Annotated in this window: 207 protein-coding genes, 7 tRNA genes, 3 rRNA genes and 2 riboswitches (2 of these 219 cut by a window edge); of the genes, 85 read left to right on the forward strand and 132 right to left on the reverse strand. The window is 71.0% G+C overall.

Features of this window, described 5'->3' with window-relative positions:
* The 5 genes in view from M1D56_RS12115 to M1D56_RS12135 are tightly spaced (at most 35 nt apart) and all read right to left on the reverse strand, a layout consistent with a single transcriptional unit that may run on beyond the window.
* A protein-coding gene (locus tag M1D56_RS12115; RefSeq protein ID WP_456283699.1) for an ROK family protein crosses the window boundary here: on the reverse strand, window positions 1-51 show its start. Its footprint begins 852 nt before the window's first position; the window shows 51 of its 903 coding nt (coding positions 1-51); its start codon is at window positions 49-51; its stop codon lies beyond the left edge, outside the window.
* Window positions 48-902, reverse strand: a complete 855-nt coding sequence (locus M1D56_RS12120) for a carbohydrate ABC transporter permease (RefSeq protein ID WP_271174512.1) — start codon at window positions 900-902, stop codon at window positions 48-50. Before M1D56_RS12120 ends, M1D56_RS12115 begins: the two co-directional genes overlap by 4 nt.
* On the reverse strand, window positions 899-1,864 hold the full coding sequence (locus M1D56_RS12125; RefSeq protein ID WP_271174513.1) for a carbohydrate ABC transporter permease: 966 nt from the start codon (window positions 1,862-1,864) through the stop codon (window positions 899-901). The genes M1D56_RS12120 and M1D56_RS12125 overlap by 4 nt, the downstream gene beginning before the upstream one ends.
* A gap of 7 nt (window positions 1,865-1,871) precedes the next feature.
* On the reverse strand, window positions 1,872-3,143 hold the full coding sequence (locus M1D56_RS12130; RefSeq protein WP_456283700.1) for an extracellular solute-binding protein: 1,272 nt from the start codon (window positions 3,141-3,143) through the stop codon (window positions 1,872-1,874).
* Window positions 3,144-3,178: 35 nt separating this feature from the next.
* Window positions 3,179-4,312 (reverse strand): ROK family transcriptional regulator, encoded by a 1,134-nt coding sequence (locus M1D56_RS12135; RefSeq protein ID WP_324014174.1) that lies wholly within the window; start codon window positions 4,310-4,312, stop codon window positions 3,179-3,181.
* Window positions 4,313-4,433: 121 nt separating this feature from the next.
* Here M1D56_RS12135 and M1D56_RS12140 point away from each other — a divergent pair, with 121 nt between their 5' ends.
* From M1D56_RS12140 to M1D56_RS12150, 3 genes are all read left to right on the forward strand, one after another.
* Window positions 4,434-5,861: a family 20 glycosylhydrolase gene (locus M1D56_RS12140; protein ID WP_456283701.1), complete on the forward strand. Its 1,428-nt coding sequence runs from the start codon at window positions 4,434-4,436 to the stop codon at window positions 5,859-5,861.
* Window positions 5,862-5,949: 88 nt separating this feature from the next.
* Complete coding sequence (locus tag M1D56_RS12145) at window positions 5,950-7,428, forward strand: L,D-transpeptidase family protein (RefSeq protein WP_324014172.1); 1,479 nt, start codon at window positions 5,950-5,952, stop codon at window positions 7,426-7,428.
* Window positions 7,429-7,448: 20 nt separating this feature from the next.
* Window positions 7,449-7,901 (forward strand): GNAT family N-acetyltransferase, encoded by a 453-nt coding sequence (locus M1D56_RS12150; RefSeq protein WP_271174518.1) that lies wholly within the window; start codon window positions 7,449-7,451, stop codon window positions 7,899-7,901.
* 183 nt (window positions 7,902-8,084) lie between these two features.
* On the opposite strand, the gene M1D56_RS12155 is transcribed toward M1D56_RS12150, so the two are convergent.
* The 9 genes from M1D56_RS12155 to M1D56_RS12195 form a co-directional block, all read right to left on the reverse strand.
* The gene (locus M1D56_RS12155; protein WP_271174519.1) at window positions 8,085-9,899 is read right to left on the reverse strand and encodes an ABC transporter ATP-binding protein; all 1,815 of its coding nucleotides are present in this window, start codon (window positions 9,897-9,899) and stop codon (window positions 8,085-8,087) included.
* Window positions 9,896-11,806 carry an ABC transporter ATP-binding protein gene (locus M1D56_RS12160; RefSeq protein WP_456283702.1) on the reverse strand — a complete coding sequence of 637 codons (1,911 nt, stop codon included), beginning with the start codon at window positions 11,804-11,806 and terminating at the stop codon, window positions 9,896-9,898. The genes M1D56_RS12155 and M1D56_RS12160 overlap by 4 nt, the downstream gene beginning before the upstream one ends.
* A gap of 94 nt (window positions 11,807-11,900) precedes the next feature.
* On the reverse strand, window positions 11,901-12,770 hold the full coding sequence (locus tag M1D56_RS12165) for a sulfurtransferase (protein ID WP_456283703.1): 870 nt from the start codon (window positions 12,768-12,770) through the stop codon (window positions 11,901-11,903).
* Between the two features lie 33 nt (window positions 12,771-12,803).
* Entirely contained in the window at window positions 12,804-13,346 is a 543-nt protein-coding gene (locus tag M1D56_RS12170; protein ID WP_456283704.1) for a methylated-DNA--[protein]-cysteine S-methyltransferase, read from the reverse strand.
* A complete protein-coding gene (locus tag M1D56_RS12175; protein WP_456283705.1) occupies window positions 13,343-14,818 on the reverse strand; it encodes an AlkA N-terminal domain-containing protein in 1,476 nt (491 codons plus the stop codon). The genes M1D56_RS12170 and M1D56_RS12175 overlap by 4 nt, the downstream gene beginning before the upstream one ends.
* A gap of 130 nt (window positions 14,819-14,948) precedes the next feature.
* Window positions 14,949-16,556: a bifunctional phosphoribosylaminoimidazolecarboxamide formyltransferase/IMP cyclohydrolase gene (gene purH / locus M1D56_RS12180; protein WP_271174524.1), complete on the reverse strand. Its 1,608-nt coding sequence runs from the start codon at window positions 16,554-16,556 to the stop codon at window positions 14,949-14,951.
* A 31-nt stretch (window positions 16,557-16,587) separates the two neighbouring features.
* A complete protein-coding gene (gene purN, locus M1D56_RS12185; protein ID WP_271174525.1) occupies window positions 16,588-17,178 on the reverse strand; it encodes a phosphoribosylglycinamide formyltransferase in 591 nt (196 codons plus the stop codon).
* Between the two features lie 9 nt (window positions 17,179-17,187).
* Window positions 17,188-18,492, reverse strand: coding sequence for a cell division protein PerM (locus M1D56_RS12190; RefSeq protein ID WP_456283706.1), 1,305 nt, complete (start codon window positions 18,490-18,492; stop codon window positions 17,188-17,190).
* 58 nt (window positions 18,493-18,550) lie between these two features.
* Window positions 18,551-19,003 (reverse strand): nitroreductase family deazaflavin-dependent oxidoreductase, encoded by a 453-nt coding sequence (locus tag M1D56_RS12195; RefSeq protein WP_282980299.1) that lies wholly within the window; start codon window positions 19,001-19,003, stop codon window positions 18,551-18,553.
* Between the two features lie 170 nt (window positions 19,004-19,173).
* Here M1D56_RS12195 and dhaK point away from each other — a divergent pair, with 170 nt between their 5' ends.
* The 4 genes from dhaK to ligD are packed head-to-tail and all read left to right on the forward strand — an operon-like array spanning window position 19,174 to window position 22,558.
* Entirely contained in the window at window positions 19,174-20,160 is a 987-nt protein-coding gene (gene dhaK / locus M1D56_RS12200) for a dihydroxyacetone kinase subunit DhaK (RefSeq protein ID WP_271174528.1), read from the forward strand.
* A 4-nt stretch (window positions 20,161-20,164) separates the two neighbouring features.
* Complete coding sequence (dhaL, locus tag M1D56_RS12205) at window positions 20,165-20,797, forward strand: dihydroxyacetone kinase subunit DhaL (protein ID WP_456283707.1); 633 nt, start codon at window positions 20,165-20,167, stop codon at window positions 20,795-20,797.
* Entirely contained in the window at window positions 20,794-21,498 is a 705-nt protein-coding gene (gene dhaM, locus M1D56_RS12210) for a dihydroxyacetone kinase phosphoryl donor subunit DhaM (RefSeq protein WP_421076103.1), read from the forward strand. Before dhaL ends, dhaM begins: the two co-directional genes overlap by 4 nt.
* 7 nt (window positions 21,499-21,505) lie before the next feature.
* A complete protein-coding gene (gene ligD, locus M1D56_RS12215; protein ID WP_456283708.1) occupies window positions 21,506-22,558 on the forward strand; it encodes a non-homologous end-joining DNA ligase in 1,053 nt (350 codons plus the stop codon).
* A gap of 206 nt (window positions 22,559-22,764) precedes the next feature.
* Here ligD and sucD read toward each other — a convergent pair whose 3' ends face one another.
* From sucD to M1D56_RS12230, 3 genes are all read right to left on the reverse strand, one after another.
* Window positions 22,765-23,667, reverse strand: coding sequence for a succinate--CoA ligase subunit alpha (sucD, locus tag M1D56_RS12220; protein ID WP_271174532.1), 903 nt, complete (start codon window positions 23,665-23,667; stop codon window positions 22,765-22,767).
* 21 nt (window positions 23,668-23,688) lie between these two features.
* On the reverse strand, window positions 23,689-24,855 hold the full coding sequence (gene sucC, locus M1D56_RS12225) for an ADP-forming succinate--CoA ligase subunit beta (protein ID WP_271174533.1): 1,167 nt from the start codon (window positions 24,853-24,855) through the stop codon (window positions 23,689-23,691).
* Between the two features lie 194 nt (window positions 24,856-25,049).
* The gene (locus M1D56_RS12230) at window positions 25,050-25,202 is read right to left on the reverse strand and encodes a hypothetical protein (protein WP_271174534.1); all 153 of its coding nucleotides are present in this window, start codon (window positions 25,200-25,202) and stop codon (window positions 25,050-25,052) included.
* A 70-nt stretch (window positions 25,203-25,272) separates the two neighbouring features.
* Between M1D56_RS12230 and M1D56_RS12235 the strand changes: the two genes are divergently transcribed.
* Together M1D56_RS12235 and M1D56_RS12240 are read left to right on the forward strand one after the other, a co-directional pair.
* Entirely contained in the window at window positions 25,273-26,502 is a 1,230-nt protein-coding gene (locus M1D56_RS12235) for an acyl-CoA dehydrogenase family protein (protein WP_456283709.1), read from the forward strand.
* Window positions 26,503-26,545: 43 nt separating this feature from the next.
* Window positions 26,546-28,003 (forward strand): phytoene desaturase family protein, encoded by a 1,458-nt coding sequence (locus M1D56_RS12240; RefSeq protein WP_456283710.1) that lies wholly within the window; start codon window positions 26,546-26,548, stop codon window positions 28,001-28,003.
* A gap of 10 nt (window positions 28,004-28,013) precedes the next feature.
* Here the strand turns inward: M1D56_RS12240 and M1D56_RS12245 are convergent, their stop codons facing one another.
* From M1D56_RS12245 to M1D56_RS12260, 4 genes are read right to left on the reverse strand one after another with little or no spacing between them, the layout of a single operon-like run.
* On the reverse strand, window positions 28,014-28,571 hold the full coding sequence (locus M1D56_RS12245; protein WP_456285240.1) for a response regulator transcription factor: 558 nt from the start codon (window positions 28,569-28,571) through the stop codon (window positions 28,014-28,016).
* A gap of 56 nt (window positions 28,572-28,627) precedes the next feature.
* A complete protein-coding gene (locus M1D56_RS12250) occupies window positions 28,628-29,728 on the reverse strand; it encodes a sensor histidine kinase (protein ID WP_456283711.1) in 1,101 nt (366 codons plus the stop codon).
* Between the two features lie 9 nt (window positions 29,729-29,737).
* The gene (locus M1D56_RS12255) at window positions 29,738-30,499 is read right to left on the reverse strand and encodes an ABC transporter permease (RefSeq protein ID WP_456283712.1); all 762 of its coding nucleotides are present in this window, start codon (window positions 30,497-30,499) and stop codon (window positions 29,738-29,740) included.
* The gene (locus M1D56_RS12260; RefSeq protein WP_456283713.1) at window positions 30,496-31,425 is read right to left on the reverse strand and encodes an ABC transporter ATP-binding protein; all 930 of its coding nucleotides are present in this window, start codon (window positions 31,423-31,425) and stop codon (window positions 30,496-30,498) included. Before M1D56_RS12260 ends, M1D56_RS12255 begins: the two co-directional genes overlap by 4 nt.
* Before the next feature lie 114 nt (window positions 31,426-31,539).
* Between M1D56_RS12260 and bcp the strand changes: the two genes are divergently transcribed.
* Window positions 31,540-32,010 (forward strand): thioredoxin-dependent thiol peroxidase, encoded by a 471-nt coding sequence (bcp, locus tag M1D56_RS12265; RefSeq protein WP_282980312.1) that lies wholly within the window; start codon window positions 31,540-31,542, stop codon window positions 32,008-32,010.
* A 75-nt stretch (window positions 32,011-32,085) separates the two neighbouring features.
* On the opposite strand, the gene M1D56_RS12270 is transcribed toward bcp, so the two are convergent.
* The 3 genes from M1D56_RS12270 to M1D56_RS12280 all read right to left on the reverse strand — a co-directional run bounded on the left by M1D56_RS12270 (window position 32,086) and on the right by M1D56_RS12280 (window position 36,197).
* A complete protein-coding gene (locus M1D56_RS12270; protein ID WP_456283714.1) occupies window positions 32,086-33,768 on the reverse strand; it encodes a DUF222 domain-containing protein in 1,683 nt (560 codons plus the stop codon).
* Between the two features lie 120 nt (window positions 33,769-33,888).
* Window positions 33,889-34,533, reverse strand: coding sequence for a response regulator (locus M1D56_RS12275; RefSeq protein ID WP_282980540.1), 645 nt, complete (start codon window positions 34,531-34,533; stop codon window positions 33,889-33,891).
* On the reverse strand, window positions 34,530-36,197 hold the full coding sequence (locus M1D56_RS12280) for an ATP-binding protein (RefSeq protein WP_456283715.1): 1,668 nt from the start codon (window positions 36,195-36,197) through the stop codon (window positions 34,530-34,532). Before M1D56_RS12280 ends, M1D56_RS12275 begins: the two co-directional genes overlap by 4 nt.
* 174 nt (window positions 36,198-36,371) lie before the next feature.
* On the opposite strand from M1D56_RS12280, the gene M1D56_RS12285 reads away from it, so the two are divergent.
* On the forward strand, window positions 36,372-37,847 hold the full coding sequence (locus tag M1D56_RS12285) for a CitMHS family transporter (protein ID WP_456283716.1): 1,476 nt from the start codon (window positions 36,372-36,374) through the stop codon (window positions 37,845-37,847).
* Window positions 37,848-37,911: 64 nt separating this feature from the next.
* On the opposite strand, the gene M1D56_RS12290 is transcribed toward M1D56_RS12285, so the two are convergent.
* A complete protein-coding gene (locus M1D56_RS12290) occupies window positions 37,912-38,208 on the reverse strand; it encodes a hypothetical protein (protein WP_421078657.1) in 297 nt (98 codons plus the stop codon).
* A 45-nt stretch (window positions 38,209-38,253) separates the two neighbouring features.
* Window positions 38,254-38,859: an NUDIX hydrolase gene (locus M1D56_RS12295; protein WP_456283717.1), complete on the reverse strand. Its 606-nt coding sequence runs from the start codon at window positions 38,857-38,859 to the stop codon at window positions 38,254-38,256.
* 75 nt (window positions 38,860-38,934) lie between these two features.
* On the opposite strand from M1D56_RS12295, the gene M1D56_RS12300 reads away from it, so the two are divergent.
* A complete protein-coding gene (locus M1D56_RS12300; RefSeq protein ID WP_456283718.1) occupies window positions 38,935-39,354 on the forward strand; it encodes an N-acetyltransferase family protein in 420 nt (139 codons plus the stop codon).
* 57 nt (window positions 39,355-39,411) lie between these two features.
* On the opposite strand, the gene nrdF is transcribed toward M1D56_RS12300, so the two are convergent.
* The 4 genes from nrdF to nrdH are packed head-to-tail and all read right to left on the reverse strand — an operon-like array spanning window position 39,412 to window position 43,268.
* Entirely contained in the window at window positions 39,412-40,386 is a 975-nt protein-coding gene (gene nrdF, locus M1D56_RS12305) for a class 1b ribonucleoside-diphosphate reductase subunit beta (protein ID WP_271174759.1), read from the reverse strand.
* A gap of 25 nt (window positions 40,387-40,411) precedes the next feature.
* Complete coding sequence (gene nrdE / locus M1D56_RS12310) at window positions 40,412-42,571, reverse strand: class 1b ribonucleoside-diphosphate reductase subunit alpha (protein WP_456283719.1); 2,160 nt, start codon at window positions 42,569-42,571, stop codon at window positions 40,412-40,414.
* Window positions 42,550-43,008, reverse strand: coding sequence for a class Ib ribonucleoside-diphosphate reductase assembly flavoprotein NrdI (gene nrdI / locus M1D56_RS12315; RefSeq protein ID WP_271174757.1), 459 nt, complete (start codon window positions 43,006-43,008; stop codon window positions 42,550-42,552). Before nrdI ends, nrdE begins: the two co-directional genes overlap by 22 nt.
* Before the next feature lie 26 nt (window positions 43,009-43,034).
* Window positions 43,035-43,268 (reverse strand): glutaredoxin-like protein NrdH, encoded by a 234-nt coding sequence (nrdH, locus tag M1D56_RS12320; protein WP_271174756.1) that lies wholly within the window; start codon window positions 43,266-43,268, stop codon window positions 43,035-43,037.
* 352 nt (window positions 43,269-43,620) lie between these two features.
* On the opposite strand from nrdH, the gene M1D56_RS12325 reads away from it, so the two are divergent.
* Window positions 43,621-44,826 (forward strand): MFS transporter, encoded by a 1,206-nt coding sequence (locus M1D56_RS12325; protein WP_324014153.1) that lies wholly within the window; start codon window positions 43,621-43,623, stop codon window positions 44,824-44,826.
* A gap of 6 nt (window positions 44,827-44,832) precedes the next feature.
* On the opposite strand, the gene M1D56_RS12330 is transcribed toward M1D56_RS12325, so the two are convergent.
* Window positions 44,833-45,105: a metal-sensitive transcriptional regulator gene (locus tag M1D56_RS12330; protein WP_271174754.1), complete on the reverse strand. Its 273-nt coding sequence runs from the start codon at window positions 45,103-45,105 to the stop codon at window positions 44,833-44,835.
* Between the two features lie 76 nt (window positions 45,106-45,181).
* Between M1D56_RS12330 and M1D56_RS12335 the strand changes: the two genes are divergently transcribed.
* A complete protein-coding gene (locus M1D56_RS12335) occupies window positions 45,182-46,453 on the forward strand; it encodes a DUF445 domain-containing protein (protein ID WP_456283720.1) in 1,272 nt (423 codons plus the stop codon).
* A 57-nt stretch (window positions 46,454-46,510) separates the two neighbouring features.
* Here the strand turns inward: M1D56_RS12335 and rrf are convergent.
* The 8 genes from rrf to galU form a co-directional block, all read right to left on the reverse strand.
* Window positions 46,511-46,627 (reverse strand): 5S ribosomal RNA (gene rrf, locus M1D56_RS12340).
* Between the two features lie 102 nt (window positions 46,628-46,729).
* Window positions 46,730-49,834, reverse strand: a 23S ribosomal RNA gene (locus M1D56_RS12345).
* A gap of 358 nt (window positions 49,835-50,192) precedes the next feature.
* Window positions 50,193-51,716, reverse strand: a 16S ribosomal RNA gene (locus M1D56_RS12350).
* Together the 16S, 23S and 5S rRNA genes form the textbook arrangement of a ribosomal RNA operon.
* A 530-nt stretch (window positions 51,717-52,246) precedes the next feature.
* A tRNA-Ala gene (locus M1D56_RS12355) sits at window positions 52,247-52,319 on the reverse strand.
* Window positions 52,320-52,374: 55 nt separating this feature from the next.
* Window positions 52,375-52,977, reverse strand: a complete 603-nt coding sequence (locus M1D56_RS12360; RefSeq protein WP_456283721.1) for an SGNH/GDSL hydrolase family protein — start codon at window positions 52,975-52,977, stop codon at window positions 52,375-52,377.
* A gap of 89 nt (window positions 52,978-53,066) precedes the next feature.
* Window positions 53,067-54,071, reverse strand: a complete 1,005-nt coding sequence (locus tag M1D56_RS12365) for a large exoprotein (protein WP_456283722.1) — start codon at window positions 54,069-54,071, stop codon at window positions 53,067-53,069.
* Window positions 54,072-54,137: 66 nt separating this feature from the next.
* Entirely contained in the window at window positions 54,138-54,767 is a 630-nt protein-coding gene (locus tag M1D56_RS12370; protein ID WP_456283723.1) for a GNAT family N-acetyltransferase, read from the reverse strand.
* 34 nt (window positions 54,768-54,801) lie between these two features.
* Window positions 54,802-55,689, reverse strand: a complete 888-nt coding sequence (galU, locus tag M1D56_RS12375; RefSeq protein WP_456283724.1) for a UTP--glucose-1-phosphate uridylyltransferase GalU — start codon at window positions 55,687-55,689, stop codon at window positions 54,802-54,804.
* A gap of 77 nt (window positions 55,690-55,766) precedes the next feature.
* Here galU and M1D56_RS12380 point away from each other — a divergent pair, with 77 nt between their 5' ends.
* Genes M1D56_RS12380 through mscL form a run of 3 tightly spaced genes read left to right on the forward strand, consistent with a single transcriptional unit; the run spans window position 55,767 to window position 57,118 of the window.
* Window positions 55,767-56,354, forward strand: a complete 588-nt coding sequence (locus M1D56_RS12380; RefSeq protein ID WP_456283725.1) for a 5-formyltetrahydrofolate cyclo-ligase — start codon at window positions 55,767-55,769, stop codon at window positions 56,352-56,354.
* A 31-nt stretch (window positions 56,355-56,385) separates the two neighbouring features.
* A complete protein-coding gene (locus tag M1D56_RS12385) occupies window positions 56,386-56,658 on the forward strand; it encodes an FmdB family zinc ribbon protein (RefSeq protein ID WP_282979386.1) in 273 nt (90 codons plus the stop codon).
* Window positions 56,659-56,713: 55 nt separating this feature from the next.
* On the forward strand, window positions 56,714-57,118 hold the full coding sequence (gene mscL, locus M1D56_RS12390; RefSeq protein ID WP_324014148.1) for a large conductance mechanosensitive channel protein MscL: 405 nt from the start codon (window positions 56,714-56,716) through the stop codon (window positions 57,116-57,118).
* Window positions 57,119-57,191: 73 nt separating this feature from the next.
* Here the strand turns inward: mscL and M1D56_RS12395 are convergent, their stop codons facing one another.
* Both M1D56_RS12395 and M1D56_RS12400 read right to left on the reverse strand, forming a co-directional pair.
* Window positions 57,192-57,389, reverse strand: coding sequence for a hypothetical protein (locus tag M1D56_RS12395; RefSeq protein ID WP_324014147.1), 198 nt, complete (start codon window positions 57,387-57,389; stop codon window positions 57,192-57,194).
* Window positions 57,389-61,078, reverse strand: coding sequence for an AAA family ATPase (locus M1D56_RS12400; protein ID WP_456285241.1), 3,690 nt, complete (start codon window positions 61,076-61,078; stop codon window positions 57,389-57,391). The genes M1D56_RS12395 and M1D56_RS12400 overlap by 1 nt, the downstream gene beginning before the upstream one ends.
* 168 nt (window positions 61,079-61,246) lie before the next feature.
* Here M1D56_RS12400 and M1D56_RS12405 point away from each other — a divergent pair, with 168 nt between their 5' ends.
* The gene (locus M1D56_RS12405; protein WP_456283726.1) at window positions 61,247-61,759 is read left to right on the forward strand and encodes a methylated-DNA--[protein]-cysteine S-methyltransferase; all 513 of its coding nucleotides are present in this window, start codon (window positions 61,247-61,249) and stop codon (window positions 61,757-61,759) included.
* Window positions 61,760-61,840: 81 nt separating this feature from the next.
* Here M1D56_RS12405 and M1D56_RS12410 read toward each other — a convergent pair whose 3' ends face one another.
* Window positions 61,841-63,448: a solute symporter family protein gene (locus tag M1D56_RS12410; protein WP_271173548.1), complete on the reverse strand. Its 1,608-nt coding sequence runs from the start codon at window positions 63,446-63,448 to the stop codon at window positions 61,841-61,843.
* Complete coding sequence (locus M1D56_RS12415) at window positions 63,445-63,795, reverse strand: DUF485 domain-containing protein (protein WP_271173549.1); 351 nt, start codon at window positions 63,793-63,795, stop codon at window positions 63,445-63,447. The genes M1D56_RS12410 and M1D56_RS12415 overlap by 4 nt, the downstream gene beginning before the upstream one ends.
* Window positions 63,796-63,928: 133 nt before the next feature.
* Here M1D56_RS12415 and M1D56_RS12420 point away from each other — a divergent pair, with 133 nt between their 5' ends.
* The 4 genes from M1D56_RS12420 (at window position 63,929) to M1D56_RS12435 (ending at window position 65,772) form a co-directional block, all read left to right on the forward strand.
* Entirely contained in the window at window positions 63,929-64,795 is an 867-nt protein-coding gene (locus M1D56_RS12420; RefSeq protein ID WP_282979390.1) for a LuxR C-terminal-related transcriptional regulator, read from the forward strand.
* Window positions 64,796-64,855: 60 nt separating this feature from the next.
* Entirely contained in the window at window positions 64,856-65,209 is a 354-nt protein-coding gene (locus tag M1D56_RS12425) for a histone-like nucleoid-structuring protein Lsr2 (RefSeq protein ID WP_271173551.1), read from the forward strand.
* A gap of 132 nt (window positions 65,210-65,341) precedes the next feature.
* Entirely contained in the window at window positions 65,342-65,623 is a 282-nt protein-coding gene (locus tag M1D56_RS12430) for a Fe-S cluster assembly protein HesB (protein WP_271173552.1), read from the forward strand.
* Window positions 65,624-65,699: 76 nt separating this feature from the next.
* Window positions 65,700-65,772 (forward strand) — tRNA-Arg (locus tag M1D56_RS12435).
* Window positions 65,773-65,777: 5 nt separating this feature from the next.
* On the opposite strand, the gene M1D56_RS12440 is transcribed toward M1D56_RS12435, so the two are convergent.
* From M1D56_RS12440 to M1D56_RS12450, 3 genes are all read right to left on the reverse strand, one after another.
* Window positions 65,778-66,275, reverse strand: a complete 498-nt coding sequence (locus M1D56_RS12440) for an HNH endonuclease (RefSeq protein WP_324014145.1) — start codon at window positions 66,273-66,275, stop codon at window positions 65,778-65,780.
* A gap of 366 nt (window positions 66,276-66,641) precedes the next feature.
* Window positions 66,642-67,562, reverse strand: coding sequence for a M23 family metallopeptidase (locus M1D56_RS12445; RefSeq protein WP_271173554.1), 921 nt, complete (start codon window positions 67,560-67,562; stop codon window positions 66,642-66,644).
* Between the two features lie 198 nt (window positions 67,563-67,760).
* Window positions 67,761-68,462 (reverse strand): metal-dependent transcriptional regulator, encoded by a 702-nt coding sequence (locus M1D56_RS12450; protein ID WP_271173555.1) that lies wholly within the window; start codon window positions 68,460-68,462, stop codon window positions 67,761-67,763.
* Between the two features lie 98 nt (window positions 68,463-68,560).
* Here M1D56_RS12450 and serC point away from each other — a divergent pair, with 98 nt between their 5' ends.
* Window positions 68,561-69,670 (forward strand): phosphoserine transaminase, encoded by a 1,110-nt coding sequence (gene serC, locus M1D56_RS12455; protein WP_456283727.1) that lies wholly within the window; start codon window positions 68,561-68,563, stop codon window positions 69,668-69,670.
* 62 nt (window positions 69,671-69,732) lie between these two features.
* On the opposite strand, the gene M1D56_RS12460 is transcribed toward serC, so the two are convergent.
* Both M1D56_RS12460 and M1D56_RS12465 read right to left on the reverse strand, forming a co-directional pair.
* Window positions 69,733-70,434, reverse strand: a complete 702-nt coding sequence (locus M1D56_RS12460; RefSeq protein ID WP_456283728.1) for a DUF3027 domain-containing protein — start codon at window positions 70,432-70,434, stop codon at window positions 69,733-69,735.
* On the reverse strand, window positions 70,427-70,810 hold the full coding sequence (locus M1D56_RS12465; RefSeq protein ID WP_271173558.1) for a cold-shock protein: 384 nt from the start codon (window positions 70,808-70,810) through the stop codon (window positions 70,427-70,429). The genes M1D56_RS12460 and M1D56_RS12465 overlap by 8 nt, the downstream gene beginning before the upstream one ends.
* A gap of 96 nt (window positions 70,811-70,906) precedes the next feature.
* Here M1D56_RS12465 and M1D56_RS12470 point away from each other — a divergent pair, with 96 nt between their 5' ends.
* From M1D56_RS12470 to M1D56_RS12495, 6 genes are all read left to right on the forward strand, one after another.
* On the forward strand, window positions 70,907-71,173 hold the full coding sequence (locus M1D56_RS12470; RefSeq protein ID WP_271173559.1) for a multidrug ABC transporter ATPase: 267 nt from the start codon (window positions 70,907-70,909) through the stop codon (window positions 71,171-71,173).
* Between the two features lie 4 nt (window positions 71,174-71,177).
* Window positions 71,178-72,869, forward strand: a complete 1,692-nt coding sequence (locus M1D56_RS12475; protein WP_456283729.1) for a helicase-associated domain-containing protein — start codon at window positions 71,178-71,180, stop codon at window positions 72,867-72,869.
* A gap of 49 nt (window positions 72,870-72,918) precedes the next feature.
* Complete coding sequence (locus tag M1D56_RS12480; RefSeq protein WP_456283730.1) at window positions 72,919-74,562, forward strand: DNA repair helicase XPB; 1,644 nt, start codon at window positions 72,919-72,921, stop codon at window positions 74,560-74,562.
* An 81-nt stretch (window positions 74,563-74,643) separates the two neighbouring features.
* A complete protein-coding gene (locus tag M1D56_RS12485) occupies window positions 74,644-75,339 on the forward strand; it encodes a response regulator transcription factor (protein ID WP_271173562.1) in 696 nt (231 codons plus the stop codon).
* Window positions 75,340-75,400: 61 nt separating this feature from the next.
* A complete protein-coding gene (locus tag M1D56_RS12490) occupies window positions 75,401-77,203 on the forward strand; it encodes a sensor histidine kinase (protein ID WP_271173563.1) in 1,803 nt (600 codons plus the stop codon).
* Window positions 77,204-77,250: 47 nt separating this feature from the next.
* Complete coding sequence (locus M1D56_RS12495; protein ID WP_271173564.1) at window positions 77,251-77,538, forward strand: WXG100 family type VII secretion target; 288 nt, start codon at window positions 77,251-77,253, stop codon at window positions 77,536-77,538.
* 82 nt (window positions 77,539-77,620) lie between these two features.
* On the opposite strand, the gene groL is transcribed toward M1D56_RS12495, so the two are convergent.
* The 5 genes from groL to M1D56_RS12520 all read right to left on the reverse strand — a co-directional run bounded on the left by groL (window position 77,621) and on the right by M1D56_RS12520 (window position 81,560).
* Window positions 77,621-79,240 carry a chaperonin GroEL gene (gene groL, locus M1D56_RS12500; RefSeq protein WP_271173565.1) on the reverse strand — a complete coding sequence of 540 codons (1,620 nt, stop codon included), beginning with the start codon at window positions 79,238-79,240 and terminating at the stop codon, window positions 77,621-77,623.
* Window positions 79,241-79,419: 179 nt separating this feature from the next.
* On the reverse strand, window positions 79,420-79,623 hold the full coding sequence (locus M1D56_RS12505) for a cold-shock protein (protein ID WP_271173566.1): 204 nt from the start codon (window positions 79,621-79,623) through the stop codon (window positions 79,420-79,422).
* A 103-nt stretch (window positions 79,624-79,726) separates the two neighbouring features.
* Window positions 79,727-80,266 (reverse strand): LytR C-terminal domain-containing protein, encoded by a 540-nt coding sequence (locus M1D56_RS12510; protein WP_282979401.1) that lies wholly within the window; start codon window positions 80,264-80,266, stop codon window positions 79,727-79,729.
* A gap of 29 nt (window positions 80,267-80,295) precedes the next feature.
* Window positions 80,296-80,541: a DUF3263 domain-containing protein gene (locus tag M1D56_RS12515; protein WP_456283731.1), complete on the reverse strand. Its 246-nt coding sequence runs from the start codon at window positions 80,539-80,541 to the stop codon at window positions 80,296-80,298.
* Window positions 80,542-80,576: 35 nt separating this feature from the next.
* Window positions 80,577-81,560, reverse strand: coding sequence for a DUF2332 family protein (locus tag M1D56_RS12520; RefSeq protein ID WP_456283732.1), 984 nt, complete (start codon window positions 81,558-81,560; stop codon window positions 80,577-80,579).
* A 72-nt stretch (window positions 81,561-81,632) separates the two neighbouring features.
* Here M1D56_RS12520 and msrB point away from each other — a divergent pair, with 72 nt between their 5' ends.
* Together msrB and M1D56_RS12530 are read left to right on the forward strand one after the other, a co-directional pair.
* Complete coding sequence (gene msrB / locus M1D56_RS12525) at window positions 81,633-82,034, forward strand: peptide-methionine (R)-S-oxide reductase MsrB (protein WP_271173570.1); 402 nt, start codon at window positions 81,633-81,635, stop codon at window positions 82,032-82,034.
* An 11-nt stretch (window positions 82,035-82,045) separates the two neighbouring features.
* Window positions 82,046-82,594 (forward strand): nitroreductase family protein, encoded by a 549-nt coding sequence (locus M1D56_RS12530; protein WP_271173684.1) that lies wholly within the window; start codon window positions 82,046-82,048, stop codon window positions 82,592-82,594.
* Between the two features lies 1 nt (window position 82,595).
* On the opposite strand, the gene M1D56_RS12535 is transcribed toward M1D56_RS12530, so the two are convergent.
* Both M1D56_RS12535 and M1D56_RS12540 read right to left on the reverse strand, forming a co-directional pair.
* Window positions 82,596-82,889: a DUF4287 domain-containing protein gene (locus M1D56_RS12535; protein ID WP_456283733.1), complete on the reverse strand. Its 294-nt coding sequence runs from the start codon at window positions 82,887-82,889 to the stop codon at window positions 82,596-82,598.
* Window positions 82,889-83,221 (reverse strand): cupin domain-containing protein, encoded by a 333-nt coding sequence (locus M1D56_RS12540; protein WP_456283734.1) that lies wholly within the window; start codon window positions 83,219-83,221, stop codon window positions 82,889-82,891. The genes M1D56_RS12535 and M1D56_RS12540 overlap by 1 nt, the downstream gene beginning before the upstream one ends.
* 65 nt (window positions 83,222-83,286) lie before the next feature.
* On the opposite strand from M1D56_RS12540, the gene M1D56_RS12545 reads away from it, so the two are divergent.
* Window positions 83,287-84,267: a DUF5937 family protein gene (locus M1D56_RS12545; RefSeq protein ID WP_456283735.1), complete on the forward strand. Its 981-nt coding sequence runs from the start codon at window positions 83,287-83,289 to the stop codon at window positions 84,265-84,267.
* Window positions 84,268-84,271: 4 nt separating this feature from the next.
* Here M1D56_RS12545 and M1D56_RS12550 read toward each other — a convergent pair whose 3' ends face one another.
* Window positions 84,272-85,222: a DMT family transporter gene (locus M1D56_RS12550; protein ID WP_456283736.1), complete on the reverse strand. Its 951-nt coding sequence runs from the start codon at window positions 85,220-85,222 to the stop codon at window positions 84,272-84,274.
* Window positions 85,223-85,448: 226 nt separating this feature from the next.
* On the reverse strand, window positions 85,449-85,748 hold the full coding sequence (locus M1D56_RS12555) for a hypothetical protein (protein ID WP_271173575.1): 300 nt from the start codon (window positions 85,746-85,748) through the stop codon (window positions 85,449-85,451).
* Between the two features lie 306 nt (window positions 85,749-86,054).
* Between M1D56_RS12555 and M1D56_RS12560 the strand changes: the two genes are divergently transcribed.
* Both M1D56_RS12560 and M1D56_RS12565 read left to right on the forward strand, forming a co-directional pair.
* Window positions 86,055-86,825 carry a metal-dependent hydrolase gene (locus M1D56_RS12560; protein ID WP_456283737.1) on the forward strand — a complete coding sequence of 257 codons (771 nt, stop codon included), beginning with the start codon at window positions 86,055-86,057 and terminating at the stop codon, window positions 86,823-86,825.
* Window positions 86,826-86,902: 77 nt separating this feature from the next.
* Entirely contained in the window at window positions 86,903-89,797 is a 2,895-nt protein-coding gene (locus tag M1D56_RS12565; RefSeq protein ID WP_456283738.1) for a glycosyl hydrolase, read from the forward strand.
* 60 nt (window positions 89,798-89,857) lie between these two features.
* Here M1D56_RS12565 and M1D56_RS12570 read toward each other — a convergent pair.
* Both M1D56_RS12570 and M1D56_RS12575 read right to left on the reverse strand, forming a co-directional pair.
* A tRNA-Thr gene (locus tag M1D56_RS12570) sits at window positions 89,858-89,933 on the reverse strand.
* Between the two features lie 53 nt (window positions 89,934-89,986).
* On the reverse strand, window positions 89,987-90,976 hold the full coding sequence (locus M1D56_RS12575) for a DsbA family protein (RefSeq protein ID WP_271173578.1): 990 nt from the start codon (window positions 90,974-90,976) through the stop codon (window positions 89,987-89,989).
* 270 nt (window positions 90,977-91,246) lie between these two features.
* On the opposite strand from M1D56_RS12575, the gene M1D56_RS12580 reads away from it, so the two are divergent.
* Window positions 91,247-92,344, forward strand: coding sequence for an ABC transporter ATP-binding protein (locus M1D56_RS12580; RefSeq protein ID WP_271173579.1), 1,098 nt, complete (start codon window positions 91,247-91,249; stop codon window positions 92,342-92,344).
* A 78-nt stretch (window positions 92,345-92,422) separates the two neighbouring features.
* Window positions 92,423-93,706 carry a DUF4032 domain-containing protein gene (locus M1D56_RS12585; protein ID WP_271173580.1) on the forward strand — a complete coding sequence of 428 codons (1,284 nt, stop codon included), beginning with the start codon at window positions 92,423-92,425 and terminating at the stop codon, window positions 93,704-93,706.
* Window positions 93,707-93,770: 64 nt separating this feature from the next.
* On the opposite strand, the gene rlmB is transcribed toward M1D56_RS12585, so the two are convergent.
* Together rlmB and cysS are read right to left on the reverse strand one after the other, a co-directional pair.
* Window positions 93,771-94,745, reverse strand: coding sequence for a 23S rRNA (guanosine(2251)-2'-O)-methyltransferase RlmB (rlmB, locus tag M1D56_RS12590; protein WP_271173581.1), 975 nt, complete (start codon window positions 94,743-94,745; stop codon window positions 93,771-93,773).
* Window positions 94,738-96,129, reverse strand: coding sequence for a cysteine--tRNA ligase (gene cysS / locus M1D56_RS12595; protein WP_456283739.1), 1,392 nt, complete (start codon window positions 96,127-96,129; stop codon window positions 94,738-94,740). Before cysS ends, rlmB begins: the two co-directional genes overlap by 8 nt.
* Window positions 96,130-96,215: 86 nt before the next feature.
* On the opposite strand from cysS, the gene M1D56_RS12600 reads away from it, so the two are divergent.
* Together M1D56_RS12600 and M1D56_RS12605 are read left to right on the forward strand one after the other, a co-directional pair.
* Window positions 96,216-97,127, forward strand: coding sequence for a DMT family transporter (locus M1D56_RS12600; RefSeq protein WP_456285242.1), 912 nt, complete (start codon window positions 96,216-96,218; stop codon window positions 97,125-97,127).
* 1 nt (window position 97,128) lies between these two features.
* Complete coding sequence (locus M1D56_RS12605; protein ID WP_456283740.1) at window positions 97,129-97,590, forward strand: GNAT family N-acetyltransferase; 462 nt, start codon at window positions 97,129-97,131, stop codon at window positions 97,588-97,590.
* Between the two features lie 10 nt (window positions 97,591-97,600).
* On the opposite strand, the gene ispD is transcribed toward M1D56_RS12605, so the two are convergent.
* Together ispD and M1D56_RS12615 are read right to left on the reverse strand one after the other, a co-directional pair.
* Entirely contained in the window at window positions 97,601-98,782 is a 1,182-nt protein-coding gene (gene ispD / locus M1D56_RS12610) for a 2-C-methyl-D-erythritol 4-phosphate cytidylyltransferase (RefSeq protein ID WP_456283741.1), read from the reverse strand.
* A 76-nt stretch (window positions 98,783-98,858) separates the two neighbouring features.
* Window positions 98,859-99,344 carry a CarD family transcriptional regulator gene (locus M1D56_RS12615; protein WP_271173585.1) on the reverse strand — a complete coding sequence of 162 codons (486 nt, stop codon included), beginning with the start codon at window positions 99,342-99,344 and terminating at the stop codon, window positions 98,859-98,861.
* A gap of 174 nt (window positions 99,345-99,518) precedes the next feature.
* Between M1D56_RS12615 and M1D56_RS12620 the strand changes: the two genes are divergently transcribed.
* Window positions 99,519-100,046 carry a DNA modification methylase gene (locus M1D56_RS12620; RefSeq protein WP_324014128.1) on the forward strand — a complete coding sequence of 176 codons (528 nt, stop codon included), beginning with the start codon at window positions 99,519-99,521 and terminating at the stop codon, window positions 100,044-100,046.
* A gap of 71 nt (window positions 100,047-100,117) precedes the next feature.
* Here M1D56_RS12620 and M1D56_RS12625 read toward each other — a convergent pair whose 3' ends face one another.
* Window positions 100,118-100,801: a response regulator transcription factor gene (locus tag M1D56_RS12625; protein ID WP_271173587.1), complete on the reverse strand. Its 684-nt coding sequence runs from the start codon at window positions 100,799-100,801 to the stop codon at window positions 100,118-100,120.
* 28 nt (window positions 100,802-100,829) lie between these two features.
* Entirely contained in the window at window positions 100,830-102,020 is a 1,191-nt protein-coding gene (locus M1D56_RS12630; protein WP_324014127.1) for a sensor histidine kinase, read from the reverse strand.
* Window positions 102,021-102,210: 190 nt separating this feature from the next.
* Between M1D56_RS12630 and phoU the strand changes: the two genes are divergently transcribed.
* Window positions 102,211-102,900 (forward strand): phosphate signaling complex protein PhoU, encoded by a 690-nt coding sequence (gene phoU, locus M1D56_RS12635; RefSeq protein ID WP_271173589.1) that lies wholly within the window; start codon window positions 102,211-102,213, stop codon window positions 102,898-102,900.
* Window positions 102,901-102,954: 54 nt separating this feature from the next.
* On the opposite strand, the gene M1D56_RS12640 is transcribed toward phoU, so the two are convergent.
* Entirely contained in the window at window positions 102,955-103,698 is a 744-nt protein-coding gene (locus tag M1D56_RS12640; RefSeq protein WP_456283742.1) for a phosphoglyceromutase, read from the reverse strand.
* 71 nt (window positions 103,699-103,769) lie between these two features.
* On the opposite strand from M1D56_RS12640, the gene M1D56_RS12645 reads away from it, so the two are divergent.
* Window positions 103,770-104,588, forward strand: a complete 819-nt coding sequence (locus M1D56_RS12645; protein ID WP_282979424.1) for a methyltransferase domain-containing protein — start codon at window positions 103,770-103,772, stop codon at window positions 104,586-104,588.
* 12 nt (window positions 104,589-104,600) lie between these two features.
* On the opposite strand, the gene M1D56_RS12650 is transcribed toward M1D56_RS12645, so the two are convergent.
* The 4 genes from M1D56_RS12650 to M1D56_RS12665 form a co-directional block, all read right to left on the reverse strand.
* Complete coding sequence (locus M1D56_RS12650) at window positions 104,601-105,725, reverse strand: FUSC family protein (protein WP_456283743.1); 1,125 nt, start codon at window positions 105,723-105,725, stop codon at window positions 104,601-104,603.
* Window positions 105,726-105,742: 17 nt separating this feature from the next.
* Window positions 105,743-106,840, reverse strand: a complete 1,098-nt coding sequence (ygfZ, locus tag M1D56_RS12655) for a CAF17-like 4Fe-4S cluster assembly/insertion protein YgfZ (RefSeq protein ID WP_456283744.1) — start codon at window positions 106,838-106,840, stop codon at window positions 105,743-105,745.
* Window positions 106,841-106,981: 141 nt separating this feature from the next.
* Window positions 106,982-107,587, reverse strand: coding sequence for a nitrobindin family protein (locus M1D56_RS12660; protein WP_282979428.1), 606 nt, complete (start codon window positions 107,585-107,587; stop codon window positions 106,982-106,984).
* 176 nt (window positions 107,588-107,763) lie between these two features.
* Window positions 107,764-108,054 (reverse strand): hypothetical protein, encoded by a 291-nt coding sequence (locus M1D56_RS12665; protein ID WP_271173595.1) that lies wholly within the window; start codon window positions 108,052-108,054, stop codon window positions 107,764-107,766.
* Window positions 108,055-108,195: 141 nt separating this feature from the next.
* On the opposite strand from M1D56_RS12665, the gene M1D56_RS12670 reads away from it, so the two are divergent.
* Genes M1D56_RS12670 through M1D56_RS12690 form a run of 5 tightly spaced genes read left to right on the forward strand, consistent with a single transcriptional unit; the run spans window position 108,196 to window position 113,735 of the window.
* Window positions 108,196-108,894, forward strand: a complete 699-nt coding sequence (locus M1D56_RS12670; RefSeq protein WP_421075442.1) for a response regulator transcription factor — start codon at window positions 108,196-108,198, stop codon at window positions 108,892-108,894.
* A 49-nt stretch (window positions 108,895-108,943) separates the two neighbouring features.
* Window positions 108,944-111,127: an RNA degradosome polyphosphate kinase gene (locus tag M1D56_RS12675; protein WP_456283745.1), complete on the forward strand. Its 2,184-nt coding sequence runs from the start codon at window positions 108,944-108,946 to the stop codon at window positions 111,125-111,127.
* On the forward strand, window positions 111,124-112,068 hold the full coding sequence (locus M1D56_RS12680; RefSeq protein ID WP_324014120.1) for an NUDIX hydrolase: 945 nt from the start codon (window positions 111,124-111,126) through the stop codon (window positions 112,066-112,068). Before M1D56_RS12675 ends, M1D56_RS12680 begins: the two co-directional genes overlap by 4 nt.
* Before the next feature lie 49 nt (window positions 112,069-112,117).
* Window positions 112,118-113,095, forward strand: a complete 978-nt coding sequence (gene trpS, locus M1D56_RS12685; protein ID WP_456285243.1) for a tryptophan--tRNA ligase — start codon at window positions 112,118-112,120, stop codon at window positions 113,093-113,095.
* A 7-nt stretch (window positions 113,096-113,102) separates the two neighbouring features.
* Window positions 113,103-113,735: a GNAT family N-acetyltransferase gene (locus M1D56_RS12690; RefSeq protein ID WP_421075441.1), complete on the forward strand. Its 633-nt coding sequence runs from the start codon at window positions 113,103-113,105 to the stop codon at window positions 113,733-113,735.
* A gap of 182 nt (window positions 113,736-113,917) precedes the next feature.
* Here the strand turns inward: M1D56_RS12690 and M1D56_RS12695 are convergent, their stop codons facing one another.
* Both M1D56_RS12695 and M1D56_RS12700 read right to left on the reverse strand, forming a co-directional pair.
* Entirely contained in the window at window positions 113,918-114,724 is an 807-nt protein-coding gene (locus M1D56_RS12695) for a type IV toxin-antitoxin system AbiEi family antitoxin domain-containing protein (RefSeq protein ID WP_456283746.1), read from the reverse strand.
* 264 nt (window positions 114,725-114,988) lie between these two features.
* A complete protein-coding gene (locus tag M1D56_RS12700) occupies window positions 114,989-115,504 on the reverse strand; it encodes an N-acetyltransferase family protein (protein WP_456283747.1) in 516 nt (171 codons plus the stop codon).
* Between the two features lie 73 nt (window positions 115,505-115,577).
* Between M1D56_RS12700 and M1D56_RS12705 the strand changes: the two genes are divergently transcribed.
* The 9 genes from M1D56_RS12705 (at window position 115,578) to M1D56_RS12745 (ending at window position 125,542) form a co-directional block, all read left to right on the forward strand.
* Entirely contained in the window at window positions 115,578-116,441 is an 864-nt protein-coding gene (locus tag M1D56_RS12705; RefSeq protein ID WP_456283748.1) for an Fpg/Nei family DNA glycosylase, read from the forward strand.
* A 62-nt stretch (window positions 116,442-116,503) separates the two neighbouring features.
* A riboswitch (FMN riboswitch) is annotated at window positions 116,504-116,650 on the forward strand.
* 55 nt (window positions 116,651-116,705) lie between these two features.
* Window positions 116,706-117,740 carry a bifunctional diaminohydroxyphosphoribosylaminopyrimidine deaminase/5-amino-6-(5-phosphoribosylamino)uracil reductase RibD gene (ribD, locus tag M1D56_RS12710; RefSeq protein ID WP_456283749.1) on the forward strand — a complete coding sequence of 345 codons (1,035 nt, stop codon included), beginning with the start codon at window positions 116,706-116,708 and terminating at the stop codon, window positions 117,738-117,740.
* 1 nt (window position 117,741) lies between these two features.
* On the forward strand, window positions 117,742-118,497 hold the full coding sequence (locus M1D56_RS12715) for a riboflavin synthase (protein WP_271173604.1): 756 nt from the start codon (window positions 117,742-117,744) through the stop codon (window positions 118,495-118,497).
* Window positions 118,494-119,780 carry a GTP cyclohydrolase II gene (gene ribA, locus M1D56_RS12720; protein ID WP_271173605.1) on the forward strand — a complete coding sequence of 429 codons (1,287 nt, stop codon included), beginning with the start codon at window positions 118,494-118,496 and terminating at the stop codon, window positions 119,778-119,780. Before M1D56_RS12715 ends, ribA begins: the two co-directional genes overlap by 4 nt.
* On the forward strand, window positions 119,777-120,250 hold the full coding sequence (gene ribH / locus M1D56_RS12725) for a 6,7-dimethyl-8-ribityllumazine synthase (RefSeq protein ID WP_456283750.1): 474 nt from the start codon (window positions 119,777-119,779) through the stop codon (window positions 120,248-120,250). The genes ribA and ribH overlap by 4 nt, the downstream gene beginning before the upstream one ends.
* A 47-nt stretch (window positions 120,251-120,297) precedes the next feature.
* Window positions 120,298-120,648 (forward strand): Fe-S protein, encoded by a 351-nt coding sequence (locus tag M1D56_RS12730; RefSeq protein WP_271173607.1) that lies wholly within the window; start codon window positions 120,298-120,300, stop codon window positions 120,646-120,648.
* Between the two features lie 236 nt (window positions 120,649-120,884).
* On the forward strand, window positions 120,885-122,315 hold the full coding sequence (locus M1D56_RS12735; protein WP_421075437.1) for an MFS transporter: 1,431 nt from the start codon (window positions 120,885-120,887) through the stop codon (window positions 122,313-122,315).
* Between the two features lie 76 nt (window positions 122,316-122,391).
* Window positions 122,392-124,425 carry an ABC transporter ATP-binding protein gene (locus M1D56_RS12740; RefSeq protein ID WP_456283751.1) on the forward strand — a complete coding sequence of 678 codons (2,034 nt, stop codon included), beginning with the start codon at window positions 122,392-122,394 and terminating at the stop codon, window positions 124,423-124,425.
* Between the two features lie 43 nt (window positions 124,426-124,468).
* Window positions 124,469-125,542: a winged helix DNA-binding domain-containing protein gene (locus tag M1D56_RS12745; protein WP_456283752.1), complete on the forward strand. Its 1,074-nt coding sequence runs from the start codon at window positions 124,469-124,471 to the stop codon at window positions 125,540-125,542.
* Window positions 125,543-125,647: 105 nt separating this feature from the next.
* Here M1D56_RS12745 and M1D56_RS12750 read toward each other — a convergent pair whose 3' ends face one another.
* A complete protein-coding gene (locus tag M1D56_RS12750; RefSeq protein WP_456283753.1) occupies window positions 125,648-127,504 on the reverse strand; it encodes a phosphoenolpyruvate carboxykinase (GTP) in 1,857 nt (618 codons plus the stop codon).
* A 121-nt stretch (window positions 127,505-127,625) separates the two neighbouring features.
* Between M1D56_RS12750 and M1D56_RS12755 the strand changes: the two genes are divergently transcribed.
* The 3 genes from M1D56_RS12755 (at window position 127,626) to M1D56_RS12765 (ending at window position 129,931) form a co-directional block, all read left to right on the forward strand.
* Window positions 127,626-129,074 (forward strand): helix-turn-helix domain-containing protein, encoded by a 1,449-nt coding sequence (locus M1D56_RS12755; RefSeq protein ID WP_416383290.1) that lies wholly within the window; start codon window positions 127,626-127,628, stop codon window positions 129,072-129,074.
* Window positions 129,075-129,278: 204 nt separating this feature from the next.
* Window positions 129,279-129,458: a hypothetical protein gene (locus M1D56_RS12760; protein WP_282979442.1), complete on the forward strand. Its 180-nt coding sequence runs from the start codon at window positions 129,279-129,281 to the stop codon at window positions 129,456-129,458.
* A 32-nt stretch (window positions 129,459-129,490) separates the two neighbouring features.
* Window positions 129,491-129,931 (forward strand): hypothetical protein, encoded by a 441-nt coding sequence (locus M1D56_RS12765; RefSeq protein WP_282979444.1) that lies wholly within the window; start codon window positions 129,491-129,493, stop codon window positions 129,929-129,931.
* Window positions 129,932-129,934: 3 nt separating this feature from the next.
* On the opposite strand, the gene M1D56_RS12770 is transcribed toward M1D56_RS12765, so the two are convergent.
* The 3 genes from M1D56_RS12770 to glyA all read right to left on the reverse strand — a co-directional run bounded on the left by M1D56_RS12770 (window position 129,935) and on the right by glyA (window position 133,950).
* Window positions 129,935-131,515, reverse strand: coding sequence for an AMP-binding protein (locus M1D56_RS12770; protein WP_456283754.1), 1,581 nt, complete (start codon window positions 131,513-131,515; stop codon window positions 129,935-129,937).
* A gap of 134 nt (window positions 131,516-131,649) precedes the next feature.
* Complete coding sequence (locus M1D56_RS12775) at window positions 131,650-132,531, reverse strand: bifunctional methylenetetrahydrofolate dehydrogenase/methenyltetrahydrofolate cyclohydrolase (RefSeq protein WP_456283755.1); 882 nt, start codon at window positions 132,529-132,531, stop codon at window positions 131,650-131,652.
* 120 nt (window positions 132,532-132,651) lie between these two features.
* Window positions 132,652-133,950, reverse strand: coding sequence for a serine hydroxymethyltransferase (gene glyA, locus M1D56_RS12780; protein WP_456283756.1), 1,299 nt, complete (start codon window positions 133,948-133,950; stop codon window positions 132,652-132,654).
* Between the two features lie 34 nt (window positions 133,951-133,984).
* A riboswitch (ZMP/ZTP riboswitch) is annotated at window positions 133,985-134,068 on the reverse strand.
* Between the two features lie 57 nt (window positions 134,069-134,125).
* Between glyA and M1D56_RS12785 the strand changes: the two genes are divergently transcribed.
* From M1D56_RS12785 to M1D56_RS12800, 4 genes are all read left to right on the forward strand, one after another.
* Window positions 134,126-135,292, forward strand: a complete 1,167-nt coding sequence (locus M1D56_RS12785) for an N-acetylglucosamine-6-phosphate deacetylase (protein ID WP_271173618.1) — start codon at window positions 134,126-134,128, stop codon at window positions 135,290-135,292.
* Window positions 135,293-135,656: 364 nt separating this feature from the next.
* Entirely contained in the window at window positions 135,657-138,818 is a 3,162-nt protein-coding gene (locus tag M1D56_RS12790; protein WP_456283757.1) for a sigma-70 family RNA polymerase sigma factor, read from the forward strand.
* A gap of 19 nt (window positions 138,819-138,837) precedes the next feature.
* Complete coding sequence (locus tag M1D56_RS12795) at window positions 138,838-139,659, forward strand: alpha/beta fold hydrolase (protein ID WP_456283758.1); 822 nt, start codon at window positions 138,838-138,840, stop codon at window positions 139,657-139,659.
* A 9-nt stretch (window positions 139,660-139,668) separates the two neighbouring features.
* On the forward strand, window positions 139,669-140,652 hold the full coding sequence (locus M1D56_RS12800) for a malate dehydrogenase (protein WP_324014101.1): 984 nt from the start codon (window positions 139,669-139,671) through the stop codon (window positions 140,650-140,652).
* Window positions 140,653-140,706: 54 nt separating this feature from the next.
* Here the strand turns inward: M1D56_RS12800 and M1D56_RS12805 are convergent, their stop codons facing one another.
* The 3 genes from M1D56_RS12805 to M1D56_RS12815 form a co-directional block, all read right to left on the reverse strand.
* The gene (locus tag M1D56_RS12805; protein ID WP_456283759.1) at window positions 140,707-142,644 is read right to left on the reverse strand and encodes a helicase HerA-like domain-containing protein; all 1,938 of its coding nucleotides are present in this window, start codon (window positions 142,642-142,644) and stop codon (window positions 140,707-140,709) included.
* Window positions 142,645-142,781: 137 nt separating this feature from the next.
* Entirely contained in the window at window positions 142,782-143,438 is a 657-nt protein-coding gene (locus M1D56_RS12810) for a phosphatase PAP2 family protein (RefSeq protein ID WP_271173624.1), read from the reverse strand.
* Window positions 143,439-143,484: 46 nt separating this feature from the next.
* On the reverse strand, window positions 143,485-144,720 hold the full coding sequence (locus M1D56_RS12815) for a multidrug effflux MFS transporter (RefSeq protein WP_324014836.1): 1,236 nt from the start codon (window positions 144,718-144,720) through the stop codon (window positions 143,485-143,487).
* Window positions 144,721-145,053: 333 nt separating this feature from the next.
* Between M1D56_RS12815 and M1D56_RS12820 the strand changes: the two genes are divergently transcribed.
* A complete protein-coding gene (locus M1D56_RS12820) occupies window positions 145,054-145,767 on the forward strand; it encodes a DUF3105 domain-containing protein (protein WP_282979456.1) in 714 nt (237 codons plus the stop codon).
* A 2-nt stretch (window positions 145,768-145,769) separates the two neighbouring features.
* A complete protein-coding gene (locus M1D56_RS12825) occupies window positions 145,770-146,444 on the forward strand; it encodes a DUF305 domain-containing protein (protein ID WP_456283760.1) in 675 nt (224 codons plus the stop codon).
* A gap of 55 nt (window positions 146,445-146,499) precedes the next feature.
* On the opposite strand, the gene M1D56_RS12830 is transcribed toward M1D56_RS12825, so the two are convergent.
* The 5 genes from M1D56_RS12830 to rplJ form a co-directional block, all read right to left on the reverse strand.
* The gene (locus M1D56_RS12830; RefSeq protein ID WP_456283761.1) at window positions 146,500-147,435 is read right to left on the reverse strand and encodes a carbohydrate ABC transporter permease; all 936 of its coding nucleotides are present in this window, start codon (window positions 147,433-147,435) and stop codon (window positions 146,500-146,502) included.
* Window positions 147,435-148,568 (reverse strand): carbohydrate ABC transporter permease, encoded by a 1,134-nt coding sequence (locus tag M1D56_RS12835; protein ID WP_456283762.1) that lies wholly within the window; start codon window positions 148,566-148,568, stop codon window positions 147,435-147,437. The genes M1D56_RS12830 and M1D56_RS12835 overlap by 1 nt, the downstream gene beginning before the upstream one ends.
* A gap of 9 nt (window positions 148,569-148,577) precedes the next feature.
* Window positions 148,578-149,912, reverse strand: coding sequence for an ABC transporter substrate-binding protein (locus M1D56_RS12840; RefSeq protein WP_456283763.1), 1,335 nt, complete (start codon window positions 149,910-149,912; stop codon window positions 148,578-148,580).
* A gap of 172 nt (window positions 149,913-150,084) precedes the next feature.
* Window positions 150,085-150,474 (reverse strand): 50S ribosomal protein L7/L12, encoded by a 390-nt coding sequence (gene rplL / locus M1D56_RS12845; RefSeq protein ID WP_271173630.1) that lies wholly within the window; start codon window positions 150,472-150,474, stop codon window positions 150,085-150,087.
* 51 nt (window positions 150,475-150,525) lie between these two features.
* Window positions 150,526-151,041 (reverse strand): 50S ribosomal protein L10, encoded by a 516-nt coding sequence (gene rplJ, locus M1D56_RS12850; RefSeq protein ID WP_271173631.1) that lies wholly within the window; start codon window positions 151,039-151,041, stop codon window positions 150,526-150,528.
* Between the two features lie 334 nt (window positions 151,042-151,375).
* On the opposite strand from rplJ, the gene M1D56_RS12855 reads away from it, so the two are divergent.
* From M1D56_RS12855 to M1D56_RS12865, 3 genes are all read left to right on the forward strand, one after another.
* Window positions 151,376-152,062 (forward strand): YqaJ viral recombinase family protein, encoded by a 687-nt coding sequence (locus M1D56_RS12855; protein ID WP_456283764.1) that lies wholly within the window; start codon window positions 151,376-151,378, stop codon window positions 152,060-152,062.
* Between the two features lie 440 nt (window positions 152,063-152,502).
* Window positions 152,503-154,137, forward strand: coding sequence for a DHA2 family efflux MFS transporter permease subunit (locus M1D56_RS12860; RefSeq protein ID WP_456283765.1), 1,635 nt, complete (start codon window positions 152,503-152,505; stop codon window positions 154,135-154,137).
* 22 nt (window positions 154,138-154,159) lie between these two features.
* A complete protein-coding gene (locus M1D56_RS12865; protein ID WP_271173634.1) occupies window positions 154,160-154,693 on the forward strand; it encodes a MarR family winged helix-turn-helix transcriptional regulator in 534 nt (177 codons plus the stop codon).
* Between the two features lie 11 nt (window positions 154,694-154,704).
* On the opposite strand, the gene M1D56_RS12870 is transcribed toward M1D56_RS12865, so the two are convergent.
* The 11 genes from M1D56_RS12870 to M1D56_RS12920 form a co-directional block, all read right to left on the reverse strand.
* On the reverse strand, window positions 154,705-155,262 hold the full coding sequence (locus M1D56_RS12870) for a hypothetical protein (RefSeq protein ID WP_324014095.1): 558 nt from the start codon (window positions 155,260-155,262) through the stop codon (window positions 154,705-154,707).
* The gene (locus M1D56_RS12875; RefSeq protein ID WP_456283766.1) at window positions 155,259-155,888 is read right to left on the reverse strand and encodes a hypothetical protein; all 630 of its coding nucleotides are present in this window, start codon (window positions 155,886-155,888) and stop codon (window positions 155,259-155,261) included. The genes M1D56_RS12870 and M1D56_RS12875 overlap by 4 nt, the downstream gene beginning before the upstream one ends.
* Entirely contained in the window at window positions 155,885-156,487 is a 603-nt protein-coding gene (locus M1D56_RS12880) for a signal peptidase I (protein WP_456283767.1), read from the reverse strand. The genes M1D56_RS12875 and M1D56_RS12880 overlap by 4 nt, the downstream gene beginning before the upstream one ends.
* Window positions 156,488-156,497: 10 nt before the next feature.
* Window positions 156,498-157,124: a SipW-dependent-type signal peptide-containing protein gene (locus M1D56_RS12885; protein ID WP_271173638.1), complete on the reverse strand. Its 627-nt coding sequence runs from the start codon at window positions 157,122-157,124 to the stop codon at window positions 156,498-156,500.
* A 4-nt stretch (window positions 157,125-157,128) separates the two neighbouring features.
* A complete protein-coding gene (locus M1D56_RS12890; RefSeq protein ID WP_456283768.1) occupies window positions 157,129-157,731 on the reverse strand; it encodes a SipW-dependent-type signal peptide-containing protein in 603 nt (200 codons plus the stop codon).
* 174 nt (window positions 157,732-157,905) lie between these two features.
* A complete protein-coding gene (gene rplA / locus M1D56_RS12895) occupies window positions 157,906-158,598 on the reverse strand; it encodes a 50S ribosomal protein L1 (protein WP_271173640.1) in 693 nt (230 codons plus the stop codon).
* A gap of 14 nt (window positions 158,599-158,612) precedes the next feature.
* Complete coding sequence (gene rplK / locus M1D56_RS12900; RefSeq protein WP_271173641.1) at window positions 158,613-159,044, reverse strand: 50S ribosomal protein L11; 432 nt, start codon at window positions 159,042-159,044, stop codon at window positions 158,613-158,615.
* Between the two features lie 204 nt (window positions 159,045-159,248).
* Window positions 159,249-160,259: a transcription termination/antitermination protein NusG gene (gene nusG, locus M1D56_RS12905; protein ID WP_271173642.1), complete on the reverse strand. Its 1,011-nt coding sequence runs from the start codon at window positions 160,257-160,259 to the stop codon at window positions 159,249-159,251.
* Window positions 160,260-160,357: 98 nt separating this feature from the next.
* Complete coding sequence (gene secE, locus M1D56_RS12910) at window positions 160,358-160,621, reverse strand: preprotein translocase subunit SecE (RefSeq protein ID WP_271173643.1); 264 nt, start codon at window positions 160,619-160,621, stop codon at window positions 160,358-160,360.
* 35 nt (window positions 160,622-160,656) lie between these two features.
* Window positions 160,657-160,729 (reverse strand) — tRNA-Trp (locus M1D56_RS12915).
* Between the two features lie 137 nt (window positions 160,730-160,866).
* Complete coding sequence (locus M1D56_RS12920; RefSeq protein ID WP_456283769.1) at window positions 160,867-162,336, reverse strand: helix-turn-helix domain-containing protein; 1,470 nt, start codon at window positions 162,334-162,336, stop codon at window positions 160,867-160,869.
* Window positions 162,337-162,481: 145 nt separating this feature from the next.
* On the opposite strand from M1D56_RS12920, the gene aceA reads away from it, so the two are divergent.
* The 3 genes from aceA to M1D56_RS12935 all read left to right on the forward strand — a co-directional run bounded on the left by aceA (window position 162,482) and on the right by M1D56_RS12935 (window position 166,836).
* Window positions 162,482-163,798, forward strand: a complete 1,317-nt coding sequence (gene aceA, locus M1D56_RS12925; protein WP_456283770.1) for an isocitrate lyase — start codon at window positions 162,482-162,484, stop codon at window positions 163,796-163,798.
* Between the two features lie 49 nt (window positions 163,799-163,847).
* The gene (aceB, locus tag M1D56_RS12930) at window positions 163,848-165,506 is read left to right on the forward strand and encodes a malate synthase A (RefSeq protein ID WP_456283771.1); all 1,659 of its coding nucleotides are present in this window, start codon (window positions 163,848-163,850) and stop codon (window positions 165,504-165,506) included.
* A gap of 130 nt (window positions 165,507-165,636) precedes the next feature.
* Window positions 165,637-166,836 carry a pyridoxal phosphate-dependent aminotransferase gene (locus M1D56_RS12935; RefSeq protein ID WP_456283772.1) on the forward strand — a complete coding sequence of 400 codons (1,200 nt, stop codon included), beginning with the start codon at window positions 165,637-165,639 and terminating at the stop codon, window positions 166,834-166,836.
* A gap of 118 nt (window positions 166,837-166,954) precedes the next feature.
* Here M1D56_RS12935 and M1D56_RS12940 read toward each other — a convergent pair whose 3' ends face one another.
* The 3 genes from M1D56_RS12940 to M1D56_RS12950 are packed head-to-tail and all read right to left on the reverse strand — an operon-like array spanning window position 166,955 to window position 168,943.
* On the reverse strand, window positions 166,955-168,091 hold the full coding sequence (locus M1D56_RS12940) for a UDP-N-acetylmuramate dehydrogenase (RefSeq protein ID WP_271173648.1): 1,137 nt from the start codon (window positions 168,089-168,091) through the stop codon (window positions 166,955-166,957).
* Complete coding sequence (locus M1D56_RS12945) at window positions 168,088-168,492, reverse strand: MaoC/PaaZ C-terminal domain-containing protein (protein WP_271173649.1); 405 nt, start codon at window positions 168,490-168,492, stop codon at window positions 168,088-168,090. Before M1D56_RS12945 ends, M1D56_RS12940 begins: the two co-directional genes overlap by 4 nt.
* Window positions 168,485-168,943 (reverse strand): FAS1-like dehydratase domain-containing protein, encoded by a 459-nt coding sequence (locus M1D56_RS12950; RefSeq protein WP_271173650.1) that lies wholly within the window; start codon window positions 168,941-168,943, stop codon window positions 168,485-168,487. The genes M1D56_RS12945 and M1D56_RS12950 overlap by 8 nt, the downstream gene beginning before the upstream one ends.
* A gap of 334 nt (window positions 168,944-169,277) precedes the next feature.
* Here M1D56_RS12950 and M1D56_RS12955 point away from each other — a divergent pair, with 334 nt between their 5' ends.
* On the forward strand, window positions 169,278-169,769 hold the full coding sequence (locus M1D56_RS12955; protein WP_456283773.1) for an FBP domain-containing protein: 492 nt from the start codon (window positions 169,278-169,280) through the stop codon (window positions 169,767-169,769).
* 11 nt (window positions 169,770-169,780) lie between these two features.
* Here M1D56_RS12955 and M1D56_RS12960 read toward each other — a convergent pair whose 3' ends face one another.
* Together M1D56_RS12960 and M1D56_RS12965 are read right to left on the reverse strand one after the other, a co-directional pair.
* Window positions 169,781-170,575 carry a sulfite exporter TauE/SafE family protein gene (locus M1D56_RS12960; protein ID WP_456283774.1) on the reverse strand — a complete coding sequence of 265 codons (795 nt, stop codon included), beginning with the start codon at window positions 170,573-170,575 and terminating at the stop codon, window positions 169,781-169,783.
* Window positions 170,576-170,687: 112 nt separating this feature from the next.
* Window positions 170,688-171,296 (reverse strand): GNAT family N-acetyltransferase, encoded by a 609-nt coding sequence (locus M1D56_RS12965; protein WP_456283775.1) that lies wholly within the window; start codon window positions 171,294-171,296, stop codon window positions 170,688-170,690.
* A 35-nt stretch (window positions 171,297-171,331) separates the two neighbouring features.
* Between M1D56_RS12965 and M1D56_RS12970 the strand changes: the two genes are divergently transcribed.
* Entirely contained in the window at window positions 171,332-171,907 is a 576-nt protein-coding gene (locus M1D56_RS12970) for a 4'-phosphopantetheinyl transferase family protein (protein WP_456283776.1), read from the forward strand.
* On the opposite strand, the gene M1D56_RS12975 is transcribed toward M1D56_RS12970, so the two are convergent.
* From M1D56_RS12975 to M1D56_RS12985, 3 genes are all read right to left on the reverse strand, one after another.
* Complete coding sequence (locus M1D56_RS12975) at window positions 171,895-173,226, reverse strand: M1 family metallopeptidase (RefSeq protein WP_456283777.1); 1,332 nt, start codon at window positions 173,224-173,226, stop codon at window positions 171,895-171,897. The genes M1D56_RS12970 and M1D56_RS12975 overlap by 13 nt on opposite strands.
* Complete coding sequence (locus tag M1D56_RS12980) at window positions 173,223-177,125, reverse strand: Pls/PosA family non-ribosomal peptide synthetase (RefSeq protein ID WP_456283778.1); 3,903 nt, start codon at window positions 177,123-177,125, stop codon at window positions 173,223-173,225. The genes M1D56_RS12975 and M1D56_RS12980 overlap by 4 nt, the downstream gene beginning before the upstream one ends.
* A 142-nt stretch (window positions 177,126-177,267) precedes the next feature.
* Window positions 177,268-177,870 (reverse strand): TetR/AcrR family transcriptional regulator C-terminal domain-containing protein, encoded by a 603-nt coding sequence (locus M1D56_RS12985; RefSeq protein WP_324014080.1) that lies wholly within the window; start codon window positions 177,868-177,870, stop codon window positions 177,268-177,270.
* Window positions 177,871-178,056: 186 nt separating this feature from the next.
* Here M1D56_RS12985 and M1D56_RS12990 point away from each other — a divergent pair, with 186 nt between their 5' ends.
* Both M1D56_RS12990 and M1D56_RS12995 read left to right on the forward strand, forming a co-directional pair.
* Entirely contained in the window at window positions 178,057-179,298 is a 1,242-nt protein-coding gene (locus M1D56_RS12990; RefSeq protein WP_456283779.1) for an MFS transporter, read from the forward strand.
* Window positions 179,298-180,896 (forward strand): amidohydrolase, encoded by a 1,599-nt coding sequence (locus M1D56_RS12995; RefSeq protein ID WP_456283780.1) that lies wholly within the window; start codon window positions 179,298-179,300, stop codon window positions 180,894-180,896. The genes M1D56_RS12990 and M1D56_RS12995 overlap by 1 nt, the downstream gene beginning before the upstream one ends.
* Before the next feature lie 143 nt (window positions 180,897-181,039).
* Here the strand turns inward: M1D56_RS12995 and M1D56_RS13000 are convergent, their stop codons facing one another.
* On the reverse strand, window positions 181,040-181,651 hold the full coding sequence (locus M1D56_RS13000) for a TetR/AcrR family transcriptional regulator (RefSeq protein WP_456283781.1): 612 nt from the start codon (window positions 181,649-181,651) through the stop codon (window positions 181,040-181,042).
* A gap of 64 nt (window positions 181,652-181,715) precedes the next feature.
* Here M1D56_RS13000 and M1D56_RS13005 point away from each other — a divergent pair, with 64 nt between their 5' ends.
* Window positions 181,716-182,753 carry an agmatine deiminase family protein gene (locus M1D56_RS13005; RefSeq protein WP_271173660.1) on the forward strand — a complete coding sequence of 346 codons (1,038 nt, stop codon included), beginning with the start codon at window positions 181,716-181,718 and terminating at the stop codon, window positions 182,751-182,753.
* Window positions 182,753-184,453, forward strand: coding sequence for an amidase (locus M1D56_RS13010; protein ID WP_456283782.1), 1,701 nt, complete (start codon window positions 182,753-182,755; stop codon window positions 184,451-184,453). Before M1D56_RS13005 ends, M1D56_RS13010 begins: the two co-directional genes overlap by 1 nt.
* A gap of 119 nt (window positions 184,454-184,572) precedes the next feature.
* Here the strand turns inward: M1D56_RS13010 and M1D56_RS13015 are convergent, their stop codons facing one another.
* The 6 genes from M1D56_RS13015 to gabT are packed head-to-tail and all read right to left on the reverse strand — an operon-like array spanning window position 184,573 to window position 192,619.
* Window positions 184,573-185,934 carry an NAD-dependent succinate-semialdehyde dehydrogenase gene (locus tag M1D56_RS13015; protein ID WP_456283783.1) on the reverse strand — a complete coding sequence of 454 codons (1,362 nt, stop codon included), beginning with the start codon at window positions 185,932-185,934 and terminating at the stop codon, window positions 184,573-184,575.
* A gap of 19 nt (window positions 185,935-185,953) precedes the next feature.
* Entirely contained in the window at window positions 185,954-187,420 is a 1,467-nt protein-coding gene (locus tag M1D56_RS13020) for an NAD-dependent succinate-semialdehyde dehydrogenase (protein WP_271173663.1), read from the reverse strand.
* Window positions 187,421-187,457: 37 nt separating this feature from the next.
* Window positions 187,458-189,005: an APC family permease gene (locus M1D56_RS13025; RefSeq protein WP_421075400.1), complete on the reverse strand. Its 1,548-nt coding sequence runs from the start codon at window positions 189,003-189,005 to the stop codon at window positions 187,458-187,460.
* Between the two features lie 4 nt (window positions 189,006-189,009).
* Entirely contained in the window at window positions 189,010-189,885 is an 876-nt protein-coding gene (locus M1D56_RS13030) for a universal stress protein (protein WP_271173665.1), read from the reverse strand.
* Window positions 189,882-191,240, reverse strand: a complete 1,359-nt coding sequence (locus M1D56_RS13035) for a flavin monoamine oxidase family protein (protein ID WP_456283784.1) — start codon at window positions 191,238-191,240, stop codon at window positions 189,882-189,884. Before M1D56_RS13035 ends, M1D56_RS13030 begins: the two co-directional genes overlap by 4 nt.
* Window positions 191,241-191,266: 26 nt before the next feature.
* Complete coding sequence (gene gabT / locus M1D56_RS13040) at window positions 191,267-192,619, reverse strand: 4-aminobutyrate--2-oxoglutarate transaminase (RefSeq protein WP_456283785.1); 1,353 nt, start codon at window positions 192,617-192,619, stop codon at window positions 191,267-191,269.
* An 84-nt stretch (window positions 192,620-192,703) separates the two neighbouring features.
* Here gabT and M1D56_RS13045 point away from each other — a divergent pair, with 84 nt between their 5' ends.
* The 3 genes from M1D56_RS13045 (at window position 192,704) to M1D56_RS13055 (ending at window position 196,206) form a co-directional block, all read left to right on the forward strand.
* Complete coding sequence (locus M1D56_RS13045; RefSeq protein WP_456283786.1) at window positions 192,704-194,206, forward strand: PucR family transcriptional regulator; 1,503 nt, start codon at window positions 192,704-192,706, stop codon at window positions 194,204-194,206.
* Window positions 194,207-194,233: 27 nt separating this feature from the next.
* Entirely contained in the window at window positions 194,234-194,413 is a 180-nt protein-coding gene (locus M1D56_RS13050) for a hypothetical protein (RefSeq protein WP_456283787.1), read from the forward strand.
* Between the two features lie 386 nt (window positions 194,414-194,799).
* Window positions 194,800-196,206: a ricin-type beta-trefoil lectin domain protein gene (locus M1D56_RS13055; protein WP_456283788.1), complete on the forward strand. Its 1,407-nt coding sequence runs from the start codon at window positions 194,800-194,802 to the stop codon at window positions 196,204-196,206.
* 303 nt (window positions 196,207-196,509) lie between these two features.
* On the opposite strand, the gene M1D56_RS13060 is transcribed toward M1D56_RS13055, so the two are convergent.
* From M1D56_RS13060 to M1D56_RS13125, 14 genes are all read right to left on the reverse strand, one after another.
* Window positions 196,510-197,646, reverse strand: coding sequence for a hypothetical protein (locus M1D56_RS13060; RefSeq protein ID WP_456283789.1), 1,137 nt, complete (start codon window positions 197,644-197,646; stop codon window positions 196,510-196,512).
* A gap of 62 nt (window positions 197,647-197,708) precedes the next feature.
* Window positions 197,709-198,776, reverse strand: a complete 1,068-nt coding sequence (locus M1D56_RS13065) for a hypothetical protein (RefSeq protein WP_456283790.1) — start codon at window positions 198,774-198,776, stop codon at window positions 197,709-197,711.
* 99 nt (window positions 198,777-198,875) lie between these two features.
* Complete coding sequence (locus M1D56_RS13070; protein ID WP_456283791.1) at window positions 198,876-199,898, reverse strand: nucleoside hydrolase; 1,023 nt, start codon at window positions 199,896-199,898, stop codon at window positions 198,876-198,878.
* 115 nt (window positions 199,899-200,013) lie between these two features.
* A complete protein-coding gene (locus M1D56_RS13075) occupies window positions 200,014-200,907 on the reverse strand; it encodes a ribokinase (RefSeq protein ID WP_456283792.1) in 894 nt (297 codons plus the stop codon).
* Complete coding sequence (locus M1D56_RS13080; protein WP_456283793.1) at window positions 200,904-201,740, reverse strand: carbohydrate ABC transporter permease; 837 nt, start codon at window positions 201,738-201,740, stop codon at window positions 200,904-200,906. The genes M1D56_RS13075 and M1D56_RS13080 overlap by 4 nt, the downstream gene beginning before the upstream one ends.
* Entirely contained in the window at window positions 201,737-202,690 is a 954-nt protein-coding gene (locus tag M1D56_RS13085) for a carbohydrate ABC transporter permease (protein WP_456283794.1), read from the reverse strand. Before M1D56_RS13085 ends, M1D56_RS13080 begins: the two co-directional genes overlap by 4 nt.
* A 1-nt stretch (window position 202,691) precedes the next feature.
* A complete protein-coding gene (locus M1D56_RS13090) occupies window positions 202,692-203,996 on the reverse strand; it encodes an ABC transporter substrate-binding protein (protein ID WP_456283795.1) in 1,305 nt (434 codons plus the stop codon).
* Between the two features lie 49 nt (window positions 203,997-204,045).
* Window positions 204,046-204,912: a nucleoside hydrolase gene (locus tag M1D56_RS13095; RefSeq protein ID WP_456283796.1), complete on the reverse strand. Its 867-nt coding sequence runs from the start codon at window positions 204,910-204,912 to the stop codon at window positions 204,046-204,048.
* A 114-nt stretch (window positions 204,913-205,026) separates the two neighbouring features.
* Window positions 205,027-206,049, reverse strand: coding sequence for a LacI family DNA-binding transcriptional regulator (locus M1D56_RS13100; protein WP_456283797.1), 1,023 nt, complete (start codon window positions 206,047-206,049; stop codon window positions 205,027-205,029).
* A gap of 151 nt (window positions 206,050-206,200) precedes the next feature.
* A tRNA-Met gene (locus tag M1D56_RS13105) sits at window positions 206,201-206,274 on the reverse strand.
* 23 nt (window positions 206,275-206,297) lie between these two features.
* Window positions 206,298-206,369, reverse strand: a tRNA-Thr gene (locus M1D56_RS13110).
* A gap of 80 nt (window positions 206,370-206,449) precedes the next feature.
* Window positions 206,450-207,523 carry a M23 family metallopeptidase gene (locus M1D56_RS13115; protein ID WP_456283798.1) on the reverse strand — a complete coding sequence of 358 codons (1,074 nt, stop codon included), beginning with the start codon at window positions 207,521-207,523 and terminating at the stop codon, window positions 206,450-206,452.
* A gap of 365 nt (window positions 207,524-207,888) precedes the next feature.
* Entirely contained in the window at window positions 207,889-208,680 is a 792-nt protein-coding gene (locus M1D56_RS13120) for an inositol monophosphatase family protein (protein ID WP_456283799.1), read from the reverse strand.
* A gap of 78 nt (window positions 208,681-208,758) precedes the next feature.
* Entirely contained in the window at window positions 208,759-209,724 is a 966-nt protein-coding gene (locus M1D56_RS13125; protein ID WP_282979501.1) for a hypothetical protein, read from the reverse strand.
* Between the two features lie 201 nt (window positions 209,725-209,925).
* Between M1D56_RS13125 and M1D56_RS13130 the strand changes: the two genes are divergently transcribed.
* Window positions 209,926-210,007, forward strand: a tRNA-Tyr gene (locus tag M1D56_RS13130).
* A gap of 50 nt (window positions 210,008-210,057) precedes the next feature.
* Here the strand turns inward: M1D56_RS13130 and M1D56_RS13135 are convergent.
* Complete coding sequence (locus M1D56_RS13135) at window positions 210,058-211,236, reverse strand: MarP family serine protease (RefSeq protein ID WP_456283800.1); 1,179 nt, start codon at window positions 211,234-211,236, stop codon at window positions 210,058-210,060.
* A 215-nt stretch (window positions 211,237-211,451) separates the two neighbouring features.
* Here M1D56_RS13135 and M1D56_RS13140 point away from each other — a divergent pair, with 215 nt between their 5' ends.
* Window positions 211,452-212,492 (forward strand): NAD(P)-dependent alcohol dehydrogenase, encoded by a 1,041-nt coding sequence (locus M1D56_RS13140; RefSeq protein ID WP_456283801.1) that lies wholly within the window; start codon window positions 211,452-211,454, stop codon window positions 212,490-212,492.
* A gap of 79 nt (window positions 212,493-212,571) precedes the next feature.
* Here the strand turns inward: M1D56_RS13140 and M1D56_RS13145 are convergent, their stop codons facing one another.
* Complete coding sequence (locus tag M1D56_RS13145; protein WP_456283802.1) at window positions 212,572-213,348, reverse strand: alpha/beta fold hydrolase; 777 nt, start codon at window positions 213,346-213,348, stop codon at window positions 212,572-212,574.
* Between M1D56_RS13145 and M1D56_RS13150 the strand changes: the two genes are divergently transcribed.
* Entirely contained in the window at window positions 213,328-213,765 is a 438-nt protein-coding gene (locus M1D56_RS13150; protein ID WP_456283803.1) for a TetR family transcriptional regulator C-terminal domain-containing protein, read from the forward strand. The genes M1D56_RS13145 and M1D56_RS13150 overlap by 21 nt on opposite strands.
* A gap of 1 nt (window position 213,766) precedes the next feature.
* Here M1D56_RS13150 and M1D56_RS13155 read toward each other — a convergent pair whose 3' ends face one another.
* From M1D56_RS13155 to M1D56_RS13165, 3 genes are read right to left on the reverse strand one after another with little or no spacing between them, the layout of a single operon-like run.
* Window positions 213,767-214,957 carry a PQQ-dependent sugar dehydrogenase gene (locus M1D56_RS13155; protein WP_456283804.1) on the reverse strand — a complete coding sequence of 397 codons (1,191 nt, stop codon included), beginning with the start codon at window positions 214,955-214,957 and terminating at the stop codon, window positions 213,767-213,769.
* Between the two features lie 39 nt (window positions 214,958-214,996).
* A complete protein-coding gene (locus M1D56_RS13160; RefSeq protein WP_456283805.1) occupies window positions 214,997-215,389 on the reverse strand; it encodes a DoxX family protein in 393 nt (130 codons plus the stop codon).
* Window positions 215,390-215,417: 28 nt separating this feature from the next.
* Window positions 215,418-215,909, reverse strand: coding sequence for an FBP domain-containing protein (locus M1D56_RS13165; RefSeq protein ID WP_271173680.1), 492 nt, complete (start codon window positions 215,907-215,909; stop codon window positions 215,418-215,420).
* Window positions 215,910-216,658: 749 nt separating this feature from the next.
* Between M1D56_RS13165 and M1D56_RS13170 the strand changes: the two genes are divergently transcribed.
* Both M1D56_RS13170 and M1D56_RS13175 read left to right on the forward strand, forming a co-directional pair.
* Complete coding sequence (locus M1D56_RS13170) at window positions 216,659-218,824, forward strand: hypothetical protein (protein ID WP_456283806.1); 2,166 nt, start codon at window positions 216,659-216,661, stop codon at window positions 218,822-218,824.
* 24 nt (window positions 218,825-218,848) lie between these two features.
* Window positions 218,849-219,337, forward strand: a complete 489-nt coding sequence (locus tag M1D56_RS13175) for a YajQ family cyclic di-GMP-binding protein (protein ID WP_271173681.1) — start codon at window positions 218,849-218,851, stop codon at window positions 219,335-219,337.
* A gap of 183 nt (window positions 219,338-219,520) precedes the next feature.
* Here M1D56_RS13175 and M1D56_RS13180 read toward each other — a convergent pair whose 3' ends face one another.
* A complete protein-coding gene (locus tag M1D56_RS13180) occupies window positions 219,521-219,844 on the reverse strand; it encodes a hypothetical protein (RefSeq protein ID WP_271173682.1) in 324 nt (107 codons plus the stop codon).
* Window positions 219,845-220,128: 284 nt separating this feature from the next.
* Here M1D56_RS13180 and M1D56_RS13185 point away from each other — a divergent pair, with 284 nt between their 5' ends.
* Window positions 220,129-221,694 carry a DEAD/DEAH box helicase gene (locus tag M1D56_RS13185; RefSeq protein WP_456283807.1) on the forward strand — a complete coding sequence of 522 codons (1,566 nt, stop codon included), beginning with the start codon at window positions 220,129-220,131 and terminating at the stop codon, window positions 221,692-221,694.
* Window positions 221,695-222,095: 401 nt separating this feature from the next.
* Here the strand turns inward: M1D56_RS13185 and M1D56_RS13190 are convergent, their stop codons facing one another.
* Both M1D56_RS13190 and M1D56_RS13195 read right to left on the reverse strand, forming a co-directional pair.
* The gene (locus M1D56_RS13190) at window positions 222,096-223,016 is read right to left on the reverse strand and encodes a sugar ABC transporter permease (RefSeq protein ID WP_156243004.1); all 921 of its coding nucleotides are present in this window, start codon (window positions 223,014-223,016) and stop codon (window positions 222,096-222,098) included.
* Window positions 223,013-224,322 carry the 3' portion of an ABC transporter permease subunit gene (locus tag M1D56_RS13195; RefSeq protein WP_456283808.1) on the reverse strand. The gene runs 313 nt beyond the window's last position, so only the last 1,310 of its 1,623 coding nucleotides appear in the window; its start codon lies beyond the right edge, outside the window; its stop codon occupies window positions 223,013-223,015. The genes M1D56_RS13190 and M1D56_RS13195 overlap by 4 nt, the downstream gene beginning before the upstream one ends.

The raw sequence follows: 224,322 nt of genomic DNA on the forward strand, positions 1-224,322 counted from the left end.
GGCGTCGGTCTTCGACCCTCCCACGTCGAGACCGATCCGCACCCCGGTCATCCCTTGACCGCCCCCGCGACCATGCCCTGGGCCATCCGCCCCTGCACGATGAGGAAGAAGACGACCACGGGGATCGCGCACAGGGTCGAGCCCGCCATGATGGCGGCCCAGTCAGTCTCCTTGGTGGCCTGCACGAAGGCGCGCAGCCAGACGGGCAGCGTGCGCGCCTCGGGGCGCGTCATGATGACGAGGGCGTAGACGAACTCGTTCCATGCCTGGATGAAGGCGAACACACCCGTCGCGGCGAGGCCGGGGCCGAGCAGCGGGAAGGTCACCCGCCAGAAGGCGCCCATCCGCGTGCAGCCGTCGACGCGCGCGGCCTCCTCGAGCTCGATCGGCACGCCGTTCACGAACCCGCGGAGGGTCCAGATCGTGAACGGCAGCACCATCGCGATGTAGACGAGCGCGAGCCCCACGGCCGAGTTGAGCAGCTGCCATCCGTCGAGCACGCGGTAGGTCGAGATGATGAGCGCCTCTGCGGGGATCATCTGGATCGCGAGCACCGCGACGATGAGGGCGCGTCGGCTGCGGAAGCGGAAGCGGCTGAGCGCGAGGGCCGCGAGGAACGCGAACAGGAGCGCGAAGACGACGGCCGCGAGCGTCACGCCGACGCTCATCGCGAGCGCGGGGAGGAAGGCGATGCTGCCGCTGGGCTCCGTGACGACCTCGACGAAGTTCGCGAGCGTGAACCGGTCGGGCCACCAGTGCGGCTCGGACGAGGTCACGACGGCGTTCGGCAGCAGCGCCGAGTTCACCATCCAGTACACGGGGAACGCGCTCGCGAGGAACACGACGACCGCGAGGGCGTTCAGGCCCGCGCGGGCGACGCGCGAGCGGGGACGACTGCTCATGCTCTCGACTCCTCCTCGCGCAGGGTCGCGACGACGTAGTACCCCGCGACCGCCATCATGAAGACGACGAGGATGACCGAGATCGCCCCGGCCGCGCCCTGATCGCCTCCGGCCGTCGCGGTCGCGTAGATGTAGACGCCGATCGTGTCGGTCTCCGCGCGGAGGCCGCCGATCGTCTGCAGCGCGTAGATCTGGGTGAACACGCGCATGTCCCAGATCACCTGCAGGATGAGCAGCACGACGAGGACGCTGCGGATGTACGGGACCGTGACGAGGCGGAACCGCTGCGCGCCCGTGGCCCCGTCGAGGCTCGCGGCCTCGAGCACCTCGCCCGGCACCTGGGTGAGCGCGGCGAATGTCGTGAACGCGACGAAGGGCACGGCCATCCACGTCACGATGACGGTCGCGACGAAGAAGAACCCGATCGGCTCGATGAGCCACGAGTGCCCTCGCATGTCGAGCGGCGTGAGCGCCGTGAGGACGTGGTTCACGAGGCCCGCGCGGGTATCGAAGATCCATCCCCACACCGTCGTCGCCGAGATCGGCGGCATCGCCCAGGCGAGGAGCAGGCCGATCGAGACGAGCCCCTTCAGGAAGCGGCCGAGGCGCGTCATGAGCAGGGCGACGCCGACCCCGAGCACCATCGTGAGGACGACGTTCACCGCGCAGAAGGCGACGCTCCGGGCGAGGACGGCCCAGAATCCGGGGTCGGAGAGCACGCGGACGTAGTTGTCCAGCCCCACGAACTCGGGCGGCGCGCCGAAGATCTGCGCGCGCCCGAACTCCTGGAACGACATGACGATGAGCTGGACGAGCGGCCAGGCCGTGAGCGCCGCGATGACGGCGCCGGCGGGCACGAGCAGCAGGGCGGGTCCGCGCAGGAACGTCTCGCGGCGCCGCCGTCGCGGGGGCGACGGCGGCGGCGCGAGGTCGTGCGCGCGCGGCGCGGTGAGGGTGGCCATGTGCGGGTCAGCCGTTGAGGATGGCCTCGATGTCGGCGTCGAGCTCCTCCGCGAGCGACGGGATGTCGCCGCCGCTCGCGATCTGGACGAAGAAGTCCTGCAGCAGCTGCGCGGCCTCGACATCGGCCCACTTGGGCGAGGCCGGGGTGAGCTTCGCGTTCGCCGCGGCCTCCGCGATCACGGCGGCGAGCTCAGGCGTCGCGGCCGCGACATCGCCCCCGAGGGACTGCAGAGCCGGCACGAGGCCCGCCTCCGCGAGGATCGACTGGTACTCCTCGCTGAGCATGATCCGCAGCGCGCTCTTCGCGAGCTCCTGGTTGTCGGAGGCCGCGGGGATCGCGATGTTCGACCCGCCCGCGAAGACCTGGGCCGCTCCGCCGTCCTTGCCGGGCAGCGCGAACGAGCCGAGGGAGTCCGCGAGCGCCGTCTCCGCCTGATCCTCGTCGGCCACGATCGACCAGTAGGCCCAGCTCGGCGCCGACAGCATGGCGGCCTGCTCCTCGCGGAACGGCACCCAGGCGTCGGTCTCGTCGCCGTCCTTCGGCGCCTGCGACGTCGCCATGAGCGCCTGCACCTGCTCGAGGCCCGCGATGGACTCGGGGCTCGAGAGCTGCGCGTCCCACTGCTCCCCCTCGAGCACGGCGATCTCGCCGCCGTTCTCCCAGATGAACGGGAGCGCGTTGTACCAGTCCTTTCCGGGGTACCAGACGCCCGAGACGCCCGTCGTCTCGGCGAGCCGCTCAGCCGCCGCGACGTACTCGTCGAGCGTGGTCGGCACCTCGATGCCCGCCTCCTCGAACATGGACGTGTTGTAGAAGACGACGCGCGAGCCCGAGTAGTACGGCGCCGCGTAGAACGCGCCGTCGAACGAGCCGGCCTCGACGAAGCCGGGCAGCAGGTCGTCGCCGCCGAGCTCCTCGTACATATCGGTGAGATCGGCGAACGCGCCGGCCGACGTGAACGCCGCGGCCTGCGTGTTGCCCATCTCGACGATGTCGGGGCTGTCGGAGCCCGACATCGCGGTGGTCAGCAGGTCGACGATGCCGGTCCACTGCTGCTCCTCGATGACGAGGGTCGCGCCCTCGTTCTCGGCCTCGAACGTCTCGACGAGGTAGTCGCGCGCCTCCTGGGGCGTGTCCTCGCCGACGAGCCAGACGCGCAGCTCCGCGCCGTCGGCTGCGCCGCCGCCGGCCGCGTCGCCGCCGGCGGCATTGCCGGAGCAGCCCGCGAGGGCGAGAGCGCCGAGGACGGCGCTCGCGCCGATGAGCTTCCTGTTCATGGGGGTTTCCTTCACTCGGATGGGTGGGGTGGGGGTCAGCGGATGCCGAGTCGGGCATCCAGGACCATGGCGAAGGCGCCGCGCAGCACGACGTCGTCGCCCTGGGCGGACAGGCGCACGCGCGCGTGCGTCGTGAAGGGCTCGAGCGTGCGCGCGCGCAGGGTCTCGACCGCCGCGTCGCGCAGCGGGCCGTCGAGGAGGTCGGCCGGCCCGGACAGGACGATGTCGTCGATGTCGAGGGTGCCGACGACGGGCGCGAGCGCGATGCCGAGCCGCTCCCCCGCGTCCCGGAGCACGCTGTCGCGGTCGCCCTCGGCGATGCGGGCCTGCAGCGCCGGCACGGCGAGCCACGCCTCGAGGCAGCCGTCGCGTCCGCATGCGCAGCGCGGGCCGCCGTCGGTGCCCACCGTGACGTGCCCGATCTCGCCGGCGGCGTCCCGGCTCCCGCGCGTCAGCTCGCCGCGCACGAGCAGCCCCGAGCCGACACCGCGGCCGATCCGCACGAGCATGAGGTCGTCGCTCGCGCCGCCGAGGGTGTACTCGGCGAGCGCGGCGGCGTTCGCGTCGTTCGCGACGACGACGGGGATGCCGAGCTCCTCGGCGAGCAGCGCCCGCAGGGGCATGCCCGCCCAGCCGACGTTCGGCGCCGTCAGCACGACGCCGTCCGACGTGATGACGCCCGGGGCGCCCACGCCGACGCCGAGAAGGCGGGAGGTCGCCTCGCGCGCCACCGCCGACGCGAGCTCGAGCACGGCCGCGCGCGCGGCGTCGGCCTCGCCGTCGGCCGGTCGCGGCACGGCGGCGCGCGCGACGACGGCGCCCGTGAGGTCGAGGAGGGCCCCGCGGTACTCGTCCGCGGCGGAGAGGTCGATCGCGACGATCTGCAGGCCCTCGCGGTCGATGTCGACGAGCGTGGCCGGCTTGCCGGGGCCCGTCCGCGTCTGCACGCCCTGCTCGACGACGACGCCCTCGCCGATGAGCTCACCCGCGAGGTCGGACGTCGTGACGCGCGTGAGGCCCGTGGCGCGCGCGAGATCCGCGCGGCTCATCGCCCCCTCGTGGAAGAGCGCCTGCAGGACGAGCGCGCGGTTGTGCGCCCGCGCGTGCTCGGGCAGCACCTTCGCGCGGACGGCGCGGCGCGGTGCGGGGACGGTCTGCGGCTCGCTCATATTTGTAAGTTGTATTTACGAATACGACGCGGCGCAAGCCCTGCGATCGATTTACGCAGGGAAGTTTACATATTCGTTACGCCACCCACACGGGAGCGCGGCTCCCTGCTACCGTCCCCTCATGCCGCTCCCGCTCATCCCCTGGCCGCGACGTGTGACGCCGGGCCCCGGGTCTGCCCTGCAGCTCGCGGCTCGGACGCGGGACGAGGCGATCGACCGCGCGCGCTCCGCCATCCGGCACGCCGACGATCCGACCATCCCGCGGGAGGGCTACGCGCTCCGCGTCGACGCGGACGGCATCGCCGTGCGCTCGAGCGACGAGGCGGGCGCCGCCTACGCCGCGGCCACGCTCGCCCAGCTCGTCGAGTGCGACGACACGGGGAGCTGGGTCATCCGCGCCGTCGAGATCGAGGATTCCCCGCGCTTCCCCTACCGCGGGGCCATGCTCGATGTCGCGCGGCACTTCCACCCCGTGCCGACCGTCGCCTGGTTCATCGACCGGCTCGCCGACCTGAAGCTCAACCACCTCCACCTCCACCTGACCGACGATCAGGGATGGCGGATCGCCCTGCGGTCACGGCCCGACCTCGTCGCACGCGGCTCCGCGACCGCGACAGGAGGCGACGCGGGCGGGTTCTACACGCAGGACGACTGGCAGGCGATCCTCGCCCACGCCGCGGCACGCCACGTGACGGTCGTGCCCGAGATCGACCTCCCCGGACACACCCACGCGGTCGGGCTCGCGCATCCCGAGCTCATGGCGCAGCCCGTCGTGAGCGACGAGGTCCGGGAGACCACGCGTCGGCTCGGCGGCGCGCTCCCCGAGCCGGGCGTCCCGTACACGGGCCTCGCGGTCGGGTTCTCCTCCCTGCGGCCGCTCGACGCCGAGGTCGACGCGTTCCTCGTCGACGTGCTCGGCGAGCTCTGCGCGATCACGCCGGGCCCGTTCGTCCACATCGGCGGAGACGAGGCCCTCGGGACGGCGCCAGAGGACTACGCGGCGCTCACCGCGCGCGCGGCGCGCATCGTCGCCGACGCCGGCAAGACGCCTATCGCGTGGCACGAGGCGGCGAGCGCTCCGCTTCCGGACGACGCGATCGGGCAGTACTGGGGCTTCCTCGTGCCGACGGACGGGCACGACGCGAAGGCGCGCGCCTTCGCCGCCCGCGGCGGCCTCATCCTCTCGCCCGCCGACGCGGTCTATCTCGACATGAAGTACGACGAGCGCACCCCGATCGGGCTCACGTGGGCCAACGGCCCCACGAGCATCGAGCGCTCGTACCGCTGGGAGCCCGACGACGTCGTGCCCGGTCTGCCCGCGCGCGCCATCCGCGGCGTGGAGGCGCCCCTGTGGACGGAGACCGTGCGCGACCGGCAGGACATCGAGCGGCTGGTCTTCCCCCGCATCGCGTCGGCCGCCGAGATCGCGTGGTCGACGGCCCGTGATCCCGAGCGGACCTGGCCGGCGTACCGCGCACGCCTCGCGGAGCTGGTGAGTCGCTGGGAGGATGACGGCATCCGGGTCGGCGCGATCGTGCCCACATCGTGATTCCGATGTGCCCTGAGGTAGGGTTCTCGCCCTTACGATGAAGATTCGGACCACGCCGTGCACATCGGCGCGCATCTGGGGGTAGAAGATGACCGATCTCGCGACCAAGCCCGCACCGGGGGCAGACGACGCCGGCGACGCCGCCGCGGCCGCTGCCGCACCCGTCGAGTGGGCGCCCGCGGAGCCCGAGCCGCGCAAGCGCCGCCTCGGCCTCTGGATCGGCATCCCCGCCGCCCTGCTGCTCGCGGGCGCGGGGGCGTGCTCGGCCATCCTCATCGCCCCCGGGGTCGAGGCCGCCGGCGCCGACATCGGCTGGCAGACCCCTGGCGCGGCCGGCGAGGCGATCGCCGCGGGCATCGCCGACACCGAGGTCACGATCACGACCGCGGCGGGCGAGGCGACCTTCACGGGCGCGGAGCTCGGCGCCTCCGTCGACGCGCAGGCGGTCGCAGAGAAGGCGTTCGGCGACCATCCGCTCTGGAACGTGGGCGCCTGGAACCCGGGCGCCGTCCCGGTCGACGTGGCGGTCGACGTCGACACCGCGCTCGCGGCCGTCGAGGCCGAGATCCCCGGCATCTTCACGGCGCCCGTCAACGCCGAGGTCACGTACGACGAGGGCGCCGGCACCTACTCCGTCGTGGACGCGAAGGCGGGCTCCGGGATCGACGTGGACGCGCTCGCGGCCGACATCTCGCGCGCGCTCAGCGCGGGCGGCGACGTCTCGGTCGAAGCGCAGGCCAGCGAGGTCGAGGCCGACATCACGACCGCCGAGGCGCAGGCCCAGGCCGAGGCCCTGAACGGGCTCATCCACGATGCGGGCTTCTACGTCGAGGACGAGAAGGTCGTCGGCATCGACCCCGCGCAGGCGGCCTCGTGGGTGCAGGTGAGCAGCGAGGGCGAGGAGATCGCCCTCTCCGTGGACCAGCAGGCGGTCGCGGCCGCCGTCGCAGACACGGTCGCCTCTCTGCCCGAGAAGGTGAACCGCGAGGTCGTGAACGAGGAGATCGTCACGAACTCCGCGGGAGACCACCTCCGCACGATCCAGGAGGGCCAGAACGGCTGGGGCCTCGAGTCGACCGACGGCATCGCGGAGAAGTTCGCCGAGCAGCTCGCCGCCGGCAACGGCGTGTACCAGCTGCCGGTCAAGGAGATCCCCTTCGAGACGACGCTCCTCCACCGCTGGATCGAGGTCGACAAGAGCGCAGGGACGACCATCCTCTACGAGAACGACAAGGTCGTCGACACCTACGCGATCGCGCTGGGCAAGCCCGGGCACGATACCCAGGAGGGCCGGTTCACGGTCTACGGGCAGCTCACCATCCAGGACATGGGCTCGTGCGACGCCGAGGGCAACTACGTGCCCGGCGGGAGCTTCGACTACTGCACGGCCGACGTCCCCTGGGTCACCTACTTCAACGGCGATCAGGGCTTCCACGGCACCTACTGGCACAGCAACTTCGGGTCGGGCGCGTACATGAGCCACGGCTGCGTGAACATGACGATCGCCGCCGCCGAGCGCGTGTACTACTTCGCGCAGACGGGCACCGAGGTGTGGGTGCACGCCTGATTGCGCGCTAGCCTGTCGATATGACCGAACTGCGCCTCGTCGAGCTCTCGGCCGACACCATCGTCCAGGTGAACAACCTGTCGCTCAAGCCGGGACAGGAGCAGTTCCTCGCGCCCGTCTCGTACGGCATCGCCGCCTCCGTCCTCAACCCGAAGACGACCTGGCAGCGCGTGGTGCTCGACGACTCCGACGTGGTCGGCTTCGTCAGCGCCAACTTCGACCGCGACGCCAAGCCCGAGTACTTCCAGTCGGTGCTGTGGCGCATCAACGTCGACGCCGACGACCAGGGCCGCGGCGTGGGGCGGTTCGCGGTCGAGGGTCTCCTCGACGAGGCCCGCAAGCGCGAGTTCGACCGCCTCAACGTGATCTACGAGGCGGGCGAAGGCGGCCCCGAGGCGTTCTTCCACCGTGTCGGCTTCACGCCCGTGGGCGAGACCGAGTACGGTGAAGTGATCGCAGAGATCCGCCTCTAGGCGCCCCGCGGCCCTGCCGCGGACGAACCCGAGAACCTCAGCACCGCGTCACCCGCCGCGGTGCCGACACCTGGCCGGCGGCGGGGCCTCGAATACCCCTCCCCCATCGAGACCCCGTCGCCCTCCTCATGAGAATCGCCCCGGACATCCGTCCGGGGCGATTCCCTTTCGCGCAGACCCGCGTCAGACGAGCGAGCCCTTCCACGCGGCATGGAGCTGCGCGAAGCGGCCCGTGCCGGCGATGAGCGCGTCGGGAGTGTCGTCCTCGACGATGCGGCCCTGCTCCATGACGAGCACGCGATCGGCGATCGCGACCGTCGACAGCCGGTGCGCGATGATGATCGCCGTCCGGTCGGCGAGCAGCGTCTGCAGCGCGTCCTGGATCATCCGCTCCGACGGGATGTCGAGAGACGCCGTCGCCTCGTCGAGGATGAGCACGGCCGGGTCGGCGAGGAAGGCGCGCGCGAACGAGATGAGCTGGCGCTGCCCGGCCGACACGCGCCCGCCGCGCTTGTTGACGTCGGTGTCGTAGCCGTCGGGGAGCGTCTCGATGAACGCGTCGGCGCCCACGGCCCGCGCCGCCTCCTTGATCTCGTCGAGCGTCGCGTCGGGCCGCCCGAGCGCGATGTTGTCGGCGACCGTGCCGCTGAAGAGGTACGCCTCCTGCGTCACCATGACGATCGCGCGGCGCAGGTCGCGCCCGTCGAGCTCGCGCAGGTCGATCCCGTCGAGCGTCACGCTGCCCGCGGTCGGGTCGTAGAAGCGCGACAGCAGCTTCGCGAGGGTCGACTTGCCGGCGCCGGTCGTCCCGACGAGGGCGACGGTCTGGCCGGCGGGGATGTCGAGGTCGAACGAGGGCAGGATGGTCCGCCCGCTCGCGTAGCCGAACGTCACGCGGTCGAAGCGGAGGTGTCCCCGCGCCTCCTCGAGTCGGACCGGACGCACCGGGTCGGGCACCGTCAGCTCCTCCTCCAGCACGCCCGATACCTTCTCAAGCGCCGCGGATGCCGCCTGGAACGAGTTCAGGAACATCGCGACCTCCTGCAGCGGGCTGAAGAAGTTGCGCACGTAGAGCACCGCGCTCAGCAGCAGGCCCGCCGTGAACTCGCCGGTCGTCACGCGCACTCCGCCCCACAGGACGACCGCGCCGATGGCGCACGCCGAGATCGCCATGAGCCCGGGCTCGAACGTGCCGAACAGGCGGATCGAGCGCATGTTGACCTCGCGGTACTCCTTCGCGAGGCCGCCGAACTCCACCTCGTTGCGCGGCTCGGTGCGGAAGGCCTTGCCGGCCCGGATGCCGGTCATCGTCTCGACGAACTTGACGATGAGCTTCGCGCTGACGACCCGCGAGACGCGGTACGCGCGCTGGGAGTTCACGTAGAACCAGCGCATGAGCAGCGCGAGCGGGACGAATGCCGCGACGAGCACGAGCGACGATCGCCAGTCGACGAGCGCGAGGGCGATGAAGGTGAACGCTCCGTAGAGGACGCCGTGCACGAGCTGGTTGAGCCCGCCGTTCAGCAGCTCGCGGATCGTGTCGAGATCGCTCGTCTGCCGGGAGATGATGCGGCCCGACGTGTAGGTCTCGTGGAACTCGAGGCTCAGGCGCTGGGTGTGCCGGAAGACGCGCGTGCGCAGGTCGAGCAGCACGTTCTGCGTCACCCGGGCGGCGAGCATGTCGTACCAGGCGAGCAGCGCCGCCCCGCCGAGCGCCGTGACGATGTAGGCCGTGCCGACGAACCACGCCGGGCCCCAGTCGGCGCGGTCCAGCACGGCGGGCAGCGCGCTGTCGATGCCGAGGCCGATGAGCGCGGGCCCGAGCACGCGCACACCGGTCTGCGCGACGACGACCGACGCGACGAGCACGACCTGCCACTTCAGCGGCGCGAGCAGCGACAGGAGGAGCCGCCACGAGCGCCGACGGATCGCGCGGTTCTCCTCGCGCGTGAACTCGGAGCGGTCCTCTCCCGCTGTGCCGTGGACCGTGCTGCTCATCGGAGCGCCCCCTCGTCGTTCTGGTCGTGCTCGCCCGCGGCGCCCCCGACGATCGGGATGGCGCCGGTGACGACGTCGAATCCGTGCTCGGGATCCATGCGCCGCGCGCTGTCCTCCGAGTCCTCCTTCTCGAAGCTCGAGATGACGCTGCGGTAGTGCGCGGACGTCGCCATGAGCTCGGTGTGGGCGCCGACCGCGGTGATGCGCCCGCCCTCGAGCAGGGCGACGCGGTCGGCGAGCGCGACCGTCGACGGACGGTGCGCGACGATGAGCGCCGTCGTGCCCTGGAGCACACGGCGCAGGCCCACCTGCACGCGCTCCTCCGTGTCGACGTCGAGCGCCGACAGCGGGTCGTCCATGACGATGACGGTCGGGCGCGCGGCGACGGCGCGCGCGAGCGCGAGGCGCTGCCGCTGGCCGCCCGACAGGCTCATGCCCTCCTCGCCGATCATCGTCTCGGCCCCCTCTGGCAGGTGCGCCACGAACTCCGCCTGCGCGACGTCGAGCGCCTCCTGGAGAACGCGGTCGGCCTCGGGCGAGTGGATGTCGAGGTCGTCGCGCCCGAGGAGGACGTTCTCGCGCACCGATGCCGAGAAGAGCGTCGCGTCTTCGAACGCGGTCGCGATGTGCGTGCGCAGCTCGACGAGCGAGAGGTCGCGCACATCGACGCCGTCGAGCGTGACCCGGCCGCCGGTGACGTCGTAGAGCCGCGTCGGCAGCGTCGTGAGCGTCGTCTTCCCCGAGCCGGTGAGCCCGACGAGCGCCATGGTCTCCCCCGGCCGCAGCGCGAGGTCGATGCCGTTCAGCAGGTCGGGCTCGTCGGCCCCCGCGTCCTGGTAGCGGAAGTGCGCGTCCTCGAACACGAGGGCGCCCTGGGGGTCGGCGAGAGTCGCCGGCGCCTCGGGATCGGCGATCGTGTCGACCGCGTCGAACACCTCGAACACGCGATCCGCCGCGGTGCGCGCGTCGAGGAGGAACGAGAAGAGGAAGCCGATCGACTCGAGCGGCCAGCGCAGCACGGTCGCCATCGCGAAGTACGCGAACAGCTGCGAGACCGAGATCTGATCCGTCGAGGCCAGCCAGATGCCGAGCACGAGCGAGATCGCGAAGGCGAGCTCGGGCGCCGCGACGAGCCAGAAGTCGATGCGCGCGATCGCCCCGGCCTTGCGCATCTCGGTCTCGCGGAGGTTCTCCGCCTGGCGCGTGAAGCGGCGCAGGGCGTGCGGACCGCGGCCGAAGGCCTTGAGCACGCGGATGCCGTGCACGCTTTCCTCAACACTCGTGGCGAGGTCGCCCTGCTGGTCCTGGCTCTGCCGGCTGAGCACGCCGTAGGTCTGCTCGAACCGGAACCCCTGGTACCACACCGGCACCCCCGACGCGATGAACACGACCGCGAGCGCCCAGTGCCACTGGAACAGCAGCACGGCGCCGATGAGGATGGTGAGGACGTTCACGACGAGCATGACGAGGCCGAACGCCATCCAGCGTCGGATGAGGCCGATGTCCTGCATCATGCGGCTCAGGAGCTGGCCGCCCTGCCAGCGGTCGTGGAACTCGACGGGGAGACGCTGGAGGCGGTTGTAGAAGCGCGTGCGGATGTCGTACTCGACGCTCGTGGCCGGGCCGAGGATGAACCACCGACGCAGCCACACCATCGCGGCCTCGGCGAGGCCGAGCGCGAGCACGGCGGCGGCGCCCCAGACGATCGCGGAGACGACGCCGGAGGCGATCGGGCCGCCGACGACCCACTCGAGCACGATCGGGATGAGCAGAGCCAGCACCGCCGCGGTGAGCGCGCTGAGCCCGCCGAGCACGAGGCGCGGGAGAACCGGCTTCGCGAACGGGAGGAGACGGAGGAGGGAGCGGAGGGTCGACGGATTCTGGGGAGATGTGGTGGGGCGAGACATGATCCTCGAGGGGCCCGCGGGAGAGCGGGCCGGGAGATGGCTTTCCGACCACCCGAGCGGGGGTCAGCCTTTCAGCCTATCCACACCTCGGCCTTCAGGAAAGGGATTTCGCGCCTTCCCCGCCAAATCGATCGGAACCGATCGCGACGGGGCGCGCGGTGTTGCTCCATGCACTCCAGGACCCCGCGAAGAGGCGCGGCGCGAAGCCCGCGACCGTGAGCGCGACGAAGGCGTGCGAGGCCGTGACCCCCGAGCCGCAGTACACGCCGACGGGCTGATCAGGCCGCGCGCCGACGGCCTCGAACCGCGCGCGCAGTGCGTCGGGAGGCAGGAGACGCCCGCTCTCGTCGACCGTGTCGCCCGCGAACAGGTTCCGCGCGCCCGGCACGTGCCCCGCGCGCGGATCGATCGGCTCGACCTCGCCCCGGTAGCGCTCGGGCGCGCGCACGTCGATGAGCACGCCATCGCGCGCGAGCACGGCGGCCGCATCGATCGAGAGCTGCGGCAGCCGCCCCGCTGTGAGCGTGATCGAGCCGGGCGCGGGCACGACGTCGCCGCGCTCGAGCGCGTGACCCGACGCGACCCAGCCGCGCAGGGCGCCGTCGAGGATCCGCACGTCCTGCACGCCCGCGTCGGTCAGCAGCCACCACGCACGCGCCGCGGACAGCGACTTGAGATCGTCGTACACGACGACCGTGTCGCCGTCGTCCAGCCCCCAGCGTCGGGCGGCCCGCTCGAGTGCGGGGGTGTCGGGCAGAGGGTGGCGTCCGTCCGACGCCGCCCCGTGCCCCGACAGCTCGCTCTCGAGATCGACGTAGACCGCGCCGGGGATGTGCCCCTCGAGGTACTCGGGGCGACCGTCCGGCCGGTCGAGGCGCCAGCGCACATCGAGGATGCGGACGCGCTCGTCGCGCGCGGTCAGCTCGGCCAGCTCGTCGGGGGTGATGAGGATCTCGGAGCCCATGACCGCCACGCTACGCGGCGCCCCCGACGCCCGTCACGGCACGGGTAACGCTTCGACATCGGCTGCGGGTGCGCCCGCAGCCGCGCCCGCGCGCTCGCGCGCGAGGAGTGACCGCTTGACGTCGACGCCCCACGCGAAGCCGCCCAGGGAGCCGTCGCCGCGGAGCACCCGGTGACACGGGACGAACAGCGCGGGGGCGTTGCGCGCGCAGATCGACGCGGCGGCCCGCACGGCGCGCGGCGAGCCGAGCGCCGTGGCGAAGCCCGTGTACGTGAGCGGCTCCCCGGGCGCGATGTCGCGCAGCGCCGCCCAGCCCGCCTGCTGGAGCACGGTGCCCTGCTGCCGCACGGCCACCGCGCGGATGGCCGCGAGGTCGCTCTCGTAGTACGCGGCGACGGCGTCGCCTGCCGCGGTGGGCTCCTCGCGCAGCTCGGCGGGACGCAGGCGCGGGTGGATGCGCGCGAGCACGAGCGAGGCGTCCGGCGTCCAGCCCGAGGCGAGCACGGCGCCGTCGGCGTCGGCGATCAGGGTGAACGGGCCGTCGGGCGTCGCGACGGTCTGGAGGCGAGCGGTCATGACGGGGTCTCCTTGCGGGATCGGGCGGGCTGCGCGGCGAGGGCCGCGCGCCACAGGTGCATCGAGAGGTAGGAGCGCCAGGGCGCGACGCGCGCCGCCCACGCGACGAGCTCGCGCGGTGCGGCGGGCAGTCCCGCGGCGGCCGCACCCGCGCGGAGCGCGACGTCGCCGGGCAGGATGATGTCGGAGTCGGCGAGCACGCGCATCCGCACGTAGTCGGCCGTCCACTCCCCCACGCCCCGCAGCGCGAGGAGGCGCTCCCGCTGGGCGTGGGCGTCATCGCCCGCGCTGAGGGCGAGGCCGCCCGACGCGAGCGCGGCAGCCGCCTCGGTGATCGCGCGGATGCGGGCCGCGGGGCCGCGGAGCACGTCGGCTCCGCGCTCCGCGATCGTCGCCATCCGCGGGAAGAGACGCCGCCGCTCCCCCGCGATCTCGACGTCCTCGCCGAGCGCCTCGACGAGACGCGTGAGATGGGTGCGCGCGGCCGACACGGAGATCTGCTGGCCGACCATCGCGCGGATGAGCATCTCGTGCGGGTCGGCGGCACCCGGCAGGCGGATGCCCGGCGTCGCCGCCACGAGCCCCGCGAGCTCGGGGTGCGCACCGAGCGCCGCGTCGATCGCGAGCGGGTCCGCGTCGAGGTCGAACAGACGCCGCACGCGGGCGACGAGCGTCGCGAGGTCCGCGAGGCTCTGCAGCTGCGCGTCGAGCCGCAGGCGCCCGTCGAGGCGCAGCCGAAACCATCCGGCCCCGGCGGGCAGGCGCACGGTGCGCGCGAACGACGCCTCGTCGCCGGCCTCGACGCCGGGGAGCGCGCGCACGGACATCCACGCGAACAGCCCGGCGTGGTCGAAGGGCTCGCGGACCGGCAGGGCGAGCGAGATGCCGGCCGAGGCCGTGCGACCGCGCCGCGTCGCGCGCAGCTCGGTCGGCGTCAGCCCGAACACCTCGCGCACGGTCTCGTTGAACTGGCGCACGCTCGCGAACCCCGCGGAGAAGGCGACGTCGGCGGCCGGCAGATCGGTGCCGACGAGCAGCAGCCGCGCGGTGTGGGCGCGCTGGGCGCGTGCGAGCGCGAGCGGGCCGGCGCCCAGCTCGTCGGCGAGCAGCCGCGACAGGTGGCGCGACGAGTACCCGAGCCGCCCCGCGAGGCCCGTGACGCCCTCGCGCTCGACGACGCCGTCGGCGATGAGGCGCATGGCGCGCGCCACGACGTCGCCCCGCAGATTCCAGTCCGGCGATCCGGGCGCCGCCTCCGGGAGGCAGCGCTTGCACGCGCGGTAGCCGGCCTCGTGCGCGGCGGCGCTCGTCGCGAAGAAGGTGACGTTCGCCGGCTTCGGCGTCCGCGCGGGGCAGCTCGGCCGGCAGTAGATCCCGGTCGAGCGGACGGCGGTGACGAACTGGCCGTCGAAGCGGGTGTCGCGCGACGAGATCGCGCGGTACCGCTCGTCGAAGGTCATGCTCGTCGTCATGGCTCCAGCCTGTCACGCTCCGAGGGCGCGGGCTGGCGGTTTTCGGACACGGCGGTGGGGACGGCGAGAACGGCGCGAGCCGACCTCGGGATGGTGCCGAGGTCGGCTCGCTAGGGCCGGAAGCCGCGTGTCAGTGGAAGAAGTGACGCTCGCCGGTGAAGAACATCGTCACGCCGTTGGCGCGGGCGAGCTCGATCGTCTCGTCGTCGCGCACCGAGCCTCCGGGCTGGATGATCGCGCGCACACCCGCGTTGATGAGCACCTCGGGTCCGTCCGAGAACGGGAAGAACGCGTCCGACGCGGCGATCGATCCCGCCGCGCGCCCGCCCGCGCGCTCGACGGCGAGCTTGCACGAGTCCACCCGGTTGACCTGGCCCATGCCCACGCCGACAGTCGCGGCGTCCTTGGCGAGCACGATCGCGTTCGACTTCACGGCGCGGCACGTCTTCCACGCGAAGATGAAGTCGCTCATCTCCTCGTCGGACGGGCGCTCGCCCGACACGAGCTGCCAGCTCTGCGCGACGGACTGGATGTCGTCGGGGAACCGGTCGGAGTCCTGCAGGAGCAGGCCGCCCGAGACGAGGCGCACGTCCATCGTCTCCTGGCGCCAGTCGGCGGGCAGCTTGAGGAGGCGCAGGTTCTTCTTCGTCTTGAACACCTCGAGCGCGGCGGGCTCGAAGTCGGGGGCGACGATGACCTCCGTGAAGATGTCGCGGAGGTTCTCGGCCATCTTGAGCGTGACCGGTCGGTTCGCGGCGATGACGCCACCGAAGGCCGAGAGCGGGTCGCACTCGTGCGCGCGCAGGTGGGCGCTCGCGATCGGGTCGAGCGCGTTCGGCGCCGACAGCGCGATGCCGCACGGGTTCGCGTGCTTGATGATCGCGACCGCGGGGTTCACGTAGTCGTAGGCGGCGCGGAGGGCGGCGTCGGCGTCGACGTAGTTGTTGTACGACATCTCCTTGCCCTGGAGCTGCGTCGCCTGCGCGATCCCGTGGCCGTCCACGCGCGAGTAGATGGCGGCGCGCTGGTGGGAGTTCTCGCCGTAGCGCAGGTCGCCGAGCTTCTCGGCCTTGATCGTGAGGTGCTCCGGCAGGTCGGCGCCCTCGCCGAGCGTGCCCTCGGCGAACCACGCCGCCACAGCGGCGTCGTAGCCGGCGGTGTGCGCGAAGGCGCGCGCCGCGAGCTCCCGGCGCTGGCCGAGCGTCGTGCCGCCCGCGGCGACCGCGTCGATGATCGCCGGGTACGACTCCGGCGAGACGACGATCGCGACGTTCGCGAAGTTCTTCGCCGACGCGCGGACCATCGCGGGCCCTCCGATGTCGATCTGCTCGACGACGTCGTCGCCCGCGGCGCCCGAGCGGACGGTCTCCACGAACGGGTAGAGGTTCACCACGACGAGCTCGAACGGCGAGATGCCGAGATCGCCGAGCTGCTGCTCGTGGTGCTCGAGGCGGAGGTCGGCGAGGAGACCCGCGTGCACGCCCGGGTGCAGCGTCTTCACGCGTCCGTCGAGCGACTCGGGGAAGCCCGTCACGCTCGCGACGTCGGTCACATCGAAGCCGGCGTCGCGGATGGTCGACGCGGTCGAGCCCGTCGAGACGATCTCGACGCCCGCGGCCGCGAGCGCCTCGGCGAGCTTCAGGAGGTCGGTCTTGTCGCTGACCGACACGAGCGCGCGCCGGATCGGGACGACATCGCGGTCGCGGTAGAGCGAGTGGTCGTGGCGGGGGCCGGCCATGAGGACTCCTTGTCGGGGTTCGGGGTTCGGGTCAGCGCGAGGGGTTCTCGAGATCGATCTCGCCCGCGGCGATCCCGCGGACGACGTCGATGAGCAGGCGGCGCTCGACGGGCTTGATGCGCTCGTGCAGCGCGGCCTCGTCGTCGCCCGGGAGCACGGGCACGCGCTCCTGCGCGAGGATCGGCCCGCTGTCCACGCCGTTGTCGACGATGATGACGCTCGCCCCGGTCTCCTCGACGCCCGCGGCGAGCGCGTCGCGCACGCCGTGCGCGCCCGGGAACTCGGGGAGGAAAGCGGGGTGCGTGTTGATCATGCGCGGCGCGAACTCGTCGACGAGCGCGGAGGGCAGCAGGCGCATGAGGCCGCTCAGCACGATGAGATCCGCGCCGATGCGGCGCAGCTCCTCGGCCAGCGCGGCGCCCCAGGCCTCGCGCGACGGATGGTCGCGATACGGGACCGTGAAGGTCGGGATGCCGAACTCCTCGGCGTGGGCGAGGCCCGCCGCGTCGCGGTCGGCGCCGACGGCGACGATCCGAGCGGGGAATCCGGGTTCGCTCGCGGCTTCGAGGAGGGCGCGGAGATTCGAACCGGTGCCAGAGATGAGGACGGCGACCGAGAGCACGCGGCCAGTCTACCGGCGCGCGAGTTCGTCCCCGTCGGCGAGCACGGCCGCCCCGTCCGCCGTCCCGGCGGCATGCCCGTGCGGGCGGGGCGAGAGGAGCAGGATGGCCGCGCCGACGAGCACCTCGAGGCCCACCGCGAGGGCGACCGGACCGGGATCGGGGCCGACGGTCGCGAGCCGCCCAGGGCCGATGGATCCCGATGAGAGAGCCGCGATGCCGGCCGCCCCGGCTCCCGCGATGGCGGCGATGGCGATCGCGAGCACGACCCGAGGCGACACCGGCTCGTGCGGCGAGGGATGGTCCTCGCCCTCGGGGCGTTCGATCTCCCACTCCGCCGCGAGCGCCGAGCGCACGTGCCACCCGGCCAGCGCGCCCGCCGCGACGGGCAGGAGCGCGACGAGCAGCAGCCATCCCGAGCCCTGCTCCGGGAGGAGGCCGAGCATCGGGATGCCGGGCACGACGCCGAGCTGCGTGCCGGCCGGGGAGACCGTGGTCGCCGCGCCGACCGCGAAGCCGGGCCCCGCGATCCACGACACCGCCCAGCCGATGAGCGTCGGCAGGTACGCGACCTGCGCGAGCGCGAGGGCGGTCGCGCCGAGCGCATCGACCTGCGCCTGCTCGAAGAGGGCGACGACGGCGTCCGCGCGGACGAGCACGGCCACGACGACCGCGAGCGCGGCGGCGCCGACGACGGCAGCGAGGGCGACGGCGCCGCCGCGCACCCCGAGCGTGGGGACCTCGCGCCACTTCGACGACCATCCGTCGACCCGCTCGTGCACGAGGTCCGCGAGGCCGCCGTCACCCTCGCTCCAGCCCTCGGCCCACGCGCCGGCGGCCGCCCCGACCGCGTAGACGGCGGTCGGCAGGAGCACAGCCTGCCAGGCCTCGACGCGGGCGAGCTCGCTCCCCGAGGTCGCGAGGACGACCGCCGCGATGATCGCGGTCATCGCGATGCCCGCGAGGACGCCCACCGCTCCGGCGCCCGAGCGGACGGCGCGACGGCCGGATCGGGCCGCGAAGAACGCCGCGAAGACCGCGAACGCGAGCGGAGCGAGGGTCAGCGTGAAGGAGGACGCCTCGTCGGGCAGGCCGAGCGCGACGACGGCGTCCTCGTCGAATCCGAGCGACAGCGGGACGAGGTTGCCGAGCTGCCAGATCCGCGCCGTCGTCGGCCACAGGCCGGCCCAGTCGGCCGTCAAGCCGAACGTGAACGTCCACAGGAGCGTCAGCGGCGCGAGGACGACGGCGAGGCCGACCAGCGCCGCCACGAGCGCGTCGAACGCGGCGAGCAGGGCGATGAGGATCCGATGCATGGCGTCACGACCCTACCCGCGGGCCCCGGGAGATCCCCGGACCCGCGCCGGGGCCGCCCTACGCCGCGATCGGCTCGAGGACGAAGACCGCGATCCGGCGCTCCGTGCGCTCCTGGTACTCGGCGTACGGCGGGTACGCCGCGACGGCGCGCTCCCACCACTGGGCGTACTCGTCGCTGTCGACGTCGAGCTCGCGCGCGAGGTAGTCGCGCTTCACGGCGCCGTCCTGCAGCTCGACGTGCGGGTGCGCGGCGATGTTGAAGTACCACGCGGGCGGCTTCGGCGCCCCGCCCTTCGAGGCGACGAGCGCGTAGACGCCCTCGTGCTCGACGCGCATGAGGGCCGTCTTGTGCAGCTTCCCGCTGCGGGCGCCGACGTTCGTCACGACGACGATCGGCCAGGACGTGCCCGGCAGGACGGAGGCCTCGGCGCCGTTCGACGCCTCGTAGGCCTCGGCCTGCTGACGTGCCCATTCGGATGTGCTCGGTGCGTACTCTCCCTGAAGCGGCATGCTCCGAGCCTACGATCCCGTCGGGCCATCGGCTCCGGCCATCCGCATGCACATCCGTCCCCTCCCCTTGACACCCCGCGATCGTCCTGCCGATAGTGAGGCGTACACGGCTGGCGCTGGCATCGACGCGAGGGAGCAGGGATGTCCGGATGGGCTCGGAGGAGCAGGCGATGAAGAAGCTGATCGGCGACACCGCGGCGGTCGTCACAGATGCCCTGGTCGGCATGGAGGCGGCCCTGCCGCAGCTCCGCGTGGACCACGAGAACCGCGTCGTCCTCCGCGCGACGCCCAAGGACGCCGGCAAGGTGGCGCTCGTGTCGGGCGGCGGATCGGGACATGAGCCGCTGCACGGCGGCTACGTCGGCTACGGGATGCTCGACGCGGCGTGCGCGGGCGAGGTGTTCACCTCCCCCACCCCCGACCAGGTGCTGGCGGCCACGAGCGCGGTCGATCGCGGCGCGGGCGTGCTGCACATCGTGAAGAACTACACGGGCGACGTCATGAACTTCGAGATGGCGGCCGAGCTCGCGGAGGCGGAGGTCGCGTCCGTCCTCGTGCACGACGACGTCGCGGTGGAGGACTCGCTCTACACGGCCGGGCGCCGCGGGGTGGGCCTCACGGTGCTCCTCGAGAAGATCGTGGGCGCTGCCGCCGAGGAGGGCGCGCCCCTCGACGAGGTCGTGCGGATCGCGGAGGCGGTGTCGGCGCAGGGGCGCTCGATGGGCATGGCGCTCACGAGCTGCACGGTGCCCGCGGCGGGCAAGCCCACGTTCGACCTGCCCGACGACGAGATGGAGATCGGCATCGGCATCCACGGCGAGCCCGGGCGACGCCGCGTGAAGGTCGCGCCCGCACCGGAGATCGCCGAGATGCTCGTCGACCCGATCCTCCACGACTTCGACGCGGCGGGCGGGCCGGTGATCGCGATGCTGAACGGCATGGGCGGCTCCCCGCTTCTCGAGCTCTACCTCATGTACGGCGAGGTCGCGAAGCTGCTCGAGAAGGCCGGCGTGCGCGTCGCACGCACCCTCGTGGGCGACTACATCACGTCGCTCGACATGGCGGGGTGCTCGCTCACGCTCCTGCGCGCCGACGACGAGATGCTGCGTCTGTGGGACGCGCCCGTCGAGACGCCCGGCCTGCGCTGGGGGCGGTGATCGGATGGCGTTCGACATCGCAGCGCTCGGACGCTGGGTCGCGCTCTTCCGCGATCGCGTCTCCGACGAGCAGGAGCGGCTGACGGCGCTCGACTCCGCGATCGGCGACGCCGACCACGGTGCGAACATGGCGCGCGGCACCGCGGCGGCCGTCGCGAAGCTCGAGTCGGCGACGCCCACGACCGTCGGCGAGTTCGGGAAGGCGGTGGGGATGGCGCTCGTCTCGACCGTGGGCGGTGCGAGCGGCCCGCTGTACGGCACGTTCTTCCTGCGCTTCGGCGCGAGCGGCGGCGACGGCGCCGAGCTGGATGGCCCCGCGCTCGCCGCCGCGCTGCGCGCGGGCCTCGAGGGCGTCGTGTCGCGGGGCAAGGCGGAGCCGGGCGACAAGACGATGATCGACGCGATGACCCCGGCGGTCGACGCGTTCGAGGCGGGCGCGTCCGACCTCGTCTCCGCCGCGCGCTCGGCCGCGCAAGCCGCGCGGGCGGGAAGCGACGCGACCGAGCCGCTCGTCGCGCGCAAGGGGCGCGCGAGCTATCTCGGCGAACGCAGCGCGGGGCACCTCGACCCCGGTTCGGTCTCGACCGCGCTCCTGTTCGAGGCGCTCGCCGCGGCGGCCGAGGAGGTCACGGCATGATCGGCTTCGTCGTGGTCTCGCACAGCGTCGCCCTCGCGGAGGCGGCTGTCGCGCTCGCGAGCGAGATGGCCGGCCCCGTGGCGCCCCGGATCGCCGTCGCGGCCGGAACGGCGGAGGGCGGGATGGGCACGGATGCCGCGCTCATCGCGCGGGCGATCGAGTCGGTCGCCTCGCCCGACGGCACTCTCGTCTTCACGGACCTCGGATCGGCCATCCTCAGCGCCGAGCTCGCCTTCGATCTCGCGGGCGCCGCCGAGGGGCCGGTGCGCCTCGCTGCGGCTCCGCTCGTGGAGGGCCTCGTCGCCGCGGTGGCGCGAGCCGGCGCGGGCGGCGACCTCGTCGAGGTCGAGCGCGAGGCGCGCCGCGCCCTCGACGCCAAGCTGCGGCACCTCGGCGTGGAGGGCGAGTCCGTCCCCGCTGAGGAGAAGCCCACGGGGCGCTCGGAGTCGTTCCTGCTGACGAACGAGATCGGGCTCCATGCGCGGCCGGCGGCCGCACTCGCGGGCGCCCTGCGCGGGCTCGACGCGGTCGTCCGGATCGGCACCGCCACGAAGCCCGCCGTCGACGGGCGCAGCCTCGTCGGACTCATGGCGCTCGGCGCCCGCAAGGGCGACACGATCGACGTGACCGCCGACGGGCCCGACGCGGAGCGCGCGATCTCGGCCATCCGCGACCTCGTCGCGTCGGGCTTCGGCGAGTAGGCGCGCCGTGGCCTCCGAGCGCGTCACCCTCACGATCCCCGGACCGGATGGCGACCGCGAGGTGAGCCTGTCGAGCCCAGGACGCGTCGTGTGGCCAGAGGCCGGGGTGACCAAGCGCGACCTCGCGGAGTACCTCATCGCGGTGTCGGGCCCGTTCCTCGCGCACAGCGGCCATCGGCCGGTGTCGCTCGAGCGCTTCCCCGGGTCCGTCGACGGCGAGAGCTTCTTCTCGAAGAACCCGCCCAAGGGCGCACCCGCCTACGTCGAGTCGGTACCCGTGACGTACAACAGCGGCAGGCGCCATCCGCAGCTCGTCCTCACCGAGCCGGCGTCGGCCGTGTGGGCCGCGCAGATGAACACCGTCGTGTTCCACCCGTGGGCGTCTCTTGCAAGCGACGCCGACCATCCCGTCGAGCTGCGGATCGACCTCGACCCGCAGCCGGGCACCGACTTCGCCGACGTCGTCTTCGCGGCGCACGCGATGCGCGAGGTGCTCGACGAAGCCGGCCTCACGTCGTGGATCAAGACGAGCGGCAGCCGCGGGATCCACCTCTTCTGCCCCATCGAGCCGCGCTGGGAGTTCCTCGAGGTGCGCCACGCGGTGATCGCCGCGGGGCGCGAGCTCGAGCGGCGCCATCCGTCGCGCGTGACGATGAGCTGGTGGAAGGAGGAGCGCGGGGAGCGCGTCTTCATCGACTTCAACCAGGCCAACCGCGACCGCACGATGGCGGGCGCCTACAGCCCGCGGGCGCTCCCGCAGGCGACCGTGTCGACGCCGCTCTCCTGGGACGAGCTCGACGACGTCGATCCGCTCGCGCTCACCGTGCGCACCGTGCCCCGGCGCCTCGAGGAGGTCGGCGACCCGTGGGCCGCGTTCGGCGATGCGCCCGCCCGCATCGACACGCTCCTCGAGTGGTGGGAGCGCGACCTCGCCGACGGCCTCGGCGAGCTGCCGTTCCCGCCCGACTTCCCGAAGATGCCCGGCGAGCCGCCGCGCGTGCAGCCCTCGAAGAAGGTCGCCGAGCACTGGGACGCGCAGGGCAACCGCGTCGACGACTGAATGCAGCGAGCCGCCCCCGGGATGATCCCGGGGGCGGCTCGCTGCGTTTCGACTCGCTGCGTTTCGACTCGCGGAGACCCGTGCTGAGCGAGGGAGCGCAGCGACCGAGCCGAAGCATCGCTCAACGACCGGGGGCGGCTCGCTGCGTTTCGACTCGCTGCGCTCGCTCAACGTCCGGGCGCAGAGCGCCCGGAGCTCGCTGAGTGTTACAGGGACTCGATGATCTCGCGCATGAGGGCGGCCGTCTCGCTCGGGGTCTTCCCGACCTTGACGCCGGCGGCCTCGAGGGCCTCCTTCTTCGCCTGCGCGGTGCCGGCCGAGCCGGACACGATCGCGCCCGCGTGGCCCATCGTCTTGCCCTCGGGGGCGGTGAAGCCCGCGACGTAGCCGACGACCGGCTTCGTGACGTTCGCCTTGATGAACTCGGCCGCGCGCTCCTCGGCGTCGCCGCCGATCTCGCCGATCATGACGATCGCCTTCGTCTCGGGGTCGGCCTCGAACGCCTCGAGGGCGTCGATGTGCGTCGTGCCGATGACGGGGTCGCCGCCGATGCCGATGGCCGTCGAGAAGCCGAGGTCGCGCAGCTCGAACATCATCTGGTAGGTCAGCGTGCCCGACTTCGAGACGAGGCCGATCGGCCCCTTGCCCGTGATGTTCGCGGGCGTGATGCCGACGAGCGACTCGCCCGGCGTGATGATGCCGGGGCAGTTCGGGCCGATGATGCGGGTCTTGTTGCCCTTCTCGATCGCGTACGCCCACGCCTCCGCGGTGTCGCCGACGGGCACGCCCTCGGTGATCACGACGAGGAGGGGGATCTCGGCGTCGATGGCCTCGACCATGGCGTCCTTCGTGAACGCGGGCGGCACGAACGCGATCGACACGTCGGCGCCGGTCTTCTCGATCGCCTCGGCGACCGACCCGAAGACGGGGAGCTCGACCTCGCCCTCGCCGGGCTTCTCGTGCGTGACGGTGGTGCCTGCCTTGCGGGCGTTCACGCCGCCGACGATGTTCGTGCCGGCCTTGAGCATGAGGGCGGTGTGCTTGGTGCCCTCGCCGCCCGTGATGCCCTGGACGATGACCTTGGAGTCCTTGTTGAGGTAGATCGACATGTCTCTAGTCCCTTTCCCGGCTCAGGCGTTCGCCAGCTCGGCGGCCTTGTCGGCGCCCTCGTCCATGCCGGCCGCGAGCGTGACCAGCGGGTGGTTGGCCCCCTGCAGGATCGCGCGGCCCTCTTCGACCTGGTTGCCGTCGAGGCGCACCACGAGCGGCTTGGTGGCGTGGTCCCCGAGGATCTCGAGGGCCTTCACGATGCCCTCCGCCACGGCGACGCACGACGTGATGCCGCCGAAGACGTTGACGAAGACGCTCTTGACCTGCTCGTCGCCGAGGATGACGTCGAGGCCGTTGGCCATGACCTGCGCGTTCGCGCCGCCGCCGATGTCGAGGAAGTTGGCGGGCTTCACGCCGCCGTGCTTCTCGCCCGCGTACGCGACGACGTCGAGCGTCGACATGACGAGGCCCGCGCCGTTGCCGATGATGCCGACCTGGCCGTCGAGCTTGACGTAGTTGAGGCCGTTGGCCTTGGCCTTCGCCTCGAGCGGGTCGGCCGCTTCCTTGTCCTCGAGCTCCTCGTGCTCGGGGTGGCGCACCTCGCTCGCGTTGTCGTCGAGCGAGACCTTGCCGTCGAGGGCGACGATGTCGCCGGCGCCGGTGAGCACGAGCGGGTTCACCTCGACGAGCGTCGCACCCTCGGTCTTGTAGACCTCGTAGAGCTTGACGAACACGTCGGCGACCTTCTCGACGAGCTCCTCGTCCCAGCCGCCCGCGCGGGCGATCTCGACGGCCTTCTCCTTGTCGATGCCGCGCAGCGGGTTCACCTCGACGCGCGCGAGCGCCTCGGGCTTCTCGACGGCGAGCTGCTCGATCTCCATGCCGCCCTCGACGCTCGCGAGCGACAGGTAGGAGCGGTTGGCGCGGTCGAGGAGGACCGAGAAGTAGAACTCGCGCGCGATGTCGGCGCCCTGCGCGACCATCACGCGCTTGACGATGTGGCCCTTGATGTCGAGGCCGAGGATGGCCTTCGCGGCCTCGTATGCCTCGTCGGGGGTCTTCGCGACCTTGACGCCGCCGGCCTTCCCGCGCCCGCCGGTCTTGACCTGGGCCTTGACCACCACGACGCCGCCGATCTTCTCGGCTGCCGCCTTCACCTCCTCGGGGGTGTCCGCGACGATGCCGGCGAGCACCGGCACCTCGTACTTCTCAAAAAGGTCTCGAGCCTGGTACTCGTACAGATCCACGTTGCATTCCTTCGATGGGGCCACGGGACAAGACGCGTGGAAACGTCTCGACGTCGAGAGATCTCGACCGATGCTCAAGCCTACTACCGCGCGGTGACCGCTCCCTGCGGGCCTCCCGGTGAGCGGCGCGAGCGGGCATGAAGAAGGCGGCCCCGGATCATCCGGAGCCGCCTGCACGCGGAGGGAGGGCGGTGCTACCTCGCCTTGGTGTGCATGGGCAGGGCCATGGCGAGGCACACGAGCAGGATGCCCGCCGCGAACACCAGGGCCTGGAACGCCGGCACCATGAAGGCGACGCCGAACAGCGCCAGCCCGCCGAGGAAGAGAACCAAAGCGACGATGAACATCTCTGCTCCTTTTTGAAGACTTCCTCCAGCTTAGATGATCCCGGGCGGGGCCCCTGCCTAGCCTGTCGCCATGGCAACGGAGCTCCTCCCCGGCGAGAAAGTGTCGACGTACGACGTCGCGAAGGTTCTGGACATCGACTACTACGCGGTGTTCTCGGATGTCTCGGGCGAAGACCGCGAGGTCTGGTCCCGCGCGCGCGAGATCGGGGAGCGCCTCGCTCCCCGCATGCGCGAGGCGTGGGAGCGCGCGGAGTATCCGCTCGAGGTCCTGCCTGTGCTGGGAGCCGCCGGCCTCTACGCGGACGGCATCGATCATCCGGCCATCCCTCGCCTGTCGCCCCTGGCCGCGGGGCTGGTCAACATGGAGATGTCTCGACACGACGGCTCTCTCGGCACGATCCTCGCCGTCCAGGGCGGGCTCGCCCTCCGCACGCTCGCGCTGTTCGGCAGCGAGGCGCAGCAGGAGCGCTGGCTCGGGCCGCTGCAGACGGGCGAGGTGCTGGGCTCCTTCGCGCTGACGGAGCCCGATCACGGATCGGATTCGACGTCGCTCGAGACCGTCGCGCGTCGAGAAGGCGACGGGTGGGTGCTGCGCGGCACCAAGAAGTGGATCGGCAACGGCGCATCGGGCGGCATCACGTTCGTCTGGGCGCGCGTGGATGACGAGGGCGACCCCGACCATGGCGCCGTCCGGTGCTTCCTCGTGGAGCAGGATGCGCCGGGCTATGCGGCCGACGTCATCGCGGGCAAGGTCGCGCTGCGCGCCATCCATCAGGCGCACATCCGCCTCGACGACGTGCGGGTGCCGGCCGACGCCGTGCTCCCGGGCGCGCACTCGTTCAAGGACGCGACGACGGTGCTCTTCGCGACCCGCTCGGGGGTCGCCTGGTCGGCGCTCGGGCACGCGACGGCCTGCTTCGAGGCCGCCCTCTCGTACGCGACGCAGCGCGAGCAGTTCGGCCGCCCGCTCGCGCGTTTCCAGATGGTGCAGGAGCGCCTGACGCAGATGCTCGCCCAGCTCACGTCGATGCAGCTGTTCCTGCGCCGCCTCGCCGACCTCGAGGCGGCTGGCGGGATGCGCGCGACGCAGGCGTCGCTCGCGAAGTACCACTGCACGCGGACGGCGCGCGATGTCGCCCGGACCGCGCGCGACATGCTCGGCGGGAACGGCATCCTCCTCGAGAACGTCGTCATGCAGCATCTCGCCGACATCGAGGCGATCCACACCTACGAGGGCACCGAGAGCGTCCAGGCGCTGCTGCTGGGCCGCGACCTCACCGGGATGAGCGCGTTCGTCTGACCTCGGCGGCCCGGCCGTCGCGGGCCCCTGGCAGGATGGGCCTATGACGACTCGGCGCGCGACGGTGGTGGGCAGCGGACCGAACGGGCTCTCCGCCGCGGTGGCGCTCGCGCGGGCCGGCTTCGACGTCACCGTGATCGAGGCGCACTCCGGGATCGGCGGCGGAACCCGCACGGCCGAGCTCACGCTCCCGGGGTTCCGTCACGACGTGTGCTCTGCCGTGCATCCGGCCGCGTTCACCTCTCCCTTCTTCGACGCGTTCGGCATGCGCGAGAAGGTCGGATGGCTCGTGCCCGACGCGTCGTACGCGCATCCGCTCGACGGCGGCCGCGCCGCGATCGCCTGGCGCGACATCGCGCGAACTGCCGACGGGCTCGGGGTCGACCGCAGGGCGTGGAATGCGATGCTCCGCCCGCTCGCGCGCCACATCGACGCGGTCGCCGACGTGACCGGCAATCAGATGCTGCGGGTGCCGCGCCATCCGGTCACCTTCGTGCGCTTCGGACTCCGGGCGCTTGAGCTCGGCTCACCGCTCGGCCGGCACTCGTTCCGCAGCGAGGAGGCGCACGCGCTCCTCACGGGCGTGATCGCGCACGCGAACACCGCTCTGCCCTCGGTCGCCGCGTCGGCGGCAGGGCTGCTGCTCGCCTCGCAGGCGCATGCCGGGGGCTGGGGATTCCCCGTCGGCGGCGCCCAGGCCATCCCCGACGCCCTCGCGGAGGATCTGCGCGCGCACGGCGGCCGGATCGAGACGGGTCGACGTGTCGACGATCTGTCCGCGCTCGACTGGGGCGACCCGGCGCGCGGCGACGTCCTCGTCCTCGACACCTCGCCGCGTCTCGCGCTCACGCATCCCGACGCGCACGGCGCCTGGGCCGCGGCCATCCGCCGATTCCGGTACGGGCCGGGCGCCTCGAAGGTCGACTTCGCGCTCGACGGGCCCGTGCCGTGGGCGCACCCCGATGTGCACCTCTCCCCCACCGTGCACATCGGCGGAACCCGCGCCGAGATCGAGGCGGGCGAGAACGCCGTCGCCCGCGGGCGCGTGCCCGAGCGGCCGTTCGTGCTCGCCGCCCAGCCGTCCATCCTGGACCCCACGCGCGCTCCGAAGGGCAAGAGCGTGCTATGGACGTACATCCACGTGCCGCCGGGGTCGAGCGTCGACGCGACCGAGACGGTGACGCGGCAGATCGAGCGCTTCGCACCCGGCTTCCGCGAGCGCATCCTCGCGTCGCACGCCACCACCGCCACCGAGTTCGCCGTCTACAACCCGTCGGCCGTGGGCGGCGACTTCGCCGGCGGCGCCGTGACGTTCCGGCAGCTGATCGGCCGCCCCGTCCTCTCCACCTCGCCGTGGCGCACCCCGATGAAGGGCGTCTACCTCGCATCGGCGTCGACCCCGCCCGGCCCGGGCGTGCACGGGATGGCCGGCTGGTTCGCCGCGCGTCTCGCGATCGCCGATGCGACGGGTGAGCGCGTCGAGCTCGAGGACCTGTTCTAGGGCGGGCCGCTCAGATCCAACCCTTCTCGCGGGCGATCCGGGCCGCCTGCGCGCGGTTGGACGCGCCGGTCTTCCCGATGGCGGACGAGAGATGGTTGCGCACGGTCCCGGCGGACAGGAACACCTCCGCCGCGATCTGCGTGACCGCCCGCCCATCCGCCGACAGCCTCAGCACCTGCTGCTCGCGCTCGGTCAGGGGGTTCGCGCCCTCGGCGAGCGACGCCGCCGCAAGCTCGGGATCGACGACCCGCATGCCCGCGTGCACGCGCCGCACGGCATCCGCCAGCTGCGCGGCCGGGGCGTCCTTGACCACGAACCCGCTCGCGCCCGCCTCCAGGGCAGCGCGGAGGTAGCCGGGCCGCGCGAAGGTGGTCACGATGAGCACGCGGGTGCCGGGGCTCGATGTGCGGATCGCGCGTGTGGCGGCGATGCCGTCCACGCCCGGCATCTGGATGTCCATGAGGCAGACGTCGGGCAAGAGCCGGGAGGCCTCGGCGGCCGCGGTCGTCCCATCGCCTGCCTCTCCGGCCACGACGAGGTCGTCTTCGAGCTCGAGCAGGGCGCCCATCGCACCGCGCACGAGTGCCTGATCGTCGACCAGGAGGAGTCGGATGGGGGCAGGGCTCACCACGTCACACTCACCTTCGTGCCGCCCGCACCGCGAGGCTCCACGCTCAGGGTCGCACCGGCCGCTGTCGCGCGCTCCGCCATCCCGCGCAGCCCGTTGCCCGGCGGGCCGCTCGTTCCGCTCCCGTCGTCCTCGATCACGAGCGTGCCGGGCGCGACCTCGATGCGCGCCCGCCGGGCGCCGGCATGACGCAGGATGTTCGTGGTCGCCTCCCGCAGGATCCACGCGGCGGGCAGGGACTGCGCAGGCGAGAGGGCGTCGGCGGCTCCGACCGTCTCGACGTCGAGACCCGCGGTCTCGAGCGCCGCTCTGCTCGAGACGAGCTGGTCCGCGAAGCCGACACCCTGCAGCCCCGTGACCGTGCTGCGCACGCCGGCGATCGCCTCGGTCGCGAGCCGGACGATCGCTTCGAGCTCGGCGCGGGCACGCTCCGGATCCCGGTCGACGAGCCTGCTCGCGAGCTCGGCCTTGAGCTTCACGACCGTGAGCGAATGACCGACCAGGTCGTGCACGTCTCGCGCGACGGATGCCCGCTCCTCGGTGGTGGCCAGCTGCACCCGCAGCTCCTCCGCCGCGATCGATCGCCTGATGAGCCAGGTGTTGACGGAGTTCACGACGGCGAGCATCAGCATGATGGCGAGCAGCTGCGCGTGGCCGGACAGGCGCCCCGTGAGGAGAATCGCGCCGATGGCCAGCGCGATCGACACGGCGTTCACGGGCCAGTGCCACCATCGCCCGAGGCCGTACGACGCATAGGCCATGACGAACGGCAGGAAGCTGAGCGCCTGGGTCTCGATCGCCGGCACCGTCGCCGCCGCGCACGCGATGAGGCACCAGAAGATCACGACGATGCTCGGAGCCGGGCGGTGCCATTCGCCGCGCATGCCGCGCACGAAGCCCACGACGTAGAGCACGGCGAACCCGACCGTCGTCGCCCAGCCGAGCACGCGCCATCCGATCGGCGCGGTCGAGTTCACGAGGCTCATCACGGGATAGATGAGGAAGACCATCCACACGACGGCCATCAGCCATCCCCACCGCTCCCAGGGGCCCTGGAGTCGGCGCGGACCAGCTGCAGCGGGGGCGACGGTGCTCATCCGTCGAGCCTAGCGACGGCGTCGCGAGCGCAGGACGCCGAACCGGACGAGTGCAGCGAACACGGCAGCCCAGACCGCGACGTTCAGCAGCACAGCCCACAGTGGGTCCGAGCCGCCGGACACGAGAGTGCCGTCCGTGGCGGGCCAGCGGACGAGGGCGACGTACCCGTACATGGGCGTGAAGGTCGCGATATCGAGCATGACGCCGTCGAGCGGGACGAAGACGTTGCCGAAGAACCCGAAGAACGTGATGGAGATCGATGCGAGCGCGGCGGCGGAGTCGGAGTTGAAGGAGAGGCCGACGCCGAGCCCGAACAGGCCATAGACGAGTCCGAGCGCGAGGGTCAGCCCCGCAGCGGCGAGCCAGCGCCATCCATCCGCGGCCTCGGCGCCGGTCGCGATGCCGGCGAGGTAGACGGCCGCGACGGAGAGCGCCGCGAAGGTGACCGCGGCCGTCACCTTCGTGACGGCGTACCCCGCGGTCGTGAGTGGGGTCATCGCGAGCTGACGGCCCCATCCCTGACCGACTTCCGAGGCGGCGAGAGAGCACAGAGAGCTCATCGCGGTGGCCGTCCCGAACGCGCCCATCGACACCATGACGTAGAACGAGACGTTCGCGTTTCCGACGCTCTGCCCGCCGTACTCCATGCTCGCGCCGAAGAGGAGGTACATGGCGACGGGCATCGCGAGCGTGAATGCGAGCGTGTACGGGTTGCGCAGCTGGCGCATCGCCTCCGTGCGATAGAGCGGCGGCGAGACGAGGGCGGTCATGCGGGCTCCTCCGTGAGCGAGGTGAAGGCGGATTCGAGGGTCGGGGCGGCGATCTCGAGATCGTGCGCGCCGATCGAGAGGAGGCGTGCGGCGAGTTCGTCGGACGCGGCTGTCCGCACGGTGATCCGGCCCGCGTCGACGACGAGCTCCGCGACGCGGTCGTCTGCCTCGAGCTCGCGCACGAGTCCGCCGGCGAGCTCTGCGGACGGCGGGAGCGACGCCGAGACGGTGCGCCCGCCGAGCGATGCACGCAGACTCTCCGTCCGGGCGTCGGCGACGACCCGGCCGCGGTTCATGACGACGGTCCGTCGCGCGAACTGCTCGGCCTCTTCGAGATAGTGCGTCGCGAAGACGATCGTGCGGCCGGCGTCGGCGTCGGCGCGCATGGCCTGCCAGAAGCGTCGGCGGGCGGTGACGTCCATGCCCGCCGTGGGCTCGTCGAGGATGAGCACGTCCGGGTCGGGGAGCAGAGCGAGGGCGAACTTGACCCGCTGCTGTTCACCGCCCGAGCACTTCCCCACGCGCCGACGCCCGATGCCCACGAGGTCAGCCCGTTCGAGGACCTCGGGAACCCGTCGCTGCACGCCGTGAAGTCCTGCGACGACCGAGACGGTCTCGCGCACCGTGAGATCGGCCAGCAGTCCGCCGGTCTGCAGAACCGCGGCCAGCCGACCGGCCGCCACCGCGCGGCGCGGACCGTCCCCCAGCACGGCGACCGTGCCCGCATCGGGCTCGCTCAGCCCGAGCAGCATGTCGATGGTGGTGGTCTTCCCCGCGCCGTTCGGCCCGAGGAGCGCGACCACCTCTCCCCGCTCGACGCGGAGGTCGACCGCGTCGACCGCCCGCACACGCCGCTCCCCCGAACCGAAGTGGCGCGTGACGCCGGCGAGTCGAACCGCAGGAGGCGCAGAGGATGTCTGTGTCATGTCCCGAGCCTCGCGCGTGGGGCACGCGTCCGCAGGAGGGCGCTGTCACGTCATCGACATGACGTCTGTCACGCTCGGCGGTCGCTCGGCACCGCCGCTTAGGCTGGGAAGCCTATGACTTCGCGCCTCGAACCCGGTACCGTCGCTCCTGCCTTCACTCTGCTCGACCAGGATGAGAAGAGCGTCTCGCTCTCCGACCTCCGCGGGCGGAAGGTCGTCCTCTACTTCTACCCGGAGGCGCTCACGGTCGGATGCGCCAAGCAGGCGTGCGACTTCCGCGACAGCCTCGGCTCGCTGCAGAGCGCCGGGTACACGGTGGTCGGCGTCTCGCGCGACGAGCCCGAGAAGCTGCGCCGCTTCCGTGAGCGCGACGGCCTGACCTTCGACCTGCTGAGCGACCCCGACCACGCTGTGCACGATGCGTACGGCACGTGGGGCGAGAAGAACAGCTACGGCCGGATCATCGAGGGAGTCATCCGCTCGACGTTCGTGCTCGACGAAGAGGGCGTCATCGAGAAGGCCCTCTACAACGTCAAGGCGACCGGGCACGTCGCGCGGCTGCGCCGCGACCTCGGCATCGACTGACCCGCCTCAGCGCTCGCGCCCGCGGTCCCCGACACTCTCGTCGGCGGCCGCGGCGCTGCGCCATGCCGTCGTGGGTCAGGTGCGGATGCGGGTGAGGGTGCGGCGGATGCGGGTGCGTATGCGGGTGGCGGATCCTTGTGCGGGGCGGGGTGTGCAGTCGCGGTCGATCCAGCGTGGCGGGGCGATGTAGGGCACGCCGTGGTGCATGTGGATGGTCCAGCCGGAGGTGTCGAGGTGGTGGTGGTGCCACCAGCAGAGCAGGACGCCGTTGTCGGTTTCGGTGGGTCCGCCTTGGGCGTGGTCTTGGACGTGGTGGATCTCGCACCAGGCGGCGGGGATGGTGCAGCCGGGGATGATGCAGCCTCCGTCGCGGGCGACGATCGCTTTGCGCTGGGTGGGGGTGAAGCAGCGTTGGATGCTGCGCAGCTCGAGGATGCGCCCTTCGGGGGTGAACACGGCGCGGAGGATGTCTCCGGTGCATCCGATCCGGCGGGCCACGGTCGCTGGGACGGGCGCGTCGACCCCGTCGAGGTGCGCGATGCCGCGCCGGCCGCCGCCGGTGCCGGTGTCTGTGGTGGTGAGGTCGTCGGCGGTGATGTGGATCATGACGGTGGGGGCGGCGCCGCCGAGGGTGGGGGTCTCGGCGGCGCGTGAGGCGGCCTGGATCATCGCGAAGAACGCGTCGTGCCGCTTCTGCCCTGGCGAGCGGGTGTCCGGCATGACCGGACCGAACTCCGCGCCGATGCCGTCGCCGTCCTCGAGTCCGGGTCCGGCATCGTCCGCGGTGTTCCCTCCCGCGTCAACGTCTCCGTCCCCGCTGTCCGGCCCGCCGCCCGTGTCGCCGTCGCGGGTTTCGGTGAAGGTGACGTGGCGGGCGGGGTTGGTGTGGGCGGAGAGGAGGTTCTGCAGGAGGGCGCCGGCTTCGGGGACGAGGGTGCCGTTGACGCGGAAGGCTCCGCTGGGCAGGGGTGTGAGGGTGAGGGTGCGGTCGCGTTCGGGCCGGTCGGGGTCGGGTTCGGTGCCGTCGGCGGTGAGCACGTCGATCCACGCCTGCGCGTGCACGTTCACCACCGACAGCGGCGGGACCGGCGCGAGCTCCTCCAGCGGATCCCGCCCCGCCATCGCGTCCGCGTCGGCCGCGTCCGCGTCGCCCGCGTCCGCGTCGGCCGCGTCCGCGTCGGCAACGCCCGTGTCGGGGTCGGTGTCGGGGGTGATGGTGCCGGTGGCGAGGGCGACGAGGTGGCGTTCCATGAGCTCGACCCGGTCGGGGTGCCCGCCGCCGCGGCGGGCGGTGTCGACGGCCTTCACGATCCCCGCGGCCGCTTCCGCGCCGAGCAGTCCGGACGCGAGCCCGGCGGCCACGTGCACGCACCGGGGATCGAGGTCCTCCCCGGTCAGGGCGGTGCGGGTGCGGGTGGCCTCATCCAGCCGCACCCGCCCGCGCAGCTCCCGGTTCGACGCCCCGGTGAGCCGTTCGAGCAGCTCGAGCCCGGTGCGGCACCCGTACCGGGCCGCGAGCGGGTCGTCGTCACCGCGGCGGGAGCGGGCATCGATCTCTCCCGCGACCCGGGTGCGCAGCGCATCGAGCGTGCGCCCGAGGTGCTCGACCTCCCCCGCGAACGCGATCAGGTCCGCGTCCGTCACCCCACGCACGCCCTCGGCCAGGCCTTCCAGCCGCGTCAGCGCGTCCCGGACCGCCGCGCCCGGGAAGAGAGGTTCGAATCCTGGCTCCTTCGCCATACATTCAGCATAGAACATCGATACGACGAACGCAACACTTTTCTTCTCCTGATCGGGATGTTTCTGCGACGAGCGCTAGCACACACCACCGACATCCACCCAGCGCACGAAGCGACAGCACACCAGACGACGGAGGGCTCAGCTCACGCGATACCGGTGCTCAGGGCGTCCGGCCGATCCGTACTGCAGCGCCACCTCCACGGCGCCGCGGGCCGCGAGCTCTGCGAGATGCCGCTGCGCGGTCGCGCGCGAGACCCCCACGCGCTCGGCGAGCTCGACGCTCGAGGCCTCCCCCTCGGCGAGCGCGTCGAGGATGAGCTGCTGCGTGCCGGCGCGAGCGGGCGTTGTCGCCGCTCCCCCGTGCAGCACGGCCATCGCGCGGTCGATCGTCTCCTGCGTCGCGCTTCCGGAGGCGAGGAGGTTGCGGAACCGCGCATACCGATCGAGCCGGTCCTGCAGTGCCCGCGGATCGAAGGGCTTCACGAGGTAGTGCAGCGCACCGGAGCCGAGCGCGCGGCGGATGGTGGGCACGTCGTCGGCCGCGCTCAGCACGAAGCGATCGATGCCGGACTCCCGCCCGATCTCGATGCCATCGCCATCCGGCAGGTAGACGTCGAGGAGCAGCAGATCCGGACGGAGGTCGCGGATGGCCGTGCGCGCCGATGACGCGTCGCGCACGGGCGGGAGCGCCTCGAAGCCGGCGCGCGCCGCCACGATGTCGCGATGGATGCCGCTCACGCGGAAGTCGTCGTCGACGATGAGCACTCGGATGTCGCCGGTCACGTCGCGTCCTCCTCTGCCGTCATCCCATCCTCGCCGTCGTCGGCCGTTCGCGAACGCATGACGCCGGGCAGACGCGCCGCGAAAACAGCGCCATGCCCGACGCCGCGCGCCTCGGCCAGCCACAGCTCGCCGCCGCGCCGTCGGGTGAACCGCCGAGCGAGGGGCAGCCCGATCCCGCGGCCGTGCACGCGCGATGACACGTCGTCCTCGGCCGCCCGCGCGCGCTCGAACACGCTCTCGGGATCGTCGACGCCCGGCCCGGAGTCGACGACCGTCACCGCGAGCTCTTCCCCCGCATCGAGGAGCGATACCTCGACCCACCGGGGCTCCGCTCCGGCCGCGGCGGCTGTGACGGCGTTGTCGACGAGGTTGCCGAGCACGGCTGCGACGTCCTCGGGCTCGGCGACCGCCCCGACGAGGAAGGTGTCGGCACCGATCCGCAGCTCGACGCCCCTCTCCCCGGCTTCGACCCGCTTGGCCGCGAGGAAGGATCGCAGGAACGGATCCGCGACATCGATCCCGGCCTCCTCCGGCAGAGCGCCGCGATCCGCGAACTCGCCGAGCAGACCCTGCGCCTCGTCGATGCGCCCTGCCGCGAGCATGCCGCGAACCGCATGCACCCGGTTCGCGAACTCGTGGCGCTGCGCGCGCATGGCGTTCGTCGCGGCCCGCACGGCATCGAGGCGCTCCGCGAGCGCGACGACATCCGTCCGATCCCGCAGCACGGCGACGACGCCGAGCGAGCGCCCCTCGTGCCGGACCCGCCGCACCTCGACGTAGGCGACACGGTCGGCGAGGACGAGCTCGCCGGTCACGAAGGCCTCGCCATCGAGCGCCCGTGTGAGCGCGGCCCGCAGCCGCGGCGGCAGATCGAGCTCTTCGAGGCGGCGCCCGACCGCCTGCGCGTCCCCGACGATCTCGAGCGCGGCCTCGTTCGCCGCGCGCACGCGCCCGTCGTCCGATACCGCGAGCACCCCGTCGTGCACGCCCTCGAGGATGGCGGCGCGGCTCTGCAGCAGACCGCCGAGCTCCTCCGGCTGCACGCCGCGCGTCAGCCGCTCGAGCCGTCGGCGGATGAGGGTCGACACGAGCGCCGCGACCGCGAGGGCGACCACTGCGATCGCGACGAAGAGCGCCACGAGCAGAGGAGCATCCGCGAAGACGCGAGCGGGCGCGAAGCCGACGCTCACTTCGCCCACGATCGCCTCGCCATCCGGAGAGCGGACGGGCACCTTCGCGCGCACCGACTCGCCGAGGGTCCCGCGCTCCCAGGCCACGACCTCGTCGCCCGCGATCACCCGCGTGAAATCGGTGCTCACCCGCTCGCCGAGCAGCGTGGGGTCCGGGTGCGCGAGCCGGAGGCCGAGGTCGTTCGCGATGACGACGAAGAGCGTCTCCGTGCGCTCGACGATCTCGGCCGCATAGTCCTGCAGCGCGCCTTCGGCGAGCGCTTCGCCATCCAGCCGTTCCTGCCCCGCGTACGACGCGACGTCCGCCCGCACCTGGGGGTCGCTCGCGACCGTCCGCGCGACCGCGAGCGCCGTCGACTCCGCCTCGTCGCGCAGCTGCCCGATCCCGAGCAGCGCGAACGCCGAGACGCACACCGCGATGACGACCGCGGCGGCGATGAGCTGCATCGCGAACACCCGCGTCGTGAACCGCATAGGTCGAGTATCCTCTCCGCGTCGCGTGAGCAGAATGCGCACAACCGACTCAACGCGCAGATCCCTGCGCAATGCGCGCATCCCCTCCTGCGCCGAGCCGATTCCGTATCGTCGCCGCGTACGCTCCACCGCCGCACGCGACGACGCGCTGCGACACGACGACAAGGACGTCACATGCTCGTCATCCTCGGTTTCACCATGATCCTCGCGTTCATGGTGCTCATCATGACCAAGCGGCTCACGCCCATGGTCGCGCTCATCCTCGTGCCCACGATCTTCGGGCTCTTCGCGGGCGCGGGGCTCGGCCTCGGCGACATGGTCATCTCGGCCATCGGCGACATGGCGCCGACGGCCGCGCTGCTCATGTTCGCGATCATGTACTTCGGCATCATGATCGACGTCGGACTGTTCGATCCGCTCATCCGCTTCATCACCCGCGCGCTCGGCGACGACCCCGCCAAGGTCGTGCTCGGCACGGCGCTGCTCGCCGGCGCGGTCTCGCTCGACGGCGACGGCTCCACGACCTTCATCATCACGACGTCGGCGATGCTCCCGCTCTACCTGCGTCTCGGGATGAGCCCGGTCGTCCTCACGTGCGTCGCGGGCCTCATGAACGGCACGCTCAACATCGTGCCGTGGGGCGGTCCGACCGTGCGCGCGGCGACCGCACTCGGCCTCCAGCCGACCGACGTCTTCGTCCCGATGATCCCCTCGCTCGCCGTGGGTCTCGCCGTGGCGCTCGGCCTGTCCTGGCTGCTCGGGCTCTCGGAGCGCCGCCGCCTCGGCAAGCTCAGCCTCACCGGGCTCGACGAGGCGCAGGCGGATGGCGGCAGCACGCGAGCAGGACGTTTCGGCATGCGCGTTCCCCGGCTGCGGTCGGGGGTCGGAACGCCCGGCGCGCGTGCCGTGCTCGGCACGACGAACGTCCTCACGGTGAAGGGGTCGGGCCTCGCGGCGCCCGCCGTGATCGCCGAGGACGAGCGCGATACGGCGATGGCCGACACGATGCTCAGCCCCGATCGTCCCACCCTGCGCCCGAAGCTCATCTGGTTCAACCTCGCGCTCACGGTCGCGGTCATGGTCCTGCTCGTCATGGACGTCCTGCCCCTCGCGTTCGTCTTCATGATCGGCACGGGCATCGCGCTCATCCTGAACTTCCCGAAGCTCAAGGAGCAGAGCGCCGAGATCGTCGCGCACGCCCCCAGCATCGTGGGCGTCGTCTCGATGGTGCTCGCGGCGGGCGTGCTCGTCGGCGTGCTGGATGGCACGGGCATGGTCACGGCCATGGCCGACTGGGTCGTCGACATCGTCCCGCCCGCGCTCGGCCCGTTCTTCGCCGTGATCACGGGTCTGCTGTCGATCCCCATGACGTTCTTCATGTCGAACGACGCGTTCTACTACGGCATCCTGCCGATCCTCGCCGAGAGCGCGGCGACGTACGGCATCTCCCCCGCCGAGATGGCCCGCGCATCCGTGATCGGGCAGCCGGTCCACCTGCAGAGCCCGCTCGTGCCGGCCATCCTGCTGCTCGTGTCGCTCGCCAACGTCAACCTCGGCGATCACCACAAGAAGGTGCTGTGGCGCGCGACGGTCGTCTCGCTCGTCATGTTCGCCGTCGGCATCCTCGTCGGCTCGGTTCCGCTGGGCTGAGGCCCTCCTCGACGCGAAGGCGCCGCCCGCAGGTCTCGCGGGCGGCGCCTTCGCGCATGTGCGCTCAGAGCCGGCGCACCGACAGGAGCGACCATCCCTCGGGCACCTTCGCCTCGAGACTTGCCATGTCGTCGGCCTCGATCTCCGCGATCTCGGTGCTGCGGTACACGCCCACCGCGCTGATCCGCGTCGAGCGCTTGGCCATGGCGACCGTCGCGTCCGTGAGGACGTGCCCCGCCGGGACCTGCGCCTCGAGTGCCTCGCGGACCTCCGCCTGCGTCTCCGCCTCGGCCTCGAGCTTGCCGCTGTCGTTTCGTCTGATCACACCCACGAGCACGCCTTCCAGGGTACGAGGCGTCACCGACACCCTTCGCTGCGAAGAGCGGATGTCGTCGGGCCGCGCGCGTCACCGGGGTGCGGCTCCCGCTCGATGCGGGTCCTGCGCGGTCGCGCCGAGAGGTGGCAGAAGCCCGCTCGCGGCCGCGCAAGCGCGGGCCACGATCAGGGAGGGGTCGACGATCTCGCGGCTCGCGATCGCCGCGTCGAGCTCGCGCAGCGCCATGCGGACGAGGCGCACGTCCTCGGACGGGTCGGAAGCGTCCGCGGGTCCGACCGACGTCCAGGCGTCGCAGAAGAAGAGGTGGACGGACCACGCGGAGCGCCCGGGATTGACGGCGAACGTATGCAAGGGCTTCAGCGCACGGGGCGTGAGACCGAGCTCCTCCTCGAGCTCGCGGCGCGCGGCAGCGCTCGGCGACTCGGTCGCGGCGCCGGCGCCACCCGGAAGGTCGTAGATCCACCGGTCGAGCGGATACCGGTACTGGCGCGTGAGGATGACGTCACCGCCGTCGACGACGAGCGTCGCGACCGCGAAGGGAATGCTCTCATCGACCTCGTAGTGCGTTCGCGTTCCGTCCGGGAGAACGACGGCGTGGTCGACAAGGCGCACCCGTCCCGCGTAGACCGCGGTGCGCCCGGTCATCTCCCAGTGCGCTTCGACCTCACTCGTCATGAAGTCACCGTACGACGCGCTCCATGGGGCCGATCACCTCGGCTGTCCCCGGACGCACTCCCCTACCCTGAGAGGATGCGCTGGACCCTCCGCCCCGCCGTCGCGTCGGACGCCGCGTGGATCGCCGAACTGCGAGCCGACGTGCTCCGCGCCGACCTCGAGCGCCTCGGCCGCTACGACCCGGAGCGGGTGCGCACGCGCTTCCTCGCCGCCTTCGATCCCGCTCTCACAAAGGTGATCGTCGTCGACGGAGCCGACTCCGGAACCGTCGCGATCCGGCCATCCGCCGACGGCACGTGGATCGAGCACTTCTATCTGTCGCCGCGCCTGCAGGGGCGCGGAATCGGGACGGCGGTGCTCACGGCGGCGCTCGACGGCGCGGGGCCCTTCCGTCTCAACGTGCTGCAGGGCAGTCCCGCACGTCGGCTCTACGAGCGGATGGGATTCGCGCTCGACAGCGAGGACGAGGTCGACGTGTTCCTCGTCCGACGCTGAGACACAGACGCGAAGAGGGCGGCTCCCGAAGGAGCCGCCCTCTTGGCATGCACGGGATCAGAAGTCCCAGTCGTCGTCCTCCGTCGCGACGGCCTTGCCGATCACGTACGACGAGCCCGACCCCGAGAAGAAGTCGTGGTTCTCGTCGGCGTTCGGCGACAGGGCCGAGAGGATGGCCGGATTCACGTCGGTCACGGTCGACGGGAACATCGCCTCGTAGCCGAGGTTCATGAGCGCCTTGTTCGCGTTGTAGTGCAGGAACTTCTTGACGTCCTCCGTGAGGCCCACGGAGTCGTAGAGGTCCTGGGTGTACTGCACCTCGTTGTCGTAGAGCTCGTAGAGCAGCGAGAACGTGTAGTCCTTGATCTCGGCTTGCTTGGCCTCGTCGACCTTCTCGAGCCCCTTCTGGAACTTGTAGCCGATGTAGTAGCCGTGCACGGCCTCGTCGCGGATGATGAGGCGGATGAGGTCGGCCGTGTTGGTGAGCTTCGCGCGGCTGGACCAGTGCATCGGGAGGTAGAAGCCCGAGTAGAAGAGGAAGCTCTCGAGCAGGGTCGAGGCGACCTTGCGCTTGAGCGGCTCATCGCCCCGGTAGTACTCCATGATGATCTGAGCCTTCTTCTGGAGGTTGGGGTTCTCCACCGACCACCGGAAGGCCTCGTCGATCTCCTGCGTCGAGCACAGCGTCGAGAAGATCGACGAGTAGCTCTTCGCGTGCACCGACTCCATGAACGCGATGTTCGTGTAGACGGCCTCCTCGTGCGGCGTCACCGCGTCGGGGATGAGCGAGACGGCGCCGACCGTCGCCTGCACCGTGTCGAGCAGCGTCAGACCCGTGAACACGCGCATGGTCAGCAGCTGCTCGTGCTCGGTGAGCGTGTTCCACGACTGGATGTCGTTGGAGAGCGGCACCTTCTCCGGCAGCCAGAAGTTGCCCGTGAGGCGGTTCCACACCTCCACGTCCTTCTCGTCCTCGATGCGATTCCAGTTGATCGCCTGGACGTGGTCCAGAAGCTGCAGCTTCTCGGTCATCCTCTTCGTTCCTCTTTCTTCGCCGTCAGAGCGTGCAGCTGACGCACATGTCGAGCTCCGTGCCCTCGAGGGCCATCTGACGGAGTCGGATGTAGTAGATCGTCTTGATGCCCTTGCGCCATGCGTAGATCTGCGCCTTGTTGATGTCGCGCGTGGTCGCCGTGTCCTTGAAGAACAGCGTGAGCGACAGGCCCTGGTCGACGTGCTGCGTCGCGGCGGCGTACGTGTCGATGACCTTCTCGTAGCCGATCTCGTACGCGTCCTGGTAGTACTCCAGGTTGTCGTTCGTCATGAACGGCGCCGGGTAGTAGACGCGACCGAGCTTGCCTTCCTTGCGGATCTCGATCTTCGACGCGATCGGATGGATCGACGACGTCGAGTTGTTGATGTACGAGATCGAGCCGGTCGGCGGCACCGCCTGCAGGTTCTGGTTGTAGATGCCGTGCTTCTGGATGGACTCCTTGAGCTCGACCCAGTCCTGCTGCGTCGGGATGTGGTGGTTCGCGAAGAGCTCCTTCACCTTCTCCGTCTGCGGCACCCACTCCTGCTCGATGTACTTGTCGAAGAACTCGCCCGTGGCGTACTTCGACTCCTCGAAGCCATCGAACGCCTGGCCGCGCTCGATGGCGAGCTTGTTCGACGCCCGGAGAGCGTGGAACAGCACCGTGTAGAAGTAGATGTTCGTGAAGTCGATGCCCTCTTCCGAGCCGTAGAACACGCGCTCGCGAGCGAGGTAGCCGTGCAGGTTCATCTGCCCGAGGCCGATCGCGTGCGAGCGGTCGTTGCCGTCCTCGATCGATCGCACCGAGCGGATGTGGCTCTGGTCGCTGACCGCGGTGAGCGCGCGGATCGAGGTCTCGACCGTCTGGCCGAAGTCGGGCGAGTCCATCGCGAGCGCGATGTTGAGCGACCCGAGGTTGCAGGAGATGTCCTTGCCGATCTGGTCGTACGAGAGGTCCTCGTTGAGCGTCGTCGGCGTGTTCACCTGCAGGATCTCGCTGCAGAGGTTCGACATGTTGATCCGGCCCTTGATCGGGTTCGCCCGGTTCACCGTGTCCTCGAACATGATGTACGGGTAGCCCGACTCGAACTGGATCTCGGCGAGGGTCTGGAAGAACTTGCGCGCGTTGATCTTCGTCTTCTTGATGCGCGGGTCGTCGACCATCTCGCGGTACTTCTCGGTCACCGCGATGTCGCCGAACGGCACGCCGTAGACGCGCTCGACGTCGTATGGCGAGAACAGGTACATGTCCTCGTCGTTGCGCGCGAGCTCGAACGTGATGTCGGGCACGACGACGCCCAGCGACAGCGTCTTGATGCGGATCTTCTCGTCCGCGTTCTCGCGCTTGGTGTCGAGGAACTTCATGATGTCGGGGTGGTGAGCCGACAGGTACACCGCGCCGGCGCCCTGACGCGCGCCGAGCTGGTTCGCGTAGCTGAACGAGTCCTCGAGCAGCTTCATGACCGGGATGATGCCGCTCGACTGGTTCTCGATCTGCTTGATCGGCGCACCGGCCTCGCGGATGTTCGAGAGGAGGAGCGCGACGCCGCCGCCGCGCTTCGAGAGCTGCAGGGCCGAGTTGATGCCGCGCGCGATCGACTCCATGTTGTCCTCGATGCGCAGGAGGAAGCAGCTGACGAGCTCGCCGCGCTGCGCCTTGCCGGCGTTGAGGAACGTCGGCGTCGCAGGCTGGAAGCGACCCGAGATGATCTCGTCCACGAGCTTCCACGCGAGGTCCTGATCGCCGTCCGCGAGGGCGAGGGCGGTCATGACGACGCGGTCCTCGAAGCGCTCGAGGTAGCGCTTGCCGTCGAACGTCTTGAGCGTGTAGCTCGTGTAGTACTTGAAGGCGCCGAGGAACGTCTCGAAGCGGAACTTCTTGCCGTACGCGAAGGCGTTGAGCTTCTCGATGAACTCGAACGGGTACTTCTCGATGACCGAGCCCTCGTAGTACTCCTTCTCCACGAGGTAGTCCAGGCGCTCCTTGAGCGAGTGGAAGAACACCGTGTTCTGGTTCACGTGCTGCAGGAAGTACTCCCGCGCCGCCCGCTTGTCGGCGTCGAACTGGATCTTCCCGTCCGCGTCGTACAGGTTGAGCATGGCGTTGAGGGCGTGGTAGTCCATGCCGTCGAACTTCACGTTGTGCTTGAAGTCCGTTTCTGTCAGTGCTGTCGCTTCCACCATCGTTCCAATCCGTCGCTCACGCGATCGACGTCCTCGGGCGTGCCGAACAGTTCGAGCCGATACAAGTGCGGCACGTGGCACTTGCGGCTGATGATGTCGCCGGCGAGGCAGAACGCATCGCCGAAGTTGGTGTTGCCCGCGGCGATCACACCGCGGATGTGTCGTCTGTTCCGCTCGTCGTTGAGGAAACGGATGACCTGCTTGGGGACGGCGCCCTTCTCCTCGCCGCGTCCTTGGCCCCCGCCATAGGTGGGGGTCACGAGCACGAAGGGCTCGTCGACGAGGAGGGGCGCCTCCCACGAGTGCAGCGGGATGCGGACGGATCGGATGCCCTCCGAGTGCCGCTCGAGCTTCTCGATGAATCGCGCCGTGTTGCCCGACACGCTCGAGAAGTACACGAGCAGGGGCGCCGTCGTGGCCGAGAGCGTCGCGGTCATGGGGACATCACTCCCGCGTTCCCGGTTCAGACCAGACGGGCGGCGAGCTCGTCGATCTTGTCGGGACGGAAGCCCGACCAGTGGTCCTCGTCGGTGACGACGACCGGCGCCTGCATGTAGCCGAGGGCCTTGACCTGCTCGAGCGCGTCAGCGTCCTGCGAGAGGTCGGTGACCTGGTACTCGATGCCCTTCGCGTCGAGTGCGCGGTAGGTCGCGTTGCACTGCACGCACGAAGGCTTGGTGTAGACCGTGATCGCCATGTCTTTCCCCTCAGATCCGTGTTCGGCCGGCATACCCCTGCCGGGCTCTCAATACTACATATGGGTGCCGACGTTCGGGGGCACCACAAGGGCTAGTAGTTACATCCGTGTGATTTTCCACCGTTCACCACAGCTCCATCCACCGACGCCTCCACAGGGATACAACGCCCGAGCACCCTCGAAAATGCCCGGATCACGCGGTTCTCGCGCCTCTCGGCGGAGGTTCTCCACAGGCGCGAAGCTACGCCCGGCCACCGACATCCGACGTCCTGTGGAGAAGCTCCTTCGGCGTGTCTCGGCGTGTCGTCCGCGGCGCGCCTCGCCCCCATCCCGACGGGATAGCGTGAGAGGCGTGTCTGGCTATCGTGATCTGCTGCGCACGCCCGGCGTCGGCCGCATCATCGCGGCTCAGCTGGCCGCGCGCTTCCCGGGAGGGATGGTCGCACTCGCCGTTCTCCTCCACGTCGAGCACACCCACCACTCCTACGGCGCGGCCGGCACCGTGCTCGCCGCCGTGTCGATCGGCCAGGCCGTCGCCGGACCCGTGACGAGCCGCTGGATGGGCCGCTGGGGCATGCGGCGCGTCCTCGCCCTCACGACGCTCGTCACGTCCGCCGCCATCGCGGCGCTCGCGCTCGTCCCCGCGCCGCTGCCCGTGACCATCCTCTTCGGCCTCATCGCCGGTCTCGCATCGCCTCCCGTGCAGTCGGCTGTCCGCACCATCTACCCGAAGATGGTCAACGCGTCGCAGCTGACCGCGCTGTACTCGCTCGACGCGTCGCTGCAGGAGATCATCTGGATCGCAGGCCCCGTGCTCATCACCTTCGTGTCGACGCAGATCTCGACCGTCGTGGGCCTGGTCATGATCGTGGGCTTCACGATCGCGGGAGGCACGTGGTTCATCCTCTCCCCCGAGCTCGGACGCGTGCGCATCCCCCGCAGCCGGCGCTCGTTCGGACGCGTGCTGCGTGGGCCGACCGTCGTGCTGACCACCGTGCTCGGCTTCCTCCTCATCGGCGCGTGCGCCGCGGCGGAGGCGGGCGTCGTCGCGTCGTTCGGGGAGGGCGCGGTCGAGTCGGGCTTCATCCTCGCGGTCTTCGCCGTCGGGAGCTTCGTGGGCGGCCTGGCCTTCGGCAACCTCCCGATGTCGCCGTGGTCCATGGCCCGCCGCTACGCGATCATCGCGGTCGGCATGGGGCTCACGCTCGTCTCCCTGGACGCGTGGTGGCTGGGCGGATCGCTCGTCATCGCGGGGCTCGGCATCGCTCCCGTGCTCGCGATGTCGTTCGCCATCACCTCGGCGAGTGTGAAGTTCAGCGAGACGGCCGAGGCCTACGGATGGATTAACACCGGCCAGCTCATCGGCGCCGCGCTCGGCTCGGCGATCGCCGGCTTCATGATCGACGGCATCGGGCCGCGCGGCGCCATGATGACCGCCCTCGGCTTCATCGTGCTCGGGCTCGTCGTCGCGATCGTGTGCGTGCGCGGCTTCCCGGATCTGCGCGGCCGGGACGCGTCTCCGATCCCCGACACCGAGCCGGTCCAGACCCTCCCGTAGAGCGGGTCACTTCCCGTCGAAGTCGAAGGCGCGCAGGAGCTCGGCGACCGCCTGCTCGCGGTGGTCGCCTCCGCTCTCGAACATGTGCGTGACATGCGTGCGCAGGTGGTTCTCGAGGAGAAGCCTGTTGAGCGATTCGAGCGACCGCTGGATGGCCCGGGACTGCGTGATGATGTCCATGCAGTAGTCCTCGTCCTCGATCATGCGACCGAGACCGCGCAGCTGCCCCTCGAGGATGCGCGTGCGGTGCAGCGCACGCTTCTGGATGTCGTCGATCACCGCGCCAGCGTACCGCGCGCAGCAGGGTGCGGGCTCAGCTCGTCCGGCCTCCGGACCCGCGTGCGAGGATCGAGCCATGCCGCGCACACCGACTGAGCTGCTGTCCCCCGCTGACCGCGAGCGCCTCGCCTCGCTGCGTCGGATGAAGGCCGTCGCCCTCGGCGCTCTCCTCCTCATGGCCGCCCTCTTCGTGCTGGGCTTCGCGCTGCAGGAATCGGTCCCGGCGCTCGCCTACCTGCGCGCGGCGGCAGAGGGCGGGATGGTCGGCGCACTCGCCGACTGGTTCGCGGTGACCGCGCTGTTCCGGCGTCCGCTCGGCCTTCCCATTCCCCACACGGCGATCATCCCGTCGCGGAAGGACGAGATCGGGCGCTCGCTCGGGGAGTTCGTCGAGACGAACTTCCTCTCCTCACCCGTCGTCCGCGGCAAGCTGCAGTCGGCGCGCATCTCGGAGCGCCTCGGCGCGTGGCTCGCGCAGCCTGCGCACGCCGAGCGGGTGTCCTCCGAGGGCGCGGCGATGGCGCAGGGCGTGCTGCGGGCGCTGAGCGACGACGACGTGCAGGACCTCGTGGCGGCGCTCGCCCGTGAGCACCTCATCGAGCCGGAGTGGGGCACGCCCGCCGGCGTGTGGCTCGAGCGCATCGTGGAGACGGGAGCGCACCACGCCGCCGTGGATCTCGCGGCGGACAGCCTCTCGAGCTGGCTCGCCGACAACCGCGATGCCTTCGCGGGCCTCGTGTCGCGGCGGCTTCCGTCCTGGGTGCCCCCGCTCGCCCACCGCGTCGTCGACGGCGCGCTCTACAACGAGACCGTGGCCTTCGTCGAAGCCGTGCGAGCGGATGGCGCCCATCCCGCCAGGAAGGCGATCGACCGCTATCTCGCGCGTCTCGCCGACAGCCTGCAGCACGACGCGGAGACCCGCGCGAAGCTCGAGGGCGCGAAGGTCGCCGTGTTCGACAGCCCGCGCGTCCGAGAGCTCGCCGGAAGCGCATGGGAGACCGCGAAGAACGGCCTCATCGTCTCGCTCGGCGACGAGCGCAGCGCGCTGCGCACGCGGATGCGCGAGGCGCTCATCGAGATCGGCGGGCGCCTGGGCTCCGATCGCGCCATCCAGCGTCGCGTCGACGGATGGGTGGTGGACGCGGCGGGATTCCTCGTCGAGCGCTACCGCCACGACATCGCGTCGATCATCACCGACACGGTCGAGAAGTGGGACGCCGAGGAGACGACCGAGAAGATCGAGCTGCTCGTGGGTCGCGACCTGCAGTACATCCGCCTCAACGGAACCGTCGTGGGGGCGCTCGCGGGCCTCGTGATCTTCTCCGTGGCCCACGCGGTGTTCGGGTGATGCCCGTGTGATGCACGAAAGGCCACCCGGCGTTGGGTGGCCTTTCGTTCAGGTTAAGTCCGGCGGTGTCCTACTCTCCCACAAGGTCCCCCTTGCAGTACCATCGGCGCTGAGAGGCTTAGCTTCCGGGTTCGGAATGTGACCGGGCGTTTCCCTCTCGCTATGACCGCCGAAACATCTGGTGATGTGTTCGACATCAAGCTTTCTCTATGAAAGTTTCTGGTGCCCGTACATCGGGAACCACAAAGTGGACGCGAGCACCGCAGAAGACGGTGTGTTATCAAGTCATCGGCTTATTAGTACCAGTCAGCTGCACCCATTGCTGGGCTTCCACGTCTGGCCTATCAACCCAGTAGTCTGCTGGGAGCCTCTCCACCCGAAGGTGATGGAAGTCTCATCTTGAGGCCGGCTTCCCGCTTAGATGCTTTCAGCGGTTATCCATCCCGAACGTAGCCAACCAGCGGTGCCCTTGGCAGGACAACTGGCACACCAGAGGTTCGTCCAACCCGGTCCTCTCGTACTAGGGTCAGATCCTCTCAAACTTCCTACGCGCGCAGCGGATAGGGACCGAACTGTCTCACGACGTTCTAAACCCAGCTCGCGTACCGCTTTAATGGGCGAACAGCCCAACCCTTGGGACCTACTCCAGCCCCAGGATGCGACGAGCCGACATCGAGGTGCCAAACCATGCCGTCGATATGGACTCTTGGGCAAGATCAGCCTGTTATCCCCGAGGTACCTTTTATCCGTTGAGCGACAGCGCTTCCACAAGCCACTGCCGGATCACTAGTCCCGACTTTCGTCCCTGCTCGACCTGTCAGTCTCACAGTCAAGCTCCCTTGTGCACTTACACTCGCCACCTGATTGCCAACCAGGTTGAGGGAACCTTTGGGCGCCTCCGTTACTCTTTGGGAGGCAACCGCCCCAGTTAAACTACCCACCAGGCACTGTCCCTGAACCGGATCACGGTCCGAAGTTAGATATCCAGAGTGACCAGAGTGGTATTTCAACAACGACTCCACAATGACTGGCGTCACTGCTTCACAGTCTCCCACCTATCCTACACAAGCCACACCGAACACCAATACCAAGCTGTAGTAAAGGTCACGGGGTCTTTCCGTCCTGCTGCGCGTAACGAGCATCTTTACTCGTAATGCAATTTCGCCGAGTTCGTGGTTGAGACAGTTGGGAAGTCGTTACGCCATTCGTGCAGGTCGGAACTTACCCGACAAGGAATTTCGCTACCTTAGGATGGTTATAGTTACCACCGCCGTTTACCGGGGCTTAAATTCTCAGCTTCGCCTTGCGGCTGACCGGTCCTCTTAACCTTCCGGCACCGGGCAGGCGTCAGTCCGTATACATCGTCTTGCGACTTCGCACGGACCTGTGTTTTTAATAAACAGTCGCTACCCACTGGTCTCTGCGGCCCACACACGCTTTCGAAGCAAGTTCTAATACGCGCTGGGCCCCCCTTCTCCCGAAGTTACGGGGGCATTTTGCCGAGTTCCTTAACCACGATTATCTCGATCTCCTCGGTATTCTCTACCTGACCACCTGAGTCGGTTTGGGGTACGGGCGGCTAGAACCTCGCGTCGATGCTTTTCTCGGCAGCATAGGATCACCCACTTTTCATCCCCATCACATCTCAGCCACATGAGCCACGGATTTGCCTATGGCTCGGCCTACATGCTTGGACCAGGACAACCATCGCCTGGCTTGGGCTACCTTCCTGCGTCACACCTGTTAATACGCTAACCGCACCAGCATGGGGTCGCGCGCTCCACCAGACGGTGCCACCCGAAGGCGGCGATGTCTGGCTTTGGGCGCTTAGCACCACTGGATTGATTGGGGCGGTTCTTCGCCGGTACGGGAATATCAACCCGTTGTCCATCGACTACGCCTGTCGGCCTCGCCTTAGGTCCCGACTTACCCAGGGAAGATTAGCTTGACCCTGGAACCCTTGGTCTTCCGGAGGACGTGTTTCTCACACGTCTTTCGCTACTCATGCCTGCATTCTCACTCGTGTGGCCTCCACGGCTGGATCACTCCGCCGCTTCACCGCCCACACGACGCTCTCCTACCCATCAACACGGCTGGACCACGAAGGCCTACCAAAAATGTCAATGCCACAACTTCGGTGGCGTGCTTGAGCCCCGTTACATTGTCGGCGCGGAATCACTTGACCAGTGAGCTATTACGCACTCTTTCAAGGGTGGCTGCTTCTAAGCCAACCTCCTGGTTGTCTGAGCAACTCCACATCCTTTCCCACTTAGCACGCGCTTAGGGACCTTAGATGGTGGTCTGGGTTGTTTCCCTCTCGACGATGAAGCTTATCCCCCACCGTCTCACTGCTGCGCTCTCACTTACCGGCATTCGGAGTTTGGCTGACGTCAGTAACCTTGTAGGGCCCATCGGCCATCCAGTAGCTCTACCTCCGGCAAGAAACACGCAACGCTGCACCTAAATGCATTTCGGAGAGAACCAGCTATCACGAAGTTTGATTGGCCTTTCACCCCTATCCACAGCTCATCCCCTCAGTTTTCAACCTAAGTGGGTTCGGCCCTCCACGACGTCTTACCGTCGCTTCAGCCTGGCCATGGATAGATCACTTCGCTTCGGGTCTAGGACACGCGACTAAACTCGCCCTATTCAGACTCGCTTTCGCTACGGCTGCCCCACACGGGTTAACCTCGCCACGTATCACTAACTCGCAGGCTCATTCTTCAAAAGGCACGCCGTCACCCCAACAAGGAGGCTCCGACGGTTTGTAAGCAAACGGTTTCAGGTACTATTTCACTCCCCTCCCGGGGTACTTTTCACCTTTCCCTCACGGTACTTGTCCGCTATCGGTCATCTGGGAGTATTTAGGCTTACCAGGTGGTCCTGGCAGATTCACACGGGATTTCACGGGCCCCGTGCTACTTGGGATACCACTCGCGGCAGGCAACGCATGTCGACTACGGGGCTACCACCCGCTCTGGCCGGCCATTCAAAACCGTTCGTCTATACGCACCTGTACCACCGAGACCTGCGGCAGCGGTCTCAGAATGGTCCCACAACCCCGAACGTGCAACACCTGCCGGCTATCACACACGATCCGGTTTAGCCTCATCCGCTTTCGCTCGCCACTACTCACGGAATCACTGTTGTTTTCTCTTCCTGTGGGTACTGAGATGTTTCACTTCCCCACGTTCCCTCTACCCGCCCTATATATTCAGACGGGAGTCACCAGGTCAGCACGCCGCCTGGCGGGGTTTCCCCATTCGGAAATCCTCGGATCACAGCCCGCTTATCGGCTCCCCAAGGCTTATCGCAGATTGCTACGTCCTTCTTCGGCTCCAGATGCCAAGGCATCCACCGTTTGCTCTTAAAGACTTGAAATCACATGAGCCACAGAACCCCCGAAAGGATCCTGCGTTCGCTTCTTTAAGATGCTCGCGTCCACTGTGTAGTTCTCAAAGTACGGGCGGCACCCCACCCTCCCCGACCAGACGGCCGGCTCAGACGAGGCCCACAAGGAAACAGACACCCGAAAGCGCCTGGTCCCTCAGGACCCAACAGCGTGCAGGCGCCCCGCTCACCGAACCCCCCGTTCCCACCCGACCCGAAGGCCAGACGTACTAGAAGGACTCAGCTGCGCTGACGCCTTGTCAAATGTTCCACCCATGAGCAACCCGTCGAGGACATTCGCCTCGAAACGGGCCTCTGCGAACCCCGAAGGGTTCGAGATGCTCCTTAGAAAGGAGGTGATCCAGCCGCACCTTCCGGTACGGCTACCTTGTTACGACTTAGTCCTAATTACCGATCCCACCTTCGACAGCTCCCTCCCACAAGGGGTTAGGCCACCGGCTTCAGGTGTTACCGACTTTCATGACTTGACGGGCGGTGTGTACAAGACCCGGGAACGTATTCACCGCAGCGTTGCTGATCTGCGATTACTAGCGACTCCGACTTCATGAGGTCGAGTTGCAGACCTCAATCCGAACTGGGACCGGCTTTTTGGGATTCGCTCCACCTCACGGTATTGCAGCCCTTTGTACCGGCCATTGTAGCATGCGTGAAGCCCAAGACATAAGGGGCATGATGATTTGACGTCATCCCCACCTTCCTCCGAGTTGACCCCGGCAGTATCCCATGAGTTCCCACCATAACGTGCTGGCAACATAGAACGAGGGTTGCGCTCGTTGCGGGACTTAACCCAACATCTCACGACACGAGCTGACGACAACCATGCACCACCTGTACACCGACCAAAAAGGGGCGACTGTTTCCAGACGTTTCCGGTGTATGTCAAGCCTTGGTAAGGTTCTTCGCGTTGCATCGAATTAATCCGCATGCTCCGCCGCTTGTGCGGGTCCCCGTCAATTCCTTTGAGTTTTAGCCTTGCGGCCGTACTCCCCAGGCGGGGAACTTAATGCGTTAGCTGCGTCACGGAGACCGTGGAAAGGCCCCCACAACTAGTTCCCAACGTTTACGGGGTGGACTACCAGGGTATCTAAGCCTGTTTGCTCCCCACCCTTTCGCTCCTCAGCGTCAGTAACGGCCCAGAGATCTGCCTTCGCCATCGGTGTTCCTCCTGATATCTGCGCATTCCACCGCTACACCAGGAATTCCAATCTCCCCTACCGCACTCTAGTCTGCCCGTACCCACTGCAGGCCCGAGGTTGAGCCTCGGGTTTTCACAGCAGACGCGACAAACCGCCTACGAGCTCTTTACGCCCAATAATTCCGGATAACGCTTGCGCCCTACGTATTACCGCGGCTGCTGGCACGTAGTTAGCCGGCGCTTTTTCTGCAGGTACCGTCACTTACGCTTCTTCCCTGCTAAAAGAGGTTTACAACCCGAAGGCCGTCATCCCTCACGCGGCGTTGCTGCATCAGGCTTCCGCCCATTGTGCAATATTCCCCACTGCTGCCTCCCGTAGGAGTCTGGGCCGTGTCTCAGTCCCAGTGTGGCCGGTCACCCTCTCAGGCCGGCTACCCGTCGACGCCTTGGTGAGCCACTACCTCACCAACAAGCTGATAGGCCGCGAGCCCATCCCCAACCGAAAAATCTTTCCCACCACAGACCATGCGGCCATGATGCATATCCGGTATTAGCAACCGTTTCCGGCTGTTATCCCAGAGTCAGGGGCAGGTTGCTCACGTGTTACTCACCCGTTCGCCACTAATCCACCCAGCAAGCTGGGCTTCATCGTTCGACTTGCATGTGTTAAGCACGCCGCCAGCGTTCATCCTGAGCCAGGATCAAACTCTCCGTAAAAAAACAGAAGCAGACACCCACCCGGGAAAACGGACAGGCACCTGCGAGTTCAATCATGACCAAAAAGGATGCCAAAAACTGACAACCATAAAATTTGATCCAAAGGAATTCTCAACCAGCCGAAGCTGGACGAGGAAAATTTGGCATTTGACAAGTGCACGCTGTTGAGTTCTCAAGGATCAGACGCACCCAGCCCCACGACTCCCGCCGCGGCCCTCCGGGGCAACCATCCACCCCCAGCACCAGCAAGACCACAGCCTCACCAAAACCAGGGATTGTGTTGTACGTCGCAGACCTGGGGCGGGGAACCTTCCGGCTCAACCTCACCGCTTGGCGGCGACAAGGGAATACATTACGCCGAACCCCCACCCCCAGCAAACCCACCCACCACCCGGGCGTGTCGCAACCCGGAAGCACGGCCAGCACTGCCGCGCCCCGACGACTCCTGCTCGGCGCCGACGCGCCGGACGCCGGATACGACGAAGCCCCCGTCCGATGGACGGGGGCTTGTCGACTGTCTCAACTCAGTGTGGACCCAGGGGGATTCGAACCCCCGACCTTCTCATTGCGAACGAGACGCGCTACCAACTGCGCCATGGGCCCTTGCAACCCGAGATACATTACCAGACCCCGAGCCGCTTGCCGAAACCGAGGCGCGTCAGGCGCGTCGCCAGGCGTCGAGCCATGCGTCCGCGATCCTTCGCGCGCCCTCGGCAGAGGGGTGGACGCCGTCAGGCGCGAGCGCGGCAGCACCCACGGTGCGGGCGGCCTCGGTGAGCAGACGGTGCAGCGGCACGAAGGACGCGCCGTGCTCGTCCGCGAGACGCGCGATGACCTCTCGCTTCGCCGCGAGGTCGTCGAGCCACCCCTCCTGATCGTCGCGCACGGGCAGGACGAACGGCTCCACGAGGATGAGCCGTGCGCGGCGCGCGGCGTCACTCGCGAGCAGCCGGCGCACGGTCGCCTCGAAATCCTCGGCGCTGGTGGGGTCGTCGCGATCGAAGCGCCGCCAGGTGTCGTTGACGCCGATGTAGACGGTGAGCACGTCCGGCTCGGCTGCCTCCACGTCCTCGTTCCAGCGGCGCTCGAGGTCGACGGCGCGGTCTCCCCCGACCCCGACGTTCACGACGTGCACCTCATCGCCGAGCGTCTCGGCGATGAGGTGCACGTAACCGTGTCCGAGCGAGGCGGCGTGCGAGCGATCGCGACCGGCATCGGTGATCGAGTCTCCGACGAACACGAGTCGAGCGGGGCGGGTCATCGTTCTCCTTCGAGCGGGACGGACGGGCTCCGATCCGCCGAGAGCGTCTCACGATCGGGGCGTCGCCGCACCGGATCGGACATCTGCGGTCATCCGGCCGCGCGGCGGGCGAGCAGCTCGCGCACGTGCGCCTCGATCTCGGCGTCGTCGACGAACCCCATGCGCGCATACGGCGACGCCGGCTGCTGCTGACGGGCCGCCGTGATCGGCACCGGCGCGGGAGCCTGGGCCGCGATCTGCGTGCGCAGCGCCTCCTCGCGCGCGGCCGCGCGGAGCGCCTCGTGTGCGCGCGCGCCGTCGAGCGCGAGCGCGGCACGCGAGCCGGAGACGCTCGTGAGCGGCGCCGGGAGCGAGCGCGGCGTCCAGCCGCGGTCCTCGGGGTCCATGAGCGCGGGCGCGACCCGGCGGACCGCCGGGGCCGCCTCGGCGATCGGCGCAGCCGCCGGGGCCGCCGGGCGCTTCGCGCGACGCGCGACCGCGGCCATCCGATTCAGCGTCTGCAGCGACACGAGCGTCGCGACGGCACCGCCCGCCAGCCACCACCCGGCTCCGCCCTGCGCGAGGGCCGCGACGCCGACGGCGATGGCCGCGAGGCCAGCGAGCAGGACGACGGTCGCGGCCATCCGCACGGCGCGACGGGCGCGCGCCTGGCGCGCGCGGAGCACCTCGGGAGCGCGGCGCGCGGCGTCGAGCTCCCGTCGGCGGCGCTCCGCCTCGAGCTCCAGCTCACGGCGCCGGCGTTCGCGACCGGCCGCGGCCTCGTCGCGCTCGCGCTCGAGGCGCGCCTCCACCTCCATCCGCTTGCGCTCGAGCTCGAGGCGGTCGCGCTCGGCGCGCAGCCGCTCGTCCTCGGCGCGCAGCTGGCGCACGAGCTTCTCCTGCGCGCGTGCCTCGCGCGCGCTCAGCTCGACGCGGATCTCGTCGGGCGTCTCGCTCGTCTCCGCGAGCACGCGCAGAGCCTGGTTGAGCCGGACCGCGTTGCGCTCGGCGGCGTTGTAGCGCATGCGCGCCTGCCAGGTCGGGAGGAGGTAGACGATCCAGAGCAGCACGGCGACCGCGATGATCACGCCGCCGCCCAGCATCTGCCCGCCCATGAAGACAAAGGTAGGCGACGACGGTGCGCCGCCCGCGCTCGCGCCCGCGTGTCGCGCGCGGAGCGGTCAGGAGGCGAGTGTGTCGCTCGGCGGGATGGCCGCGGCGTCGGTGGGCGCGCGACCGCTGACCCACCGGGCGAGGACGCCTTCCGGCACCTCCTCGCGGACGAGCGCGAAGGCGTAGTGGTCGCGCCAGTCGCCGTCGATGTGGATGTACCGACGGCGCAGACCCTCGTACCGGAATCCGAGCTTCTGGACCACGCGCAGGCTCGGCACGTTCTCGGGCCGGATGCAGATCTCCATGCGGTGCAGACGGAGATCGGTGAAGCAGAGGTCGGTCGCGAGCGCGACGGCCGTCGGGGTGATGCCGCGGCCCGCGAAGCGCTCGCTCACCCAGTAGCCGATCGTCGCCGACGAGAGGGAGCCGCGGGCGATCCCCCACACGTTGAGCTGACCGCAGATGACGCCCTCGTACTCCATGACGAAGGGCACGCCGACGCCGTCGCGGTACTGCTGGAGCAGGCGCCGGATGCCGGCGCGCATGTCGAAGGAGATGGCGCCGTCGGGATTCGTGGCCTCCCACGGGCGCAGCCACGATCGGTTCGCGAGCAGCTCCTGCTGGAGGGTGCGCGCGTCCCGCGGACGCACGAGTCGGATGGACACCGCGCCGTGCTCACGCCACGCCTGGGTATCCATCCGACTCCTCGGCAGATGTCTCGGGCGACCGGGCTCAGAGAGTGGTCGCGAACTCCTTGAACCAGGGTCGCAGCTCCGGGCCGAGGTCGGCGCGGTCCGCGGCGAGCTGGACGATGGCCTTGATGTAGTCGAGGCGGTCGCCCGTGTCGTAGCGGCGCCCGCGGAAGATGACGCCGTAGACCCCGGGGCCCGATTCGTCGGCCGCGACCTCCTGCAGCGCGTCGGTCAGCTGGATCTCGCCGCCCTTGCCGGGCTCCGTGCGCTCGAGCACATCGAAGATCGCGGGGGTCAGCACGTAGCGGCCGATGATCGCGAGGTTCGACGGCGCGTCCTCCTTGGCGGGCTTCTCGACGAGGCCCTTCACGCGGACGACGCCCTCGGTGTCGGTCGGCTCGACGTCGGCGCAGCCGTACATGTGGATCTGGTCGGGGTCGACCTCCATGAGGGCGATGACCTGCGCGCCGCGCTTGGCCTGCTCGTCGATCATCGTCGTGAGCAGCTCGTCGCGCTCGTCGATGAGGTCGTCGCCGAGGAGGACGGCGAACGGCGAGTCGCCCACGTGAGCCTGGGCGCGCAGCACCGCGTGGCCGAGGCCCTTGGGGTCGCCCTGGCGGACGAAGTGGATGTCGGCGAGGTCGCTGGACGCCTGGACGCGCTCGAGACGGCCGGTGTCGCCCTTCTTCTCGAGGTTGCGCTCGAGCTCGGGCACGGAGTCGAAGTGGTTCGCGAGCGCGTTCTTGTTGCGCCCGATGATCATCAGCACATCGCGGATGCCGGCGGCGACAGCCTCTTCGACGACGTACTGGATCGCCGGCTTGTCGACGACCGGCAGCATCTCCTTGGGCGTGGCCTTCGTCGCCGGAAGGAAGCGCGTGCCCAGCCCGGCGGCGGGGATGACCGCCTTGATCTTCGGTGAATCCATGCTGACAGCCTAGGCGATGCCCCGTTATCCGCCTGTGATCCCCCTGCGACACGGACCGCGTCTCCTAGGATCGGGACATGCCCGGAGAGCTCGATCAGGCCAAGCGCGCCCTGCGCGCGGAGATCCGCGAGCGCCGCCAGCTGCTCTCGCCCGCGCAGCGCGACGCGGCGGGAGAGGGCATCCACCGCGAGCTCGACGCGCTCGTCGCGCGTCTGGGCGCGCGCTCCCTGTCCTGCTATCTGTCGGGCCCGACCGAGCCGGACACGCGCCCGTTCATCCGCTCCGCCCTCGAGCGCGGCCTCCGCGTGCTGCTGCCGATCACGCGTGCGGACGGCCTCCTGGACTGGACGGCCGCGAGCGCGGACGGCGACGAGATCGAGAGCGCGTACGGCGTTCCCGAGGCCGTCGGCGAGGTGCTCGGCCCGATCGCGGTCAACGACGTCGACCTCCTCGTCGTGCCCGCGTCGGCCGTGGACGGCGAAGGGCTGCGGATGGGCTGGGGCCGGGGCTTCTACGACAAGACGCTCGGCTCGATGGCGCACAGGCCGCCCGTATACGCGGTGATCTATGATTCCGAGTTGGTCGATCGCGTTCCCCGCGATCTCCATGATCAGCCCGTCGACGGCGTCGTGACCCCGACGCGCACCGTCGCGTTCCGCGGCTGACGACTCCGCTCCATCATCCGAACGAGGACCCATGCCCACATACGCCTACGCCTGCAAGTCCTGTGGCCACCGGTTCGACGCCGTCCAGGCCTTCAGCGACCCGTCGCTCACCGAGTGCCCCGAGTGCGGGGGCGAGCTGCGCAAGCAGTACGGCTCGATCGGCGTGACGTTCAACGGCGCGGGCTTCTACCGCACGGACTCGCGGAATACTGCGTCGTCCTCCGGCGCGGGTGCTGGATCCGCGTCCTCGTCTGCGCCATCATCGGGGTCGGGAGCCTCCGCTCCCGCCGCGGCCGGCGCCTGACGCCCCGCGGTTCGACTTCTCGCCGGCGTCGTCGGCAGATGGGGGAACCACCACCATGATCCAGGGCTTCAAGGAGTTCATCTCCCGCGGCAACGTCATCGACCTCGCGGTCGCGGTCATCATCGGCGCCGCGTTCGCCGCGATCGTCACGGCCGTCGTCGACAACCTCGTCAACCCGCTCATCGGCGCCTTCGTGCCCTCGGGCGACCTCGCCAGCTGGGTCATCCCGATCCCGGGCCTCTTCGCCACGGCGAACCTCGGCATCGGCGGCATCATCTCGGCGATCATCAACTTCCTCGCGGTGGCCGCCGTCGTGTACTTCGCGCTCGTGCTGCCGATGAACAAGCTCGCCGAGCGCCGCAAGGCCAAGCTCGGCGTCACCGAGGACGTCCCCGCTCCCACGCAGGAGGAGCTCCTCGCGGAGATCCGCGACCTGCTCGCGAAGCAGACCTCCCGCTGACCCGCGCGCACATGACGAAGGGCGCCTCCCGTTCGGGAGGCGCCCTTCTCCGTCTGAGGGGCGGATGGCCGCGTCACCAGTGCGGCGGACGATCCCTCCGGAGCCGCTCGTCGTTGGCGCCCTTCTCCCCCGCAGCGGGGCGACCGCCCGCGTCCGCGTCGCGCAGGGTCGCCTCCGCATCCGCGTCGGCGAGCGTGCCCTCCACGCGCGTGAGGCGGGCTCGACGCGCGCCGGCGACGCGCTCGACCCGCTGACGAGGCTCGTCCGGCATCAGAAGGCGAGCGGCTCGGTGTCCGGGTCGACGCGCGGCGTGTCGGCGGAGACGCCCAGCACGGCCGCGATGCGCTCGGCGACCGCGGCAGGGTCGCTGTACAGGTCGAAGGCGTGCACGCGGACGTAGTGCCAGCCGAGCCGCCGCAGGGCGTGCGGGCGCAGCCGGAGCGACTCGCGCAGCGACGCGTCCTGCGATCCGGGGTCGCTCTCCACGACGACGGCCTTGCCGCTGCGCTGCGCGACGAGCGGGAGCATCCCGTGGTAGTCCACGTCGACGGCGACGCCCAGTCGGCGCAGCTCGCGCGCGAGCACGCGCGTGAGCGGATCCGCGTCGTCCTCGCGCCGCGCCTCGCGGCCCCGCCCGTCGATGCTCGCGAGGATGCCCATGAGGATGGCCGCGCCGTGCTCGAGGCGGCCGTCGTCGGCCGCGGGCCGGATCGACGACACGATCACCATCGAGCGCCGCGCGCGGGTCATGCCGACGGTCAGGAGCCTCTCGCCGTCCGGCGTGGAGAGGTCGCCGAAGTCGCTCAGCACGCGGCCGTGCTTGGTCACACCGTACCCGAGCGAGAAGATCACGCGGTCGCGGCTCTCGGCGACCGACTCCTCGAGCGTGAGCACCGTGAGCGGCTCGGTCGTGTCGCGCGCGACGAAGTCCGCGACATCCGAGCGGCCCGCGAACGCGGTCGTCACGGCGGAGCGGATGCGCTCGGCGTGCCGACGGCTCGCGGTGATCACCATGAGCGACTCGTGCGGGCGGTTCACGGCGTGCTCGACGACGAGCGTCACGACGCGCTGGACCTCGGCATCGGGGCTCTCGACGGCGCCGCTCTCCGGGTCGGGCGCGCCGTAGCCGCCCTCGACGTAGTCGACCGACAGGCTGCCGCGGCCGAGATACGACCCGGCCCACGGGAGCGACACGATCTCGCCGCCGTAGAACGCGTCGTTCACGAGCTCGGCGAGGTCCTCGCCGCCCGCCCGGTAGCTGCGGGTCAGGGTCTCGACCGGAAGCACGTCGGCGAGGCGCTCGAACGCACTGGCCTGCTCGCCGCCCGCGGGAGGGCTCTCGAGCACCGCGACGGAGAAGGGCAGGGGCCGCTGCGTCACAGGATCGCCGAAGGCGACGACCTGCCGTGCGCGGCGGATGGCCGGGGCCGCCTCCGCGAGGCCGATCGCCCCGGAGTCGGCGATGAGCACGACGTCGAAGCCCGGCGCGTCGGGGATGAGGGGCACGTCGTAGGGCGACGCGATCCAGACCGGCGCGATGACGCGCGACAGGGTCGGCGCGATCGAGGCGAGCGCCTCGGCGCTCACGTCGCCGCGCGTGAGGGAGCGCTTGAGCGCCTCCGCCTCGCCCGGCTCGTCGACGATGCCGATCTTCCACTGCGTCGCGAGCTGCCAGGCGAGCAGCGGGCCGGATGCCGCGGCGTGCGCCTCGTCGACGAGACGGAAGTCGCGCTCGAGCCGGTCGACGACCGACGTGTTGGCGCCCAGCAGCGCGCGGTCGCTCTGCAGAAGGTGCTCGAGGGCCGACTGCCACCACGCGAACTCGAGCTCCTCGCCCACGCGCTCCTCGTCGACATGGCGGACCGACAGCTCGGTCAGGAGCGGCTCGAGGCCGAGGCGCGACAGCTCGGCGCGCAGCTCGGCGCGCTCGACGATGTTGTCGAAGACGTCGGAGTCGGCGGCGAGCCCGGCGAGCGTGCGCACGAGACGCTCCACGGGCATCGATGCGAGCCGCGACCCGCGCCCGAGGGCCGCGTCGAGCTCGCTCAGCTCGGCCTCCACGCGCTGCCACTCGACCTGCACGTCGGCGAGTCCGAGCGGCAGCTCGGGGATCGTCCCGACGTCGACGAGCTGCTGCCACTGCTGACGCTGATGCTGGATCCGCGACAGCGCGGCATGCATGTCGGTCACGTGCACACCGGGGCGCAGGTACTCCTTCGAGAGGCGCTTGAGGCGCCGGCGCTGCGCGCCGGGCAGGCCCGACTCCCGTCGCGGTCCGAAGGCCTTGATCATGTCGCCGAGCGGGCGCTCGAACACCGATGGCGTGAACCGGTCGAGCGAGTCGCGGATCCCGTGCAGGAGCCGCAGGTACTCCCCCAGCTCGTCGATCGTCGTGAACGGGCGCATCCGCGTCTGCGAGATGAGCTCGTATCCGCGCTCGAGGAGGTTCGGCACGCTCGTGCGGTGCAGCTTGCCGGCCATCCGATGCGCTGCACGGGCGTCGTCGGTCGACGAGAAGGAGACGCCGTACCACGGCGAGTCGTCGGGGCCCACGCGGAACTCGCCCAGGCGCGCGGCGAGCGCCAGGGTCGATGCGGCCTTCGAGCGGTCGCCCGCGAGCTGCTCGAGGGCCCGGATGCCGAGGCGGGCGGATGTCGACGGCGGGGTCGGCAGGGCCGCGAGCCGCGTGAGGGTGCGCGTCGCCTCGAGCACCGAGATGCCGAGCCCGTCGTGCACGCGCGTGAGCGCGTGGCGGTAATCGCGCAGCACCGAGCGGAGGCGCACGAGGGCGTCGTCGATGTCGGAGACCTTGGGCTGCGTCGCCTTCTCGTTGCGGCCGATCGCGCGGATGAGGTCGCGCCGCAGGTCGGTCGGCGACACCGCGAGGGCGTCGAGCCCGATGCCCGCGAGACGATGGCGGATGCCTTCGAGGGTCGAGCGGCGCGCGCTCACGACGAGGACCCGCTTGCCGTCGCGCACGAGCGCGCCCACGGCGTTGATGATCGTCTGCGTGCCGCCCGTGCCGGGCAGGGTGTGCACCGCGAGAGACTGTCCGGCCGTGATGCGCGCCAGCACGCGCTCCTGCTCGGCATCCGCATCGAGCAGGAGCATGTCGGATGCCGGCGCGCGCTCATCGGGGTGCGGCACGGCGGGTGCCGGGCGCTGGGCGCCCAGGGCAGCGAGGTCGTCGGGATGGCCGGCGAGCGCGTTCAGGACCGGATGGTCGAGCTCGCGCATATCGCGCGCCATGACCTCGCCGACCTCCGCGAACGTCGAGACGATGAGCCGCGGCTTGACGCTGAAGGTGTCGACGTGCGCGACGAGGCCGCGCAGGCGGTCGATCACGGGCTGGGGCTTGAACACACCCTCGTCGTAGGCGAGCTCGGCGAGCGCGTCGCCGTCGATGTCGATCCCGAAGTGATCCTGCGCGATGCGGACGAGCTCGGGGTTCACGGCGAAGCGGCCGTGGAGCTTCAGCTCGAAGTCGGAGTGATGGCGGCGGATGGCGAGCGGGCGCAGGAGGACCGGCGCGACGAACTCCTCGTCGCCGACGCGCCACGTCGCGAGGCCGACCGCGAGGCGCACGGCGTCGATTCCGCGCACGGTGCGCAGCTCGAGGTTCTTCGCCGTGATCCGCTCCGCGGCCAGGCGGGCGGTGCGCAGCGCGACCTCGTCGCGGAAGAGGTTCGACAGCAGCGTCGACCGTCCCGTGATGAACTGCGGGAGGCTGCCGGGATGCGCCTTCGTGATCTCGATGCCCGACTCGGGCGCCGGCCGATAGCGCAGGAGCGGCGACCGTCCGCCGAGCGCCCCGGCGAGAGACCGCAGCTGCTCCCGTTCGGAGGACGCGACATGCGCGACCGACACGTCGGGGTCGGCCACGCGGAGGTCCGCGGGCGTCACGGGCACGAGCCTCGTGGTCTCCACGGCGTCGTCTTCAGCGGGCAGCACACCAGTCAGGGTAGGCGGACGCGCCTCAAAGTCACCCGCGTGCCGCGGAGTTTCGCCGGATTACCCGGGCGCACGCCCCCCGCGACGCCGTGTGCACAGGCCCTCTCCATCGGCGCGTCGGCTCCCGGCCGCGCCGCGCGAGCGCCGCACGGCCGTCCGCCCCTTCAGGATGGACGCATGACCTACCGGTACGCGATCCTCCCCACGCCCGCCGGCGACGCGGTCTCGGCGTTCTCCGACGAGGGCCTCGTCGCGCTGCGTCTCGCCGCCGAGCCCGAGTGGGCGCTCGAGTCCGTCTCCCGCGAGCTGCGCGGCGCCCTCCTTCCCGACGACGGCTCGGACGCCGCCGAGGAGCTCGCCGCGCAGCTCGAGGGCTACTTCGCGGGCGAGCGCCGGCGCTTCGACCTCGCGCTGGACTGGCGCCTCGCGACGGGCTTCACGCGAGAGGCCCTCGAGGCGGTGCGCGAGATCCCCTACGGCACCACGGCGAGCTACGGCGAGGTCGCCGCCATGGCGGGGCGCCCGCGCGCCGCCCGCGCGGTCGGCACGGCCTGCCGAACGACGCCCTACTCGCTGATCGTCCCGGTGCACCGGGTCATCCGCGCCGACGGGACGATCGGCGGCTACGGCGGCGACATCGAGCTGAAGCGCCACCTCATCGAGCTCGAGCAGGACGCGCTCGGCGCCTGAGCCATCCGCCCGCCGCACACGGGAGCGCCGACCCGCGAGTAGGCCGCGGGTCGGCGCTCCTTCCGCCTCAGTGCACGCCGCTCAATGCTCGACCGCCTTCTCGGCGCCGAACCCGGTGAGCGAGCGCACCTCCATCTCGGCCGCGAGACGCGGGTCCTCCGCCGAGCGCGAGGTCAGCGAGCCGATCCACCCGAGGAGGAACCCGACCGGGATCGAGACGATCCCCGGGTTGCTCAAGGGCCAGATCGCGAAGTCGGCGGCGGGGAACACGCTCGTCTCGGTGCCCGAGAACACGGGCGAGAAGATGATGAGCACCAGGGCCGTGCCGAGGCCGCCGTACATGCTCCACACCGCGCCGCGCGTCGTGAAGCCGCGCCAGAACAGCGAGTAGAGGATCGTCGGCAGGTTCGCCGACGCCGCGACCGCGAACGCGAGGGCCACGAGGAACGCCACGTTCTGCCCCTGCACGCCGATGCCGCCGACGATCGCCAGCGCGCCGATCACGAGCACCGTGATGCGGGCGACCCGCACCTCGCCGTCGCCCTCCACGCGCCCGTTCTTGATGACGTTCGCGTAGATGTCGTGGGCGAACGAGGTCGCGGCGGTGATCGTGAGGCCCGCGACGACCGCGAGGATCGTCGCGAACGCGACGGCGGAGATGAACCCCATCAGCACGGGGCCGCCAAGCGCCTGCGCGAGCAGCGGCGCGGCCGAGTTCACGCCGCCCGGCGCGGCCGCGATCGTCTCCGCGCCGACGAGCGCTCCCGCGCCGTAGCCGAGCACGAGCGTGAGCAGGTAGAACAGCCCGATGAGCCAGATCGCCCACACGACCGAGCGACGCGCCTCCTTCGCGGTCGGCACCGTGTAGAAGCGCATGAGCACGTGCGGCAGGCCGGCCGTGCCGAGCACGAGCGCCATCCCGAGCGACAGGAAGTCGAGCGGCTTCGCACCGTACTGGAGGCCGGGCGCGAGGATGGCCTCGCCTGCCGACGCGTTCGCGACCGCGGCGCCGAGGAGGCCGTTGAAGTCGAACCCGTGCTGCGCGAGCACCCAGATCGCCATCGCGATGGCGCCGCCGATGAGGAGGAAGGCCTTCACGATCTGCACCCAGGTCGTGCCCTTCATCCCGCCGATGAGCACGTAGACGACCATGAGGACGCCCACGACCGCGATGACCACCGACTGGCCGACGCGGTCGCCGACCCCGAGCAGAAGCGACACGAGGCCGCCCGCTCCCGACATCTGCGCGAGGAGGTAGAACAGGCACACCGCGAGGGTCGTGATCGCAGCGGCCATCCGCACGGGACGCTGCCGCAGGCGGAACGACAGCACGTCGGCCATCGTGAACTTGCCCGTGTTGCGCATGAGCTCGGCGACGAGGAGCAGCGCGACGAGCCACGCCACGAGGAAGCCGATCGAGTACAGGAACCCGTCGTACCCGTTCAGCGCGATCGCGCCGACGATGCCGAGGAACGACGCGGCGGAGAGGTAGTCCCCCGCGATCGCGAAGCCGTTCTGCGGCCCGCTGAACGAGCGCCCGCCGGCGTAGAAGTCCGCCGCGGTCTTGTTGTTGCGACTCGCCCTGATGACGATGAACAGCGTGACCGCGACGAAGGCGCCGAACACGCTGATATTGAGGATCGGGTTGTTCTCCATCTGCGCCGGTGCCGCTGCCATCCATGCGCTCATGCGCCGGCCGCCTTCCGCTCGAGTTCAGACCGGATCTCGGCGGAGATCGGGTCGAGTCGGCGATTCGCGAAGGCCACGTATCCCATCGTGATCGCGAATGTCGTGACGAATTGGCCCAATCCAAAGAGCAGGCCGACGGTGATATCTCCCCACACCCTCTGCCCCATGAACTCGGGGAAGAAGCCCGCGAGGACGACGTAGAGGAAATACCAGACGAGGAAGAATGCCGCCAGCGGGAAGATGAAGCTCCGCTGGGTGCGCTTCAGCTCGCGGAAACGCGGTGAATCCTCCACCGCCGCATAGTCGATCGACGTCGTCGGGGCGACGCCGCCCGGAGAGTCAGTCATGAGGCCTCCTTGCCGCATGGTCCCTGCCGCACTGCGTGTTCGCAGAGCCGGTGTTCCGGCACCTCGCCGGTGATATCTTCGACGCTACGGAAAGCGACAGAGCGGTCGTCACCCCCGAAAGTAGGTATCCCCGGTGCAGACAGTGTTGCCGTCTCGCGGAGCCGATGAGCAGCGGCTCGTCGCGGGCGCCGTCGACGAGCTCGCTCGGCGCACGCGCTTCCCGGTCGCGTTCGGCGGACTCCTGGAGGACGGCCGCGTCGCGATGTCGGCCTTCCACGGCACGCGGACGTCGGCGCTCGACGGGCTCGCGGTGCGCCCCGAGCGCGGCCTCGGCGGGCGCGCCATCATGGAGCTGCGCCCCCGCTTCGCGAGCGACTACCGCACGGCGAAGCAGATCACGCACGACTACGACCCGTACATCCTCGGCGAGGGCATCGGCACCCTCCTCGCCGTGCCCGTCATCGTCCAGGGGCGCGCACGAGGCGTGCTCTACGGCGCCGCCTGGGGCCAGTGGAACGTCGGCGGGGTCGCCGCGGCTCCCGCCGTCGAGGTCGCCGACCGGCTCGCGAGCCAGATCGCCGCGCTCGACGCGTCGCGGCGGCGACGGGAGGCCGCGGCGGAGTCGTCGGCCGTGCTCCCGCCCGCGCACCAGGAGGAGCTGCGGGAGACCTACGCCGAGCTGCGGCGCATCGCGGCCGCCGTCGACGACGGCGCCATCCGATCCCGTCTCGAGGAGGTCGAGCGTCGGCTCGCCGCGCTCTCCGGCGTGGCCGTGTCGGCACCGCGTCCGGCGGCCGAGCCGACCGTGCACCTCTCGCCGCGCGAGGTCGACGTGCTCGCGTGCGCTGCTCTCGGCGCGACGAATGCCGAGATCGCCGCTCAGCTGGGTCTTCGCGAGGGAACGGTGAAGGCCTATCTCGGCGCCGCGATGTCGAAACTCGACGCCTCGACGCGTTTGGCCGCGGTCGCGAAAGCGCGTCGCGCCGGTATTCTGCCCTGATATCCCCGGGCAGACGCGAATTGTGCTCGAATTGGCGCCTTCTGACGCTACATTCGAGATATGGCCCGAAAGATCATCCACCAGCTTGTTGACGACCTCGACGACACCGTTCTCGAGCCCGGAGAAGGCGAGACCGTCCTCTTCGCCCTTGACGGAAAGAGCTACGAGATCGACCTCTCCGCCGACAACGCGGCGGAATTCCGCGCGCAGTTCGAGCGCTACATCTCAGCCGGCCGCCGCGTCGGAAGCGGATCCGGCTCGACGAATTCGAGCGCATCGCGCGTGACCCGTCGGCGCTCCGGCCAGACCGATTACGGACCGGTTCGCGCGTGGGCGAAGGAGAACGGCTATTCCGTCTCCGAGCGCGGGCGCGTCCCCGCTGCCGTGCTCGAGGCCTACGAAGCGGCTCACTGAGCCCGCACGTCGCGGCGCCGATTCGCCGGATGCACATGTGCATCCCGTGTGAATCGGCGCCGTGTCGCGTCCGGGGGTTGCATCCCGGCGGCGTTCTCGGAATCGTGGCTGGCCCGACGGAAGGAGAGCCGAATGCTCACACTCACCGAGAACGCCCAGACCGCCGTCCGAACGATCGTCGACCAGTCGCCGGATCCCGCCACCGCGGGCCTTCGCATCGACGGCTCGAGCTCTTCCCCGCAGGGGTACACGCTCACGCTCGCGCCCTCGCCTGAGGCCGCCGACGCCGTGGTGGAGAGCGGTCCGGTTCGCGTCTTCCTCCCCCAGGAGGCGGCCGTCGAGCTCGACGACAAGGTGCTCGACGCCGAGGTGACGCCCGACGGCGTGCGCTTCGCGCTGGCCGTCCAGGCCTGAGAGCCTCGCACGGCGCCGCCCGGGGATCCCGGGCAGCGCCGTGTCCTGTCCGCACTGCCGATAAGCTGGTGCGGACGCCCCCGTAGCTCAGTGGATAGAGCGTCGGTTTCCTAAACCGTGCGTCGCTGGTTCGAGTCCAGTCGGGGGCACCGTCTCACGCCGCGAGTGCGAGGTACGGCTCCCAGCGCGGATCCGCGCGCTCGGCCCCGCGCACCGTCCAGGACGTGCTGCGCGGCGCCCCCGGCGCGAAGCGGAGCTCCCAGCCCATCTCCTGCGGAGTCCGGTCGCTCTTGATGTTGTTGCACCGCAGGCAGCACGCGACGAGGTTCTCCCACGTGTCCCGTCCCCCGCGCGAGCGCGGGAGGATGTGGTCGATCGTCGAGGCCGAGGCTCCGCAGTACCCGCAGCGGAAGCCGTCCCTGCGCAGCACGCCGCGACGCGTCACCGGCGTCCGGCGCGCCGTGGGCACGCGCACGTAGCGGGTGAGGACGATGACGGCGGGCCGGTCGAACACCGATCTCGTGCCCCACACGGGCTCCCCCTCGACGTGCTCGATGACGGTCGCCTTCTCGTTCATGACGAGGACGAGGGCTCTCTTGAACGAGACGACCGCGAGGGGCTCGTATCCCGCATTCAGCACCAGTGTTCGCATACTCGATCCCTTCGATACGACCCGGACGGCTTCCGGGCATTCGAACTGCGACCGCTCCGATCGGCGGCGGGCGTGCGCGGGCACGAAAAAGGGCGCTGTCTCATGGACAGCGCCCTGGAGAGACCGCGGCTGCTCCGCGGCCCGTGTGCACACGATGCCGGAGGACGTAACGCCCGAGCGCATCCGTGGTGCGGATGCGAGGTATTCGTTCCATCGGCTCCCTCCGCCTCTCTCGGCGACAGGGTCAGGCTAGCGCACCCCGGGCGTGTCGAGGGCGAAGAGCGGGTGAACAGCCGGGGATTCCGTGGCCGGATGCGGCAGAGCGCCCGGCACATGACGTGCCGGGCGCTCTCTCGCGGGATCCGATCAGATCGGGAGGTAGCTCATCGGGTCGACGATCGCGCCGTTGATGCGGTACTCGATGTGGAGGTGGTTCGCCGTGGAGCGGCCGGTCGAGCCGACGTAGCCGATCAGCTGGCCCGCCTCGACGGTCTGCCCGACCTCGACCTGGCGGGTTCCGTAGGTCATGTGGCCGTAGAGGCTCGAGGTGCCGTCGCCGTGGTCGATCGCGACGGTGACGCCCCAGCCGCCGAGCGCCTCCTGCGAGGTGATGACGGTGCCGGACTTCACGGCGTAGATCGGGGTCATCGCGGGCGCGACCATGTCGGTGCCCTCGTGGCCCGACCCGACCGAGCGGCTCACGTAGTAGGTGCCGGCGGGCAGCGGGCAGATGCCGCCGTCGCTCACGACCGGGGGCTCGTACGTCTGCGGCTGCTGCTGCGGCTGCTGCGGCGCGGTCTGCGCCTGCTGCTCCTGCTGCTGGGCCTGCTGCTCGCGCTGCTGCTGGGCGAGGAGCTCTGCCTGCTCACGGGCGCGCTCGGCGGCCTCCGCCGCCGCGGCGGCCGCCTTGGCCTCCTCGATCTCCTCCGGGGTCGTCGCGGAGTACGCAGCGCCGCTCAGCGGGGCGGTCTCGACCGCGGCGTCCACCGCGATCGACTGGGCCTCGCGCTCGGCGGCGTCCTGCATCGAGACGGTCTCGGGCGCCGGCTGCGTCGCCGCGTACGCGGGGATGGCGACACCGGCGAGCAGGGCGAGGACGGCGGCGATCGTGCCCGCGGCTCGGACCGGCTTCACCTGGGGGGCGCCGGCACGGCGGGCGGCCCGCTCCATGCGCCGGACGTCGCTGCGCGGCATGACGACGATTCCTCGCGTCACGGGCTGCACGGCCTTCGTCGGGGTCGTCGCGTCGGCGTCGGGGGCGCCCGCGGACGTGGGATTCTCAGCCAAGTTGTCTCCTCCGTCGCCTCGCGCCAGGGAGCGCCGACTCGTCAGAACTGGTCGGGGCACAGTCTCACTCCGTCAGAACGACGAGCCGGGGAGGCGATTTCTCACGGAGCGCCCGGGGCTCGGAGCCGCCGGGTATCGCTCAACGGTAACGGAAGATAACGGAAATGTCACGCTCCCCGTCGGGCTCCCAGCCGAGCGTCAGCCGCGATCGTCGACGAGGAAGATGTGCGACGCGATCTCCACGGGCAGCTCGAGCGCGTCCTGCGCGCCCGCGATCTGGACCAGCACGTACCCCTCGCTGTAGCGGAAGTCGCCGTGCGCACCCGGCACGACCCCGGCGTCGCGCAGCTGCTGCAGGAGCTCGGGGTCGACCTGGGCCGACTCGGCGAGCCGCCGGACCGTGCCGGAGACGGGCCCGCCGTTCTCGTCGAGGCGGCGCACGAGGCCGACCACCCCCTGATCGGCCCGCTCGACGGAGAACTCCCCGAGCTGCTCCAGCCCGGGGATCGGGTTGCCGTAGGGCGACTCGGTCGGGTAGCCGAGCAGCTCGACGAGGCGGCGCTCGACCTGCTCGCTCATGACGTGCTCCCACCGGCACGCCTCGTCGTGGACGTAGGCCCAGTCGAGGCCGATCACGTCCGACAGCAGGCGCTCCGCGAGGCGGTGCTTGCGCATCACCTCGACGGCCTTGGCCCTGCCCTCGTCGGTGAGCTGCAGACGGCGGTCCTCGGCGACGACGACGAGGCCGTCGCGCTCCATGCGGGCGACGGTCTGCGAGACGGTCGGGCCGGAGTGGCCGAGGCGCTCGGAGATGCGCGCGCGCAGGGGGATGATCTCCTCCTCCTCGAGGTCGAGGATGGTGCGGAGGTACATCTCCGTGGTGTCGATCAGGTCGGTCATCGATCCTCCGTCTGCGTCGAAGGCAATCCTAACCGGGAGCACGGACCCCGGGCGCTGGCCGCCGTGGCCGTCCGCGCACGCGCCGTAGGATGAGCAGCATGACGCTCACGATCCCCGCCGATCTCCTTCCCTCCGACGGCCGGTTCGGCTGCGGCCCCTCGAAGGTGCGTCCCGAGCAGGTCGCCGCCCTCGCCGAGGCGGGATCGTCGCTCCTCGGGACGTCGCACCGCCAGGCGCCGGTGAAGAACCTCGTCGCGAGCGTGCGCGAGCGCCTCGCGCAGCTGCTCCGCCTGCCCGACGGCTACGAGATCGTCACGGGCAACGGCGGCTCGACCGCGTTCTGGGATGCGGCCGCGTTCGGGCTCATCGAGCGCCGCGCGCAGAACCTCGTCTTCGGCGAGTTCGGCGGGAAGTTCGCGAAGGCGGCCGCCGCGCCGTGGCTCGAGGCCCCCGATGTCCGCAAGGCGGAGCCGGGCACGCGCGCCGAGTCCGAGCCGGTCGAGGGCGTCGACGTCTACGCCTGGCCGCACAACGAGACGTCCACGGGCGTGGCCGCACCGATCCGGCGCGTGTCCGGCGACGCGGGTGCGCTCACCGTGATCGACGCGACGAGCGCCGCCGGCGGCATCGACTTCGATGTCGCCGAGACCGACGTGTACTACTTCGCGCCGCAGAAGAACCTCGGCTCGGACGGCGGGCTGTGGTTCGCCGCGATGTCGCCCGCGGCGATCGAGCGCATCGAGCGCCTGCACGCGTCCGACCGCTACATCCCGGAGTTCCTCAGCCTCTGGAATGCGGTCGACAACTCGCGCAAGGAGCAGACGCTCAACACCCCTGCCCTCGCGACGCTCCATCTCCTCGACAGCCAGCTGGGCTGGATCCTGGAGAACGGCGGCCTCGAGTGGGCCGCGGCCCGCACGGCGGAGTCGTCGCAGGCGCTGTACACGTGGGCCGAGGCGTCGTCCTCGGCGACCCCGTTCGTCGCCGACCCCGCGCACCGCTCCCCCGTCGTCGTGACGATCGACTTCGACGAGGCCGTCGACGCGGCGGCGGTCGCCAAGACGCTGCGCGCCAACGGGATCGTCGACACCGAGCCGTACCGCAAGCTCGGCCGCAACCAGCTCCGGGTCGCGACGTTCGTCTCGATCGAGCCCGAGGACGTCCGCCAGCTTACGCGCGCGATCGACTTCGTTCTCGAGAACAGCTGATCCGTCACCGCAGACAGGAGGAGCCCCGGCCGGTCGGCCGGGGCTCCTCCTGTCTCACGCGGTCAGTCCTCCGCGTCGTCGTCATCCCACGCGTCGTCGTCCTCGTCCGCGTCGTCGTCCGCGCTGCGCGCCTCGTCGTCGTCCTCGTCGTAGTCCTCGTCGGACTCGGCCGCATCGTCGTCATCGGCCGCATCGTCGTCGCCCGCGTCGAGCTCGTCGATGTCGACGCCGTCGACGTCTCCCGCGTGCAGGATCGGCGAGCCGTCCTCGTCGAAGTCGTCCTCGTCCTGGTCGAACTCGTCGCCCTCGGGCGCGAAGTCCTCGCCCTCATCGGACTCGTCGGCCGCCGCGGCCTCGGCCGCCGCGCTCTGCGCCGCCTTGTACTCCTCGAGGCGCACCGACCACGGCACCCACTCGGGCGCGAGCAGCGCTCCGTCGCCCGGCAGCAGCTCCGCCTCGAGCACGGTCGGCTCGGCGTCCTCGACGACCGCGAGGGAGACGGTCCAGTGCCATCCCGGATAGCCGCTCAGGCGGTTCTCGAAGCGCAGCGAGACGACGCCGTCGCCCTCGACGGTGTAGCCCGCCGGCTCGCCGATGGTCTGCGCGGGCGTGATCTCCCGCAGCGCGGCGAGCGCGAGATCGCGAGCCTCGAGCAGGCGAGGGTCGGGCTCGACGGGCGCGGCCTCGAGGGAGGCGTCCTCGCGGGGCGCCTCGGAATCCGCGAGCGCCTCCGCGTCCGCCGCAGGCTCGGGAGCCTCAGACATCGAGCTCGTCCGCGACCTTGCGCAGCACGGCCGCGACCTTGCGCGCGTGCGACGACGAGGGGTAGCGGCCGCGACGCAGGTCGCCGCCGATGTCGTCGAGGAGCTTCACGAGGTCCTCGACGATGACGGCCATGTCGTCTGCCTTCTTGCGCGACGCCTTCGCGAGGCTCGGCGGAGCCTCGAGCACCCGCACGGAGAGCGCCTGCGGCCCCTTGCGGCCGTCGGCGATCCCGAACTCGAGCCGCGTCCCGGCCTTCACGACCGCGCCCGCGGGGAGCGCGCTCGCGTGCAGGAACACGTCGTCCTGTCCGTCGTCCGACGTGATGAAGCCGAAGCCCTTGTCCTCGTCGTAGAACCTGACCTTGCCGGTGGGCATGTGAACCTCGCTGATACCGCTGGAACGTAGAGAGAGGGATCGATCGATCCCTCTCCGCCATCCTAGTCCGGCGGGCGTACGACTATCCTGGTCAGGATGAGTGATCAGCCCAGCGCGCAGCCCGCGGTCCGCCGCGTCGACCGCATCCTCGCGTTCATGTCCCTGGGGATCGTCGTGCTGTCGATCGGCTGCTTCCTCGCCGTGATCATCGCGACCGCCTCAGGGGTCACCGACTTCAGCGGCGGCGCGTGGCCGGTCGTGTTCCTCGTGCAGATGATCGGGCCCGTGATCGCCTTCCTCCTGCTCCTCACGCTGCTCGTCATGAGCTTCGTGCGAAGGGGTCGCGCCTCGCGCCGGAGCTGAGCGGATGAGCGGCGCGGACGCACGGGTGCTGGCGGAGCGGCTGGCCGCGATGTCCGACGCGCGGCTCGGCTCGCTCCTCGCGGCCCGCCGGGTCTCCGCCCACGTCGGCTGGCGCGACTTCTTCGACGCCGCCGACGCACTGCTCGCCCCCGAGTCGTTGACGACGGCGCTGCGTCAGCTCCCGCGCGACGTGCTCGCCGACCTCGCCAGCGGCCGTCCGATCGCCGACGAGGGCATCGCGTCCTCGCTCGTCGACGGATCCGGGTCGCCGCTGCCGTCGGTCCGTCGCGCGCTCGACGGCGTGGACCTCGCGCCTGCCCGCCACGACGCCCCTCAGCCCGCCGACGAGTCGGCCGCGGCTCGGGCGGCGGAGCGCGCCTTCACGACCCTCGGGGCGCTCGCTGACGTGCTCGTCGCGGCGCTCGCGACTCCGCTGTCGCGCGTCGGCGGCGGGTCGGTCGGCGCGTCCGACCGGCGCCGGCTCGTGCAGGACGAGGTCGTGCGCGACGCCGAGGAGCTCGACGACCTCGTCGCGCTCGCCGAGGCGGCCGGCCTCGTGCGTCCGGTGGATCGCGCCTGGCTCGTGGCCGACGCCGGCGAGGACTGGACGCGCGAGCCCACGCGTCGTCGCTGGGAGATCCTCGCGACGGGATGGCGCGACGCGCTGCCCGCAGGTCTGCGCACCCGCGAGGGCGGCTGGGTGCCGCCGTCGACGTGGGTCGACGCCTATCCGCTCGACCCGGCCTGGCCCGAGCGGGCGGCCTCGGCCCTGCGTCTGGCGGCTCTGCTCGGCCTCATCGCGCCCGACGGCACGGAGACCCCGTGGGCGACGCCGTTCCGGGCGGGCGGCGCCGCCGACGCCGGCCCCCTCGCAGAGCTCCTCCCCGGTGAGGTCGACCGCGTCTTCCTGCAGAACGACCTGACCGCGATCTCCCCCGGACCGCTCGTGCCCGCGCTCGACATGCGCCTGCGCGCGATGACCGTCCGCGAGTCGCACGCGCAGGCCTCGACCTACCGCTTCACCGAGGCGTCGCTCTCGTCGGCGATCGCGGGCGGCGAGACGGCCGAGGCCATCCGCTCGTTCCTCTCCGAGCTCTCGCTCACCGGCATCCCGCAGCCGCTCGACTACCTGCTCACCCGGACCGCCGAGCGGCACGGCCTCGTGCGGGTCTCGGTCGAGCCGGGCAGCGGCCACACGATCGTGTCGAGCCGCGACCACCATCTCGTCGAGACCATCGGCGTCGACCAGGCGCTGCGCCCGCTGGGCCTCGTGCGCGAGGGCGCTCTGCTGCGGACGCGCGCTGCACGGCAGACCGTCTACTGGGCGCTCGCCGACGCGCGCTATCCCGTCGTCGCGATCGACGACGACGGCCGCACCGTCGCGCTGCACCGCCGCCGACTCGCCCCCGCTGCCGAGGAGGATGCTCCCGAGGAGCGGTACCGGGCCGTCATCGACCGGCTGCGCGCTTCTCACGGCGAGGATGCGGAGACCGCGTGGCGCGAGCGCGAGCTCGACGCCGCCGTCCGCGCGAAGGCCGTCATCGTCGTCGAGGTCGCGATGCCCGACGGGACGACGCGCGAGCTGACGCTCGAGGCGTCGGGGATCGGCGGAGGACGGCTGCGCGGCCTCGACCGCGCGGCCGACGTCGAGCGCACCCTCCCGGTCTCGCTCATCCGCTCGGTCCGCACCGCGTGACGCACCGCCCCGGCCCCGCGGCGGCGCCCCGCCGGTAGACTGGACAGCTATGTCCGAGGGCCCCCTCATCGTCCAGAGCGACCGCACGGTGCTGCTCGAGGTCGCGCACCCCGACGCGGAGGCCGCGCGCCACGAGCTCGCGGTGTTCGCCGAGCTCGAGCGGGCGCCCGAGCACATCCACACGTACCGCGTGACCCGGCTGGGTCTGTGGAACGCGCGCGCGGCAGGGCACACCGCCGACGACATGCTGCAGACCCTCGACCGATGGTCCCGGTTCCCCGTCCCGCCCTCGGTGTCGACGGACATCCGCGAGACCGTGAACCGATACGGGCGCCTCGTGATCGACCGCGACGACGAAGGCCGCCTGCGCCTCGTCTCCCAGGACGAGGCGGTGATCACCGAGGTCTCGCGCAACAAGCGCATCCAGCCGCTGCTCGTCGAGCACCCGACGCCCGACTCCTACATCGTCGACGCGTGGGCGCGCGGGCACATCAAGCAGGAGCTGCTGAAGATCGGATGGCCCGCGGAGGACCGCGCGGGCTACACGCCGGGCACGCCCCACCCCATCGCCCTCGCCGAGGACGGGTGGGCGCTGCGCCCCTACCAGCGGCTCGCGGTCGACACCTTCCGCGAGGACGGCTCGGGCGTCGTCGTGCTGCCGTGCGGCGCCGGGAAGACCCTCGTCGGAGCGGGCGCGATGGCCGCGACCGGGACGACGACCCTCATCCTCGTGACGAACACGGTGTCGGCGCGCCAGTGGCGGGACGAGCTGCTGCGGCGCACGACGCTCACGCCCGAGGAGATCGGCGAGTACTCGGGGCAGTCCAAGGAGATCAAGCCGGTCACGATCGCGACCTACCAGATCCTCACGTCGAAGCGGAAGGGCGAGTACGCGCATCTCTCGCTCCTCGACGCCCTCGACTGGGGCCTGATCGTGTACGACGAGGTGCACCTGCTGCCCGCGCCCGTCTTCAAGCTCACCGCCGACCTGCAGGCGCGCCGACGGCTCGGGCTCACCGCGACGCTCGTGCGCGAGGACGGCAGGGAGGGCGACGTCTTCAGCCTCATCGGTCCCAAGCGGTTCGACGCGCCCTGGAAGGAGATCGAGGCGCAGGGCTACATCTCCCCCGCGGCCTGCTACGAGGTGCGGATCGACCTGCCCGCGTCGGAGCGCCTCGAGTACGCGGCCGCGGCCGACGACGAGCGCTACCGGCTGGCGGCGACGGCGCCCGCGAAGATCGACGCCGTGCGGCGCATCCTCGCGCACCACCCCGACGAGCAGGTGCTCGTGATCGGCCAGTACCTCGACCAGCTCGACGAGCTCTCCGAGGCGCTCGACGCGCCGAAGATCACGGGCGCCACGCCCGTGGACGAGCGCGAGCGGCTGTTCTCGGCGTTCCGGGAGGGGTCGCTGAAGCTGCTCGTCGTGTCGAAGGTCGCGAACTTCTCCGTCGACCTGCCCGAGGCGTCGGTCGCGATCCAGGTGTCGGGGTCGTTCGGCTCCCGACAGGAGGAGGCCCAGCGCCTGGGACGCCTCCTGCGTCCGAAGCAGACCGACCACACGGCGAGCTTCTACACGCTTATCGCGCGCGACACGGTGGATCAGGACTTCGCGCAGAACCGTCAGCGGTTCCTCGCCGAGCAGGGCTACAGCTACACGATCCTCGACGCCGAGCGGCTCGCCGCCGCGTAGCGTTCGCGCTCGGCGCACGGATTCCGCGCCCGACGCGCGGATTTCCAGCCCGCGCTTACCCGGCACCGACATAATGGGGTCATGACCGCACCGCGCATCCTGGTCGTCGACGACGAGCCGAACATCCGCGACCTGCTCTCGCAGAGCCTGCGATTCGCCGGATTCCAGGTTCGGACCGTGTCGAACGGAGCCCAGACCATCTCGGCCGTGCTGGAGGAGGAGCCCGATCTCATCGTGCTCGACGTCATGCTCCCCGACATGAACGGGTTCAGCGTCACCAAGCGCCTGCGCGACGCCGGATACACCGCCCCGATCATCTTCCTCACCGCCAAGGACGAGACCGAGGACAAGATCAAGGGCCTCAACGTCGGCGGCGACGACTACGTCACGAAGCCGTTCAGCCTCGACGAGATCGTCGCGCGCATCCAGGCCGTCCTGCGCCGCACGATGCAGAACGACGAGGAGGAGTCGGTCATCCGCGCGGGCGAGCTCACGATGGACCAGGACACGCACGACGTCTACGTCGGCGACGAGCAGATCGACCTGAGCCCGACGGAGTTCAAGCTCCTCCGCTACCTCATGCTCAACCCGAACCGCGTGCTGTCGAAGGCGCAGATCCTCGACCACGTGTGGGAGTACGACTTCAACGGCGACGCGGGCATCGTCGAGAGCTACATCTCGTACCTGCGCCGCAAGATCGACCCGCACACCGCGGAGTCGCTCATCCAGACCAAGCGCGGCTTCGGCTACATGCTGAAGGTCGACAAGGTCTCCTGACAGTCGGCGGGCGCGCCCCGCCTCGCGGAAAGGCCCTGCCCTGGCACGCAAGCACGACGCCGTGACCCGGTGGTGGCGACGCGTCAGCCTGCGGGCGAAGGTCACCGGCGTGACGGTGTTCGTCCTCGCCGTCGGACTCCTCATCACGGGCGTCGTGACCGTGCCCATCCTCCAGCAGAACCTGCTCGGCAGCGTCCGCAGCACGGTCCAGGAGTACGCCGACTCGAACGTCGCCGAGCGGCTCCTCACCCCGCTCACGACGGCGTCGGGCGAGCTCATGTTCGTGCCGGCCGACAACGAGCCGCGCACCGAGTACTTCGTCGCGATGTACAACCGCGAGGGCGAGCTCATCGCGACCGCGGGCGGCTCGGAGGAGGCCGCAGAGCCCGCGTTCCCGCGCCGCCTGCCCCTCGACGAGGCGTACATCCGGCGCGGCAGCATCGTCCCCCTCGACGCGGAGACCGGGCGCGGACCCGGGTTCTACGCCGCGACGACCGTGAACACGCTCCAGTCGGAGAGCTACGACCTCCCGTACGCCACGGTCGTCGCGCTCCCCCTCGCCGACGTCGACAGCTTCGTCCGCACGTACATCGCCGTCTTCACGCTCGTCGCGTTCGCGACGGTCATCGCGGCGGCGTTCCTCACCCGCGGCCTCGTGACGCTGACGTTCCGCCGCTTCGGCCAGGTCGAGGCGACCGCCATGGAGATCGCGGCGGGCGACTTCAGCCAGCGGATGACCGACATCGAGCCCAGCACCGAGATCGGCCGCCTCAAGATCGCGATCAACACGATGCTCGACCGCATCGACGGGGCGATCGACGAGCGCGACGCCACGGTGCGGCAGATGCGCCGCTTCATCGGCGACGCGAGCCACGAGCTGCGCACGCCGCTCGTGAGCGTGCGCGGCTACGCCGAGCTGTACCGGATGGGCGCGCTGCAGGGCGAGGAGGCGACAGCCAAGGCGATGGAGCGCATCGAGGCCGAGGCCAAGCGGATGGGCGTCCTCGTCGAGGACCTGCTCGCCCTCACCCGGCTCGACGACCGCCGCGAGCTCGACATCCGCCCGGTCGACCTCCGCCCGATCGCGCACGATGCCGCGCTCGACGTCCGCGCGGCCGAGCCGGGCCGCGACGTCACGGTCGTCGACCACACCTTCGAGGCGATCACGGGGGCGGTGACGCTGCCCGAGCGCGCCGAGCTCGAGGCCGCGACATCCGCTCCCGAGGACGGCCGCGCGGACGGGCCCGACGCGCCGCGGCGGCGCTGGGCGCCGGGAACCGCCGCGATCGCCCGCGCGTCGGCGGCGCTGCGTCGCCGACGCCCCGCCCAGACCGGCGAGCAGCCGCTCGTCGCGCAGCTCGACATCCCCGTGCAGCCGCCCGCGAAGCCCGTCGCGCTCCCTCCGATCGTCCGCGGCGAGGAGGACAAGATCCGCCAGGTGGTGTCGAACCTGCTCGGCAATGCGCGCCGCTACAGCCCCGCCGAATCCCCCATCGTCATCGAGGTGGGCGTGGACGCCGCGGCGCGCACCGGATGGATCGCGATCGTCGACCATGGCGAGGGCGTCCCCGAGTCGATCAGGGACAAGGTCTTCCAGCGGTTCTGGCGGGCCGACACCTCGCGCGCACGGGAGACGGGAGGCAGCGGCCTCGGCCTCTCGATCGTCGCCTCGATCGTCGACTCCCTCAGCGGAACCGTCCAGGTGACCGACACCCCCGGAGGCGGCGCGACGTTCCGCGTGGCCTTCCCGCTCGCCCGGGAGGGGTCGGATGCCGGGGCGACGCCGCGTGCACAGTCCGGCATCGCCGCGGTGTCGCCGGGCGACGCTGTGGACGACCCGGAGGGCGGCGCGCCCCGCTCCTAGCGTGAGGACCACGCCGATCTCCGGCGGTCACACGAGAAGGAGCACCCATGCCGATCTTCGCCGTCGACAGCGACGCCCTCGTCGCCCAGTCCGCCAACGTCCGTGCCACGGGCGACCGCATCCAGGCCGATTCCGACACCATGCTCGCGCAGCTGCTCGAGCTGCAGGCGGTGTGGCAGGGATCGGCCGCTGCGGGCTTCCAGAGCGTCATGGACCAGTGGCGGGCGGCACAGCTCGCCATCCAGGAGTCCCTCGCGTCGATCGGGCAGGCGCTCAGCGTCGCGGGGATGCAGTACGCCGAGGCGGAGCAGGCCAGCGCCGGCATGTTCCGCTGAGCCCGCGTCCCGGTACGCAGAAGGGCCCCTCCGCGAGGAGGGGCCCTTCGTGTCGTTCAGCGCGACGAGCGCGCGGCGCGGATCAGAAGTCCATGCCGCCGCTGGGGTCGGCAGGAGCGGCCGCGGCCTTCTCCGGCTTGTCCGCCACGACCGCCTCGGTCGTGAGGAACAGGCCGGCGATCGACGCGGCGTTCTGCAGAGCCGAGCGCGTGACCTTGGCGGGGTCGATGATGCCGGCCTCGAAGAGGTCGACGTACTCGCCCGTGGCCGCGTTGAGGCCCTGGCCGACCGGGAGCTCGGCGACGCGGTTCGCGACGACGCCCGGCTCGAGGCCCGCGTTGAGCGCGATCTGCTTGAGCGGAGCCTCGATGGCGATCTTCACGATGTTCGCGCCGGTCGCCTCGTCGCCCGTGAGCTCGAGACCGTCGAACGCGACCTGGCCCGCCTGGATGAGCGCGACGCCACCACCGGGGACGATGCCCTCCTCGACGGCCGCCTTCGCGTTGCGGACGGCGTCCTCGATGCGGTGCTTGCGCTCCTTGAGCTCGACCTCGGTGGCCGCGCCCGCCTTGATGACGGCGACGCCGCCGGCGAGCTTGGCGAGGCGCTCCTGCAGCTTCTCGCGGTCGTAGTCGCTGTCGGTGTTCTCGATCTCGCGGCGGATCTGGGTCACGCGACCCTCGATCTGCGCGGCGTCACCGGCACCCTCGACGATCGTCGTCTCGTCCTTGGTGATGATGACCTTGCGCGCACGGCCGAGGAGCTCGAGGTCGGTGTTCTCGAGCTTGAGGCCGACCTCCTCCGTGATGACCTGGCCGCCCGTGAGGATCGCGATGTCCTGCAGCTGCGCCTTGCGGCGGTCGCCGAAGCCGGGGGCCTTGACGGCGACCGACTTGAAGATGCCGCGGATCTTGTTGAGCACGAGCGTCGCGAGAGCCTCGCCCTCGACGTCCTCGGCGATGATGACGAGCTCCTTGCCCGCCTGGATCACCTTGTCGACGACGGGCAGAAGGTCCTTGATGTTCGAGATCTTCTGGTTCGCGATGAGGATGTACGGGTCCTCGAAGACGGCCTCCTGGCGCTCCGGGTCCGTCACGAAGTAGGGGTTGAGGTAGCCCTTGTCGAAGCGCATGCCCTCCGTCAGCTCGAGCTCGGTGCCGAAGGCCTGGGCCTCCTCGACCGTGACGACGCCCTCCTTGCCGACCTTGTCGATCGCCTCGGCGATGAGCTCGCCGATCGAGGTGTCCGCAGCCGAGATCGACGCCGTCGCGGCGATCTGCTCCTTCGACTCGATCTCCTTCGCGGTGGAGAGGAGCTGGTCGGTGACCGCCTTGACGGCCTTCTCGATGCCGCGCTTGAGGCTGATCGGGTCGGCGCCCGCGGCGACGTTGCGGAGGCCCTCGCGGACGAGCGCCTGGGCGAGGACGGTGGCCGTGGTCGTGCCGTCACCGGCGACGTCGTCGGTCTTCTTCGCGACCTCCTTGACGAGCTCGGCGCCGATCTTCTCGTACGGGTCGTCGAGCTCGATCTCCTTCGCGATGGAGACGCCGTCGTTCGTGATCGTGGGAGCGCCCCACTTCTTCTCGAGCACGACGTTGCGACCACGCGGGCCGAGCGTCACCTTGACGGCGTCGGCCAGCGTGTTGAGGCCGCGCTCGAGGCCGCGACGGGCCTCTTCGTCGAAAGCGATGATCTTTGCCATGTGTTTGTCGTCCCTCCCGGACGTAGGCGTATGGGTTTAGCACTCTCTTGACGGGAGTGCTAAACGCCATTTTGGCACTCGACCCCATCGAGTGCAAGCCGGGAGGCGTCACCCGCCGACACACGCGCAGCCGCCCCGCGACCGGGGTCGCGGGGCGGCTGCGGAGAAGGCGGGAGCGCTCAGACGGGACGGACCGCCTCGGCCTGGGGGCCCTTCTGCCCGGTGCCCACCGTGAACTCGACGGCCTGGCCCTCCTCGAGCACGCGGAAGCCGGTCATCTCGATGTTCGAATAGTGCACGAAGACGTCCTGGCCGCCGTCGGCGACGGTGATGAACCCGTAGCCCTTCTCGGCGTTGAACCACTTCACGGTGCCCTGGGTCATGGCGATCACTCCTGTTGCGGGATGGAACTGGAGCGATCGTATCCGCGTGATTCCGCGGCAGAACGTCGATCAGGCGACGTTTGACACGGTCGTCTCGTGACGTTTACGCGCCGGAAACACGGTCGAGTCCGACGACCACCGTGAGCTGTCGGCCGTCGCCGCTCTGGTACGCGTCGCTCTGCACCACCTCGGTCGCGCCGATGGCCTCCGCGACGCCGCGCGCCGCCGGCTCATCCTCGGGGCTCGCGTAGAAGACGGTCGTCTTCTCGAAGTCCGTCTCGTCCGAATCGGTGGGGGTCACGGCCCCCTCGGGGAAGCCAGCGTCGACGAGCTGCTCCGCGACCTCGTCGTCGAGCCCCTCTGTCGCCGTGCCGTTGAGGACGAGCACCGAGTACGACGTGTCGACGACGGGCGCCGTCGTCGCCGCCGGCGCCGGCGTGTTCTCGGGCGCCGGGAGCGCGCCCTGCTGCGAGAGGACGAGGAAGCCGAGGATCCCCGCGATCACGAGCACGATCGTCGCGACGATCGCCCACAGCAGCACGGCGGGTCCGCTCATGCCCGGGTTCTCCGCGCGGTGGGCGCCGACGCGCCCGGTCTCGCGCGGGATGTCGTCGAAGCGGTCCCGGGGGTAGGTGCTCGGCATCCCTCGATGCTATCCGCGGACGTCGTGGATCAGCTGGTGACGCGGAGGTGCGCCGCCTCGCGCTCGTCGCGCAGTCGGCGGAGGCGCTTGACGAGGAGCGGATCCGCGGCGAGCGCGGCCTCGGTGTCGATCAGCCGCCCGAGCAGCTGGTAGTACCGCGCCGGGGTCATCGCGAGCTCTGCGCGGATCGCCTCCTCCTTGGCGCCGCCGTGGGCGCCCCACGCCGCCTCGAAGGCGAGGATGGCGCGCTCGCGTTCCGACAGGGAGGTGGACATGCTCCGAGCGTATGGCGCGCGGCACCGCTCGGCCGTCAGGCGCGCCAGCGGACGCATGCCCCGAGCGGATCCGCCGCGGCGAGCACGCGGCCGTCGAGAGCGAGCGCGAAGCCACCGGGCCATTCCGCCTCGTCGACCGGCTCGGTCCATCCGCTGTGGAGCCCCGGCGCGTCGAGCGTGATCCAGCGAGCCCCGAGTGCCCGGATGGCGTCGATGAGCGCCTCCCGGCGGGCACGCGGGAGGTACGGGAGCACGCCCGGCGTCGACACGACGAGCGTCGCCTCCGATGGCGCGTCCGCGGCGAGCGCGCGGAGGGCCTCGGGATCGCCGGCATCGCCTGCGATGAGAAGAGGCGGATCGGCCGCCGCGATGTCGAGCGCCCGCGCGATCCGCTCGCGCCGCCCCTCCTCGCCCGGCCACACGAGCATCTCGAGCCAGGCGCGGTCGCGCGGGTCGCGCGGATCGCGCGGCTGCAGATCGACGCCCGCGCGCCAGACGACCTCCGGCAGCCGCAGCTCCGGCAGCGGGCCATCCCAGGTCGAGGTCAGTACGACCCCGGACTCCCCGTCGACGGGGTCGAGACGCACCTGTCGGCCGGTCGCCGCATACCGGTACGAGTAGCGGTCGGGGTAGAGGCACAGGCCACCCGATGCACCGAGCTCGAGGAGGGCGATCGGACCGGCGACGAGCGAGAGCGCGGGCAGGAGCGCCGCGCAGCGCAGCGGCTCGTTCGTCTGCAGGCCGCGGACGCCGCACTCGGCGACGATGTCGTCGGCCCGCGCGCGCACGAAGCGCGCCCAGTCGGCGGCGTCGGCGTCGTCCGCCGCGCCGAGCAGGCGCGTCACGGCGAACACGAGCGGCGGCTGGCGGTGCGCCGCCGGGATGCGGGCGAGCACGGCGGCCACCGTCCCGTCCTCGGCGACCCTCGCCGCCCAGTCGCCGTAGACGCGAGACCGTCCCGGCGCCTCCTCCGCGGCGAACCGGGCGAAGCGTTCGGCGACCTGCGCGACCTCGTCCATCCCCGCCATTCTGCCTTCTCCCGGCGCCCCTCCTCCGGCCCCTGCCTTCCTGCGCGGCGGTAGAATCGGGGCATGTCGTACAGGGTCGAGAAGTCCGAGGCGGAGTGGCGTGCAGAGCTGACGCCTGAGCAGTACGCGGTGCTGCGCGAAGCCGGAACCGAGCGGCCGTGGACCGGCGAGCTGCTCGACGAGGAGCGCGCGGGCCTGTACACGTGCGCCGCATGCGGCGCCGAGCTCTTCCAGAGCGGCACGAAGTTCGACTCGCACTGCGGATGGCCGAGCTTCTACGAGTCGGTGCGCCCCGAGGCCGTCGAGCTGCTCGAGGACACGAGCCACGGCATGGTGCGGACCGAGGTCCGCTGCGCGAACTGCGGCTCGCACCTCGGACATGTCTTCCCGGACGGATTCGGCACGCCCACCGGCGACCGCTACTGCATGAACTCGCTCTCGCTGAACTTCACGCCCGAGGCGTGAGCGCTCCGCGCATGGGCTCCGCACTCGAGGCCGCCCGCGCGCGGCGCTCATCGTCCAAGGTCACCGACGAGGCTCCCACGCGCGAGGAGCTGCTGCCGCTCGTGGCGGCGGCCGGTCGCGTCGCCGACCACTCGAACCTCACCCCGTGGCGGCTCATCGAGCTGCGCGGCGACGACCGTCTGCGGCTCGGCCGCGCGATCGGCGAGGCGACAGGCGACGGACCTTCGACGAAGCCGCTGCGCGCTCCCCTGCTCATCGCGATCGTGTCGAGCCCCCGCCCGTCCGAGAAGGTGCCGGAGTGGGAGCAGGAGGCCGTCGCGTCGGGCGTGGCCCACCTGCTGAGCCTGCTCCTCGACGAGGCCGGCTGGGGTGTGATGTGGCGCACGGGCGCCTTCGTGCGCTCCCCCGCGGTCGCGAAGGCGCACGGCCTCACCCGCCGCGAGAAGCTCCTCGGATGGCTGTACGTCGGCGGGCGCCCTCCGCGCGACCGCGAGGGGTTCCGGCCCGGTGTCGACCCGGACCGGATCCTCGGCAGGATGCCGGGCGGCGAGCGCCCCTAGGTCACCAGCCCGCGGGCCGGGTGTCCTTGCCGTCGAGCCACAGCCGGTCCGACGCGTCGCTGTGGGCGGTCCCGCTGCCGACGTGCTTGGCGTCGATGCGGTCGCCCTTGGTGATGACGTGCACGAGCGCCATCGCGTGGCCGCGGCCGAGGCCGTAGTCGGCGGCGAGCCACTCGATGATCGGGCCCGCCTTGGTCCCGGGGCCGAAGCCGCGCTCGGCGGCGAGGTCGATGAAGGCGCGCGGCGTGACGCCGGTCTTCGTCTCGATGTTGTCGAGGTACGCCTGGAAGGACATCAGAGGAACTCCTGGATCATCGTGTCGGATGCGTGGATGCAGAGGATGCGCAGAGGCCCATCGCCCGAGTTGACGAAGCCGTGCCACACACCGGCTCCGACGGTCGCGGTGTCGCCCGCGTGGGCGACGATCGTCTCCTCGCCCATCGTGATCGTGGCCTCGCCCGCGAGCACATGCCAGGTCTCCGAGTAGGGATGGCGGTGCAGCCCGGGCCCCTGACCCGGCTCGTTGTCGACATGGAAGAACGACACGGCCGCGCCGTGCTCCCGCCCCTCGAAGCGCAGCGTCCTGCTGCCCGACATGCGGATCCCATCCGCCGTCACGATGCCCATGAGCGGCTCCTCTCTCTCACGACGCGACTCTCGCAGGCGCGGTTCCGCGAGGATAAGGTTTCGACGTGCATCGAAAGCTCGTCGAGTTCCGCCTGCGCCCGGACGACGTGTCGGCCATCCGATTCGGCATCTCGCCGGGGCACGAGCTCGTGCACGCGGTGCGATCCCTCGCCCGCCCCGCGGAGAACCCGCTCCAGTGGGGATGGCTGCGACAGGCCCGCGACGTCGTTCCGCGCCCTGCCTTCGAGCTGCTGCGGACCGTCGTCGGGGCTGACGGCTACGTCCCCGACTTCCTCACCTCGGAGCCCTCGTGGGATCTCGACCCTGCCGAGGAGGCGGCGCGCCGCCGCCGGGCTCCGCTGCCGGGGATGCAGGTCGACCTCCGCAAGCGCGTCGACCGCAGCACGTGCCGCGAGCGGACGACGCTCCTCCGGCTTCTCGACGACCCGCACCGCGCGCGAGCCGTCATCGCCGAGGCCGCCGACGCCGTGTGGGATGCCGTGCTCGCCCCATCCTGGTCGCAGCTGGAGCGCCTCGTGCGGGCGGACATCGTGGCCCGGACGCGGGTCGTCACGACGGCCGGCATCGGCGCGATGGCGACAGCGCTTCACCCGGCCGTGGACTGGTCGGCCGACTCCGTGCGCGTCGAGCTCACGCGCCACGAGGAGACCGTCGACTGCACGGGGCGCGGCCTCGTGCTCGTGCCGTCGGTGTTCGCGCGGCGGTGCTCGGTGATCACCGAGCCGCCGGCGCAGCCGACGCTGTTCTACCCCGCGCTCGGCGTCGCCGAGGACTGGCATCGCGAAGGGGGCGCGCACGCGGCCGCACTCGGCCGGCTTCTCGGCGAGGGGCGGCTCTCGGTGCTCCTGGCACTGCGGGAGCCGCTCTCGACGAGTGCCGTCGCCACGGCGACCGGGCTCGCGATCGCGACGGCATCGCATCACCTCAGCGCGCTGCGCGACGCGAGGCTCATCACGTCGCGGCGGTCCGGACAGCGCATGCTCCATGCGCGCACGCCGCTGGGCGAGGCCCTCCTCGCTGGCTGACCGGTCAGCGGCGCCCGGCGCGCACGGTCGCGACGACGACGCCGCCCGCGGCGAGCGCCACCGTGAGCGCGCGCTGCCACAAGGCGGGCGGCGCGGCGGGCGGCCAGACGACGTCGAGGACGACGGATGCGCCGAGCATGCCGAGCACCGATCCGAGCGTCATGAGCAGCACTCCCGTGCGCGGAGTGAGCGCGGCCGAGATGAAGATGTACGCGACGCCGAGCGCTCCGCCGAGGTAGAGCCACGGCTCGCGCGGCGCGGACGCGGGCGCACCCGCCGTCGCGAGGTGCCAGACGGCGGCGACGGCGAGCACGGCCGTCCCGCCGATGAAGTTGACGAGCGTCGCCGCGAACGCGGAGCCGACGGCCTGGCGCAGCCGCCCGTTCGTCGCCGTCTGCCACGCGACGCCGGCCCCGACGAGGAACGGCAGGACGAGCATCCACAGCGGGGCCCGCGCCACGGCGTCTCCGGTCAGCGACACGACGACCGCCGAGAGCACGAGGGCGGCTCCCGCGACCCGCGGCAGCGTCACGGCGCTCACGCCCGCGGGGCTGTAGCCGATGCGGTCGAGCACGAGTCCGTGCACGGTCTGGCCTGCGACCATGCCGACCGAGAACATGGCCACGCCGATGACGGCGACCGTGAAGCTCTGCGTCGCGACGCTGAACGCCCCCGCCGCGCCGCCCACGAGCATCCACCAGGGCACACGGCGCTCGCGCAGGGCCGGTCGGAGCGCGCGGACGCCAGCGCGGCCGCTCGGGAGGAGCGGCGCGAGCACGAGCAGGATGACGAGGCCCGACCCGAACGAGATGAGGGCCGCCACGAGTGCGGCGTCGAGCGCGACGCCGAGCTGCCCGTTGACGCGCGCCTGGATGGCCGTGAGGGCGCCCACGAGGACGGCGCCGCCGACGCCGATCGCGATCGCGAGCCGGTGCTTCGGCGCTCCGCGGTCCATCGCGCCTCCCCCTGCTCGTGCGACCTCGGCCATCCTACGGCGGCACCGGGCCGCAACCGCGCGCAGTGCCTCGTCACGTCGGTGCCTCGTCACGTCGCGGCACAGCGCGTCACGGGAATCGGATCCGTGGTGCGCATGTGCACGCCTGTGGCCGACACGCGCACACCGGCCCCGCGCATCCGAATCCCGGCACAGCTCGGGAGCGGCAGCCGCCGGCGGCGCGCGGTCAGGCGATCGCGCGCCGTGAGAGTCGGCGCGGGCGAGGCGTGCGGGGAGGGTGCGCGGCCTTGAGGATGGGCTTCACGTCGCGGGCGCGCTCCTCGAGCGCCGCGAGGGCGGTCGCGAGCGAGGCGAACTCGCCGATCGCGACGCCATGGCGGTCGTGCGCGAGGTGGCGCCGGCCGTCGACCGTGACGAAGCCCGCGAACTCGCCGGCATGCGTCGCGACGAAGACGTCATCTGCCGCCTGCTTCCAGGCAAGCGGCTCGTCGGTATGGTGAGGGTCGTCGAGGTGGGTGATGGTCATGTCGTGCTCTTCTCGTCTGAGTGCGGGCGGCCGCGTGGGCATGCCCGCGATGCGGCGGCTCCGGGCGATCGCCGCTCGCATCTGTGCGAGGGGATCCGTGGATGGCCCTGAGCCGGTGAGCTGCGGCGATCGGCCGTGAGAGGCGGCGGACATCGCACTGCAAGCTCCGTCCAGTCTACCTGCAGCGGGCGGAGAAGGCCATCCGCGTGTCGCCGCGCCCGGCGATGTCGGCGCGCGCACATAGCCTGAACGTCGTCCCGACGTCGTGACGCGCCACGCCCTTCGACCTCCAAGGAGACCCCCGACATGATGGGGACCTCGCACGCCGCCAGCGGCGCCGCCGCCTGGATCGCGCTCACCGCCACGACGCTTCCCGCCCTGGGTGCGCACGAGCTCGCACCCGCCGCGGTGCTGCTCGGCGCGCCCATCGCGGCGGGCGCCGCCCTCCTGCCCGACGCGGATCATCACAGCGCGACGATCGCCCACTCCGTGCCCATCGCCGGGCGACTCGCGGCAGGTGTCGTCGGCGCCGTGTCGGGCGGGCACCGGAAGGGCATGCACTCGCTGCTCGCCGTGCTCGGCGTCATCGTCGGCATGCGCTTCCTCGGGGAGGTCGTCTGGCACCCGGACGGCTCCGCCGAGCCCTACCACCTGGGCGTCGCGATCGCGGTCGCGGCGTGCACCGCCTTCGCGCTCAAGGTGCTGCGGATCGCGCGACGGTGGCCCCTCGCGTGGGCGGGCGGTGCGGCGCTCGGCGCGGCAGCCGGCTTCCTCGCCCCCGCGCAGACCTCCTGGCTCCCATGGTGCGTCGGGGTCGGATACCTCGCGCACCTCGCCGGCGACCTCCTCACGACCGGCGGCATCCCGCTGCTGTGGCCCATCCGCGTGCGCGCTCCTCGGTGGGCGCGGCGCACGCCGCTGCTCCGCCGGGTGTGGCTGCGCGGCGGCGGCATCGCGGTGCCGGTCCTGGGCGATACGGGATCCTGGCGCGAGCAGGCGCTCTTCGCCGCGCTCAGCTGCTACGCCCTGTGGGGCGTCGCGGCCGAGGCGGCCGCTGTCCTCGCGGGAGGGATGTGAGGAAGTTTGTTGACATGTGTAACTAAGTCGCGGTAGGACTTCTGTGGGCACCGACGCCCACCTGAGGAGGTTCGCCGATGAACAGCACCCCCGCGCCCGCCTGGGCGCAGCCATCCCGTCTCGTCCGACCGCGAGGACGCGGCAGGCGCGCCGCGGTCGCCGTCGCGCTTGCGCTCGGCCTCGCGGCTCCGCTCGCCGTGACTCCGGTGGCGCACGCCGCCCCCATCGCGGCCGAGGTCGACCTGGTCGACCCGGACGCGACACCCGAGACGCGCTCGCTCTTCGCGTACCTGCGCGACATCGACGCAGAGGGCGTCCTGTTCGGGCACCAGGAGGACCTGTACTTCGGGGAGTCCTTCCCCGCGCAGGACGGCACGTCCTCCGACACCCTCACCGCGACGGGCGACCATCCGGCCGTCATCGGATTCGACACGCTCGAGACCGCGGGCATGCCGCTCGCCGAGCGCGAGGCGAAGGCGCAGCAGCTGGCGGCGAACATCCGCCAGGCGCACGACGTCGGGGCGATCAGCACTCTCACGATCCACATGGAGAACCTCGCGACCGGCGGCGACTTCTACGACACCTCGGGCGACGCGCTGCGCGCCGTCCTCCCCGGCGGAGCGCAGCACGATGCGCTCCGCGCGTATCTCGATCGCATCGCCGCGACCGCGCATGCCGCCGTCGCCGCCGACGGCACGGCCATCCCGATCGTGTTCCGCCCGTGGCATGAGAACGCGGGCTCGTGGTTCTGGTGGGGCGCGGCGTTCGGCCTGCCCGGCGAGTACGCCGAGCTGTTCCGCTTCACGGTCGAGTACCTGCGCGACGTGAAGGACGTGCACAACCTCCTGTACGCGTTCTCGCCCGGGGGCGGGTTCGGCGGCGACGAGGACCTGTACCTGCGCACGTACCCCGGCGACGACTTCGTGGACGTGCTCGGCTACGACGTCTACGACAGCTCGGGCGCCGCGCAGAGCTTCCTGGACGGGCTCGTCGCCGACCTCGGCATGATGGGCCGGCTCGCGCAGGCGCGCGGGAAGATCAGCGCACTGACGGAGTTCGGCATCTCGGGCGGCGTGCGCCCCGACGGCGAGAACGCGAACGTGACGTGGTTCACGGATGTGCTCGACGCGATCATGTCGGATCCCGACGCGGCGCGGACCGCCTACATGATGACGTGGGCGAACTACGGCGGCGACTCGACGCCCTACTTCCCGGTCGAGGGCGAGATGCTGCCGGACTTCCAGGCTTACCACGACGACCCGCGCACGTTCTTCGCCGACGATCTCGCGGGCGTCTACGACGCCGAGACCGTGTCCGTCGCCTCGGCCGCTGCGCACCTCGCGTCTCCCGCCGACGGCGCGCGCGTGGAGGCCGGGCCCGTCGAGCTGCGCGCATCGGTGACGGGTCACGCGGCCGATCGCGTGACGGTCACGACCGATGCGGGGGACGTGATCGAGCTCGCGGCCCCGGCTGACGGGGGGATGTGGTGGACTGGGGCGTGGGAGGTCGACCCCGAGCAGCTCGACAACACGTCGCACGGGCTGACCCTGCGCGTGTTCGCGGGCGGCGCCGAAGTGGAGACCACGGCGTCGACCGTCGTCCTCGGTCCCGAGCCGGTGCTGCCGCTCGGCGTCGTCGACGACTTCGAGTCCTACGACGCCGACGCCGCCCTGCAGAGCAGGTGGTTGCCCCAGAACGCGAACGTCCTCGAGCTCGCCCGCGCGGCCGAGGGCGACGCGGTCGGAGGCGGAGAGGCCGCGATGCGGCTGTCGTACTCCTTCGCGACGCAGTCGTACACGGGTGCGGGCAGGCCGGTCTCGGGCGACTGGTCGTCGTTCTGGGACTTCCAGGCGTGGATCGATCCCGACGCGTCCGGCAACCGGCTCGTCCTCCAGCTCGTCGCCGACGGCGTCGCCTTCGAGGCCTACCCCTCCCTCGCCGGCGACGACCCCTACCTCGCCACCATCCCCTTCGCCGACTGGCGCCCCGCTCCCTGGGACACCGCCAACGCCGACCGCCGCCTCACGCCCGAGGCCCTCGCCCACGTGTCGCAGTTCAGCGTGTTCGTCAACGCAGCCGACGCAGGCGCCGTCGACGGCTCCATCGTCGTCGACGAGCTCCGCGCGGTCGAGGGCACGCCCCCGCCGCCGGTCTACGTCGACGTCGAACGCGACGACCCCGACTACGCCGCGATCGCCTGGCTGCACGACGAGGTCGTCGATCTCGGCGACGCGAACGGCCGCTTCCACCCCGCGCGCCCCGTGACGCGTGCCGAGGCGACGCGCGCACTCGCGGCGTACCGGGAGGATGCCCCGGCGGTCGAGGGCACGGCGAAGGCGCCCGTCGAGCGCGCCGAGCTCGCCCACGCGCTGTGGGAGCTCGCGGGCGCGCCGACGCCCTCGGAGCCCGCGGACTTCGACGATGTGCCGCCCGCCCACCCGTCGGCCGAGGCGATCGCGTGGGTCACGCAGAACGGCATCGTCGAGCCCGCCGGCCACGACCGCTTCGGGATGCGCGGTCCCGTGACGCGGGCGGAGCTCGCCCGCGCCCTGCGGGCCTTCGACGCGGCCCCGGGCACGGAGCCGCCGACGCCCCTCTTCGACTTCGCGGACGGACCGCAGGGATGGGCCGCGAACGGGGCCATCGACGCCGCGGACGGACGCCTCACGGTCGACCTCGCGGAGAGCGGATGGATCTGGGCGACCGGCTCGTGGGACCTCTCCGGCCGCTCGACGCTCGTCATCGACGTCGCGGAGACGACCGGCACGTCGATCAGCCTCGCGCTGCAGGTCGGCCCCTCGTGGAGCTGGTGCGAACTGCCCGCCGGTGACCCTGTCTCCGACGGAGCGTCGGTCGCGATCGACCTCGGCGCGCTGTCATCCGAGTGCCGCGGTCAGCTCGGCGACGTCCGCGGCGTCAACCTGCGCCTCGACGCGGGGCAGCACGCGATCGACGCCATCCGCGTGCGCTGAACGCGGCTCGCGCCCGGGCCATCCGCTGATCGAGCGGATGGCCCGGGCGCGGCCGCGTGATGGTGCCGGCTGCCAGGTTCGAACTGACGACCCCCTGTTTACAAGACAGGTGCTCTACCAACTGAGCTAAGCCGGCGCGGGTCCCCGAGGGGACCTGGAAAGCATACCGTCGCGCGGCGACGGGATCCGCTACTCCGCGGGGGTCTCGGTCGGCTCGGGCTCCGCGGTCTCGCTCGGCGCGGGCTCGGGCTCCTCTGTCGCCTCGGGCTCCTCGGCGGGAGTCGGCGTCGGCGAGGCCGTCGAGTAGTAGGCCTCGCTCGAGACGGTGAGCACGAACTGCGCGAACTCGGCCGGGTCGTCGAGCTGACCCTGATACGGACGGCCGTTCACGAGGATCATCGGCGCGCCGGTCAGGCGCACGTCCTCGGTGTCGGGGAGCGGCTCCTCGAGGACGCGCTGGGTCGTCTCGCTCGCCCAGGTCACGAAGTCCTCGTTCTCGATGCACTCGCGCACGGCCTTCGTGTCGTCGACGCCGACGGCGGCCGCGAGCGCGGCGAGCTCCTTGTCGGTGTACCCCTCGCTGTCGACGGAGGGCTGCTCGACGAGCAGCTCGTGGTTGAAGGCGAGCGCCGACTCGGGCGCGTGAGTGCGCACGCAGGCGACCGCGCCCGCTGCGCGCAGGGAGTACTTCGAGCCGTTCGACTTGGCCGTGAGCAGGGCCACGGGGTGGTACGAGAGGTCAGCCGCACCCTGGGCGACCCACTCCGCGAGCTGGGACGAGTTCGTCTGCTCGAACTGCGCGGACCCCTCGGACAGGTAGTCGACGTACACGCGGATGCTGACGGCGGACGCCGAGCTCGCGCGCTCCGCCTCGGGCGCAGCGGGCTCGGTGGCCTCGAGCGAGCTCGTCACCATGGGCGACAGGTCGTCGGAGTCGGCGACGACGATGCCGTCGTCCTCGAGGTTCTCCGGTGTCAGGGTCGGGCGGTTGAGGGCGGGGACGACGACGCTCGTCACCGCGAACGCGATCGCGGCGACGCCCGCGACGATCACGAGGGTGATCCCGCCTCGACGCAGCATCTTCGCGCGCGTCTGCTTCGCCTTGACCTTCTGCGCCTTCTCCCGCACAGCATCGCGTCGCTCGCTGCCCGGGGGAACGATCGGGTTCTCGTTCGTCATCGCCTGCTCGCACTCCCCTTCGCCGCCACGGGTACCGGCGGTCGACCTCGAAGAGGCTAGAGCGTGTCACTGGGAAATGCCCCGGCAGACACGGCAGATCCGCCGTCTCCGCGCCCGCGCCATCCGCTCGTCAGCAAACGATTTCCCCACGCGCGCGGATTCGATGGCATACTGAGCCGAGACCCGACGAGGGGTCTACGGCGGTTCGCACCGTCGGTTCCATTCACTACGGATCGTCCGGCACGTACCTGCCGGTGAAGGAGAAGAACCATGGCCAGTGTCACTTTCGACGACGCCACCCGCCTCTACCCGGGCGGAACCCGTCCCGCGGTCGACAAGCTGAACCTGGAGATCGGCGACGGCGAGTTCCTCGTTCTCGTCGGCCCCTCGGGCTGCGGAAAGTCCACCTCGCTGCGCATGCTCGCGGGCCTCGAAGAGGTCAACGACGGCCGCATCCTCATCGGCGACCGCGACGTCACCGACGTGCCGCCGAAGGACCGCGACATCGCGATGGTGTTCCAGAACTACGCGCTCTACCCGCACATGACGGTCGCCGAGAACATGGGCTTCGCGCTCAAGATCGCCGGCGTCAGCAAGGATGAGCGCGCCAAGCGCGTCCTCGAGGCCGCCAAGCTCCTCGACCTCGAGCAGTACCTCAACCGCAAGCCGAAGGCCCTCTCGGGTGGTCAGCGTCAGCGTGTCGCGATGGGCCGCGCCATCGTCCGCGAGCCCCAGGTGTTCCTCATGGACGAGCCGCTGTCGAACCTCGACGCCAAGCTCCGCGTGCAGACCCGCACGCAGATCGCGTCGCTCCAGCGTCGCCTCGGCGTCACCACGGTCTACGTCACGCACGACCAGACCGAGGCGCTCACGATGGGCGACCGCATCGCGGTCCTCAAGGACGGCCTCCTCCAGCAGGTGGGCACGCCGCGCGACCTGTACGAGAAGCCGAACAACGTCTTCGTGGCCGGCTTCATCGGCTCGCCCGCGATGAACCTGTTCCCCGCGGAGATCGCCGAGGGCGGCATCCGCTTCGGCACGAAGGTCGTGGGCGTCGACGCGTCGGCGCTCAACAAGGCGCACGGCTCCAAGGTGACGGCGGGCGTCCGCCCCGAGGACTTCATCGTCGGCCCCGCCGGCAGCGAGGGCCTCGCGGTCAAGGTCGACCTCGTCGAGGAGCTCGGCGCCGACGGCTACCTGTACGGCCACGTCGAGGGCTCGGACGCGCAGATCGTCGCGCGCGTCGACGGCCGCCGCCACCCGATGGCGGGCGACACCGTCTCGCTCCTGCCGACGCCCGACCACATCCACGTCTTCGACGTGGAGACCGGCGAGCGCCTGCTCGACAAGGCGATCGTCTCGGCGTAACGCTGTCACCGCGCGACGGCGCGGGCGAACCTCCGGGTTCGTCCGCGCCGTCGCCGTTTCTGGGGGAAGATCTTCTCTATGGCCGATTCGCTTCGCATCACCGCCGCCGAGATCGACCCGCAGCTGCTCACGCTGCCCTGGCGGACGAAGCTCGCCGAGTGGCCGAGCAGCGCGATCGTTAAGCTCCCGAAGGGCATCTCGCGGCACATCGTCCGCTTCAGCGAGCTGTCGGGGATGGTCATCGCCGTCAAGGAGACGACGGCGCACATGGCCCAGCGCGAGTACGAGCTCCTCGGCGCCCTGCAGCGCCTCGAGGTGCCGTGCGTGCGCCGCGTCGCGGTCATCGACGGGCGCACCGACGAGCAGGGCAACCCGCTCCCCGCGGCCCTCGTGACCGCGCATCTGAAGTTCTCGATGCCGTACCGCGCGCTGTTCACGCAGACGCTGCGGCCCGACACCGCCACGCGCCTCGTGGATGCGCTCGCCCTCCTCCTCGTGCGCGTGCACAAGGTCGGCTTCCGCTGGGGCGACGTCTCGCTGTCGAACACGCTCTTCCGCCGCGACGCCGGCGCGTTCGCCGCGTACCTCGTCGACGCCGAGACCGGCGATCTCTATGAGGGCGGGCTGACGGATGGTCAGCGCGAGCACGACATCGACATCGCGCGCACGAACATCGCCGGCGAGATCATGGACCTCGAGGCCGGCGGACGCGTCGAGATCGGCGTCGACGCCGTCGAGGTCGCCGATCAGCTCGTCGCGACCTACCGCGAACTGTGGTCGGCGCTCACGGAGGCCGAGTCGTTCGCCCTGACCGAGACCTGGCGCATCACCGAGCGCGTGCAGCGGCTCAACGAGCTCGGCTTCGACATCGACGAGATGACGATCCAGACCGACCCCGACGGCACGCGCGTCTCGATCCAGCCGAAGGTCGTCGACGCGGGGCACCACCGTCGCCGCCTGCTGCGTCTCACGGGCCTCGACGCCGAGGAGAACCAGGCCCGCCGTCTCCTCAACGACCTCGACGAGTACCGTTCGCGGATCTCGCGCTCGTCCGACGAGGAGGTCGCCGCGCACGAGTGGGTGACGCGCGTCTTCGAGCCGGTCGTCCGGGCCATCCCCTATGAGATGCGCGCGAAGCTCGAGCCCGCCGAGGTGTTCCACCAGGTGCTCGAGCACCGCTGGCATCTCTCGCAGGCGCGCGGCGCATCCGTGCCGCTCGCCGAGACGCTCACGAGCTACATCCGCGACGTGCTGCGGCACCGGCGCGACGAGGCCACGATCATGGGCCCCCTCACGGAGACGCTCACCGAGCCCCTCGCGACGGCCTCGGGAGAGGCGCGCGACTGGCGCGACCTGGTCTGACTGAGCGGGGCAGGGCCCGCAGGCGCCTGCCCCGTTTCGCGGCGAACCCGCGCCGTCGCGCGGGTTACGCCTGGGCGCCTCGGATCGTCGAGACCTGGTAGAGCGCGACGGATGCCGCGATGCCCGCGTTGAGCGACTCGGTCACGTCGGAGATCGGGATGGACACGACCTGATCGCACGTCTCCGTCACGAGGCGCGAGAGGCCCTTGCCCTCGCTGCCGACGACGATGACGACCGGGCGGTCGGCGAGCTCGATCGAGGGCAGCGACACGTCGCCGTCGCCGTCGAGGCCGAGCACGAAGACGCCCTGCTTCTTGAACTCCTTGAGCGTGGTCGTGAGGTTCGGCGCGATCGCCACGGGGATGCGCGCGGCGGCGCCCGCGCTCGTCTTCCACGCCGCCGAGTTCACGCTGGCCGAGCGGCGCTGCGGCACGATGACGCCGTGGCCGCCGAACGCGCCGGTCGAGCGGATGATCGCGCCCAGGTTGCGCGGGTCGGTGATGCCGTCGAGCGCGACGAACAGCGGAGTCGCGCCCGTGTCGACGACCTGCTCGAGGAGGTCCTGGGGGTGCGCGTACTCGTACGGCGGCACCTTGAGCGCGACGCCCTGGTGCACGCCGTCGAAGCCGGCCATGCGGTCGAGCTCGGGGCGGGTGACCTCGAGCACGGGGATCTCGCGGTTCCGGGCGATCGCGAGCATCTCCTTGACGCGGTCGTCCATCTCGACGCGCTGCGCGATGTAGAGCGCGGTCGCGGGGATCTTCGCGCGCAGGGCCTCGAGCACGCTGTTGCGCCCGGTCACGTTCTCGGTGTCGTCCTTCGGGCGCGACGAGCGCTGCTGCGGCTTCTGCGCGCTCCCGCCGCGCTTGGCGGCGAGGCGCTCGGCGGCCTGCTTGCGCTTGTGCGCGACGTGGTACGGCCGGTCCTCGGCCTTCGGGGTCGGGCCCTTGCCCTCGAGCGACCGGCGGTTCTTGCCGCCCGTGCCCTTCGTGGGGCCCTTCTTGCCCTTCGCGGCGCCGGGTCGTCCAGGCTTAGCCATTGATGCTCCAAGTGGTTCCGTGTGCGGTGTCTTCGAGGGCGATGCCCGCCGCGGCGAATGCATCGCGGATGCGGTCGGCGCTCGCCCAGTCCTTCGCCGCACGCGCCTCGGCGCGCTGCGCGATGAGCTGCTCGACGAGGGCGGAGAGGGACTCTGCCGTCGGGCCGTCTCCGGAGCTCCGCGCGAGCGCGCCGAACGGATCCAGGCCCAGGACGTCCATCATGGCGGACACGGCTGAGAACGCGTCCCGCGCCGCCGCCTCATCGCCCGCATCGAGCGCGGTGTTGCCCGCGCGGACGGTCTCGTGCACGACCGCGAGCGCCTGCGGGACGCCGAGGTCGTCGTCCATCGCGTCCGCGAACGCGCCGGGGATCTCGGCCGCCTCGGGGCGCGGATGCACGCGCAGGAACCGCTCGAGGAAGCCGCGGATGCGCGCGAGCGCCGCCTCCGCCTCGCGCCACGACGCGTCCGTCAGGTCGAGGCTCGAGCGGTAGTGGGCTGCCGCGAGCGCGTAGCGGACCACGAGCGGATCCTCGGCAGCGAGCACGTCGGCCGCGAGCGTGAAGTTGCCGAGCGACTTCGACATCTTCTGCCCGTCGACCGTGACGAGGCCGTTGTGCACCCAGTAGCTCGCGAACGCGTCTCCGGCGGCGGTCGACTGCGCGAGCTCGTTCTCGTGGTGCGGGAAGCGCAGGTCGAGCCCGCCTCCGTGGATGTCGAAAGCCGGCCCGAGGTAGCGGCGCGACATCGCCGAGCACTCGATGTGCCACCCGGGGCGCCCCTCGCCCCACGGCGACGCCCATACCGCGCTGCGCGGCTCGTCGGGCTTGGCGCCCTTCCAGAGCGCGAAGTCGTGCGGATCGCGCTTGCCGCGCGGATCCGCGTCGGCCGCGTCCTCCATCGCGTCGACCGACTGGCGTGTGAGGGCGCCGTACGCGCGCCACGACCGCACGTCGAAGTAGACGTCGCCCGCTGACGCATACGCATGACCCCGCTCGATGAGCTCCTGGATGAGCTCCTGCATCTGCGGGATGGATGCGGTCGCGCGCGGCTCGTAGGTCGGGGGCAGGATGCCGATGGCCGCGTAGGCGGCGGTGAACTCCTGCTCCATGCGGTAGGCCAGCGCCCACCACGGCTCGGCGTCGGTCGCGTTGGCGAGCACCTTGTCGTCGATGTCGGTCACGTTCCGCACGAACGTCACGCGCGGGTAGCGGTGCGCGAGCCATCGCCTCAGCAGGTCGAAGGCGAGGGCGCCCCGCAGGTGCCCGATGTGCGGGCCGGACTGCACCGTCGGGCCGCACACGTACATCGTCACGTTCTCCGGGTCGAGAGGCGCGAAGTCGCGCAGCGTCTGAGCGCGGGTGTCGTACAGCCGGAGAGTCACCCCCTCAGACTACTGGCCGCCGTCCGCCCCGCCCCGGCGGCCCGCGTCACACGGACGTCATCCGGAGCGTGTAGAACCGAAGGGTGATGTCCGTCCTCGCCGTGCTCGCCGCGGCCGTCCTGTTCGGGACGACGGGGACGGCGCAGGCCCTCGGCCCCGACGGCACGACGCCCCTCGCGGTGGGAGCCGTCCGCGTCGCGGTCGGCGGTCTCGCCCTCGCGGCACTCGCGGCGGTCGCCGGCGCGTGGGCGCGACGCACGGGCGGCGTCCGGTCTCCGCGGCCCGAGGCGCGCCCGCTGCTCCTCATGGCGATCGCGGGCGTGTGCCTGTTCGCGTACCAGCCGCTGTTCTTCCTCGGCGCCTCGGTGAACGGCGTCGCGGTCGGCACGGTCATCGCCCTCGGCTCCTCCCCCGTGCTCGCCGGCGCGATCGAGGGAGCGCTCACGCGCCGCGCGCCGGGGCGCACCTGGATGGTCGCGACCCTCATCGCGACCGGCGGCGTGGCCCTGCTCGCCCTGGGCGGTCAGGAGGGCGCGGCGACCGCGCCCCTCGGCGTGGCCGCCTCTGTCGGAGCCGGCGCGTCCTTCGCCGTCTTCGCCGTCGCGCAGCGGCGCCTTCTCGACGGCGGCTGGCAGCCCCTCACCGTGATGGGCGTCGCGGGCGGCGTCGCGGCCCTGCTCGCCGCCGCACTGCTGCCCTTCCAGGACCTGGCATGGCTCGCCCGCCCTGACGGCGCCGCGATGGCGCTGTGGCTCGGCCTCGGCGCGACGACGCTCGCCTATGCCTCGTTCACGTGGGGCCTGCGACGTGTGCCCGCGCCGACCGCCGCGACCCTCACGCTCGCGGAGCCGCTGACGGCCGCGCTGATCGGCGTGATCGTGCTCGGCGAGCGCCTCGCGCCGCTGGGCATCGCGGGGCTCGCGGCCCTCGCCATCGGACTCGTCCTGCTCGCCAGGGGCGCGCGGCGCCCCATCCGCCCCTACGCCCTGGAGGCCTGACATGACCATCGACATCCGCGTCGACGACCTGACCCACCCCGCGACCCAGGCGCTCGCGGCCATCCACCTCGCGGGCATGCACGCCGGCACACCCGCCGAGAGCGTCCACGCGCTCGATCTCGACGGGATGCGGCATCCGTCGGTCACGCTGTGGTCGGCGTGGATCGACGATCAGATCGCCGGCATCGGCGCGCTCAAGCGCCTCGACGACGAGCGCGGCGAGCTCAAGTCGTTCCGCACCGCCGAGACGCACCTGGGTCGCGGCGTCGCCCGCGCGGTTCTGCGGCACATCATCGCCGAGGCGCGGACGCGCGGGATGGCGTCGCTGTGGCTCGAGACCGGCAGCGACGCCGCGTTCGCCCCGGCGCGCGGCCTGTATGCGAGCGAGGGCTTCGTCGAATGCGGGCCGTTCGACGACTACGTCCTCGACCCGCTCTCGACCTTCATGACGCGCACGCTCTGACGCGCGCGGCTCACGCGCGGTGCACGAGGGCGACCGCGAACGCCTGCACGCCCTCCGCGGCGCCCGTGAACCCGAGGCCGTCCGTCGTCGTCGCCGACACCGTCACGGGCGCGCCGCCGAGCGCGGCGGACAGCGCCGCCTCGGCCTCCGCTCGCCGCGGCGCGAAGCGCGGCCGTGCGGCCTGCACCTGCACCGAGACGTTGCCGATGGTCCACCCCTCGGCCGCCAGGTAGGCGCGGGTGTCCTCGAGGAACGCGGCGGCGTGCGCGCCGGCGAACTCGGGGCGGTCGGTCCCGAAACGCGAGCCGATGTCGCCGAGGCCGGCAGCGGAGAGCAGCGCGTCGACGATCGCGTGCGCGACGGCATCCCCGTCGGAGTGGCCGGAGAGGGCGGGCTCGCCCGGCCACTCGAGGCCCGCGAGCCAGAGCGCGCCCTCGCCGCCGAATGCGTGCACGTCCGTCCCGACGCCGATGCGGGGCAGGGCGGGGCCGGCCGGGGCCGGGCTGATGAGAGTCCGCGCGCGCTGCAGGTCGGCCGGCGTCGTGATCTTGAACGCGCGCGGGTCGCCCTCGACCGACGCGATCGGATGGCCGGCGGCCGCGACGAGGGCCGAGTCGTCGGTGTGCTCCTCGCCCGCCACGCGGTAGGCCGTCTCGAGGATGTCGCGTCGGAAGCCCTGCGGGGTCTGCGCGGACGCGAGCTCCGAGCGGTCGACGACCCCCGTGATCAGCTCGCCGTCGACTCGCTTGATGGTGTCGACGACCGGGAGAACGGGCACGACGCCCCATCCGGTCCGCTCGACGGCGTCGACGACCCGGTCGATGAGCTCGGCTGGCGCGAGCGCGCGCGCCGCGTCGTGCACGAGCACGATCTCGACGTCGGGCCAGACCGCGGCGAGACCCGCCGCGACGGACTGCTGGCGGGTGCTCCCGCCCGCCACGACCGAGACGAGCTCACGGCGCGCGCCCGCTGCCTCCTGCGCGTCGGTCAGCGCCTCGCCGACCCGCTCCTCTGGCGCGACGACGACGACCTGCGCGGGCCGGGCGGCGAAGACGCGGTCCAGGCAGTGCCGGAGGATCGTGTGGTCGTCGATCCCGACGAAGGCCTTGGGCGCGCCGGCGCCGAGGCGCGTGCCGGATCCGGCGGCGACGACGATGACGGCGACACGGGGCGACGGCGTGACGGTGCTCACACCCCCACGGTACCCGCCGGACGCGGAACGGCCCGGCTCACCTCAGGTGAGCCGGGCCGTTCCGATCGATCGCGCGTCAGCTGCTCGCGAGGACCTCGTCGAGGAGCTCTGCGGCCTTCTCCTCTTCGACCTTCTCCGCGAGCGCGAGCTCGGAGACGAGGATCTGGCGGGCCTTGGCGAGCATCCGCTTCTCGCCGGCGGAGAGCCCGCGGTCCTGGTCGCGGCGCCACAGGTCGCGCACGACCTCGCTGACCTTGATGACGTCGCCCGAGGCGAGCTTCTCAAGGTTCGCCTTGTAGCGGCGCGACCAGTTCGTCGGCTCCTCGGTGAACGGGGCGCGCAGCACCTCGAACACCTTGTCCAGCCCCTCCTGGCCGATGACGTCGCGCACGCCGACGAGGTCGACGTTCTCTGCGGGGACCTCGATGACGAGGTCGCCCTGCGTGACGTTCAGCTTGAGGTAGATCTTCTCCTCGCCCTTGATGACGCGAGTCTTGACTTCGGTGATCGTCGCCGCCCCGTGATGGGGGTACACGACCGTCTCGCCAACCTCAAAAAGCATAGAATTGTGTCCTTTCGGCGATCTCAAGGATATCACAGCTCGCGATGCACTAAGGTTCGCGCGGCATCGGCCCGCATGCCACGCCATCCGCGTGATCACGGGCCCGCACGCCATCCCTTTAGAATGGCGTGGGAGCGTCTGCCGACGGGCGACGCCGCAGCATCTGGAGGATCCGTGAACACGCGCGCACTCGCGTCCGCCGCCCTTGCCGGCCTCGTCATCCTGGGAGCCACGGGCTGCCAGGCCATCACGTCGCAGGCGACGACGATCAAGTACTCCGCGTCGGACGGCGTGAACGTCCCCGATGCCGAGGGCGCGCCCGTCGAGATCCGCAACGCGGTCATCATCGCCGACGAGGACGGCGACCAGGGCAACCTCGCCGCCGCGCTCGTCAACCGCACCGACAGCGCCGCGACCCTCACGCTCGAGTGGGGCGACGAGCGCGAGACGGTGCGGATCCCGGCCGAGAGCGTCGTGAGCCTCGGCACCGAGGAGACCGAGCCGCTGCTGCTCGACGCGATCGACTCCCCCGCGGGCTCGACGCTCCCCGTCTACTTCCAGTCCGGCGACGCCGAGGGCGTCCTCACCGAGGTCCCGGTGCTCGACGGCTGCCTCGAGCAGTTCGCCGACCTCGTGCCCGGCGGCGGCGCGAGCGACTGCGAGAAGGAAGCCCCCGCCGAGCACGGCGAAGAGGGCCACTGACCCGACGCCCGATGGCGTGAAGAAGGGCCGAGCGGAGATCCTCCCGCTCGGCCCTTCTTCGCGTCCTGGGGTCAGCCCTCGAAGCGGTAGCCGAGGCCGCGCACGGTCACGAGCATGACCGGCTCGCTGGGCACCTTCTCGATGCGCGAGCGGATGCGCTTGATGTGCACGTCGAGCGTCTTCGTGTCGCCGAAGTAGTCGCTGCCCCACACGCGGTCGATGAGCTGGCCGCGCGTCAGCACACGCCCCGCGTTGCGCATGAGCACCTCGAGCAGCTCGAACTCCTTGAGCGGCATGTTGATCTGCTCCCCGTCGACCGACACCGTGTGGCGGTCGATGTCGAGCGTCACGCGGCCGCCTTCGAGCACGCGCTCGTCGAGGTCGGCCTCCGCCTGCAGCGAGCGGCGCATGACCGCCCGCATGCGCGCGAGCAGCTCGCGCGCCGAGTACGGCTTCGTGACGTAGTCGTCGGCGCCGAGCTCGAGCCCGACGACGATGTCCACCTCGGAGTCCTTGGCCGTCAGCATGATGATCGGCACGGCCGACGTCGTGCGCACCTGACGGCAGACCTCGGTGCCCGGCATCCCGGGAAGCATGAGGTCGAGCAGGATGACGTCGGGCTCCTGGTCCCGGAACGCCGCGAGCGCGGCGTCTCCGTCCTCGGCGATCTCGACCTCGTAGCCCTCGCGCCGCAGCAGGTAGGCGAGCGGGTCGGCGAGGTCGGGTTCGTCCTCCACGAGCAGAACACGCGTCATTCGTTCTCTTTCCTTCCGTGGCGCCTCGTCACGCGGCGTCGACCGCGCGGGCGCCCTTCCTCTTGCGTTTCGCGGACTCGGCGCCGACGAGCGGGGCCTCCGTGCGCGGGAGCCTGATGGTGAATGTCGACCCGCGATCCGGCTGCGACCAGAGCCGCACCTCGCCGCCGTGCCGATTCACCGCGTGCTTCACGATCGAGAGGCCGAGGCCGGTGCCTCCCGTGCGGCGCGAGCGCGCCTGGTCGGCGCGGTAGAAGCGCTCGAACACGCGCTGCTGGTCGGCCTCCGCGATGCCGATGCCCTGGTCGGTCACGGCGATCTCGACGGCCTCCGCGGTTCCGCGCACGCCGATGCCCACGCGCGAGCCGCGCGGGGAGTACGCGATGGCGTTCGCGACGAGGTTGCCGAGCGCCTCGACGAGGATGGTCGCCGAGCCGCGCACGAAGAGCCCGCGGTCGCCGCCGCGCACGAGCGCGACATCCGCCGACTCGGCCTGCACCTGGTACTGCTCGAGGGCAGCGGCGACGACCTCGTCGATCGCGACGTCGCCGACCTCGGTGAGCTCGTCCGCGGCCTGCAGCTTGGACAGGTTCATGATGCGCCCCGTGAGCTGGCCGAGGCGCTGCGCCTCCGCCGACATCCGCGCGGCGAAGCGGCGCACCTGCTCAGGATCATCGGAGGCCGACTCCATCGCCTCGGCGAGGAGGCCGATCGCCCCGACCGGCGTCTTCAGCTCGTGGCTCGTGTTCGCGATGAAGTCCTGCCGCATCTGCTGCAGGCGCTCCTGCTCCGAGATGTCGCGCACGATGAGCAGCGTGAGCCGGTCGGCGATCGCCGTCGCGCGCGCGACGACGAGGCGGGTGTCGTCGGAGATCCGGCCACGGCGGATGCGCAGCGTCTGCGACTCGGTCGAGGAGCCGAGCCCGCGTGCGGCCTTCACGAGCTCGCGGAGCTCGGGCTGCTCGAGCCCCTGCCCCGGAGTCAGGCCGAGCCACGTCGCCGATGCCGAGACCGAGACGACGGCGCCCGAGGAGTCGATCACGGCCGTCGCGTCGTCGATCGCGTCGAGCGCGGCCGTGAGCGCCGGCGGAAGCGCGAGGCTCTGCTCGCGCAGCGCCCGCTCCCTGGCGCGGAACGCGAGCACCACGATCAGGGTCACGCCGACGCCGAGGATGATCCCTGCGGCGAGCGCGAGCAGCGCGAGCTGCGTGGAGTCCATGTCTCCAGAGTAGAGTGCAGCCGAGAGCCCCTCTGGACGAATGGGCTCGTCGGGGCGCCGCCCCGACGCACTGTTCACCGACCGGGCACCGGCCGTTCACCTTCGCGCATGACAATCGCGAGGCGCACAGGCCAGTGTGAGAAGCCGCCGCTGCGCGGCCGAGACCCGAAACCGACGAAAGGTTCGCCAGATGCGCGAAGTCTTCCACCAGGCCCTCGAGGACATCCAGAACCGGCTGGTCGAGATCGCCGAGCTGGTCACGGTGGCCATCGACAAGGCCACCATCGCCTTCGAGAACGGCGACGTCGCCCTCGCCGAGGAGGTCATCGCCGATGACGTCCGCATCGACGAGCTGGCCCTCTCGGTCGACGAGCTCGCGATCGACACGCTCGCGATGCAGCAGCCCGTCGCCCGCGACCTCCGCATCATCGTGAGCGCGCTGCGCACGAGCGCGTCGCTCGAGCGCATGGGCGACCTCGCCGAGCACATCGCGCAGCTCGCCCGCTCCCGCTTCCCCGAGCGCGCCATCCCCAAGGGCCTCAAGAGCACGTTCGTGAAGATGGGCAAGCTCGACGTCGAGGTCGCGCGCACGCTCGTCGAGCTCCTGCGCACGCAGGACCTCGCCTACGCCGCGCAGATCCGCGACGCCGACGACGTCATCGACGAGCTCCACGCGACCGTCTACGAGAAGGTGCTCAGCGAGGCGTTCGCGGGCGACGCGAGTCACGTCATCGACGCCGCCCTCGCGAGCCGCTACCACGAGCGCTTCGGCGACCACGCGGTCTCGATCGCGAAGAAGATCGTCTACCTCGCCACGGGCGACTGGACCGGCTCCGCCGACCCGGAGATCGAGGTCGTGGACCGCACGCCGGGCGTCTGACCCGAGAACGACGAAGCGCCCCGCCGGTCGGCGGGGCGCTTCGTCGTTCTCGCGCTACTTCTTGCCCTGGGCGGCGACCGCTGCGGCGCCGGCCGCTGCGGCCTCCGGGTCGAGGTAGCGGCTCGGGCCGGTCGGCCTCATGTCGTCGTCGAGCTCGTACACGAGCGGGATGCCCGTCGGGATGTTCAGGCCAGCGATGTCGTCGTCGCTGATGCCGTCGAGGTGCTTCACGAGCGCGCGCAGCGAGTTGCCGTGCGCCGTGACGAGCACCGTCTTGCCGGCTGCGAGGTCGGGCACGATCTCCGACTCCCAGTACGGCAGCAGGCGGTCGATGACGATCTTGAGCGACTCGGTGCCGGGGATCTCGCCGTCGATCCCGGCGTAGCGCGGGTCGTGCGTCTGGGCGTACTCGTCCTCGGGGTCGATGACGGGCGGCGGCACGTCGAACGAGCGACGCCACTCCATGAACTTCTCCTCGCCGAACTCGGCGAGCGTCTGCGCCTTGTCCTTGCCCTGCAGAGCGCCGTAGTGGCGCTCGTTCAGGCGCCACGAGCGCTTGACGGGGATCCAGAGGCGGTCGGCCGCGTCGAGCGCGATGTTCGCCGTCTGGATGGCACGGCTCAGCACGGAGGTGTGGAGGATGTCGGGCAGCACGCCCTGCTCCTTCAGCAGCTCGCCGCCGCGCTGGGCCTCGGCCTTCCCCTGCTCCGTGAGCCGCACGTCGACCCATCCGGTGAAGAGGTTCTTCTCGTTCCAGTCGCTCTGCCCGTGGCGGAGCAGGATCAGGGTGTGCGTCATACCTGACATGCTACCGAGGCGGCGGGAGGGCCGATGCCGCGGCCCCCGTGCGTTCACGCGAGAATGGAGGCATGCCGACGACCGAGGGCCGACCGACCCGCGGCACGACCGGCACGAACCGGCTGCGCCGCGTCGACCGCTGGATCGCGCAGCACCCCGCGCTCCTCGGCGCCGGCGACCCGCTCGTCGTGGACCTCGGCTTCGGCGCGAGCGGCGTGACGGCGTTCGAGCTCGCCGCGCGCCTGCGTCGCGCACGCGCGGATGTCGAGGTGCGCGGTCTCGAGATCGACCTCGAGCGGGTCGAGCGCGCGCGGGCGCAGCTGGCCGACGTCCGCGCGGGGCGCACCGTGTTCGCGCCCGACATCGCGGTCTCGTTCGCACGCGGTGGATTCGAGATCCCGACGGAGGGCGGGCGGCGGCCTGCCGTCGTGCGCGCGTTCAACGTGCTGCGGCAGTACGACGAGCACGAGGTCGCTGCGGCGTGGCGCCGGATGGCCGAGCGGCTCGCGCCCGGCGGCGTCCTCATCGAGGGCACCTGCGACGAGCTCGGCCGCGTCTGCGCGTGGGTCGACGTCGCGCCGACCGGAGAGGCCGTCCGCTTCACGGTCTCGCTGCGGCTCGCCGATCTCGAGCGCCCCGGCATCGTCGCCGAGCGGCTGCCGAAGGCGCTCATCCACCGCAATGTGCCCGGAGAGCGCGTGCACGCGTTCGTGCAGGCGCTCGACGGCGAATGGGAGCGCGCAGCGCACCTCTCCCCCTTCGGCCCCGTGCAGCGCTGGATCGCGACGGTCGAGGCGATGCGCCGCGGCGGATGGGATGTCGTCGGCACCCGGCGGCGGTGGCGGCTCGGCGAGCTCACGGTGCCCTGGGCGGCCGTCGCGCCCGCGTGAGGCGCGACGCGATCAGATGCGCGGGATGGCCGCTGCCGCCTCGGCGTGGGTGAGACCGCTCGCGACGAGCAGGTCGACCGCGAACGGGCGCAGCGCCGCGAGCAGCGCGAGCTCGCCCTGAGACGCGTCGGGCATCATCGCCGCGGGATCGAGCCGCCGCGCGATCGCGAGGAGCGCCTCTCGCGCCGCGGGCTCGGCGGAGATGTCGTCGAGCGCGTGCGCGACGACGCCCGCCGCGCGCTGGAGCTCGGCGAGAGGCTCGGCGATCGCCGGACGCGGCTCGCCGTCGCGCACGACGTAGGCCGCGCGCCGCGCGACGACGCGCAGATTCCGGGCGGCGAGGTCGACGCTCTGCAGGACGCGCGCGTGGCGGGCGAGCTCGATCCGGCGCGAGCGCAGGAACGGCGAGAGCGCCGAGACCGCCTGCGCCGACTCGAGCGACGTGCGCCAGGCGTCGACATCGCCCTGCAGCCCGCGCGCCTTCTCGAGCCCGCGATCCGCCCGCACGGCGTCGCCGCGTCGGAGCCCCTGGACGACGCGCCCCATCGCCGCGTCGAGCGCCGCGAACAGCACGCGGGCATCGCGCAGCTCGGTGCTCATCGGGTTGCGCGGCAGCAGCGCGGTCATGACGATCGCGAGCGCCCCGCCGATCGCCCCATCCGCGAGCCGGAGGAACGGCAGCGGCCCGGCCGGCAGCACCATCGCGATCGCGGACTGGATGGCCGCCGCGACGGCGAACTGCGGAGAGGGCATGAGGAAGCGCGCGACGAGGAGCGTGACGGCGAGCGTGAGCGCGAGCTGCCACGGCCCTGAGCCGAAGACGAGGCGGAGCAGCTCGGAGATGAGGATGCCCGTGAGCATGCCCAGCACCGTCTCGACGACCTTGCGCGGTCGCGCGTCGCGCGCGAGGCCGAGGGAGGAGATCGACACCGTCGCCGCGAGCAGGGGCGCCTCGTGGCCGAGGAGATAGTGCGCGAGGAGGAAGGCGCCCGTGGCCGCGATGACGATCTGGGCGATCGCCGCCCCCGAGTCGCGCACGCGCTCGAGCCCCGGCCGCACGGAGAGGCGGCGGCGCCACGTGACGGGGATCGCCGCGGTCAGCGGCGAGGTCTCGGGGGCGTCACGGGGCTCGGGCACGTTCCGACGCTACGCCGTCACTGCGCGAGCGGGCGGCGCGACAGGCGCGTGATGCGCGGCACCTCCGCGGTCGCGCCCGCGTCGCCCGGCACGATGACCTCCTGCGCCGCGGCGACGCGCACGCCGTCGGCCTCGACCGCGAGCGTCTCACCCTCCGGGACGCGGCGGGCGACGATCGCGAGCGCGATCGGGCCCAGCTCGTGATGCCACGCCGACGACGTGACGTGCCCGGCCTCGGCCTCGCCCGCGAGCACGCGCGCACCGCGCCCGGGGAGCACGCTGTCGCTGCCGTCGAGATGCAGCATCACCAGTCGACGCGGCGGATGGCCGAGGTTGTGCACCTTCGCCACGGTCTCCTGGCCGCGATAGCAGCCCTTCGCGAGGTGCACCGCCGACCGCAGCCAGTCGCTCTCGTGCGGCAGCGCCCGCTCGTCGACCTCGGCGGCCCATCGCGGGCGCCAGGCGGCGATCCGCAGCGCCTCCGCGGCGAGCAGCCCGGCGACCGGGAGCGCTGCGGCATCCGCCCACGCGCTCTCCTCGAGGATGGCCTCGGCCCACGCGTGCGCGGCGCCGGGATGCTCCTCGGTGCGCGCGTACTGCCATCCGCCCGCGCTCACCCCCGTCCAGGGGTCCTGCCAGACCAGCGCGACGCCGTTCGGCCGAGCGGCGGCGTCGGCGAGCGCGTGCTCAGCGCCGCCGCCGCGCACGAAGCCGGCCACGCGGAGGTCGGGGCGCAGGGCCACCTCGACCTGCGCGCGGAAGCGCATCATGCCGAGCCACTTCGCGAGTCCGGCGGCATCCGCCGCGTCGGCGATGAGCCATGCGGTCGCGCCGTCGTCGATCACCGCCGCCGCGTGCTCGACGTGGCCCTGCGGGTCGAGAACGAGCAGCTCGGTGCTCACGCCGGGCGCGAGACGCGCGACGGCCTGCGACGTGATGGAGTCGAGCCACGTCAGCCGCTCGGGCCCCGAGACCGCCACGACGGCACGGTCGCCGCGCGGGACGATCGCCTCCCCCTGGGCGAGGGCGCGCTGCTCCCGCGTGGGGTCGCCGAAATGGGCGACGCCGTCATCCGAGAGCACGGCCCCGGGGATCTGGGCGAAGGGATCGGTCATGCTCCCATTCTCGGGCACGGCGCGAACAGAGGCGCCGCGCCGTTTCGACTCGCTCCGCTCTGCGTTTCGACTCGCTCCGCTCTGCGTTTCGACTCGCTCCGCTCGCTCAACGACCGGGAGCGGCTCGCTGCGCTCGCAGGGCTATTCGGTGCGGGCGAGACGCGCGGAGGCGTGCGACCCGAGCTCGCGGCCCAGCGCCGCGATGTCCCACGCCCACAGGAGGTGTCCGTCGACGAGGCCGTACATCCGCGTCGCGGCGGCGTAGTGCTTCGCGCCGGCAGTGCGGACGACCGCGTCCGTCGCGATGTCGATGCGGGGCCCCTTGACCTGACCGAGGTAGAGCTCGCTCACGCCGTCCGCGTGCACGAGGTTGACCTCGATCTCGAAGCCGCCGCCCGCTGTGCGCAGGCGCTCGACGTCGTCGGCCGTCCGAGTCGGCTCCGTCTCGAGCGCAGGGAGAAGGCCGGGCCCCGGCGTCGCAGCGGTCGCGGGACGCGAGAGGCGCCAGAAGCCCGTCTCGGCGACGAGCTGCTGCGCGGGGCGCTCGCCCTCGGGCGCGAGCCATGCGGTGGCCGAGTAGTTGAGGTACGGACCGCCGTCATGGCTGAAGCTGACGCGGTGCGTGAACTCGCCCTCGTAGTGGGCATCCCCGACGCGGTAGTCGATGACGCCCGTCCCCTCCCACACTCCGATGAGCCAGGAGAGCGGGACGAGGTCGGCAGGCAGGTCGGTCGGAATCTCGATCACGAGGCTCCGCCCCGGCTCAGCGCTGGCCGCGGAAGAGGTTGACGATCACTGCGCCGGAGCAGAAGGCGATCGCGAGACTCGCGAGGCCCAGCAGGCCGACGAAGAACAGTTCGAGGGCGACGAGATCCATGGCACCACTCTAGTCCTCCCGGCGCGCCCCGGCGACCGCGCAGGGCTCAGCCGGGGACGATCGCGGCGAGCGCGAAGATCGCGGACACGACGCCCATGATCCCGACCCCGCCGACCGCCGCGGCGGCGACCCGCGAGATGAACCCCTCGGCGCGACCGAGGCGCAGCTCCGCGGCGAACGCGACGAGGAGGGCGGCGCCTGCGCCGACGGCGAACCATCCGAACCGATCGGCGGGCGCCACGAAGATGCCGATCGCGATCGCGACCACGCCGGCGAACGCCCAGGTCACGGCCAGGCCGACCGGGAATCTGCGCGGGACGAGCACGGGTTCGGTCACGCCCTCCATCATCGCCGATCGCGGCCCCTGACGACAGGATCCACGGTGGCGTGCCGCGCGCGCAGGCGTCTCGCCGCACTTTCGGCTGCCCCTATCATCGGAAGCACGGCGTGGCACCCGCCGCCGGCGAAAGGACCTCGCTTGGCTCAGCTCCTCGTGCTCAGCTCCGCCCCCGGCGGAGCCTCTGCGCTGCCCGCACTCGAGCTCCTCAGCCACCGCGTGCGACAGATCCCCGCGGAGGCCGCTCAGCTCGTGAACGCACCGAGCGCTGACGCGATCTTCCTCGACGCGCGCACCGACCTCGTCGGCGCGAAGGCGCTCTGCAAGATCCTGAACACGGCGGGCATCGACGCGCCCCTCGTCCTCATCGTCACGGAGGGCGGCCTGACGGCCGTCTCCCCCGACTGGGGTGTCGACGACGTCATCCTCGCGACGGCCGGCCCCGCCGAAGCCGATGCGCGCATCCGCCTCGTGGTGGGGCGGCGCACCGCGGAGGAGACCTCGAGCCGCGTCCAGACCTCGGGCATCACGATCGACGAGGCCTCGTACTCGGCCAAGGTGCACGGGAAGCCGCTCGACCTCACGTACAAGGAGTTCCAGCTCCTGCACTTCTTCGCGACCCACCCTTCGCGGGTGTTCACGCGCGAGCAGCTGCTGAGCGAGGTGTGGGGCTACGACTACTTCGGCGGCACCCGCACGGTCGACGTGCACGTTCGGCGCCTGCGCGCGAAGCTCGGCGACCTGGAGCAGCTCATCGGCACCGTGCGGAACGTCGGCTATCGGTTCAACGTCTCGGAGGACGACGAGGACGCGCCGGCGCAGGGAGCGCGGAAGGCCTGACGCGCCGCCCGTTCACACGCGCGACACCCGCGGGTGCCAGGATAGGCACATGACGGATGCGCCCCTGGTCGACCCCGGCTTCGACACCGAGGACGACGACTTCGACGAGATCGTGGAAGCCCCCGATGCGAGCCTCCCCGAGCATCGCTTCATGGACCGGGAGCTCAGCTGGCTCGCGTTCAACAACCGCGTGCTCGAGCTCGCGGAGGACCCGGCGCTTCCGCTCCTCGAGCGTGCGAACTTCCTCGCGATCTTCGCGAGCAACCTCGACGAGTTCTTCATGGTCCGCGTCGCGGGCCTCAAGCGGCGCATCGTGACGGGCCTGGCCGTCCCGACGAACGTCGGAACGGCGCCCGCGAAGGTGCTCTCCAACATCTCCGAGCTCGCGCACGAGCTGCAGGCGCGCCACGCGGCCGTCTGGAACGACGACCTCAAGCCCGCGCTCTCCGAGGCCGGGATCGACTTCGTCCGCTGGGACGAGCTCACCGACAGCGAGCGCGCCGACCTCTACGAGTACTTTCAGGCGCAGGTCTTCCCCGTGCTCATGCCGCTCGCGGTCGACCCGGCTCACCCGTTCCCGTACATCTCGGGCCTCTCGCTCAACCTCGCCATCCGCATCCGCAACGCGCGCACGGGGCGCGAGGAGTTCGCGCGCCTGAAGGTGCCGCAGATGCTCCCCCGCCTCGTGCAGGTTCCCGCGAAGGACGACGCGCCCGGCAGCATCCGCTACCTCGCGCTCGAGGACCTCATCGCCGAGAACCTCGCCGACCTCTTCCCCGGGATGGAGATCCTCGACCACCACGCGTTCCGCCTCACGCGCAACGAGGACGTGACGATCGAGGAGGACGAGTCGGAGAACCTCATCCAGGCGCTCGAAGCGGAGCTGCTGCGCCGCCGATTCGGCCCGCCCATCCGCCTCGAGATCACCGAGGACATGGACGACGTCACCCTCGACCTGCTCATCCGCGAGCTCGACATCTCTGAGCAGGAGGTCTATCGCCTCCCGTCTCCGCTCGACCTCCGGTCGCTCTTCAGCCTCGGGAAGATCGACCGGCCCGAGCTGAAGTTCAAGCCGCACCTGCCCGTGACGCCGCTCGCCTTCCAGCCCGCCGACGCGGACTCGAAGCACGCGCGCGCCGACATCTTCGGAACCATCCGCAAGGGCGACGTGCTCGTGCACCACCCGTACGAGTCCTTCGCGACGAGCGTGCAGGCGTTCCTCGAGCAGGCCGCGCGCGACCCGCACGTGCTCGCGATCAAGCAGACGCTCTATCGCACCTCGGGCGACAGCCCCATCGTGCAGGCGCTCATCGACGCGGCCGAGGCCGGCAAGCAGGTGCTCGCGCTCGTCGAGGTCAAGGCGCGCTTCGACGAGGCCAACAACATCGAGTGGGCGCGCAAGCTCGAGAAGGCCGGCGTGCATGTCGTCTACGGCCTCGTCGGGCTCAAGACCCACTGCAAGCTCGCCCTCGTCATCCGCGAGGAGAAGGGCCTGCTGCGCCACTACACGCACGTCGGCACGGGCAACTACAACCCCAAGACGAGCCGCATCTACGAGGACCTCGGCCTCTTCACGTGCGACCCCGATGTGGGGCGCGACGTCACCCGCCTGTTCAACGAGCTGAGCGGGTACGCGATCGAGAAGAAGTTCAAGCGCCTCCTCGTCGCGCCGCTCCATCTCCGCAAGGGCCTCCTGCGCCTCATCGAGCGCGAGCGCCGCAACGCGCTGGCCGGCAAGCCCGCGCACGTGCGCATCAAGGTCAACTCGATGGTCGACGAGCAGATCATCGACGCGCTCTACCGCGCGTCGCTCGCGGGCGTGCAGGTCGACGTCTGGGTCCGCGGCATCTGCAGCCTCCGCGTGGATCTGCCCGGCGTGAGCGACAACATCCGCGTCCGCAGCGTGCTCGGCCGCTACCTCGAGCACGCGCGCATCTTCGCGTTCGCGAACGACGGCGACCCCGAGGTCTACATCGGCAGCGCCGACATGATGCACCGCAACCTCGACCGCCGCGTCGAGGCGCTCGTCCGGGTCGCGAAGCCGCAGCACGTCAAGGAGCTGCAGGCGTTCTTCGACCTCGGGATGGATGACGCGAGCGCGACCTGGCACCTCGGCGCCGAGGGCGTGTGGACGCGCCACCACCTCGATGAGAACGGCAAGCCCCTCGCCGACGTGCAGGATAAGACCATGGCAGCGATCCAGCGACGACGGCGTCCGCGCGCGACTCGATGACGTCAGCGCATCGACCCGTGTACGCCGCGGGGTGCGTGGTGTGGCGCGAGCTCGACGGCGAGCTCCTCGTCCTGCTCGTGCACCGCGGCAAGTACCGCGACATCTCCCTCCCGAAGGGCAAGCTCGATCCGGGAGAGATGCTCGCGGAGACCGCCGTGCGCGAGATCCACGAGGAGACGGGCCTGCGGGTGTCGCTCGGCCCGTCGGTGGGCCAGTCGGTCTACATCCAGCCGTCCGGGCGCGAGAAGATCGTGCACTACTGGGCCGCCGAGGCGACGCAGGAGGCGATCCGCGCCAGCACGTTCGTGCCCAACAAGGAGATCGCCGGGCTCGAGTGGGTCACCGTCGGCGCGGCGCGCAAGCGCCTCAGCTACCCGGTCGACCAGGACATCCTCGATCGCTTCGAGCGGCTGCGCCGCGCCGCGAGCCTCCGCACGTTCCCGGTCGTCGTGCTGCGGCACGGGAAGGCCGTCGCGCGCGACGAATGGGGCGGCGAGGACGCCGCCCGTCCGCTGCAGACCCGCGGCAAGGAGCAGGCGAAGGCGATCGTCGGGGCGCTGCGCGCGTTCGGCGTCCGCAAGATCGTCTCGAGCGACGCCGAGCGGTGCGTGAAGACGGTGACGCCGCTGTCGAAGGCGATCGGCCGCCGGATCGTCGAGACACCGCTCATCAGCGAGGACGCATGGGATGCCGGCACGGCGGATGCCCGCGAGGTCGTCGGCCGTCGGGTGCGGTCGGGCAAGCCCGCCGTCATCTGCAGCCATCGGCCCGTGATCCCCGCGCTCATGCGGGAGCTGGCGCTCGCGACGGGGACCGTCCACGGGCCCCATCTCGAGAGCGCGGCGGGCCTCGACCCCGGCGCCTTCGCGGTCGTGCACCTCTCGGCGACGAACCCCGGAGCGGGCATCGTCGCGATCGAGACGCACGCTCCGGGGGTCTGACGGCGTCTAGAATCGTCCGGTGACTCAGAAAGCGCGCCTCTACTCGGGAATGCAGCCGTCGGCCGATTCGCTCCAGATCGGCAACTACATCGGGGCTCTCCTGCAGTGGCGCGACATGCAGGACACGTACGACGCGTTCTTCTCGGTCGTCGACCTGCACGCGCTCACCCAGCCGAACGATCCGGCCGAGCTGCGCGAGAAGACCCGCCGCACGGCCGCGCAGTACATCGCGGCCGGCATCGAGCCGTCGCGGTCGACGCTGTACGTGCAGTCGCACGTGCGCGCGCACGCCGAGCTCGCCTGGATCCTCTCCACGATCACCGGCTTCGGCGAGGCCGGCCGCATGACGCAGTTCAAGGACAAGTCGCAGCGCTACGGCGCCGACGCGACGAGCGTCGGCCTATTCACCTATCCCGTGCTCATGGCCGCCGACATCCTGCTCTACCAGACGCACGTCGTCCCGGTCGGCGACGACCAGAAGCAGCACGTCGAGCTCACGCGCGACCTCGCCGAGCGCTTCAACGCGCGCTACGGCGAGACGTTCCGCGTGCCGGAGCCGGTGATCCAGGCCGAGACGGCGCGCATCTACGACCTGCAGAACCCGTCGGCAAAGATGTCGAAGTCGGCGGAGTCGCACGCGGGCGTGCTGTGGCTGCTCGACGACGTCGACGTCACGGCGAAGAAGATCATGCGCGCCGTGACCGACAACGACGGCGTCGTCGCCTACGACCGCGAGGGCAAGCCGGGCGTCTCGAACCTCCTCACGATCTACGCGGCCCTCACCGGCCGTCAGATCCCCTCGATCGAGGACGAGTACGCCGGCCGCGGGTACGGCGACTTCAAGAAGGGCCTGCGCGACGTCGTCGTGGCCGAGTTCGAGCCGGTCCGCGCGCGGGCGCTCGAGCTGCTCGACGACCCCGCCGAGCTCGACCGCGTGCTCGCCGTCAACGCCGAGAAGGCCGCGGCCGTCGCCGACGAGACCCTGAGCACCGTGTACGACCGCGTCGGACTGCTGCGCCGTGCGTGACGCGCTGATGCTGCGGACCGCCCGCCTGACTCTCACGCCGCCGACCGAGGACGACGTCGAGGCCATCCACCTCGCCTGCCAGGACACCGAGGTGCAGCGGTGGACGAACGTGCCGTCCCCCTACACGCGGGAGGACGCCGAGCAGTTCGTCGCGCTCTGCGCCGAGCGGCGCAGCGCCGGCGAGGAGATCACCTGGGCGATCCACGACGCCGAGGGTCTCGTCGGGATGATCGGCCTGCACCGGATCGGGGACGGCTCGGCCGAGCTCGGCTACTGGATCTCCGCCGACGCGCGCGGGCGCGGCTACGGCGCCGAGGCCGGCTGCGCGGTCGTCGACTTCGCCCTCGGTCCCATGCGCCTCGAGCGGATCGAGTGGCACGCGGTCGCCGGGAACGAGCCGTCCGCCCGCCTCGCGCGCTCGCTCGGGTTCCGGTTCGAGGGCACGCGGCGCCGCGGCATCCGCGCCTCCGCCGAGCGCGAGGACGCGTGGATCGCGGGCCTCGTGGCGAGCGACGACCGCTCCCCCGTCGAATGGCCGGTGCTCGAGCCGAGGACCGCGTCGCTGTCGATCCGCCGGCGCCGTCGGCGGCCCATCCGGGTCTCCGGTCCGCGCACCGCGGCCTCGTCCGCTCTGCGCTGAGGACTGCCGGGACACAGCGCAGGAGCGCTCTCAGCCCGCGCCGGCGACGGCCGCGTGATCCCGCGTGCTGACGGCCTCTGCACGGACGGATCTCCTGCGTTCTGTCCCGGCGGTCGCTCAGCGGCGAGCGCGCAGGAGCCCGCGGACCGCGGCGACGAGCACGTGCCGCTCCTCGAACACCGTCATCGCCGTGCCCGGACGCACGCGTAGCCGCGCGCGGCGAGCGCGAGGTCGCGGCGCCGGTCCTCCAGCTGGGCCGCCCAGCTCTCGTGGAACGCCTTGCCGTCGCATTCGACGACGATCCATCCGTCGACGAGCAGGTCGACGCGGCCGACCCCGTTGATGCGCACCTGGAGGTCGATCGACCGGCCGAGCACGCGGAGCGCCAGGCGCGCGAGCGACTCGGCGCCGGATTCCGCCCGGCCGTCGATGAGCGGACGCAGCGCGGCGCAACGCGCAGGGAGGAGCGCGAACAGCGCGTCGATCTGGTCGGGGCGCACTACCCCGAGGTGGAGGGCACTGTCGATCGTGGCCACGGCGTCGCGCGGATGCTGGCAGCGCACGGCACGCGCGACAGAGGCGACGGGGTCGGCGAGGAGGTCGTGGTCGGGCGCCGGGTCGTCCCGCCAGTGCACGACGACGCCGTGCACTGCCGCGAGGCGCTGCTTGCGATCCTCGGGCGATGCGAGTCGGCCGCTGCGCGGATCCACCTGGATGTGCAGTCCTCCGCGCTCGCGCACGAAGACGCCCCGCTCCCGCATCGCCGAGACGCAGTCCAGTCGGCCTCCGACCCGCGCTGCCCGAAGGATGTCCTCCGACTCCCCGCGTTCGACGTACACGTCTCGCCGCACGCGCACGTACTCGCCCTCCGCGACCCTGCGCCGGATCGCCCGTCGGCTCATCCCCCGCGCGCGCAGCGCGGCGAAGGAGAACGACCTCGGCGACCTCCGCGCCTTCTTCCGCGCTTCGGCGGTGCTGCCTCCTGCCATGACGGCATCGTGCCCGTGGCGACAGCGGTGGGGAGACGCGAGAGTCGGACCTGTGGAGATCTTCACCCCGACACGCCGTCTGTGCACGACGCGTCGGCGAGGCGTGCGGGACACAACGCAGGAACTTCGCGCGCGCAGCCGCCGACGAGGCGCGGGTTCTCGGGGGCCGCTGCTTGCCGCCCCGCAGAAACTCCTGCGCTCTGTCCCGGGCGACGAGCGCGCCCGGGCGACGAGCGCGTCCGGGCGACGAGCGCGTCGGTGCGCCTACACGACGCGGTATTTGAAGCCGACGTGCGAGGCGACGAATCCGAGGCGCTCGTAGAAGCGGTGCGCCGCGACGCGCGCGGAGTCCGAGGTCAGCTGCACGAGTGCGCAGCCAAGCGCCGGCGCCGCGTCGTCGACAACCCACCGCATCATCGCCGAGCCGACGCCCGATGAGCGCAGGTCGGAGCGCACGCGAACGGCCTCGACGAGCAGCCGGGTCGCGCCGCGACGGGCCATTCCCGGGATGCGGGTGAGCTGGAGCGTCCCGATGAGCGCGCCATCGGCGGCCTCCGCGACGAGCAGCGCGTTCGCGGGGTCGGCCTGGATGGCCGCGAGCGCGGCGGCGTAGGCGGGGCGGTCCTCCTCGGCGGCGACATCGCCGCGCGCGGCGCTCACCTCGTCGTCCGCGAGCAGCGCCATGAGCGCGTCGAGATCCTCCTCGCGGGCCGCGCGCAGCGTCACCTCCCCCAGGCGGGACTCGAGGACGACGGGCAGCAGCGCGAGGTCGGCGATCACGGATCCAGTGTCGCATCGGCGTCGCCCTGTCCAGCCCGTGACGGATGTCCGTGCGCGGTGCGAGGATGGCGGCATGCCCGAGATGCCGGAGGTGGAGGGGCTCGTGCGCTATCTGCGCGAGCGCACGTCGGGGCGCGCTGTCGTCAAGGCCCAGGTGGCCGCGATCGCGGCGCTCAAGACGTACGATCCTCCGATCGACGCGATCGCCGGCGCCCGCGTGCGCGACGCGCAGCGCCACGGCAAGTTCGTCGACCTCGAGCTCGACGGCGGTCTCCACCTCATCTTCCACCTCGCGAAGGCCGGATGGCTGCGCTGGCACGAGACGCTGCCGGCGACCGTGATCAAGCCGGGCCGCTCGCCGATCGCCCTGCGGATCGGGTTCGACGACGGCTCGGGCTTCGACCTCACCGAGGCCGGCACGAAGAAGTCGCTCGCGGTGTACGTCGTTCGGGCCATCGGCGACGTGCCCGGCATCGCGCGCCTCGGCCCCGATCCGCTGGGCGACGGCTTCGACCGCGACGCTCTCGCCGGGCTGCTGCGCGGGCGCCGCACGCAGATCAAGGGGCTCCTGCGCGACCAGTCCGTGATCGCGGGCATCGGGAACGCCTACTCCGACGAGATCCTGCATGCCGCACGGATGTCGCCCTACGCGCTCGCGGCGAACCTCGACGACGCCGAGGTCGACCGCCTCTACGACGCGCTCCGCGCGACCCTCGCCGATGCCGTCGCGACGGCTTCGGGCAAGCCGCCGGCCGATCTCAAGGACGCGAAGCGGCGCGGGATGGCCGTGCACGCGCGATCGGGAGAGGCCTGCCCCGTCTGCGGAGACACCATCCGCAGCGTCTTCTTCGCCGACACCGACTTCCAGTACTGCCCGACGTGCCAGACGGGCGGCAAGGTCCTCGCCGACCGCCGGCTGTCGCGCCTGCTGAAATAGGGCGACGCATACGCCGCCGGGAATAACGGCGCACGGTCGCGGTTGATTATGCTGAGTGCACAGAACGTGCTCCGGGGTCGGTGAGAATCCGAACCGGCGGTGACAGTCCGCGAACCCCCGTCCTGATGGCGGGGGCCGATCCGGTGGGATTCCGGAACCGACGGTGATGCAGGCGCAGCCTGCGAGTCCGGATGAGAGGCAGCACGTGACGTCGCCCGTCGAGGGCGCCGTTCGCGAACCCCGGGGTGCCTGCAGGAGGTTCGAATGGCGTTCAGCGACGCGGAGCAGCGGGCGATGGCCCGCGCGCTCGAGCTCGCGCGCCGCGGGCCGCGCAGCCGGAACCCGCAGGTCGGCGCGGTCATCCTCTCCCCCGACGGCGATGTGATCGCCGAGGGCTGGCACCACGGGGCCGGGACCGCGCATGCCGAGGTCGACGCGCTCTCGCACCTCGCCCCGGGCGCGGCCCGCGGCGCGACGGCGGTCGTGACGCTCGAGCCGTGCAACCACACCGGCCGCACGGGCCCCTGCTCCGAGGCCCTCATCGCCGCAGGCGTCGCGCGCGTCGTGTACGCACTGGACGACCCGGGCGACGTCGAGAGCGGAGGCGGCGATCACCTCCGCGCTGCGGGCGTGAGCGTCGAGAGCGGCCTCATGGCGCCCGAGGCCCATGCGCTTCTCGACTCGTGGCTGACGGCGCGACGGCTCGGCCGCCCCCACGTCACGATCAAGTGGGCTCAGAGCCTCGACGGCCGCGCGGCCGCGGCCGACGGCACGAGCCAGTGGATCACGGGAGCCGAGGCGCGGGCGGATGTCCATGTCCGACGGGCGCAGGCCGACGCGATCGTCGTCGGGTCGGGCACCCTGCTTGCCGACGACCCCGCTCTCACGGCCCGCGACGGCGACGCCCTGCACCCCGCGCAGCCCGTCCCCGTCGTGATCGGCACCGCCGACATCCCCGACGGAGCGGCCATCCTCCGCCATCCGCACGAGGCGATCCACTACCGCACGCGCGACCTGCGCGCCGTTCTCGACGACCTCCACGAGCGCGGGCTCCACCGCGTGTTCGTCGAGGGCGGGCCGACGCTCGCGAGCGCGTTCCTCGCGGCGGGACTCGCCGACCGCGTCCTCGTCTATCTCGCGCCGACCCTCCTCGGCGGTCCGCGGCTCGCACTCGGCGAGATCGGCGTCCCCACCATCTCCCGGCAGCGGCGCCTCGCCGTCGAGCAGGTCGACCACCTCGGCTCCGACCTCCTCGTCGTGGCCCGCCCGGCCCCCGAAGCCCCCGAAGGAGGCAGCTGACATGTTCACCGGCATCATCGAGGAGATCGGCCGCATCACGGCGATCGAGCCCTCCGGCGACGGCGTGCGCCTCACGCTCCACGCCCCGCGCGTGATCGAGGACGTGCACCACGGCGACTCGATCGCGGTGAGCGGCGTGTGCCTCACGGTCGTGGACTGGACGGACGAGGGCTTCACGGCAGACGTCATGAAGCAGACGCTCGACATGTCGACGCTCGACGCTGCACGGACGGGCACCCCCGTCAACCTCGAGCGGGCGACGGCCTCGGGCGGCCGGCTCGGCGGCCACATCGTGCAGGGGCACATCGACGGCACGGGAACCGTCGTCGACGTCCGGCCCGGCGAGCAGTGGCGCGTCGTGCGCATCGCGCTCCCCGCCGAGCTCGCGCCCCTCGTCGTCGACAAGGGCTCGATCGCGGTCGACGGCGTCTCGCTCACCGTGAGCGCCGTCAGCCCCGCCCACGAGCCGACGCCGTGGTTCGAGGTGTCGCTCATCCCCGAGACGCTCGAGGCGACGACCCTCGGCGAGCGCCGCGTCGGCGACGCCGTCAACCTCGAGACCGACATCCTCGCGCGCCACGTGCAGCGGCTGCTGTCCTTCGGCGCGCAGCAGGCGACCCCCGCGCCCGTCCGCGCGGCCGTCGCGACCGCCCAGCGCGAGGCCGGGACAGGTCACGAGTCGTCGTTCGCGACGTACGACGTTCCGCCCGCCGACTTCGTCATCCTCCGCTCCACCCCCGAAGGAGGCTCGCGATGAGCCTTGCCAGCCAGCTGTCGACCATCCCCGAGGCGCTCGAGGCGCTCCGGGCGGGCCGCCCCGTCCTCGTGGCCGACGACGAGAACCGCGAGAACGAGGGCGACGTCATCCTCTCGGCGCAGCTCGCGACGCCCGAGTGGATCGCCTGGACCGTGCGGTACTCCTCGGGCTTCCTGTGCGCCCCCATGCCCCAGGACTGGGCCGACCGCCTCGACCTCGCGCCCATGGTGGCCGTGAACGAGGACGCGCGGTCGACGGCGTACACGGTGAGCGTCGACGCAGCCGAGGGCGTCACCACGGGCATCAGCGCGCACGATCGCGCCCGCACGGTCAACGTTCTCGCCGACCCCGAGTCGACGCCGACGAGCATCATCCGCCCCGGCCACATCCTGCCCCTGCGCGCCGTGCCCGGCGGCGTCCGCGAGCGCTCGGGCCACACCGAGGCCGCGGTCGACCTCATGCGCCTCGCGGGCCTCGCACCCGTCGGCGTGATCGGCGAGGTCGTGGCGGAGGACGGCGACATGATGCGCCTCCCCGGCCTCATCGAGCTCGGACAGCGCGAGGGGCTCCCTGTCGTCACGATCGAGCAGCTCATCGCCTACCTCGAGGAGAACGACCCGTCGGCGGAGCCCGTCACGCCGTTCCGCCGCCAGGTGAGCCTGCGCGCGGACTCCACCGTCCCGACCTCGCACGGCGTCTTCCGCTTCCTCGCGTACAAGGACCGGATCACCGGCACCGATCACCTCGCGGTCGTCAAGGGCGACCTCACCGACGACGCGCCGCTCGTGCGCGTGCACTCGGAGTGCCTCACGGGCGAGGCGTTCGGCTCGCTCAAGTGCGAGTGCGGCCCGCAGCTCGACGCCGCGCTCGACGCGATCGAGCAGGACGGCGGCGTGGTCATCTACATGCGCGGGCACGAGGGGCGCGGCATCGGCCTCATCAACAAGCTGCGCGCCTACGCGCTGCAGGAGCGCGGCCTCGACACCGTCGACGCCAACACGGCGCTCGGGCTCCCCGCCGACGCGCGCGACTACGCGGCGGCCGCGGGCATCCTCGCCGATCTCGGCGTCGAGCGCATCCGCCTCCTCACGAACAACACCGACAAGGTCAGCCAGCTGCGCGCCCTCGGGCTCGAGGTCGTCGAGCAGGTGCCGCTGATCGTCGGCGTCGGACCCAACAACCACCAGTACCTCGAGACGAAGCGCGACCGGATGGGTCACGTGATCGGCGAGGAGGCGCTCGCCGCGGCGGTCGCCCAGATGCACGAAGGAGCAGAGAAGTGAGCGGCAAGGGAGCACCCGAGAAGGGCGGCATCGCGGCGGAGGGCCTGCGCGTGACGATCGTCGCGGGGACGTGGCACGACGAGATCACCGACGGGCTCATCGCAGGGGCGCAGCGCACCCTCGACGCGGCGGGCGCCGAGTCGACGCTCGTGCGCGTGGCGGGCTCGTTCGAGCTCCCGGTCGTCGCGAAGGCGGCGCTCGAGGCGGGCGCGGACGCGGTCGTCGCGCTCGGCGTCATCATCCGCGGGGGAACGCCCCACTTCGACTTCGTCTCGAACGCCGCGACGGATGGCCTCGCGCGCGTCGCGCTCGACACCGGCAAGCCGGTCGGCTTCGGCGTGCTCACGCTGGACGATGAGCAGCAGGGACTCGATCGCGCGGGCCTGCCTGGCTCGAAGGAGGACAAGGGCGCGGAGGCGGCCGACGCGGCGCTGCGCACGGCGCTCACGCTGCGCGCGCTCCGCGGCTGAGGGCGACCTTCCTTCTACATATCGTAGAAAACCCGTAGGGTGTGCTCATGGAGATCCTGCGCAGCATCGTCATCGTCATCCACCTCGTCGGCTTCGCGACGCTCTTCGGCTCGTGGCTCGTCGAGGTCGCGAACCGGCGGACGCACGTCACGCGGCTCATGCACTGGGGGCTCGCGATCGCCGGTCTCGCGGGTCTCGCTCTGGCCGCGCCGTGGGGCGTGGACGGCGACCTGAACTACGCCAAGATCGGCGTCAAGCTCGTCGTGCTCCTCGTGATCGGCGCGCTCCTCGGCATCCTCTCCGCACGGCAGAAGCGCGGCGCGCAGACGCCGCCCGCGCTGTTCTGGCTGGTCGGCATCCTCACGCTCGCGAACGCGACGATCGCGGTCATCTGGTGACCGCATCCGAACCCTCGGGCGGCTGAGCATTCCGCCCACCGGCTCCGGCACGCACGACGGCCCCTCTGCGCACCTTTCGCGCGAGGGGCCGTCGCGGTGTCCGTATTGCTGAGGGCGCGTAGACTTGACGATCGCGTCCGCGCGTCGAGACGGCCATCCGGCTGGCGACGACGCCGACACCGTCTCCCCGGCGAGCGCCCTCCGCGCCGCCGTCTTCCCTCCGGACAGGCATCTCCATGACATCCACCGCAGCACAGAGCCCCGACGCCCCCGCCGCCGCCACGCCCGCGAACACGCGCGGCCGCGTTATCACCGCCAGCCTCGTCGGCACGACGATCGAGTTCTACGACTTCTACGCCTACGCGACGGCGGCCGTGCTCGTCTTCCCTGCTCTCTTCTTCCCGACGGGCAACGAGACCACGGCGCTGCTCGCGTCGTTCGCGACCTTCGGCGCCGCGATGCTCGCGCGCCCGGTCGGGGCGATCGTCTTCGGCCACTTCGGCGACCGGTTCGGGCGCAAGGCGACCCTCGTCGCATCGCTGCTCACGATGGGCATCGCGACCTTCCTCATCGGCCTGCTGCCGACGTACCAGCTCATCGGCGCGTGGGCAGCGCTCCTCCTGCTCATCCTGCGGCTCGCGCAGGGCTTCGCACTGGGCGGCGAGTGGTCGGGCGCCGCGCTCGTGGCGACCGAGAACGCGCCCGCCGGCAAGCGCGCCCTCTACGGGACGTTCCCCCAGCTCGGCGCGCCGATCGGCTTCATCATCGCGAACACCCTCTTCCTCGTGATCAACTTCGCCCTGCCCGGAGAGGGCGGCCTCGCATCGGAGGCGTTCCTCGCGTGGGGCTGGCGCATCCCGTTCCTCTTCTCCGCGGTCATGGTGATCATCGGCCTCTGGGTCCGCCTCAAGCTCGTCGAGTCGGACTCGTTCACGAAGGCGGAGAAGACCGGCGCGATCCAGAAGTTCCCGCTCGGCGCGACCGTCCGCACGCACTGGCGCCCGCTCATCCTGGGCACCTTCTACATGCTCGCGACGTACGTGCTCTTCTACCTCATGACGAGCTTCACGCTCGCGTACGGCACCCGCCCGGCGACCGCCCCCGAGGGCGTCGACCCCGCGACCTTCGTGCCCGGGCTTGGGTTCACGTACGTCGACTTCGTGCTCATGCAGATCATCGGCGTCGTGTTCTTCGGCCTGTGCACGCTGCTGTCGGGACCGCTCGCCGACTCGGTCGGACGCCGCCGCCTCCTCATCTGGGTCACGACCGCGATCATCGTGTTTGGCCTGCTCTTCGTCGTCTTCCTCCTGCCGCAGGGCCAGGAGAAGTTCACGGGTGCGCTCGTGCAGGCGTTCCTCATCTTCGGATTCCTCCTCATGGGCATGACGTTCGGGCCCATGGGCGCGCTGCTTCCCGAGCTGTTCCCGACCAACGTGCGGTACACCGGCTCGGCCGTGTCGTACAACGTCGCGTCGATCCTCGGCGCCGCCGTGGCGCCCTCGATCGCGCTGGGTCTGTGGGCCCTCGGCGGCGGCAACCCCTGGCTCGTCGGCGTGTACCTCGCCGCGGCCGGCGTGCTCACGCTCGTCGCGCTCCTCATCGGCAAGGAGACGAAGGACGTCGACCTCGACGACGACGCGGCGGTCGCAGCGGCCTCCCGACGCTGAGCCGATGCGCGGGGCGGTTGCCTAGGCTGGCTGAGGTGCGCTCGGCGATCCCCCGCGCACCTCGGAAGGAGACCCCGTGAGCCAGACCGCCCCGCGCGCACGCCGCTCGCTCTTCGCGCGACCGCGTGCAGAGGAAGGGCCGCGCGCGTCGTTCCGGCAGCTGCTGCCCTTCCTCCTGGAGCACCGCGGCGTGCTCGTCGTCGTCGCGGTGCTGAGCATCGTCGAGGCGGTCGCGACGCTCGTCCAGCCGCTCCTCATCGGGCAGGTGATCGACCGCGTCCAGGCCAGCTCGCCGCTCGGGTGGCTGCTGTGGGCGCTCGTCCTCCTCGTCCTCGCCTCGAGCGCCGTGGGCGCGTACCAGCACTACCTCCTGCAGCGCACGGGCACCGCGGTCGTCCACTCGAGCCGCCGCCGCCTCATCGCGCGCATCCTCCACCTCCCGGTGAGCGAGTTCGACGCGCGGCGCACCGGCGACCTCGTCTCGCGCGTCGGCACCGACACGACGCTGCTCTACGCCGTCCTCACCCAGGGCCTCGCCGACAGCGTGGGCAACGCCCTCCTGTTCGTCGGCGCCCTCGTGGCGATGCTCTTCATCGACCCCGTGCTGCTGCTGACGATCGTCGGCGTCATCGGCGTCTCCGGTGCGGCCGTCGGGCTCCTGTCCGGTCGCATCCGCGCCGCATCGGCCGCGCAGCAGGAGCGCGTGGGCGAGCTCTCGAGCGGCGTCGAGCGCGTGATCGGATCCATCCGCACCATCCGCGCGGCGGGAGCGACCGACCGCGAGCAGGAGTCGGTCGGCGCGATGGCGACCGCCGCGTACCACGCCGGCATCCGCGTCGCGAAGGCGTCTGCGCTCGTCGTCCCGGTCGCGGGCATCGCGATGCAGGTCTCGCTGCTCGTCGTGCTCGGCGTCGGCGGCATGCGCGTCGCATCGGGAGCGCTCACCATCGCGAGCCTCGTCACGTTCGTGATGTTCCTCTTCCTGCTCATCATGCCGCTCGCCTCGGCGTTCGGGGCCATCGCGAGCGTCGGCCAGGCGCTCGGCGCGCTCGGGCGCATCCAGGAGGTCCTCGACCTCCCCAACGAGGACGCCGACGACCGCGTCCGCGCCGACGCCGCGCCGGCCACCCCGCGCGACGGCAGGACGGACGCGCGAGAGCAGGATCCCTCCGCGGGAATCCTCCTGCAGCGGGCGGATTCTCCTGCAGCGGATGGCACGGGCGCGACGGCAGCGGATGGCGAGGGCGCGACGACCGCGGATGGCGCGGCGCCGGCGATCGCCTTCCGCGACGTGCGCTTCGCCTACCCCGCGGCCGCGGTCGCGGCACGCGAGGAGGCGGCGCGCGAGGCGCAGCGGGCGATCGAGCGCGCGCACCTCGAGGCGGGGCCGCTCGACGAGGAGACGGCGCAGGCGCCGAGCGAGGCCGACCGCGAGGTGCTCCGCGGCGTCTCCTTCGAGGTGCCGCACGGCGCGCGCGTGGCCCTCGTCGGCCCGTCCGGCGCGGGCAAGTCGACCATCCTCTCGCTCATCGAGCGCTTCTACGACCCGACGGGCGGCGCGGTCCTCCTCGACGGCGTCGACATCCGCGACCTGCCCCGCGCCGAGCTCCGGTCGCATTTCGGATACGTCGAGCAGGACGCGCCGACGCTCGCCGGCACGCTCGCCGACAACCTCCGCCTCGCCTCGCCCGACGCGAGCGACGCCGACTGCGACCGCGTGCTGCGCGCCGTGAACCTCGGCGAGATCGTCGACCGCAGCCCGCTCCGGATCGACACCCCGGTGGGCGAGGACGGCGTCATGCTGTCCGGAGGCGAGCGCCAGCGGCTTGCGATCGCCCGCGCGCTGCTCGCGGCTCCGCCCATCCTGCTCCTCGACGAGTCGACGTCGTCCCTCGACGGCGTCAACGAGCAGAGGATGCGCGAGGCGATCGACGCGGTCGCCGAGGGGCGCACGCTCATCGTGATCGCGCACCGCCTCTCGACCGTCGTCGACAGCGACCGCATCATCGTGCTCGATCGCGGCCGGGTGATCGGCCAGGGCACGCACTCGGAGCTCGTGGCGAGCGTGCCGCTCTACCGCGATCTCGCGAAGCACCAGCTGCTCGTGTGAGTCGCCTTCCCCGACGTCGGCGGCCACGGGCAGGATGGGCGGCATGGATCTCCCCGCCCTGCGGCGAGCGCGCCTGCGCCACCACCGGCTCGTCGCTCCCGCGCGCACACCCGTCGACGCCGCCCGCCATCTGACCGCCACCCAGTCCCAGGACTTCTGGGGCGGCCGGCTCGCTCTCGCCGCACGGACGCGCAGCGCAGGGGTGTCGGCCGTCGACCGCGCCTACGACCGCGGCGCACTCGTGCGGGCGTGGACGCAGCGCGGCACGCTGCACACCGTCGCGGCCGAGGACCTCGGCTGGATGCTGTCGGTCACCGCCGCGCGGATGCTGCAGGCCGACGCGAAGCGGCTGCGCGATCTGGGCATCGCCGACGACGACATCGCGCGCGCTGAGAAGCTCGCCGTGGGCGCCCTGCGCGGCGGCGGCCGCCTGACCCGCGCGGAGATCGCCGCGGTCTGGGAGTCGGGCGGCATCTCGACGGCCGGTCAGCGCGGCTACCACCTCATCGTGACGCTCGCGCTCCACGGCGTCCTCGTCTGGGGCCCCGTCGTCCATCGCGACGCGGTCGAGCCGCGCGAGCAGCACCTCGTCCTCGCCGAGGAGTGGATCCGCGAGTCCGCGTCGCCCGCCGACCCGCTCGCCGAGTTCTTCGCGCGCTACATCGCGGGGCACGGACCGGCCACGGCGCGCGACTTCGCCTGGTGGGCCGGGCTCCCGCTCACCACGGCACGCGCGGCCGCTGCCGCTGCGGCGGATCGGGTGAGGCTCGTCGGCGACGCCGACGAGCCGCTCTACGCTTGTCCCGCGCCGCCGCGCACTGCTCCCGACGCCGCGCGGACGTTCGCCCTGCCGACGTTCGAGGAGTTCTACATCGCCTACGCCGACCGCACCGTGACCGCATCCCCCGATGCGCTCGCGGCCGCTGGACCCGGCGCCAACGGCATGGTGCGGTCCCTCATCGTGCACGACGGCGAGATCGTCGGCGTGTGGAAGCCGCCCGCGATGGCGCAGCGAGCGACGGGCGACGCGCAGATCGAGCTCTTCGCCGACGCTCCGATCGACGCATCCGACGCGCGCACCGCGGTCGACCGGGCCATGGCCATCCTGCGCGCGTGAGCCGCGCATGAAGCGGCCCGCCCCGGATCGGAAGGGGGCGGGCCGCTGGGATGCGTCACCCGGCGTGCGGTCCGGGTGGACGCGGCGGAAGGCCGTCTGTGCGGATCAGGCCTTCGCGGACTCGAGACGCTCGCGAAGAGCCGCGAGCTGCGCCCGCAGCGCGGCCGGGACCCGGTCGCCGAACGTGTCGTAGAACTCCTCGGTGAGCGCCGCCTCGGCGAGCCACGACGTCGGATCGACCTCGAAGAGCTCCTCGAGGTCGGCTGCGGGCACGTCGATGCCGTCGAGGTCCAGGTCGGCGACGACCGGCAGCAGGCCGATGGCGGACGGCACCGCCTCGACCTCACCCTGCAGACGGCGGATGATCCAGTCGATCACGCGCGAGTTCTCGCCGAACCCGGGCCAGAGGAAGCGGCCGTCGGCGCCCTTGCGGAACCAGTTGACCTGGAAGATCCGCGGGAGCTGCTCGGCCCTGCCGCCCATCTCGAGCCAGTGCCCGAAGTAGTCGGCCATGTTGTACCCGCAGAACGGCATCATCGCGAACGGGTCGCGGCGCAGCTCGCCCACGGTGCCCTCGGCCGCCGCGGTGCGCTCCGACGAGATCGTCGACCCGAGGAAGACGCCGTGCTCCCAGTCGAACGCCTCGACGACGAGCGGGACGTTCGTCGCGCGACGGCCCCCGAAGAGGATGGCATCGAGCGGCACCGCCTCCTCCCAGTCGTCCGCGATCGACGGCGCCTGATCGGCGGCCACGGTGAAGCGCGAGTTCGGGTGGGCGGCCGGGCGGCCCGCGTCGGGCGTCCAGTCCTGGCCCTGCCAGTCGATGAGGTGCGCGGGGGTCTCGTCCGTGAGGCCCTCCCACCAGACGTCGCCGTCGTCGGTCAGCGCGACGTTCGTGAAGAGCACGTTGCCCCACAGCGTCTCGACCGCGGTGACGTTCGTCGACGCGCCCGTGCCGGGTGCGACCCCGAAGAACCCGGCCTCGGGGTTGATCGCATGGAACCGGCCGTCGGCGCCGGGGCGGATCCACGTGATGTCGTCGCCGAGGGTCTCGACCCTCCATCCGGGGATGGTGGGGCGCAGCATCGCGAGGTTCGTCTTGCCGCAGGCCGACGGGAAGGCCGCGGCCACGTGGTACGCGCGGCCGGCAGGGTCGATGACGCGGATGAGCAGCATGTGCTCGGCCATCCAGCCCTGGTCGCGCCCGAGCACCGAGGCGATCCGGAGCGCGAAGCACTTCTTCGCGAGGATGGCGTTGCCGCCGTAGCCCGAGCCGAACGACCAGACCTCGAGCGTGTCGGGGAAGTGCACGATGTACTTCTCGTCGTTGCACGGCCACGCGACGTCGGCCTCGCCCGGCTCGAGCGGGGCTCCGACGGTGTGCACCGTGCGCACCCAGTCGGCGCCCTCGGCGATGAGGCGCGTGACCTCGTCGCCGACGCGGGTCATGATCTCGATCGACGCGACCGCGTACGGGCTGTCGGTGACCTGCACGCCGATCTGCGAGATCGGACCGCCGACCTTGCCCATCGAGAACGGCACGACGAACATCGTGCGGCCGCGCATGGAGCCGCGGAACAGCGGATTCAGGGTCTCGCGCATCTGCGCGGGGTCGGCCCAGTTGTTCGTGGGGCCGGCGTCCTCCTCGCGCTCCGAGCAGATGTACGTGCGCGACTCGAGGCGCGCGACGTCGCCGGGGTGCGATCGCGCGAGGAACGAGTTCGGGCGCTTCTCGGCGTCGAGCGGGATGAGCGTGCCCGAGGCCACCATGTCGGCGATGAGCGCGGCGTTCTCCTCCGCGGAGCCCGAGACCCAGTGGATGCGATCGGGCTGGGTGAGACGGGCGATCTCGTCGACCCACGCGGCGAGTTCGCGCATGCCGGCGCCGTCGTAGGCGGGCCGTGCGCCGAAGCCGGCGAGGGCGTCCGTCGTGTGAGGGGCGAGGGGTTCGGCGATTGCCATCAGAGCTCCTTGTGGGTGAGACGTGGTCGCCATGCCAGGTTCTCTCGGTTCTGCCGCTCTTTTCGGCCATCCGAAGTCGAAAGAATGATGGATCTTTAGCTATCATCAAGGAATGCCTCCGATGAGCGACCAGAAGACCGGCCTCGAGCTCAAGACCCTCGGCCACCGCATCCGCCATCACCGCGTGCAGCGGGGGCTGACGCTCGACGAGCTCGGCGCGCTCGTCGGGGTCGCCGGAAGCCAGCTGAGCCTCATCGAGAACGGCAAGCGCGAGCCGAAGCTCTCGCTGCTGCAGGCCATCGCCGACGCCGTGGACACGAACGTCACCGACCTCATCTCAGGTGAGCCGCCGAACCGCAGGGCCGCCCTCGAGATCGAGCTCGAGCGGGCGCAGTCGAGCCAGGTGTTCCGCCAGCTCGGCGTGCCGCCGATCAAGGTGACCAAGGGTCTCAGCGACGAGACCATCGAGTCGATCATCGGCCTGCACCGCGAGCTGCAGCGCCGTGAGAACGAGGCGATCGCCACCCCGGAGGAGGCGCGGCGCGCCAACACCGAGCTGCGCCTGCGACAGCGCGCGGCCAACAACTACCTGCCTGAGATCGAGGAGCTCGCCGAGCGCCAGCTGCGCGCGGCCGGCCACACGTCGGGCGCCCTCAAGCACCGCACGGTGAGCATCATGGCCGAGCAGCTCGGCTTCGAGCTCATCTACGTGAACGACCTGCCCTCGTCGACGCGCTCGATCACCGACCTCGAGAACGGCCGCATCTACCTGCCGCCGGCGTCGATCCCCGGCGGCCACGGTCTCCGCTCGATGGCCCTGCAGGCCATGGCTCACCGGCTGCTGGGGCACGAGCGGCCCACCGACTACGCCGACTTCCTCCAGCAGCGGCTCGAGATCAACTACTACGCCGCCTGCTGCCTCATCCCGCAGACCGCCGCGGTGGCGTTCCTCGAGCAGGCGCGCAAGGACCGCAATCTCGCCGTCGAGGACTTCCGCGACGCGTTCGGCGTGACGCACGAGGCGGCGGGCATGCGGATGACGAACCTGCTCACGACCCACTTCGGCATGCGGCTGCACTTCCTCAGGGTGGGGAGCCAGGGCCAGGTGGAGCGCGTGTACGAGAACGACGGCCTGCCGCTGCCCGAGGATGTGACCGGTGCGATCGAGGGCCAGATCGTGTGCCGCAAGTTCGCGGCGCGCAACGCCTTCGAGCAGCAGAACCGCACGACCGAGCACTACCAGTACACCGACACCCCGGCCGGCACGTTCTGGTGCGCGACGCAGACGGGCTCACGCAGCTCGGGCGAGTTCTCGATCACGGTCGGCGTCCCGTTCGACGACGCGAAGTGGTGGCGCGGTCGCGAGACGCAGGTGCGGGCGTCGTCGAGCTGCCCCGACGAGTCGTGCTGCCGGCGGCCGCCGAGCGTCGCGGAGTCGCCGTGGCGCGGCAAGGCGTGGCCGAGCGCGCGCGTCCACACGCACATCTTCTCGCCGCTGCCCCGCGGCGCCTTCCCGGGCGTCGACGACCTCGAGGTCTACGAGTTCCTCGACCGCCACAGCGAGCACTGACCTTCCCCGCCCCCCTTCTGCGTGTCTCACTCGCCGTGGTTTCGGCGGCCCCTTTCACACCCCGTGTGAGACATGCAGAACCTGGACGGGGTCATCCCGGAGGAGGACCCTGGGATGACCCGGGTTCATCCCCCAGCGGGATGTGCGCGACGCCCCGCCGGGCGGAAGCTGGAGCAGTACCAGCCGCCGACCCGAGGAGCCGTCATGCCGGCCACCGCCATCCCCTCGCCCTCGCAGCCCCCGAGCGCACCGCGCCGCACCGGGCTCGTCGACCCCGCGTACAGCGCCCTGCGCATCGCCGCGGGCTCGCTCGTCTTCCTCGGCACGGAGTCGACCGTGTCGGTGAGCACGCTGCGCCTCGCGGGCGAGCCATCCGCCTCGTAGCCGGCGAGCGGCCGGCGTGGCAGGCTGAGGCCATGAAAGCGTGGTTCATCCGGCTCGTCTGCCTCTACCTCTTCGACGTGCTCGTGCTCGCGGTCGTCGGATGGCTCGTCCCGTTCGTCTCCGTCGGCTGGGCCGCGTGGTGGGCGGCCCTCGTGCTCGCGCTCGCGACGATCTGGCTCAAGCCGCTCCTCGCACGGATCTTCCGCGGCGCCGCGTCCTCGCTCGCGCGGCGGGCGCGCATCGGCGAGAAGCTCGTCCAGTACCTCGCGACGTTCCTCGTGCAGCTCGTCATCTGGATGCTCGTGGTCGCCCTGTCGGACGTCGACGTGCGCGGCTGGTTCTGGGGCTACGTCCTCCCGCCGCTCTACCTGCTCGTCGCGTGGGTCGTCTACGACCTCATCGACGACCGCTTCGAGCGCCGGGCGACGCGGATGCTCGACGACGCCCGGGCGCGCATCAAGCGCCGCGGATGATCCTCATTCCTCCGCCAGGCGGGCCTTGAGATCCTTGCGGAGGATCTTGCCCGATGCGGACTTCGGGATGGCGTCGACGAACTCGACCCGGCGCAGCTTCTTGTAGGGCGCGACCTGGCCGTTGAGCTCGGCGAGCACGGCGTCGGCGTCGGGCTCGCCCTGCGGGACGACGAAGGCCACGGGCGCCTCGTCGCCGTCCTCGAGCGGCTCGCCCACGACCGCCGCATCCGCGACGCGGTCGCTCGCGAGCAGGAGCGCCTCGAGCTCCGCGGGCGCCACCTGGTAGCCCTTGTGCTTGATGAGCTCCTTGAGCCGATCGACGATGAACACGGCCCCGCTCGAGTCGTATGCGGCGATGTCGCCCGTGCGCAGCCATCCGTCCTCCGTCAGGCACGCGGCCGTCGCCTCCGGGTTGTCGAGGTACCCGAGCATCACCTGCGGCCCGCGCACCCACAGCTCGCCCGAGCGCGAGCGCCCCTCCTCCGGCACCTCGATCACCGCGTGCGTCTCGATGTCGACGATCTGCGCCTCGGTGCCCGGCACGGCGGGCCCGATCGACGAGAGCGGGACGCCGTCGCTCTCGCCGCGCACCATGGCGTGGGAGACCGGGCTGAGCTCGGTCATGCCGTAGCCCTGCAGCACCTCGACGCCGAGACGGTCGGCGACCGCACGGCCGAGTCGCTCGTCGAGGGGCGCGGCTCCCGAGAAGACCGTGCGCAGGGCGCTCAGGTCGTACTGGTCGACGAGCGGGTGCTTCGCGAGGGCGACCGCGATCGGCGGGGCGATGAAGGCGTAGGAGACGCGGTGGTCCTGAAGGACGCGCAGGAACTCCTCGAGATCGAACCTCGGCATCGTGACGAGCGTCGCACGCGCGCGCAGCGCAAGGTTCAGGAGCACGGTCATCCCGTAGATGTGGAAGAACGGGAGCACCGCGAGCAGGCGCTCCTGCGGCGACACGTGCAGTCGCGCGACGCACTGCTGCACGTTCGCGACGAGGTTGCGGTGCGAGAGCATGACCCCCTTGGGCAGGCCCGTCGTGCCCGACGAGAACGGGATCACGGCGACCTGGCTCCGCGCCTCCGGGGTGACGTCGGGGGCGGGATGGCCCTCGGCCAGCAGGTCGCGGAGGGTCGGGAAGGCGTCCCACCCGTCGAGGACGACGATGCGCTCGGCCGGGATGCCGGTCGCCTGCGCTGCGGGCACCGAGCCGGGCGCGAGCGGCGAGACCGTCACGTGCGCGACGGCCCTGGCCATCCGCAGCTGCTTCTCGATCTCGCCCGGCGTGAAGAGCGCGTTGACCGTGGTCGCCGTCGCGCCGGCGCGGAGGATGCCGTGGAAGGCGATCGCGAAGGCCGGGGTGTTGACGGCGTGCAGCGAGACCACGTCACCGGGGCCGATGCCGCGCGCGGCGAGCGCGCCCGCGAAGGCGTCGATCGCGTCGACGAGCGCTCCGTAGGTCAGGGTGTCGCCCGTCCGGCCGTCGATGAAGGCGACGAGGTCGCGCTCCTCGTCGCGGAGGTCCGCGAAGAGGAGGTCGTAGACGGGTGCGTCGGGAATGGTGAGCTCGGGCTCCGGAGCGTGCATGATGGCCTCTCGTCCCCTTCAGGGCCGCCCCTCCGGCGGCCCCTCCGGTCGCCGTCGACCGGATGCGGGGAGTCTCTCACGAAGAACCCCGGCCCGACGAGAGCGGACCGGGGTTCGTGTCGGGGGGACGCGGCTCAGGCGAGGGAGCGCTCGGCCGCCTCGACGACGTTCGTCATGAGCAGCGCCACGGTCATCGGGCCCACGCCGCCGGGGTTCGGCGACAGGAAGCCCGCGACGTCGGCGACGTCGGGGTGCACGTCTCCGAAGACCCGCTGCTTCCCGGTCTCGGGGTCGGTCTCGCGCGTGACGCCCACGTCGAGCACGGCCGCGCCGGGCTTGACGTCCTCCGCGCGGATGAGGTGCTTGACGCCGGCTCCCGCGACGATGACGTCGGCCTCGCGCAGGTACGGCGCCATGTCGGGCGTGCCCGTGTGCACCTGGGTGACCGTCGCGTTGACGTCGCGCCGCGTGAGCAGGAGCCCCATGGGGCGGCCGATCGTCACGCCGCGGCCGACGACCACGACGTGCTTGCCGTTCAGGTCGTACCCGTTGCGCACGAGCAGCTCGATGACGCCGCGGGGCGTGCACGGCAGCGGGGTGGCGATCGGCGCGTTCACGTTGAGCACGAGACGGCCGAGGTTCGTCGGGTGGAGGCCGTCGGCGTCCTTCGCGGGGTCGATGCGCTCGAGCACGGCGTCCGTGTCGATGTGCTTGGGCAGCGGCAGCTGCACGATGTAGCCGTGGCACGTCGGATCGGCGTTGAGCTCGTCGATCAGCGCCTCGACGTCGGCCTGGGTCGCGTCAGCCGGCAGCTCGCGCTGGATCGAGTTCATCCCGATCGCCACCGACTGCTTGTGCTTCATGCCGACGTACAGCTGCGACGCGGGGTCGGCGCCGACCAGCACGGTCGCGATGCCGGGTGTGACGCCCTTCGCCGCGAGGGCGGCGACCCGCTCCGCGAGCTCCGCCTTGATCGCGGCCGCGGCCGCCTTGCCGTCGAGAATCTGTGCGGTCATCCGTCTTCGTCTTCCCTCGTTCGTGGGTCAGAACCCGTCGGGACTAGTGCCCGTCGTCGAAGCCAGCGCGGGGAGCGCTGGCTTCGACGACCAGGGCTAGTCTCGACGGATCGGGGCGCCTCAGACGCCCGCGTAGCCCTGGCCGACCTGCTCGAGGCCGGGGTAGAGCGGGAACGCGTCGGCGAGCTTCGCGACGCGCTCGCGCAGGGCGTCGATGTCGGCGCCGGGGAGCAGCGCGAGGGCGATGATGTCGGCGACCTCGGTGAACTCGGCGTCGCCGAAGCCGCGCGTCGCGAGCGCGGGCGTGCCGATGCGGAGGCCCGACGTGACCATCGGCGGGCGGGGGTCGTTCGGGACGGCGTTGCGGTTGACCGTGATGCGGATGTCGTGCAGGAGGTCCTCCGCCTCCTTGCCGTTGATCGCGGCGTCGCGCAGGTCGACGAGCACGAGGTGCACGTCGGTGCCGCCCGAGCGGACCGCGATGCCCGCGTCCTTCACGTCCTGCTGCGAGAGGCGATCGGCGAGGATGGCCGCGCCGCGGACGGTGCGCTCCTGACGGTCCTTGAACTCGGGCGTCGCGGCGAGCTTGAACGCGGTCGCCTTGGCGGCGATCACGTGCATGAGCGGGCCGCCCTGCTGACCCGGGAAGACGGCCGAGTTGATCTTCTTCGCGATGTCGGCGTCGTTCGTGAGGATGAAGCCCGAGCGGGGGCCGCCGATCGTCTTGTGCACGGTCGACGAGACGACGTGCGCGTGCGGGACGGGGCTCGGGTGGACACCCGCGGCGACGAGGCCCGCGAAGTGCGCCATGTCGACCCAGAGGTACGCGCCCACCTCGTCGGCGATCGCCCGGAACGCGGCGAAGTCGAGCTGGCGGGGGTACGCCGACCAGCCGGCGATGATGACCTTCGGCTTGTGCTCGAGGGCGAGGCGGCGCACCTCGTCCATGTCGACGAGCGAGGTCTCGGGGTTCACGCCGTAGGCGACGATGTCGTAGAGACGGCCGGAGAAGTTGATCTTCATGCCGTGCGTGAGGTGGCCGCCGTGGTCGAGCGAGAGGCCGAGGATCGTGTCGCCGGGGCGGGCGATCGCGTGCAGCACGGCGGCGTTGGCGGTGGCGCCCGAGTGCGGCTGGACGTTCGCGAACTCGGCGCCGAACAGCTCCTTGGCGCGGGCGATCGCGAGCTCCTCGGCGACGTCGACCTCCTCGCAGCCGCCGTAGTAGCGGCGGCCCGGGTAGCCCTCGGCGTACTTGTTCGTGAGCACGGAGCCCTGCGACTGCAGCACCGAGACGGGCACGAAGTTCTCCGACGCGATCATCTCGAGGAAGCCGCGCTGACGATCGAGCTCGCGCTGCAGCACCTCCGCGATCTCCGGGTCGACCTCGGCGAGGGGGGCGTTGAACAGCGGATCGGTCATGGCGATCTCCAGACGACAGACGAAAAGGGGTCATCGCATCGGCCCAGGCGTGCGGTCGAATGCCGTCTCGGTCGCTTCCCGGTGGTGCACCACCTCAACGCCAGTCGCGACGCGAACAGCATAGCCGACCCGAGTCGGATGGCCGCGGTCGGGTGGATGTGGGAGGGTCTGGAGCATGGGGACCGTGATCCACTCGACGCTGCTCGTCTCCGACCGCCGCGCGGAGCGCGACGGCTGGATCCGCTTCGAGGACGGACGCGTCTCGTCGCGCGGCGACGGAGACGGATGGCGCGCCGCAACGCAGACGGGCGATGTCGTCATCGACGCGGCCGAGATCGCGGGCGACGGCGCCGTGCTCACGCCGGGGCTGATCGACCTGCACGGGCACGGCGGTGCGGGCGCCGCCCACGAGGACGGGGCGGACGCCATCCGGACGGCACGCGCTCTGCACCGGGCGCACGGCACGACGCGAGCGGTCATCTCGCTCGTGACCGCCTCCGTCGACGACCTCGAGGCGCGCGTCGCCGCCATCGGGCGCCTCGCCCAGCACGAGGACGACATCCTCGGCAGCCATCTCGAGGGGCCGTTCCTCGACCCCGGCCATCACGGCGCGCATGACCCCGAGCTCCTGCGCCACCCCGACGCCGACACGGTCGCGCGCCTGCTCGCGGCGGGCGAGATCGGCGGAACCCAGACCATCCGGCAGATCACGATCGCCCCCGAGCTGCCCGGCGCGATCGACGCGATCCGCGCCATCTCAGCGGCGGGGGTCATCGCGGCGATCGGACACACCGACGCCGACGCCGACGCGACCGCGGCGGGCGTCGACGCCGGTGCGACGCTCGTGACGCACGCCTTCAACGCGATGCCGGGCATCCACCACCGCCGGCCGGGACCCATCCCCACCGCGGCGCGCGACGACCGGGTCGTGCTCGAGCTCATCGCCGACGGTGTGCACGTCGCCGACGCCGTGATGCTCATGCTGCTCCGGGCGGCGCCGGGCCGGGTCGCGCTCGTGACCGACGCGATGGCGGCGACCGGCATGGCCGACGGCGACTACGCGATCGGCGCCCTCGACGTGGTCGTCGAGCAGGGCGTCGCGACGGTGCGCGGCACCGACACCATCGCGGGCTCCACGCTCACGCAGGACGTGGCGCTCCGCCGGGTCGTCGGGCTCGGCGTCCCGCTGCCCGACGCGGTCGGGGCGCTCACGGCGACGCCCGCCAAGGTGCTGCGCCGCGACGACCTCGGCACGCTCCGCACCGGGGCGATCGCCGATGCGGTTCTGTGGAGCCGCGAGCTCGAGGTCGCGCGAGTCTGGACCGCGGGCGCCGTGCGCTGAGGCGTCCGGAGAGAGATCAGGGGCCCGGACCCCTCCCCCGAGTGTCCGAGCCCCTCGTCGCGAGCGGCGATGCCGCCTCGCGAGACCTCCGACCCGAAGCTCCCCAGCAGCTGGGCGGAACGTCCCTCACCGCATGAGACGGCGGTGAGGCGGTTTCATTACGCGACTTCCGAGAAATTTGTCGAACTCCGGATGTGACCGTGCCATCGGGCGGAAAATCCCCCGTGAATCCCTACATCGGGGTGGCGGAGCCGCCCGATCCGCGGGAGGATGTTCACCGGCCTGACGACCCGACGTCGGCCGCACGCGCACCCGCCGCCACCGATGCGACGAGGGGTGTGCCCACCGACACGGACCCGCACCTATGACCACAGACGACGAGAACCTCAGCGACGGCGAGGCGCCGGCATCGGCGACCCCCGACGCGGATCTCGTCCTCCGCACCCGCTCGGGAGACCACGACGCGTTCGGCGAGCTGTGGCGGCGCCACTACCGATCGGGCATCGTCGCCGCGCGGTCGATCACGTCGAGCCTCGACGCCGACGACCTCGTGCAGGAGTCGTACGCGAAGATCTTCCAGTCGATCCAGCGCGGCAACGGGCCGACCGGCTCGTTCCGCGCGTACCTCTTCACGACCATCCGCAATGTGGCGGCGTCGTGGGGCCGCGCGCGCACGGAGGCGACGAGCGACGCGCTCGAGGAGGTCGAGGACCCGGAGTCGACCGAGGTCGCCACGGACGAGGCGCTCGACCGCAGCCTCACCCACACCGCCTTCCGCAGCCTGCCCACGCGCTGGCAGGAGGTGCTCTGGTACACCGAGATCGAGCAGATGAAGCCCGCGGAGATCGCACCGCTGCTCGGCATGAAGGCGGCCGCCGTCTCGCAGCTCGCGTTCCGCGCCCGCGAGGGGCTGCGCGAGGCGTGGATCCAGGCGCACATCGCCTCCGTGGAGGACGGGTCCGCGCACGCCTGGACGATCGAGCGCCTCGGCGCGTACACGCGCGGCAACCTCGGATCGCGCGACCAGGCCAAGGTCGACGCGCACCTCGGCGAGTGCGCGCGCTGCGCGATCGTCGCGTCGGAGGCGAAGGAGGTCGGCAGCCGACTCGCGCTCGTGCTCCTGCCGCTCACGATCGGCGTCACCGGCACCGCCGGCTACCTCGCCTCGCTCCAGCGCGATGAGTCGGCGCTCGTGGCGCTCGCGGCCATGCCGTCGTCGGTGTACGAGGGCGCTGTGGCGGTCGCGGGCGGAGCCGTCGGCGCCGGAGCGGCGACCGGCGCGGCAGCGGATGGCGCCGCCAAGTCGGTCGGGTTCGCTGCGGCGGGCGGCGGATCAGGTGGATCCGGAGGATCGGCCGGCGGGTCGGCGTCGAGCTCCGCGTGGACGATCGGCGGACTCGTCGGCGCCGGGATCGCGGCGGCCGCGGTCGCGGGCACGGTACTCGCGGCGACGCTGACGGGCGGCTTCGCGGGATCCGCGAACGAGGCCGCGTCGGCATTCGAGGACGCCGCGCAGCCCGACGCGTCGATCGAGGCCTCCGACGAGCTGCTCGCGCAGACCCCGGCCCCCGAGGAGCCGATCGCTCCCCCGGTCGATGAGCCCGCGCCATCCGCTTCGCCGACCCCGACGCCGACGCTCACTCCGGCGCCGGCTCCCGAGCCGAGCGCCGAGCCCCAGCCGTCGGCCGAGCCTCAGCCGACCGCCGAGCCCACGCTCGAGCCGCAGCCGACCGCCGAGCCGGAGCCGTCAGAGGCGCCGTCGCCCGAGCCGAGCCCGTCGGAGGAGCCCGCTCCGAGCCCGTCGGAGGAGCCGTCGCCCGAGCCGACGCCGCAGCCGTCGGAGCCTGCGCCCGAGGTCGAGAGTCCCGCGCCCATCGGCTTCGAGCGTGCGTCCGTCGTCGATGCACGCGAGCGCATCGTCCAGGTCGACGTGACCGGCGAGCCCGGTGAAGCCGTGGCCGTGACCGAGTCGAGCTCCGCACCCGCTGCGGCCTCCGCGATGCTCCTCTTCACGGCGGCCGACGCGGATGCCCTCGCGAAGGGCGAGTTCTCGGCCGACGGCGTCGCGGAGCTCCAGTTCGCCCTCACCGCCGTCCAGGTGATGGACGACGTCACGCTCGAGATCGCCTATCGCGACGTCGAGGGCGAGTCGTTCGTCGCGTCGCTGTCGACGCTGGGCGTGCGCGATCCGCTGCTCGAGGCCGTCGAGCCCGAGCCGACTCCGACTCCGACGGTGACGCCGACCGCGAGCCCGACGCCCACGCCGGAACCGACGCCGACCGAGACGCCGGTGCCCCCGAAGCGGATCGACATCGGCGCGGCGGTCGATGTCGACAAGAACGCCGGAACCGTCGAGTTCGCCGTGACCGGCGAGGTCAGCAAGCGGGTTTCCGTGTACGTCGACGGGTCGACCTCGTCCGACGACTCACGAACGCTCGATGCTGAGGGGAAGGCCACGCTCACCATCGCGCTCGGCCCTGGCGAGGTCCGAGACGATCTGCCGATCGAGGTGCGCTATCGGGATGGCGCCCTCGCGGGTCTCGAGGACCGCACGACGCTGGGCGAGCTGATCGATATCGAGGATGTCGCGATCAACGACGGGCTCGACGTCGTGCTGAAGGCGCTCGATGACCCAAGTAACACCGCGTCAGTCGTCATCACAGGCGAAGGCGGGGCTACCGTGCGACTCACGCCGAGCGGAATCACCGACTCTGACGTCATCCCGCTCGACAGCGAAGGACGCGCAGAAGTCCTTATCGTCCCCACCTTCGATCAGGTTGATCAAGACGTTCCGCTCGAGGTGCGCTACACCGCGCAGCACGCGACAGGCGAGCCGTTCGCTGCGGGTATGCGCGATGCGCTCGGGCTTTCTGCATTGCTCGACGTCGACCTCGAGATGGTCCCGGCGACCGCGAACGAGCAGACGCCGGAGTTCGATGTTCAGCTTGCGTTCCGCGGTGAGCCCAACGCTCAGACACGGGTGGACATCGACGGAGCGGTCCACGAGGTGCAGCTGGACAGCTCCGGCGCGGGACGCTTGATTTATGCGCCAACGCTGGCGGACGACCTCATCTCACTCGAGAACGAGAATCTCGAGATCCGCGCCGACTATGCCGCTCCGTCCGTATGGGGGCGCCCTGCCTCCGCGACGCTCGCCAGCCTCGGTGTGCCCGCGCTCATTCCGACTGTCGTACCGAAGGCCATTGAACCTCTTGAGAGCGGCGCATCCAGCACAATTCTCGATGAGAACGGCACGATCACCCTCGCCGTGCAAGCCAAAGCGGGCGTGCGCGTGACCCTTGTTTACTCGGACGAGATCACGCTGAGCACGGTCGCCGACGACTCCGAGCGCGCGGAGTTCACCTTCACTCGGAGCCTCCCTGCGCTGGTCGACGACTTCGAGTCCTACGAGGACACAGTCGTCTTCACCTACGACTACGCCCACTTCGGGGATGGATTCGGAACGCCTCAACGGCAACTCATGTTCGATGTGTGGCCCCAGCTCGTGGCTCAGCTCCTCCTCTGACCCGGCTACCCTCGTCCGAGTGACGGACAATCCCTACGGGCCCGAGTGGGTGCGGCACGATGCGACCGCGGCCGACGGCATCCGACTCGCGTACTGGACCGCGGGGCAAGGCGCACCGCTCGTGCTCATCGCGGGTCAGGCGGTCGATCACCGGTCGTGGCAGATCGCGGGGCCCGGACTGCTCCGCGATCGGCAGATCGTGATCTTCGACCACCGCGGCATCGGCGACAGCGAACTGGGCGAGGCCGAGCGCTTCACGACGCGGCTCTTCGCCGACGACGTCGTGCACATCCTCCATGATGCAGGCATCGAGCGAGCGGACATCGTCGGGCATTCGATGGGCGGCCGCGTCGCGCAGTGGCTCGCGATCGACCATCCCGAGCGCGTGCGCAAGCTCGTGCTCGTCTCGACATCGGCCGGCGACGCGCACGGCCCGCGGCGTTCCGACGAAGCCGACCGCGCCATCCGCTCGCGCGACCGGAAGGAGGTCGCGTCGGTCTTCTGGGACGAGGCGCAGGACGACCTGGTGCGGCTCCTCGCTGTCGGCCGCGACCGCACCGCCCTCGCCCGTCATCATCGCGCCAGTCGCGCGCACGACACGCTCGACGACCTGTCGCGCATCACGGCCCCGACGCTCGTGCTGCACGGCGAGCTCGACGCCCTGACGCCGGTCGAGAACGCCCGGGTCCTCGACGCGCGCATCCCGGGCGCCCGACTGACCGTGATCAAGGGCGCCAAGCACGGCGTGCTGCTCGACGGCGGGATCGGGATGCAGATCGCCGACCGGTTCCTGCGCCGCCCGCTGCGCTCGGCCCTGCCGGAGGCACCGGCCGACCGGTAGCGTCGAGTCATGGTCACACCTCTTCGCATCGCCGTCACGGGCGCGGCCGGTCAGATCGGCTACAGCCTCCTCTTCCGTCTCGCGAGCGGCGGTCTCGGCGACCGCCCGGTCGAACTCCGCCTGCTCGAGGTCGCGCCCGCGCTGCCGAAGGCGGAGGGCGTCGCGATGGAGCTCGTCGACTGCGCGTTCCCGCTTCTCTCCGGGATCGACATCACCGACGATGCCCGTCGCGCGTTCGACGGAGCCGACCTCGCGCTCCTCGTCGGCGCCCGCCCGCGCACGGCCGAGATGACCCGCGGCGATCTCCTGTCCGCCAACGGCGCGATCTTCACGGCCCAGGGTCAGGCGCTGAACGACGTCGCAGGCGACGACATCCGCGTGCTGATCACGGGCAACCCTGCGAACACGAACGCGCTGATCGCGCAGCAGAACGCGCCCGACATCCCGGCCGAGCGCTTCTCTGCCCTGACCCGCCTCGACCACAACCGCGCTCTCGCGCAGCTGGCGCTCAAGACGGGCGCGCCGGTGTCGGAGATCTCGCGCATGACGATCTGGGGCAACCACTCCGCGACGCAGTACGCCGACCTGTCGCACGCCGTGGTGTCAGGCCGGCCCGCGCTCGAGCTCGTCGACCGTCCGTGGGTCGAGAGCGAGTTCCTGCCGACCGTCGCGAACCGGGGCACGGCGATCATCGAGGCGCGCGGATCGTCGTCCGCAGCGTCCGCGGCGAGTGCGACGGTGGATGCCGCGCGCGACTGGCTGAACGGCACGACCGAAGGCGACTGGACCTCGATGGCGGTCGTCTCCGACGGGTCCTACGGCGTGCCCGAGGGACTCGTGTCGTCCTTCCCCGTGCAGACGGAGAACGGCCGATGGCAGATCGTGCCCGACCTCGAGATCGACGACTTCTCGCGCGCCCGCATCGACACGTCGGTCGCGGAGCTCGCCGACGAGCGCACCGCCGTGCGCGAGCTCGGGCTCATCCCGTCCTGAGTTGATGGTGGAAGCCACGCCCGCCCCGACACGGGGCGGGCAGGGCTTTCCTCCTCAGCGCCGGCGGCTGTTGCCGAACAGGCCCCGGATCACGCTGTTCACGAGCGTCGTCGCCGCCGATCCGATGACCCGCTCGACCACGCGGTCGCTGCTCGACCGCGTGGTGCGCCGTGTCGTCGTGCGGCTCTTGGTCGACTTCAGCAGGCGGTCGTACTCCTGCTGCGCCTTCTTCTCGATCGCGGCCTTCTGCTTCTCGTACTCGGCGTCGGCCTTCGCCTTCTCGAGTGCCTTCTCCTCGGCCTCCGCGGCCTCGGCGGCGGCGTTCATCTTCGCCGTGAGCATCTCGTACGCGGATTCGCGATCGACAGGCTCGCCGTACTTGGGCAGGAGCGTCGACGACGCGACAGCCTGCTCCACGACAGCGGCGGGCGACGCGTCCATGAGCCCCTGCGGTGCGCGCACGCGCGTCCACGCGACGGGCGTGGGCGCACCCTTCTCGCTCATGACGGTGACGATCGCCTCTCCGGTGCCGAGCTCCTGCAGCACCCGCTCGAGGTCGTAGCCCGACTTCGGATACGTCCCGACCGTCGAGCGGAGCGCCTTCGCGTCATCCGGCGTGAAGGCGCGCAGCTGGTGCTGCACGCGGGAGCCGAGCTGCGCGAGCACTTCGCCATCGACATCCTTCGGGGTCTGCGTGACGAAGAAGACGCCGACGCCCTTCGAGCGGATGAGCCGCACCGTCTGCGTGATCGCCGCGAGGAAGTCCTTCGACGCGTTCTTGAAGAGCAGGTGCGCCTCGTCGAAGAAGAACACGAGCTTGGGCTTGTCGACGTCGCCGACCTCGGGCAGCAGCTCGAAGAGCTCGGCGAGGAGGTACATGAGGAACGTCGAGAACAGCTCCGGTCGATCGGCGACGCCCGGCACCTCGAGCAGGGAGACGATGCCGCGGCCATCCTCGGCCGTCCGCAGGAAGTCCTGCACATCGAACTCGGGCTCTCCGAAGAAGACGTCGGCGCCGCCCTCGGCGAACGTGATGAGCTCGCGCAGGATGACGCCGGCAGTCGCCGACGACAAGCCGCCCAGCCCCTTGAGCTCGGCCTTACCCTCGTCGCTCGTGAGGTACTGCAGCACCGCGCGGAGGTCGGCGAGATCGACGAGCGGCAGGCCCTTCTCGTCGGCGTAGTGGAAGACGAGCCCGAGGCTCGACTCCTGCGTGTCGTTGAGACCGAGCACCTTCGACAGCAGGAGCGGCCCGAAGCCGGTCACCGTCGCGCGCACGGGCACGCCCGTGCCGATCCCGCCGAGTGCGAAGTACTCGACCGCCGCCGCCTCGGGCTTCCAGTCCTGGCCGATGCCCTTCGTGCGGGCGAGAAGCTTGTCACTCGGCTCCCCCGGCGTCGCCATGCCCGTGAGGTCGCCCTTGATGTCGGCCGCGAACACGGGCACGCCCTTCGCGGCGAGCTGCTCCGCGAGCCCCTGCAGAGTGCGGGTCTTGCCCGTTCCCGTCGCTCCGGCGACGAGGCCGTGCCGGTTGAGCATCGCGAGCGGGATCCGGATCTGCGCGTCGGCGAGCGGCTCCCCGTTCACGAGGGCGCCGATGTCGAGCGTCTCCCCCTCGAAGGCGTAGCCGTCGACGATGCGCTGCACGTCGCCCGCGTCGAGCGGCCCGTCAGACGCCGCGGGCTTCGCGGATTCCTCGGATGTCTCGGGCTCCGCGGATGGCTCGGTCTCCGGCGCGGACTCGGGCTCGGGCTCCGCGGATGGCTCGTCCGCGGCGGACGGCTCGTCCGCGTCCTCGGCGGCCGGCTCGGCATCGTCCTCGGCGGCCGGCTCGGCGCCATCCGCCCCTCCGGCACGTGCCGCGGCGGCTTCTGCGGCGGCGAGCTTCGCGCGGGCCTCCGCGGCCTTGAGAGCGGCTTCGGCGGCCGCGGCCTCCGCGCGCAGTCTCTCGAGTTCGGCGGCACCGGCGTCAGGAGCGTTCTCGGGGCTCATGGCCACAGCCTAGCCAGCGCGGGTCGCCCGACGCGGGACACGACGCAGGAACTCCCCGGGCCCGGCGCGCGCTCACCCCCAGGATCACGCGGGCAGCAGGCTCCGCCTCCGACCGGACTCCTGCGCTGTGTCCCGCCCTACGACCGGGCGAGCCTCTCCGACTGCTCCCGCCGCTCGGCGATGCGGTCGCGATCTCGCAGGAGACGCGCGTTCAGCAGCGCGGCGACGATCAGCGCCGCCCCGGCCCCGACGAGCGCGCCGCCCGCGGTGTCGCTCGCCCAGTGCGCCGAGAGATACGTGCGCGCGAACGCCATCGAGAGCGTCCAGATCACCGCGACCGTGGCCATCCACCATCGCGGGAAGAGCACCCACAGGGCGAACACGACCGTGGCGGCATTGGCCACATGCCCCGACGGGAATGAACCGTGGTCGACGACGACGAGGATGTCCTCGGGGCGCTGCCGCGAGTAGAGCTGCTTGAGCAGCTGCACGAACCCCGCGCTGGCGGCCGTCGCGACGAGGAAGTACAGGGCTCCCCATCGGTGGCGCGTCGCGAGGAGGAAGGCCCCGATCCCGAGCGGGAAGACGAGGATGGCCCACCACCCTCCGCCGATCCGGTCGAGGAGGAGTGAGAACCACAGGCGGACGCCCGCATCGGCCTCAGGCAGCACGCCTGCCCACCACGTGTCGATCGGGAAGGGATCGCGGTGCAGCACCGTGGCCCAGCCGAGCAGCGCGGCCGCCGCGATGAGCCCGATCCCCCACCACAGCATGGCCCGACGCGACATCCCCATCGCCCCATTCTGCCCACGCCCGCGCCGTTCGGGCGCAGGCGTGCGGTCAGTCGGCGAGCAGGCCGAGCGAGCGCGGGCGGACGACGAGCCAGAGCGAGAGGACGGCGATGGCCGAGCAGCCGAGCATCACCGACGCCATCGTGGTGCCCGTGATGCCCGAGGCCGCCGAGATCACGCCGACGAGCGGCGAGATGACGCCCGCGATCCCGTTGTTCGTCGCGCCGAGCACCGAGGCCGCCGTGCCGGCTGCCTCGGGGTGCCGGTCGAGCGCGAGCACCTGCGCGCAGGGGAAGGTGAAGCCGCACGTCGTCATGAAGACGAACAGCGGGATCACGACGCCCCACACCCCGAGCCCCAGCTGGTCGCCGACGATGATGCCGGCAGAGGCGAGCACGAGAACGGCGGTCGCGTACGCGAGCACCCACTGTGGCCCGAACCGCGCCGCGAGACGGGCCGCGACCTGGTTGCCGATCACGAGGCCGACCGAGTTCGAGGCGAACAGCAGGCCGTACTGCACCTCGGTGAAGCCGTACGACTGCTGGAACAGGAAGGACGACGCCGACAGGTACGAGAAGAGGCCTGAGAAGGTCATCGCTCCGATCACGAGCACGCCCAGGTACACGCGGTCGGTGAGCACGACGCGATAGCGGTGCCACACGGACACCGTCTCGTGCGAGATGCGGTCGGACGCGGGGCGGGTCTCGGGCAGCGCGAAGATCGCGCACAGGAGCATGATCGTGCCGTACGCGGCGAGCACGAGGAAGATCCCGTGCCAGGGCATGACCGTGAGCAGCGCTGAGCCGATGAGCGGCGCCACGACGGGCGCGACCCCCGTCACGAGCGCGAGCCGCGACAGCATGATGACGAGGCGGCGCCCGCCGAACAGGTCGCGCACCATGGCCATCGCCACCACGCCGCCCGCGGCCGCGCCCATCCCCATCAGCACTCGCGCGGCGCCGAGCAGCTCGAGCGTGGGCGCGAAGGCCGCCGCGAGGCTCGAGAGCACGTGCAGCGCGGTCACGATGAGCAGCGGAACCCGCCGGCCGAACTTGTCGCTCAGCGGACCCACGACGAGCTGGCCGAGCGCGAAGCCGATCATCGTGCCCGTGAGCGTGAGCTGGATGGCCGCGCTCGTCGTCTCGAAATCGCGCTCGAGCAGAGGGAACGCGGGCAGATAGAGGTCGATCGTGAACGGGCCGAGCGCCGTCAGCGCGCCGAGCAGGAGGACGTACGCGAGGCGCCGGCCGCTCGAGAGCGCGTCACCGCGATGCGTGCGCGGCATCTCCCCCGCTGCCGCGCGCGCGGCGTCGGGCAGCGGAATCGTCCCCGTGGGCACCGGGATGAGGCCCGTGGCGGTGGGGATGCTGCCCGTGTGCGGGTGGTGCCCGTGCTCGTCGCGCGGGGAACGGTCTTCGTGAGTCATCGTGAGCGTCGCTGCTTTCGCGGACGAGGTGTGCGGAGAAAGAAAGAAGTCCCAGACGACGCACGGAGGATCCGCGCGAAGGGGACGCCCTCAATCCTAGGGTCGAGGGGGACGGGCAGCGCAAGGCGGAAGCCCAGGTTCCCGGCCCGATTCTCCCAGCGGCGCGCGCATTCAGCCGCATAGGATCGGAGCGTGTCGACGCAGAAGCGCCCCCAGAAGTCCAGCGGCAACCCCGCCCGCCAGGCCGAGATCGAGCAGACGGTCAAGCAGCAGCGCGAGGCCCGGCGTCAGGAGAAGCTCGCCGAGTACCAGCGGCAGCTCAAGAAGCGCCAGCGCGGGAAGCTCGTCTGGTGGACGGTCGGCACGGTCGCGGCGGTCGCCGTGATCGGTGCGATCGTCGCCTCGTTCGTCTTCACGCCGCGTCCGAATGTCGCCGAGTACGGCATCGGTGGCGACGGGGCGGAGATCGAGGGGGTCGAGACCTTCTCCAACACGAACACGCACGTCGAGGGCACCGTCGAATACGAGCAGACCCCTCCCGCGGGCGGCCCGCACAACGTGTACTGGCTGAACTGCGGCGTCTACAGCGAGCCGCAGCAGAACGAGAACGCGGTGCACTCCCTCGAGCACGGCGCGGTGTGGGTCACGTACGACCCCGAGCTCGTGAGCGACGAGGAGCTCGAGACGCTCAAGGGCTACCTGCCGTCGAGCTACGCGATCCTCTCGCCGTACCCCGACCTCGGTACGCCGGTCGCCGTGAGCGCCTGGAACGCGCAGCTCAAGGTCGACTCGGTCGACGACGAGCGCATCGCGGAGTTCTTCGAGGAGTACTGGCGCAACCAGAACGTGCCGGAGCCGGGCGCCGCATGCACCGGCGCCATCGACGGCCCCGGCAAGCTCAGCTGAGCATGACGGAGTCCGACGGCCCGACCGCGCGCACGGGCATCCCCTGGCCGCTCGTGGTGATCGCGGTCGTGCTCGTGGCGGGCCTCGCGTTCGCGATCGGCCGCTTCACGACGTTCGACGACCTCTCCGACGCGACCGGCTCGAGCGGCGGGCCGAACGCCGCGGATGCCGGCTTCGCGCGCGACATGCAGGTGCATCATGCCCAGGCCGTCGAGATGGCGATGATCGAGTACCGCGCGACCGACGACGACGAGCTCCGCGCCCTCGCGTACGACATCGCGACGGCTCAGGCGGCGCAGCGCGGCGAGATGTACGGATGGCTCGTGGCGTGGGGCCTGCCCCAGGCGGGCGACCCGCTCATGTCGTGGATGTCGGGAACCGGACACGACCACGGCACGAGCGCGACGGCATCCGCCGAGGAGCTCGAAGCGGCGATGGGGATGGCCACGGCCGAGGAGATCGACCGGCTCGCGTCGCTCGAGGGCTCGGCTCGGGACTGCCTCTTCCTCGAGCTCATGATCCGTCACCACGCAGGCGCGATCGAGATGACCGACGCCGTCGTGGAGCTCGGCAGCGATGAGCGCGTGATCCAGACCGCGCGCAGCATGGGCCAGGGCCAGACGGCCGAGATCGCGGCCATGCAGTCGATCCAGACGCGCCTCGGCTGCACCGGCTGAGCGTCGCACCGCATGACGAAGGGCCCGCCGGCCGGCGGGCCCTTCGTCATGCGGGTCACCCCTTCGCCGAGCCCGCCAGCAGGCCGCGGACGAAGTATCGCTGCAGGAAGAGGAACACCAGCAGCGGCACGATGATCGCGATGAACGCGCCGGCGGTGAGCAGGTGCCAGTCCTGACCTCGCGACCCGGTCATCTGCGCGAGCAGCTTCGTGATCGGAGCCACGTTGCCGTCCGCGAAGATCAAGGCCACGAGCAGGTCGTTCCAGACCCACAGGAACTGGAAGATCGCGAACGACGCGATCGCCGGCATGCTGAGCGGGAGCACGATCCGGAAGAAGATCTGCCCGTGCCCCGCGCCGTCCACGCGGGCCGCCTCGATGACATCCGCCGGGATCTGCGCGATGAAGTTGTGCAGCAGGAAGATCGCGAGCGGCAGGCCGAAGATCGTGTGCGCGATCCACACCTGCGCGTAGCCCGACGACCCCACCGCCTGGATGACCGGGACCCCGAACAGCTCTCCGCGCGAGAACAGCTGCAGGAGCGGGATGAAGGCCATCTGGATCGGGACGATCTGCAGCGCGAACACGAGCACGAACAGCAGGTTCTTGCCGCGGAAGTCCATCCAGGCGAACCCGTACGCCGCGAGCGTCGCGATGATGAGCGGGATGATCGACGCCGGGAGCGTGATCGCGAAGGAGTTCACGAACGAGCCCAGCATCGTGAGGCCGCCCGTCGAGGTGTTCAGCGCCTCGACGTAGTTGTCGAACGTCCAGCCCCAGTTCTGGGAGACCGTCCACCATCCGGTCGTCTGGATCTCCACACGCGGACGGAACGACGACACGAACACGCCGAACGTCGGGATGGTCCAGAGCACCGCGATGACGAGCGCGGCAACCGTGGCCCACGGGTTCGTCAGGCGGCGCTTGGTGTCGCTCAGCGCGCGCTTCCTCGACGGCTTGCCCGCCGTCGTCACGAGCTCGGTCGCGGTCATCAGCGCACCTCCCTCTGTGCCTTGAGCTGTCGCGCGTTGTAGATGACCAGCGGGAGCACGAGCACGAACAGGATCACGGCGTACGCCGCGGACCGTCCGGCCTCGAAGCTGCGGAACTGCGAGTACATCTCGTTCGCGAGCACCGAGGTGTTGTTCGCGCCCGCGGTCATCGTGCGGACGATGTCGAAGATCTTCATGGACGCGATCGCGATCGTCGTGAGGACCACGATCAGGGAGGGCCGGATGCCCGGCACGACGACGTTCATGAAGCGCTCGTACGCGTTGGCTCCGTCGAGCTCAGCCGCCTCGAGCTGCTCGGTCGGCACGCCCTTGATCGCCGCCGACAGCACGACCATCGCGAATCCGGTGTAGATCCACACGAACACGACGATGAGGAACAGCGTGTTCCAGGGCTCCACCTGGAGGAACGGGACAGGGCTGCCGCCGAACCAGACGATGATCTGGTTGACGAAGCCGATCTGCTCCGCGTCTGCGGGCCGGGCCGTGTACATGAAGCGCCAGATGATCGACGCACCGACGAACGAGATCGCCATCGGCAGGAACACGAGGATCTTGTAGACCTTCTCCCCGCGCGTCTTGTCGATGAAGTACGCGTACACGAGGCCCACGACCGTCGACACGATCGGGGCGATGAGCACCCAGACGATCGTGTTCACGATCGTGCGGATGCCCTGCGGCTGCGTGAAGATCCAGATGAAGTTGTCGAGTCCGATGAACCGCGAGCCGCTCGCATTGAACATCGACTGCCCGAACGTCTGGATGACGGGGAAGACGAGGCCGACGAGCAGCAGGACGAGGGCGGGCGCGAGGAATCCGACGAGCTGGAACAGGTAGCCGGCTCCCTGCTTCGACCGGTAGTCGAGCCAGAAGAACAGCAGGCCGAGGACGCCGGCCGCGATGATCGCCCACCAGTAGGACTGGAGCATCCACATCACGGCCAGGGGCAAGAGCACGCACGCGGCGAGCCGGATGTACGTGTACACCCGGCCCGCGCGCGGCGCGATCTCGATGAAGAAGAGCAGGATGCCGACCGCGAGCAGGAACACCCCGATGATGATCGGGATCTCCAGCCACGGCGAGAGCGTGCTCAGCCAGTCGAGAAACGCTTTCATGTCCGGCCGTTACTCTTCCGGCCAGCCCGATTCGATCTGCTCCAGGACGTCGTCGGTCGAGGCTCCGTTCACCCAGTCGCGCATGCCCGTCCAGAACGTGCCGGCGCCGACTGCGGAGGGCATGAGGTCGGATCCGTCGAAGCGGAACGTCGTCTCCTCGTCCTGGAGGATCTCGATGGCCGCCTTGAGGATCGGGCTCTGCGCGTTCTCGGGGTCGAGCCCGTTGTTCGCGCTGATCACGCCGCCGAGCGAGACGCGGGAGTTCGCCCACTCGGGGCTCGACAGGTACTCCTGCACCTTGACGACGTTCTCGTCGTCGCTGAACGCGCCGACGATCTCGCCGCCGCCCGTGATCATCTGGCCGGCGCCCGCGTCGACCGGGGGCAGCATGAACGCCCAGACATCGCCATCCTCGCCGACCTCGCCGCCGGCCTCGACGATGAAGCCGTCGAGGAACGACGCCTGGTGCGTCAGGAGGCAGTCGCCCGAGACGAGCGCGTTCGCCACGTCGCCGAAGGGCGTCGAGCCGATCGAGGCCACGTCGCCGAAGCCCGCGTTGACGTAGTCCGGGTTGAGGAGGATCTCGGCCGTCGCGTCGAAGGCCTCCTTGATCTGCGGGTCGGTGAAGGGGACCTCGTTCGCGACCCACTGGTCGTAGACGTCGGGGCCGGCCTGGCGCAGGACGAGGTCCTCGATCCAGTCGGTGCCCGGCCATCCGGTCGCGGCGTCGGACCCGAAGCCCGCGCACCACGGGGGCTCGCCCGTCTCGTCGCGGATCTGCTGCGTGAGGTCGAGCAGGCCCTGCCAGTCGGTCGGGACCTCCCAGCCGTGCTCCTCGAACACGCCGGGCTGGTACCAGATCCAGCCCTTCGCGTTGGCCATGAGGGGCGCGCCGTAGATCGTGCCGTCGTGCGAGGCGTAGGTCTCCCAGTCCTCGGCCCAGTACTCGCGGAGGTTCGAGACGACTCCCTCGGGCGCCTCCATGAGGTAGCCGCGGCTCACCATGTCGGACAGCAGGCCGGGCTGCGGGAAGATCGCGAGGTCGGGCGGGTTGCCGCCCTGCGCGCGAACGGCGATCTGCGCCTCGAACTCCTGCGAGCCCTCGTACACGATGTCGATGCCGCTCTCCTCCTCCCATTCCGCCCAGGACTGCTCGAGGAGCTCCGCCTCCGCGTCGACGATCGTGCCGTAGACCGTGACCTGGGCGTCTCCGCCGTCGCCACCGCCCCCGTCTCCGCCGCCATCCGATGCTCCGGGGCCGCTCGTGCATCCCGCGAGAGCGAGACCGGCGATCCCCAGCCCGCTCGCCGCGAGGAGGATCCGCTTGCGTCCTGCAGTCTTCATCGTCTGCTCCTATCTCGAGCATCTTCTCTGTGGAAAGGCTGTGCCCTCCAAGCTAGGAGCCATAGGAGCGCTTCCACAATCACTTGACAGTCACGGACCCGTAACGTCCGCAGACGCACGAAAGCCCCGGGACGAACCCGGGGCCTTCGCGAAGAAGCTTCGAGAAGAAGACTTACTTGAGGGTGACGGTCGCGCCGGCGCCCTCGAGGGCCTCCTTGGCCTTGTCGGCCGTCTCCTTGTTGGCGCCCTCGAGGACAGCCTTGGGAGCGCCGTCGACGACAGCCTTCGCCTCGCCGAGGCCGAGCGAGGTGAGCTCGCGGACGACCTTGATGACCTGGATCTTCTTGTCGCCGGCAGCCTCGAGGATGACGTCGAACGAGTCCTTCTCCTCCTCGGCCGGAGCGTCGCCGCCCGCAGCCGGGGCGCCAGCGGCCGCAACGGCGACCGGGGCAGCAGCGGTGACGTCGAAGGTCTCCTCGAAGGCCTTCACAAACTCGCTGAGCTCGATGAGCGTGAGCTCCTTGAACGCGTCGAGCAGCTCTTCGGTGCTGAGCTTCGCCATGATGTTTCTCCTACTTTTTCGGGGTTTCGGGGTTGCTTCCGCGCAGCCTGATCAGGCTGCGGTCTCCTGCTTCTCGCGCAGCGCCTCGACCGTGCGAACGGTCTTCGACAGCGGCGCCTGGAAGAGGGCGGCAGCCTTCGACATCGAGGCCTTCATCATGCCCGCGACCTTGGCGAGCAGGACTTCGCGGCTCTCGAGGTCAGCGAGCTTGCTGACCTCCTCAGGGCTGAGGGCGGTGCCATCGAAGTAGCCGCCCTTCACCACGAGAAGAGGGTGTGCCTTGGCGAAGGCGCGCAGACCCTTGGCGACGGCGACGGGGTCGCCGTGCACGAAGGCGACGGCCGACGGACCCTTGAGGTCGTCGTCCAGCGCCGTGATCCCCGCGTTGTTCGCGGCGATCTTGGTCAGCGTGTTCTTCACCACGGCGTACTCCGCGTCCTGACGGATCGCGTTGCGGAGCTCCTTGAGCTCGGCAACCGTCAGACCGCGGTACTCGGTGAGCAGAACGGCGGTCGAGCTCTCGAACTGCTTCGTGAGCTCGGCGACCGATGCTTCCTTCTGCGCCATGGCCACTCCTTGATTGTCCTGAGGTGCTCCACGGAGGTGGGGCACCGGCCGCGCCACCCGCCCCGAACATGAGAAAGAGCTCCGGCGCAAGCGCACGGAGCTCGGTTCCCGTTCTCACGGGATTCGTTCGTGACACCTGCGCGGGCCCCTGCAGTGCAGAGCTTCGATCGTCACGTGCTTGCGCACACGGCGATGACCGGCGGTCTTCGGCTCGGACCAGCGTACCCGACTCCAGAGCCTGGGCCAAATCGACGGAGCGGACCTTCCGCACCGAGTCCGCCGAACCCGCATGTCCGGTCGGGACGCCGTCAGGGGGCGGGGTTAGGGTCGAGAGGTGACCCCCGAACTCGCCGCCCGGATCGTCGCGGACTCCCGCGACCGGGTGGCCTGGCTCCGGGCGCGGTCGCAGGGCATCACCGCGACCGACATCGCGACGATCACGAGCGAGCGGGTCATCCCCCGCGCCGCCGAGCAGAAGCTGCGCGGCTCGTCGTTCGGCGGCAACGCGTACACCGATCACGGCCGGCGCCGCGAGCCCGAGATCGCCTCGTGGGTCGCCGCGACCCACGGCATCCAGCCATCCAGCGCCCTCTTCCACGCGACGATCGAGAAGCGCCATCTCGCAACCCCCGACGGGATCGCCGTCGACCAGAGCGGCCGCATCCTGCTCGCCGAGATCAAGACGACGAATAAGACGTGGCGCACCATCCCGCGCTCGTACCTCCGCCAGGTGTGGTGGCAGCAGCACGTGCTCGGCGCCGAGCGGACGCTCTTCGCCTGGGAGGAGCACCGCGACTTCCAGCCGCTGCACGACGAGCCGAAGTGCGTGTGGATCGACCGCGACGACGCGGAGATCTCGCAGCTCGTGAAGCTCGCAACCGCCCTCATCGACGAGCTGTACCGACGCACGACGGGCAACGAGCCGCCGCGCCGGCCCGAGGCCGCCGCGACCGCGCCGCTCACTCCGCGCGAGCGCGCACTCCAGCGCTCCGCGTATCGGGCACTGGCCCTCGCCGACTGACGCGCCGCGTCGCACGCCCGGGTGGCGGGCATGTCTCATCCGCCCCGCCGCGCCATGTCTCACCCGGCGCCGTTATAGACGCCTCATACCGTCAGCAAGCGAGACACGCACCTCACGCCGACGCAGCATGTCTCATCCGCAGCCGCTATCGGCACCCCATACCCACACCAAGCGAGACACGCACCGCCCAGGGGCCAGGCATGTCTCACCCGCCGCCGTTATCGGCACCCCATACCGGCACCAAACGAGACACGCACCGCACGCCCACGCCAACATCACGCGCACCGACATCCGGGAATTAGTTGCGGTTTGTCAACGTTCTGGATATCGTTGACTTTACTCAACTTCTGCATGCCGACGCCGTCATGCCAATCCGGACACGATCGCGAAAGGTGCGTATGAGCGCGCAACCCACCCCCGCACAGGCGCCAGCGGCGCGGATGTCCCGCCGCCAGGTGCTCGAGGCCCTCTCGGGTCTCCTCCTCGCCATGTTCTGCTCCATGGTCTCCACGACCGTGGTCGGCACGTCGCTGCCCATCATCGTCCCGGCGCTCGGCGGCACCCAGGAGTCCTACACCTGGGTCGTGACGATCACCCTCCTCACCACGGCGATCTCGACCCCGATCTGGGGCAAGCTCGCCGACCTCGTCAACCGCAAGACCCTCATGCTCATCGCCCTGGCGGTCTTCGTGCTCGCGAGCGCGGGTGCCGGCATGTCGACGAGCGCCGAGATGCTCATCGCCTTCCGCGCCCTCCAGGGCCTCGGCGGCGGCGGTCTGGCCGCACTCAGCCAGGTGCTCATGGCCGACATCATCAGCCCGCGCGAGCGCGGCAAGTACATGGGCCTGTTCGCCGGCGTGATGGCTGTCGCGACGGTCGGCGGCCCGCTGCTCGGCGGCGTCATGACCGACACGATCGGATGGCGCTGGAACTTCTATGTCGGCGTCCCGCTGGGCGTCATCGCGTTCGCCGTGCTCCTGCGGACGCTGCGGATCGAGCAGATCCGCGCGGCGAAGGTGCGCATCGACTACCTCGGCATCGTCCTCCTCAGCGTCTCGGCCGGTGTGCTCCTCGTCTGGATCACGAACGTGTCGGACTACGGATGGATCAGCTGGGAGACCGCATGGATGGTCGGCATCGCGCTGATCGCGGCCGTCGCGTTCGTGCTCGTCGAGCTCCGCGTCGCCGAGCCGCTCATCCCCCTCACGCTCTTCCGCAACCGCACGTTCACGCTCGCGGTGCTCGCGTCGATCTCGATCGGCGTGGCGATGTTCGGCACATCCGTCTACCTCGGGCAGTACATGCAGATCTCCCGCGGCTACGGCCCGACCGAGGCGGGTCTGCTGACGATCCCGATGGCCGCGGGCATGCTCGTGGCGTCGGCCGTCGTGGGGCAGCTCGTCACGCGCTTCGGCCGCTGGAAGAGCTACCTCGTCGTGGGCGCCGTGCTCATGATCGCCGGAACGGGCCTGCTGTCGACGCTCGCGTACGACACGTCGCTGTGGCTCGTCGGCACGTACATGTTCCTGCTCGGAGCGGGCACCGGCATGACCATGCAGAACCTGGTCCTCGTCGTGCAGAACACGTCGAAGCCGCAGGAGATCGGCGTCGCCAGCTCGGGCGTCAACTTCTTCCGCACGGTCGGCGGCACCGCCGGCGTCGCCGTCATGGGCTCGGTGCTGGCGGCGAGCATGACCCAGCAGCTGACGGATCGCGCACAGGAGATCGGCGCCGCCGTGATGAGCCTGGGCGAGCAGGGCCAGGCCATCCTCGCCCAGCTCCAGTCGGGCGCGCTCCCGGTCACGCGGGACATGCCCGAGGCCATCGCCGTGATCATCGAGGACGCCTCGGCTCAGGCGATCTCGCACGCATTCCTCATCGGCGTGCCCCTGGCCGTCCTGAGCCTCGTGGCGATCGCCTTCCTCCCGAACAAGCCCCTCACCCGGCAGAACAACATCGAGCGGATGCGCGCGCAGCGTCTCGAGGGCGATCTCGCGGTCGCGACCGCCGAGACGGGCTCCATCCCCGTGCACGTCGCAGATGACGGCGACGCGTCATCTGCGCGCAGCCGCTGAGACGATCCGAGAGAATGATCCCGTGACCGCCGACACCGCCCAGGACGCCGCGCCCCCGCGCGGACCCGGGCTCCCGCTTGCGGGGACGACGCCCGCCGAGGGCGTCTCCCCCGAGCAGGCGGAGGCCATCAAGTCGGTCGAGGCCGAGTTCAGCGAGCTGATGACGCACGTGCGGCGCATCATCCACGAGAACGCAGACCGCGTCTCCCCCGGGCTCAACCCCGGCGCCTACAAGGTGTTCACGGCGATCGTCCGCCACGGCCCGCTCAAGGCGTCGACGCTCGTCGAGCGGATGATGCTCGACAAGGGCCAGCTGAGCCGCACCGTGAAGGACCTGCAGGATCTCGGCCTCATCGCCCGCACACCGGATCCGAGCGATCGACGGGCGCACCTCCTCGAGGCGACCCCGCTCGGCATCGCGCGCCTCGAGGAGGCCCGCTCCCACCACGAGAGCCTGCTCTACGACACCCTGCTCGCCTGGGATGTCGAGCGCGTCCGCGACCTCGCGGGCCTCCTCCACGCACTCACCAACGGGACGACGCCCGACCCCCGCTGAGCGTCGGGCCCTCAGTTCACGGAGCAGCTCGCCCCCGCCAGCGGCGGGATCGTCATCGTCACGCCGCTGCGCGTCGGCGACGTCCAGGTGGTCGTCCCCGTTCCGACGACACCGGTCGTGACGACGTCCGCCGAGAAGGATGACCCGAGCAGGAGGTTGCTGAGCCCGCCCAGAAGGTTCCCGAGAAGGGTGCCCGTGAACGTCGTCGTGTAGACGCCGTTCGCCACGGTGGTCGTCGGCGCCGCGGGGGTGGGCGAGCCCGCCACCGGTGTGATCGCGGTCGTCGTCCAGGACGCGTTCGCTGCAGAGTATCCCGAGTACGGCGCTCCGGCGTCGGGCCAGCGCCACGTGATCGTGAGGTAGACCGCCCCGGGGTTGAGCAGTGCAGGACGCGAGCACGTCACCCCCGTGATCGTCGGCGGCTGCAGGCGCAACGCCGTCAGCGTCGCGTTCGCGTGCTCGGTGTCCGTGAATGCTGCATCCGTCGCGGTCGCGGCAGGCGTGAGCGCGGCGCCGCCGAGCGCGGCGGCGAGGGCGAGCGCGGCGATCCGCCTGCGGAGCCGGGTCATCGCGGCGACCTCCGTGCGCGGCGGCCGCGGGCGAGCGCGGCGACGCCTCCGCCCACGAGCACGGCTCCCGCAGCCAGCAACAGCGGCGCGGCCGAGCCGCCCGTCGGCGACAGGTCGCGCTCGTCGTCCTGATCGACGAAGACCTCGTCGCCCGCCGCGCGCACGTGGACCGAGACCTCCGCTTCGGCCGACTCGACGGCCGATGGCGCCAGGCTCACGTCCAGCCGCACGAAGACGGGCTCCTCGGTGCCCGAGCTCCGCAGCCAGTCGGTGGCGCCGTCGAGCGGCAGCGCCCAGTCGGCGCGCAGGACCTCCGCTCCCTCGGGGCACTCCGCCCCCTGCCATGCGACGCCGCACGTGGCGATGTCAGCGACGAGGTCGAGCCCGCCCGTGCCGCGGACGCCGATGTCGAGCGTCCCGGGGTCGGGCGCGTCCACGGAGATCGCGAGCGTCCACGCGACACTCTCCCCCGGCTCGAGCCGCGCCATCCGCTCCCAGTCCGCCGTCGACTCGATCCGGATGTGCTCGCCCTCGATCACCCGCGTCGTCGGAGCAGCGACGGCGGCCGTCGGCAGCGCGACCGCCGCGACGACCGCCGCGAGGCAGAGAGCTCGACGCGGGGTCATCCGGTCCCCCGGCCGTCAGGCGCTGGCTCTTCCCTCGCGCGCTCGGCGCCATCCGCCCGACGCGGCCAGAAGGCCCAGCCGACGAGCAGGGCCGCCCCGATCGAGAGCCCGCCGAGCACACGCGGATCGCCGAAGGACGCGATGACCGGCGCGATCCCGGGCACGGAGAAGAGCACGATCCGCGCCGTGGTGATCGCGTACGGCGCGACGTCGTCCTGCTCGTTCGCGTCGCCGCGCATCGTGATGACGCGCTCGTCGGCGCTCGCCCCCGGGTTGATCGAGGTGATGCGGTGCGTCACGGGCAGCTGGCCCTCGCGGTCCACGGTCACGACGTCGCCCACGTCGAGCGACGCGGCCGGCACACGCTGCACCAGGGCGACGGAGCCGGAGGGGATGGTCGGAGCCATCGATCCCGTGCGGAACATGATGAGCGTGATGTCGAAGAGGTATGCGAGCACCACGAGCACGATGCAGACCGTGCCAGCGATCGCCGCGAGGGTCAGGAGCACGTCGCCGACGAAGCGCGCGGGCGTCCGCCGACGGATGCCCGCGCGCTGGCGGGCGCGGGCGTCGCGGCGCGTCTGCGGAGGAGCGCTCATGCGAGGACGCTCACGAGGACGTCGCCGTGAACTGCCACGTCGGCGTCACGGAGGCTCCCTGCGCCGCGTTGGGCGCGGTCGACGGGAGCGTGACCGCGAAGCAGTAGTTGACGGTGCTCGCTCCGTTGGCAGACAGGCTCTGCGACGACGCGGCGTCGGCACCGAGGGGCGAGCCCGGCGGGATCACGGTCGCGGTCGATGCTCCGAACGTCGTCGCGTCGCACTGCGCCGCGGGAACCGTGCGGACGCCGTACGTGAGGTACTGGCCGAGCCCTGTCGTGGCGTTGGCGTCGGTCGCGGTGAGGAGGACGCTCCCGGCGATCGAGGGATTCACCGTGCGCACGCTGAACAGCGCGTAGGTCGTCGTGCCCGGAGCCATCGCCGTGGGGGCGACCTGGAAGTTCAGGACGGCGGCCGCGCCCGCACTCGCGTGCTCGGTGAAGGTCGTGCCGTTCGTCGCACCCACGATCCCGAACGTGCCCGCCGTGAGCGTCGCCGTCGTGTGCTCGGTGTCGTTCCATGCCGCCAGCGTCGCGGCGGCACCGATGCCGAGCACGACGCCGCCTGCCAGCACCGCCCGCAGGCGGCGCCACCGCAGCGCCCGCCGCCGCGCGTCGCGCGTGGCCTTGCGCGCCACGGGACTACTCCGACGTCGCCGTGAACGACCAGGTCGCCGTCGCGTCGCCCCCCTCCTCGAGCCCCGCCCCGGCCGTCACCTCGAAGCAGCGCTGCACGGGTGCACCGGGCGCGGCGTCTCCCGCGGTGAGGGCCACGTCGGCACCTGCGGTCAGCGCGTCGAGCGTCGCGCCCGATGCGACGAGCGTGCCCGTCGCGGTCGCCGCGCTGCAGGTCGCGTCGGCGGCGATCGCGTACACCTCGTACGACAGGTTCGCCGCATTCACGCCCGTGGCCGCGACGGTGTCGGCGACGAGGGTCGCGTCGGAGGTCGTCGTGTCATCGAGCCGCACCCAGAACGGCGCGTAGACGACGTCGGTCGGCGACAGGTTCTCGGCGAGCGGCAGCGTGAAGGCGAGGGCCGCTCCGGGTGCCGTCTCGTGGTCCGCGTAGCCATCCGTCGCGCTCGTCGTCGAGCCCTCCAGGTTGAACGCGCCGGCCCCGAAGGTCCCCGTCGCGAACTCCGAGTCGTTCCAGGCGGCCAGCGTGACGGCGGCGCCGACGCCGAGGACGAGTCCTCCGGCGAGGACGGCGAAGACCTTGCGGCGACGGGTGTCGGTCGTGCTCATGTGTGCCCCCTCGTGGTGCTGCGCGTGCGGATATCGGTATTCACGCCGTTCCAGCGGCGCACAAGGAACGCCGCGCGCATAGCCCTCAGGCTGGGGGCCGGACACCCACGTGCGTCCGGGGCGGGAGACGACGAAGGCCCCGTCCGGAGACGGGGCCTTCGCAGGATGGGCGTGTTACGCGATCGCGTTGACGTCCAGCGGGATGCCGGGGCCGAACGTGGTCGACACCGCACCCTTCTGGATGTAGCGGCCCTTCGAGCTCGACGGCTTGAGGCGGACGATCTCCTCGAGCGCTGCGCCGATGTTCTCGTTCAGCTGCTCGGCCGAGAACGAGGCCTTGCCGACGACGAAGTGCACGTTGGCGTGCTTGTCGACACGGAACTCGATCTTGCCGCCCTTGATCTCCTCGACGGCCTTGGCCGTGTTGGGGGTGACGGTGCCGGTCTTCGGGTTGGGCATGAGGCCACGGGGGCCGAGCACCTTGCCGAGTCGACCGACCTGGCCCATGAGCTCCGGCACGGCGACGGCCGCGTCGAAGTCGGTCCAGCCGGCGGCGACCTTCTCGATGAGCTCGGCGCCGCCGACCTCGTCCGCACCGGCGGCGATGGCGGCCTCGGCGGCCGGGCCGTTGGCGAAGACGATGACGCGGGCGGTCTTGCCCGTGCCGTGCGGCAGGATGACCGTGCCGCGGACCATCTGGTCCGCCTTGCGCGGGTCGACCGAGAGCTTGAGCGCGACCTCGACGGTCGAGTCGAACTTCTTCGAGCCCGTCTCCTTCGCGAGCGCGACGGCCTCAGCGGGCGTGTAGAACTTGCCGGCCTCGATCTTCTCGGCGGCGGACTGGTAAGCCTTGGACTTGGTAGCCATGTTCGTTATCCCCCTCAGTCCTCGACCGTGATGCCCATGGAGCGGGCGGTGCCGGCGATGATCTTCGAGGCGGCCTCGAGGTCGTTCGCGTTGAGGTCGGGCTGCTTCGTCTTGGCGATCTCGGCGACCTGCTCCTTGGTGAGCTTCGCGACCTTGACCGTGTGCGGCGTGGACGAGCCCTTGGCGACGCCAGCCGCCTTCTTGATGAGCTCGGCTGCCGGCGGAGTCTTCAGGACGAACGTGAAGCTGCGGTCCTCGTAGACGGTGATCTCCACGGGGATGACGTTGCCGCGCTGCGACTCGGTCGCCGCGTTGTACGCCTTGCAGAACTCCATGATGTTGACGCCGTGCTGACCCAGGGCGGGTCCGATCGGCGGCGCCGGGTTGGCTGCACCGGCGTTGATCTGAAGCTTGATCAGGCCGGTCACCTTCTTCTTCGGTGCCATTTCCTCTTCCTCTCATCGAGTGGATGCCGGATGCATCCGCTCTCCCGCGCATCCGGCGGATCCGGATGGCGGTGTGTCGGCCCGCGCGAAAGCGCACGCAAACCACATAAGTCTACCGGATCGCAGAGCCGGCCGCATCGCCCGCTGAACGGCGAACGCCCCGCCGGCGGGAGCCGACGGGGCGTTCGCGACGCGCGAAGCGGGTCAGATCTTGGTGACCTGGTCGAACGAGAGCTCGACGGGCGTCTCGCGCTCGAAGAGCGACACGAGCACCGTGAGCTTGCCGCTCTCGGGCTTGATCTCGCTGATGGAACCGGGAAGGCCGGCGAACGAGCCCTCCTTGATCGTGATCGTCTCGCCGATCTCGAAGTCGACCTCGGCCGGGATGACGCGAGCGGGGGCCGCCTGGCCCTTCTTCGACGCGCCCTTGGCGGCCTGCGCCTGCGCCTCCTTGAGCTCCGCGAGCGGCTTCAGCATGTTGAAGGCCTCTTCGAAGCGGAGGGGCGTCGGGTTGTGGGCGTTGCCCACGAAGCCCGTGACGCCCGGCGTGTGGCGCACGACCGACCAGGTGTCCTCGTTGAGCTCCATGCGCACGAGCACGTAGCCCGGGATGCGCACGCGCGTGACCATCTTGCGCTGGCCGTTCTTGATCTCGACGACGTCCTCCATCGGGACCTCGACCTGGTAGATGTCGTCCTCGACCTCGAGCGTCGACTTGCGCTGCTCGATGTTGGCCTTCACCTTGCGCTCGAAGCCCGCGTACGAGTGGATGACGTACCACTTGCCCTCGAGCGAGCGCAGCTCGCGGCGGAACGCCTCGTAGGGGTCGTCCTCGGCGTCCGACTCCTCGTCGTCGGCGTCGTCGCCGACCTCGGGGCCGTCGTACGGTGCGACCTCCTCGGCGGCAGCCGCCGCGGCCTCGTCGGCCTCCTCGGCCGCGGAGTCCGTGAGGACCTCGGCAGCAGCCTCGACCTCAGCAGCCTCGTCGATGTTCAGTGCGTCGTTCACGATCGCGTCGGCCTCCGGGTCGTCGATGTCGATGTCCTCGTCAGAGTCCTCGTCGAAGTCGCCCTCGACGTGCATGGCGTTGTGCTCAGCGGACGAGCTCGAGCGCTCCTCCTCGGCGAGGACGTTGCCCTCCTGGGCCTCGTCCTCTTCGCTCGACTGCTCAGCAGCCGTCGCCAGGTCGACGTCGTCGGCATACTTCTCAGACACGTGGTTTCTCTTCCGTTCCGGACGCCGAGAGGCGTCACGCAGACTTGCTCTCTCCATTGTGGCGCGGAGAGGGCATGCGCGTCATCCGACCGGCTGGATCAGCTCGGGACGCCGAAGACCACCGTCGTGACCCACGAGAACAGGTAGTCCAGGCCGTACACGAGGGCCATCATGATCACCACGAACCCCAGCACCACGGCGGTGAACTTCAGGAGCTCCTTGCGCGTGGGAGTGACGACCTTGCGGAGCTCGGCGATCACCTGGCGGATGAAGATCACGATGCGCGCGAAGAAGCCTGCCTTCTTGCCGCCGGTCGTGCCAGCCGCCGCGACGATCTCGCCGCCCGAAGCGTCGTGGGCCATGGGTTACCTTTCGTGAGTCAGCTGTCGCTGACGCGCAGGGCGGACAGGAATCGAACCTGCAACCTGCGGTTTTGGAGACCGCTGCTCTGCCAATTGAGCTACCGCCCTAGAGATCGTGCGATCTCAGGAATGCCCCTCCCCGACTGCCGTCGTGCACGAGGCACAGCGGAAGAATGCAGAGGAGCACTGCTTCATCCAGCATACGGCATGCCGATGGGCACCGCGAACCGAGGCGCGCCGTCCGCTCAGCGCGCGTCCGCGTGCTCGCGCGGCGCGTGGGCTTCCAGGAACGCGTACACGTCGGTCGTGTCGACGCCCGGGAAGGAGCCGGTCGGGAGCGTCGCGAGCAGGGTGCGCGGCGTCCGCACGTTCGGCCACGCGCCATCCCGCCACGCGGACTCGAGCTCGGCGGGCGGGCGCCGACAGCAGGTCTCGACCGCGTGCCGCGACACGCCGCGCTGGGGCGTGTCGCGCCCCACGAACCACTTCGTGTCGTCGAAGCGCACGCCGACGCTCACCGAGTGCGCGCCCTGGCTCGAATGCTCCACGCGCGCCGTGCACCAGTAGGTCCCGTTGCCCGTGTCGGTGTACTGGTAGTACGGGTTGAACCGGTCGTCGACGTCGAAGACGACGCGGCTCGTCCAGAGCCGACAGCACAGCTGCCCCTCGATCGACCCGAGGCGGTCGGTCGGGAAGTTGACGTCGTCGTTCTCGTAGGCCTTCGTGATCGTGCCCGACTCGTGCACCTTGAGGAAGTGGACAGGGATGTCGAGGTGCCGGGTCGCGAGGTTCGTGAACCGGTGGGCTGCGCTCTCATACGACACCGCATAGGCGTCGCGGAGGTCCTCGATGGAGATCGCGCGTCGCGCCTTCGCCTCGCGCAGCACGGGCACCGCGTGATCCTCCGGGATGAGCAGGGCGCCGGTCAGGTAGTTCTGCTCGACGCGCTGCCGCAGGAACTCCCGATAGTCCGAAGGCGCCGAGTGCCCGAGCACGCGGCTGGCGAGAGCCTGCAGCACCGCCGTGCGCGGGTCGCCGCTCACCCGGTCGGAGAGGTAGAGCCGCCCGTGGCGGAGGTCGGCGACGCTGCGCGTGGTCTGCGGGAGGTCGGGCACGTAGTGGAGCGTGAAGCCGAGATGCGCCGCGATGTCGCTCGCCGCGCGCTGCGTGAGCGGCCCTCCCGGGTGGTCGATCGCCGCGAGGAGCTCGCGCGCCTTCTGCTCGAGCTCCGGGAAGTAGTTGTCCTGCCGTCGCATGAGACGGCGCAGCTCGACGTTCGCGCGGCGCGCCTCCTCGGGCGTCGCCGAGCGCTCGTCATGCAGGCGGTCGATCTCGCCGGTCAGGCGGAGGATGGCTCGGAGCACGTCATCGGGGACGGCCTTGGGGATGCGGAAGGGCTCGATCCCGAGGGTCTGCATGCGCGGCGAGCGCAGCGCCCGCTCGAGCGCGATCTCCATGCCCGCCCGCTCGTCGAGCGCGTCGGCCTCGAGCAGCGCGTCGATGCCCACGCCGAGCGCCTTCGCGATCGTGCGCAGCATCGACAGGCGCGGCTCGCGCCGCCCGTTCTCGATCATCGAGAGCTGGCTCGGTGCGCGCCCGACCGCCGCCGCGAGCGCATCGAGCGTCATGCCCCGCTCGGCGCGGAGCTGGCGGATGCGGCGCCCCACGGCGAGCGCGTCGGGCCCGTCCTCTTCGACTTCTTCTGCGGCGACCATGCGCCGATGATGCCACAGGACATCCGATCTGCAGAAGATCTCGTGAACTTCTCCTCACGAACCGTCCCCGAATCGCTCGACTTTCTCGGATCGTTGTGTTCACGACAGCACGCGGCACCCGCCGCTCACCACGAGGAGCACGATGATGAGCACCCCCGAAGAGAACACGACCGCCGGTCGCCGCCCGGGCGACCAGACCCAGACGGCCGAGGAGCTCCGCCTCGAGTGGAGCGCCGACCCCCGCTGGAACGGCATCACGCGCGACTACACGGCCGAGGACGTCATCCGCCTGCGCGGCACCGTCCGCGAGGAGGCGACCCTCGCCCGCCGCGGCGCGGAGGTCCTGTGGGAGCGCCTGAACTCGGACGAGTACATCCGCGCGCTCGGAGCGCTCACCGGCAACCAGGCGGTCCAGCAGGTCCGTGCAGGGCTCAAGGCGATCTACCTCTCCGGATGGCAGGTCGCGGCAGACGCGAACCTCTCCGGGCAGACGTATCCCGACCAGTCGCTCTACCCCGCGAACTCCGTTCCGGCCGTCGTGCGCCGCATCAACAACGCCCTCCTCCGCCAGGACCAGCTCGAGCACGCCGAGGGCGAGGTGACCCGCGACTGGCTCGCCCCGATCGTCGCCGACGCGGAGGCCGGCTTCGGCGGCCCGCTCAACGCCTACGAGCTGGCGCACGCGATGATCCAGGCGGGCGCCGCCGGCATCCACTGGGAGGACCAGCTCGCGAGCGAGAAGAAGTGCGGGCACCTCGGGGGCAAGGTCCTCGTGCCGACGCAGCAGCACATCCGCACGCTCAACGCCGCGCGGCTCGCGGCCGACGTCGCGGGCGTGCCGACCATCCAGATCGCGCGCACCGATGCCCTCGCAGCCGACCTCCTGACGAGCGACGTCGACGAGCGCGACCGCGCGTTCACGACCGGCGAGCGCACGGACGAGGGCTTCTACCGCGTGCGCAACGGCATCGAGCCGGTGATCTCCCGCGGGCTCGCCTACGCCCCGTACGCCGACCTGCTCTGGGTCGAGACGGGAACCCCCGACATCGAGCTCGCCCGCGAGTTCGCGGCGGCGATCCACGCCGAGCACCCCGGCAAGATGCTCGCCTACAACTGCTCGCCCAGCTTCAACTGGCACCGCGCGCTGTCCGACAGCCAGATCGCGTCGTTCCAGGAGCAGCTCGCCGAGCTCGGCTACCGGTTCCAGTTCATCACCCTCGCCGGCTTCCACGCCCTCAACCACTCGATGTACCAGCTCGCGCGCGGCTACGCCGAGCGCGCGATGACGGCCTACGTCGAGCTGCAGGACGCCGAGTTCGCCGCCGAGGCCGACGGCTACACCGCCACCAAGCACCAGCGCGAGGTCGGCACCGGCTACTTCGACCACGTGTCGACCGCCCTCAACCCCTCGAGCGCCACCCTCGCTCTCGTCGGCTCCACCGAGGCCGAGCAGTTCCACTGATGCCGCACCCGGCTCAGGCCATCCGCTTCCCTTCCCTTCAGGAGTCATCATGACCATCACCGACATCGCCCCGCCCGCCGCCGACGAGCGCTACCGCGCGCGCACCGCCCCGTCGATCGAGGTCGCCGGCCGCCTCCACGAGCGCTTCGAGGAGATCCTCACCCCCGAGGCGCTCGCGTTCCTCGCCCAGCTGCACGAGCTCTTCGCAGGCGCGCGCTACGACCGTCTCGCCGATCGGATGCGGCGCGGCTACGAGATCGGCAACGGCCGGGACCCGCGCTTCCGCGAGGACATCGCGCGCATCCGCGAAGACGCCTCCTGGCGCGTCGCGGGCCCCGGGCCGGGTCTCGAGGACCGACGCGTCGAGATCACCGGCCCGACCGATCCGCGCATGACGATCAACGCGCTGAACTCGGGGGCCCGCGTGTGGCTCGCCGACCAGGAGGACGCGACGAGCCCGACCTGGCGCAATGTCATCGGCGGGCAGCTGTCGCTGCGCGACGCGATCCGCGGCGACCTCTCGTACACGAGCCCGGACGGCCGCCGCTACGAGGTCACCGCCGAGCGCACGCCCACGATCGTGATGCGACCCCGCGGCTGGCACCTCGAGGAGCACCACCTGCTCTTCACCGACCGCCACGGGCGCACGATGCCCGCTTCGGGCTCGCTCGTCGACTTCGGCCTCTACGTCTTCCACAACGCCGAGCAGCTCATCGCCAACGGCGCAGGCCCGTACTTCTACCTGCCGAAGATCGAGTCTGCGGAGGAGGCGCGCCTGTGGGACCACGTCTTCTCGTTCTCGGAGCAGTACCTCGGCATCCCGCACGGCACGATCCGCGCGACCGTGCTGATCGAGACGCTGCCGGCCGCGTTCGAGATGGAGGAGATCCTCTACGAGCTGCGCGACCACTGCGCGGGGCTCAACGCGGGCCGCTGGGACTACATCTTCTCGATCATCAAGACCTACCGCGGCCGCGGATCGCGCTTCGTGCTGCCCGACCGGAACGAGGTCACGATGACAGTCGACTTCATGCGCGCCTACACCGAGCTCCTCGTGCAGACGTGCCACCGGCGCGGCGCGTACGCGATCGGCGGCATGAGCGCGTTCATCCCCAACCGCAGGGACCCCGAGGCGAATGCGCGGGCGATGGAGAAGGTCGCGGCCGACAAGAAGCGCGAGGCAGCGGACGGCTTCGACGGCACGTGGGTCGCGCACCCCGACCTCATCCCCGTCGCCCAGGCGGAGTTCGACGCCGTGCTCGGAGACCGGCCGAACCAGCTCGAGCGCACCCGCGACGACGTCAGGGTGCGCGAGCGCCACCTGCTCAACCTGTGGATCGGGCGCGCGATCACCGACGAGGGCGTCCACGGGAACGTGTCCGTGGCCATCCGCTACATCGAGGCCTGGCTGCGCGGGCTCGGGGCCGTGGCGATCGACGGCCTCATGGAGGACGCGGCGACGGCCGAGATCTCGCGCTCGCAGATCTGGCAGTGGATCCGGCAGGAGCAGGTCACCGAGCAGGGCACGCCGATCACCCGCGAGTACGTGTCGGAGCTCGTCGACCGGGTGCTCGGCGAGGTCGAGCGCTCGGAGGGCGACCGCTTCGACGAGGCGGCCGAGGTCTTCCGCGACGTGGCCCTGAGCCCGACGTTCCGCGCCTTCCTCACGACGAAGGCCTACGCCGACCATCTCGTCGAACGGGACTGACGTCCTGCGCCCGTGCGAGTCGGAGCCTCGGGCCTCCGGCTCGCACGGGCTTGACCAGGGCGAAGGAACGGCCGAGTTTTCGCCCCGTCGGCGAGCGGCGCGCCCGCGTCGCGCCGACTACGCTGGGGGCGTGACCGACCGCGCACCGCTCTCTCGCAAGCTCTCCGCCATCGCCGAATCCGCGACCCTCAAGGTCGACGCCAAGGCGAAAGCCCTGAAGGCCGAGGGCAAGCCCGTCATCTCGTATGCCGCCGGCGAGCCCGACTTCTCGACGCCGCAGTTCGTCGTGGACGCGGCGGCCGAGGCGCTCCGCAACCCGGCGAACTTCCGCTACACCCCCGCCGCGGGTCTCCTCCCGCTGCGCGAGGCGATCGCCGCGAAGACCCTCCGCGACTCGGGCCTCGAGGTGTCGCCGAGCCAGATCGTCGTGACGAACGGCGGCAAGCAGGCCGTCTACCAGGCGTTCCAGGCCGTCGTGAACCCCGGCGACGAGGTGCTCCTGCCCGCGCCGTACTGGACGACGTACCCCGAGGCCATCCGCCTCGCCGACGGCGTCCCGGTCGAGGTCTTCGCGGGCGCCGACCAGGAGTACAAGGTCACCGTCGAGCAGCTCGAGGCCGCGCGCACGGAGCGCACGACCGTCCTCGTGTTCGTGTCGCCCTCCAACCCCACCGGCTCGGTCTACACCGCCGAGGAGACCGCCGCGATCGGCCAGTGGGCGCTCGAGCACGGCATCTGGGTGATCACCGACGAGATCTACCAGAACCTCGTCTACGAGGGCACGCGCGCCGTGTCGATCGTCGAGGCCGTCCCCGAGCTCGCCGGGCAGACCCTGCTGCTGAACGGCGTCGCGAAGACGTACGCCATGACCGGATGGCGCGTGGGCTGGATGGTCGGGCCCTCCGACGCGATCAACCTCGCCGCGAACCTCCAGTCGCACCTCACGAGCAACGTCAACAACATCGCGCAGATCGCGGCGACCACCGCACTCAGCGGACCGCAGGACGAGGTCGAGGAGTTCCGCACGGCGTTCGACCGCCGTCGCCGCCTCATCGTCTCGGAGCTCGCGAAGATCGAGGGCGTCACCGTGCCGAACCCGCTCGGGGCGTTCTACGCGTACCCCGACGTGCAGGGCCTGCTCGGCCGCGAGTGGAAGGGGCGCCGCATCGAGACGTCGCTCGAGCTCGCCGACTTCATCCTCGACGAGGCCGAGGTCGCCGTCGTGCCGGGCGAGGCCTTCGGCCCGAGCGGCTACCTGCGCCTGTCGTACGCGCTCGGCGACGACCAGCTGCTCGAGGGCGTCCAGCGCCTCCAGGAGCTCTTCGCGTAACACCCCGTCGGTCGGCCCACCACGGCCCACGAGACTAGCCCCCGTCGTCGAGACCGGCGCTCCGAGCACCGGTTTCGACCACGGGGGCTAGTTTCGATGAAGTGCGGGTGGGACGGCGCTACAGCTCGACACCCACGAGGACGGGCTCGGGCTGCAGCACGATGCCGAACTCCGCCGCCACGCGGCTGCGGATGAAGCGCGCGAGCTCGGCGACCTCCCCGCCGGTGGCGCCGCCGCGGTTCGTGAGCGCGAGCGCGTGCTTGGTCGACACGCCAGCGCGCGAGCGCGGCAGGCGGAAGCCCTTCTCGATGCCCGAGTGCTCGATGAGCCACGCGGCGGGCACCTTCACGTCGGCGCGTGTGCTCACCACGCGCGGCAGGGCCCCGTCGTAGGACTCGAGCGGGATGACGACGACCGGGTCGAGATCCGGCTCGACGGGCCACCGCGGGCACTCGTCGGGCAGCGTGCGCGCGACCGACTCGGGCAGGATCGGGTTCTGGAAGAACGAGCCCGCGCTGTGCGTGTCGGCGTCGGGGTCGTCGAGGACCATGCCCTTGGACGCCCGGATCGCGAGGACGTGATCGCGGATCCACGCCAGCGAGACCGCCGCGTCCTCCGCGACGCCGAGGGCGCTGCGCAGCCGCGCATCGCGGATGGGCCGCTCGCCCGTGCCGACCTGCTCGAGCTCGAGCGTGAGCGAGAGGATGACCGCCTCCCGCTCGGGCACGGACCCGTAGTGGCGCTTGAGCACCGACGTGCGCGGGCCGAGCGCGAGGTCGGCGGCCGGCACCGTCGACACCTCGCCCGTGGACGCGTCGATGAGGTCGACCTCGACGAGCGTCTGGACGATCTCCTGCCCGTAGGCGCCCACGTTCTGGATCGGCGCGGCCCCCGACGTGCCGGGGATGCCCGACATCGCCTCGATGCCCGCGAGCCCGTTCGCGACCGTCCAGGCGACGAGCTCGTCCCAGTTCTGGCCAGCCTCGACGCGCAGCCGGACGCGGCCCTCGCGTGCGCCGCCGACGACCTCGAAGCCGCGGGTGAGGATGCGGACGACCGTGCCGGGGAACGGCTCGTCCCCCATGAGCAGGTTCGACCCGCCGCCGAGGACCATCCACTCGCCGTCGTCGCTCCAGACGTCGCGCAGGGCCGCGACGAGCTCGTCTCGCGTGTGCGCGTCGATCATGCGCTCGGGCGCGGCGCCGACCCGCAGGGTCGTGAGCTGCGAGAGGGGGATGGGCGCGATCTCGCTCATGCGCGGCGCACGCGCACCTGCGCCTTGCCGAGCACGGTCGTGTCGGCGTGCGTCACGGTGAGGTCGATGCGCACGGTGTCGTCGGCGACCTGCCCGACCTTCGCGACGACCGAGACGTCGGCGCCGGTCTCGGCGTCCACGACGACGGGGCGCGTGAAGCGCACGCCGTACTCGGCGATCCGGCCGGTGTCGCCGAGCCACTCCGCGATCGTGCCGACCGCGAGGCCCATCGTCAGCATGCCGTGTGCGAGCACGCCGGGCAGGCCCACCGACTGGGCGACGTCGTCGCGGTAGTGGATCGGATTGAAGTCGCCGGATGCCCCGGCATAGCGCACGAGGGACTCGCGCGTGAGGTGCACGGTGCGCTCGGCGACGACCTCGCCGACGGTGAGCTCAGACATCCGCGCTCTCCTCTCCCCCGACGAGCAGGACCGACGTCGCCGTGACGACGTGGCGCCCCTCGGCGTCGACGATCTCGGCGTCGCTCGTGATCATGGCGTTCGAGCCGACCGAGCGGATGCCCGTGACGGTCAGCTGCGCCGTGAGCTCGTCGCCCGCGACGATCGGGCGCGTGTAGCGGAAGCGCTGCTCGGCGTGGATCGTCCGCTCGAGCGCGATGCCGCTGTCGGGCTCGCCCAGCAGCTGCTGCAGCGTGTGGTCCTGGACGACCATCGCGAAGGTCGGCGGCGCGACGACGTCGGCGTAGCCGAGCGCGCGCGCTGCCTCCGGGTCGCTGTGCTGCGGCGCGTCGGCGAAGACGGCGCGCGCGAACTCGCGCACCTTCTCGCGACCCACCAGATACGGGGGCGTCGGCGGGAACTCTCGTCCGACCAGTTCGGGGTTCACAGGCACCCGGCCATCCTAACGAGGCCGCCTCCAGGCGCGGTCGGTAGACTGCCGCACGTGTCCCATCGTGTGAGCCCGCGTCGCGGGCGTGAGGAGGTCGTCGGCGCCGCTCGCGCCGACGACAGAGCCTGAGCGGTCGCCGCGCCCCTGCGCGGCCCGTCGCTCCGGCGCGCCCTTCTGCGGCGTGCCGTGCTCTCGCCATCCGCGCGAGACCTCACCACTCCCGCGAGACCGCGACCCGCTCGCGAGACCTCCTGCACGGCAGGCGGCCTCGTCATCGGCCGGAGTCCCGCTGACACACGACGCCGCGCACGCACGCGGCCGCCTTCGAGGACATGACATGAACACCCTGACCGAGCGCGACATCCGCGCCTCCTTCGTCAACGCCTCCCGCAAGGAGGTCTCCGACCTGGCCCTCCCCGTCGACTTCGCCGAGCGCGACTTCGATCGGCTCGACTACCTCGGCTGGGCCGACCCGAAGCTCCCCCGACGCGCGTACGTCGTCGCGGAGCTCGGCGGGCGCCCCGTGGGCGTGCTCCTGCGCCAGGCCGAGCAGCGCACGGGCGCCCGCGCCCTGTGCTCATGGTGCGAGGACGTGACCCTGCCGAACGACGTGCAGTTCTTCGCGGCGCGCAAGACGGGCCCCGCCGGCCGCAAGGGCGACACGATCGGCACCCTGGTGTGCGCGAACTTCGGGTGCCCCGCCGCCGTGCGGAAGCTCCCGCCCCTCGCGTACCAGGGCTTCGACCGCGAGGCGGCGCGCGACGAGCGCATCCGCCGTCTCGGCGAGCACGTCCGGGCGTTCATCCGCGCGCTCGGCGTCGAGGGCTGACGCCGCCGGGGTCACCCCCTCGCGCGCGCGGCGCGGATGGCCTTCTGGGCCATCTGCGCCGCGATCACGACGAGGAAGACGGCGAAGAGGATGTTGCCGACCTGCGGGTCGACGAGGTTCGCGACCCACGTGCCGAGCGGCGCGGTCGCGCAGGCCGCGAGGCCCACGCCGACGGCGGCGGCGACGTCGACGTTGTGCTTGCGGATGTTCGCCACGGTGCCCGAGAGCGACGTCGGGATCATCATGAGCAGCGACGTGCCCTTCGCGACGAGGTCGCTCATCCCGAAGAGCAGCATGAGGACGGGCACGACGACGATGCCGCCGCCGACGCCGATGAGCCCCGACACGATGCCGGTCACGAGGCCGAGCACGACGAGGCCCGCGCCGCTCCAGACGTCGATCTCGAGCACGGCGTCGCGCGAGGGCACGATGAGGAAGAGGCTGATCATGACGACGACGAGGAAGCCGACGAAGATCCACCGGAGCACGGGCTCCGACAGCGCGTGGAGCATCCGCACGCCGATCTGCGCGCCGAAGACGGCGCCCGCGGCGATGAGCAGCGCCGCGATCCAGTCGACGTCGCCGTTCACGGCGTAGGAGATGACGCCGACGATCGCCGTCGGGATGATCGCCGCCGACGACGTCCCCGCGCCCAGGCGCTGCGTGAAGCCGACGAGGAGCACGAGCAGCGGGACGATGACCGTGCCGCCGCCCACGCCGAAGAGCCCGGACAGGAAGCCCGCGAGCGCGCCGATCCCGACGAACGCCGCGATCGCCCCCGCGCCGCGGCGGCGCACCTCGGTCACTGCGCCGACCCGATCGCCGACACCGCGCCATCCCTCGTCATCCGTCCGTGAGCCATCCGTCCACGCTACCAACGGCATGTTTCCGGCGATGACGCGCGGGGCGCGCGCGGCGTCAGCGCAGCGCGCGGACGAACACCGCGGAGTCGCGGGCGCTCTCGACGCGGGTGAACCCCAGGCGCGGGTAGAACGCGAGCGCGCCCTTGTTCGCGGGATCCGCGGCGAGGTGCACGCCCGGCACGCCGCGCTCGCGCAGGGCGTCGAGCAGCGTCTCGACGAGGCGCCGCCCCCACCCCTGTCCCTGCAGCTCGGGCAGCAGGTCGATGTGGAGATGTGCGGGATGGGCGGCGAGATGCGGCTGGTCTTCGGGGCCCCGGCGATGCGCGTACCGGAGGAGGTCGGCTTCGCGCCCCGGGCGATCGCCGGGGTCGGGGAACCGCGCGGCGCGCGACGGCCACCACGTGTCGCGGAACCAGGTCTCGAAGGCGGTCGTGTCGGGCGCGCACACGATGTAGCCGGCCGCGCGCCCTCCCGACTCGACGACGAGGGCGAGATCGGGGTGACGGTCGACGTACGGATACAGGAAGAGCTCGGGCCACAGCTCGTCGTCGCCGAGGAGGCCGGTCGCGTCGCCGCCCGCGTCGGCGGTGCGCACGCACACCTCGCCGAGGGCGGCGCGATCGGAGGGGCGGTACGGACGCATCAGCGCGGCGGGTTCGCTCACGACCGCCAGGCTATCCCGCGCGGTAGCCTCGCGAGGTGCCCGTCCGCCTCGTCGCCCCGGGCGTCGCGTGGCTCGCGGCGTCCGACGCCGCCCTGCCTGCCCTGTCGTCCGCCGACGCCGAGCGCGCGGCGGCGCTGACGGCTCCGCGGCGCGCACGGTTCCTCCGCGGGCGCGCGGCGCTGCGCGCGCTGCTCGACGAGCGCGCGGTCGTCGAGCCGGCACGCTGCCCCGAGTGCGGCGCGCGGCACGGTGCTCCCGAGGTGCGGGCGGATGGCGCGCGCCTCTTCGCGAGCACGTCGCACGCGGATGGCGGATCGCTCGCGGCGGTCTCCCGCCGCCGCGTTGGGGTCGACGTCGAGACGGCGAGCGCTCTGCGCGTGCCTCCGCCCATCCCGGTGCCGCCCGGGGAGGATCCGCTGCGGCACTGGACCAGGGTCGAGGCCGTGCTCAAGGCGGATGGCCGCGGCATGCGCGTCGATCCCGCCGCGGTCGAGCTCGCCCCGGCGGGCAACGGATGGCGCGCGGAGCTCGAGGGGGCCGTCTACGACGTGCGCGACCTCACGATCGACGCCGCGCACGTCGCGGCGATCGCGGTGTCTCAGTCGTCCTGACGCGCTGGGCCCGCTGCGCGGCCGGACCGGCGCGGCGGCAGCTCGGGCAGCGCGCGCTCGTGCAGCCATGGAGCGAGCACGGGGTCGGCCATCCGCTCGAAGTCCGCCGACGCGGCGACCCCGTGGCGGTGGTTCGCGGTCCACGCCCGCACGAGATCGAAGAACGCCGGATCGCCGATCGTCAGACGCAGGGCGTGCAGCGCGAGCGCGCCGCGCTTGTAGACCCGGTCGTCGAACATGAGGTCGGGCCCCGGGTCGCTCAGGAGGAGGTCCTGCGGGAGCTGACGCAGCCGCGCGTGGTGCGTGCGTGCGAGCTCGTCGGCCGAGGGGCCGCCCTTCGCCTCGGACCAGATCCACTCGGCGTAGCACGCGAAGCCCTCGTTGAGCCAGATGTCGCGCCACTGCCCGACGCCCACGCTGTTGCCGAACCACTGGTGCGCGATCTCGTGGGCGACGAGGCGCTCCGATCCGCCGCGCCCGTCGATGTGATTCGCGCCGAACACTGCCATCCCCTGCGCCTCGAGCGGGATCTCCAGCTCGTCCTCGGTGACCACGAGACGGCACACCGACATCGGGTAGGGCCCGAAGGCCCGCTCGAACGTCTCGAGGATGCGCGGGACGACCGCGAGGTCCGCGTCGACGCGCGCGGCGAGTGCGGGCGGATGCACCGCGGCGACCGGGACCCCCTCGGCCGTCTCGGCGATCTGGCGGGAGACGTAGCGCCCGATCTGCACCGTGACGAGGTAGGCCGACGTCGGGGTGTCCTCCTCGAAGACGTGCGTCGTGCGCCCCGCGCGTGTCGTCGTCGACACCCGGCGCCCCGTCGCCTCGACGCGGTGGTTCTGATCGCACGCGATCGCGATCCGGTACCGCGCCTTGTCGGCGACGCGGTCGTTGCACGGGAACCAGGTCGGCGCGCCGGTGGGCTGCGAGGCCACGAGCACGCCGTCCTCGAGCTCCTCCCAGCCGATCGGACCCCAGGGAGACCGGCGCGGCCGCGGCGAGCCCGCGTAGTCGATGCGGACGTCGAGGGCTGTCCCGGCCGGGAGCCCCTCCGACAGCGTGACGCGCACGCGGCGCTCCGACTGGCGCATCTTGGCGACCTTGTGCCCGCGCACCTGCACGTTCGACGCGCGCAGCCCCACGAGGTCGAAGGACAGCACAGAGGTGTCCGCGAGCGTGACGAGGGCGATCTCGGCTCGCCCCGCGAGCCGGTTCGTCGCGATGCGGTAGTCGAGGTCGACGTCGTAGCGCTCGACGCGGTACCGCGTGTCGCCGCTGCGCGGCACGTACGGGTCGGCGCCCAGGCCGGCCGTCACGAGGCAGTCGCCTGGTAGGCGCGCACCTTCACGGCTCGCCACGGTCCGATCGGGTTGCCGCTCCAGCGGCTGCCGACGGGCACGGCCTCGCCGCGCATGACGAGCGAGGCAGGGCCGACCGTCGCGTGCGCGCCGATCGAGGCCGCCGGCAGGATCACGCTGTGGGGGCCGAGGGTCGCCCCCGGCTCGAGCGTCACGGTGTCCATGCTCATGATTCGATCATGGAACAGGTGGGTCTGCACGACGCACCCGCGGTTGACCGTCGCGCCGTCGCCGAGCGTGACGAGGTCGGGCTCGGGCAGCCAGTAGCTCTCGCACCACACCCCGCGGCCGATGCGAGCGCCGAGCGACCGCAGCCATGCGGCGAGCGCGGGCGTGCCCGACGCGGGCCGCGCGAACCACGGCGCAGCGAGCATCTCGACGAAGGTGTCCGAGACCTCCGTGCGCCACACGAAGCTCGACCAGAGCGGCTGCTCCCCCGCGCGGATCGGCCCGACGATGAGCCACTTGGCGGCGGTCGAGACGAGCGCGGCGACCGCCCCGGCCGCGAGCATGACGACGCCCGAGAGCAGGAGGGTGACGACCACGCCGAGCAGCTGGGCGAGCGCATAGAGGGCGAACAGCACGCCGAGCCCGAGACCGCACGTGATCACGACGGGCACGAAGCGGCACAGCTCCCACAGCGTGCGGGCGACGCGCAGCCGGGCGGATGGCCGGAAGGTGCGGCTCTCGTCGACCTCGGCGACGACGCGCCGGAGGCGGACGGGCGGCGACCCGAGCCAGCTGGAGCCGGCCTTGGCCTTCATGGGCGCGACCGACAGCACGGCGACGAGGCCGTCCTTGGGAACACGGTGGCCGGCCGCGGCCATCCCCGAGTTGCCAAGGAACGCCCGCTTGCCGATCCGCGCGGGCGCGACCCTGAGCCATCCGCCGCGCAGCTCGTATGAGGCGACCATCGTGTCGTCGGCGAGGAACGCGCCGTCGTCGATCGTCGTCATCGACGGCAGGAGCAGAACCGTCGACGCCTCGACGTCGCGCCCGACCTTCGCGCCGAGAAGCCGCAGCCACACGGGCGTGAAGAGGCTCGAGTAGATCGGGAAGAGCACGGTGCGCGCGGCGTCGAGGAGGCGCTCGATGCTCCAGGCCTGCCACGCCGGCACGCTGCGGATGGGATACGTGCCCTCGCGCAGGCCGATCGAGAGCAGCCGCACGAGCACGACGACCGCGCCGGCGAAGACGAGGCCCGTCACGACGACGGCCGGCACGAGGAGCGCGAAGGCGGCGAGCGCGGCCTCCGCGAGGTCGTCGGCGCCGCGCATGCCGAGCGCGAGCACGAGGCCGCCCGCGGCGAACGCGACGATCGGCAGGAGCGCGAGGCCCATCGACGACAGGGCATAGAGCGCCAGGTGACGACGCGGTGCGGGCGGGCGCTCCTGCGGCCATCCCCTCGTCGCGGCGCCCGCTCGAACGGCGGGCGAACCTGACCAGTGCTGCCCCGCGCGCACGCGGCCGAACACGGCCGATCCGGGGCCGACCTCCGCGCCCTGGCCGATCTTCGTTCCCGGAGCGAGGGTGCTGCGCGCGCCGATCGTCGCGCCGGCGCCGATGCGGATGCCGCCGATGCGGACGGTCTCGCCGTCGATCCAGTACCCCGACAGGTCGACCTCGGGCTCGATCGCGGCGCCCGAGCCGACCTCGAGCATGCCCGTCACGGGCGGCATGGTGTGGAGGTCGACGTCCCGGCCGATCTTCGCGCCGAGGGCGCGCGCGTAGTAGGTGACCCACGGCGCACCCGCGAGGCCGACCGGGTCGATCTGGTCGGTGACCTTCTCGGCGAGCCAGAGGCGCATGTGCGTCGCGCCCCCGCGGCGGTAGTCGCCCGGCCGGAGTCCCGCGAGCAGCACCCGCGCGAACAGCGCGCCCAGCGCCATCCGCCCGAACGGCGTCGCGAAGACGATGAGCCCGAGGAGCGTCCACCACCAGTCGATGACCGGGAGGGCCTCGAACCCGGGGACGAGCGACAGGAGAGTCGAGGCCGTGAGCGCGTACACGAGCCAGCGGGCGCCGGTGAGGATGAAGAGCGGGATCCCGACGAGCGACTGGGTCCACTGCGTGAGCCGGGGCGTCGGCGCGGGCGTGCTGAACCCGCCGGCGGCCTCGGGGTCGACGGTGTCGAGCGCGGCTTCGGCCATCGCGGCGAGACGCGGGTGGCTGTACACGTCGGCGACCGTGAACTCGGGCGCGGTCGCGCGGATGAGCGTGACGAGCTGAGCGGCCGCGAGCGATCCGCCGCCGAGGTCGAAGAAGTCGGCATCCGGATCGGCGACGGGGATGCCGAGCACGGCCTGCCAGTGCGCGGCGAGCCACGCGACGTCGTCGTCGAGGTCGGAGGCGTCGGCGTCGCCCGCATCCGCGAGCGGCCACGGCAGCGCGGCCTTGTCGACCTTGCCCGACGTGCGCGTCGGCAGCTCGTCGATGACGGCGAGGGTGGGGATGAGCGGCGCCGGCAGGCGCTCAGCGAGGCGCGAGCGGGCGTCGGCGCGGTCGAAGCCGACATCGGCGACGAGGTAGCCGACGAGGATGTCGACGCCGGCCGCGGTCTTGCGGACCGCGACCGCGGCGCCGCCGACGCCCGGGAGGTCCTGGAGCGCGGCCTCGACCTCGCCCAGCTCGATGCGGCGCCCTCCCACCTTCACCTGGTCGTCGACGCGGCCCTGGAAGAGGAGGCCTTCGGGCTCGAAACGCACCATGTCGCCCGAGCGGTACGCCCGCTCCCACCCGAGAGTCGGCATGGGCGCGTACTTCTCGGCGTCCTTGGCGGGGTCGAGGTAGCGCGCGAGGCCGACCCCGCCGATGATGAGCTCGCCGGGCTCGCCCGCCGCGACCGGGCGGCCGTCGGCGTCGACGACGGCCAGCTGCCATCCGTCGAGCGGAAGGCCGATCCGCACGGGCTCGTCGGCGCGCATGAGCGCCGCGCACGCCACGACGGTCGCCTCGGTGGGCCCGTAGGTGTTCCAGACCTCGCGGCCCTCGCCGACGAGACGGGCGACGAGCTCGGGCGGGCAGGCCTCGCCGCCGAAGATGAGGAGGCGCACGTTCTCGATCGTGTCGGCGGGCCACAGCGCGGCGAGCGTCGGGACGGTCGAGACGGCCGTGATGCCGTGGCCGAGCAGCCACGGGCCGAGGTCGGATCCCGATCGCACGAGCGAGCGCGGGGCGGGAACGAGACACGCCCCCGAGCGCCACGCGAGCCACATCTCCTCGCACGACGCGTCGAAGGCGACGGAGAGGCCGGCGAGCACGCGGTCGCCGGGCCCGAGCGGCTCGTCGGCGAGGAACAGGCGCGCCTCGGCGTCGACGAACGCCGCGGCCGAGCGGTGCGAGACGGCGACGCCCTTCGGGGTGCCCGTCGAGCCCGAGGTGAAGATGATCCAGGCGTCGTCGTCGAGGCCGGGGCGCTGGTCCTCGGCGGGCTCGGCGACCGGGGCGGACGCATCGGTGGGCTCGAATCGCCCGCCGCCCGTGAGGACGCCGCGCACCTTCGCCTCGCCGAACACGAGGTCGGCGCGCTCCTGGGGGTCGTCCGCGTCGACGGGCACGTACGCGGCTCCCGCGGCGAGCACCGCGAGGATCGAGACGTACAGCTCCGCCGTTCCCGAGGCCATCCGCACGCCGACGCGGTCTCCGCGGCGCACCCCGTGCGTCCGCAGGCGCTGGGCGACGGCCCGCACCTGCGCGAGCAGCTCGCGGTAGCTGAGCGCTCCGTCGGCGTCCTCGATGGCGGACGCGTCGGGATGCGCCCGCGCGGTCTCCTCGAGGATGTCGACGAGGGTGCGCGGGGGTGCGGCGCTCTCGCCGCGATCGAGCACGGCGCTCTGCGCCGCCGCGGTGTCGGTCAACCTGTCTCCATCCGTGGCGTCGCCGGGTGCGCCGCCATCGTCGTGGGGTCAGGTTACCGATCGGTGAACGACCGCCGACCGGCGCGGGGCCGCACGACGACGGCCGGGCGCGTCGCGCCGATCAGCACGGCAGGCGCGCGGGTCAGCGCGGCAGGCGCGCGCGCAGGGAGTCGATGAGGATGGCGGCGCCGAGCTCGAAGGACCGCGCGGCGCGCGCCTCCCCGCGCACGCCGCCCTCGAGAAGGCGCCCGAGGGTGCGGGTGTCGCCCTCGGGGCGCCAGACCTCGTCGGGCGACGCGAGATCGAGGCCGAAGCCGATCGCGAAGGCGTCGATCACGGCGATGATCGTGAGGACCTCGTCCTCGGGGAAGCCCGCCTCCACGAGCACGGTCGCGAGGTCGTCGTACGACGCGATGAGGTCGGGGTTCGTGATCGTCCGGTCGACGAGCAGCGGGACGAGAGCCGGGTAGTCGGCGTACATGCGGCGCTGGGCGCGCAGCACCTCGAGCACGTAGTCGTCCCACGGCACGCCCTGCGGCTGCACGCGGTACGACGCGATGAGGCGCCCCCGCATGAGCTCGAGGATCGCGTCCGCGCCATCGGCGTGGTTGTAGAGCGACGAGGGCCGCACGCCGAGGCTGCGCGCGATCGCATTGACGCCGAACGGCTCTCCCGCCCGGGCCAGCGCGAGCCCCGCGTCGCCGATGATCTCGGGCGACAGCAGCGGTGTGGACGGCCTGGCCATGCGCTCCCCTCTCCGCCGATCGGAGCACGATCGCCGCCCGGGGGTTTCGCGCGGCGTCTCTTCCCTGCATAATAACGAACATCGTTCGTTGACGAACACCATTCGTTAAACGGCCGAGCCGCACCACCCGATGCCGGCCCGCACATCCGCTTCCGCGCACAGCGCCGTGCCCCCTCTGGAGTCCCCATGTCAACCATCGACCTGACGAGCCGCGTGCCCCTGCGGCTCCCCACCGCGACCGCGACATTCGCGATCGGCATCGCCGGCTACCTCGGCGTCAACCTCTCGCCGTACATGATCACGGCGGCCCAGTCGGGCCTCGGCATGGACGTCCTCGCGGCGAGCTGGCTCGTCACCGCGACGCTCCTGCTGACCGCCGTGACCGGCCTCGCCATCGCCCCGCTGTGCGCGGGAGCGCACCGTCGCACCGTCGCCCGCGGCGGCCTCGCCCTCGGGCTCCTCGGCTTCGGCGCGGCCGCCGTCGTGCCGGCCCTCATCCTGCCGGGGCTCCTCGCCGGCGGCGTCGGCGCGGGCGGCGCAGTCGCCGCCTCGGGGGCCGCTCTCGCGGCGTTCCGCAACCCCGATCGCGTCGCGGGCTTCAACGGGCTCGCCAACCGCGCCGTCATCACCGTCGTGCTCGCCGTGCTCCCCCTCATCGGGCTCGCGCCGATCGACGTGTTCGGCGCGCTCGCGCTCTTCTGCCTCATCGGGCTCGCGGTGTCGCTCTGGCTGCCGGCCGCGCCCGTGCTCGAGCCGCACGCCGGCGCCGCCGTCGCCGAGGCCATGCCGATCGAGATCCCGCCCACCGGCGTGGTGCGCACTTCGGTGCCGCGCTCGCGCACCGTCACGATCGCCGGCTTCGCCCTGCTCGTCACGTTCGCGCTCTGGGCCGCGAGCGAGGACTCGCTGTGGGCGATGGCCGGAGTCATGGGCGCCGAGCAGGCGGGTCTCACTCCCGAGGGCCTCGGCATCGCGCTCAGCGGAGCGACGGCGGGCGGGCTCCTCGGCTCGATCCTCCTCATGATCGTCGGCGACCGCCTCGGCCGCGCCGTGCCGCTCGCGACCCTGCTGCTCGCGGGCGCCGCCCTCAAGTTCGCCGAGGGCTTCATGGCCGACCAGACCGCGTTCATCGTCGTCTTCATCGCGTGGAACACGATCTACGCGATCGCCTTCATGTACTTCGTCTCGACCTCGGCGGCCCTCGACGCGGACGGCCGCTGGTCGGGCCCGCTCCTCGCGGTCTACCTCGTCGGCTCGGCGCTCACGCCCGTGATCGGCGCGGCCCTCGTCGGCGCGCTCGGATACCAGGGCTTCACGACCGCCCTCTCCGTCGCGAGCGTCGTGCTCGCCGTCCCCGCGGGCGCCATCGCGCTCCTGTCCACACGGCTCGAGCGAGCCGCACGCACCGCCATCCCGGAGAACGCCTGATGACCCGCACCCTCTACCGCAGCGCCCGCATCTTCACCGCCGACGAGCCCGCCTGGGCCGAGGCGCTCGTCGTCGACGGCGACACGATCGCGTACGTCGGCGACGCCAGCGGCGCGCCCGCCGCCGATGCGACCGTCGACCTCGGCGGCCGCCTCGTCCTGCCCGGATTCACCGACGCGCACACCCACCTGCTCATGACGGGCGAGGCGCTCGGGCAGGTCGGTCTGACCGACGCCCGCACGCTCGGTGAGATCCAGAGCCGGCTCCGCGACGCGCGCCCGGGTGCCGACGGCGTGCTGCGCGGGCGCGGGTGGCTCTTCGACGCGATCCCCGGCGGAGCGCCGACCGCCGCGATGATCGACGAGGCCGTCGCCGACATCCCCGTGTACCTCGACGCGAACGACTACCACTCGTGCTGGGTCAACACCGCGGCGCTCGCCGAGCTCGGCATCACGCGGGACACGCCCGACCCCATCGGCGGCCGCATCGAGCGCGACGCCGACGGCGAGCCGACCGGGCTGCTCTACGAGACCGCGGCCGTGCAGTACGCGTGGGCGCATCGCGACGCGACGGCGACCGACGCGCAGCGCGACGCCGCGGTCGAGCGCGTGATCGGGGCGTACCTCGCGACCGGAGTCACCGGGGTCGTCGACATGGCGTTCGACGACTTCGGGCTCGAGGCGTTCCGACGCGCGGCTGAGCGGCGCGGCGGCACGCTGCCGATCCGCGTGGCCGCCCACTGGTTCGTGACGAACACGGGCGACGATGCGGAGAACGTCGCGCAGGTCGCCCGCGCCGCCGAGCTCGCTGCCGCGACCGCGTCGCCGTGGCTTCGGGTCATCGGCATCAAGCTCATCCTCGACGGCACGATCGACGCGTGCACGGCGGCCATGGGCCATCCGTACGCCGACGGCACGAACGCCGAGCCGATCTGGCCGGCCGAGCGGCTCGGGCCCGTGGTCGATGCGGCGGATGCCGCGGGACTGCAGATCGCCATGCACGCGATCGGCGACCGCGCGAGCACGATGGCACTGGACGCGATCGAGCACGCGATCGCCGCGAACGGGGAGCGTCCGCGACGCCACCGCATCGAGCATCTCGAGTACGCGGCGCCCGGCACGGCCGAGCGGATGGCGCGCCTCGGCGTCACGGCGTCGATGCAGCCGGTTCACGCGGATCCCGCCATCTTCGCCAACTGGGCGGCTCAGCTCGACGACGAGCGGGTCGAGCGCGCTTTCGCCTGGCCCGAGTACGAGGACGCGGGTGCCCTCCTCGCCTTCTCGACCGACGCGCCGACGGCGCCGCACGCGTCGCTCGCGAACATGTACGTCGCCACGACGCGCGCGTCGGCGCTCGACATGTCGGTGCCGGCCGTGCACCCGCAGTTCGCGCTGCCGCTCGACCGCTCGATCGTCCACGCGACGCGCGACACGGCGGCGTCGATCGGCGACGGCGGATGGCGCGGGCGCCTCGTGCCGGGAGCCGCGGCCGACTTCGCGGTGCTCGACACGGACCCGTTCGCCGCCGGGCCGGAGGCGCTGCTCTCCGCGCGCGTCGTCACGACCGTCGTCGCGGGCCGCATCGCATACGAGGCCTGACCCACCACCCTCTCTGCATGTCTCACTCGGCGCGGGATACGCCTCGGCATTCCCGCGACGAGTGAGACATGCATGCCTTCGGGTGAGATGTGCAGGCGTGCGAGCGGGACGCGCGGGGTTGCGAGCGGGACGCGCGGGGTCGGTCAGCGGACGCCGAGCATGGCCTCGGCGGCGCGGAGCAGCAGCTCGGCGCGCTCTGCCGCGCCGCCCCACCGCACGAGAGCTTGCGCGTTGAGGCCGTCGATCATCCCGAGGAGCTGCCAGGCCGCTGCAGACGGGTCCTCGACGCGGAACGACCCATCGGCCGCTCCCGCCTCGATCACCTCGCGCAGCAGGCGCGCCCACGCGTCCATCTGCTCGCGCACCGCTGCGGCGAGCGGACCGCTGCGGCGTCCGAGCGCCCACGCCTCGACCCACACCGCCGTGACGTCGTCGCGCGTCCCACCGAGGAGGGTCTCGATGAGGGCGCGCAGCGCATCCCGCGGGGCCTCCCCCGCGACGAGCTGGGCGACCTCGGCGAGCTCGTCGCCCACGATGCCGGCGAAGGTCGTCGCGACGAGCTCCTCCATGGCCGGCGCGTAGTGCGCCACGAGCGCAGGGGTCACGGATGCCCGGGCGGCGATCGCGCGGAGCGTCACGGCATGCAGCCCATCGGCCAGGGCGATCGCGCGCGCCGTCGCGGCGATCTCGGCGCGGCGCTCAGCGGGAGCGCGGCGCGGCGCACGTCGGCGAGGGGGCGCCGCTTCGCTTGACATGTCCCTCACCCTAGCGCCAGAATCAGATTATTGATCACACGATCAATACACGAGAGGATCGATGATGACCTGGCGGATGCCCGCAGAGACGGATCGGCACGAGCGCACCTGGATGGCGTTCCCCCGAGAGGGATTCACCCTCGGCGACACCGACGCCGAGCGCGAGGCCGGCTACACGGCGTGGAGCGCGGTCGCGCACGCCGTCGCCGAGTTCGAGCCCGTCACGATGGTCGTCGACCCGAGCGAGGTCGCGCGCGCCCGGCGCATGCTCTCGTCGCACATCGAGCTCCTCGAGGCGCCCCTCGACGAGTTCTGGATGCGCGACGTCGGCCCGACCTTCGTCGTCGACGACACGCGCCCGGGGGCTCTCGGCGCCGTCGACTGGACCTTCAACGGCTGGGGCGCGCCCGCGTGGGCGGAATGGCGCCTGTCAGCGCAGCTCGGACGCATCGTGGGCCGCGCCGCGGGCGCGGAGATCGTCAGCTCGGCGCTCGTGAACGAGGGCGGCGGCATCCACGTCGACGGCGAGGGCACCGTGCTCGCGACGGAGACCGTGCAGCTCGACCCGCGTCGCAACCCGTACGCCGACAAGGAGCGCGTCGAGGCCGAGTTCGCCCGCACGATCGGCGCGGCGAAGGTCGTCTGGCTGCCGCGCGGACTCACGCGCGACTACGACGAGTTCGGCACGAACGGCCACGTCGACATCGTCGCGACGCTGACCTCCCCCGGCGTCCTCCTGCTCCACGATCAGCGCGACCCCGACCATCCCGACCACGCCGTGACGCGCGAGCTGCGCGCGCATCTCGCCCAGCAGACCGACGCGGCGGGCCGCGCCTTCGAGATCGTCGACCTGCCCGCGCCTGCGACGCTGCGCGACGATGAGGGCTTCGTCGACTGGAGCTACGTCAACCACCTCGTCGTGAACGACGGGGTCATCGCGTGCGGATTCGGCGAGGACGAGGCGGATGGCCGCGCGCGCGACATCCTCGCGGAGGTCTACCCGGGCCGCACCGTGAAGACGGTCGACGCCCGCGAGATCTTCGCGCGCGGCGGCGGCATCCACTGCATCACGCAGCAGCAGCCGTCGGTGGGGGCGCTCTGATGATAGACGTGCTCGAGGCGTCCATCGCCGACCTCCAGCAGGCGCTCGCGCAGGGCCGCACGACCGCGGTCGAGCTCGTCGAGGCCTACCTCGCCCGCATCGACGCCTTCGACGCCCCCGGCACCGCGACCGCGCTCAATGCGGTCGTCGTGCGGAACCCCGATGCCCGCGACGAGGCACGCGCGTCCGACGCCCGTCGCGCGGCCGGCCGCCTCCTCGGTCCGCTGGACGGCATCCCGTACACGGCCAAGGACAGCTACCTCGTGAAGGGCCTCACGGCCGCGTCGGGCAGCCCGGCCTTCGCCGATCTCGTCGCCCAGCGCGACGCGTTCACGATCGAGCGGCTGCGCGCATCCGGCGCGATCTGCCTCGGTCTCACGAACATGCCCCCGATGGCCAACGGCGGCATGCAGCGCGGCCTCTACGGCCGCGCTGAGAGCCCGTACAGCGCCGAGTACCTCACGTCGGCGTTCGGGTCGGGCTCGTCGAACGGGTCGGGCACGGCGACCGCCGCGAGCTTCGCGGCGTTCGGCCTCGGCGAGGAGACGTGGTCGAGCGGGCGCGCGCCCGCATCGTGCAACGCGCTGTGCGCGTACACGCCCTCGCGCGGCGTCATCTCGGTGCGCGGCAACTGGCCGCTCGTGCCCACCATGGACGTCGTCGTGCCGCACACGCGCACGATGGCCGACCTGCTCGCGGTGCTCGACGTCGTGGTCGCCGACGACCCCGAGACGCGCGGCGACTTCTGGCGCGTGCAGCCGTGGGTGCGGATCCCCGCGGCGTCCGCCATCCGCCCCGCCTCCTACCCGGCGCTCGCCGACGGCGCCTCGCTGCGGGGCAAGCGCCTCGGCGTGCCGCGCATGTACATCAACGCCGATCCCGACGCGGGCACCTCAGACGACCCCGGCATCGGCGGCCCCACCGGGCGCCGCATCAGCACGCGCGAGTCCGTCATGGAGCTGTGGCGGGCCGCACGCGCCGACCTCGAGGCGGCCGGCGCGACCGTCGTGGAGGTGGACTTCCCGCTCGTGTCGAACTACGAGGGCGACCGGCCCGGTGCGCCGAAGATCACGACGCGCGGGCTCGTCACGCCCGCCTACCTCCACCGCGAGATCGTCGACCTGTCCGCGTGGGCGTGGGACGACTTCCTGCGCGCGAACGGAGATCCGGCCATCCCGTCGCTCGACGTGATCGACGGCGCGCAGATCTTCCCGCATCCCGCGGGCGCGCTGCCCGACCGCTACACGGGCTTCGACGACGACATCGCGTCGTACCCCACGCACGTCCGCGAGCATCCCGTGGCGGCGATGACGGACATCCCCGAGCTCGAAGGCGGCGTGCGCGGCCTCGAGGAGACCCGCCGCGTCGATCTCGAGCAGTGGATGGACGACAACGGGCTCGACGCCGTCGTCTTCCCCGCGATGGCCGACGTCGGCCGCGCGGACATGGACGTGAACCCGGAGTCCGCCGACCTCGGCTGGCGCAACGGCGTGTGGGTCGCGAACGGCAACCTCGCCATCCGCCACTTCGGCGTGCCGACCGTGACCGTTCCGATGGGCACGATGTCGGACATCGGGATGCCCGTGGGCCTCACCTTCGCCGGCCGCGCGTACGACGACGCGGCGCTCCTCGCGCTCGGCGCCGCGTTCGAGGCGACGGGTGCGCGCCGCACGATGCCGCCGCGGACGCCCGCGCTCTGACGCGGCGCCGACGCGCGAGAGCCCCGGATGGCCGTGGTGGCCATCCGGGGCTCTCGCGTTTCCGGCGGGGGCGGCAGCCGCGGGGCGGATCCGGGGCGGATCCGCCCGCCCGACCCGGCTCAGCCCACCCGGATGAGCTTCTTGTTGACGAACTCGTCGGCCGCGAGGAGGCCGAGCTCGCGCGAGGTGCCGCTGCGCTTGACGCCACCGAAGGGCAGCTCGGCGCTGTCGGCGAGCACGATGTTGATGTACACCATGCCGGCCTCGATGCGGTCGGCCACGCGCTGCGCCTGCTCGGCGTCGGTCGTGAACACGTACGAGCCGAGGCCGAACGGGGTGTCGTTCGCGAGACGCACGGCCTCGTCCTCATCGGCGACCCGGTACACGACGCCCGCGGGGCCGAAGAGCTCCTCGCGGTAGACGTCCATCTCGGGCGTCACGTCGGTGAGCACGGTGCCGGGGAAGTACGCGCCGTCGCGCTTGCCGCCCACGACGAGGCGCGCGCCCTGCTCGACGGCGCGGTCGATCTGCTCCTGCAGGCGCTCCGCGGCGGCGAGCGACGAGAGCGGCCCGAGGACCGTGTCCTCCTCGAGCGGGTGGCCGACCTTCGCGGCCTCCATGGCCGAGGAGAACTTCGACAGGAACTCGTCGTACAGGCCGTCGACGACGATGAACCGCTTGGCGCCGTTGCACGCCTGGCCGTTGTTGTCGAGGCGCGCGTCGACGGCGGCCTGCACGACCGCGTCGAGGTCGTCGGCCGAGAGCACGATGAACGGGTCCGACCCGCCGAGCTCGAGAGCCACCTTCTTGAGGTACTGGCCCGCGAGCGCGGCGACGGCGGAGCCCGCACGCTCCGAGCCGGTCACCGAGACGCCCTGGACGCGCGGGTCGGCGATGATCGTCGCCGCCTGCTCGTTCGTCGCGTACACGTTGACGTAGGCCCCCTCGGGCAGGCCCGCGTCGCGGAAGATCTCCTCGAGCGCGGCCGCCGACTCGGGACACTGCGGGGCGTGCTTGAGGATGATCGCGTTCCCGATCACGAGGTTCGGGCCCGCGAACCGCGCGACCTGGTAGGTCGGGAAGTTCCACGGCATGATCCCGAACAGCACGCCGAGCGGGGCGCGGCGGATGACCGCGCTCCCCTCGCCGAGGATCTCGATCGGCTGGTCGCGTGTGATCGCCTCGGCGTTGTCGGCGTAGTACTCGATGATGTCGGCCGAGAAGTCGACCTCGCCGAGCGCGGCCTCGAGCGGCTTGCCCATCTCGCGCACGATCGTCGCGGCGAGGGCGTCGCGGCGCTCGCGGTGCAGGGCGGCGGCACGGCGGACGGCCGCGGCGCGGTCGGCGACGGAGAGCGCCGCCCAGGCGCGGGCTCCCTCGCTCGCGCGCGCGATCGCGTCCTGGATCTGCGCGTCCGTGAAGGTGTCGTACTCGGCGACGGTCTCGCCCGTTGCGGGATCGACGACGGCGTAGTCGCTCATGATGTTCCTCTCGTCGCGGTCAGTCGTTGGGGATGAGGGTGTACTTCGTCGACAGGTACTCGTGGATGCCCTCGAGCCCGCCCTCGCGTCCGACGCCGGACTGCTTGACGCCGCCGAACGGAGCGGCCGCGTTCGAGACGACGCCGGCGTTGAGACCCATCATGCCGGTCTCGAGGCGGTCGATCATCCGGTGGCCGCGGGCGAGGTCCTGCGTGTAGACGTACGACACGAGGCCGTACTCGGTGTCGTTCGCGAGGCGGACCGCCTCGTCCTCGTCGGCGAAGGTCGCGATCGCGAGGACGGGTCCGAAGATCTCCTCGCGCAGGATGGCACTGCCTGCGGTGACTCCGGTGAGGACCGTGGGCGCGTAGAACGTCCCGGGTCCGTCGAGCTTCTCGCCGCCCGTGAGCACCGTGGCGCCGCGGTCGGTCGCGTCCGTCACGAGCTCGTCGGCCTTCGCGACCGCGTCGGCGTCGATGAGCGGGCCGATGGCCACGCCGTCCTCGGTGCCGCGGCCGATCCGCATCGCCTGGACGCGCTCGGTGACCTTGGCCGCGAAGGCGTCGGCGATGGACTCGTGCACGATGAAGCGGTTGGCCGCGGTGCACGCCTGCCCGATGTTGCGGAACTTCGCCGCGAGGGCGCCCTCCACGGCCTTGTCGAGATCGGCGTCCTCGAAGACGACGAACGGCGCGTTGCCGCCGAGCTCCATCGAGACGCGCAGCACGCCCTCGGCGGCCTGCGCGATGAGCTGGCGGCCGACCTCGGTCGAACCCGTGAACGACAGCTTGCGCAGACGCGGGTCGGAGATGATCGGCGCCGAGACGCGACGCGACGACGCCGACGTGACGACGTTCACGACGCCCGCGGGCACGCCGGCCTCGACGAGGAGCTGCGTGAAGAACAGCGTCGTGAGGGGCGTGAGCTGCGGGGGCTTGATGACGACCGTGCAGCCGGCGGCGAGCGCCGGGGCGATCTTGCGCGTGGCCATCGCGAACGGGAAGTTCCACGGGGTGATGAAGAACGAGGGGCCCACGGGGCGCTGCGACACGACCATCCGGCCGGTGCCCTCCGGGTTCAGGCCGTAGCGGCCCGTGATGCGCACCGCCTCCTCGCTGAACCAGCGCAGGAATTCGCCCCCGTAGACGACCTCGCCGCGCGCCTCCGCGAGCGGCTTGCCCATCTCGAGCGTCATGAGGAGGGCGATGTCCTCCTTGCGCTCCTGCACGAGCTCCCAGGCGCGGCGCAGGATGTCGCTGCGCGTGCGGGGCGCGGTGGCCGCCCAGGCGTCCTGCGCGGCGACCGCGGCGTCGAGGGCGCGGGTGCCGTCCTCGGCGGTCGCGTCCGCGACGCGGGCGATCACCTCGTTCGTCGAGGGGTCGTGGACGTCGAAGGTCGCGCCCTCGGGGGCGTCGACCCACTCGCCGCCGATGAACAGACGGGTCGGCACCGAGGCCAGCAGGGCGCTCTCGCGGTCGTTCGTCATGTCGGTTCCTTCCGGGTGGATGGTCGGTGAGGTCGGTTCAGCGGCGGGTGCCGCGGAGGCTGGGCGGTGCGTCCATGGTCAGCACGCTGCCGCGGAAGAACGCGGGCTCGCGCGCCGCCTGCCACAGCATCAGCGCGATGCCGATGACGATGACGGCGATGCCGAGGATGAAGACGAGGCCGATGCCGCCGATCTGAGAGCCGCTTCCGTAGGCCGGGTCCATCGTGTCGATGAGGGTCGTCACGAAGAGGATGGCCAGGATGATCCCGCCGACGAGCGGGAACAGCAGCATGAAGAAGACGTTGCGCACGGAGTCGAACCACTGCCGGCGGAAGTACCAGACGCACGCGAAGGCGGTCAGCCCGTAGTAGAAGCAGATGAGCATGCCGAGCGCGAGGATGGTGTCCCACAGGGTGTTCTCGCTCACGAAGCGCATGACGGCGTAGAACACGCTCGTCACGATCGCCGCGACGATCGTCGAGTATCCCGGGCTGAAGAACCGCGGGTGCACGGAGCCGAACTTCTTCGGGAGCGCTCCGTAGTGGCCCATGGCGAGCATCGTGCGGGTGGGCGACGCGAACGTGGCCTGCAGCGACGACGCCGAGCTCGTGAGCACCGCGAGCGAGACGAGGAAGCCCAGCGAGCCCATGATCGGGTTCGACAGCGCGAAGAACACGTTCTCCTGGATGTCGGGGTTGCCGAGGCCGAGCTCGCCGTCGCCGACGCCCGCGAACATCACCATGCCGATGCCGAGGATGAGGTACAGGAACACGACCACGAGCACGACGACGGTGGCGGCGCGGCCCGGGGTCTTCTCGGGGTTCTTCGTCTCCTCGTTCATCGTGAGGACGAGGTCCCATCCCCAGAAGATGAAGATCGACAGCGACAGGCCGGCGACGGCCGCGCTGAACGAGGGGACGGCGAACGGGTTGAACCAGTTCGGATCGAACGGCGTGGGGTCGAACGCGTCACCCGACGCGGCGCGCGTGATCGCCGTGATCGCGAACACCACGAGCACGACGACCTGGAAGCCCACGAGCACGTACTGGAGGCGCTGCGACGTCTGCAGGTCGCGGTACGACACCCACGTCGCCGCGAGCACGAACAGCAGGCAGACACCCACGTTGATGAACGGGTTCCGCGTCAGCTCCGCGATCTCGGCGTTGCCCGTGATCTGGCTGATCAGAAGGAAGAGGAAGTCGACCGCGATGCCCGCGAGGTTCGACAGGACGAGGATGGTCGCGGCGATCAGGCCCCACCCGGCCATCCAGCCGATCCACGGGCCGAAGGCGCGCGTCGCCCACGTGAACGAGGTGCCCGAGTCGGGCATGACGCGGTTGAGCTCGCGGTAGCCGAAGGCGACGAGGAGCATCGGGATGAAGCCCACGATGATGATCGCGGGCACCTGCGTGCCGACCTCGGACGCGGTCGGGCCGATGGCGGCCGTGAACGTGTAGGCGGGCGCCACGGTGGAGACGCCGAGGACGACGGCTCCGATGAGCCCGAGCGTGCCGGCGCTCAGGCCCTTGCTCGAGATGCCGGTGGTGACGGGATCAGACACGACGGTGTGCGGGTTCTGGCTCATGCGCTCAGGATTCTTCAGGCGCGCGGGTGCGCGAGACGACGATCATCGGGACGGGCAGCTCGTGCAGCATCTTCGCCGCGGTCGAGCCGAGGAACAGGAAGCGGGGGCGTGCGAGACGGCTCGAGCCGACGAACACGACCTCGCCCGGCTGCCAGGCGAGGCGGGTGACGGCGTCCTCGATCGAGTCGCCCTCGGCGACGACGACGTCGACGGGCACATCGGCCGGGAGCTCGGCGCGCGCGGCCTCGAGGACGGCATCGGCGTGGGAGGCGCCGACGACGCGGATGGCGGACGTCTGGACGCCCGCGGGGAGGTCCACGGTGACGAGCGAGACGAGACGCAGCGGCACGCGAGCGGCCGCGGCGAGCGCTGCGGCGTCCTCGAGGAGGACGTCGGCGCCCGGGCGGGTGCCGATCGCGACCGTCACGCGGTCGAGGGGCGCCGTCACGTCGACGGAGCCCGCCGGCGCGAGGACGACGGGGATGTCGGACGAGTGCAGCAGCTCGTTCGCCACGGACCCGAGGCGGTGGCGGCCGCGGAGGCCGCCGTCGGCGGCGCCGACGACGATGTGCGACGCGCGGAACTCGCGCGCGGCGGCGAGGAGGCCCTCCCCGAAGGACTCGGCCGTGCGCACGTGCGCACGGTGGTCGAGCCCTTCGGGGAGCGAGGCGGCTGCGTCGCGCAGCCACTCGCGCGCCTGCGCGCGGACGTACTCGTCGTAGGACGCGTCGGGTGGCGTCAGTGCGTTGCGGCCCTCGGACGGCAGCACCATGACGATCTCGACGCTCGCGCCGGTCGCGGCGGCGAGACGGCCCGCGAGCGCGACGGCATCCGCGCCCGCGGGGGTGGCGGTGTAGCCGACGACCAGCGCCGCGGTCATGAGCGGGACCGCTCGATGATGTCGGCGGCGGCGACGCGGCCCATGCGGATCGCGCCGTCCACGTGCTGGTAGCCGAGGCCCGCGAGGTCGCTGCAGGCGAAGTGGATCGGGCCGACGGGCGCCGACTGGTCCTTGCCGTAGCGGTGCAGGCCGCCGAGGTCGAAGCTCGCGGCGTACGCGCCGCGCGTCCACTCCTCGGAGCCCCAGTCGCTCTCGTAGTACACGACGGGGTTCTTCGCCTCGGGGCCGTAGTAGTGCGAGATCGACTCGAGGATGCGCTCCTTGCGCTCCTCGGCCGAGAGCTCGAACACGCCGTCGGCGTTCTTGTCGGACACGAAGCCCACGAGGGTGCCGCGCTCGTCGCCGTGGTTGGTGTTGTCGTACGCCTCGTGGCACAGCTCGTACGGGCTGAAGGCGGTCGCCGAGAGCCCCTGCTCGCGCCAGAACGGCCGGTCGTAGACGGCGTGCACCTTGATGACGAAGCCCATCGACAGGTGCTGGTGCAGCTGGTGCTGGCGGCGCGGGAGCGCGGGCACGAACGAGATGCGGTCGTAGAGGACCGGCGCGTGCGCGAGGATCGCGTACTTGGCGCGGACGGTGATGCCGTCGGCCTCCGCGATCACGCCGTCGGCGCCCCACCGGAGCGTGCGGACGGGCGCGTTCAGGTGCACGTCGTCGCCGAGGCGCTCGGCGAGCAGCTGCGGCACCTGCTGCAGGCCGCCCACGACGCGCTTGTCGAGGATGAAGTCGGCGTCGACGAGGTTCGAGAAGCTCCCGGCGCTCGCCGCCATGTGCAGGGCCTGCAGAGCCGAGAACGCGTGGGCGGGCTTGGTGAGCATCGCGCCCGCGATGAAGAGCGCGATGTTGTCGCGCGCCTCCTGGTCGTCGGTCTCGCGCGCGAGCCAGCCCTCGAACGAGATCGTGTCGAGCGCCTCGGCGTCGGGGTGCTCCCACGGGCGCGCGGGGTCGATCTCGGCCGTCAGGCGGTCGAGCTTCTCGATGAGCTCGACCATGACCTTCTCGGTCTCGGGCGCGACGGGGAAGATCTCGCCCGTGAAGCGGGTGAGCTTGCCGTGGGCGTCGACGTAGACGCTCTCGCCCTCGCGATAGCGGCTGTAGGTCTCGAGACCGAGCTCGGCGATCGTCTCCTTGAGCGCGTCCTGGTCGGGCGACACCCACTGGCCGCCGATCTCGAGCATCGCCCCGTCGACGACGTCGGTCCACAGCCGGCCGCCGACGCGGTCGCGCGCCTCGAGCACGGCGACCGACAGACCGGCCTTCTTCAGCTCGTTCGCCGCCGTCGTGCCGGCCGCTCCCGCGCCCACGATGACGACGTCGCGTGTGATCTCCGTCATGTCGTTCTCCTTCTTCCGGTCGTCCGTCAGGCCGCGGCCAGCGCGTCGGCGACGACGCCGAGGCCCTCGGCGAGCAGCGCGTCCTCGATCGAGAGCGGGGGCAGGAAGCGGATGACGTTGCCGTAGGTTCCGCAGGTCAGGACGATGACGCCCTGCGCGATCGCCGCCTTCGCCACCGCGGCGGTGAGCGCCGCGTCGGGCTCGCCCGTCTCGGCGTTCACGAACTCGACCGCGATCATCGCGCCCAGGCCGCGGACGTCGCCGATGCGCGCGTCGCCCGCCTGCAGCTCGGTGAAGCGGCCCTTGATGAGGTCGCCGATCTCCCGCGCACGGGAGATGAGGTCGTCGTTCTCGAACACGTCGATCGCCGCGAGCGCGGCCGCGCACGCGATGGGGTTGCCGCCGTAGGTGCCCCCGAGCCCGCCCGCGTGCGAGGCGTCCATGATCTCGGCGCGTCCCGTGACGGCGGCCAGCGGCAGGCCGGCCGCGATGCCCTTGGCGGTCGTGATGAGGTCGGGGACGATGCCGAAGTGCTCGCTCGCGAACATCGCGCCCGTGCGGCCGAAGCCGGTCTGCACCTCGTCGGCGATGAAGACGACGCCGTTCGAGCGGCACCAGTCGACGATCGCGGGGAGGAACCCGTCGGCCGGGACGATGAAGCCGCCCTCGCCCTGGATGGGCTCGATGATGACGGCGGCGAGGTTGTCGGAGCCGATCTGCTTCTCGATCTGCGAGATCGCGCGCTTCGCCGCCTCGGCGCCGGACAGGCCGTCGCGGTACGGGTAGGACAGCGGGGCGCGGTACACCTCGGGCGCGAACGGGCCGAAGCCGCTCTTGTAGGGCATCGACTTCGCGGTGAGCGCCATCGTGAGGTTCGTGCGGCCGTGGTAGCCGTGGTCGAACGCGACGACGGCCTGGCGCCCCGTGTGCTTGCGCGCGATCTTGACCGCGTTCTCGACGGCCTCGGCGCCGGAGTTGAACAGCGCGGACTTCTTCGCGTGGTCGCCCGGGGTGAGGCGATTGAGCGCCTCGGCGACGGCGACGTACGACTCGTACGGCGAGACCATGAAGCAGGTGTGCGTGAAGGCGGCGACCTGGGCCTGCACGGCCTCGACGACCTTGGGGTGCGCGTTGCCCACCGTCGTCACGGCGATGCCGGAGCCGAGATCGATGAGCGAGTTGCCGTCGGCGTCGACGACGACGCCGCCGCCGGCCGCGACGGCCGAGATGGGCGCGGTGTGGCCGACGCCCGCGGCGACCGCATCGGCCTTGCGCGCGAGCAGCTCCTGCGAGCGCGGGCCGGGGATCGAGGTGACGAGGCGGCGCTCCTGAGGCAGGGCCGGGCCGCCCACAGCGGTGGCGAGGGTAGAGGTGGTCATGCCGCGAGCGTACGACCGGGCCCGAAGTCGCTGCATTCGCCGTGCGGTACAGAATCGATGCATTCGCTATACGCTCTGTACACGATGTCTCAGCCCGCACCATCCGCCCCCACGCTCCGCGCCCTGCTCTCGCGCGGCGACCTCGCCCTGCGCCTCGCGTCCGCGTCGCACGGAGCGCTCGAGCAGCCCATCCGCTGGGTGCACAGCTCGGATCTAGCGGACCCGACGCCCTTCCTCGCGGAGGAGATGGTGCTCCTCACGACCGGGACGCAGTTCTCCGGCGACGACGCCGCGCAGTACGAGGAGTACGTCCGCCGGCTCGCGCATCGAGGCGTCGTCGCACTCGGGTTCGGCACCGAGGTCGCCCGCACCGGCATCCCCGAAGCGCTCTCGGCCGCGTGCGAGGAGCACGGCGTGCCGCTGTTCGAGGTGCCCTACCGCACGCCGTTCATCGCGGTCGCGCGCGCGGTCGCCGAGGCGATCGCCGCGGGAGCGTACGCTCGGCGCACCTGGGCGCTGTCGGCGCAGCGGGCGGTCGCCCTCGCCGCGCTGCGGCGGGATGGCCTCGGCTCGGCGATCTCCGAGCTCTCGCGGCAGCTGGGCGCATGGGTGGGACTGTTCGACTCCGCGGCGGCCCCCGTGCGCGCCTCGGCGCCGCTCGAGACCGCGCTGGCCGCGCGTGTGCAGCAGGAGTGCGAGACGATGCTCGCGCGCGGGGCGAGCGCTGCCGCGGTGATCCGCGTCGGCGGCCGCTCGTTCACGCTCCAGACGCTCGGACCGGGCGGCACACTGCGAGGCGTGCTCGTCATCGGGGCCGAGGCGCTCGACGAGGAGGCTCGCAGCGTCGTCACGGCGGTCGTCGCGATGACGGGGTTCGCGCTCGAGCAGAACGAGGCCCTCGCGCGTGCCCGCGGCACGCTCCGCGCGGGCGTCGTGCGGGCGCTCCTCACCGGCGACACCGCGCTCGCGGGGGAGATCGGCGATGCCGCGTGGGGCGGACTGCCGACCGACCCTGTTGTCGTCGCGGTCACCGACGAGGCACCGGATTCCCTCGCCGCGTTCCTCGAGCTGCGCGCGGGCCGCGAGCAGGGGAGCTTCTTCTTCGGGAGCGACCCCGAGGGCGGCATCGCTCTCGTCCACACGGCGGATGCCCCGCTCGCGCTCGACGAGCTCGCCGAGCGCTTCGACGTCGCGGTCGGCGTGTCGGAGCCGGGGCCCCTCGCGTCCTTCGCGGCGTCGCTCGACGAGGCGCGCATCGCGCGCGACCGAGGCGAGGGCGTCACGCGCTTCGCCGATGTCGCATCCGCCGGAGTGCTGAGCACCCTCTCCCCCGAGGCCGCGAACGTGGCGCGCACGGTCCTGTCCCCCATCGTGCGACATGACGATGTGCACGGCACCGCCATCCTCGACACGCTGCGGATCTGGCTCCTGCACGATGCGCGCTACGACGACGCCGCCCGGGCGCTCGGCGTGCACCGTCACACCGTGCGCACCCGCATCCGCCTCGCCGAGCGGCTGCTCGAGCGCGACCTCCAGTCGTTCGCGGCGCGTGCCGAGATCTGGGTCGCGCTGCTCGCGGCGCGCTGACGCTAGGGTGGCGGGATGCTGAGGCGGATGTCGACCACGCGCCTGGCCGCGCTCTCGCTCGTCCTGCTCGCGGTCGGCATCGCGCTCGTCGTCACAGCGGGCGGTCCGCCGCGCCTGGTCGGCGCCGTGCTCGCGCTCGTCGGACTCGCGGGGCTCATCACGCTCGCGCTGCGGCTCATCGAGCGCCTCGGCTCGCGCGGCGACTGAGACGAGGCGCGCTCGAGGGCGCCATCCTGCTCTGCGCCGCGTGGTGGACCTGGGTCTCGACGACGTGGGTGACCTTCTGCCCGGGTGCCGTTCTGCCCACGGCGCACTTCCGCACCGAGTGCCCTTCTGCCCCGGCGCACTCCGCACCGAGCGTCGCGCCCGGCGCCGAGGCGCTGCCGCCCGCGCCGGGTGTCGATCCTGCGCCGAAAGCCGCGCCCCTGCCTGCCCCGTCGGCGCCAACCGGCACACTCGCCCCGGAACCCGCCGCGGCCGCGACAGATCCGCGATCGTCGGCTACGCTGTCGGCGGCGGATGTTTGCGCAACCATGGCGCGCCATCCGCTGTCACCCATGGCGCGACGCTGCGCCGGAATGGAGTACTGATCGATGAAGAGAGCACTCGGGATCGCGGTAGCGGCCGGCCTGCTGCTGACCGGAGGCGTCGCCGCCAGCGCGACCGCCGCCCCGACGAGCGGACCCAAGGGGACGAGCGAGTTCCGCGGCGTCAACTGGGCCGACCCTCGCGACAACTACGCGGACGACGAGGTCGTGCCATCCGGTCTCAGTACCGCGGACGACTACCGGACCACGTATGAGAAGGCGTCGGACATCGTGTCGGAGTTCCGACACGAGCTGCGCGCGAACACCGTGCGCCTGCCGATCAACCCGTCCAGCGTCGGAACGGAGTGGTGGGACTCGTACCGCGGCGCGATCGACGCGGCCACCCGCCACGGCTTCGACGTCATTCTCAGCTACTGGGAGGCCGACAACGCGAAGGATGGCCGAGCCGACGACCCGGCTGCGTTCGATGAGATGTGGGACACGGTCGTCGACGCGTACGAGCGCAACCCGCACGTGTACTTCGAGGTGATGAACGAGCCGTTCGGCTACTCGCTCGACGAGTGGGTCGATCTGAACGTCGACTGGCTGGAGGCGCACGACGACGTTCCGCGCTCGCGCGTGATCGTCTCGGGAACGGGCTACAACGACGACGTCACCGGCGTCGGCGCGGCCGAGGAGCTCGAGGGCACGCTCCTTTCGCTGCACTTCTACGGCTTCTGGGCGGATCACACGACCGAGGAGGAGTGGAAGCAGAACCTGCTGCCGCGGATCGGCGAGTACGGATGGCGCACGCTCGTGAGCGAGGCCGGCTCGCCGATGACGACGGGGCTGAACTACGGCAACCACACGGGCGACGTGTCCACGTCGTACCTCGGCGCGCTCACGGAGGTGACCCGCGACCAGGGAATGGGCGTCGTCTACTGGCCGGGCCTGCGCACGAACGACTCGTACACGCTCACCGAGCTCGTCGGCGACGGCGACCTCGAGGTGACGAACGAGTCCGGGCTCGCCCAGCTCCAGTGGGGCTGGGGCCTGCTGAAGGACGAGCAGCTCAACGACCTCCCGCCCGCCCCTCCCGGCGAGCCGATCGTGAGCGAGCAGCACGGCGTCTGCATCGACGTGCCCGGCGCCTCGTCCACACCCGGGACGATGCTGGGCCTGTGGAACTGCAACGGCGGTGCGAACCAGTCGTTCAACGCGACGCCCGAGGGCGAGGTCACGGTCTACGGCGACATGTGCGTCGATGTGGCGGGCTCGCTCGCCGTCGGAAGCCGGCTGTCGATCGAGGACTGCTCCGGCGAGGCGACAGAGCTCTGGGAGTTCCGAGCCGACGGCACCATCGCGAGCCCTGCCGATCCGACGCTGTGCGTCGCGACCTCGGAGACGGAGTGGTCGCTCGCGCTCGAGACCTGCGACGCGACGAGCGCGACCCAGCGCTGGAGCCGCGGCTGACGCCATCCGATCGCGCCTGACGCCATCCGCGCGCGGCGCAGGCAGCGCCCCGGGAACGACCCGCGTCCCGGGGCGCTGCCGTTGGGCCTCGCATGTCTCACTCGCCGCGGCCATCCGCCCGCCATTCCCGCGCGAAGCGAGACATGGTGATTCGCGTCACATCCTGGTTGCGGTGCGCGGGGATCAGCCGTGCGCGCCCGCCGCGGCGCACGCTGCCGCGAGAGCGATCGCGACCGCCGTCGGCGTGAACGCGATCCGCTGACGCTACGGGGTGACACCGGGACAAGAGGCTGGCGATGGCGGTCAGGGTCGCTTCGAGATCTTCCCGTCTACCGACCACAGATCGTAGGAGTACAGCGAATCGCACGTCGCCTGACTCCAATCCGGATCATCGACCGTGGGCAGGCTGGAGCAGCTCTTGGTGAACACCACTTCGACGTCGTTCTTGGTGACCAGGTGCCCTTGCCAATCCCGGACGAATCCCGCGTTGTGGTTCCGCGTGAATCCGGTGAGCTCCTCGTTGATGTTCCCTTCCGGCGTCCACGCTCCGCGCCCACTCCGGAGATCGTGCAAGCCGAGGCTCGCCACCTGCACGGAGGGACCGATCCACCACGGGTTGTCCGCCGGGTACGGATGCTGCTCGCGCACGGTGAGGAAGCGGCTGTTGCGCTTGTCCAGGACGAGGTCGAACCCGTTCAGGTAATCGGACGATCCGTCAGCGCCAGTCAAGCCGGCGTTCGGCAATTCGACGGGTTCGGTGATGGAGAAGTCTTCGGCGTTGCGCAGGTCGACCTCGGTCACGTAGGCGCGCGTGCTGGAGTCACCCTGGGTGTAGCCGAGCAGGACCTTGCTCGGCTCACCTGGCATCACGACTGCGGTCGGCTGACCCACCCCCCATTGGTCTGTCCGCTCGAACGAGATGACGGGGCGAGGGAGCTTCACCCATGGGCCCTCGGGGTCGTTCGCGAATGCAACACCGACCTGGTTGTGCGCGCTCGCGTCCAGATCGTTGCCCAGGTAGAACATCGCGAGCCGGTACGCGGTCCCTTCGTACCTGAAGCTTCCGGCCACGACACTCGGGTCGCAGACGTGGAAGCTGTCCCAGCCCGGTGCCGGAGAGGCCTCCAGCACCGAACGGGAGTCGACGACCGTGCCGTCGACGATCTTGGTCACATAGATGTGGTCCTTGATGACACGGAACTCGTCATTGTGGCACGACCAGATCCAATCGGTGTCTCCCTCACGCACAACCGACGGAGCGTACGAGTAGAAGCCGTCGGCTGGTGCGTACACCTCCTGCACCGACTCTGGATTCCAATCGATCTGCGGCCCGTGGTCGACGGCACCGGCGGAGACCGAGCCGGTCACCACGATCAGCGCAGCGCAGGCAGCGCCGAGCCAGGCGCGACTTCGCCGGAGAATGGACGGAGTGTGCGACATGCCACTTTCCCTTCTTCAGGTGCGAGAAGCGGAATCTTCCCGCAGAGACGATGGATCAGACGTCACAGCGGCGCGGTCGTCCTCGCGATCGCGTACGACCACAGCGAATTCGGGTCCGGATCGCTCGTGCTGATGAGGACGCTCAGCAGGGCCTCGTCCGGGAGCGTCCCGAACTCCGTTCGGACGAAGCCCGGGTTGTGCGTCCGGGCGGTTCCCGAGATCGAGCTTCCGATCACGCCTTCCACGGTCCACGTCCCCGTCCCCGCCCACATGTCGGGACCGGGGATGCTGAGCACCTCGACAGCCGTCGAGACGTAGGACGGACTCGAAGACGGGTACGGATGCCGCTCCCGCACCATGTAGAAGCGGTCCCTCACCGGGGAATAGGCGATGTCGAAATTGTTCAGGAAGTCCGCTCTGCCGTCGGCATCCCGGAGCCCTCCTGACGGAACGCCATGCGCTCCGCTGACCGTCGGCGTCCCTGTCAGGAGATCGACACGCGCCATCCATCCGACGGTTCCGTCGGAATACCCCTCAGTCCATGTCAGCGCGACCACGCCGCCGGCGACGCTCACCGTGGTGGCGCTCGGCTGTCCTGCGCCCCATTCGGCGGTGCCCGCGTCGGCTCGAAACCCGATCAAGGGAGCGGGGTACTTCACCCATGGGCCGTCGAGGCTGTTCGAGAAGGCGACCCCCACCTGATTGTGGCAGGAGCAGTTCTGGTCGTTTCCGAGGTAGAACATCGCGTATGTGTAGCTCTGCCCGTTCAGTGTGGAGTTCACGCGGACGACGCTCGGGTCGCAGATGTGGAAGGAGTCCCAGCCGCTGCTCGAGGAGGACAGAACCGGAGTGCTCGACGTGACCGTGTCGCCGACGCGCTTGATGAGAAAGACGCTGTCGCGGATGTCCCCCGATGCACGACTGTGGCAGGCGTAGTAGCGCTCCGTCGAACCGTCGATGCCGGAGGGCGCGTAGGCGTAGCCAGGAGACTGGATCGAGCTCGCGGCGTAGATCGGGGTCGGTACCGACCAGGGGCCGGCAGCGTCGGCGGCGCCGGGCGAGATGAACGAGACGAGCGCGAGGAGACCGCCCGCCGAGAGCCGGCTGATGGCCCTCGGCCGATTCGCCACGCGCTTCTCGCGAGGCGGCGTCCGGCGGGACGCCACCCCACGCGGGTTCAACCTCATCGATCCGAGCACCATCGCTCCTCTCCTCCGGGCCCCGCCCGGTCAGCCGTTCAGGGGTCCTGCGTACGTGCGATGCCCCGTTTCACGAAGCGTCCCCGTGGTCGAGCCTTGCCACTGCGGCGGAGCGAAGCCGCAATAGAGCGCCGGAAGCGCCTCCTGCAGGGCTTTCTCGTACTGCACGGGGTCACCCCGCCGGAACACTCGGACCCGATCATCCGCGGTCGCATCGAGCTCGAACGTGTACAGACCTGTCTCGTGCGAGCGCACTCGCGCCGGGACCAGCTCATTCGGAATGACGAGGTCTTCGCGCGCGATCTCAGCCGCGCCGACGATCCGATGCGTGCCGTCGGCGCGCCGCACCAGCTCCGACCCGGAGACGATCATCCACGCGGCCGTCTCCCACACGGCGTGCCTTCGCTCGTAAACCCGGCGCGCCACCTCCGGCGCCGGATCCTCGTCGAGGGCACGGAGGAAGTCGATCCGCGAGTCCCCGCCGAGCCCATAGAGGAGATAGCGACGCAGTCCGGGGTGCATGTGCTCGATCCACGCGAGGCTCTCGAGCCACCACACCGTGTTGTGCGCGTCGAGCGTGTAGCAGTCGACCGAGGAAGCGCACGGGTAGAGGGCCAGCGGGAGACCGGAGTCCACGACCCGCCGCATCGCGATCGGATCGAGATAGACGTTCCATTCGAGGTAGTCGAGCGTCGTCGATCCCGCCGACAGATGGATGGCCGCGACCTTCTCTTGCATCAACTCGGGGTCGCGATTGAGCGCGACAGCGATCGGCCGTGCCGAGCCGAACGACATGATGTGCACCGGCTCGGCGGACGTTCGCAGCACCTCCAGGAGCAGCTCCGGCCCCTGCTGCTGAAACAGGGGCACATCGCGCATCTCGTCGTCACGATCGCGCATGCGGGCGAACGGCGAGATGCCGCAGGGCACCCGCGTGCCGAAGAGCGCGTTGAGCTGCGCGACCGGGATGATGCCAGGGTCGCGTGGCCCGGGATATCCGCGCACCCCTTCCTTCACGGACTCGCGCTTCTCTATGGACACGTCGAGGATCACGGCGCGCAGATCGACGCGCTCCGAGGCGAACGGGAACACGAGATCGAAGTTGTCGCCCGGATCCTCCGGAGGGAGGTAGAGGTCTGTGACGACGATGACGGGAGCGGGCATGGCTTCACCCCTTTCGGAAGTCCCGGAAGACCCGCAGCTCGGACGCGCTCGGATATGAGGACTGCGTGCCCTCGCGTGTGGCGGCGACGGCGCCGACCAGCACGGCGCTCTCCACGGCCTCGACGATCGAGCAGCCGGCTGCGATCCTCTCGACCACGGCGCCCAGGAAGGCGTCGCCGCAGCCGCTGGTGTCCACCGGCTCCACGCGGATCGCGGGGATCTCTGTCACGACACCGTCCTCGAACACCAGCGCACCGTGCGCTCCGCGCGTGACGACCACCGCCGCCTCATCGAAGGCGGGAGGCAGCCTCCTGGTCGAAGGCTCGAGCACCCCGCCGCACAGCGCGAACTCGTGCTCGTTCACGACCAGCACCTGAGGACACGGCATCCGCTCCGGCAGCGGCCTGAAGGGCGAAGGGTTGTGCACGACGATGGCTCCCACCGATGCCGCGCGCTCGGCGGCTGCGATCACCACCGCGTCCGACACCTCGTTGCCTGTGACGACGACATCGGCGGCCACGAGGTCCTCGCGCACGCGCACCGGGTCGACACACGCGTTGGCACCCCCATCGACGACGATCACGTTCTCTGCGTCGCGGTCGACGATGATCGTGGCCTGCCCTGTGCGCACCGGCACCCGGCGCACTCCTGTGACATCCACGCCGGCCGCGACGGCCGCCGCCGTCAGCATCCGGCCGGCATCGTCATCGCCGACCGCACCGATCAGCCCCACCCGGCCACCCAGGAGAGAAGCCGCGACGGCCTGGTTCGCTCCCTTGCCGCCGGGTGCGTGCACGACCGCCTCGGAATGCACGGTCTCACCCGGCTCGGGAAGGCGGTCCACTCGCAGCGTGGTGTCGAGGTTGAGTGAACCGACCACGATGATGCGGCCCGTCATCCCTTCAGCCCCGTCGTCGAGAGCGACTCCGTGTACTGCTTCTGGAAGAAGAGCAGCAGGATCATCGGGATGAGGCTCAGCACGAACGACCCGGCGAGGATCTGCCCCAGGTCCACCGTGAACGCGGTGCTGAGGTTGGCAAGCACGATCGGTGCCAGTTGCCGCTCGGGCGACGTGCCGATCAGCAGGGGCCACAGGTAGGCCTGCCACTGCGAGAGGAACAGCATCATGCCCGCACCGATGAGCGCCGGCTTCGACAGCGGCAGCACGATGCGCCAAAGGGTGCCGAAGCGGCCCAGCCCGTCGACCTCGGCAGCGTCCATCAGCTCGCCAGGGACACCCATGAAGAACTGCCGCAGCACGAAGATGGCGAAGCCGTTGGCCAGCGCAGGCAGCACCAGCCCTGCGTAGGAGTCGCTGAGCCCCCACCCCTGGAACAGCGACGACAGCGGGATGGCGATCGCGTCGAACGGGATCATCGCGACCACGATGATGAAGCTGAAGATGAGGCCCCGGCCGCGGAACTCCATCGTGGCGAGCGCGTACGCGGCCGGAATGGCGATCGCGAGCCCGACGAGGATGGTCAGCCCGGCGACCAGGAAGCTGTTGAAGAGACCGAGGAGGAACGCACCGGATCCGAGCGCCGAGTAGTTGGTGAGGTCACCGCCGATCGGAATGAACGCCAGCCACGACAGCGGCGTCATGTTCTCGACATAGCTGTTCCCCGGGCGCATCGACGATGCGAACACCCACCAGAGCGGGAGGAAGACCGAGAGCGCGACCAATCCCGCGGCCGTCGTGAGCAGGATGGTCGCTCCGCGCGAGCGCCTCATGAGCGGTCCTCCTTGAGCAGCCGGAACTGGATCAGCACGATCACCGAGAGCACGAGCATCAGCACGACGACCTCGGCCTGCCCGACGCCGACGTCGCCGAGCAGGTACGCCCGGTTGTAGATGTCGTACATGATGAGGTTCGTGGAGCCGTTCGGGCCTCCCCTGGTCAGGATCTGCACCGGCGCGAAGAGCAGGAACGATCCGACGGTGCAGGCGATCAGCACGAACGCCATCGGCCGTTTGAGCAGCGGAAGTGTGATGGAGAAGAGTCGCCGCCACCACCCTGCACCGTCGAGCGCTGCGGCCTCGTAGAGAGAGCCCGGGATGTCCTTGAGGCCGGCGATGATGAAGATCATCCAGTACCCCAGCGCACCCCACGTCACCATGATGCCGATGGAGAACGCCGCCTGGTTGGCGGAGGTGAGGAAGGGCTGAGCGGGGAGGCCGACGCCCTCCAGCAGGCCGTTCACGAGACCATCCGGCTGGAGCGCCGTGCTCCAGATGAGGGCGACGACCGCCCCCGGCACTGCCGCCGGCACGAAGATCATCGACCGCCACAGCCCGACGAGCGGGATGTTCTGCACGAGCAGGAGCGCGAGCGCTGTGGACAGGATGACGATGACGGGGTTCAGAACCAGGTTGAACACGAGCGTCACGACGAGGACCGAATGGAAGTTCGGGTCGCCGAGCAGGTAGATGTAGTTCGCGAAACCGTCGAACGTGGTCTCGCCCGTCGCCAGCGAGACATGCTGGAAGCTGAGACCGACCGCGCTGATGAGCGGTACGACGCGCATGGTGACCATCGCGATGAGAGCAGGGGCCAACATCGCCAGCGCGATGAGAGTGAGGCGCCTGGCTTTGCGGCGGCGGAGCGGCCGGAGGTCGCCGCCCGTGGCGACCGGGGACGGCGCCCCGGTCGCCACGGAGCGTTCTGTGGTGGTCTTCGTCATGTCACTTGAGGCGAGCGATCTGCGCTTCGATGTCCTCGTCGGCCTGGGCTGCACTCGTGGCCGGGTCCGATCCGTTGCGGATGTCGGAGAACATCTGGTTGGCGCGCGGCTCGAAGACGCTGTATCCGACCACTCCGGGACGATGCACGGCGTTGTTCTCGAGCTGGTACTGCATGATGGCGCCGAAGTTCTCGGTCGCGTCTCCGCCGAGGGCGCTCATGGTCTCGGCATACGCCGCGTACGCCTCTTTGTTCGTCGGGGCGATACCCGCTACCTCGGCGGATTGCGCGTTCCCCGTCGGGTCGATCGTGAGGTACTCGAGGAACTCCCGAGCGGCATCCATCTTCGTGGTCTTCGCGGAAATCGCCACGGACCAGGAATCCGTGGACGTAGCGGCCTGACCGCCCTCGAAATACGGGGCGGGCGCGACGCCGTACGTGATGTCCCCCGCTTGAGCGACGTTCACGCCCCAGGGACCCGAGATGATGAAGCCGGCCTTGCCTGTCTGGAAGAGCGCACCGTTCTTGTCGTTCGTGATGCCCCGCGGTGAGAGTCCGTCCTCGAACAGGTCGTGGTACCAGGTCAGTGCCTTCTGCCACCCCTCGTTGGAGAAGTCGACGTTCCCCTCGGCGTCGATGCCGTCGCCGCCGCCCGCCGAGACCCCGACCATCTGCAACTGGTAGTAGGAGTCCCACTGGTCGAACAGGAACGGGTACTCCGCGGCGCCGGCGTCCTTGATCTTCTGCGCGGCCGCGGTGAGTTCCTCGTACGTCCAGGGCTGCGCCGGGTCGCCGACCGGCGGCTCGATCCCGGCCGCGGCCAGGATGTCGACGTTGTAGTACAGGAACTGCGATGTGGTCCAAGTCTCCAGCGCGTAGAGCTTGCCGTCAGCCTCGCGGGCGGTGACCATGTCCTCGCTCAGGGCCGCGTCGACCGCTTCGTCCTTGAGGTCGGAGATGTCTGCGAGGAAGCCGCGGTTCGCCCAGTCCAGCACCGCACCGCCGGCATCCACGACCATGAGGTCGATGTCACCCCCGCCACCGGTCATGCGCTGGTTGATGGTGCTCGTGTACTGCGCGTAGGGGATGTTGAGCTGCTTGACGGTGATATTCGGGTGCGTCTTCTCGAACGCCTCGATCACCAGGTCCCAGGTCTCAGCCGGGTCGGCGTTGGCGAAGGTGAGCGTCACCTTCTCGTCGCCCTTCGAGCCTCCGCCGGATCCGGACGGGGCGCAGGCCGCGAGGCCGACGGCGCCGACGGCGAGCGCCGTGGCGAAAGCCCCGGCGCGGAGTGCTGTGGTGTTCATGCGTGTTCTCCTCGTTGAGTGGTGTTTCGGGTCGTTCTCGACGGATGGTTCAGGGGCGCAACTGCGCGGCGCGGAGGATGCGATCGAGGATCTCGGCGGCGACGGCCTCCTCGTCCATGTCGATCACGATCTCGTGCGGGCCGTCAGCGGAGGGCGTGAAGCGGGTCAGGCCTGCATCCTCACCGTCGGTCTGCACCTCGATCACCCCGCGCGCGATCTCGAACAGATCAGGTCGCGCGAGCGTGAGAACGGCGATCGGGTCGTGCGGGACGTTGTAGTCCTGCTCGGTGAACGACCAGAAGCGGCGCATCTCTGCGCCGATCATCGCACCGAGCGGCCCGGCTTCGGCGATGCGGTCGAGCTCGGCGTGCGCCAGGCGGATCCGCTCGGTCTGCTCGAGCCCGACCGCGAGGACGGGCACCCCGGAGCGGAAGACCTCGTCGGCGGCGGTGACGTCGCAGCGGATGTTGTGCTCGACGATTCCCTCGGCGAATTCGCCGCCCATCATGACGATGCGGCGGATGCCGTGACCGGCGATCTCGACCGCAGCCGCCGCGTCAGTCAGCGGGCCGATCGCGACGACGGTCTCCGCCGCTGCAAGCTCGGAGACACCGTCACGGTCGGCTGCGAACGTGTGCCCGGCGAGGCCCTCGATGGTCTCACCCTCGTGCCCTGCCCACCAGACCTCCCGACCTGAGCGCGCCTCGCGCTCCCCCAGGGCGATCGGCGGAGCGGGACGGCCGATCGTCGCGAACACCGCTGCGACGATCTGGGCGCGAAGGTGCACGTCGCCGTAGACCGTGCTGACGGCATCCAGCTCCAGCTCAGGGCTTCCGATGATCATCGCGATCGCGAGCAGGTCGTCGACATCCGTTCCGATATCGGTGTCGAGGGTGAAGGACGTGTTCCGGGGCATTTTCGCTCTTTCGAAATGGGCGGTTCTTCGCAGCTCCGCGTCGGGCTTCGATATCTACGCGCGTAGACTCTACCCGCGTAGATATCGAACCGCAAGCCTCTCAGAGTGTTCACCTCAGCTACTCGCCGGATGCTCTCCACAAGATCCTCGAAGCACGAGCTCGTGCTCCACGATCACGTGCAGATCGCCGTCGCGCGCGCCCTGCGCGAGAAGCCTGTCCAGTGCCAGCTTCGCCATCTCCGCCATCGGCAGCTGTATTGACGTCATCGGGGGCGAGCTGAACGCCGACTCCTTGGTGCCATCGAACGAGACGATGGCGAGTTCCTCAGGCACGTGGACACCGCTCTCGTGGCACGCGTGCAGCACTCCGATGGCTTGCGCATCTGTGCCGACGAAGACGGCGCTCGGAGGCTCGGCGGAGGCGAAGATCGCTCGCGCCGCCTCGTATCCTCCTTCACGGGTGTGCGGCGCCTCATAGGCCAGATGCTCCACCTGCTCATCGCCGAAGCGCGCGCGCATCTCGTCCCTCCACCCGCGTCGGCGATCCTGCGACACCAGGAGGTTTCCCGGGCCACCGATGAAGGCGATCGCCCGGTGCCCGTGCTCGGCAAGATGCGCCACGGCATCGCGCGACGCCTGATAGTCATCGACCATGACCGTGGCCACCGACCCGGCGCTCAGCTGCCAGTCCATCGATACGAGCGCCATATCTGTCCTGCTGAGCATGTCGACGAGTTCGGCGTCCTGAATGCCGAACGTCATCAGACCATCGACCTCGCGCTCCAGCATGGACGAGACCTGTGAACGCTCGCGCGCCGGGTCCGAGTTCGTCTCGCCGAGGAGGAGCGCGTACCCGCGAGCGAAAGCCGCGTTCTGCACGATGCTGCCGAACTCGGCGAAGAACGGGTTGCTGAGGTCGGGGACGATGAGACCGAGCACTCGTGTTCGCTGGGTTGCCAGCGCTCGCGCCGACGCGTTCGGACGGTAATTGAGCTCCTTCATCGCCTTGAGCACTCGCTTGCGGGTGTCCGGCGCGACGGGACGAGGCCCGTCGTTGAGGACGTAGCTGACGACGGCGGTGCTGACCCCCGCCAATCGAGCCACGTCGTCGCGAGTCGCGCGCGCGCCAGTGCTCATCAGTCCTCCGTGGGGTTGCCAACCTGGACTCTACCCCAGTAGATGGCAGCGCCGCGCGCAGCGCACGCGAGTCCCTGTGCCGACTTCCCGGAGATTCGACCCGACTCGGGCAGACACGACGAAGCCCCCGCCGAAGCGGGGGCTTGATCTGTAGCAGGAGCGGGGCTTGAACCCGCGACCTCACGATTATGAGTCGTGCGCTCTCACCAACTGAGCTACCCTGCCGCGATGCATCCGTGGATGCTGCGAGCCCCGAGTCAGGATTGAACTGACGACCCCTTCCTTACCATGGAAGTGCTCTGCCACTGAGCTATCGGGGCGTGCTGCCTTCAGCAGGCAACCAGAAGAGAATACCATCTCCGCGCGGCGACTTCGAACCGACGACCGCCGCGCGCGTCGGTCACTCCGACGTGATCTCCGAGCCGAGGAGATCCGTGAGAGCGGCCTCCGCAGCGGCCTCCTCTTCCTTCGAGTAGCGCGTGTTCGCATGCTCCTGGAGCCACGGCAGCGGGTCGGTGGTCTTCCCGTTGATGATGATCTCGAAGTGCATGTGCGCGCCGTAGGAGCGGCCGGTGTTGCCCGTGAGGCCGACGACGTCGCCGGTCTCCACGCGCTGGCCCTGCGTCACCTTCAGCGAGCCGTACTGCATGTGCGCATAGTGGCTCGTGACGACCTGGCCGTCGATGACGTGGTCGATGTAGACGGTCACGCCGTACGCGCCGCCCGACTCGGTCGCGATGCGCACGACACCGTCGGCGATCGCCTGGACGGGAGCGCCGTCACCCGGCGTGAAGTCGACACCCTCGTGCATGCGGCCCCAGCGCGGCCCGTAGCCCGAGCTCATGCTCGTGCCGACCGCGAACGGCCACTGGATGTCGGCCGAGGCGTCGTTCGTGAAGAAGGCGCCGGCCGTGCTGATGCCATCCGCCGACGCGAGGGTCGGGAGGGTCTCCGCCGAGTACCCCTGGGCACGCGTGACATCGGCGTTCTGCACCTCGGAAGAGGCAACGAAGGCCTGGATCTCCTCATCCTCGAGGTCCTGCGCGTCGCTGCCTGCCGCGATCGAGACGGTGGCCGCAGCATTGGCGGCGCCGCCCTGCGCGAGGGCGCCGAGCGGCGTGGTCATGCCGACGGCGAGGAGGCCGATGACGCCCATCGCGCCGATCGACGCCGCAGCGGTCGCGACGCGACGGAAGGCGAGTCCACGACGCGGAGCGACGTGCGCCTCCTGCGCGGGAGTCTCCGGCGCAGGCTCGGGAGCCTCGGCGGCGGGAGCGACGGAGACGGGCGTCTCGCCCGTGAAGTGGAGGGCACGCGCAGCAGCGAGGAACTCGTCGTCCTCAGCCGTGGGGATGGCGCCGGTGGCGGGAGCGGAGCTCGCCACCTGCTCGGCGACCTTGAGGGCCTCGCCGAAGTCGGCGTCGCCGTCGTGGATGATCTCGGGGGCGGGGGTGGCCGAGGCGAGTTCACGCAACCGGCGACGCGTCAGCGGCGGCTCGGGAAGAGTCGTCTCCACATCGTCAGCACGCGTCGTCGCACCCTGCGGGTCTGGCATGGACGTCGCGCGGAGGTCGCGACGCGAGCGGCGCTGGGGCGCAGCTTCAGCCATGGGTGTGTCGAGCGGCAAGGAGGAGTGCTTTCCGTAGGTCGCTGCGGGGGAACAGCGAGAAACGTGATCGGGGCGATCGGTCACTCCGCAAGATCGGGCTGCGAAAGTAACGATCCGGTAACCAACGTAGCGGATGTTCTCTGGGAGCGCCATCCACGGCGGGAGGTTGGGGACGAATCTAACCGACCGAGCACCCTGTGCACGAATCGACGAGAACGCCCGACCCGCAGTCAGCTGGCGAGCACCTCGACGAGCCGGTCGTACACGGCCGCACTCGCGGCGACCATCATCCGGCGCCCCCAGGCGTCCGTCTCGAACCACCCGAGACGCCCGCCGGCCTCGGTCACGAGGAGCGACCCCGCCGCCATGTCCCACGGCTTCAGGCCGCGCTCGTAGTAGGCGTCCAGGCGCCCGGCCGCCACGTAGGCGAGGTCCAGAGAGGCCGCCCCCACACGGCGGATGTCGCGCGCGATGGGCATGACGCGCCGCAGCTCGTCGAGCGCGCTCGCATGCGTCTCCGGGTCGTATCCGAAGCCCGTCGCGACGAGCGCGCCCGCGGGCGCCTCCGCCGTCACGGAGAGCCGCCGGTCTCCCACGAACGCGCCGTGCCCCCGCGCGGCGGAGAACATCTCGCCCAGAGCGGGCGCCGCGACCGCGCCCGCGATGACCTGCCATCCGAGCGGGTCGGCCGGCCCGGTCACCGCGGCGATGCTCACGCCGTAGGCCGGCTGCCCGAACGCGTAGTTGACGGTCCCGTCGATCGGGTCGACGACCCACGTCACCTCGGACGCGCCGGCTCCGCCGCCCGACTCCTCCCCCAGGAACCCGTCATCCGGACACGCCTCGGCGAGGCGGGAGCGGATGAGCGCCTCGACCTCGCGGTCGGACTCGGTGACGATGTCGGCGAGGGTCGACTTGCTCGCGGCGATGGCCACGCCCTCGTCGCGGCGGCGCTTCGCGAGCTCACCCGCCTCGCGGGCGATGTCGGTGGCGAGGTCGCGCAGGTCGAGTTCGAGAGTCATCCCTCCACGGTATCCGCGCGCGCTGGCCGGATGGCGACGGTGCCGTGAACGGGCGGCTCCCGCCTTCAGCGGGGGCCGTCAGGACACGGGCGGGACGGGCGGGAGCGGCGGACGCGGCGGCACCTCGGCTTCGCCGGATGCGGCGGGAGTCTGCGGATAGGTCGGGTACCCGGTGTAGTACGCGTTCCAGTCGGGCGATCCGTCGGGCAGCACAGGAAGCGGCGTCACGCCGTCGTAGTACGTCGGCCACGCGGGAGGCGCGTAGCCCTGTGCCTGCGGATGGCCCTGCGGCTGCGCGTACGGCTGCGGCTGGACCTGCGCGTACCCCTGCGCGGAGGCCGGACCCATCGGGCGCGGCTTCCGCGGCGCGAAGAGGGCGTTGAGCAGCGGCAGGAGCGTCGTGCCGACGGCCGCGAGGATGGCGAGGGACACGACGATCCGCCAGTACAGTTCGCCGAAGTCGAAGCTGTCGGGGAACGTGAAGAAGAAGACGAGCATTCCGACGAGCACGACGAGGAAGACCGTCGTCGCGATCGCGATGATCCGCGTGAACGTCGTCACGTGGCGCTCGTGGGCTCGCCAGAAGAGGCGCTGGTGCAGCAGCGCGAGCTGCAGCACGCCGATCACGAGGACGAGGTGGAAGAACCGCTCGATCCCCTCCGCACCGTATCCGTACTCGAAGTAGTCGTCAGACTCCCACCCGCGGGGCACCACGTCGAGCCAGATCTTCACGGCACCCACGAGCAGGACGACGACCCACGAGATCATGCTCGCGAGCGCGAACCAATCCGGACGCCGCGGCGCGAGGTTCGCGTCGAGCAGCACGACCCCGGCGAAGCCCGCCAGGAGGAGCACCGTGAGGAACGCCTTGCCGATGATGCCGTTCTGATCGCCGACGAGCACCCACACCACGCAGATGAGGGCGGCCGCGATGAGCGCGCCGATCGCGATCCAGATGGCGCCCTTGATGAGCTTCGACATCGGACGATCGCCCGGCGCGACAGCCTGCAGCGGCTGATCGTGAGGCGGGTACGGTGCAGACATCTGGTCCCCCTTCGGCGGAGCCGGCGCTCCGATGTCGTCATCATTCCACGGCGGGCGGGCGCCCTCCCCGACCGTCGCCGAACCGTGAGCAACGCGCCCGAGAGGCGCTTGCCATCCGGCGATTTCACCTTGCCCGTCTCACGGGGTAATATCGTTACTCGCGCATCCGGTCGTCTGGTGAAAGTCGGGCGGGCGCGCACTGGCAAGTTGCCCGAGCGGCCAAAGGGAGCTGACTGTAAATCAGCCGCGTCATGCTTCGGGGGTTCGAATCCCTCACTTGCCACCCACGGAGAAGGCCCCCGCGAGAGCGGGGGCCTTCTCCGTTTCTCCCAGTCAGCCCAGGCAGCGCCCGGTGGACACCGCCTCGGTCGCTCCGGGAAGCGCGTCGAGCACGGGCTGCAGCTCGGCGTTCGACATCGCGTAGCCGATCTCCGGACGCGCCTCGTCGCGGGCGAAGACGACCCCGGCGACGGTGCCGTCCTCGCTGAGCAGCGGACCGCCGGAGTTGCCGGGGGCGACCTCCGCCTCGAGCGCGTAGATCGCCCGCTCTGTCGTGCTCTCGCCGTAGATGTCCTCGATGAGCGCGGGGCCGCTCGCCGCGATGCCGGCCGAGACGGTGCGGAACGGCCCACCGTACGGGTATCCCTGCACCGCCCCGGCGTCACCCGCCTGCACGCTGTCGTCGAGCGCGAGCGGCGCGGCCTCGATGTCGACGGCGATCACCGCGAGGTCGTCGATCGGATCGAAGTACACGATCCGGCCGTCACGGGCCGGCTCGCCGGGCAGCTCGACCATGGGCGTCTCGACGCCTGCGACGACGTGCGCGTTCGTGACGATGCGGTCCTCCGCGACGACGAATCCGGTGCCGCTGGGCCTCGTGCTGCACGCCGCGGCCACCCCCGACACCCTCGCCACCGACCCAGCGGCCGCGGCGAGCGCGGGGTCGTCGAGGTCGGCCGTGCCGGGGTCGGCGGCGTCGGGCAGACCGCCGAGCAGCCCGTCGATCGTCGGGAGCACCGTCTCGCCGAGCACGGCCGAGTGGAGGCGCGCCATGGCCTCGGACAGCGGAGCCGGAGTGAGCGCGTCGATGGTCCGCAGCAGCGACGAGGACGCGACCGACGACGACACGACGGGGATGCCGGCGGACGCGATCCCCGCTCCGGTGAGCGACACCGCGAGCGTGCCGGCGACGAGCCCGAGCGCGCCGCCGAGCAGCCGCTCGAGCGCGCGAAGGCGCAGCCTGTCGGCACCGCGCCGGATGACCCCGCCGATCGCGGCCCCGAGGCTCGCGCCGAGCGCGAGCAGGAGGATCGCGCTTCCGATCACAGCCAGCCCGCGCCATCCCTCATCCGGCACGGCGGACGCGACGAGGGGCAGGACCCACGGAGCCGCGACGCCCGCCGCGACGAGTCCGCACAGGGCGCCGAGCGCGGCGAAGAAGCCCGCGCGCAGTCCCGACAGGAGCGCGCCGAGGAGCAGCACGACGATCAGCACGTCGACGACCGAGGGCATGTCGTCCTCCTCCCCCACGCGCCGACCGCGTGTCGCCCTCAGGCTACGCACGGCACCTCTGCCTCGGCCGGGAGCGCGCTCGATGCGGCATGCGCGCTTCCGCGAGGAAGGTGCGGACCGGGACCCCGCGTCGCGCCCTCTGCCCCCGATCCCGCGCGAGGATGGAATCCATCGACGCCCGTCGGGCGTCGACAGACCGCATCACAGGAGATCGCATGCTCACTGTCAACGCCTACGCGGCGCCATCCGCGACCGAGCCGCTCGTCCCGACCACCATCGAACGACGGGATGTCGGCCCGAAGGACGTCCTCATCGCCATCCGCTACGCCGGCATCTGCCATTCCGACATCCACACGGTCCGCGGTGACTGGGGACCGATCACCTACCCGCAGGTCGTCGGCCACGAGATCGTCGGCGAGGTCGTGGAGGTCGGCCCCGACGTCGTCAAGCACGCCGTCGGCGACCGCGTCGGGGTCGGCTGCATGGTCGACTCGTGCCGCGAGTGCGAGAACTGCCAGGCGGGCATGGAGAACTACTGCCTCGCCGGCAACACCCAGACGTACGCGTCGGTCGACCGCGACGGCACGATCACGCAGGGCGGGTACTCGACGCACGTTGTCGTCGACGAGGACTTCGTCCTGAAGGTGCCCGAGGCCATCCCGTACGAGGCGGCAGCGCCGCTGCTGTGCGCGGGCATCACGACCTACTCGCCGCTCGCCCACTGGAATGCGGGCCCCGGCAAGCGCGTCGCGGTCGTCGGCATGGGCGGTCTCGGCCACATGGCCGTCAAGATCGCCGCCGCGATGGGCGCCGAGGTGACGGTGCTCTCGCGCACCCTCGACAAGAAGGATGACGCCCTGCGCTACGGGGCCACGGATCACTTCGCGACCGCCGACCCCGCGACCTTCGCCGAGCTGCGCAACCGGTTCGATCTCATCGTCAACACCGTCAGCGCGCCGCTCGACCTCGACCGCTACCTCTCGCTGCTCCGTCTCGACGGCACGATGGTCAACGTCGGCGCACCGCCCGAGCCTCTCGCTCTGCACGTCTTCACGCTGTTCGGCAGCCGCCGCTCGTTCGCGGGATCGAGCATCGGCTCGATCGCGGAGACCCAGGAGATGCTCGACTTCTGCGCCGAGCACGGCATCGCGCCCGAGATCGAGCTGATCCCGGCCGAGCAGATCAACGAGGCGTACGAGCGCGTGCTCTCGAGTGAGGTGCGGTACCGCTTCGTCATCGACAGCTCGACGCTGTAGGTCAGGGCGGAAGGCGCCCGTTCCGGATGGTCGCGGCCGCGACACCGGGACGGGCGCCTTCTGCGGATGGGGATGGTCGTCAGCGCGTGAGCTCGCGCACCGCCGCCACGACCGCGTCGGGGCGCTCGCTCGCGATGTAGTGCGCGGCGTCCTCGACCCAGATGGCCACGAGGTCGTCGGCGCGACCTCCGACATCGTCGGTGCGGGCGGCGCGCATGATCGGGTCGCGAGCGCCGAGGAGGATGCGCGTCGGCACCGTCAGACGGCGCCCTCTTCCCAGCGCTGCCATCGTCATCATCCCCGGGAGCACGAGGCTGCGATACGTGCGCGCGAGTGCCCGTGCACGGACGGGGTCGCGCAGCGGCGCGAGGAAGCACTCGAGGTCGTCGACGTCGCACCCGCCGAGGCCGGGCGCATACCCCTCGATCATGTAGCGCACGAGCCGCTGCCGCCCGCCCGCGATCAGCCGGGGCCCGAACGGCGAGATGATCACCTGCTGGAACCAGGCCCGCCACAGCTGGAGCGCCATCCTCGGCGTGATCCCGCTCCACGGATGCGGGCTCCCGAGCGCGGTGAGGCTCGCGAGCCGATCCGGATGGTCGAAGGCGAGCCGCCAGCCGAGGAACGCGGAGTAGTCGTGCACGACGAGGTGCACACGCTCGATGCCGAGCGCGTCGAGCAGAGCGAGGACGTCCGCCGTCTGCTGGGCCTCGTCGTACCCGTGATCAGGAGCGTCCGACCATCCCGCTCCCCTCAGATCGGCCGCGATCACGCGATGATCGGCGGCCAACTCGGGGATCACACGGCGGTACTCCCACCAGTGCTGGGGCAAGCCGTGCAGGAGGAGCACCGGCACGCCGGCGCCCGCACGCGGGAGGCGCTTCTCGCCGGAGTCGTCGACGGCATCGTCGCGTCCGAGCTCGACACCGCCGAGCCCCTGCCCGCCGACCCCGACGCCTTCGTCGATGCCCTCAGCGGAATGGTCGAGTTCATCACGGGCCCCCGACGAACGCACACCATCGCCCGCCACGCGCTCTTCCTCGAGGCGTCGCACGACCCCGAGCTCAGCGCGAAGCTGTCGTCGTCGCGCGAACGCTATGTCGCGGTCGTGTCCGACGCGGTCGCCCGGCTGGGCGCACGCGATCCCGACACAGCGGCGGCCGCCGTGATGAGCGTGTGCGAGGGACTGATCCTGCACCGCATCGCCCGCGGCGACACGAGCGACCCGCGGCCGGCGATTGCAGTGGCGATCCGCGGAGCGCTCGCGGGCTGAATCAGCGCAGGGCGAACCCGAGGATCCGGTCGTCCTCCGGGCGCGGCTCGCCGCGGCCGTCGGTGTTGTTCGTCAGCACCCACAGCTCTCCGTCGGGCGTCACCACGACGTCGCGCAGGCGCCCCTCCTCGGCGACGAGGTGCTCGATCGAGGACGCCGGGTCGGCCAGCGGAACCTCGCGCAGGCGCTCGCCCCGCAGGTTGGCGATATAGAGGGTGTCGCCCGCGATCGCGATGCCGCTCGGGCTCGCGTCGGCCGGCGCCCACTGCTGCACGGGGTCGATCAGGCCCGCGCGCCCGGCCGCGCCCTCGACGTCGGGCCATCCGTAGTCTCCGCCCGGCTCGATGACGTTGAGCTCGTCCCACGTGTCCTGGCCGAACTCGCTCGCGTACATCGTGCCGTCCTGCGCCCACGCGATGCCCTGCGGGTTCCGATGCCCGAGGCTGTAGACGAGCGATCCGGGGTACGGGTTGTCGGCCGGCACGCCGCCATCGGGCGTCATCCTGAGGATCTTGCCGGACAGCGCTGCCGGGTCGCGCGCGCTCGACCGATCGCCCGCGTCGCCCGCCGTCGCATAGAGCATGCCGTCGGGCCCGAAGGCGATGCGGCCGCCGTTGTGGTTGCCTGCGGCGGGGATCCCCGCGAGCACCGTCTCGCCCGACCCTAGGGCGAGCGGGTCGCCGTCGAGCGGAAAGCGCTCGATGCGGTTCTCCCCCGCCGCGGTGAAGTAGGCGTACAGCAGCCCGTCGTGCACCGCGATGCCGAGGAGACCGCCCTCGCCTCCCGCGCGGACCCCGGGGATGACGCCGACCTCGCGCACGCCGCCCTCGCCGTCGAGCTCGAGGATGCGCCCGCTGTCGCGCTCGCTCACGAGCGCCGTCGCGCCCAGGAACGCGACCGACCAGGGCGCGTCGAGTCCGTCGGCGACGGTGCGCAGCTCATCGAGCACGAGGGCGGATGGCTGCGGCGAGGGCTCCGCGGATGGCGCGCGTGACGGCGATCCGGAGCCCGAGGGCGCGGATGGCGATGGCGCGGTCGGTGCGGAGCTCGCCGGCGCCGTCGGTCCGTCCCCGGTCGGAGGCGACGAGGGCCCGCATGCGGCGAGCGCGACGGCCGTGACGGCGATCGCCACTCCTGCGACGACCCTGCGCGCCGGCAGCCGGCCCCTGCGCGCCTCAGGCGCCCTGGCCATCCGCTCGCTCATCGTCGGCCTCGCTCGCGCGTCTCCTGCTCAGCGCACGCGCGGCGTCCGCGTCGACCACAGCGCGAGGGCGACGAGAAGCGGCTGGAAGAAGAGGCGCGCGAAGCGCTTGCCGTCGGTGTCGAGTCCGAACGCGCTCCGGCGATGCCGCCACTGCGCGATGTTGCCCGGGAAGACGGCGACGAAGAAGAGTGCCGCGAGCGTGCCGACCCGGCGGCGTCGACGGCGGGCGAAGAGCAGCGCGGCTCCGAGGCCGACCTCGACGACGCCCGAGGCCACGACCGTCGTGTCGGGGTCGAGCGGCACGAAGTCGGGCACCTGTGCGCGGAACTCCTCCCGCGCGACGGTGAGGTGCGCGACGCCCGCGAACGCGAGCGCCGAGCCGAGGAGGAGGCGGCCGATCGTGCGGACGGGCGTGCTCATGCGGCGAGTCTAGGCGCGCCAGCGGACGTCAGGCCGCTTCCTCCAGAACCCGCTCGACGAACGCCCGCGAGCGCCGCGCCGTGCCGTCGATCTTCATGTCGACGCTCGCGCGGTACTCGTTCGGGGCGAGCGGCAGGGCGAGACGCACGTTCTCGTGGCACGAGAGGTCGGCGCAGATGTACGTGCCGACGCTGTCGCCCTTCTGCCCCGCACGGCCCGCCTTGCGCGCCGTGAACATGGTCACCTGGTTGCCGGGCTGCATCGTGCGGCAGATATTGCAGATGCCGTGTCGTGCGCCCGAGGTCGTCGAGGCCGCCCGCAGCACGACGCCGGTCGGCTCGCCGTCGATCTCGGCCACGATGTACCCGCGGCTGTGGGTGTGCGGATCGCGCCAGGCGAGGAAGTCGAGGTGATCCCATTCGGTGAGCGGGAAGTCGTGGGGAAGCTCGACGAGCTCGAGCTCACGGTCGTCCGCGTTCACGAACGACTCGAGGACATCCTTCTCTGTCAGCGGGCGCATGGCCATCCTCCTCGCCGTGTTCTCGCGGGCCATTCTACGAAGCCCCGCGCCGCCCGGGATCGGGTGAGTAGGCCTTGCGACATTCGATCGGCTGCCCCGTCAGCCGACCGACTCCAGCGTCGCCCACACGACGTCGACGACACACAGGCCTTCATCGGTCTCGCGGTAGAACACATCCTCTGGGAACTGGTCCCCCCGGGGCCGCTCCGACGGGGAGCCCCTCGATGTTGATGCTCCACTGTGGGTCGAGGGGAACCTGCTCTGCCCAGAAGTCGCCTGTGAAGCGCTCGGGCTCACCGGCAGACCGCCCCCGCCAGTCCCCCTGCGTACCGAGCTCGAGCTCGGCATCCGTGCAGAGCAGAGACGACCCGCCGTCCGTGCCCATCTCACTGATGAGCTGCTCGGTCGTGTCGATCACTCGAGCGCCGTCACTCCCCCAGACCAGCGCATTCGTCGAGCAGCCAGTCAGCAGCACCGCTCCCGCCGCGACCGATCCGAGGAGTCTCGCCACGCTGAATATCCGCATACGGGCAGGGTAGATGCGCCATGCGGTCCCGTCGTGACGAACGTACCCCCTGGCTAGACTTGCACAATGGCAAGCGACTCCTCGTTCGACAAGCGCCCCACCTAACGGTCGACCACGAAGCGCGCGCACACGATGACTGCTCCCGGAGCATCCTCGCGATGCCACCGAAGGGGGTTCCTCTGGGTGTTCGATTTGCTCCCGCAATATCCGCTACGTTGACCCTGTGCGAGAAAAGCTCACAGACCTGATCGACTCGATTCCGCGGATCGCGGCTGATGAGTCACCCGTGGAAGTCCAGGACGGGCATTTCCAGATCATCACGGACCTCCCAGCGCAGTACGTGTGGCCCGACGTGGAACTTGACGGGAAGTCGCATTCAGCCGCTAGCCCTCTCGTGCTGATTACGGCCCCAGGCGCAATGGGCAAGTCCGCGGCGGCGCACGCCATCGCGGCGCGGACAAGGATGCCGTACGTAGACCTGGGGTCGATCAGAGTCGGCGCCAGTACACTCACTGGCGAGATCAGCAAAGCAGTGGGTGACGAGAATTACAGCGCATTCATGTCTGCCCTGCGTGCGGGCACGGCCGCTCTTGTCTTGGACGGGAGCGACGAGGCCCAGCTCCGCGTGGGACGGGAGAACTATCTCGCATTCATCGAGGATCTCGCCTACCTGATCCGTGATGCTGCGCCAGCTCAGCAGATTATCATGTTGGGACGCCGGGATTCGACCGAAACAACTCTTATTGCATTGGGAGAACACGGCATCACACCTCCCGTATATCGGATCGCGCCACTCAGCCACACACAAGCATGTGCGCTCATCGATGCAACTCTCGACTCAGGGAACGGCCGCACACAAGTCCACAGGCAACATCCCATACCGTTCGGGCAACTACGAGATGCTCTCTTCGGCGACCTTGCCGCGGCGCTGACCCCTGGTCTCGGTGGCGACCCGTCCACCTATTGGAGTGAGGTTGAACACTTTGTCGGATATCCGCCGGTCGTCGTGGCCCTCGCTGAGCGACTGGACGGCGAGGAGAATCCCAGAGCTGCCCTTGAAGCACTGAATGTCACCCCGAAGTCTGAGCTGCCTCAGCTCCGCGGAACGCTTCTTCGCGGCGTGGTTGAGAAGATTCTCGAAAGGGAGCAGCAGAAGGTCGCTGCGCGAGTTGGTGCCGCGCTCACCCTCCACCCCGACGATCCTGTTAGATCCGCACTGTATGACGTGGACGAGCAAGCACTCAGATTGCTCAATCTCACAGGGACCGTCGGGCTGCACGTAGACCACCCTGCCGTTCTCGATCCTGCGGATCGGGACCAGTACGATCGGCTAATCGGTTCGTTCCTTCACGATCACCCGTTCATCTCGAACGGGAGTTTCGCTAACAGTGTTTTCAGTGATTACGTCCGGGCATGGGCTATCTCCTCTTCCCTGAGTCCTCTCTACGCCGAGAACAGGGCAGCGTTCTTTGCCAGCCTGCCTAAGACCGGCCCGTTCTTCACACATTTCCTCCATGCTCTGACTGCCGACGCGAGCGGGATGGGAACCCTTCCCGAGGACCTCGTCGATGATGCCCTTCGATCGTACGGGATGGGAGCAGATATCGGCGGCGACTCGGGAACAGCCGCCTATGTGCAGCGTGAGGAGACCGCGCTACTTGCCTTCTTCGATCCCGACCAAAACGCGACCGGTCCGCGCGTTTCGTTTAAGGTGAGCGAGCTGTCAGGCATTCTGACGCTAACGAGCCCAGTGGCTCGGGCAGTTATTGTCTCGGAGTACGGAGTTGTTCTCCGCGGTGTTTCTGGCAGTTTCGACCTCGGTCCCGAAGTATCGATCATTGCTGACTCCATCGAACTCGAAGCGACCTCTTTGACTGCGATCGGCGGCCCTGAGGGCGACGTCCTTTGGAATGTGATTTCGGCGAGGGAAATGAAGCACAGCGCCGATTTGGCGGTAAAAGCGCTCCCGACCCAATCGCTCGCCATCAGTTGGGAGAACCCTTGGCATCAGTGGTCTTCCTTCGAGACAAACCTCACGGCTGATCCGCGGCTGCCAAGGCAAGTTTCTGGCCAGATTCTTGTTTGTGTCCGGCGCGTCTTGTCGTCATTCAAATCGAGCATGGTGAGCGATCCGAGCGTTTCGTCCGAGAAAATGGATCGCTTGATCATCGGCGACAATGAGGTGTTCAAGGCCACCTTTGACGCGCTCAACGATCTGGGGGTCGTCGCTCACGAGGGCAACCTTTATCGTGTGAGCCTCGACACGCTCGGTCGGTACGGCATCTCGTGGGCCGCGCTGCGCGGCGATGATCCAGCGAAGGTTCTCCACCCACTCCTCCGCGACATCAGTGCGAGCGCGAGAATGGACAAGTTCAGGAGCGCCGACTGAAGCCGGCACGGTAGCCTCAAGCACATGGCAGACAGCAGCTTCGACATCGTCTCCAAGATCGACCGCCAGGAGGCGGACAACGCGCTCAACCAGGCACGCAAGGAGGTCGAGCAGCGCTACGACTTCAAGGGCACCGGCGCCTCCATCGAGTGGAGCGGCGAGGCCATCCTCATCAAGGCGGACAGCGAGGACCGTGCGAAGGCCGTGCTCGACGTCTTCCAGTCCAAGCTCATCAAGCGCGGCATCTCGCTCAAGAGCCTCGAGTCGGGCGACCCCGTCGCGAGCGGCAAGGAGTACCGCATCACGTCCACGCTCAAGGAGGGGATCTCGCAGGAGAACGCGAAGAAGATCGGCAAGATCATCCGCGACGAGGGCCCCAAGGGCGTGAAGTCGCAGATCCAGGGCGACGAGCTGCGCGTGTCGTCGAAGAGCCGCGACGACCTGCAGGAGGTCATCCGTCTCCTGAAGGCCGCCGACCTCGACATCGACCTCCAGTTCATCAACTACCGCTGAACCTGAGGGGTTCCTGAACCCGCGTCATGGATGGGCCGCTCGGCGGTCTCATCGACGGGGGCTCCGACGCAGGTCGGGTCCCTGCGGGGGCGGGGCTTCTGGGGAGCACCGCCTCCGCTCCGGGGGATACGCGCAGGAATGCGGATCGGCCCGGCGCCTCGAAGGCGCCGGGCCGATCGCGTCTCAGTCCCGGGGCGGCGTGGACGGCGGGTTCGCCGTGCCGCCCGGGTAGGACGGTCCCGATCCCGGCGAGCCGGGGTGCTGCGGCCCCGCGTATCCCTGCTGCGGCGGATACGGCGCACCGGGTCGCGGCGCGAGCCCGCGCGCCGCGCGCTCCTCGTCCGCGCGCAGGATGCCGTTCTTCACGGCCGTCCGCATGATCAGGTACCCCACCCACAGCATGAGCGCCAGGATCCCGAGGTAGATGACGAGCCCCAGGATCATCATCCCCACGCCGAGCCCGGCCATCCATCCGTAGTCGTCGTTGTACATCGCGTCCCCCTTCATCCGCGGACTTGTCTGCAAGCACAGTATCGAGCGGCGGCCGCCCGCACATCAGGGAGAGGTGCCCCAGGCCGCGCTCAGCGCCGGATGCTAGAGTCGGGATCTGCGCGACCCGAGTGTCGCGCGTCGTCGTGTCTTGATCGCGCGGAGGGACTCCCCCCGCCGCGCCTCGCGAACATCCTGCCGCGGCGAACGGATCCGGCATCCGCCGAGTTCGCCATCTGCCGTCGTGCCCCGCGATCAGCGTGTTCCCCTGCACGACGGCCCCTTCTCGAAAGCAGTCATCTGTGACCACTGCGACCACGCAGCCCGAGACCACCTTCGCCGACCTCGGCGTCCCCGCGCACCTCATCGAGGTGCTCGTCGCCGAGGACCGCCCGACCCCCTTCCCCATCCAGCGCGAGACGCTGCCCTCCACCCTCGCCGGCCGCGACGTGCTCGGCCGCGGCAAGACCGGCTCGGGCAAGACGCTCGCGTTCGCCATCCCGCTCGTCGCGCGCCTCTCGGCCGCGAAGCCGAAGCGCATCGCCGGGCGCCCGTCGGGCCTCGTGCTCGCCCCGACCCGCGAGCTCGCGACCCAGATCGCGCGCGTCGTCACGCCGCTCGCGAAGGCCTCCGGCCTCACCGTCGCCGTCGTGTTCGGCGGGGTCTCGCAGAAGCCGCAGGAGGCCGCGTTCCGCGCCGGCGTCGACATCGTCGTCGCCTGTCCCGGCCGCCTCGAGGACCTCATGAGCCAGGGAATCGTCAACCTCGACCGCGTCGCGGTGACGGTGCTCGACGAGGCCGACCACATGGCCGACCTGGGCTTCCTGCCCGGCGTCACGCGCATCCTCGCGAAGACGCCTGCCGGCGGTCAGCGGATGTTCTTCTCCGCGACGCTCGACAACGGCGTGGACAAGCTCGTCGCGCGATTCCTCAAGGACCCGGTGCGCCACTCGATCGACCCGGCCGAGTCGCCGGTCCCCGCGATGACGCACCACGTCTTCGAGGTCGACGACGAGGACAAGACCGAGCTCGTCCGCACCCTCGCGTCGGGCGTCGCGCGCCGCATCCTCTTCACCCGCACCAAGCACCAGGCGAAGAAGCTCGCCAAGCAGCTCACGGCGCGCGGCATCCCCGCGGTCGACCTGCACGGCAACCTGTCGCAGAACGCCCGCGACCGCAACCTCGCGGACTTCTCGTCGGGCCGCGTCCGCGTGCTCGTCGCGACGGATGTCGCCGCGCGCGGCGTGCACGTCGACGGCGTCGACCTCGTGGTCCACGTCGACCCGCCCGCCGAGCACAAGGCGTACGTCCACCGCTCGGGCCGCACCGCGCGCGCGGGCTCGGCCGGCGACGTCGTCACGGTCATGCTGCCCTCGCAGCGCCAGGACACCAAGCAGCTGCTGCGCAAGGCGGGCATCGCCGCGCAGCCGCAGCGCGTCACGCCCGAGAGCGCTGCCGTCACGGCCCTCGTCGGCGAGGTCGCGCCGCGCGTCGCACCGGTCCCGGGCGGCCCGGGCTCGGGCAACGCTCCCGCGCCGTCGGCTCCCGGCACGTCGCAGGGGGCGAACGCCCGCCGCAAGCGCGCGGCCCGCGAGGGTCAGGGCGGCCAGCAGCCGGCCGAGCGCACGGGCGGCCGGGGCGGTGCATCGGCTGGTCGCAACGGCGGCGGCGGTCGCAACGGCGGCGCGGCGCGCGGTCAGGGCGGCCGCGGGCGCGCGCAGGGCGGCTCGCAGCCGATGTACTCGACGTCGTCGGGCGACACCGCTCCCCGCACGCACGCCGCAGCCGCCGAGAGCGCCCCGTCGCGCCCGCCGCGCCGTCGGCAGCCGCGCCGCGTCTCAGCTCCCGCGCAGTCGACCCAGGGCTGATCCCCGTCGACAGAGCCCCGGCCATCCGCTCTCGGATGGCCGGGGCTCTGTCGTTCACTCCCGATGCGGGACAGAACGCAGGAGATCCCGGCCCCGCGCGCACCGCGACCCGCAGGAATCCGGGGCGCAACCATCCGCGCTCCGAAGGAACTCCTGCAATGTGTCCCGCAGGGCCATCCACTCTCGCATGGCCGGGGCTCTGTCGTTCCCTCCCGATGCGGGACAGAACGCAGGAGATCCCGGCCCCGCGCGCACCGCGGCCTGCAGGAATCCGGGGCGCAGCCATCCGCACCCCGAAGCAACTCCTGCAACGTGTCCCGCAGGGCCGCTCCCAGGCGCGGGACCGCAGACACGTCGAGGGGCCCGCGCCCCAGCGCGAGCCCCTCGACGAGCGGTGCGGCCTACTTCACGGCGCCCGCGGTCAGTCCTCCGACGATGTACTTCTGGAGGAAGAGGAACAGCGCCACGACGGGCAGCGCCGCGATCACGGCGCCCGCCGAGAACGCGCTCCAGTCGGCGTAGCGCGGGTTCGACACGAGCTTCGTGAGGCCGACCGCGAGCGTCTGCACGTCCGTGTCGATGAGCAGCACCGACGCGACCACGTACTCGTTCACGGAGGCGATGAACGACAGCAGCGCGACGACCGCGAGGATGGGCGCCACGAGCGGCAGGATGATCGTGAAGAACACGCGCGCATGCCCTGCGCCGTCGATCTTGGCAGCCTCGTCGATCGACTGCGGGATCGTGTTGAAGAACCCGTACATGAGGTACGTGTTCACGCCGAGCGCTCCGCCGAGGTAGACGAGGATGAGCCCGATGCGGGTGTTCAGGCCGATCGCGGGGAACCAGTCGCTGATCGCGCTCATGAGGAGGAAGATCGCGACGACGGCGAGCAGCTGCGGGAACATCTGCACGACGACGATCGCGATGAGCCCGAACCGGCGGCCCGCGAACCGCATGCGCGAGAACGCGTACGCCGCGAGCCCGCCCAGGAACACGGTCGCGACGGCGGTGATGCCCGCGATGATGAGCGTATTGCCGAACCAGGCCACGAACGGCACCTTCGGGTCGCTCAGGATCCGCACGTAGCTGTCGATGCCGATCTTCGAGAAGAGCGCGTTCGAGCCGGTGAGGGTGCCGTTCGGGTTCAGCGAGCTCGAGATGACGAAGACGATCGGCAGGAGCGAGAACGCGACCATGACGACGCCGACGAGGTGGCGCCATCCGGTGTCGGCGAACCAGCGCCCGAAGCCGCGTCGGCGGGGCGCGTACGCGCCGCGGCTGCCGCCGGTGATGGCGACGGTGTCGAGTGAGGCGGTCATCCGTTCAGCTCCTCGAGGGACTTGGTGCGGCGGAACGCGATCACGGAGATGACCGCCACGATGATGAAGATGATGATCGAGTACGCGCTCGCGAGCCCGTAGTCGCGGGTCTGCCCCGTGAAGGCGACCTTGTAGACCATCGAGATCAGCAGGTCGGTGTGGCCGACCGGGATCGGCGCCTCGCTGTCGCGCGGACCGCCGTTCGTGAGCATGTAGACGATGTTGAAGTTGTTGAAGTTGAACGCGAACGACGCGATGAGCAGAGGCGCCACGCTCACGAGCAGGAGCGGCAGCTTGATGAGCCGGAAAACGGCCCATGGCTTCGCGCCGTCGACGGTCGCGGCCTCCTGGAGCTCCTCGGGGATGGCCTGCAGCGCTCCCGTGCACACGAGGAACATGTAGGGGAAGCCGAGCCAGAGGTTCACGATGAGCACCGACACCTTCGCGAGCACGGGGTCGGTCAGCCACGGGATGTCGGCGCCGCCGAAGATCACCTCGTTGAGGAACCCGAAGCTCTGGTTCATCATGCCCGCCCACACGAGCGCCGACAGGAACGACGGCACCGCATACGGGAGGATCATGAGCACGCGGTAGGTGCGGCGCCCCCGCATGCGCGCGCTGTTGAACGCGATCGCGAGGAAGAGGCCGAGGAAGAACGTCGACGCGACCGAGATGAGCGCGAACGCGAACGTCCAGATCGTGACGTAGACGAGCGGGCTCGCGAGGCGCGCGTCCGTGACGGCGCGGATGAAGTTGTCGAAGCCGACCGTCACCTGCCACCCGGGAAGGATCTCGGTGCCGTCGGGCGCCGTGAACGCGCCGGTGCCGAGGTCGGAGTAGACGGTGCCGCTGCGGAGGTCGGTGAGCGTGCCGGCCGCCTCGTCGTACTCGAGCGTCGAGGTGTAGAGGTACGCGCTCGTCCCGTCGGGGGTGCGGAGGGCGCCGTCGTTCGGGTCGTCCGAGAACGGCACGGCGAGCTCGGTGATCTGGTCGGTGCGCTCGAGCACGTCGGCGAACTGCAGGGTCGTCCAGCCGGGCGCCGACACGGCCTTGTCGCCGTCGAAGCCGGCGTCGACCGGCGCGAGGGGCTGCTCGGCGGTCCCCAGGAGCGCCTCGCCGTCGGGCGTGGTGACGAGGAGGCCGATCTCGCCTCCGGCCTCGACCACCGTGGTCGGGTAGCTCGCGGAGTCGGGCACGCGCTCGAGGGCCGAGGCCATGAGCGAGGCGACGGCCTGCTCCTTCGAGCCGTTGTGGCCCGTGCCGTAGTTCGTGAAGGCGACGTAGCCCGTGTAGACGAGCACGAAGA

The organism is Microbacterium sp. JZ101 (genome assembly GCF_053903175.1).

Excerpts from the sequence above, each read along its gene's own strand:
- M1D56_RS12120 (WP_271174512.1), bottom strand. The coding sequence starts at position 902 with ATGAGCAGTCGTCCCCGCTCGCGCGTCGCCCGCGCGGGCCTGAACGCC.
- M1D56_RS12125 (WP_271174513.1), bottom strand. The coding sequence starts at position 1,864 with ATGGCCACCCTCACCGCGCCGCGCGCGCACGACCTCGCGCCGCCGCCG.
- M1D56_RS12130 (WP_456283700.1), bottom strand. The coding sequence starts at position 3,143 with ATGAACAGGAAGCTCATCGGCGCGAGCGCCGTCCTCGGCGCTCTCGCC.
- M1D56_RS12135 (WP_324014174.1), bottom strand. The coding sequence starts at position 4,312 with ATGAGCGAGCCGCAGACCGTCCCCGCACCGCGCCGCGCCGTCCGCGCG.
- M1D56_RS12140 (WP_456283701.1), top strand. The coding sequence starts at position 4,434 with ATGCCGCTCCCGCTCATCCCCTGGCCGCGACGTGTGACGCCGGGCCCC.
- M1D56_RS12145 (WP_324014172.1), top strand. The coding sequence starts at position 5,950 with ATGACCGATCTCGCGACCAAGCCCGCACCGGGGGCAGACGACGCCGGC.
- M1D56_RS12150 (WP_271174518.1), top strand. The coding sequence starts at position 7,449 with ATGACCGAACTGCGCCTCGTCGAGCTCTCGGCCGACACCATCGTCCAG.
- M1D56_RS12155 (WP_271174519.1), bottom strand. The coding sequence starts at position 9,899 with ATGAGCAGCACGGTCCACGGCACAGCGGGAGAGGACCGCTCCGAGTTC.
- M1D56_RS12160 (WP_456283702.1), bottom strand. The coding sequence starts at position 11,806 with ATGTCTCGCCCCACCACATCTCCCCAGAATCCGTCGACCCTCCGCTCC.
- M1D56_RS12165 (WP_456283703.1), bottom strand. The coding sequence starts at position 12,770 with ATGGGCTCCGAGATCCTCATCACCCCCGACGAGCTGGCCGAGCTGACC.
- M1D56_RS12170 (WP_456283704.1), bottom strand. The coding sequence starts at position 13,346 with ATGACCGCTCGCCTCCAGACCGTCGCGACGCCCGACGGCCCGTTCACC.
- M1D56_RS12175 (WP_456283705.1), bottom strand. The coding sequence starts at position 14,818 with ATGACGACGAGCATGACCTTCGACGAGCGGTACCGCGCGATCTCGTCG.
- purH (WP_271174524.1), bottom strand. The coding sequence starts at position 16,556 with ATGGCCGGCCCCCGCCACGACCACTCGCTCTACCGCGACCGCGATGTC.
- M1D56_RS12190 (WP_456283706.1), bottom strand. The coding sequence starts at position 18,492 with ATGCATCGGATCCTCATCGCCCTGCTCGCCGCGTTCGACGCGCTCGTG.
- M1D56_RS12195 (WP_282980299.1), bottom strand. The coding sequence starts at position 19,003 with ATGCCGCTTCAGGGAGAGTACGCACCGAGCACATCCGAATGGGCACGT.
- dhaK (WP_271174528.1), top strand. The coding sequence starts at position 19,174 with ATGAAGAAGCTGATCGGCGACACCGCGGCGGTCGTCACAGATGCCCTG.
- dhaL (WP_456283707.1), top strand. The coding sequence starts at position 20,165 with ATGGCGTTCGACATCGCAGCGCTCGGACGCTGGGTCGCGCTCTTCCGC.
- dhaM (WP_421076103.1), top strand. The coding sequence starts at position 20,794 with ATGATCGGCTTCGTCGTGGTCTCGCACAGCGTCGCCCTCGCGGAGGCG.
- sucD (WP_271174532.1), bottom strand. The coding sequence starts at position 23,667 with ATGTCGATCTACCTCAACAAGGACTCCAAGGTCATCGTCCAGGGCATC.
- M1D56_RS12230 (WP_271174534.1), bottom strand. The coding sequence starts at position 25,202 with ATGTTCATCGTCGCTTTGGTTCTCTTCCTCGGCGGGCTGGCGCTGTTC.
- M1D56_RS12235 (WP_456283709.1), top strand. The coding sequence starts at position 25,273 with ATGGCAACGGAGCTCCTCCCCGGCGAGAAAGTGTCGACGTACGACGTC.
- M1D56_RS12240 (WP_456283710.1), top strand. The coding sequence starts at position 26,546 with ATGACGACTCGGCGCGCGACGGTGGTGGGCAGCGGACCGAACGGGCTC.
- M1D56_RS12245 (WP_456285240.1), bottom strand. The coding sequence starts at position 28,571 with ATGGGCGCCCTGCTCGAGCTCGAAGACGACCTCGTCGTGGCCGGAGAG.
- M1D56_RS12250 (WP_456283711.1), bottom strand. The coding sequence starts at position 29,728 with ATGAGCACCGTCGCCCCCGCTGCAGCTGGTCCGCGCCGACTCCAGGGC.
- M1D56_RS12255 (WP_456283712.1), bottom strand. The coding sequence starts at position 30,499 with ATGACCGCCCTCGTCTCGCCGCCGCTCTATCGCACGGAGGCGATGCGC.
- M1D56_RS12260 (WP_456283713.1), bottom strand. The coding sequence starts at position 31,425 with ATGACACAGACATCCTCTGCGCCTCCTGCGGTTCGACTCGCCGGCGTC.
- bcp (WP_282980312.1), top strand. The coding sequence starts at position 31,540 with ATGACTTCGCGCCTCGAACCCGGTACCGTCGCTCCTGCCTTCACTCTG.
- M1D56_RS12270 (WP_456283714.1), bottom strand. The coding sequence starts at position 33,768 with ATGTTCTATGCTGAATGTATGGCGAAGGAGCCAGGATTCGAACCTCTC.
- M1D56_RS12280 (WP_456283715.1), bottom strand. The coding sequence starts at position 36,197 with ATGCGGTTCACGACGCGGGTGTTCGCGATGCAGCTCATCGCCGCCGCG.
- M1D56_RS12285 (WP_456283716.1), top strand. The coding sequence starts at position 36,372 with ATGCTCGTCATCCTCGGTTTCACCATGATCCTCGCGTTCATGGTGCTC.
- M1D56_RS12295 (WP_456283717.1), bottom strand. The coding sequence starts at position 38,859 with ATGACGAGTGAGGTCGAAGCGCACTGGGAGATGACCGGGCGCACCGCG.
- M1D56_RS12300 (WP_456283718.1), top strand. The coding sequence starts at position 38,935 with ATGCGCTGGACCCTCCGCCCCGCCGTCGCGTCGGACGCCGCGTGGATC.
- nrdF (WP_271174759.1), bottom strand. The coding sequence starts at position 40,386 with ATGACCGAGAAGCTGCAGCTTCTGGACCACGTCCAGGCGATCAACTGG.
- nrdE (WP_456283719.1), bottom strand. The coding sequence starts at position 42,571 with ATGGTGGAAGCGACAGCACTGACAGAAACGGACTTCAAGCACAACGTG.
- nrdI (WP_271174757.1), bottom strand. The coding sequence starts at position 43,008 with ATGACCGCGACGCTCTCGGCCACGACGGCGCCCCTGCTCGTGTACTTC.
- nrdH (WP_271174756.1), bottom strand. The coding sequence starts at position 43,268 with ATGGCGATCACGGTCTACACCAAGCCTTCGTGCGTGCAGTGCAACGCG.
- M1D56_RS12335 (WP_456283720.1), top strand. The coding sequence starts at position 45,182 with ATGCCGCGCACACCGACTGAGCTGCTGTCCCCCGCTGACCGCGAGCGC.
- M1D56_RS12360 (WP_456283721.1), bottom strand. The coding sequence starts at position 52,977 with ATGACCCGCCCCGCTCGACTCGTGTTCGTCGGAGACTCGATCACCGAT.
- M1D56_RS12365 (WP_456283722.1), bottom strand. The coding sequence starts at position 54,071 with ATGGGCGGGCAGATGCTGGGCGGCGGCGTGATCATCGCGGTCGCCGTG.
- M1D56_RS12370 (WP_456283723.1), bottom strand. The coding sequence starts at position 54,767 with ATGGATACCCAGGCGTGGCGTGAGCACGGCGCGGTGTCCATCCGACTC.
- galU (WP_456283724.1), bottom strand. The coding sequence starts at position 55,689 with ATGGATTCACCGAAGATCAAGGCGGTCATCCCCGCCGCCGGGCTGGGC.
- M1D56_RS12380 (WP_456283725.1), top strand. The coding sequence starts at position 55,767 with ATGCCCGGAGAGCTCGATCAGGCCAAGCGCGCCCTGCGCGCGGAGATC.
- M1D56_RS12385 (WP_282979386.1), top strand. The coding sequence starts at position 56,386 with ATGCCCACATACGCCTACGCCTGCAAGTCCTGTGGCCACCGGTTCGAC.
- mscL (WP_324014148.1), top strand. The coding sequence starts at position 56,714 with ATGATCCAGGGCTTCAAGGAGTTCATCTCCCGCGGCAACGTCATCGAC.
- M1D56_RS12395 (WP_324014147.1), bottom strand. The coding sequence starts at position 57,389 with ATGCCGGACGAGCCTCGTCAGCGGGTCGAGCGCGTCGCCGGCGCGCGT.
- M1D56_RS12405 (WP_456283726.1), top strand. The coding sequence starts at position 61,247 with ATGACCTACCGGTACGCGATCCTCCCCACGCCCGCCGGCGACGCGGTC.
- M1D56_RS12410 (WP_271173548.1), bottom strand. The coding sequence starts at position 63,448 with ATGAGCGCATGGATGGCAGCGGCACCGGCGCAGATGGAGAACAACCCG.
- M1D56_RS12415 (WP_271173549.1), bottom strand. The coding sequence starts at position 63,795 with ATGACTGACTCTCCGGGCGGCGTCGCCCCGACGACGTCGATCGACTAT.
- M1D56_RS12425 (WP_271173551.1), top strand. The coding sequence starts at position 64,856 with ATGGCCCGAAAGATCATCCACCAGCTTGTTGACGACCTCGACGACACC.
- M1D56_RS12430 (WP_271173552.1), top strand. The coding sequence starts at position 65,342 with ATGCTCACACTCACCGAGAACGCCCAGACCGCCGTCCGAACGATCGTC.
- M1D56_RS12440 (WP_324014145.1), bottom strand. The coding sequence starts at position 66,275 with ATGCGAACACTGGTGCTGAATGCGGGATACGAGCCCCTCGCGGTCGTC.
- M1D56_RS12450 (WP_271173555.1), bottom strand. The coding sequence starts at position 68,462 with ATGACCGACCTGATCGACACCACGGAGATGTACCTCCGCACCATCCTC.
- serC (WP_456283727.1), top strand. The coding sequence starts at position 68,561 with ATGACGCTCACGATCCCCGCCGATCTCCTTCCCTCCGACGGCCGGTTC.
- M1D56_RS12460 (WP_456283728.1), bottom strand. The coding sequence starts at position 70,434 with ATGTCTGAGGCTCCCGAGCCTGCGGCGGACGCGGAGGCGCTCGCGGAT.
- M1D56_RS12465 (WP_271173558.1), bottom strand. The coding sequence starts at position 70,810 with ATGCCCACCGGCAAGGTCAGGTTCTACGACGAGGACAAGGGCTTCGGC.
- M1D56_RS12470 (WP_271173559.1), top strand. The coding sequence starts at position 70,907 with ATGAGTGATCAGCCCAGCGCGCAGCCCGCGGTCCGCCGCGTCGACCGC.
- M1D56_RS12475 (WP_456283729.1), top strand. The coding sequence starts at position 71,178 with ATGAGCGGCGCGGACGCACGGGTGCTGGCGGAGCGGCTGGCCGCGATG.
- M1D56_RS12480 (WP_456283730.1), top strand. The coding sequence starts at position 72,919 with ATGTCCGAGGGCCCCCTCATCGTCCAGAGCGACCGCACGGTGCTGCTC.
- M1D56_RS12485 (WP_271173562.1), top strand. The coding sequence starts at position 74,644 with ATGACCGCACCGCGCATCCTGGTCGTCGACGACGAGCCGAACATCCGC.
- M1D56_RS12495 (WP_271173564.1), top strand. The coding sequence starts at position 77,251 with ATGCCGATCTTCGCCGTCGACAGCGACGCCCTCGTCGCCCAGTCCGCC.
- groL (WP_271173565.1), bottom strand. The coding sequence starts at position 79,240 with ATGGCAAAGATCATCGCTTTCGACGAAGAGGCCCGTCGCGGCCTCGAG.
- M1D56_RS12505 (WP_271173566.1), bottom strand. The coding sequence starts at position 79,623 with ATGACCCAGGGCACCGTGAAGTGGTTCAACGCCGAGAAGGGCTACGGG.
- M1D56_RS12510 (WP_282979401.1), bottom strand. The coding sequence starts at position 80,266 with ATGCCGAGCACCTACCCCCGGGACCGCTTCGACGACATCCCGCGCGAG.
- M1D56_RS12515 (WP_456283731.1), bottom strand. The coding sequence starts at position 80,541 with ATGTCCACCTCCCTGTCGGAACGCGAGCGCGCCATCCTCGCCTTCGAG.
- M1D56_RS12520 (WP_456283732.1), bottom strand. The coding sequence starts at position 81,560 with ATGGACGAGGTCGCGCAGGTCGCCGAACGCTTCGCCCGGTTCGCCGCG.
- msrB (WP_271173570.1), top strand. The coding sequence starts at position 81,633 with ATGTCGTACAGGGTCGAGAAGTCCGAGGCGGAGTGGCGTGCAGAGCTG.
- M1D56_RS12530 (WP_271173684.1), top strand. The coding sequence starts at position 82,046 with ATGGGCTCCGCACTCGAGGCCGCCCGCGCGCGGCGCTCATCGTCCAAG.
- M1D56_RS12535 (WP_456283733.1), bottom strand. The coding sequence starts at position 82,889 with ATGTCCTTCCAGGCGTACCTCGACAACATCGAGACGAAGACCGGCGTC.
- M1D56_RS12540 (WP_456283734.1), bottom strand. The coding sequence starts at position 83,221 with ATGGGCATCGTGACGGCGGATGGGATCCGCATGTCGGGCAGCAGGACG.
- M1D56_RS12550 (WP_456283736.1), bottom strand. The coding sequence starts at position 85,222 with ATGGACCGCGGAGCGCCGAAGCACCGGCTCGCGATCGCGATCGGCGTC.
- M1D56_RS12555 (WP_271173575.1), bottom strand. The coding sequence starts at position 85,748 with ATGACCATCACCCACCTCGACGACCCTCACCATACCGACGAGCCGCTT.
- M1D56_RS12560 (WP_456283737.1), top strand. The coding sequence starts at position 86,055 with ATGATGGGGACCTCGCACGCCGCCAGCGGCGCCGCCGCCTGGATCGCG.
- M1D56_RS12565 (WP_456283738.1), top strand. The coding sequence starts at position 86,903 with ATGAACAGCACCCCCGCGCCCGCCTGGGCGCAGCCATCCCGTCTCGTC.
- M1D56_RS12575 (WP_271173578.1), bottom strand. The coding sequence starts at position 90,976 with ATGACGAACGAGAACCCGATCGTTCCCCCGGGCAGCGAGCGACGCGAT.
- M1D56_RS12580 (WP_271173579.1), top strand. The coding sequence starts at position 91,247 with ATGGCCAGTGTCACTTTCGACGACGCCACCCGCCTCTACCCGGGCGGA.
- M1D56_RS12585 (WP_271173580.1), top strand. The coding sequence starts at position 92,423 with ATGGCCGATTCGCTTCGCATCACCGCCGCCGAGATCGACCCGCAGCTG.
- rlmB (WP_271173581.1), bottom strand. The coding sequence starts at position 94,745 with ATGGCTAAGCCTGGACGACCCGGCGCCGCGAAGGGCAAGAAGGGCCCC.
- M1D56_RS12600 (WP_456285242.1), top strand. The coding sequence starts at position 96,216 with ATGTCCGTCCTCGCCGTGCTCGCCGCGGCCGTCCTGTTCGGGACGACG.
- M1D56_RS12605 (WP_456283740.1), top strand. The coding sequence starts at position 97,129 with ATGACCATCGACATCCGCGTCGACGACCTGACCCACCCCGCGACCCAG.
- M1D56_RS12615 (WP_271173585.1), bottom strand. The coding sequence starts at position 99,344 with ATGCTTTTTGAGGTTGGCGAGACGGTCGTGTACCCCCATCACGGGGCG.
- M1D56_RS12625 (WP_271173587.1), bottom strand. The coding sequence starts at position 100,801 with ATGACGCGTGTTCTGCTCGTGGAGGACGAACCCGACCTCGCCGACCCG.
- M1D56_RS12630 (WP_324014127.1), bottom strand. The coding sequence starts at position 102,020 with ATGGACTCCACGCAGCTCGCGCTGCTCGCGCTCGCCGCAGGGATCATC.
- phoU (WP_271173589.1), top strand. The coding sequence starts at position 102,211 with ATGCGCGAAGTCTTCCACCAGGCCCTCGAGGACATCCAGAACCGGCTG.
- M1D56_RS12640 (WP_456283742.1), bottom strand. The coding sequence starts at position 103,698 with ATGACGCACACCCTGATCCTGCTCCGCCACGGGCAGAGCGACTGGAAC.
- M1D56_RS12645 (WP_282979424.1), top strand. The coding sequence starts at position 103,770 with ATGCCGACGACCGAGGGCCGACCGACCCGCGGCACGACCGGCACGAAC.
- ygfZ (WP_456283744.1), bottom strand. The coding sequence starts at position 106,840 with ATGACCGATCCCTTCGCCCAGATCCCCGGGGCCGTGCTCTCGGATGAC.
- M1D56_RS12675 (WP_456283745.1), top strand. The coding sequence starts at position 108,944 with ATGACGGATGCGCCCCTGGTCGACCCCGGCTTCGACACCGAGGACGAC.
- M1D56_RS12680 (WP_324014120.1), top strand. The coding sequence starts at position 111,124 with ATGACGTCAGCGCATCGACCCGTGTACGCCGCGGGGTGCGTGGTGTGG.
- trpS (WP_456285243.1), top strand. The coding sequence starts at position 112,118 with ATGCAGCCGTCGGCCGATTCGCTCCAGATCGGCAACTACATCGGGGCT.
- M1D56_RS12690 (WP_421075441.1), top strand. The coding sequence starts at position 113,103 with ATGCTGCGGACCGCCCGCCTGACTCTCACGCCGCCGACCGAGGACGAC.
- M1D56_RS12695 (WP_456283746.1), bottom strand. The coding sequence starts at position 114,724 with ATGGCAGGAGGCAGCACCGCCGAAGCGCGGAAGAAGGCGCGGAGGTCG.
- M1D56_RS12705 (WP_456283748.1), top strand. The coding sequence starts at position 115,578 with ATGCCCGAGATGCCGGAGGTGGAGGGGCTCGTGCGCTATCTGCGCGAG.
- ribD (WP_456283749.1), top strand. The coding sequence starts at position 116,706 with ATGGCGTTCAGCGACGCGGAGCAGCGGGCGATGGCCCGCGCGCTCGAG.
- M1D56_RS12715 (WP_271173604.1), top strand. The coding sequence starts at position 117,742 with ATGTTCACCGGCATCATCGAGGAGATCGGCCGCATCACGGCGATCGAG.
- ribA (WP_271173605.1), top strand. The coding sequence starts at position 118,494 with ATGAGCCTTGCCAGCCAGCTGTCGACCATCCCCGAGGCGCTCGAGGCG.
- M1D56_RS12730 (WP_271173607.1), top strand. The coding sequence starts at position 120,298 with ATGGAGATCCTGCGCAGCATCGTCATCGTCATCCACCTCGTCGGCTTC.
- M1D56_RS12735 (WP_421075437.1), top strand. The coding sequence starts at position 120,885 with ATGACATCCACCGCAGCACAGAGCCCCGACGCCCCCGCCGCCGCCACG.
- M1D56_RS12745 (WP_456283752.1), top strand. The coding sequence starts at position 124,469 with ATGGATCTCCCCGCCCTGCGGCGAGCGCGCCTGCGCCACCACCGGCTC.
- M1D56_RS12750 (WP_456283753.1), bottom strand. The coding sequence starts at position 127,504 with ATGGCAATCGCCGAACCCCTCGCCCCTCACACGACGGACGCCCTCGCC.
- M1D56_RS12755 (WP_416383290.1), top strand. The coding sequence starts at position 127,626 with ATGAGCGACCAGAAGACCGGCCTCGAGCTCAAGACCCTCGGCCACCGC.
- M1D56_RS12760 (WP_282979442.1), top strand. The coding sequence starts at position 129,279 with ATGCCGGCCACCGCCATCCCCTCGCCCTCGCAGCCCCCGAGCGCACCG.
- M1D56_RS12765 (WP_282979444.1), top strand. The coding sequence starts at position 129,491 with ATGAAAGCGTGGTTCATCCGGCTCGTCTGCCTCTACCTCTTCGACGTG.
- M1D56_RS12770 (WP_456283754.1), bottom strand. The coding sequence starts at position 131,515 with ATGCACGCTCCGGAGCCCGAGCTCACCATTCCCGACGCACCCGTCTAC.
- M1D56_RS12775 (WP_456283755.1), bottom strand. The coding sequence starts at position 132,531 with ATGACCGCACAGATTCTCGACGGCAAGGCGGCCGCGGCCGCGATCAAG.
- glyA (WP_456283756.1), bottom strand. The coding sequence starts at position 133,950 with ATGACCGATCCGCTGTTCAACGCCCCCCTCGCCGAGGTCGACCCGGAG.
- M1D56_RS12785 (WP_271173618.1), top strand. The coding sequence starts at position 134,126 with ATGGGGACCGTGATCCACTCGACGCTGCTCGTCTCCGACCGCCGCGCG.
- M1D56_RS12790 (WP_456283757.1), top strand. The coding sequence starts at position 135,657 with ATGACCACAGACGACGAGAACCTCAGCGACGGCGAGGCGCCGGCATCG.
- M1D56_RS12800 (WP_324014101.1), top strand. The coding sequence starts at position 139,669 with ATGGTCACACCTCTTCGCATCGCCGTCACGGGCGCGGCCGGTCAGATC.
- M1D56_RS12805 (WP_456283759.1), bottom strand. The coding sequence starts at position 142,644 with ATGAGCCCCGAGAACGCTCCTGACGCCGGTGCCGCCGAACTCGAGAGA.
- M1D56_RS12810 (WP_271173624.1), bottom strand. The coding sequence starts at position 143,438 with ATGGGGATGTCGCGTCGGGCCATGCTGTGGTGGGGGATCGGGCTCATC.
- M1D56_RS12815 (WP_324014836.1), bottom strand. The coding sequence starts at position 144,720 with ATGCCGCGCACGCATCGCGGTGACGCGCTCTCGAGCGGCCGGCGCCTC.
- M1D56_RS12825 (WP_456283760.1), top strand. The coding sequence starts at position 145,770 with ATGACGGAGTCCGACGGCCCGACCGCGCGCACGGGCATCCCCTGGCCG.
- M1D56_RS12830 (WP_456283761.1), bottom strand. The coding sequence starts at position 147,435 with ATGACCGCGACCGAGCTCGTGACGACGGCGGGCAAGCCGTCGAGGAAG.
- M1D56_RS12835 (WP_456283762.1), bottom strand. The coding sequence starts at position 148,568 with ATGAAAGCGTTTCTCGACTGGCTGAGCACGCTCTCGCCGTGGCTGGAG.
- M1D56_RS12840 (WP_456283763.1), bottom strand. The coding sequence starts at position 149,912 with ATGAAGACTGCAGGACGCAAGCGGATCCTCCTCGCGGCGAGCGGGCTG.
- rplL (WP_271173630.1), bottom strand. The coding sequence starts at position 150,474 with ATGGCGAAGCTCAGCACCGAAGAGCTGCTCGACGCGTTCAAGGAGCTC.
- rplJ (WP_271173631.1), bottom strand. The coding sequence starts at position 151,041 with ATGGCGCAGAAGGAAGCATCGGTCGCCGAGCTCACGAAGCAGTTCGAG.
- M1D56_RS12860 (WP_456283765.1), top strand. The coding sequence starts at position 152,503 with ATGTCCCGCCGCCAGGTGCTCGAGGCCCTCTCGGGTCTCCTCCTCGCC.
- M1D56_RS12870 (WP_324014095.1), bottom strand. The coding sequence starts at position 155,262 with ATGACCCGGCTCCGCAGGCGGATCGCCGCGCTCGCCCTCGCCGCCGCG.
- M1D56_RS12875 (WP_456283766.1), bottom strand. The coding sequence starts at position 155,888 with ATGACCCCGCGTCGAGCTCTCTGCCTCGCGGCGGTCGTCGCGGCGGTC.
- M1D56_RS12880 (WP_456283767.1), bottom strand. The coding sequence starts at position 156,487 with ATGAGCGCTCCTCCGCAGACGCGCCGCGACGCCCGCGCCCGCCAGCGC.
- M1D56_RS12890 (WP_456283768.1), bottom strand. The coding sequence starts at position 157,731 with ATGAGCACGACCGACACCCGTCGCCGCAAGGTCTTCGCCGTCCTCGCC.
- rplA (WP_271173640.1), bottom strand. The coding sequence starts at position 158,598 with ATGGCTACCAAGTCCAAGGCTTACCAGTCCGCCGCCGAGAAGATCGAG.
- rplK (WP_271173641.1), bottom strand. The coding sequence starts at position 159,044 with ATGGCACCGAAGAAGAAGGTGACCGGCCTGATCAAGCTTCAGATCAAC.
- secE (WP_271173643.1), bottom strand. The coding sequence starts at position 160,621 with ATGGCCCACGACGCTTCGGGCGGCGAGATCGTCGCGGCGGCTGGCACG.
- M1D56_RS12920 (WP_456283769.1), bottom strand. The coding sequence starts at position 162,336 with ATGGTCGCCGCAGAAGAAGTCGAAGAGGACGGGCCCGACGCGCTCGCC.
- aceA (WP_456283770.1), top strand. The coding sequence starts at position 162,482 with ATGAGCACCCCCGAAGAGAACACGACCGCCGGTCGCCGCCCGGGCGAC.
- aceB (WP_456283771.1), top strand. The coding sequence starts at position 163,848 with ATGACCATCACCGACATCGCCCCGCCCGCCGCCGACGAGCGCTACCGC.
- M1D56_RS12940 (WP_271173648.1), bottom strand. The coding sequence starts at position 168,091 with ATGAGCGAGATCGCGCCCATCCCCCTCTCGCAGCTCACGACCCTGCGG.
- M1D56_RS12945 (WP_271173649.1), bottom strand. The coding sequence starts at position 168,492 with ATGTCTGAGCTCACCGTCGGCGAGGTCGTCGCCGAGCGCACCGTGCAC.
- M1D56_RS12955 (WP_456283773.1), top strand. The coding sequence starts at position 169,278 with ATGAACACCCTGACCGAGCGCGACATCCGCGCCTCCTTCGTCAACGCC.
- M1D56_RS12985 (WP_324014080.1), bottom strand. The coding sequence starts at position 177,870 with ATGGCCAGGCCGTCCACACCGCTGCTGTCGCCCGAGATCATCGGCGAC.
- M1D56_RS12990 (WP_456283779.1), top strand. The coding sequence starts at position 178,057 with ATGTCAACCATCGACCTGACGAGCCGCGTGCCCCTGCGGCTCCCCACC.
- M1D56_RS12995 (WP_456283780.1), top strand. The coding sequence starts at position 179,298 with ATGACCCGCACCCTCTACCGCAGCGCCCGCATCTTCACCGCCGACGAG.
- M1D56_RS13000 (WP_456283781.1), bottom strand. The coding sequence starts at position 181,651 with ATGTCAAGCGAAGCGGCGCCCCCTCGCCGACGTGCGCCGCGCCGCGCT.
- M1D56_RS13005 (WP_271173660.1), top strand. The coding sequence starts at position 181,716 with ATGACCTGGCGGATGCCCGCAGAGACGGATCGGCACGAGCGCACCTGG.
- M1D56_RS13010 (WP_456283782.1), top strand. The coding sequence starts at position 182,753 with ATGATAGACGTGCTCGAGGCGTCCATCGCCGACCTCCAGCAGGCGCTC.
- M1D56_RS13015 (WP_456283783.1), bottom strand. The coding sequence starts at position 185,934 with ATGAGCGACTACGCCGTCGTCGATCCCGCAACGGGCGAGACCGTCGCC.
- M1D56_RS13020 (WP_271173663.1), bottom strand. The coding sequence starts at position 187,420 with ATGACGAACGACCGCGAGAGCGCCCTGCTGGCCTCGGTGCCGACCCGT.
- M1D56_RS13025 (WP_421075400.1), bottom strand. The coding sequence starts at position 189,005 with ATGAGCCAGAACCCGCACACCGTCGTGTCTGATCCCGTCACCACCGGC.
- M1D56_RS13030 (WP_271173665.1), bottom strand. The coding sequence starts at position 189,885 with ATGACCGCGGCGCTGGTCGTCGGCTACACCGCCACCCCCGCGGGCGCG.
- M1D56_RS13035 (WP_456283784.1), bottom strand. The coding sequence starts at position 191,240 with ATGACGGAGATCACACGCGACGTCGTCATCGTGGGCGCGGGAGCGGCC.
- gabT (WP_456283785.1), bottom strand. The coding sequence starts at position 192,619 with ATGACCACCTCTACCCTCGCCACCGCTGTGGGCGGCCCGGCCCTGCCT.
- M1D56_RS13045 (WP_456283786.1), top strand. The coding sequence starts at position 192,704 with ATGTCTCAGCCCGCACCATCCGCCCCCACGCTCCGCGCCCTGCTCTCG.
- M1D56_RS13050 (WP_456283787.1), top strand. The coding sequence starts at position 194,234 with ATGTCGACCACGCGCCTGGCCGCGCTCTCGCTCGTCCTGCTCGCGGTC.
- M1D56_RS13055 (WP_456283788.1), top strand. The coding sequence starts at position 194,800 with ATGAAGAGAGCACTCGGGATCGCGGTAGCGGCCGGCCTGCTGCTGACC.
- M1D56_RS13060 (WP_456283789.1), bottom strand. The coding sequence starts at position 197,646 with ATGTCGCACACTCCGTCCATTCTCCGGCGAAGTCGCGCCTGGCTCGGC.
- M1D56_RS13075 (WP_456283792.1), bottom strand. The coding sequence starts at position 200,907 with ATGACGGGCCGCATCATCGTGGTCGGTTCACTCAACCTCGACACCACG.
- M1D56_RS13080 (WP_456283793.1), bottom strand. The coding sequence starts at position 201,740 with ATGAGGCGCTCGCGCGGAGCGACCATCCTGCTCACGACGGCCGCGGGA.
- M1D56_RS13085 (WP_456283794.1), bottom strand. The coding sequence starts at position 202,690 with ATGACGAAGACCACCACAGAACGCTCCGTGGCGACCGGGGCGCCGTCC.
- M1D56_RS13090 (WP_456283795.1), bottom strand. The coding sequence starts at position 203,996 with ATGAACACCACAGCACTCCGCGCCGGGGCTTTCGCCACGGCGCTCGCC.
- M1D56_RS13095 (WP_456283796.1), bottom strand. The coding sequence starts at position 204,912 with ATGCCCCGGAACACGTCCTTCACCCTCGACACCGATATCGGAACGGAT.
- M1D56_RS13100 (WP_456283797.1), bottom strand. The coding sequence starts at position 206,049 with ATGAGCACTGGCGCGCGCGCGACTCGCGACGACGTGGCTCGATTGGCG.
- M1D56_RS13120 (WP_456283799.1), bottom strand. The coding sequence starts at position 208,680 with ATGACTCTCGAACTCGACCTGCGCGACCTCGCCACCGACATCGCCCGC.
- M1D56_RS13125 (WP_282979501.1), bottom strand. The coding sequence starts at position 209,724 with ATGTCTGCACCGTACCCGCCTCACGATCAGCCGCTGCAGGCTGTCGCG.
- M1D56_RS13135 (WP_456283800.1), bottom strand. The coding sequence starts at position 211,236 with ATGCCCTCGGTCGTCGACGTGCTGATCGTCGTGCTGCTCCTCGGCGCG.
- M1D56_RS13140 (WP_456283801.1), top strand. The coding sequence starts at position 211,452 with ATGCTCACTGTCAACGCCTACGCGGCGCCATCCGCGACCGAGCCGCTC.
- M1D56_RS13155 (WP_456283804.1), bottom strand. The coding sequence starts at position 214,957 with ATGGCCAGGGCGCCTGAGGCGCGCAGGGGCCGGCTGCCGGCGCGCAGG.
- M1D56_RS13160 (WP_456283805.1), bottom strand. The coding sequence starts at position 215,389 with ATGAGCACGCCCGTCCGCACGATCGGCCGCCTCCTCCTCGGCTCGGCG.
- M1D56_RS13165 (WP_271173680.1), bottom strand. The coding sequence starts at position 215,909 with ATGCGCCCGCTGACAGAGAAGGATGTCCTCGAGTCGTTCGTGAACGCG.
- M1D56_RS13175 (WP_271173681.1), top strand. The coding sequence starts at position 218,849 with ATGGCAGACAGCAGCTTCGACATCGTCTCCAAGATCGACCGCCAGGAG.
- M1D56_RS13180 (WP_271173682.1), bottom strand. The coding sequence starts at position 219,844 with ATGAAGGGGGACGCGATGTACAACGACGACTACGGATGGATGGCCGGG.
- M1D56_RS13190 (WP_156243004.1), bottom strand. The coding sequence starts at position 223,016 with ATGACCGCCTCACTCGACACCGTCGCCATCACCGGCGGCAGCCGCGGC.